Source organism: Streptomyces speibonae, assembly GCF_984686075.1.
Window position 1 is genome coordinate 6183489 of record NZ_OZ480260.1, and the last position, 229679, is coordinate 6413167.

A 229679-nucleotide genomic window follows, 5' to 3' on the forward strand; every position below is an offset into this window, starting at 1 on the left:
TCGCCGCGCGCTCCGCGTCGTCCGCCACCTCGTCGGCCGTCAGCACGTAGCCCGTCTCCGCGTCCGAGGTGGAGCGCGCGAACACCACGCCGTACACCTGGCCGCCCGTGGTCAGCAGCGGGCCGCCGGAATTGCCGGGGCGGACGGTGGAGCGGATGGAGTAGATCTCGCGGGTGACCGTCGCGTCGTTGTAGATGTTCTGCCCGCGCGCCTGCACCCGGCCCGCGACCGTCGCCGCCTGCAGGTTCAGGTCGCCGTCCTGCGGATAGCCCGCGACGACCGCGGAATCGCCGCGGTCGGCGTCGTCGTCGAACGCGAGGACCGGCGCCCGCAGGTCCGGCACGTACAGCACGGCCACGTCCTTGCCCGGGTCGAAGAGCACCACCCGCGCCGCGTACGTCCGCCCGACCCCGCCCACGCGCACGGTCGGCTCGTCGATGCCGGCCACCACGTGGGCGTTGGTCATCACATGCTCCCGCGCGTACACGAAGCCGCTGCCCTCGCGCCCCTGGGTGCCGGCGACCCCCTCCACCTTCACCGTGCTGCGCTGCGCGGCGCGGGTGGCGGCCGCCGTGACGCTGTCACCGGTGGGGGCGGCGACCTCGGCGGTCGACTCGTTCTCGAACGGGTTGAACACCTGCGGGAAGCCCGCCTCGGTGAGCGCCGAGGTGGCCCGCGAGAACCAGCCCGGCGTGGTGTCCGGCATCGTGTCCTGCACCGCGCCCAGCAGCCGTGAGTCCCGGATCGCCGACGTCACCAGCGGGGACGAGGACGCGGCCAGCACACTGGCCGCCACCCACGCCACGATCAGCACCGCCACCGCGTTGGCCACCGCCCCGCCGACCCCGTCCGCCACCCGCAGCGGCCCCCGGTCCAGCTCGCGCCGCAGCCTGAGCGCCAGCCGCCCCGCCAGCTCATGGCCCACCACCGCCGGGAGCAGCACCGTGAACACCGCCGTCACCGTCGCCCGGGTGGTCCCCGGTGTGACCAGGTCCATGATCCACGGCAGGATCCACACGCCGACGACCGCGCCGCCCACGAAACCGGCCAGCGAGACACAGCCGGCCAGCAGCCCGCGCCGGTACCCGGACGCCGCGTGGGCGAGGACGACCAGCACCAGCAGAATGTCGAGCAGGTCCACGCACGCCGCCTTTCTGTCGGGACCACAGGACCCTTCAATACGAGGCGGAGGGGCCCGGTGATCAGCCTCGCGCGGTGCGGCATCCGCAGGGCGGACGCACACCGCGCGCACTGGGGAAAACGTCACGGACCGGGACGATGGTTCCACCGAGTGGCACATCACAGATCGCGGACCGCGCCGGCCGGACCCACAGTGGGACCATGCGTGTCCCGAGACGACCGCGCGGAGCGCGGAGCCGCCGCCCCTCCCGGATACCCGGCGGGCCCGGCTCCCGGCGCCTGCCCGCAGCCGCCACGATCGCGCTCGGCTGTGTACCGGGAGTGGCCGCCGCCGTCGCCCTGGTGCTGTGCGCCTACGGCGTCGAGCGGGCCGCCGGGTCCGACGGCGGAGCCTCCGCCGTCGCGCGGACGGCTCCCGCCTTCCAGGCCCCCCGGCCGGTGATCCTGCCCCGCGCGGTCTGGCTGGGCGGCAGCGCCCGCGAACAGCCCCCGCCGCGCTACGACGACACGGTCGTCGCCGTGTTCATCCACCACACCGACTCGCCCAACGGCTACGACTGCGCGGACGCGCCCGGCATCATCAGGGCCCTGTACGAGGGCCAGACCGCCGGCCGCGACTGGGACGACCTCGGCTACAACTTCGTCGTCGACCGCTGCGGCACCATCTACGAGGGCCGCGCCGGCGGCACCGACCGGCCCGTCACCGGTGCCCACACCCAGGGCTTCAACCACCGCAGCACCGGCATCGCCGCCCTCGGCACCTTCTCCGCCGGGGTTCAGGTGCCGGAGGAGATGCTGCGCTCGATCGCCGAGCTGTCCGCCTGGAAGCTCGGCACGTCCGGCACCGACCCGCGCGGTCAGGTGCGGCTGGTCTCCAGCAACGGCGGCAGCCGCTACGCGGCCGGCACCATCGCCACGCTGCACGCCGTCGCCGCCCACAGCGACGGCTACATGACCGACTGTCCGGGCGCCGCCCTCAAGGCCCGCCTCCCGGACATCAGGACCCTCGCCGCCCGCATCCAGGGCCGCGAGAGCACAGAGCAGGCCCTCCGGAAGGACACCCGCGACGATCCACAGACCGTCCTGAAGCAGAACGTCACACAGAACGAAGAGCAGAACCCATGAACGACACCCCTGACCGAAGTACCACCTGGGCGGACGCCCTGCGCCGCCCCTGGACGGCGCTCTGCGCCGCCGCGGCCGTCGTCCTCGGCCCGGCGTGCCACACCGCCTCCGCCCTCATGCAGGCCAACGCCGCACCCCTGAGACACACACCGAGTCCGCACCGGCGTCTGTGAACCGGCGGGCGCTCAGCCCCCGAACCGCTCCCACAGCCGCGGGTAGCGTTCGGCGAGCAGCGCCTCGTTCTCGAAGTCGAGCGGTGTGCCCTCCGGCTCCGCCGGGGCCGGAGGCAGCTCGAGGTCGGGAGCCACCGTCCCGGTGAGCTGCTCGTACGCCTCGTCCGCCGCGTAGCCCAGCTCCTCGCCGTCGCCGTCGAGCTCCTCGTCGAAGTCCTCCAGCAGCTCGGCGAGCGCGTCCGGATCGTGCAGGGCGCCCTCGAACACCTCCCGGCCCTGGCCGATCAGCCAGCACCTGAAGTAGTCGAAGGCGTCGTCGCTCGCCCCGCCCAGCAGCACCCACGCGGCGCCCCACAGGTCCCAGCGGTAGGCACGGTGGTAGCGGGACTCGAAATGACGGGCGAAATCCAGCACGGCCTCCGGGTCCAGCCGCACGAGCCGCCCCACGAGCAGATCCGCCTGCTCCTCCGGATCCCCCTCGGCATCCTCCCGAGCGCTGTCCACCAGCTCCCAGAACTCCGTCTCGTCCATCACGCCACAAGCATCGACCCTGGAGTGACGAAGGGGCGCGGGGAACGGCGCAAAAGGGGGGTCCGGGAGGGCGGAGCCCTCCAGGTTCGGGACGGGAAGGGGCGGCGGGGGCGAGAAGCCCGGCCGAGCCCTACGCCCCGTACATCTCCGCCAGCCGCGCGGCGTCCCGCACGAACCGCTCCCGCAGCTCCGCCGGCCCCACCACCTCCGCCTCCGCCCCCAACCCCGTCAACTGCTCGTACGCCACCTCCAGCGACTCCACCGGCAAGGTCAGCGTCACCCGCCCGCCGCCGTCCGGCTCACCCGCCCGCGCCAGCGCCTCCCGCGCCGACAGCGGATCCACGACGTGCCCGAGCCGCCGCACCCCCTCCGCCGACAGCCGCAGCACGACCTCGTCCCTGAGGATCGACCGCGCGAACTGCTCCGCCCGCTCCTGCCAGAACGCCGGCAGATCGAACTCCGCCATCCGTTCGAAGCGCTCCTCGCCCGCCTCCACCGCCGTGAACCGCTCGATCCGGTACACCCGGAAGGACCCGCCCCCGGCCGCCACCCGCGCGCACAGGTACCAGGCACCCGCCTTGAGCACGAGCCCGTACGGCTCCAGCTCCCGCTCCACCTCCCCCTCGCCGCGCCGGTAGCGGGCGGTGATCCGCCGGTCGTCCCACACCGCGTCCGCGACCCGCGGCAGCAGCGCGGGCGTCGTCGGCTCGCGGAACCAGTTGGGGGCGTCCAGATGGAACCGCTGCGCCGCCGTGCGGGGGGCGTCACGGAGGGAGGGCAGCAGGGCGGCCGACACCTTGAGCCGGGCCGCCGACGCCGCGTCCTCAAGGCCCATCTCGCGCAGCGCCCCCGGCACCCCGGACAGGAACAGCGCCTCCGCCTCGCCGCGGGCCAGCCCGGTCATGGGGGCACCTCCCAGGCCCTTGAGGCTCTGGGGGAGCGTCCGGTACCCGCCGACCAGCCGGTACCCGCCGATCCGCCCCCGGTCCGCGTACACCGGCACCCCGGCCTCCGACAGCGCCTGCGCGTCCCGGGTGACCGTGCGCTCCGACACCTCCAGCTCCCGCGCCAGCTCGGCGGCGGTCATCGAGGGCCGGGACTGGAGCAGCAGAACCATCTTGATCAGCCGGGCAGCACGCATGCGCCCATGATGCAAGAGGCCCCCGCCGGAGGGGGCGGGGGCCTCTTGCCGTCACCAGCCTTACAGGCCGTACTTCTCGCGCGCCTCCTTCACGGCCGTGGCCTTGACCTCGCCGCGCCGGGCGAGCTGGGCCAGCGCCGCGACGACGATGGACTCGGCGTCGACACCGAAGTGGCGGCGGGCCGCGTCACGGGTGTCCGACAGACCGAAGCCGTCGGCGCCCAGCGACGTGTAGTCCTGCTCGACCCACTGCGCGATCTGGTCCGGGACCTGGCGCATGTAGTCGGAGACCGCCAGCACCGGACCCTCGGCGCCCTGCAGCGCCTGCCGCACGAACGGCACCCGGTCCTCGCCCCGCAGCAGCGCCTCGTCCGCCTCCATGGCGTCCCGGCGCAGCTCCGTCCACGAGGTCGCGGACCACACGTCGGCGGCCACGCCCCACTCCTCGGCGAGCAGCTTCTGCGCCTTCAGCGCCCAGTGGATCGCCGTACCGGAGCCGAGCAGCTGGATACGCGGCCCGTTGGCAGCCGGGGCCAGGCCCGCGGACTCCGCCGTGTTGAAGCGGTACAGGCCCTTGACGATGCCCTCGTCGATGCCGGCCGCCTGCGGCTTGGCGGGCTGCGGCAGCGGCTCGTTGTAGACCGTCAGGTAGTAGAAGACGTTCTGGTCCTCGCCCGGCTCGGCCTCGCCGAACATCCGGCGCAGCCCCTCCTTGACGATGACCGCGATCTCGTAGGCGAACGCCGGGTCGTACGTCAGGGCCGCCGGGTTGGTCGCCGCGATGACCGGGGAGTGGCCGTCGGCGTGCTGAAGGCCCTCGCCGGTCAGCGTGGTGCGGCCCGCGGTGGCGCCGACCAGGAAGCCGCGGCCGAGCTGGTCGCCGAGCTGCCACATCTGGTCGCCGGTGCGCTGCCAGCCGAACATCGAGTAGTAGATGTAGAACGGGATCATCGTCTCGCCGTGCGTCGCGTACGACGTGGAGGCGGCGATGAACTCGGCCATGGCGCCGGCCTCGGTGATCCCCTCGTTGAAGATCTGGCCGTTCTTGGCTTCCTTGTAGTACATCAGCTGGTCGCGGTCGACCGGCTCGTACGTCTGGCCCATGGGCGAGTAGATGCCGAGGGACGGGAAGAGGCTCTCCATACCGAAGGTGCGCGCCTCGTCGGGGACGATCGGCACCCAGCGCTTGCCGGTCTCCTTGTCGCGGACCAGGTCCTTGACCAGGCGGACGAAGGCCATGGTGGTGGCCACGTTCTGCGAGCCGGAGCCCTTGTCGAAGGCGGTGAACGCCTTGTCGGCGGGCTGGGGCAGCGGGGCGACCGGGTGCAGGCGGCGGGCCGGGGCGGGACCGCCGAGGGCCGCGCGGCGCTCCTGGAGGTAGCGGACCTCGGGGGAGTCGGCGCCCGGGTGCACGTAGGGCACCACGTCGTCGACGAACCGCGAGTCCGGGATCGGCAGCTCGAGGCGGTCGCGCATCGCCTTGAACTCGTCCACCGTCAGCTTCTTCATCTGGTGGTTGGCGTTCTTCGAGGCGAAGCCCTCACCGAGGGTGTGGCCCTTCACGGTCTGCGCCAGGATCACGGTCGGCGCGCCCTTGTGGGCGAGCGCGGCCCGGTAGGCGGCGTAGACCTTGCGGGACTCGTGGCCGCCGCGGGAGAGGTGGAAGCACTCGAGGATCTTGTCGTCGCTCAGCAGCTTCGCCATCTCGACGAGCGCCGGGTCCTTGCCGAAGAAGTCCTCGCGGATGTAGGCGGCGTCGCGCGTCTGGTACGTCTGCACCTGCGCGTCCGGTACCTCGCGCAGCCGGCGTACCAGGGCGCCGGTGGTGTCGAGCCGGAACAGCTCGTCCCACGCCGTGCCCCAGAGCGTCTTGATGACGTTCCAGCCGGCGCCGCGGAACTGGGCCTCCAGCTCCTGCACGATCTTGAAGTTGGCGCGGACCGGTCCGTCGAGGCGCTGCAGGTTGCAGTTGATGACGAAGGTCAGGTTGTCGAGCTGCTCGCGGGCGGCGAGGGTGAGCGCGGTCGTCGACTCGGGCTCGTCCATCTCGCCGTCGCCGAGGAACGCCCACACGTGGGAGTCGGCGACGTCCTTGATGCCGCGGCTGGTCAGATAGCGGTTGAAGCGCGCCTGGTAGATCGCGGAGATCGGGCCGAGGCCCATGGAGACGGTGGGGAACTCCCACAGCCAGGGCAGCCGGCGCGGATGCGGGTACGACGGCAGGCCGTTGCCGCCGGACTCGCGGCGGAAGTTGTCGAGCTGCTCCTCGCCGATGCGGCCGTCGAGGAAGGCGCGGGCGTAGATGCCGGGGGAGGCGTGGCCCTGGATGTAGAGCTGGTCGCCCGAGCCGTCGCCCTCCTTGCCGCGGAAGAAGTGGTTGAATCCGGTCTCGTACAGCCAGGCGGCGGAGGCGAAGGTGGCGATGTGACCGCCGACGCCGTATGTGCTGCCGCGGGTCACCATCGCGGCCGCGTTCCAGCGGTTCCAGGCGGTGATCCGCTGCTCCATCGCCTCGTCGCCGTCCACGGCGGGCTCGGCGGAGGTGGGGATGGTGTTGACGTAATCGGTCTCGAGGAGCTTCGGCAGCGCGATGCCGGTGCCCTCGGCGCGCTCCAGTGTGCGGCGCATCAGGTACGCGGCACGGTGCGGCCCGGCCGCCTTGGTGACGGCGTCCAGGGAGGCCTGCCACTCGGCGGTCTCCTCGGGGTCGCGGTCCGGGAGCTGGTCGAGCTCGCTCGGCTGGATGGCGTTGGGGTCGGTCATGTCGCCGCCTTCCTCAGTCGAAGGGGGTTCCCTCATCGGTAAGGGTTCGGGGTGCCCTTGGTCTTTGGCAGGACAGGGCGGAGACTTCGGTGGAAGTCCACTGGTGACGATAACTCGCTGATCGATGATCGATCAAAGGGTTGGGGGTCAAAACCTCTTGATCACGAGAAAGTCGGCACGGGGTGTCTCCGACGGTGGCACGGGGTGACTGTCCCTTCGGGGTGTTTGCGCAGGTGAGGGTGTTGGGGCGCGGAAGAGCACGGGGGTTCTGTCGTACGGCGGCTGCCGGTGAGTCGTGGTTGCTCGCGCAGTTCCCCGCGCCCCTTCAGGGGCGCGGGGCTGTATCGATATGCGGCTCCGCCGCGTGGGGGGTCTGGGGGCGAAGCTCCCAGGGACGGGAAGGGGCGGCGGGGGCGAAAAACACCACGGGGTCTAGGCCCGCGGCGCGCACCCGAGCACGTGCGCCTTCACCAGTTCCGCGATGCGCGGGTCGCGGCGGCGGAACGCTGCCACCAGCTCCTCGTGCTCCTCCGCGTACGACTGCTGCACCGTCCCCAGCCACCGTATCGACAGCGCCGTGAACACCTCGATCCCCAGCCCCTCCCACGTGTGCAGCAGCACCGAGTTCCCCGCCGCCCGCACCAGCTCCCGGTGGAACGCCACCGTGTGCCGCACCTGCCCGGTCCCGTCCGACATCCGGTCCGCCTCGTACAGCGCGGCGACGTGCGGCTCCAGCGCCGAGCAGTCCTCCGCCAGACGTGCCGCCGCCAGCTCCGCCGCGATCGCCTCCAGACCGGCCCGGACGGGGTAGCTCTCCTCCAGGTCGGCGGCGGTCAGATTCCGCACCCGCACGCCTTTGTTCGGCGCCGACTCGATCAGCCGCAGGGACTCCAGCTCGCGCAGCGCCTCCCGGACGGGCGTCTGGCTGACCTCGAGCTCCGTCGCGATCCGCCGCTCCACGATCCGCTCGCCCGGCTGCCATCGTCCGCTGATGATCCCTTCCAGGATGTGCTCGCGGATCTGTTCGCGCAGCGAGTGGACGACGGGCGCGGTCATGAGGGCTCCTTAGGAAGGGGCCCACAGGCCCCCGGGGGGCTTTGACGCTTAGACAATACGGCTGTGAGCCCGCGCCGGAGGGGCGCACAGGGGCGCTTTCGCCCAGGTGAGACGAGACTTACACGCCGCCCTCCTGCTCCGAGCAGGTGGAATTGTGTGATCATCCGACCGGTGGTGTGTGTCGTACAAGCCGCCCGTCCCCACACTGATCCTGCAATTCTCCCCCGGATCGGAAGGGACACAATGACGATGACGCGAGCCAAGTGGCCCAGACCCGCGCGCACGCGGGTCCGCGCCCGACGACACGGTCTCCGCCTGGGCGGCGCGCTGGTCTTCGCCGTCGCCCTGGTCGGCGCCGCGCCAACCGGTGTCGCGGCGGCCCCCGGCCTCGGCTGGGACGGCCCCGACCCCGGCAAGTGCGGCTACGGCCACCACGACCCCTGCAAGGGCGAGCCCGGCCCTCCCGGGCGCCAAGGACCTCCCGGACCTCCCGGGCCTGCCGGACCTCCCGGCCCCGCTGGTCCTCCCGGCCCCGCTGGTCCTCCCGGGCCCGCCGGGCCGTGCGTGAGCATCGACAGCTACAACCGCGGCTCGCAGCAGTACACCGGTGTCGTCAACCCGGACCGGCTGATCTCGGTCGGCACCCGGGGCCTCCAGCCGAACCCGGGCGCGTACACGTGGTCCAACCTGTCGGACAACGAGGACGCCCCGACGAACGCCTGCACCGTCACGGTGACCGAGCAGGGGAACACCCTGGACGTCCAGGTGATCACCGTCACCGGCGCCGTGGTCGAGACGTTCTGCACCGTCCCCGGCAACCAGCTCGTGTGCGACGCCGCGTGGACCCCGGTCGCCCCGCAGCCGCCCCAATGACCCCGGACGCAGATGCCCCCACCCGGAAGCTCCGGGTGGGGGCAACGGCGTATGCCTCGACGGCCGACGTCTACAGGCCGAGCTCGACCTCGAACTCGCCGGCCTCCAGGATCGCCTTGACCGCCGTCAGGTAACGGGCCGCGTCGGCACCGTCGACCAGGCGGTGGTCGTAGGAGAGGGTCAGGTAGGTCATGTCGCGGATGCCGATGGCCGTCCCCTCCTCCGACTCGATGACGGCCGGACGCTTCACCGTGGCGCCGATGCCGAGGATCGCGACCTGGCCCGGGGGCACGATGATCGTGTCGAACAGCGCGCCGCGCGAACCGGTGTTGCTGATGGTGAAGGTCGCGCCGGACAGCTCGTCCGGGGTGATCTTGTTGCCACGGACCTTGCCCGCAAGCTCCGCCGTGGCCTTGGCGATGCCGGCGAGGTTGAGGTCACCGGCGTTCTTGATGACCGGGGTCATCAGGCCCTTCTCGGAGTCCACCGCGATACCGATGTTCTCGGTGTCGAAGTAGGTGATGGTCCCCTCGGCCTCGTTGATCCTGGCGTTGATCGGCGCGTGCGCCTTCAGCGCCTGGGCCGCGGCCTTGACGAAGAACGGCATCGGGGAGAGCTTGACGCCCTCACGGGCCGCGAACGCGTCCTTGGCGAGGGCGCGCAGCTTCATCAGACGGGTGACGTCGACCTCGACCACCGAGGACAGCTGCGCCTGCTCGTGCAGGGCCTTGACCATGTTGTCGCCGATGACCTTGCGGATCCGCGGCATCTTCACGGTCTGGCCGCGCAGCGGGGAGGCCTCCAGGACGGGGGCCTTCTTCGCGGCGGGCGCTGCGGCGGCCGGGGCCGGGGCCGGAGCCGCGGCCTTGGCGGCCTCGGCGGCGGCGATGACGTCCTGCTTGCGGATGCGGCCGCCGACGCCGGTGCCCTTGACGGTGGACAGGTCGACGCCGTTCTCGGCGGCGAGCTTGCGCACCAGCGGGGTCACGTAGGCGCCCTCGTCCGTGGCCCGGGCGGCGGCCGGGGCCGGAGCCGCGGGAGCCTGCGGGGCAGGAGCAGGAGCAGGAGCAGGAGCAGGAGCAGGAGCAGGGGCCGGGGCGGCCTGCTGCGGAGCCGGAGCCGGAGTCGGCGCGGGCGCCGGGGCGGCCGGGGCCGGGGCGGGCGCGGGCTGCGCCGGGGCCTCGGGGGCCGCCGGGGCGGGCGCGGCGGCCGGAGCGGCACCGGCCTCGCCGATGACGGCGAGCTTGGCGCCGACCTCGGCCGTCTCGTCCTCGCCGACCACGATCTCCAGCAGCGTGCCGGACGCGGGGGCGGGGATCTCGGTGTCGACCTTGTCCGTCGACACCTCCAGCAGCGGCTCGTCGGCCTCGACGGTGTCACCGACCGACTTCAGCCAGCGGGTGACGGTGCCCTCGGTGACGGACTCGCCGAGCGCCGGCAGGACCACGTCGGTGCCCTGCGCGGAGCCGCCGCCGGCCGCGGCCTCGGCGCTGGGCGCCGGAGCGGGGGCGGGCTGCTCGGTGGACGGCTGGGCCTGCGGCTCCGGCGCGGGGGCCGGCGGGGCCGCCTGCTCGGCCGCGGGCGCCGGGGCGGCGGCGGGGGCGCCGCTGCCGTCGTCGATCAGGGCCAGCTCGGCGCCGACCTCGACCGTCTCGTCCTCGGCGACCTTGATGGAGGACAGCACGCCGGAGGCGGGTGCGGGAATCTCGGTGTCGACCTTGTCGGTGGAGACCTCGAGCAGCGGCTCGTCGGCCTCGACGCGCTCGCCCTCGGCCTTCAGCCAGCGGGTGACAGTGCCCTCGGTGACGCTCTCGCCGAGCGCCGGCAGGGTTACGGAAACCGCCATGGTTTCGGTTGCTCCTTAGAAGTGCGGAAGTCTGTGTCGTCGCGCCCGGTGACTGAGGGCGTCAGTCGTGCGCGTGGAGGGGCTTGCCGGCCAGGGCCAGGTGGGCCTCGCCGAGCGCCTCGCTCTGCGTCGGGTGGGCGTGGATCAGCTGGGCGACCTCGGCCGGCAGCGCCTCCCAGTTGTAGATCAGCTGGGCCTCGCCGACCTGCTCACCCATGCGGTCGCCGACCATGTGGACGCCGACCACCGCACCGTCCTTGACCTGGACGAGCTTGATCTCGCCCGCAGTCTGGAGGATCTTGCTCCTGCCGTTGCCCGCCAGGTTGTACTTCAGGGCGACGACCTTGTCCGCACCGTAGATCTCCTTGGCCTTGGCCTCGGTGATGCCCACGGAGGCGACCTCGGGGTGGCAGTACGTCACCCGGGGGACGCCGTCGTAGTCGATCGGGACGGTCTTCAGACCGGCCAGCCGCTCCGCCACCAGGATGCCCTCCGCGAAGCCCACGTGCGCGAGCTGGAGGGTCGGGACCAGGTCACCGACGGCGGAGATGGTCGGAACGTTGGTACGCATGTACTCGTCGACGAGGACGTAGCCGCGGTCCATGGCGACCCCGGCCTCCTCGTAGCCCAGGCCCTGGGAGACCGGGCCGCGGCCGATGGCGACGAGCAGGATCTCGGCCTCGAACTCCTTGCCGTCGGCGAGGGTGACCTTGACACCGTCCTGGGTGTACTCCGCCTTCTGGAAGAAGGTGCCCAGGTTGAACTTGATGCCGCGCTTGCGGAAGGCACGCTCCAGCAGCTTGGAGGAGTTCTCGTCCTCCACCGGGACGAGGTGCTTCAGGCCCTCGACGATCGTCACCTCGGTGCCGAACGACTTCCACGCGGAGGCGAACTCGACGCCGATGACGCCGCCGCCCAGGATGATCGCGGACTTCGGCACGCGGTCCAGGACGAGGGCGTGGTCGGAGGAGATGATCCGCTCGCCGTCGATGTCCAGGCCCGGCAGCGACTTCGGCACGGAACCGGTCGCCAGCAGGATGTGCCGGCCCTGGATCCGCTGCCCGTTCACATCGACGGAAGTGGGCGAGGACAGCCGGCCCTCGCCCTCGATGTAGGTCACCTTGCGGGAGGCGACGAGACCCTGCAGACCCTTGTACAGACCGGAGATGACCCCGTCCTTGTACTTGTGGACGCCCGCGATGTCGATGCCCTCGAAGGTCGCCTTGACACCGACGGCCTCGCTCTCGCGGGCCTGGTCGGCGATCTCGCCGGCGTGCAGCAGGGCTTTGGTGGGAATGCATCCTCGGTGCAGGCAGGTACCGCCGACCTTGTCCTTCTCGATCAAGGCGACGTCCAGGCCCAGCTGCGCCCCGCGCAGGGCCGCGGCGTAACCACCGCTGCCACCGCCGAGGATCACTAGGTCGAAAACGGTGCTGGCGTCGTTCGCCACGTCACGTCCTCCATGCATGTGCGCCACGCCGGTCTCCAGTGACCGGTCGGCGGCTGGTGTCCGGCCGCTCATTGTTCTCGGCCCTTTGGTGGGGGCCCTGTCCTGCCGAGCCCTATCCTCGCACTTGTCGGGGCCGTACGAGACGCGGGGCCGTGGTGTGAGACGTCCCACTTCCGGTGACGAGGTGTCCCGCTTCCGGTGACGGGGCCTCGCCCTACCCGCGCGCGAGGCCCCGCCGTCCCGAGGGAGCGTCAGCTCAGATCGCCGGCGGCGGCCCGCTCCGCCAGGCGGACCAGGGTGCGCACCGCCGAGCCCGTACCGCCCTTGGGCGTGTACCCGAACGGGCTGCCCTCGTTGAAGGCCGGACCCGCGATGTCGAGGTGCGCCCAGGTGATGCCCTCGCCGACGAACTCGCGCAGGAACAGGCCCGCGACCAGCCCGCCGCCCATCCGCTCACCCATGTTGGCGATGTCCGCGGTGGACGAGTCCATCCCCTTGCGCAGGTGCTCGGGCAGCGGCATCTGCCAGGCCGGCTCGCCGGCCTCCTCGGCGGCCTCGTACACCGTGGAGCGGAACGCGTCGTCGTTCGCCATGATCCCGAACGTGCGGTTGCCCAGCGCCAGCACCATCGCGCCGGTCAGGGTCGCGACGTCCACGATCGCGTCCGGCTCGTCCTGCGAGGCGGCCCACAGCGCGTCCGCCAGGACGAGCCGGCCCTCGGCGTCGGTGTTGAGCACCTCCACCGTCTTGCCGCTGAACATGCGCAGCACGTCGCCCGGGCGCGTCGCCGAACCGGACGGCATGTTCTCGGCCAGCGCCAGCCAGCCGGTGACGTTGACCTCCAGGCCGAGCCGGGCGGCGGCGACGACCGCGGCGAACACGGCGGCGGCACCGCTCATGTCGCACTTCATCGTCTCGTTGTGGCCGGCCGGCTTCAGGGAGATGCCGCCCGAGTCGTAGGTGATGCCCTTGCCGACGAGGGCGAGGTGCTTCTTGGCCTTGGACGAGGTGTACGACAGCTTCACCAGCCGCGGCCCGGACGCCGACCCGGCGCCGACGCCGAGGATGCCGCCGTAGCCGCCCTTGGTGAGGGCCTTCTCGTCGAGCACCTGCACCTTGATGCCGTGCTCCTTGGCCGCCGCCTGGGCGACGGCCGCGAACGCCTCCGGGTTCAGGTCGTTCGGCGGGGTGTTGATCAGGTCGCGGGCGCGGTTGAGCTCCTCGGCGACGGCGGCGGCGCGCTCGAGTGCGGCCTTGTACGCCTTGTCGCGGGGCTTGCCGCCGATCAGCGCGGCCTCGGCGAGCGGGGCCTTGCCGTTCTTGCCCTTCCCGGCGGAGTCGCCGTCGTCCTTCTTCTTGTAGGCGTCGAAGGAGTACGCGCCGAGCAGCACGCCCTCCGCGACCGCGCCGGCGTCGGCCGCGTCCGCCAGGGGCAGCGCGAACGCGGCCTTCTTGCTGCCGGCGAGGGTGCGGGCGGCCACACCGGCGGCCTTGCGCAGCGCCTCGGTGTCGTAGCCGGAGCCCTTCTCGGGCTGGGCGCCGAGGCCCACCGCCACCACGAGCGGCGCCTTGAAGCCGGCCGGCGCGGGGAGCTTCGTCACCTCGCCCTCGGCACCGGACGCGCCGAGAGTCTCCAGGACGCCGGCGAGCCTGCCGTCGTACGCCTGGTCCACGGCCTCGGCGCCCGGTGCGACGACCGGGGCTGCGGACTGTGCGGCAGAGCTCTTGGCGACACCGATCACGATCGCGTCGGCCCGCAGGCCGGGGACCGCGGCGGTGCTGAGAGTGAGAGCAGTCACGGTGGTGAAATCTCGCTTCCGATGTGGAGTTGCAGTGGCCGAAAGGTGTGGGTCGACCGGGCCCGGCAGCCGACCCTAATGGCGCTGAGCGGGTGCGGTCCCGTCGGGGCCTTCCCCGGTGCGGCGAACACTCGGGACGAGACTACGCGCGTGTGTGCGTCCGCTCATTGCCGCGGGGTTCACCTTCCGGTGAGGTCGCGCACCGGCCGGGGCCCCGCCGGGCGGACACGATCGTCCTTGACGTTCCTGTGCCGCGGCCATGCCGCGCGGCCCGCCCCCGCGGAGGACGCCCGGTGAGAAGGCCGTCCCTGCTCGTCACGGCGCGGCGTCCCGCACCATCGCGCCCGTGTCCGACGGCAAGGAGCCGCCCGGCGACCGCCGGCGACCCCGGCCGGGCACGGCCTGGCAGTGGCGGCTCAGCGGGCGGCCCGACACCTCCGTCGACGTCCCGAAACCACGACATCGACGGCTTCGACCACTTCCCGGACACGGTCGCGAAGCCGCACCACGACGGCCGCAAGGTCATCTGCCGCCTCTCCACCTGCGCCTGGGAGGACTTCCGCTCGGACGCCGGCGACTTCCCGGACCGACGTACTGGAGCCGCTCATGGCGCGGCGCCTCGGCGTGTGCCGGGACGAGGGCTTCGACGCGGTGGAGCCGGATCGCCGGCGACCAGCCGTGCCACGACCGCCCCGTGGCCGGGCTCGCCCACGGCCGGGGTCGCGGGCGACGAACAGCGCGCCCGGTACGGAGAGTGCGAGGAGCTGACCCCGTTTCATCGAGGCGGACAGGGCCGTCTTCCACGCCGAGTGCGAGTCGGCCACCGGCCGCTTCCGCGCCGGCTCGCGGCGTACGAAGCTGAGTTCGCCGCTCAGACGGTATGAACCGGACGCATGGCTTCGGGCCTGCTGAAGCTGATTCCGGTCACGGTGGTGCCCGCCATGCGGTCGGCGAGGGAGCGGCGCGCCGGGCCCAGCACGGGCAGCGCGTTGAACAGGAAGAGGGCCACCGCGATCACCCACACCAGGACCGACAGCGCGATCTGCCCCTCCACGAGCAGCACACAGGCCACGGCGTACACGGCGACGTCGGTGGCCGTGGTCACCGCCGCCCGCACCGCCGCGCGGCCGGGCAGCCGCGGAGTGATCTTCAGCCCGGTCAGCGCCTTGCCGATCGTGCGCCCGGCGAGGGCGAGGCAGGCCCACTGGTAGAGGAACGTCGCGACGATCAGCAGGCCGAAGGCCTGCTCGACGTAGAGCACGGACTTGTTCCACAGGGACAGTCCGAGGTTCTCCGAGGCGTCGACCACGTCGCCGCGTGAGGTCAGCAGGTCGAAGCCGCTGCGGGCGGCGAGTTCGGGCACGTCGGTGACGAGCGCGGATATCCGGTTGAAGGTGAGCACGGCGAGCGCCGAGGCCAGCGCGACCACCAGTGCGAAGTCGATGAACCAGGCCAGGACACGACGGAACTTCGGCATCAACATCCCCCGATCTGTGGTGAGTTCGGCGGACACGGTAGCCGCCAGACCTGCGGGAACGCACTGGATCGGGGAGATCGTTTCATCCCAGTGACATCACGACCAGCGCGGTCGTCGCCGCGGTCTCCGCGAGCCCGCCGAACACATCGCCGGTGACCCCGCCGAACCGGCGGACGCAGTGCCGCAGCAGCAGCTCGCCCGCGGTGACGGCCAGGACGACCGCGGCCACCGCGAGGACGACGCCGTGCGCCCCCGTCGACGCGCCCGCTGCCGCGGCCACCCCGGCCACCGCGAGGGCGGCCGGCACCGCGCCCGCCAGGGGCACCGTTCCCGCGACCGCCGCGCCCAGCCCCTCCGGACGGGCCGGCGGCACGCCCGCCCTGGCCGCCAGGGTGAGGGCCAGCCGGGCCACGACGGCCGACACCACGGCCGCCGTGGCACCGCGCGCCCAGGAGTCCCCGTACGCCTGCGCCAGCGCGGCCGCCTGGGCCAGCAGGACCAGGAGCAGCGTGATCACCCCGAACGGCCCGATGTCCGACTGCTTCATGATCCGCAGGGCGTCCTCGGCGGGCCTGCCGCTGCCGAGCCCGTCGGCGGTGTCGGCCAGTCCGTCGAGATGCAGACCCCGGGTCAGCACGGCCGGTACGGCGACGGTGGCCACGGCGGCGAGCGGCGCCCCCGCGCCGAGGGCCAGCAGCGCCGTCCCCGCGGCGGCGGCCGCGGCGCCGACCGCGAGCCCGGCCAGCGGGGCGCACAGCATCCCCGCGCGGGCGGCCGGCCGGTCCCAGCGGGTGACCCGGACCGGGAGCACGGTGAGCGTGCCGAAGGCGAAGCGGAGGCCGTCGGCGGGGGAGGCGGAGGGCGCGGAGGGGTCGGGCACCGGCGCAGATTACCTTCCGGCCGTCGTGGCCCCGGCGGCGACCGTGGATAAAGTGCCCATATGGGACATTGGCTGGACCGGAACATCATCGAGCCGGGCAAGCTGCCGCTGCTTCTCGCGCTGTCCGCCTTCGTCCTCACCTTCGTCATCACCCGGGTCATCACCCGTCTGATCCGCGCGGGCCGGGGGCCGTTCGGCAACGTCACGGCCGGCTCGGTGCACGTCCACCACGTGGTGCCCGGCGTCATCCTCACCGTCATCGGCGGCTTCGGCGCGGTGGCGGCCGGCCGGCACGGCTTCGGCTCGGCGGTCAGCGCGGTGCTGTTCGGCGTGGGCGCGGGGCTGGTCCTGGACGAGTTCGCGCTCATCCTGCATCTCGCCGACGTGTACTGGACCGAGGAGGGCCGCCAGAGCGTGGAGATGGTCGTCGTCACCGCCGCGCTGGTCGGCCTGCTGCTGGCCGGCTTCACGCCGTTCGGCGTCGACGACCTGACCGAGGACGAACTCCAGAACCGCGCGGGCGTCGCCGGGACCGTGGGCCTCAACTTCCTCTTCGCCCTGATCGCGCTGGCCAAGGGCAAGGCACGGCTCGCGGTCTTCGGCGTGATCATCCCGCTCGTGGCCCTGATCGGCTCGGTACGGCTGGCGCGTCCGGCGTCCCTGTGGGCCCGGCGCTTCTACCGCCACCGCCCCCGGGCCCGCGCCCGCGCCATCCTCCGCTCCTACCGCCACGACCGCCGCTGGTCCGGCCCCCGCCGTGCGATGGAGGACTGGCTGGGCGGCAAACCGAACGCCCCCTAGGGGCGCGGGGCCGTACCGATGTGCGGCTCCGCCGCGTGGGCGCGAACGGGGGTCTGCGTGAAGCCCCCAGGAGCGGGACGGGAAGGGGCGGCGGGGGCGGAAAACGCCCGGACAGTCACCCCCTCCGGGTCACTCGGAAGGCACCGCCTCCTCCTCCCGCACCGGCAACTCCGCCGCCAGCGCCGCCGCCCCCTGCACCAAGGGCAGCGCGAGCAACGCCCCCGTTCCCTCCCCGACGGCAACCCCCTGCGACAGCAGCGGCTCCAGCGCCATCCGGTCCAGCGCCTTCGCCTGCGCGGGCTCCCCGCTCGCATGCCCCGCCAGCCACCAGTCCGGCGACCGGAACGCCACCCGCTGCGCCACCAGCGCGCACGCCGCCGTCACGACCCCGTCCAGCAGCACCGGCATCTTCCGCACCGCGGACTGCAGCAGGAAGCCGGTGATCGCGGTCAGATCGGCCCCGCCCACCGTCGCCAGCAGCCGCAACTGGTCGCCCAGCACCGGCCGCGCCCGCCGCAGCGCGTCACGGATCGCCGCGCACTTGCGCATCCACGCCAGGTCGTCGATCGCCAGCCCGCCGCGCCCGGTCACCACCGACGCGTCCGTGCCGCACAGCGCCGCCACCAGCACACCCGCCGCCGTGGTGCCGCCCACGCTCACATCGCCGAGCACCACCAGATCCGTACCGGAGTCGGCCTCCTCGTCGGCGACGGCCATCCCCGCGCGGAACGCCGCCTCGGCCTCCTCCGCGCTGAGCGCGTCCTCGATGTCGATGCGCCCGCTGCCCCGCCGCACCCGGTGCCGTACGACGTCCTCGGGGAGCGTGGCGGGATCGCAGTCCAGGGCCATGTCGACCACCCGGACCGGCACGCCCAGCCGCCGTGCCAGCACGGACACCGGACGGCCGCCGTCCAGCACCTCCCGCACCAGCTCCGCGGCGCTGCCCGCCGCCCGCGCGGAGACACCCAGCTCGGCGATCCCGTGATCGCCGGCGAACAGCACCACCCGCGGCTGTTCGACCGGCCGCACCGGCACCGCCGACTGCGCCGCCGCCAGCCACTCGCCCAGGTCGTCGAGGCGGCCCAGGGAGCCGGGCGGCACGACCTGGCGCTCCCGGCGCTCCTCCGCGTCACGGCGCACCCCGCCGTCCGGACGCTCGATCAGATCGGTGAAGTCGTCGATATCAAGCGAGCTCATTCGCCGAACAGTACCGGCCCTGATCGAACACCACGCGACCCCCGGTCAGCACGGTGCACCGGGTCTCACCCCCACCACGCCACCCCGGCGCCGCTCCACCCCGCGGGACCCTCCCATACGTAACGTTTTGCTCGGATTGCCGGACATCGTCCGCGCCATACGCCTCACGCCGGGAGCCGCCCATGTCCGCACCCCCCTCAGACGCCGCGATCCCCGCCCCCCACGGCTCCGCGCGGGTGCACGAGCCGCGCCGCGCGGACTGCCCGTGGTGCGGCTCCGCGCGGCTGCGCAACCGGCTGAGAACCGGCGACCTGCGCCGGCACCGGCCCGGTCTGTTCACCGTCGACGAGTGCCGGGACTGCGGCCACACCTTCCAGAACCCCCGCCTCACCGCCGAGGGCCTCGCCTTCTACCGGCGGGCCGTGCGCGGCGCCCCCCGCGACCCCGCCACCGAACGCGTCCTCGCCCTGCACGCCGTCCGGCACCGCCGCCGCGCCGCCGCCCGCGCGATGCTGCCCTTCGGCGAACCGGAGAGCTGGCTGGACGTCGGCACCGGACTCGCCCGCTTCCCGCAGACCGCGCGGGAGTTCTTCCCGTACACCGCCTTCGACGGCACCGACCTCACCGCGCGCGTCGAGAAGGCCCGTGCGCTCGGCCGGGTCGAGGAGGCGCACATCGGGCCGCTGACCGACCCGAAGGTCATGGCCCGGCTGGCCGGACGCTACGACGTGGTCAGCCTGCTGCACCACCTCGAACACACCACGGACCCCCGGGCGGAGCTCCACGCGGCGCTCGAGGCCCTGCGCCCCGGCGGTCATCTGCTCATCGAGACCCTGGACCCGCGCTGCGCCTTCGCCGCCCTCTTCGGCCGCTGGTGGCTGCCCTACGACCAGCCCCGCCGGCTCCATCTGCTGCCCCGGCGCAACCTCCGCGCGGAGCTGCGCGCACACGGCTGCACGCTCGTCACGGACGGGCACCGCGCGGCCCACGTACCGCACGACCTGGCCGGGCTGACCGCCCTCGCCCTCTCCCACGCGCTGCCCGCCCCGGACACCCCCTGGCGTGCCATCCCGCCGGCCCCGTTCCAGCGGCACCTGCGCCGGGTGCTGCTCCGCGCGGGCGCCCCGCTGGTGGTCGTCGCGGCGGCGGCCGACCTGGCGCTCGCGCCCCTGGTGCGGCACACCCCCTTCGCCAACGCCTACCGGATCATCGCGCGGAAACCGCGGTCGCCGAAGCGCTGACCCCCGGCCCGGGTCACCCGCGCAGGACGAGCGCCTGGCCCGCCACCACCAGCAGCACCTGCTCGCACTCCTGTGCGAACGCGGTGTTCAGCCGTCCCAGTTCGTCCCGGTACCGGCGGCCGGACGCGGTGGCGGGCACGATGCCCGAACCCACCTCGTTGGACACGGCGACCACCCTCCGCCGGGTCTCGCGCACCGCCTCCGTCAGCGCCCGCACCCGCTCGCGCAGCTCCCGCTCCCCGCCGTCCGCCCACTCGGCGTCGTCCCACGCCTCCACGGAGTCCATCGCGTCCGTCAGCCACAACGACAGACAGTCCACCAGCAGCGGAGGGCCGTCGTCCTTCAGCAGCGGCACCAGGTCGCACGTCTCCACGGTCCGCCACGAGCCCGGCCGCCGCTCCTGATGCGCCCTCACCCGCGCCGCCCACTCGGTGTCCCCGTTGCGCGACCCGCCGGTCGCCACGTACAGCACCTCCGGATACGACTCCAGCCGCCGCTCGGCCTCCACCGACTTGCCCGACCGCGCCCCGCCCAGCACCAGGGTCCGGCGGGGCACATCGGGCACGTCCTCGTAGGCGCCCACCTCCAGCGCGGTCCCGTCCGGCACGGCACGCGCCCCGGCCGCCGCGAGCCGGCGCCGCAGTTCGCGGCCCGGCGGCACGTCGTGGTCCAGATGCACGGCGACGACATCCGTGGTCGGGCCCACCGCGCCCACCTCCCGCAGCCGCGCCAGCGCGTCCGGGCGCCCCACGACGTCCAAGAGCACCATCGCGTACGGCTCGGCCGGCTCCTCGAGACCGGCCGGCGCCCCGCCCGGCGGCAGGTACAGCAGCCGCTGCCCGTCCGCCCCGGTCACCGCGTAGCCGGTGCCGGGCGAGTCCAGCGCCACCGCCCGCACCCGATGGCCCGTCAGCAGCGCCAACTCCCGTCCGTCCGGCACCCGGCCCGGCTGGGGCAGCCCGGCCGGGACCTCGACCGCCGGGCCGTCGTGCGGGTGCGACAGCAGCACCTGGCGCACGCCGGCCAGCGAACGCCCCGCGCGGGCAGCCGCGAAGGCCGCACCCGGCGTGAGATCGAGCAGCAGCGCCCCGTCGACGAGCACCGAGGTGGCCGCGCGCGCGTCGGTACCGAGCGCGGAGGCGCACGCGGCGCAGGGGCAGTCGGGGCGGGGGAGTCCCGCGGGGGCGCCGGTGCCGAGCAGTGTCAGTTCCACGCCCCGATTCTCACCTGCGCCCCCAGCCGATGCGCGTCCGACTACGCTCTGGGGCAGGAGCCGGACCAAGATCCGGCTTCTGTCGTGCAGCGTGGTCATACCGATGGAGGCGTACATGGCGGCATGGACGTGGCGGTTCGAGAAGGCCGACGGGACGGAGGTCGAGCCCGCGGTGCCGCCGGAGGAGTTCTCCACACAGGGGGACGCCGAGTCCTGGATCGGTGAGAACTGGAAGGCCCTGGCGGCGGGCGGCGCCGACCAGGTCCGGCTGCTGGAGGACACGACGGAGATCTACGGCCCGATGAGCCTGCACGCGGAAACAGACCCGGAACCGGAGGCGGAAGCCCCGGAAGAGGCGTAAGCCCTCCGGGAGCCGCACAGCGGTACGGCCCCGCGCCCCTCAAGGGCGCGGGGCCGTACCGCTGTGCGGCTCCGCCGCGTGGGCGCGAAGGGGGGTCTGGGGGGGCGAAGCCCGCAGGGACGGGACGGGGCGGCGGGGGCGAAGAACGTGGTGCCGGCCGACCCGCCCAAGGGTCAGCCGCGGACTCCGCACAGGTGGAGCAGGGACGCCACCCCCCGGTAGGGATCCGTCCGCCCCGCCCGAGCCTCCACCGCGAGCAGCGCGTCCAGATCGGACCGGACCCCCGCATCGTCCGCCACCGCGTCCGTGAAGACCCGCACGCCGTACCAGGCGTGCAACGGCGCCCCGATCCCCGCCAGCGTCGACGTCAGCCTCTTCAGCCCGTACGCCGCCGCCCCCGCGGAGAAACCCGCCAGCGCCCCCGCCCAGTCCCCGGACATCCCCGCCCGCATCGCCGCCGCGTCACCGTTGGGCACCAGCAGGGACAGCATCCCGCCGTGCGCCAGCATCCGGGCCACCCCGGCCAGCAGCGCGTCGGGCTGCTCCTCGACGTCCATGAGCACGCCATGACACAACACGACGTCGAAGCTGCCCGGCAGGAAGTGCACACCGGTGTCCCCGGCCTGCCCCTCGACGATCCGCATCCGCTCCCGGATGCCCTCCGGCTCCCCGGCAAGGGTCTCCCGCGCGGTGGCGATCAGCGCCGCGTCCTGTTCGACACCCGTCACGTGGTGACCGGCCCGGGCCAGCCGGAGCGCCTGCGCGCCCCGGCCCATGCCCACGTCGAGCACCCGCAGCCGCCGCCCGACCGGGAAGCGCCCGACTATCTGCTCCTCCAGCTGGTGGGCCACCAGCCTCTGCCGGACGACGTCGCGCAGACCGCCGAGCCCGCTCAGCCGGTCCGGTGCCGCGCCGTCGGCGAACGGCGTCGTGCTCAGGGCCGCTCCCCGCGCTTGACCTGGGGCTTGGGCAGCCGCAGCCGGCGCATCTGGAGCGAGCGCATCAGGGCGTAGGCCACGGCACCGCGCCGGTTGTCGTCGGGGAAGCGCTCGGCCAGCCGCTTCTTCAGCCGGAACCCGGTCACGATCGAGTCGAGCACGATCATCACGATGACCACCAGCCACAGCAGCAGCGCGGCGTTCTGCAACTGGGGCACCTGGACCATGCTCAGCACCAGGATGACCACGGCCATCGGCAGGAAGTACTCCGCGATGTTGAACCGCGCGTCCACGTAGTCACGCGCGAACCGGCGCACCGGCCCCTTGTCACGGGCGGGCAGATAGCGCTCGTCGCCGCTGGCCAGCGCCTGGCGCTGACGCTCCAGCGCGGCACGACGATCCGCACGCTGCCGCTTGGCGGCCTCCTTGCGCGTCATCGACGTATTGGCCACACTGCGGCGCTGCGACTGGGCCACGCTGCGCTTGGGTGTGGGGCGGCCCTTGGGGGCCTCCGGGTGACGGGTCTGCTTGGAGCCGGTCACCGTCGCCTCGTCGGCGACCGGTGCCTTCTCTTCCTTGGCACGGCTACGGAACACAAAACCCAAGGGTACGGGGTGGCCGGGGTTGGGCCCCAGCCCCGCGGGGAACGATCCGGCAACACCGGACGTCTTTCAATAGGACAGAGGGGACGTAGTGGGGAGTCTCCGGGCCGTCCGGCCTGTGGACACCGGGGGTCACCTACTCCTCACGCCGGATCGGGAGAGCAGTCAGTCGTCCTTGGGGATGAGCGCATCCGTCCCCGAACAGTGCGGTAATGGATGCAGGGCCCGTACTGTGGGTTCTGTTGCAGTCGCTGGAGCTGGAGTCCGTCAGAAGGGGGCGCGCGAAGCCCATGAGCGGTGTCATGAAGCGTATGGGGATGATCTTCCGCGCGAAGGCGAACAAGGCCCTTGACCGGGCCGAGGACCCGCGCGAAACCCTCGATTACTCGTATCAGAAGCAGCTGGAGCTGCTCCAGAAGGTCCGCCGGGGCGTCGCCGACGTGGCGACCTCCCGCAAGCGGCTGGAGCTCCAGCTCAACCAGCTCCAGTCCCAGTCGGGCAAGCTGGAGGACCAGGGCCGCAAGGCGCTCGCGCTCGGCCGTGAGGACCTGGCGCGCGAGGCGCTCTCCCGCCGTGCCGCGTTGCAGCAGCAGGTGACGGACCTGGAGACCCAGCACGCCACGCTCCAGAGCGAGGAGGAGAAGCTCACCCTCGCGGCCCAGCGCCTCCAGGCCAAGGTGGACGCCTTCCGCACCAAGAAGGAGACCATCAAGGCCACGTACACCGCCGCCCAGGCGCAGACCCGGATCGGCGAGGCCTTCTCCGGCATCTCCGAGGAGATGGGCGACGTCGGCCTTGCGATCCAGCGGGCCGAGGACAAGACCGCCCAGCTCCAGGCGCGGGCCGGTGCCATCGACGAACTGCTCGCCTCGGGCGCCCTCGACGACCAGTCCGGGATGCACAAGGACGACATCCAGGCCGAGCTGGACCGGCTCTCCGGTGGTACGGATGTGGAGCTGGAACTGCAGCGGATGAAGGCCGAGCTGGCCGGAGGCGGCACCGGTGACCGACAGGCCATCGAGGGCGGCGAGACCGCGCAGCAGCCCCAGCAGCAGCGGCAGGACACCCCGCGCTTCGACAAGCAGTAGCCCACGCCGAGGAGGGCGACATGATCGTACGGATCATGGGGGAGGGGCAGGTCACGCTCGACGAGAGCCGGCTCGCCGAGCTGAACAAGCTCGACGAGGAACTGCTCGCCGAGATGGAGAACGGCGACGGGCCGGGCTTCCGCGCCACCCTGAAGGCGCTGCTGGCCAAGGTTCACGAACTCGGCGAGCCGCTACCGGACGACGTGCTGGAGCCGTCCGACCTGATCCTGCCGTCCCCCGACGCGACGATCGAGGAGGTCCAGGAGCTCCTGAGCGACGACGGCCTCATCCCGGGAGCGCCCTGAGCCCTCCCAGGACCCGCATGCGTCCCCCGGTGCCGAACGCCCGGGGGCGCGCGCTCTCACCCGGTCGGCCCAGGCCCGGCTACCGTAAACAGCCGTGAGCACCCTGACACGCGCCCGGTGCCACCTCCGGGCGCACCCCTTCGCGCTGGACGCCGCCATCGCCACCGGCGTCCTCGTGTGCATGATCGCCGGATCCTTCGTCGCGCCGCACGGCCCCGACGACGTCAGCTGGCAGCTCCGCACCCCGGACCCGCTCAGCCTGGTCCTGATGACCCTCGGCGCCGCCGCGCTCGTCTTCCGCCGCCGCGCCCCCCGCACGGTGCTCGCCCTGGCCGGCGTCGCCTCCGTGGCCGAGTCCGTCACCGGCGACCCCCGCGCGCCCGTCGTCATGTGCGCCGTCGTCGCGCTCTTCACCGTCGCCTCCGCCACCGACCGCCACACCACCTGGCGGATCGGCCTGCTCACCATGACCGTCCTCACCGGCACCGCGATGGCCGTCGGCCCGCTGCCCTGGTACGCCCAGGAGAACGTGGCGATCTTCGCCTGGACCGGCATCGGCGCCACCGCCGGGGACGCCGTACGCAGCCGGCGCGCCTTCGTCCAGGCGATCCGCGAACGCGCCGAACGGGCCGAGCGCACCCGCGAGGAGGAGGCCCGCCGCCGGGTCGCCGAGGAACGCCTGCGCATCGCCCGCGATCTGCACGACGTGGTCGCCCACCACATCGCCCTGGTCAACGTGCAGGCCGGGGTCGCCGCCCACGTCATGGACAAGCGGCCCGACCAGGCCAAGGAGGCACTCGCCCATGTACGCGGGGCCAGCCGCTCCGCGCTGGAGGAACTGCGTGCCACCGTCGGACTGCTGCGCCAGTCCGGCGACCCCGAGGCGCCCACCGAGCCCGCCCCCGGCCTGGACCGCCTCGACGAACTCGCCGGGACGTTCCGCAGCGCCGGACTGCGCGTCGAGGTCGCCCGCGCCGACCAGGGCACCGAGCTTCCCGCCGCCGTCGGCCTGGCCGCCTACCGGATCGTGCAGGAGGCCCTGACCAATGTGCAGAAGCACGCCGGCACCGAGGCACGGGCCGAGGTCAGCGTCGTCCGGGTGGGACCGCACATCGAGATCACCGTCCTCGACGACGGCAGCGGCGGCGACCACGACCCGGCCTCCGGCGGCGGACACGGCCTGCTCGGCATGCGCGAGCGCGTCACCGCCCTGCGCGGCACCCTCACCACCGGTCCCCGCTACGGCGGCGGCTTCCGCGTCCATGCGATCCTTCCCGTCAAGACCCGCACGTCCGCGGCCGAGGACGGCCGCGCGTGACCACCGCGCCGCTGGAGCCCGTATGACGATCCGTGTCCTGCTCGCCGACGACCAGGCGCTGCTGCGCAGCGCCTTCCGGGTGCTCGTCGACTCCGAGCCGGACATGGAGGTGGTCGGGGAGGCCTCCGACGGGGCGGAGGCGGTCCGGCTGGCCCGGGAGCGCCGCGCCGACGTCGTGCTCATGGACATCCGGATGCCCGGCACCGACGGGCTCGCCGCCACCCGCATGATCGGCGCCGACCCCGAACTCGCCGGGGTCCGGGTGGTGATACTGACGACCTTCGAGGTCGACGACTACGTGGTGCAGTCGCTGCGGGCCGGCGCCTCCGGCTTCCTCGGCAAGGGATCCGAACCCGACGAGATGCTGAACGCCATCCGCATCGCCGCCGAGGGCGAGGCACTGCTGTCCCCGGCGGCCACCAAGGGCCTGATCGCCCGCTTCCTCGCCCAGGAGGGCCCCGGCGGCGACGACGACCCGGCCCGCGCCGAACGGCTCGAGTCGCTCACCGTGCGCGAGCGCGAGGTGCTGGTCCAGGTGGCCGGCGGGCACTCCAACGACGAGATCGCCGAACGCCTCGGGGTCAGCCCGCTGACGGTGAAGACCCACGTCAACCGCGCCATGGCCAAACTCGGCGCCCGCGACCGGGCCCAGCTGGTGGTCACCGCCTACGAGTCGGGGCTGGTCCGTCCGAGGGTGGAGTGACGGCGGTGGGGCATACTGCGTCGGGAGTATGCGCCGCATAAGGAAATGGACCTCGGGTCTACGGATCGGCCCCCCGCGATGCCCCAGGGTGTAGTCGGGCGCCCACTCGCGCGCGCGTCCGCTCCCCGGACTTCTGCCGCTCCACGGAAAAGAGACCCTGACCATGTCCTGGCTGTCCAGATTCAGCCTCGCCCAGCGGGCGCTGATCGGACTGATGTCGATCATCGCGCTCGTCTTCGGGGCGATCGCGATACCCCAGCTCAAGCAGCAGCTGCTGCCGACCATCGAACTGCCCATGGTGTCCGTGCTCGCGCCGTACCAGGGCGCGTCCCCGGACGTGGTCGAGGCACAGGTCGTCGAACCCCTCGAGGACGCTCTGGAGGGCGTCGACGCCATCTCCGGCGTCACCTCGACGGCGAGCGAGGGCAACGCCGTGATCATGGCGTCCTTCGACTACGGCAACAACACCCAGCAGCTCGTCGCCGATGTCCAGCAGGCCGTCAACCGGGCCGGCGCCCGCCTCCCGGACGCCGTCGACCCGCAGGTCATCGCCGGGTCCACCGACGACATCCCGACCGTGGTGCTCGCCGTCACCTCCGACAAGGACCAGCAGGCGCTCGCCGATGAGCTGGACCGGACCGTCGTCCCCGCGCTGGAGAGCATCGACGGCGTCGGCCAGGTCTCGGTCGAGGGCGTGCGCGACCTCCAGGTCACCGTCACCCCGGACACCGCGAAGCTGACGAAGGCGGGTCTGACCACCCAGTCGCTCACCCAGGCCCTCCAGGCCGGCGGGGCCACCGTCCCGGTCGGCTCCTTCGACGAGGACGGCGCCAACCGCACCGTCCAGGTGGGCGGCGGATTCACCTCGCTGGAGCAGATCGAGGACCTGATGGTCACCGGCGAGCCCGGCAAGGGCGAGCCGGTCCGCCTCGGCGACGTCGCCACCGTGACCCAGGAGGAGGCCAGGGCCGACTCCCTCACCCGCACCAACGGCAGGCCCAGCCTCGCCGTCATGGCGACGATGGACCACGACGGCAGCGCCGTCGCCATCTCCGACGCCGTCCAGGACAAGCTCCCCGAGCTGCGCGAGGACCTGGGCGCCGGCTCCGACCTCACCGTCGTCAGCGACCAGGGCCCGGCCGTGGCCAAGGCCATCGACGGCCTGACCACCGAGGGCGCCCTCGGTCTGCTCTTCGCCGTCCTGGTGATCCTGGTCTTCCTGGCGTCGGTGCGCTCCACCCTCGTCACGGCCGTGTCCATCCCGCTGTCCGTGGTCCTCGCCCTGATCGTGCTGTGGACGCGCGACCTGTCGCTGAACATGCTGACCCTGGGCGGCCTGACCATCGCCATCGGCCGGGTCGTGGACGACTCCATCGTCGTCCTGGAGAACATCAAGCGGCACCTCGGCTACGGCGAGGAGCGCCAGGAAGCGATCATGAAGGCGGTGCGCGAGGTGGCCGGCGCGGTCACGTCCGCCACGCTCACCACGGTCGCCGTCTTCCTGCCGATCGGCCTGGTCGGCGGCATGGTGGGCGAGCTGTTCGGCGCGTTCAGCCTCACCGTCACCGCCGCGCTGCTGGCGTCCCTGCTGGTGTCGCTGACCGTCGTCCCGGTGCTGTCGTACTGGTTCCTGCGCGCCCCGAAGGGCACGCCCGAGGACGCCGAGGAGGCGCGCCGCCTCGCGGAGGAGAAGGAGGCCAGGAGCCGCCTTCAGCGCGCGTACCTCTCCGTGCTGCGCTTCGCCACCCGCCGCAGGCTGTCCAGCCTCGCCATCGCCGTCGTCGTGCTGATCGGTACGTTCGCGATGGCGCCGCTGCTGAAGACGAACTTCTTCGACCCGGGCCAGCAGCAGGTTCTCACCGTCCGTCAGGAGCTGAAGCCCGGCACCAGCCTGTCCGCGACCGACGCCCAGGCCGAGAAGGTCGAGAAGCTGCTCTCGGACACCGAGGGCGTCAAGGACCACCAGGTGACGATCGGCTCGTCCGGCTTCATGGCGGCCTTCGGCGGCGGCACGGACACCAACCAGGCCACCTACCAGGTGATGCTCGAGGACGACGCGTCCTCCGACGACGTCACGGACAGCATCCAGCAGGGCCTGAAGAAGCTCGACGGCATCGGCACGACCACCGTCGCCGCCGGTGACGGCTTCGGCAGCCAGGACCTCAGCGTCGTCGTCAAGGCGGCCGACGCGCAGGTGCTGCGCAAGGCGGCGGACCAGGTCCGGGACGCGGTCGCCTCCCTGGACGACGTCACGGACGTCACCAGCGACCTGGCGCAGAGCGTGCCCCGCATCTCCGTGAAGGCCGACGACCGGGCCGCCGAGGCCGGGTTCAACGACCAGACCCTCGGCGCGGCCGTCGCCCAGGCGGTGCGCGGCGTCCCCGCCGGCAAGGCCGTCCTCGACGACACCGAGCGCGACATCGTCATCCGCTCGGCGAAGCCGGCCACCACGGTGGCGGAGCTGAAGAACCTGCGCCTGGGCCCGGTGAAGCTGAGCGACGTCGCCACCGTCGAGCTGGTGGACGGCCCCGTCTCCATGACCCGCATCGACGGCCAGCGCGCGGCCACCATCACCGCGACGCCGACCGGTGACAACACGGGCGCGGTGGGCACCGAGCTCCAGCAGAAGATCGACGGGCTGACGCTGCCCGCGGGCGCCACGGCGGAGATCGGCGGCGTGACCGAGGACCAGGACGAGGCGTTCCTCAACCTGGGCCTGGCGATGCTGGCCGCGATCGCGATCGTCTTCATGCTCCTGGTCGGCACCTTCCGCTCGCTCGCCCAGCCGCTGATCCTGCTGGTCTCCATCCCGTTCGCGGCGACCGGCGCGATCGGTCTGCTGCTGGTCACCGGCACACCGATGGGTGTCCCGGCGATGATCGGCATGCTGATGCTGATCGGCATCGTGGTCACCAACGCGATCGTGCTGATCGACCTCGTCAACCAGTACCGCAAGCAGGGGTACGGCGTCGTCGAGGCCGTGCTGGAGGGCGGCCGGCACCGGCTGCGGCCGATCCTGATGACGGCCCTGGCGACCGTCTTCGCCCTGCTGCCGATGGCGCTGGGCGTCACCGGCGAGGGCGGCTTCATCGCCCAGCCGCTGGCCGTGGTCGTGATCGGCGGTCTGATCACGTCGACGCTGCTGACCCTGCTGCTGGTGCCGACGCTCTACGCGATGCTGGAGCTCCGCAAGGAGCGGCGCGCGAAGAAGCGGGCGGCCAAGCGGCAGGACCGCGAGACCGAGGTGCTGGAACCGGCCGGCGCCTGACACACCCGGTGAAGGCCCGGGTCCCCGCGGGGACCCGGGCCTTCGTCATGCCCGTGTGCCGGAACGCCGCCTGCGGCAGCGGTCTACGGCAGCGCCAGCATCCGCTCCAGGGCCAGCTTCGCGAACGCCTCCGTCTCCTTGTCCACCTCGATGCGGTTGACCAGGTTGCCCTCGGCGAGGGACTCCAGGGCCCACACGAGGTGCGGGAGGTCGATGCGGTTCATGGTGGAGCAGAAGCAGACCGTCTTGTCGAGGAAGACGATCTCCTTGCCCTCAGGCGCGAAACGGTTCGCCAGGCGCCGGACCAGGTTCAGCTCGGTCCCGATCGCCCACTTGGAGCCGGCCGGGGCCGCCTCCAGCGTCTTGATGATGTACTCCGTCGAGCCGACGTAGTCCGCGGCGGCGACGACCTCGTGCCGGCACTCGGGGTGGACCAGGACGTTCACGCCCGGCATGCGGTCGCGCACGTCGTTGACCGAGTCGAGGTTGAACCGGCCGTGCACGGAGCAGTGGCCGCGCCAGAGGATCATCTTCGCGCCGCGCAGCTCGTCCGCGGTCAGTCCGCCGTTCGGCTTGTGCGGGTTGTAGACGACGCAGTCCTCCAGGGACATCCCCATGTCCCGCACCGCGGTGTTGCGGCCCAGGTGCTGGTCGGGCAGGAACAGCACCTTCTCGCCCTGCTCGAAGGCCCAGTCGAGGGCGCGGCGGGCGTTGGAGGAGGTGCAGATGGTGCCGCCGTGCTTGCCGGTGAAGGCCTTGATGTCGGCGGAGGAGTTCATGTATGAGACGGGGACGACCTGCTCGGCTATCCCGGCCTCGGTCAGCACGTCCCAGCACTCGGCGACCTGCTCGGCGGTGGCCATGTCAGCCATGGAGCAGCCGGCCGCGAGGTCGGGCAGGACGACCTTCTGGTCGTCGCCGGTGAGGATGTCGGCCGACTCGGCCATGAAGTGCACACCGCAGAAGACGATGTACTCGGCCTCCGGACGCGCGGCGGCGTCCCGGGCCAGCTTGAAGGAGTCGCCCGTGACGTCGGCGAACTGGATGACCTCGTCGCGCTGGTAGTGGTGGCCGAGTACGAAGACCTTGTCCCCGAGCTTCTCCTTCGCCACGCGGGCGCGCTCCACCAGGTCCGGGTCGGACGGGGAGGGGAGGTCGCCGGGACACTCCACACCGCGCTCGCTCTTCGGGTCGGCCTCACGGCCGAGGAGCAGCAGGGCGAGGGGCGTCGGCTGTACGTCGAGCTCCTGGGTCTGGGCGGTGGTCACGGCACGCACCCTTTCTATTTCTGGCGACTTTTCGTCGAAATGACGCTATCTATCATAACCGGTTCACGTCACTTTGACGATGGCCATAGCGTCCATGTGACGTGAATCCCGGCGGCCCGCGGACGTGACCGGAACCCGCCGGAGCGCCACCGGCACGCTCAGAGAAGGGCGCTGGCGTCACCGATCGCCTCGTCCAGAATGGCCAGGCCGAGCGAGAGCTCCTCCTCGGTGGCCGTCAGCGGCGGTGCGATCCGGAAGACACCGCCCATGCCGGGAAGCTGGACGATGTTCATGTGCAGACCGAGGTCGAGGCACCGCCGGGTGACCCGCGCGCCCAGCTCGTCCGAGCTCCGCTTCGTCTCGCGGTCGACGACGAGTTCGAGCCCGGCGAGCAGGCCCCGGCCGCGAATGTCGCCGACGACCTCGTGGCGCCGGGCGATGTCCTCCAGGCCCCGGCGCAGGAACACGCCGAGCGACCGCGCCCGCTCGTCCAGCCTGTCGCCGGTCAGGACGTCGAGGACGGTGTTGCCGACCGCGGCCACCAGCGGGTCGGCGACGTGCGTGGTGAAGAACAGGAACCCGCGCTCGTACGCCTCCTGCTCGATCTCGGCGCTGGTGAGCACGGCTGCGAGGGGCAGCCCCGCACCGAGCGTCTTGGACAGCGTGAGGATGTCGGGGACGACTCCGTCGCGCTCGAACGCGTACCAGGTCCCGGTGCGGCACAGGCCGGTCTGGGCCTCGTCGAGGATCAGCAGCATGCCGCGTTCCCGGCACTTGTCCCGCAGGGCCGCGAAGTAGCCGGCCGGCGGCTCGATGACGCCGCCCGAGCTGAGGATCGGTTCCACGAGGCACGCGGCCAGGCTGCCGGTCGACTGGGCGTCGATCAGATCGAAGGCGAAGTCCAGCTGACGGCGCCAGTCCAGGCCGCCGTCGGCCGTGGTGAAGTCGGGCCGGTACGCGTTCGGCACGGGGATGGCGAAGTTTCCGGGCGCGGCGGGGCCGTAGCCCTTGCGGCCCGCGCTGTAGGTGGCGGACGCGGCGGCCTGCGTCATGCCGTGCCAGGAGCGCGCGAAGGAGACGATCTCGTGCTTGCCGGTGACGAGCTTGGCCATCCGTATCGCGGCCTCGTTGGACTCGGCGCCGGTGGTCAGGAGCAGCGCCTTCTCCAGGGGCGCGGGCAACGTGCCGGCAAGGCGCCGGGCGAGGTCGACCACCGGGCGGCTGAGCATGCCGCTGTAGAGGTGGTCCAGGGTCGCGACCTGACGCCGGACGGTCGCGACGATCTCCGGGTGCGAGTGGCCGAGGATCGCGCTCATCTGGCCGGAGGTGAAGTCGAGGATCTTCCGGCCGTCCGCGGTGTACACGAAACTGCCGGCGGCGCGGTCGATGATCTCGTCGGTGAACCGGCCGCCGTAGCGGACGAGGTGCCTGCCGGCATCGGCCCAGAAGGCATCGGCGGACAGGGAGGCGGTGGTCGGAGCAGCCATGGCCCGACGGTAGGGCGCGCCCGAGCGGCACGTCCATCTCACATTTCCGGCTTCTCTGTTCGGCGGAACCGCACAACAATGGGGAGCGTGATGAATCCCTGGAGGCTGCGGCTGCTGAGCCAGCTCGACACGCTGGGCACCGTCCGGGCGGTCGCCCAGGCCGCCAACCTGAGCCCGTCGAGCGTCTCCCAGCAGCTGGCCGCGCTCGAGGCCGAGACGCGCACACAGCTCCTCGAACGAACCGGACGCCGGGTGCGGCTGACCTCGGCCGGGCTGATCCTCGCGCGGCGGGCGCGGGCCATCCTCGACCACATGGACGGCGTCGAGGCGGAGCTGCGCGGGTTCGGCGACGAACCGGCCGGGCCGGTGCGGCTGGGGGCGTTCCAGAGCGCGATCCACTCCATGGCCGTGCCGGCGGTGACCCGGCTGGGGCGCGAGCACCCGCACCTCGAGATCGAGCTGCTGGAGCTGGAACCGCACGAGAGCGTCCCCGCGCTGCGGACCGGCGACGCGGACATCGTCATCACGACCACGGACTTCGACGAGCTGCCGCTGGGGCCGGACCTCGACCTGGTACGGCTGACCGAGGACCCGATCCTGCTGGTGGTCCCGCCCGGGCATCCCGCGGCCGGGCGCGGCGCCGCCGACCTCGCCGCCTACGCGGACGAACCATGGGCGTTCGACATGCCGCAGTCGTACATGGCGAACCTCGCCCAGCGCCTGTGCCGCCGGTCGGGGTTCGAGCCGCGGGTGGTGTGCCGGTTCAGCAACTACCTGATGACCCTGCAGCACGTCGAGGCAGGGCTGTCGATCGCGCTGCTGCCCGGCCTGGCCGTCGAGAACAGCCGCTACCGCGTGGTCACCAGGGAACTCGCCACTCCGGTGACACGCACCATCACGGCGGCGATCCGCCGCGGCTCACCGCCGCGCGCGGCGGTGCGCGCCGTGCTGGACGCGCTGCGCCGCGCCACAGGGCCGGTTTCCGCTCCGCACCGCGTGTGCGAGCATGAAGAGCGAGGCGAGGAAATCACGCGCCCGGCCCGGAATGAATCCGCGGTCCCGCCGGTTGCAACCGTCGGCAAGCAGTCTCCGTACAACCCGGGAGAGATGTAGATGTCCGTATCGGACGAGACCACCACCGTCACCGACGGCATCGTCCTGACCGACGCCGCCGCGTCCAAGGTCAAGGCCCTGCTCGACCAGGAAGGCCGTGACGACCTCGCCCTGCGCGTCGCCGTCCAGCCCGGCGGCTGCTCCGGCCTGCGCTACCAGCTCTTCTTCGACGAGCGCTCGCTCGACGGCGACGTGGTGAAGGACTTCGGCGGTGTGAAGGTCGTCACCGACCGCATGAGCGCTCCGTACCTGGGCGGCGCCACCGTCGACTTCGTCGACACCATCGAGAAGCAGGGCTTCACGATCGACAACCCGAACGCCACCGGCTCCTGCGCCTGCGGCGACTCCTTCAGCTGAGCCGGGTCCTTCCCCGGCAGCACCGTACGAAGGCGGCGGCCCCCATCCAGTGGGGCCGCCGCCTTCGGGCCTTCTCCGTCCGCTCCTACCGGGTCGGCGGCGCCGGCAGCCGGGCGCCGTCCTTGTGCAGCGGCACCGGCTCGCCGTCGGCGTCCACCACCTCGCGGCCGCCGAGCGGCGCGTCCAGCCGCACCGTCTCCTGGTACTGCTTGGCGATCAGGATGCACACCTTGTCCGGCCACGGCGTCTCGGTCACCCGCACCGTCACCCGGTCACCGCTCTCGCGCGCCGTCACCTTGTAGTCGGCGCACACACCGCCCGTGAAGACCACCGTCAGCTCGTCACCCGCGACGGTGTACCCCTCCACGCCGACCTCCCGGGTCGACGGCGTCCCGGTGGGCTCGTCACCCGGCCGGGAGGGCCGCTCACTCGCCTCACCGGAAGGCGAGCGAGGGGCGAGGAACTCCGGGTCGACCGCCGGATGCGTCACCGTGAGCGCCTTCTGCGCGCCCGCGGGGCGTACCTCGAACAGCCACGACGGCACCAGGGCGGGCCGCCCGTCCACGGAGTGCGCGGCCAGCCCGAACACCGCGGTGCCGACCTCGACGGTGTCCCCGGCCGGCTTCGTCGCCGGACCGCACTCCTCCTGCTGCCGGTCCTCCTCCAGCGGTACGGAGGTGGCGCAGCCGCCGATGTCCGCGGTGCGCCCGGCGCCCGGCGCCGCGTTCATCAGCTCCAGCGCCTCCTCGGCGTCCACCACGGGGTAGACGTCCCCCTTCACCGGCTCCGCGAGCCGGCCGCCCGCGCCGACCACCTCGCCCGAGGCGCCGACGACCACGCCGGTCGTCCACCCGTACGTCGGCAGCCCGCCGACCTCGGGATCGGCGTTCACCACGCGCTTGCCGCCCATGATCTGGCTCGCGTCCAGCTTCGCGTCGTCCTGCCCCGCGGCCTTCAGCACGGGCGCGGCGGCCTTCTTCGCGGCGGCCTCGCCCACCACCGGGCCGTCACCGCCGGACGGCTTGCAGGTGGCGCCCTTGCAGTTGTCCGTGCCGGGGGTGTTCCGGCTGAACGTCCACGACCCGGGGGCCGCCCGGTCCACCCGCAGCGTGGGCCCGGAACCGTCCTGTCCGCCGATCCGCCAGGCCCCGCCCTGCGCCACCGGCTTGCCGTCGAGCCCCAGCGCCTTCGCCAGCGTGCGCACCTGCTGCTCGGTGATCTCCCCCCGGGCCCGGTACACCGGAGCGGAGCCGGGACCGTCCGGGAGCGCGCCGGCTGCGCGGTAGGTGAGGCCGTACGGGTTCGGCTCGCCCGGCGCGATGCCGTTCGCGGTTGTCCCGGAGGGGCCGTCGAGGGCGAGCGGCGGGGGAGTGGCGTCGCCGTTGGCGCCCGGGACCGTACCGCCGTCCCCGGAACCGCCGACGGCGTCGGCGGCCAGGTAGGCCCCGCCCCCGCCGATGAGCAGCACGGCGGCGGCCACGGAGGCGATCAGCGCGGGGGAGCGCCGGCGGGCCGGGCCCTCGGCGGGTTCCCCACCCGGACGGTGTCCGTCGCCGTCGTCGTTGTCGCCGGCCGGGTGCTGTGCGACGACGGGCTCGTCGTCGGCGGGCTCCGGACGGGGCTCGGGGGTGTCCTCGGTGCGCTCGTCGGGGCGCTGCCCGGCGGGCTTGTCGGCCTGGTCATCGCCCTGGTCCTCGGTCCGGTCATCGGCCTGGTCCTCGGTCCGGTCCTCGGCCTGGTTCCCGGCCGGCTCCTCGGGCCGGTCCGTGGCGTGGTCCGTGGGGCGGTCCTCGGCGGTGGCGTCCGGGCCGGTTCGCTCCGGCTCCTCCGTCCTGTCCGAAGCGCCCCCCGTGTCGCGCGTGCTGCCGGCGGCGGCGCGCGCCTCGGCGTCGTCGTGGTCGGGTCGCTCGGTGTTCACCGCATCGCTCCTTCAGCTGCACAACTGTCCCGGTAGACCCATGCCCGGTCATACCGGAGCTGGAGAAAGGTCGTACCCCGCATCCCCTTTACGAGGGACAGCGATGGGACGCAGCGGGGGAGCGCACGGTTCCCGGGCGCCGCCTCAGTCGCCGTACTCCGACATCGCGTCCAGCAGCCGGGCCGACGACGGCGGCACGCTCACGCCGTGGATCAAGGACGGCGGCACCGGCCTGGCCGCCGGCCGCTCCGGCACCGTCCAGTGGGGCACCATCCGTGCGCAGTCGCCGCGCAGCGACGCCAGTCCGCCTTCCGGATCGACGGGAGCGGGGGCGTGGACCTTGATGTTCGTCATGTCGGCACCGTATGCACGGCGAAGGTCACGGAGAAAGATCTACTATCGGGTAGTTTTGGCTGCTTCTACGGGTCGTCCCCTCCCGGTAGCGTGAAGTGTCAATCCGCCTCCCCCAGGAGAATCCACGCCGTGCGCATCGCAGTCACCGGCTCCATCGCCACCGACCACCTCATGACCTTCCCCGGCCGCTTCGCCGACCAGTTCGTCGCGGACCAGCTGCACACGGTCTCGCTGTCCTTCCTGGTCGACAACCTCGACGTGCGCCGGGGCGGTGTGGGCGCGAACATCGCCTTCGGAATGGGCCAGCTCGGCACCCGCCCGATCCTCGTCGGGGCCGCCGGCTTCGACTTCGACGACTACCGCGCCTGGCTGGACCGGCACGGCGTCGACACCGAATCCGTCCGCATCTCCGACACCCTGCACACCGCGCGCTTCGTGTGCACCACGGACGCCGACCACAACCAGATCGGCTCCTTCTACACCGGCGCGATGAGCGAGGCCCGGCTGATCGAGCTGAAGACGGTCGCCGACCGCGTGGGCGGCCTCGACCTCGTCTCCATCGGCGCGGACGACCCGGAGGCCATGCTGCGGCACACCGAGGAGTGCCGTACGCGGGGCATTCCGTTCGCCGCGGACTTCTCCCAGCAGATCGCCCGGATGAACGGGGAGGAGATCCGGATACTGCTGGAGGGCGCGACGTACCTCTTCTCCAACGAGTACGAGAAGGGGCTCATCGAGACGAAGACCGGCTGGAGCGACGCGGAGATCCTCGAGCGGGTGGGGCACCGTGTCACCACGCGCGGTGCGCACGGGGTCCGTATCGAGCGGGCCGGCGAGGAGCCGGTCGAGGTCGGCTGCCCCGAGGAGGAGCGCAAGGCCGACCCGACCGGCGTGGGCGACGCCTTCCGCGCGGGGTTCCTGTCCGGGCTGGCGTGGGGGGTCTCGCTGGAGCGGGCGGCGCAGGTGGGCTGCATGCTGGCGACGCTCGTCATCGAGACGGTGGGTACGCAGGAGTACCAGCTGCGCCGGGGGCACTTCATGGAGCGCTTCATGAAGGCGTACGGGGACGCGGCGGCGGATGAGGTGCGGGCGCACCTCAGCTGAGCGGTGCGGTGCGGTGCCCCGGCGGGTGCGGTGCCGTGACGGCTGCGGGTGCGTGGGGGCTGGTCGCGCAGTTCCCCGCGCCCCCAAGATGCGGAGTTCCCCGCGCCCTGGCCGGGTCGTGGCCCGCGTGGCCCTGACGTGCGCGGTTCCTCGCGCCCCCGAGAGGCGGGGTTTCGTGTGGCGCTGGTTGGGTCGTGGGCCGCGTTGTCCAGCCGTGCGCGCCCCTTGGGGCGTCAGGTGGTCCGGCGGACCAAGTAGGCCGTGCCCTTGGGGGTCGGTTCTTCGCCCAGGTATTGCTGGCCGCGCATCTCGCACCAGGCCGGGATGTCCAGGCGGGCCGCCTCGTCGTCGGACAGGACGCGGACCGTGCCGCCCACCGGGACGTCCCCGATCACCTTGGCCAGCTCGATCACCGGGATCGGGCAGCGCCGGCCCAGCGCGTCCACCACCAGCGCGTCGTCCCGTTCCCGCGTCACCACCTCCGCCGTCGACGCGGGCGCCCCCAGCTGCTCACGCACCCGCGCCACCACCCCCGGCAGCACGGACAGGAACCGCTCGACGTCCTCCTCCCGCGTCCCCGGCGGCAGCGAGACCCGGACGTTGCCCTCGCTGAGCACCCCCATCGCCTTGAGCACATGGCTCGGCGTCAGCGTGCTGCTCGTGCACGACGACCCGGAGGACACCGAGAAGTCCGCCCGGTCCAGCTCGTGCAGCAGCGTCTCCCCGTCGACGTACAGACAGGAGAAGGTGACGATCCCCGGCAGCCGCCGCCGCGGATCGCCGACCACCTCCACGTCCGGCACCAGCCCGGGCACCCGCGCCCGGATCCGCTCCGTCAGTTCCCGCAGCCGCGCCGCCTCCTCGGCCGCCTCCGCCCGCACCGCCCGCAGGGACGCCGCCGCGGCCACGATCGCCGGCAGGTTCTCGAACCCGGCCACCCGCCCCGACTCCCGTTCGTCGCGCGGCCCCTGGGGCGCGAACCGCACCCCCTTGCGTACGACGAGCAGCCCCACCCCCGACGGCCCGCCCCACTTGTGCGCGCTCGCCGCGAGCAGCGACCAGTCGCCCTCCACCGGCCCCCAGCCCAGCGACTGGGCCGCGTCCACCAGCAGCGGCACCCCCGCCGCCCGGCACGCCTCGGCCACGTCGGCCACCGGCTGCACGGTCCCCACCTCGTGGTTGGCCGACTGCAGACACGCCAGCGCGGTGTCCGGCCGCAGCGCCTCGGCGTACCCGGACGGACTCACCGCCCCCGTGCGGTCCACCGCGACCTCGGTGACCGACCCCCCGGCGGCCTCGTGAACTTCCGCCGAATGGAGCACAGAAGAGTGTTCGACCGCGGACACGATCAGGTGACGCCCCGCGCGCCGCCGCCCCGCCAGCGCCCCCGCGACCCCTGAGTGCACCGCCTGCGTACCGGACGGCGTGAACACCAGTTCGTCCGGCCGGCACCCCACCGCCTCCGCGGCGGCCTCCCGCGCCGCGTCCAGCAGCAGCCGCGCCCGCCGCCCCTCCCGGTAGAGCCGCGCGGGATCCGCCCACCCCTCGTCGAGAGAGGCCGACAGGGCCTGCCGGGCAACGGGATGCAAAGGGGCGGCGGAAGCGGCATCGAAGTAGGACACACAGCCACGCTAAACCCCCCAGGGGCGCGGGGAACTGCGCGATCAGCCACGACGACGCCGCGGCCGCCACACAAACCCGCACCCCCGGGTGTTGAGGCGCTCGGTGTAACCCGCGGCGCGTATGGCCCCCCTCCTCGCAGCGCCCCGAAACGCGTCGGCTAGGGTTTGGTCCGCATAAACATCCAAACCCCTGCCCGACGCAGGGCGGCGACCGACCAGCGAGAAGGCCGCAGCCGAACCGCGCGGGCGAGACTCTCGGGAAGGCGCTACGTGAGTCCCAACGGCTCCGACCTCCCCCACGGCCCGAAGGGCGTGGGAGGTAACCCCATGCCGCGGCGCCCGATGCGGCGGAAGCTGCTGCAGGCACTGACCGCGGGCCTGGTCCTCGCGACCGCCACCGGTTGCACATGGGAGGACTTCCCCCGCCTTGGTATGCCCACCCCCACCACGGAAGAGGCTCCGAGGATCCTCTCCCTGTGGCAGGGGTCCTGGGCCGCCGCGCTCGTCGTCGGCGTTCTGGTGTGGGGCCTGATCCTGTGGAGTGCTTTCTTCCACCGGCGCAGCCGCACCAAGGTGGAGGTTCCTCCGCAGACCCGGTACAACATGCCCATCGAGGCGTTGTACACGGTGGTTCCGCTCATCATCGTCTCGGTGTTCTTCTACTTCACCGCGCGTGACGAGTCCGAGCTGATGAAGCTCGAGAAGAGCCCCGACGTCACCATCAACGTGGTCGGCTTCCAGTGGAGCTGGTGCTTCAACTACGTCGAGAACGTCGAGGGCTCCACGGGCGACGCCAAGACGTCCAAGGAACTCGAGGCGATCTCGGACCAGTACAAGAACGCCTTCCCGGCCGACGCCGGCGGTGTCTACGACTGCGGTGTACCCGGTACCCGGAACCCGCAGACCAACAACCCGGGCCCCACCCTGTGGCTGCCCGAGGGCAAGCGGGTCCGCTTCGTGCTGACCTCGCGTGATGTCATCCACTCCTTCTGGGTGGTGCCGTTCCTGATGAAGCAGGACGTCATCCCCGGCCACCCCAACGCCTTCGAGGTGACCCCCAGCCGTGAGGGCACCTTCCTCGGCAAGTGCGCCGAGCTCTGCGGCGTCGACCACTCCCGGATGCTGTTCAACGTGAAGGTCGTCTCCCCCGAGCGTTACGAGCAGCACCTGAAGGACCTTGTGGAGAAGGGGCAGACCGGTTACGTGCCCGCCGGCATCGACCAGACGGAGCACGAGAAGAACCGGGAGGCGAACATCCTGTGAGCATCCTCAACGAACCCCAGGGCGCCGAGGCGGCAGGGTCCCACTACCAGGACGAGCTGCCCGTGCGACGCCAGAGCCGTGGCGAGGTCGTCGTCAAGTGGCTGACGACCACGGACCACAAGACGATCGGCACGCTGTACCTGGTGACGTCGTTCGTGTTCTTCGTCATCGGTGGCGTCATGGCCCTGGTCATGCGCGCCGAGCTGGCCCGCCCGGGCCTGCAGATCGTGTCGAACGAACAGTTCAACCAGGCGTTCACGATGCACGGCACGATCATGCTGCTGATGTTCGCGACGCCGCTGTTCGCCGGCTTCGCCAACTGGATCATGCCGCTGCAGATCGGCGCGCCCGACGTGGCGTTCCCGCGGCTGAACATGTTCGCCTACTGGCTGTACCTCTTCGGCTCGCTGATCGCGGTCGCCGGCTTCCTCACGCCGGACGGCGCGGCCGACTTCGGCTGGTTCGCCTACTCCCCGCTGTCGGACGCGGTCCGCTCGCCGGGCATCGGCGCCGATATGTGGATCATGGGCCTGGCGATGTCCGGCTTCGGCACGATCCTCGGCGCGGTCAACTTCATCACCACGATCATCTGCATGCGTGCTCCGGGTATGACGATGTTCCGCATGCCGATCTTCACCTGGAACGTGCTGCTGACGGCGCTGCTGGCGCTGATCGTGTTCCCGGTGCTGGCGGCGGCGCTGTTCGCTCTTGAGGCGGACCGCAAGTTCGGGGCGCACATCTTCGACTCGGCCAACGGAGGGGCGCTGCTCTGGCAGCACCTGTTCTGGTTCTTCGGCCATCCCGAGGTGTACATCATCGCGCTGCCGTTCTTCGGCATCGTCTCCGAGATCATCCCGGTCTTCTCCCGCAAGCCGATGTTCGGCTACATGGGTCTGATCGGCGCGACGATCTCGATCGCGGGTCTGTCGGTGACCGTCTGGGCGCACCACATGTATGCCACGGGCGGGGTGCTGCTGCCGTTCTTCTCCTTCATGACCTTCCTGATCGCGGTCCCGACCGGTGTGAAGTTCTTCAACTGGATCGGCACCATGTGGAAGGGCAGTCTCTCCTTCGAGACACCGATGCTGTGGACGCTGGGCTTCCTGATCACCTTCGTCTTCGGTGGTCTGACGGGCGTCATCCTGGCCTCGCCGCCGCTGGACTTCCACGTCACGGACTCGTACTTCGTGGTGGCGCACTTCCACTACGTGGTGTTCGGCACCGTGGTGTTCGCGATGTTCGCCGGCTTCCACTTCTGGTGGCCGAAGTTCACCGGCAAGCTGCTCGACGAGCGGCTCGGCAAGATCACCTTCTGGACGCTGTTCATCGGCTTCCACGGCACCTTCCTCGTCCAGCACTGGCTGGGTGTCGAGGGCATGCCGCGCCGGTACGCCGACTACCTGGCGGCCGACGGCTTCACCGCCCTGAACACGGTGTCCACGATCGCCTCGTTCCTGCTCGGCCTGTCGCTGCTGCCGTTCTTCTACAACGTCTGGAAGACCGCCAAGTACGGCAAGCCGGTCGGCGTCGACGACCCGTGGGGCTACGGCCGCTCCCTGGAGTGGGCGACCTCCAGCCCGCCGCCGCGGCACAACTTCATCACCCTGCCGCGCATCCGCAGCGAATCGCCGGCGTTCGACCTGCACCACCCGGAGATCGCCGCACTCGACGAGCTCGAGAACGCCGGTCACGGTGAGAAGGCCCTCTCCGGCGGCAAGGAGGCCGGCAAGTGAAGATCCAGGGCAAGATGTTCATGTGGCTGAGCGTCTTCTTCCTGCTCGTAGCCGTGGTCTACGGCGTGTGGTCGAAGGAGCCGGTCGGCACCACCGCCCTCTTCCTGGCGTTCGGCCTGAGCATCATGATCGGCTTCTACCTGGGCTTCACCGCCCGGCGGGTCGATGTGGGCGCGCAGGACGACAAGGAAGCGGACGTCGCGGACGACGCCGGCGAGGTCGGGTTCTTCAGCCCGCACAGCTGGCAGCCGCTCTTCCTCGCCGTGGGCGGCGCCCTGGCCTTCATGGGCGTCGCGATCGGCTGGTGGCTGATGTACTTCTCGGCCCCGCTGCTCCTGCTGGGCATCTGGGGCTGGGTCTTCGAGTACTACCACGGTGAGAGCCGCACCCAGTAGCACGCCGCACGGCACTCAGGGGCCCGGACACTCCGTCAGGAGCGTCCGGGCCCCGCTTTTCCCTCGGATCCTCACCCGTTCGGGCCGTCCAGTGAGCCAAGCCCCGCGCCGCTTCCTAGCGTGAGGCCATGAGACACACCACGTCCCCCCGTGCCACGGGCGCGCGCCGGAGCCGCCTCGCCCGCCGGAGCCGCCTCGCCCGCCGGAGCCGCCTCGCCCGCCGGAGCCGCCTCGCCCGCCGGAGCCGCCTCGCCGGCCGCGCCCTCCTGGTGATCGTCCTCGGCGGCGCGGGCGTCACCGGCTGCTCCTCCGACGGCGATCCGCTGTCCGCCGAGCCGTACGACGCGGCGGACCAGATCTCCTTCAGCGTGTCCGCCGACGGGGGCAAGCCCGCCGACCCCGACAAGCCCCTGGAGATCGTCGCCGAGGACTCCGACGGGCGGATCACGGACGTCACCGCCGTGGACGCCACAGGACGCCACCTGGCGGGCGAACTGGCCGCCGACGGCAGCAGGTGGCACAGCACCACCCCGCTGGCCGCCGGCGCCCAGTACACGGTCCGGGTGAGCACCGAGGACGAGGACGGCGCCCCCGGCCGCAAGGTCGTCACCTTCACCACCGGCCGGCCCGCCGCCGCCAAGAAGCTGGCCGTCACCTTCGGGCCCGAGGCGGGGACGTACGGCGTCGGCCAGCCCGTCACCGCCGAACTGAACGAACCCGTCAAGGACCCGGCCCAGCGCGCCGTCGTGGAACGCGCCCTCAAGGTCACCTCCACGCCCGCCGTGACCGGCACCTGGCACTGGGTCGACGACAAGAAGCTGCACTACCGGCCCAAGGACTACTGGCCCGCCCACGCCACCATCGAGGTCCGCAGCAATCTGGAGGGCATCAAGGTCGGCGACCGGCTCCGGGGCGGCACCGCCAAGCCGCTGACGCTCCGCACCGGTGACCGGGTCATAGCCCTCACCGACGCCGCCGCGCACCAGCTGACGCTCTTCAAGAACGGCGAGGAGATCAAGAAGGTCCCGGTCACCACCGGCAAGCCCGGCTTCGAGACCCGCAACGGCGTCAAGGTGGTGCTCGCCAAGGAACCCTTCGTACGCATGCGCAGCAGCACCGTCGGCATCGCCGAGGGCTCGGCGGAGTCGTACGACCTGGACGTCCGCTTCGCCACCCGGGTGACCTGGAGCGGCGAGTACGTGCACGCCGCTCCGTGGTCCGTCGGCTCCCAGGGCTACGCCAACGTCAGCCACGGCTGCGTCGGCATGAGCACCGCCAACGCCGAGTGGTTCTTCGACACCGTCCGCCAGGGCGACATCGTGGAGGTGGTCAACTCGGCCGGCGACACCATGGAACCCTTCGGCAACGGCTTCGGCGACTGGAACCTCGACTGGCCCAAGTGGCAAGCGGGCAGCGCCCTCACCACCAACAAGACCCCGAGCACGTCCGACCGGGCCCGCCTGAGGCCACAAACCGCTTAGGACGCCTCAGGGGCAGCCCCGCAGGGGCGCCGCAGCCGCCGCCCCACCGGAAGAACCGAGCTCCTAGGCGCTCTGCAACCGCTTCTCCCGCAGCAGGGACGCCAACGCCGACGCGAACTCCACCGGCTCGACCGGCAAGGTCACCGCCGCCTCCGCCCGACTCCACGTCGCCAGCCACGCATCCTGCGGACGCCCGATCAGCAACAGCACCGGCGGCGCGTTGAACACCTCGTCCTTGATCTGCCGACACAGCCCCATGCCCCCCATCGGCACGGCCTCGCCGTCCAGCACGCACACGTCGATGCCGCCCCGCTCCAGCTCCGTGAGGACGGCCGCGTGCGTCGCGCACTCCACGAACTCCACTACGGGCACGTCCGGAGCCGGCCGCCGCCCGGTGGCGAGGCGCACCTGCTCCCGGGTGTTGGCGTCGTCGCTGTAGACCAGCACCGTGGCGGTCGCCTGCATTGTTCCTCCACGCGTCAGAAAGAGGGCACGACTCTGTCGGGAACTTCGGGTACCGATGGCGCGGATGCTACCCCGTCCCACCGCTTGTCAACACTGGTTCGGACACCTCTTCGACAGGGGGCCGCCGCGTGCCCCGGATGGGCCATCCGGGCAGTCCAGGAGGGGGGAACACACCGAACGGCACCCCCGGGAGTGAGGGCGGGATAAGCGACCGACATAATGTCGGCGTGGCGACAGCAACGACAGTAGACACCGGGCACGCGCACCCGTCGGTCAACCGACCGAACCTCACCAGCGTCGGAACCATCATCTGGCTGAGTTCCGAGCTGATGTTCTTCGCGGCCCTCTTCGCGATGTACTTCACCCTGCGATCGGTGACCGGACCCGACTTCTGGTCGGAGAAGGCCGACCTGCTGAACTTCCCGTTCGCGGCGACGAACACCACGATCCTGGTGCTCTCCTCGCTCACCTGCCAGCTCGGCGTCTTCGCCGCCGAGCGCGGTGACGTGAAGAAGCTCCGGATGTGGTTCATCGTCACCTTCATCATGGGCGCGGTGTTCATCGGCGGCCAGATCTTCGAGTACACGGAGCTGGTCAAGCACGAGGGCCTGTCCCTCTCCTCCGATGCGTACGGGTCGGCCTTCTACCTGACCACCGGCTTCCACGGGCTGCACGTGACGGGCGGCCTGTTTGCCTTCCTGCTGGTCCTGGGCCGGACCTACGCGGCCCGGAGGTTCACTCATGACCAGGCGACGGCGGCCATCGTCGTGTCCTACTACTGGCACTTCGTCGATGTCGTCTGGATCGGCCTCTTCGCCACGATCTACATGATCAAGTAGCGGGACCGCATCCGCGCGCGCTGGAAGCAGCGCACCAACCAGAAGCATCGACGCAGAAGATCCTGACACCGGGGTAATCCGTGAAAAAGCTCTCCGCACGACGACGCCACCCGCTGGCGGCGCTCGTCGTCCTACTCCTCGCTCTGGCATGTACCGGGGGGCTCTACGCCGTGTTCGCACCCGCGGACAAGGCGCAGGCCGAGGAAACCGCCCAGTCCCTGACCGTCGAGGAGGGCAAGAAGCTCTACGCGGTCGGCTGCGCCAGCTGCCACGGCACCGGCGGTCAGGGCACCTCCGACGGTCCGAGCCTGGTGGGCGTGGGCGCCGCCGCGGTCGACTTCCAGGTGAGCACCGGCCGTATGCCGGCCGCCACCTCGCAGTCCGCGCAGGTCCCGGCGAAGCCGGCCGTCTACACCCAGGCCGAGATCGACCAGCTGGCGGCGTACATCGCCTCCCTGGGCGCCGGCCCGGCCGTCCCCACCGAGGAGCAGTACGGCCCCGAGGGCGCCGACGCCGCCAAGGGCGGCGAGCTGTTCCGCAACAACTGCGCGCAGTGCCACAACTTCACCGGCAAGGGCGGTGCGCTCACGCACGGCAAGTACGCCCCGAGCCTCGAGGACGTCGCGCCGAAGCACATCTACGAGGCCATGCTCACCGGCCCGCAGAACATGCCCTCCTTCCCGGACAGCACGCTGTCGGAGCAGAACAAGAAGGACATCATCGCGTACCTGCACGCGGTCAACAGCGATGAGTCCGAGAGCCCCGGCGGCCTCTCCCTCGGCGGGCTCGGCCCCGTCTCGGAGGGTCTGTTCGCGTGGGTCTTCGGACTGGGCGCGCTGATCGCGGTCGCCGTCTGGGTCGCCGCTCGGACCGCAAAGGCCAAGAAGTCATGAGTACCCAAGACATTCCCGAAGAGAACCTGCCCGCAGCGCAGGACGCCGCCCTCGGCGTCGTAGAGGCGGCGGACGAGAAGAACCCGTTCGCCGACCCGGGCCTGCCGCCGCACGAGCCCCGCGTGCAGGACATCGACGAGCGGGCCGCCAAGCGGTCCGAGCGCACGGTCGCCCTGCTGTTCACGCTGTCGATGCTGGCCACCGTCGGCTTCATCGCCGCGTACGTGACGATCCCGGTCGACGAGTCGGTCTTCATCTGGCCCATCGGCCACATCAGCGCGCTGAACTTCGCGCTGGGCATGACCCTCGGCGTCGCCCTGTTCGCCATCGGCGCCGGCGCGGTCCACTGGGCGCGCACGCTGATGTCGGACCACGAGCTCGCCGACGAGCGTCACCCGATCGAGGCCTCCCCCTCGGTCAAGGCGAAGGTCATGGACGACTTCCGCCAGGGTGCCAAGGAGTCCGCGCTCGGCCGCCGCAAGCTGATCCGCAACACGATGTTCGGCGCGCTCGCCCTGTTCCCGCTCTCCGGCGTGGTGCTGCTGCGTGACCTCGGGCCGCTGCCCGGCACCAAGCTGCGCCACACCCTGTGGTCCAAGGGCAAGCTGCTCGTCAACATGAACACCAACGAGCCGCTGCGGCCGTCGGACCTCATCGTGGGCTCCCTGACCTTCGCCAAGCCCGAGGGCCTGGAGGAGCACGACCACGGCTTCCAGACCGAGATCGCCAAGGCCGCACTGATGCTGGTCCGCATCCAGCCGGACGACATCAAGGACAAGCGGGCGCTCGAGTGGTCCCACGAGGGCATCCTCGCGTACTCGAAGATCTGCACCCACGTCGGTTGCCCGATCTCCCTGTACGAGCAGCAGACGCATCACGCGCTGTGCCCCTGTCACCAGTCCACCTTCGACCTCGCCGACGGTGCCCGGGTCATCTTCGGTCCCGCCGGTCACGCCCTGCCGCAGCTGCGCATCGGCGTGAACGACGAGGGCTACCTCGAAGCGCTCGGCGACTTCGACGAGCCCGTCGGTCCTGCCTTCTGGGAGCGCGGATGAGTACCACAACGACCCCCGAGTCCCGCTCGCGCGGGAAGGCACCGGCCGGCGAAAAGGTCGCCGACTGGGCTGACGGCCGGCTGGGGATCTACTCCCTGGCCAAGGCCAACATGCGGAAGATCTTCCCCGACCACTGGTCGTTCATGCTGGGCGAGGTCTGCCTCTACAGCTTCCTCATCATCATCCTCACGGGTGTGTACCTGACGCTGTTCTTCCACCCGTCGATGAACGAGGTGGAGTACCACGGCAGCTACGTGCCGCTGCAGGGCCAGCTGATGAGTGAGGCCTTCAAGTCGACGCTGGACATCAGCTTCGACGTCCGTGGCGGTCTGCTCATCCGGCAGATCCACCACTGGGCGGCCCTGGTCTTCCTGGCCGGCATGTTCGTGCACATGATGCGCGTGTTCTTCACCGGCGCGTTCCGCAAGCCGCGTGAGATCAACTGGCTGTTCGGCTTCCTGCTGTTCGTCCTGGGCATGTTCACCGGTTTCACCGGCTACTCGCTCCCGGACGACCTGCTCTCCGGCACCGGTATCCGCTTCATGGAGGGCGCGATCCTGTCCGTGCCGATCGTCGGCACGTACATCTCGTTCTTCCTCTTCGGCGGCGAGTTCCCCGGCGACGACTTCGTGGCCCGGTTCTTCTCGATCCACGTCCTGCTGCTGCCGGGCATCATGCTCGGCCTCGTGGTGGCGCACCTGATCCTGGTCTTCTACCACAAGCACACGCAGTTCGCGGGTCCCGGCAAGACCAACAAGAACGTCGTCGGCATGCCGCTGCTCCCGGTGTACATGGCCAAGGCCGGAGGCTTCTTCTTCCTGGTCTTCGGTGTGCTGGCGGCCGTCTCGGCGATCGCCACGATCAACCCGGTCTGGAACATCGGCCCCTACCGGCCCGACATGGTCTCCACCGGCGCCCAGCCGGACTGGTACATGGGCTTCTCCGAGGGCCTGATCCGTGTCATGCCGGGCTGGGAGATCAACTTCTGGGGTCACACGCTCGTCCTGGGTGTGTTCATCCCGCTGATGATCTTCCCGCTGGTCCTGGTCGCCATCGCGGTGTACCCGTTCATCGAGTCCTGGATCACCGGCGACAAGCGCGAGCACCACATCCTGGACCGCCCGCGCAACGCCCCGACCCGCACCGCCTTCGGCGTCGCATGGATCACGCTGTACTTCGTGCTCCTGGTCGGTGGTGGCAACGACATCTGGGCCACCCACTTCAACCTGTCGATCAACGCCATCACCTGGTTCGTCCGGGTCGCGTTCTTCGTGGCGCCGGTCCTGGCGTTCGTGGTCACCAAGCGGATCTGCCTCGGCCTGCAGCGCCGGGACAAGGAGAAGGTGCTGCACGGCCGCGAGTCGGGCATCATCAAGCGCCTGCCGCACGGCGAGTTCATCGAGGTGCACGAGCCGCTCAGCCAGGAGCAGCTGTACACCCTCACCGCGCACGAGCAGCCCCAGCCGCTCGAGCTCGGCCCGGAGGTCGACGAGAACGGCGTCCGGCGCAAGGTGAAGATGACCGAGAAGCTGCGCGCCAAGCTCAGCAAGGGGTACTACGGCCCGGAGTCGCAGATCGCGAAGCCGACCGTCGAGGAGTACAAGGAGATCACGAGCGGCCACGGCCACCACTGATCGCCCGCAGCACCTCACCCCAGTCGCCACACGACGGCGAAGGGCCCCCGTCCGTTCTTCGGACGGGGGCCCTTCGCCGTCCCCGGAGCTGGATAGGGTGGAGCCCCGGGGCACCTCGCGGTCCCCGTGCCCCCCGGAACTCATCCACGACCCATCAGGAGCGGCCATGAGCGCTGTGACCCCCGCTGGAGGCGACACCGCGGCGGGCCGCTCCTGGCCCGCTCTGCTGAACGGACTGCTGGACGGCCGGGACCTGTCCGCCGACGACACCGCCTGGGCGATGGACCTGATCATGCGCGGCGAGGCGACCGACGCGCAGATCGCCGGCTTCGCGGTCTCCCTGCGGGCCAAGGGCGAGACGGTCGACGAGATCACCGGCTGTGTACGGGCGCTGTACGACCACGCCAACGTCATCGAGGTGCCCGGCGCGACGGTCGACATCGTCGGCACCGGCGGCGACGGCGCGAAAACGGTGAACATCTCCACGATGTCCTCGATCGTGGTGGCCGGCACCGGCGCGAAGGTCGTCAAGCACGGCAACCGCGCCGCGTCCTCGGCCTCCGGCGCCTCCGACGTCCTGGAGAAGCTGGGCGTCAACCTCGAACTGACCCCGCGCCGGGTCGCCGAGGTCGCCGAGGAGGCCGGGATCACCTTCTGCTTCGCGGTGAAGTTCCACCCCGCGCTGCGTCACGTCGCCGCCGCCCGCGGTCAGCTGGGCATCCGCACGGTGTTCAACTTTCTCGGCCCGCTGGCCAATCCGGCACGGGTCAAGGCGCAGGCGGTCGGGGTCGCCGACCCCCGGATGGCCCCCATCATGGCGGGCGTGTTCGCCGGACGCGGGCACTCCTCGCTGGTGTTCCGCGGCGACGACGGCCTGGACGAGCTGACCACCACCGCCACCTCCAAGGTGTGGGTGGTCCGCGACGGCAAGGTCGACGAGCAGACCTTCGACCCGCGTGACGTCGGCCTCGACCTCGTGCCGGTCGAGGCCCTGCGCGGCGCCGACGCCTCCTACAACGCCGAGGTCGCCCGCCGGCTGCTGGACGGCGAACAGGGCCCGGTGCGGGACGCGGTCCTGCTGAACTCGGCGGCCGCCCTGGTCGCCCTGGAGCCCGGCTCCGGCACTCTCACCGAGCAGATCCGCGCGGGCATGGCGAAGGCGGCCGAGGCCATCGACTCGGGGGCCGCCAAGCGGGTCCTGGAGCGCTGGGTGGCCGTCAGCAACGCGTAGGCGTTCCCCGCGGTGGGACGGTGGGATGTCCCGCGATCCGGACACGGGTTGCGGGACATCGATCACCTCACGTATTTTCCTGGCAGGTCATGAGCGACAGCCATCAGGCCCCGGCCGGCTGTCCGGCAACCCTCCGTCCGTGGCGGGGTGCCCCGGGTGAGGACCAGGCCGTGAGCAGCAGGGCTCACGGCAAGCGCGGACCCCTCGAAACACCAGGGGTCCTGGTCGTCGAGGAGCTTTCCGTGAGCAAGCGAATGCGTTAGGGCTGCCGAGCCCCGCCTCCGCACACCCTTTTCCTTCCTCCTCCGCGCTCGAGCGTGCCGTACCGCGCCCTGCCGTGCCGTACCCGCTCGCGCGAGGATTCCGCCTGCCCCACGGGAGTTCCGTCATGTCCGCCTCCGCCGCCTCCGTCTCCGCCGTCGCCGCCGACCCGTCCCTGTCCTGTCCGCTGCCCGTGCTCGGCCGGGACGTCACCGTCCCGCTCGTCACCGGCGGCGAGGTCACCTACGCCGCCCTCGACTATGCCGCCAGCGCGCCCGCCCTCCAGCGTGTGTGGGACGACGTGGCCGCCTACGCCCCCTACTACGGCAGCGTCCACCGCGGCGCCGGCTACCTCTCCCAGCTCTCCACCGACCTGTTCGAGGCCGCCCGCAGGACCGTCGCGGAGTTCCTCGACTGCCGCGACGGCGACCAGGTGGTCTTCACCCGGTCCACCACCGACTCCCTGAACCTGCTCGCCGCGGCGCTCCCCGACGGCTGCGAGGTCTTCGTCTTCGAGACCGAGCACCACGCCTCCCTGCTGCCCTGGCGCGACACCCGCGTCACCTGCCTCGACGCCCCGAGCAGCCCGCGCCGGGCCGTGGAGACCCTCGAACGTGCCCTCGCCGCCCGGGACCCGCACGGGCCGGCCCTGGTCTGTGTCACCGGCGCCTCCAACGTCACCGGTGAGCTGTGGCCGGTACGGGAGCTGGCCGCCGCCGCCCACGCGCACGGCGCGCGCATCGTGCTGGACGCCGCCCAGCTCGCCCCGCACCGCGCGGTGAGCGTGAGAGGCCTCGACGTCGACTGGGTCGCCTTCTCGGGGCACAAGCTGTACGCGCCCTTCGGCTCCGGTGTGCTGGCCGGCCGCGCGGACTGGCTGCGCGCCGCCGAGCCCTACCTCGCGGGCGGCGGGGCCAGCCGCACGGTCACCCGGCGCGCGGACGGGGGAGTGGACGTGGAGTGGCACGACGGCGCCGCCCGCCACGAGGCCGGCTCGCCCAACGTCATCGGCGCCTACGCCCTCGCCTCCGCCTGCAAGGCGCTCACCGAGGCCGGTTTCGACACGCTGGCCGCGCGCGAGGAGCGGCTGATCCGCGCGGTGCGCGAAGGGCTGGCGGACGTCCCCGAGGTGCGGTTCCTCTCCCTCTTCGGGGACGACGCCCCGCGCGTGGGGGTGCTGTCGTTCGTCGTCGAGGGCTGGAACAGCTCCCACTTCGCCGCCGCGCTCTCCGCGGAGTACGGCATCGGCGTACGGGACGGCCTGTTCTGCGCGCACCCGCTGGTGCGGCGGCTGCTCGGCGGCGATCCGGGGGCGCAGGGGGAGTGCGGGGCGCCCGAGGCGGCGGCGCCGGGGGAGACGTCCCTGAACGCGATCCGGGTCAGCTTCGGCGCGGGCACGCCGGACGAACACGTGGAACGCTTCGTACGAGCGGTACGCGAACTCGTCCACGAGGGCGCCCGCTGGACCTACCACACGGAAAACGGCCGCTGCGTGCCCAATCCTGCCTGAGGCGCTCCAGCCCGTCCGGCGTCTGAGGACGAGGCCCGCAGGGCCGACAGGGGGGTCCGGGGGCGCAGCCCCCAGGTTCGGGACGGGAAGGGGCGGCGGGGGCGAAAAACGTCCTAGCTGTCCAGGCCGATCGCGAACGCCGCCTCCAGGTCGTGCTGGGAGTACGTACGGAACGCCACATGCGTGTCCGTCCCCTCCACCCCGGGAATCTTGCTGATCCGCCCGGGGATCACCTCAGCCAGATCCTCGTGCTCCCGCACCCGCACCATGGCAATGAGGTCATACGTCCCGGTCACGGAGAACACCTCGCTGACGCTGTCCAGCGCGGCGATCTGCTCCGCGATCTCGGGAATCCGGTCCACGCTGGTCTTGATGAGGACGATCGCGGTGATCACGGCTGGTTCTCTCCCTCGGGGGCCGGAGCAGGGACGGACGCGGACTTCACTGTAGTCGCCCCGCCCCGGCACACCCACGCGCAGCCGAAGCCCAGCCCGAACCCCACCAGGTGCGCCAGATACGCCACCCCGGGCCCGTCGGCCGCCCGGCCCGCCGCCGCCCACTGCAACGCCGCCCAGAACGGCAGCACCACCCACGCCGGCAGGCGCACCGGAAGGAAGAACAGGAACGGCAGAAGACTGGTGACCCGCGCCCGCGGGAACAGGAAGAGGAACGCGCCGAGCACCGCCGAGATCGCACCGGAGGCCCCGACCAGGGAACGCTCGGAGTGGGCATGGGCGGCGGCGTACCCCAGCAGCGCCAGATACCCGCACCCGGCGTAGCAGAGGGTGAACCGCACCCGGCCCAGCCGGGCCTCGGCCATCGCCCCGAAGACGTGGAGGAACAGCATGTTGCCGAGCAGATGCACCCAGCTCCCGTGCACGAACAGCGCCGTGGCCGGGGTGAGGACGGCCCAGGGGGACCCTTCGAACAGGTCTGCGGGGATGACGCCCCAGCGCCGGAAATAGGCCCGTTGCGCCGCCAGCAGTTCCTCCCCGGACCCGTGGGCCGGGTGGAGTCCGGAGGCCGGGCCGATCAGGAAGACCAGGCAGCACAGCACGATGAGGGTGCGGGTCAGCGGCGCGGAGGTGCCCCGGACTGCCGTGGCGGCCGACGCCCACCAGTTGCGGACCATGACCACAGAGCATGACGCAACCGGACGCAACCGCCCATACCGCCTCGCCGCCATGGACGGGCGGGCGGCGGGGACCCGCCAGGCCGTAGGGTTACGTGCCACACGCATCGGACGGTCGGTGCGTCACGGACACTGGAAGGAAGGCGAACAGCCACGATGACGGTTCCTCTGCCGACCGCCTCGACGCGGTGGCGCTGCTCCCTCTGCGGCAATCTCACCCGCTTCGACGTGACCCGCTCGTCGAAGGTCGTCGAGTACGTCCACCTCGACCTGGCCGGAGAGCCCAAGGTCGAGGAGCGCAAGGTGCTCGATGAGACGATCGAGTCGGTGCGATGCCGCTGGTGCAACGCCGTGGACCAGGTGGAACTCGTGGACAGGCCGGGCGCCGGCTCCTGAAGGCGGAGCGGGCCCCGCTGACGGCGGCCCCCACGCGGGGCCGCGCACAGGCATTGGGGTGTGACGGATGGTGGAGACCACGGGCGGGGGGCCGCAGGACGGCGCCGCCGAGGTGCTCGACCGTCCGCTGCCCGACGGAGTGCGCCGCCGGGTCGTCCAGATCGTCGCCGACGGCTTCGGCGGCCTCACCGTCGCCGAGCTGCCCACCCAGCTGAGGCAGTACGCCCGGTTCGCCCCCAACCGCCGCGCCAAGTTCGCCGGGAACGCCATGGCGGCGGCGCTGGAGACCGATCCGCTGTTCCGGCAGCGCATCGGGGAGAAGCTCAGAGAAGCGCAGCCGGAACTGACCGGCGCCCTCGACTCCGGCTCACCGCCCCCGGCGGCGGACCCGCTCGACGTGGCGGCCGCGGCCTATGTGCTCCGCCCGCCCGGCTGGGTCAAGCTGGTGACCGCCGCCGGCGAGGAGGCCCAGCGCGCCGACGCCGAACGCGCCGACGAGGAGACCCGCGCCGAGCTGGAGCGGCTGCGCGGCGAACTCGCCCGGGCCCGCGAGCACACCCGGTCCGAGACCGAGCGGCTGCGTGCCGAGCTGGACGCCGCGAAGAAGGAGACCGAGTCGCTGCACCGCAAGCTGCGCTCCGCGCACAGCGACATCAAGCGCGGCGAGGCCGCCCTGCGCAAGCTGCGGGGCGAGATGGAGTCGGTGCGCGCCGAGGGCCACGCCCAGGTGTCGGCCGCCGAGAGCGAGAGCCGGCGGCTCAAGGCGCGGCTCGGTGAGACCGAGGCCGCGCTGGAGGCCGCGCGCCGGGCCGCGCGCGAGGGCCGCAGCGTCGAGGACATGCGGGTACGGCTGCTGCTGGACACCGTGCTGGACGCCGCCCAGGGCCTGCGGCGCGAGCTGGCGCTGCCTCCCGTGTCCGTCCGCCCCGCCGAGACCGTGGACGCCGTGGAGCCGGGGCGCATGACCCCCAAGGACATCGCCGCCCGCGCGCTATCCGAGGACGACCCGGCCATCCTGAACCAGCTGCTGGCGCTGCCGCAGGCCCATCTCGTCGTCGACGGCTACAACGTCACCAAGACCGGCTATCCCCAGATGCCCCTGGAGAAGCAGCGGCTGCGCCTGCTGGGCCAGCTCGCCCAGCTCGCCGCCCAGACCGGCGCCGAGGTCACCTGCGTCTTCGACGGGGCCGAACTGGCCGCCCCCGTGCTGCTGGCGCCGCCGCGCGGCGTGCGCGTGCTGTTCTCCAAGCCGGGCGTCACCGCCGACGAGCTGATCCGCCAGCTGGTGCGCGCGGAGCCGCCGGGACGGCCCGTCATCGTCGTCTCCACCGACCGGGAGGTCGCCGACGGGGTCGCCCGCGCCGGCGCACGCCCCGTCGCGTCGGCGGTGCTCCTCAAGAGGCTTTCCTAGTATCTGATTCACATCCGTCCCCCGTGCAACGTAACGGATCTATGCCCGAATTGACGGAACCGTCACGCAACGTAGCGTCAGCCGGACGTCACTGCAGGTGAGTTGAGGCCGAATAAACCCGCTGTAACGAAGATTTTGTGTCCGGGGATTTGAACTGATCACAAGAACATCACTAGGGTCTGCCTTCGAACCCGCGCTCGCGCGATCACTCTTCGAGAAGGAGTTCGCCTCCGTGGCGTCCCACCGTCGTCCCAAGCAGCCGAGCCGTGCACGCGTGACCGTGCTCACCACCGCTGCCGCAGCTGCCGTCGTCATGAGCTCGCAGGCCGCCAACGCCGCTCCCGGCGAGAAGCCGAGCAAGGACGAGGTCAAGGCCAAGGTCGACAAGCTCTACGAGCAGGCGGAACAGGCCACCGAGAAGTACAACGGCGCCAAGGAGAAGCAGGAGAAGCTCCAGAAGGAGATCTCCACCATCCAGGACAACGTCGCCAAGGGTCAGAAGGAGCTCAACGACCTGCGCGACGGCCTCGGCTCCATGGCCAGCGCCCAGTACCGCAGCGGCGGCATAGACCCGTCCCTGCAGCTCTTCCTCTCCGCCGACCCGGACGACTACCTCGACAAGGCGTCCACGCTCGACCAGTTGAGCACCCAGCAGGTCGACGCGCTGAAGAAGATCCAGGATAAGCAGCGCGAACTCGCCCAGCAGCGCTCCGAGGCGTCCGAGAAGCTCAAGGACCTCTCCTCCACCCGCACCGAACTGGGCAAGAAGAAGAAGGAAGTCCAGGGCAAGCTCTCCGAGGCGCAGAAGCTGCTCAACACTCTCACCGCCGAGGAGAAGAGGCAGCTCACCGAGGATCAGAACCGCGCCACCCGCAACAGTGAGCGCGAGGCCCTCTCCTCCAACGCCCCGGCCGGTTCCGGACGCGCCGCCGCGGCCTACGCCGCCGCCCAGAGCAAGCTCGGCTCGCCCTACGTGTACGGCGCCACCGGCCCGTCCTCCTTCGACTGCTCCGGACTGACCCAGTGGGCCTACGCGCAGGCCGGTGTCGCCCTGCCGCGCACCTCCCAGGCCCAGGCCAACGCCGGCACCCGGATCTACTCGGTGGACCAGCTCAAGGTCGGCGACCTGGTCATCATGTTCAACGACCTGCACCACGTGGGCTTCTACGCGGGCAACGGCCAGATCCTCCACGCGCCGCGCACCGGCACCGTGGTGCGCTACGAGTCGATGAGCACCGTCGGCGGCCCGTTCATGTTCGGCGTCCGCGTCTAGGCTTTTCCACCCCGGCCCGGTGCGCCCGTTAGGGGGAATCGCACCGGCGCCGATCCGCCCTCCGCCCCGCCTTCGACGCAGGTCACAGGCGGGGCGTCACCGTATGTACGCGCTCCGGCCGTTGGTACCCTCGCCGCCGCCGACGCTACTGTCTGCCGCGTTTCCCTGTCCGCCAGCGGAAGGAGCGCGGCTTCCCGTGGGGTCCCATCGCCGTACCGCACCGTCCTCCGGATCCGACCGGAGCGCCGTCGTCGCCCTCGGCCTGCTGTCCGCGGCCGCCACCGCCCTCGGCGCCGTCCCGGCCGCCGCGACCCCGCACGACGACACCCGGGCCGAGGTGGACCGCCTCTACCAGGAGGCCGAGAAGGCCACCGAGGCGTACAACGCGGCCGACGAGCGCGCCGACGCACTGCGCCGGCAGATCGCCACCGCCCAGGACGGGATCGCCCGCAAACAGCACCACGTCAACAGCATGCGGGAGTCACTGGGCACGCTGGCCGGCGTCCAGTACCGCTCCGGCGGCCTGGAACCCGCCGTCGCCCTGCTGCTCTCCGACGACCCCGAGGACTACCTGGAGCGGGCCTCCGTCCTCGACCGGATCACCGTCCACCAGACCGGCGAGCTCCGCCGGCTCCGGGCGGCCCTGCGCTCCCTCGCCCAGGACCGCGCGGAGGCCGCAGGCAAGCTCGAGGCGCTGGACAGGAGCCGCAAGGCCGTCGCCGCCCACAAGCGGACCGTCGAGCGCAAGCTCGCCGAGGCCCGCCGGCTGCTCAACTCCCTCCCGGCCGCCGAACGCGCCGCCTGGAACCGGGCCGGCCGCTCCGACCGCCCGGACCTGCTCGGCCCGGCCGGCATCCCCGCCTCGGACCGCGCGGCCGCCGCCGTCGCCGCCGCCCGCTCCGCCCTCGGCAGGCCCTACGTGTGGGGCGCCAACGGCCCCGGCGGCTTCGACTGCTCCGGACTGACCCAGTGGTCGTACGCGCAGGCCGGTGTCGCCCTGCCGCGCACCTCCCAGGCCCAGCGGTACGCCGGCCGGCGGATCCCGCTCTCCGAGGCCCGCCCCGGCGACCTGGTCGTCTACCGCTCCGACGCCTCCCACGTCGGGATGTACATGGGCAACGGCCAGGTGATCCACGCGCCCCACCCCGGCGCCCCCGTGCGCTACGACCCGGTCGGGATGATGCCCGTCTCGTCGGTCACCAGGGTCTGACCGGTTCGGCCCGTCCGCCCGTACCCTCGGAAAGGTGGCAGGCCGACGGCGGATACCCGGAGCGCTCTGGGCCGCGCTGTGTCTGCTCCTGGTCTCCCTGGTCTCGTGCGGCGGCGGCAGCGCCGTCGACGGCGCCCGCGCGGAGGTGCAGTCGCTCCTCGACCGGCGCGCGGAGGCGGTCCTCGACCGGGACGCCGCCGCCTACGCCCGCACCGGCACCCGGGCCGGGTTCGACAGCCTGCGCGCGGTCCCGCTCGCGGACTGGTCCTACCGTGTCACCTCCCTGGACCGCACCGGCGACAGCGCCACCGCCTCCGCCGACCTCAGCTACCGCGTGGAGGGCTACGACCGCTCCCCGGTCGTCACCGCCCGCTCCCTGAGCCTGAGCCGGGACCGGGACGGCCATTGGTCCGTCGACTCCGACCGCCCCGCCCGGAAATCCGGCCAGGAGCTGTGGGACCAGGGCCCGGCGCGGGCGGTCCGGGGCGAACGGAGCCTGGTGCTGGGCGTCGGCCAGCCGGAGGGCAAGCTGCGCGACTACGCCGCCCTGGCCGACCACGCGGTGCCCGCCGTCTCCGGCGCCTGGGGCCCCAAATGGACCGGGCGGGTCCTCGTCATGGTCCCGGAGTCCCTGGAGGGCATGGCGGGCCTGCTGGGCTCGCCCGCCTCCTCCTACCGGGGCATCGCCGCCGTCACCACCGGCGCCACCGCCGCGGACGGACGGACGCCGGCGGACCGGATCATCGTCAACCCGGACGCCTTCGGGCTGCTCGGCGACTCGGGCCGGCAGGTCGTCCTCACCCACGAGACCACCCACGTCGCCACCCGCGCCCACACCTCACCCGCGACCCCGCTGTGGCTGTCCGAGGGCTTCGCCGACTGGGTCGGCTACCGCGACGGCGACCGCACGCCCGCCGAGGCCGCACCGGAGCTCGCCCACGCGGTGAGCCAGGGCGAGATCCCGGACGCCCTGCCCACCGACGACGACTTCGGCTTCTCGGGCGACGCGGACGGCCTCGCCCGCGCGTACGAGGGCGGCTGGCTGGCCTGCCGCATGATCGCCGACCGCTGGGGCGAGCAGCGCCTCGGCGAGTTCTACCGCGCGGTGGGCGCCCACAAGACCCGCGACGGCGCGATCGAGTCGGCCATGACCCACATCCTGGGCACCACCCCGGAAGCCTTCACCCTCCAGTGGCACGACTACATCAAGACAACGCTGACTTAGTCCCGACGCCCTGCGGGCCTTCCGGCGCCCTGCGGGCCTTCCGGTGCCCCGCGGACCTCCCGACGCCCCGCGGCCCTCGCCGCGATCCGCGGCCGGTTGCGCGACCCGCGGGCAGTCGTGCCTCCCCCAGAGCCTCAAGGGCCTGGGAGGTACCCCCAGGGCGATGGGGGTCCCCCCGCTCATGGGGGTACCTCCCGCTCGAGCGAAGCCGAGAGTGGGGGAGGAGCCGAGAGTGGGGGAGGCACCCCGCAAGCGCCGGGCTGCGCGAACACCCCCCGGCTCACGATGACACGGCAGTCTCCTTTACCCGCGCAGGCGCGGCCACCGAAGCCACCGCCCCCCGACGCGGCACGGTCGACCGCCACAACACCCGAGCCGCCCCCACCGTCGCCCCTACCAACAACCCGTTCCGAACCACCAGCAGCCCGATCCCCAACGCGTCACTCGCCACCACATGCCCGAACCACACCGGAAACTCCAGCACCGTCACCGCACACGCCCCCAGCACCAGCCCCACCGGCACCCCCATCCGGCTCCCACGGAAGCACAGACACACCGCCCCCACCCCCACCAGCCACACCATGTACTGCGGGCTGATCACCCGACTCGTGGTCGTGAACATCAGCACCCCCACGAACGCCGCCTCGGCGACCGTGTGCGCCTCGAAACGACCCGCCAGCATCCGCCACAGCACCAGCCACGCCAACGCCGCCCCCGTCAGGAACAGCGCCCCCGTGCTCACCCAGCTCACATACGGCCCGAGGAACTCCACCGAGCCGTAGTTGAGCAGCACCTGCCCCTCCCAGCCGTGATGCCGCGCCACGTGGAAGACCAGCGCCCCCAGCGACTCCACCTCCGTCCCCCGGTCCCGCTGGAACCCGAGGAACGCGAACGCCCCCGGCATCAGCACGGCGAACAGCACGGCCACCCCGGCCCCCGTCACTGCCGCCGACACCCACGCCCCGCGCCGCCGCACCGCGAGCAGAATCAACGCCGGCCACACCTTCACCAGCGCCCCGAACCCCACCAGCGCCCCCGCCACCCGCGGATGCCGCCCGGCCGCCAGCAGCCCGGCCACCGCCACCGCCGTGACCATCACGTCGTACCGCGCGTACACCGTCGGCCCGAGCAGCGGCACGCCCGCCACCCACACCCAGGCCCCGCGCCGCGCTCGCCCGGGACCGCGCCCGGCGTACAGCAGCATCGCCAGCGCGATCAGGTCGGCGGCGCAGGCCAGCACGAAGAACGCGGTGGTGTACTCCAGGAACGGCAGCAGACCGGGGGAGAGGATCGCCAGCGCCGCCGCGGGCGGGTACTGCCAGGTCACGTCGTCCTGCGGGAACGTTCCGGTGCGCAGGACGTCGTACCAGCCCTGGTAGATCACCGACACGTCGCTGGTGACGTCGGGGCCCGGGAAGACGATCACCTTGAGCACGCACAGCAGCAGTGCCGTTCGTGTCAGCGCCCAGATGACCAGGAGCCATGCCAGGGACCCTCGTGCGGCCGTCGTTTCCACGTGATCCCTGCCTGTTCGGTGTGCTGTCGTGAGGGGCCATGATGTCCCGGACACGGGTGTACGTGCCACAGAGCACCGCTGTGGCGTACCGCGAAAGCACCGTTCGGTAGGGTCTGCGACGATGCACAAGACCCTGATCGTGACCAACGACTTCCCGCCCCGGCCCGGCGGCATCCAGGCGTTCCTGCACAACATGGCGCTGCGGCTCGACCCCGAGCGCCTCGTCGTCTACGCCTCCACCTGGAAGCGCTCCCGGGAGGGCATCGAGGCGACCGCCGCGTTCGACGCCGAGCAGCCCTTCACCGTCGTACGCGACCGCACGACGATGCTGCTGCCCACCCCGGCCGCCACCCGGCGGGCCGTCGGGCTGCTGCGCGAACACGGGTGCACCTCGGTGTGGTTCGGGGCGGCGGCACCGCTCGGCCTGATGGCACCGGCCCTGCGCCGCGCGGGCGCGCGGCGGATCGTGGCCACCACCCACGGCCACGAGGCCGGCTGGGCCCAGCTCCCCGCCGCGCGGCAACTGCTGCGCCGGATCGGGGAGTCCACGGACACGATCACCTACCTCGGCGAGTACACGCGCTCCCGGATCGCCTCGGCGCTCACCCCGGAGGCCGCCGCGCGGATGGTGCAACTGCCGCCCGGTGTCGACGAGAAGACCTTCCACCCCGGATCGGGCGGCGACGAGGTGCGGGCACGCCTCGGGCTGACCGACCGCCCGGTGGTTGTGTGCGTCTCGCGGCTGGTGCCGCGCAAGGGCCAGGACACCCTGATCCGGGCCATGCCCGCGATCCTGGCCGCCCAGCCGGACGCCGTGCTCCTGATCGTCGGCGGCGGCCCCTACGAGAAGGACCTGCGCCGTCTCGCCCACGACACCGGTGTCTCCGCGGCCGTCCACTTCACCGGCTCGGTCCCCTGGTCCGACCTGCCCGCCCACTACGGCGCCGGTGACGTCTTCGCGATGCCGTGCCGCACCCGGCGCGGGGGCCTGGACGTCGAGGGCCTCGGCATCGTCTACCTGGAGGCATCCGCGACCGGACTGCCCGTCGTGGCAGGCGACTCGGGAGGCGCCCCCGACGCGGTCCTCGACGGCGAGACCGGCTGGGTCGTCCCCGGCGACTCCCCGACCGAGACGGCCGACCGCGTCACCACACTCCTGGCCGACGAGGAACTCCGCCGACGCATGGGCGAACGCGGCCGAGAGTGGATCGAACAAAAATGGCGCTGGGACCTACTGGCGGACGAACTGAAGAAACTCCTCTGAGAGCGGCTGCTCCGCAGACTAGGCCGGGGGGCAGCCCCCTAGGGGCGCGGGGCTGTGACATTATGCGGCTCCGCCGCGTGGGCGCGACAAGCCACAATCAACCCGCACTCGCCACCGCACCGTAGCCGGCACCCCATTAGCCCCCCCCAAGAACGCCCCGGAGCCTACTTCGCGTAGATCGCCTCGATCTCGTGCGCGTAATCCTTCGCCACAACGTTGCGCTTCAGCTTCAACGACGGAGTCAGATGCCCCGACTCCTCCGTGAACTGTGCCGGAAGAATCCGGAACTTCCGCACCGACTCCGCCTTCGACACCGCCGCGTTCCCGTCGTCGATCGCCGACTGGATCGCCGCGAGCAGATCCGGGTCCTCGCTCAGCGACGCCGCCGTCGACCCCGCGGGCTTCCCGTGCTCGTCGGCCCACCGGCCGAGGAACTCCTCGTCGAGGGTGACCAGCGCGCCCACGAACGGCCGCCCGTCGCCCACCACCATGCACTCCGCCACCAGCGCGTGCGCACGGATCCGGTCCTCGATGACCGCCGGGGCGACGTTCTTGCCGCCGGCCGTCACCAGTATCTCCTTCTTCCGGCCGGTGATCCGCAGATAGCCGTCCTCGTCCAGCGTGCCGATGTCCCCGGTGTGGAACCAGCCGTCGGCCAGCGCCTCGGCGGTGGCGCCCGGGTTGTTCCAGTACTCCTTGAACAGGTGCTCGCCGTGCAGCAGCACCTCACCGTCGTCCGCTATGCGCACCACGGAGCCGGGCAGCGGCTGGCCGACCGTGCCGATCTTCTGCCGGTCCCAGGGGTTGAACGCGGTGGCCGCGCAGGACTCGGTCAGGCCGTAGCCCTCCAGCACGCTGAAGCCGATGCCGCGGAAGAAGTGGCCCAGCCGCTCGCCCAGCGGGGCGCCGCCCGAGATGGCGTACTCGCCGCGTCCTCCCAGCACGGCGCGCAGCTTGCTGTAGACCAGCTTGTCGAACACCTTGTGCTTGATCTTCAGGCCGACCGACGGCCCGGACGGGGTGTCCAGCGCCTGGCTGTAGGCGATCGCCGTGTCCGCCGCCTTGTCGAAGATCTTGCCCTTGCCGTCGGCCTGCGCCTTGGCCCGCGCCGAGTTGTAGACCTTCTCGAAGACCCGCGGCACGCCGAGGATCAGCGTCGGCCGGAACGAGGCGAGCTCGTCGGTGAGGTTCTTGATGTCGGGCACACAGCCCAGCTTGATCGGCGCCACCATCGGCGCGATCTGCACCATCCGCCCGAAGACGTGGGCGAGCGGAAGGAACAGCAGCACCGAGCACTCGCCGGTGCGGAACAGCGGACGCAGCCGCTCCACGATGTTGCCGCACTCGGCGAAGAAGCTGCGGTGGGTGAGCACACAGCCCTTGGGGCGGCCGGTGGTGCCGGAGGTGTAGACGATGGTCGCCGGGTCGTCCGCCTTCGCGACCGAGCTGCGCTCCTCGACCGTCTCGTCCGTGACGCCCTGCCCGAGCCGGCCCAGTTCCTCGAGGCCGCCGGCCTCGATCTGCCACAGGTGCTTCAGCGCGGGCAGCCGGTGGCGTACGGACTCCACGGTCGTCGCGTGGGTGTCGAGCTCCACGATGCAGGCACTGGCCCCGGAGTCGCCGAGGATCCACGCCACCTGCTCCGCCGAGCTGGTCTCGTACACGGGCACGGTGATCGCGCCGGCGCTCCAGATCGCGAAGTCGAGCAGCGTCCACTCGTAGCGGGTCCGCGACATCAGGGCCACCCGGTCGCCGGGCTGCACGCCCGCGGCGATCATGCCCTTGGCGGCCGCCCGCACCTCCGTGAGGAAGGTGGTGGCCGTCACGTCCTGCCACGTCCCGCCGACCTTGCGGGCGATGACGGCCACATCGGGATGCTGCGCGGCGTTTCTGCGGACGATGTCGGTCAGATTGCCGTCCGCGGGGACCTCGTACAGGGCCGGAAGGCTGAACTCGCGCAAGACTGCTGCTCCTCTTAGGGCGCCGGCGCCACGACGTTGTGCGATGCGACGGTGCGGTCCAAGGCTCGGGCGGGTGCTCGCGAATTCACAAGTTGAAATCCCGAGCACGACTGGACTGCCCGGACGTTACCCGTCGGTATGGCCTCTACGACAGGGGGTCCCCATCAGATGTTCGCTGCGTCACACAGGTTGGTGTTTCATTGCGCACAGTAGTCCAACCCCGAAGCGACGAGCCAGTAACCGCAGGTCCGCCCGCCATTGTTCACGTCGGCCGCACACGCTTACCCTTGATCGCCATGGCAACGACACCAGGCGGCAGCCGGCGGAACCGCGTGCACGTGGTCAGCGACGTGCACGGCAACGCCCGTGACCTGGCACGGGCCGGCGAGGGGGCCGACGCCCTCATCTGCCTGGGCGACCTGGTGCTCTTCCTCGACTACGCCGACCACTCGCGCGGTATCTTCCCCGACCTGTTCGGCACCGAGAACGCCGACCGCATCGTGGAGATGCGCACCGCCCGCCGCTTCGAGGAGGCCCGCGAGTTCCAGCGCCGGCTCTGGGCCGGCATCGAGACGGACCGGGCCGCCGCGATCGAGAAGGCGGTGCGCAGACAGTACGCCGAGCTGTTCGCGGCCTTCCCCACTCCTGCGTACGCCACCTACGGCAACGTCGACATCCCGCCCCTGTGGCCGGAGTACGCGGGTCCCGGCACCACCGTCCTGGACGGTCAGCGGGTGGAGATCGGCGGCTGGACCTTCGGCTTCGTCGGCGGCGGCCTGCGCACGCCGATGCGCACGCCGTACGAGATCAGCGACGAGGAGTACGCGGCGAAGATCGAGGCCGTGGGCGAGGTCGACGTGCTGTGCACGCACATCCCCCCTGAGGTGCCGGACCTGGTCTACGACACCGTCGCCCGCCGCTTCGAGCGCGGCAGCCGGGCCCTGCTGGACGCGATCCGCCGCACCCGGCCCCGGTACTCCCTGTTCGGCCACGTCCACCAGCCGCTGGTGCGGCGCATGCGCATCGGCGCCACCGAATGCGTCAACGTGGGGCACTTCGCGAGCACCGGGCGGCCCTGGGCGCTCGAATGGTGAGGCCGGAAGGGTGCGGATGCCCCAGGTCGGGTGCGTTCGGCAGGTGCGGCGCACGGTAGCCTTCCGCTGCACGTGCGTGCGCCGCACGGCGACGACGACTACCGGCCCGCATCTGGAGGAGCCACGGCGATGGCGGAACACACCAGCTCGAGCATCACGATCGAGGCGGCACCGGCCGACGTCATGGGGGTGATCGCCGACTTCGCCCGCTATCCCGACTGGACGGGCGAGGTGAAGGAGGCGGAAGTCCTCAAGACCGACGCCGAGGGCCGCGCCGAGCAGGTGCGTCTCGTCATGGACGCGGGCGCGATCAAGGACGACCAGGTCCTGGCGTACACCTGGACCGGGGGCCACGAGGTCTCCTGGACCCTGGTGAAGTCCCAGATGCTCCGCTCCCTCGACGGCTCCTACGTCCTCACCCCGGCCGCCCCGGGCACGACGGAGGTCACCTACCGCCTCACCGTCGACGTCAAGATCCCCATGCTCGGCATGATCAAGCGCAAGGCGGAAAAGGTCATCATCGACCGAGCCCTGGCCGGCCTGAAAAAGCGCGTGGAATCAACGAAGTAGGACGCAACTGCGGGCAGCGACGCCGCCGTAGCTGCGGGCAGTCGTGCCTCCCCCAGTGCCTTAAAGGCCTGGGAGGTACCCCCAGGGCGGCACGGGTGGGCGCAGGCGGCACCCCGCAAGCGCGGGTAAGCGGAACCCATCCCCGCCCAGCCTCAGTTACCGTTCACCCCCATGCGCACCCTCCTCGTCACGGGCCCCGGCGGCAGCGGCCGCACCACCACCGCCGCCGCCACCGCGCTGACCGCAGCCCGCAAGGGCACCCACACCCTCCTCCTCACCACCGACCCCCCGCACACCGTCCACCCCGTGCTGGGCGACCTCGCCGACAACCCCCCACCCACCCTCACCCTCCGCCACATCGACCCCGCCCCCGCCTTCCGCGACGACCTCGCCGCCCTCCAGACCCGAGCCGCCCCCGCCCTGGACCTCCTCGGCGCCTCCCGCCTCGAACCCGACGAGTTCGGCCCCCTCCCCGGCGCCGAGGAACTCGCCACCCTCCGCGCCCTGCGCGACGCAACGCTCCCGGACGCCGGCGACACCACACCCCCCGACCTCGTCGTCGTCGACCTCCCACCCACCCCCCGCGCCCTCGCCCTCTTCGCCCTCCCCGAGGAACTCCGCCGCTACCTGCGCCGTCTCCTCCCGCCCGAGCGCCAAGCGGCCCGCGCCCTGCGCCCCGTGCTCGGCCGCCTCGCCGGCGTCCCGCTGCCCGCCGACCGGCTGTACGAGACGGCGGCCCGCCTGGACGTGCAGCTCGCCGCCGTCGAGGCCGTCCTCGCCGACCGCGACACCGTCGTACGCCTGGTCGCGGAGCCCGGCCCGGCCGGCGCCGAGGCCGTCCGCACCGCGACCCTCGGACTGGCCCTGCGCGGACTGCGCACCGACACGCTCCTCGCGAACCGCGTCCTGCCGGAGCGCGACGGCGACAGCTGGCTCGCCGCCCCCGTCGCCCAGCAGCGCAAGATCCTGGAGGAGTGGCGCGAGTCCTACGACGTCCACCCGGTCGCCCACCTCGGCCGCGACCCGCGCGGCACGGACGACCTCGCCGGGCTCGCGGTGCCCGGCGTTCCCACGGTGAGCGGCACGGTGGACTGGCCGGTCACCGACCACCTCGCCGACGACGGCGTCCTCGTCTGGCACATCCCCCTCCCGGGCGCCCGCCGCGACGAACTCGACCTGATACGGCGCGGCGACGACATCATCGTCACCGTCGGACCGTTCCGCCGCACGGCCCCCCTGCCCTCCGCCCTGCGCCGCTGCACGGTCGACGGCGCGGCGCTGCGCGAGGGCGAGCTGCGCATCCGCTTCCGTCCGGATCCCGCACTGTGGCCGCGTACCCGCTGAAGCCGGGACGGCCGTTCGGGTAACGTCGATGGGGCCACCGCCGTCGAAGGAGTCCGTCATGAGCGAACAGCTCCCCCCGCCCGAAGACGCCGGGGACGAGACCGTCGACAAGCCGGCGGACGACGCACAGGCGGCCGACAGCGAAACCCGCCCCGCCCCTGAAACCCACGCCGACGCCTGGGCGACCGCCGTCGCCGAGGACCTGGAGGCGGAGAAGGCCCGCCGCCGCGCCCAGCACGGCCCGCCGCCCGGCTCCGCCGCCGAGGAACTGAAGAAGCTCGTCGACGCGGTCGCCGACAAGCTCTCCGGCCTGCAGTCGCCGCTCCTGGGCGCCGTCGCCGGACCCGCCGCGCAGCAGGTGGTGCGGCAGGTCGTCCAGCAGGCCAAGGCGGCCGTCGAGCCGGTCATCGAACGCAATCCGGACGTCTTCGACCACCTCGCCGCCGCCGGGAACGAACTCCTCGCCGCGTACCGCTCCGCCGTGCAGGACCAGGAGCGCCGCTGGACCTCGGGCTCCCGCGACACCGATCCGCGCGACCTGGACGAGCGCCGGGACCGGGGCGACGACCCGGGCACCGCGCCCGGCGAGCACATCGACCTGGACTGACTTCCAGGGTCCCGGCGGAGTCCCAAGATCCTCGCGGGGCCGCCCAGCGTGCGGACACCGGGCCTTTCGGCCCGGCGGCTCGGGTACCGTTGGCGGTAGCGGGGCTCGACCGAAACTGAGGGATTCATGGGACTCACCATCGGCGTCGATATCGGCGGCACCAAGATCGCGGCCGGAGTGGTCGACGAGGACGGAAACATCCTCTCGACCCACAAGGTGCCGACCCCGGGCACGCCCGAGGGGATCGTGGACGCCATCGCCTCCGCGGTGGAAGGAGCACGCGCCGGACACGACATCGTCGGCGTGGGCATCGGCGCGGCCGGATACGTCAACCGTCAGCGTTCCGAGGTCTACTTCGCCCCCAACATCCACTGGCGCAACGAGCCGCTCAAGCAGAAGGTCGAGGCCCGCGTGGGTCTCCCGGTGGTCGTGGAGAACGACGCCAATGCCGCCGCCTGGGGCGAGTACAAGTTCGGCGCGGGCAAAGGCCACCGCAACGTCATCTGCATCACGCTCGGCACCGGCCTCGGCGGCGGTGTGATCATCGGCAACAAGCTGCGCCGGGGGCACTTCGGCGTGGCGGCCGAGTTCGGGCACATCCGCATGGTGCCGGACGGGCTGCTGTGCGGCTGCGGCTCGCAGGGCTGCTGGGAGCAGTACGCCTCCGGCCGCGCCCTGGTCCGCTTCGCCAAGCAGCGCGCCAACGCCACCCCGGAGAACGCGGAGACCCTGCTCTCCCTGGGCGACGGCACCCCGGACGGTATCGAGGGCAAGCACGTCTCCATGGCCGCCCGCCAGGCCGACCCGGTGGCCGTCGACTCCTACCGCGAGCTGGCCCGCTGGGTCGGCGCCGGCCTCGCCGACCTGGCCTCCCTCTTCGACCCCTCCGCCTTCATCGTCGGCGGCGGCCTCTCCGAGGAGGGCGAACTGGTCCTGGGCCCGATCCGCAAGTCCTACAAGCGCTGGCTGGTCGGCGGCAACTGGCGCCCGGTCGCCGACGTCCTCGGCGCCCAGCTCGGCAACAAGGCCGGCCTGGTCGGCGCCGCCGACCTGGCCCGCGAACCGGACCCCATCATGTGACCCTCTGGACGCGAACGATCGCGCCCGCCATCCCTGTTCTTCTCTGGGACGGCGGGCGCAGTCGTCGGCTGCTGCGCAGCGGCCCGCTCTCTGTGCCCACGACTGCCTGGCAGTGGTCCGCTCTCCGTGCGCACGACTGCCTGGCAGTGGCGTCATACGCGTATTATGGTGGTGGGGTGGCCAAGACACGGATCAGTATCAGCTTGGAGCAGGACCAGGCCGAACGCATCAGGCAGCACGCGGAGCGGGCAGGTATGGATGTGTCGGCGTACCTGGTACACGCTGCGACGAGGCAGATGGCCGAGAGCGACGCCATAGAAGAGCAGTTCGCCGAGGTGGACGCGGTCATCTCTCAGGCGGAGCAGGCGGCGGACGTATGGCCTGACGAACCCACCCCGCAACCGGCCGCACAACTGACGGAGCAGGAACGCCGGGAGGTCGAGGAGGCCCTCGCTCTCGCCCATGGCCGGGACCGGCAGGGCCATCGCCCGGGCCACGCCGCGTGAGTGCACGGGTACCGGTCTACGACACCGGCATGCTCATCGCACTCGCCGACCGTAAGGCGAAGGCGGTGGCTCTCCACGAAGGGCTCCGCACACTCCCGCACCGGGCGCTGGTGCTCGGCCCGGTTCTCGCCCAGGTGTGGCGCCCGCAGCCGGCCTTGGTGCACGCCTTGTCCGGGGTACTGAAGGACTGCACCGTCCCCCAGGCTCGTACGTCCGCACCGCCCATGCGTGAGACGAAGGCGGGCCGTCCGGAGTGTCTGGCCTGTGCGACGGCCCCGGACATCGTGGACTGGCGGCGTATCGGCACCGCCCTGGGGCGAGCGACCCTGCCTGCGAAGAAGCGGCCGGACGCGGTGGACGCCTGGGTGGCACTGGCGGCGACCCGGCACGGCAGCGCCGTCGTCTTCACCACCGACCCGGGAGACATCCACGCCTACCTGGCGGCCCTCGCCCCCACGGACGTGCACGTGGTCGCCGTCTGACGACAGAGCCACTCGTACACGGGGGTTTGTACGGGCCGTGAGGGCCGTCGCCGCGTAACCCCGCCCGACTGTCCGCGCGTTGTACGGCTGCAAGGTGTGCGGCAACGCGGCAAGGGGGTTACGTCATGGCGAACGGCAGCACGGTTGAGTCGTCCGACAGTCTCAAGGCATTCGGGGCGGCTTTGAAGACGTTCCGCGAACGTGCCCTGCTGACCCAGGAGCAGCTCGCCGAGCGGCTCAGCTACTCGCACGCATCCGTCGCCTCGGTCGAGCAGGGCCGGCGGATGCCGACCTCCGCCTTCATCGAGCAGGCGGAGGAGACACTCGACGCGTTCGGGGTCCTGCGGGCCATGGCCCGGCACGTCGGACGGCAGCGCGGCCTCGCCGTGTGGTTCCGGGAGTGGGCCCAACTGGAGGAGGTAGCCGTCGGCCTGTGCACGTACGAGTGCCGGGTGGTGCCGGGACTCCTCCAGACCGAGGAGTACACCCGTGCCGTGATGCTCAACGTGCCGCCCCCGCCGAGCGAGGAGCAACTGGAGCAGCGGGTCGCGGCCCGGCTGGCCCGCCAGGAACTGCTCAGGCGCAGGCCACCGATCGCGTTCAGCTTCATCATCGAGGAGTCGGTACTGCTCCGGCACACGGGCGGTGAGGACGTCACCCGTGGTCTGATCGACCACCTCCTCGCGTCCACCGAGATGTGGAACGTGGAGCTGCAGATCATGCCGCTACGGCAGCCGTATCACGCCGGTACGGACGGGCCGATGCGCCTCCTGGAGACTTCCGAACATCAGTGGTTCGGGTATTCGGAAGGGCAGCAGACCGGTCAGCTGATCTCTGTCCCGAAAGACACCAGCCTGATGCAGATGCGCTATGCCAAGATGCGCTCACAAGCCCTGTCCCCGGCGGACTCGGCGGAGTTGTTGCGCCAGATGCGAGGAGCGCTATGAGCAGCCACAGCGAGCTGGACTGGTTCAAGAGCAGCTACAGCGGATCTCAAGGAGATGACTGCGTGGAGGTCGCGAAGGCGCCTGCTGCCATGTACGTGCGCGATTCCAAGGCGCAGGACGGACCGCGGTTCGTGGCGTCGGCGTCTGCGTGGCTCGACTTCCTCGGGTACGTGGAGGGCCATGACGACGCGTAGCGAGCTGGACTGGTTTAGAGCAGCTACCGGGATCTTGGCCAGTGCTCACGCCCTTCAGGGCGGAGGTGAAGGCAATCCCGTCGTGGCGGCGCGGAGCGCCGCAGTATCCGGCTTGAAAGCCCCGGTCAGTCTTCGTCGTGCTCAGCAGCTTCGGCCACCGGCAATGGGACAACAGCCGCGACGCGGCGCCCCCGGGAAGTGATGTAGGTGATGCGGCCACGCGCGGAGGCGTCGTTGAGGACGTCAGCGAAGTTGCGCCGGGCGTCGGCGACGGAGAGTTCGTTGGACTGCTCGGTCATGTTCTCAAGCGTACTCTCCAGGACTTTTATGTACACTGATGTACGTGCAGCTTCGGTACAGCTTCCGCCTGTACCCGAGCGCCGGTCAGCGCGCGGCGCTGGCGAGGGCGTTTGGGTGCGTGCGGGTGGTCTACAACGACGCGCTCCGCGCCCGGGAGACCGCCCGCAGCCAGGGGTTGCCGTTCCCGAAGACCGGGAACCTGTCCAAGGCGCTGATCACCGAGGCGAAGAAGACCCCGGAACGGGCCTGGCTCGCCGAGGTGTCGGCGGTCGTCCTCCAGCAGTCTCTGCGGGACCTGGACACCGCGTACCGAAACTTCTTCGACGGCCTGAAGGGCAAGCGCCCCCGTATGGGCGCGCCCCGGTACAAGTCCCGCAAGGACACCCGGCAGTCGGTCCGGTTCACCGCCAACGCCCGCTGGTCGATCACGACCGGCGGGAAGCTGCGCCTGCCGAAGATCGGCGATCTGAAGGTGAAGTGGTCGCGCACGCTGCCCTCGACGCCGTCCACGGTGACGGTGGTCAAGGACAGCGCGGGCAGGTACTTCGCCTCGTTCGTCGTGGAGACCGGGCCGGAGGAAGTCTTGCCGGAGGCCGCGCCCGGGCTGGGCATCGATCTCGGCCTCGGGCACTTCGCGGTCCTCTCCGACGGCACGAAGATTGACAGCCCCCGTTTCCTTCGCCGGGCCGAGAAGCGCCTGAAGAAGGCCCAGCGTGCCCTCTCCCGCAAGGAGAAGGGCTCCAGTAACCGGAACAAGGCCCGGCTGAAGGTCGCCCGGGCTCACGCGCGGGTGGCCGACGCGCGCCGCGAGTTCCATCACCAGCTCTCCACGCGCCTGATCCGCGAGAACCAAGCGGTCGCGGTGGAGGACCTGGCGGTGAAGGGACTCGCGCGCACGCGCCTGGCCAAGTCCGTCCACGACGCCGGATGGTCGGCGTTCGTGACCATGCTGGAGTACAAGGCCGCCCGGTACGGGCGCACCTTCATCCGGATCGGCCGCTTCGAGCCGACTTCCCAGGTGTGCTCGCAGTGCGGCGTAAAGGACGGCCCCAAGCCCCTGCACGTCCGTGTGTGGACCTGCGGTGCGTGCGGGGCGGTCCTGGACCGGGACATCAACGCGGCGGTCAACGTCGCCAAGGCGGCCGGACTGGCCGTGACAGCCTGTCGAGCGCAGGTAAGACCGGGACACGTCCCGGCACCGCGCAGCGAAGCAGGAAGCCGTGGAATCCGACCGGGAGTCCGTGCGGCGTAGCGGCGCAGCACCAGGCGGAAGGCCAGAATCTCCCTCCTTCAGGAGGGAGAGCATGTCAAAGCGGGTCCGAGAGGGACACCAACAGACAGACAGCAGCAACTGTGTGGAGGTGGCGCATGCGCCCGGCGCGGTGCATGTGCGGGATTCCAAGACACAGGGCGGTCCCCGGTTCGTCGTCTCCCCGGTCGCGTGGCGTGAATTCCTCCGGCGGGAGTGGCGCTGACTGACGTGTCGGGGGTGGGGCGGCGTAATGTTGATCTCCATGGGGACGACTCCGTTACTGCCCGGCTCCCGGACCGAGGCCGATGGTTCGGCCGTGATTCGGGTGCTGAGTTACAACATCCGTTCGATGCGGGACGACACCGGCGCGCTCGCCCGGGTGATCAGCGCCTGCGCGCCCGATCTCGTCCTGCTGCAAGAGGCGCCGCGGTTCTTCCGGTGGCGCAAGAAGCTCGCCCGGCTGGCGTCGGAGTCCGGGCTGGTGATCCTGTCGGGGGGTGCCACCGCCGCCGGGCCCGCGCTGCTGTGCTCGCTGCGGGCGACCGTGGAGCGGACCGAGGACGTGCTGCTGCCGCTCACCCCGGGGCAGCACCGGCGCGGGCTCGCCACCGCCGTCGTACGGTTCGGCGGGGCCCGGATCGGGGTGGTGAGCAGTCATCTGTCCCTGCGCAGCGACGAGCGGTACGAGCAGGGCGGCATGCTGCTGGACCGGCTCGCCGGCATGGGCGTCGAGCACGCCGTCGCCGGCGGGGACGTGAACGAGGGGCCGGGCGGGCGTACCTTCCGGCGGCTCGGTGAAGCGCTCACCGACTGCTGGGCCGCGGCCCCCTGGGGCGGCGAGCACACCTGGACCCGGGACGAACCGCACCGGCGGATCGACGCCCTCTTCGTCACCAAGGGCGTCGAGGTGCTGGGGTGCGGGGTGCCGCTGGAGCAGCCCGGGGTGAGTGAGCGCGATCTGGCGGCGGCCACCGATCATCTGCCGGTGCTGGCCGCTCTTCGGGTGCCCGCCGTCGCATAGACGGGCGCCGAGCACCGCCCGCGGTCAGACCACCGCGCCCCGGCCCGGGTCGTCGTCGTCCTCGTCGTCCGTGCGCATGCGCATCACCAGCGTGGCGAAGCCGCCCAGGAAGCCGCCGATGCACACGGTGGTCAGCCACCACGTCATCTCCCAGCCGAGCAGGATCGCCAGCAGAAGCAGCAACGGGCCGCCGAGTACACCGAGCCAGGCGAACTTCGACGTGGTGTCCGTCTCCGGCAGCGGCGGCGGCTCCGGCGGGACGAAGTGGCCCTCGTCCGTCTCGTCGAGGTCGTCGTCCGCCGGCTCGGCCACGTTGTAGTCGCGCGGGCCCCCGCCGCCGACGCCGGGTGCGAAGGAGACGGAGCCGCCGAGCGGCTTGGCGGGCTTGTCCTCGGCCTTCTCGGGCGCCTCGGTCTCCGCCTCGTCGTTGGCCTCGGTCTCCAGCAGCGCCAGGTCCTCGATGGACTTGAACGGCTTGGCGCCCGGCGGGTCCGGCGGCTCGTCGCCGTACCCGGCGACGATCGCCTCCCAGGCGGCGGCCTCGTCGAAGGGAACGCCCTTCTCCTCCGGCTCGCGGCCGCCCTCACGGTCCGAGTCGTGCTCAGCCACCTGTGGTCGTCCCTTCCGTGCCGAGACCGGCACCCCGCTCCTTGACGGCGCCGGGCGCCAGTCGGCCGATGAACGCGGTGCTCTCCTCGAAGATCCGCTCCGCGTCATAGTCCAACGTCGCCACGTGGTAGCTCTGTTCCAGCAGGATCTCCGTGACGTCCGTCGACGACACCCGGCTGAGGATCCGCGCCGAGTCGGCGGGCGGCACCACATGGTCCTGCGGGCTGCGCATCAGCAGCAGCGGCTGCGTGACCTGCGGCAGCTCGCCGTCGACGAGACGGAAGAAGTTCCGCAGCGAGTGCGCCGCGTGCAGCGGCACCCGGTCGTAGCCGAACTCCCTGCTCCGCGGCATGGCGATGTCGCTCGCGATGCCCTTCGTCGCCGGCACCAGATGGCGCAGTACGGGCAGGGCGTGCGCGGCCACGCCGTGCACCTTGTTCGCCGGGTTGACCACCATCACCCCGCTCACCGCGTCCCCGTGCCGCGCGGCCAGCCGCAGTGCCAGCGCGCCGCCCATCGAAAGACCGGCCACGAAGACCCGCGAGCTGCGGTCCCGCAGCAGCCGCAGCTCCCGGTCCACCTCGGCGTACCAGTCCTGCCAGCCGGTGACCCCGAGATCCTGCCAGCGGGTGCCGTGCCCGGGCAGCAGGGGCAGCGAGACGGTCAGGCCGTGCGCGGCGAGGTGCTCCGCCCAGGGGCGCAGCGACTGCGGCGAACCGGTGAAGCCGTGGCAGAGGAGCACGGCGGTCTGCCCGCCCTCGTGGCGGTACGGCTCGGCTCCGGTCAGGAGCGGCACCTTCGGCCTCCTGTTCCTGGGTCTCGTGGGAAGGGGACTCGTGGGAAGGGCCCGGCGCGTCGGGACGGCCGGGACGGGACGGCACACGGATTGCAGGACCTTCACCGTACGCGACCGCACTGACACCGACCAGGGCCGTCGGGTCCTTTCGCGGCCCTTGGAGATATGGTCTGACCAACACGCACAGGAGGCACTCGGTTGTTGTACGGCACGATGAAGGTCGCCATCGGAGGGCCGCTGAAGCTCGCCTTCAGGCCCTGGGTGGAGGGCCTGGAGAACATCCCCGCCGAGGGCCCGGCCATCCTGGCCAGCAACCACCTGTCGTTCTCCGACTCCTTCTTCCTGCCGGCCGTACTGGACCGCAAGGTCACCTTCATCGCCAAGGCGGAGTACTTCACCACCCCGGGGGTGAAGGGCCGGATGACGGCCGCCTTCTTCAAAGGCATGGGCCAGCTCCCGGTGGACCGCTCCGGGGCGCGCGGCGCCGGTGAGGCCGCGATCAAGAGCGGCATAGAGGTGCTGGAGCGCGGCGAGCTGTTCGGGATCTACCCCGAGGGCACCCGCTCGCCCGACGGCCGCCTCTACCGCGGCAAGCCGGGCGGCCTCGCCCGCGTGGCGCTGGCCACCGGGGCGCCGGTGATCCCCGTCGCCATGATCGACACGGAGAAGATCCAGCCGCCCGGGCAGGTCGTGCCGAAGCTGATGCGGCCCGGCATCCGGATCGGCAGGCCGCTGGACTTCAGCCGCTACCAGGGCATGGAGCACGACCGCTTCGTCCTCCGCGCGGTGACCGACGAGGTCATGTACGAGATCCTGAAGCTCTCCGGCCAGGAGTACGTCGACATGTACGCCACCGCCATGAAGCGGCAGCTCGCCGAGGCGGCCAAGGCGGAGAAGGAAGCGGAGAAGGCGGCGAAGGCCGCCCTCGCCCGCGCGGAGAAGGAACAGGCCGAGAAGCTGCGGGCCGCGATGGAGCAGGCCGACCGGGACCGGACCGAGGGACGCTCCGGCCCTTAGCCGGAGCCCGGGGCGGGAGTGAGTGGGGGGACCATGGCCAGGCGCGAGAGAGTCATGCGGATGTCGGTCGAGCAGCCGCTGTGGCGCGCGCTCGCCGGCTACCGGGTCCTCACCATGATGTACGCGGTCGGCCTGTTCGTCACCGCGTACGACAAGTTCGCCCGCCCCTGGCTCGCCGTCGGCTTCTACGCCGTCCTGGTGGTGTGGACCCTGGCCACCCTGCCCAAGGTCGCGAGCGCCGCCGCCTGCACCAAGCGCTTCCTCACCGCCGACCTGACCCTCGCCCTCACCGGCATCCTGCTCACCCCCGTCGCCGACGCCCACGACCGCGTGCAGGCGGGCGGCCCGACCCTGCCCTCCATCTGGACCGCCGGATCGGTGCTCGCCTTCGCCGTCAAGGGCGGCTGGCGCTGGGCGGCCCTCGCCTCCACCCTCGTCGCCGTCGCCAACCTGATCGAGCGCGGCGGCCCCGCCCGCGACACCGTGCACAACGTGATCCTGGTCTGGGTCGCCTCCATCGCCATCGGCTACGTCGTCGAGGTGGCCCGCGCCTCCGAGCGCACCCTCGCCCGCGCCCTGGAGATCGAGGCCGCCACGCGGGAACGCGAACGCCTCGCGCGGGACATCCACGACAGCGTCCTCCAGGTGCTGGCCATGGTGCAGCGGCGCGGCGCGGTGATCGGCGGCGAGGCCGCGGAACTCGGCCGGATGGCCGGCGAGCAGGAGGTGGCGCTGCGCACCCTGGTCTCCGGCGGCCTCGTGCCGGTCTCCCGGGTCTCGGAGGACGCCGCCCAGGGAGCGGTCGTACGGGCCGTGGACCAGGACGAGGACGACGGCACCGGCGACGACGGGCCGGTCGACCTGCGCGCCCTGCTCGCCCCGCACGCCGGCGCCCTGGTCAGCCTCGCCGAGCCCGGAGCGCCGGTGCTGCTGCCACCGGCCGCCGCGCGGGAGGTGGCCGCCGCCGTCGGGGCCGCCCTGGACAATGTCCGCAGGCACGCGGGCGAGCAGGCCCGCGCCTGGATCCTGGTCGAGGACGAACCGGACGAGGTGATCGTCACCGTCCGCGACGACGGACCCGGCATCCCCGAGGGACGGCTGGCCCAGGCCGAGGGGGAGGGACGGCTCGGCGTGGCCCTGTCCATCCGGGGCCGGCTGCGCGACCACGGCGGCAGCGCGGAACTGGTCTCCGTCCCGGGCCAGGGCACGGAGGTCGAACTGAGGGTGCCCAAACAGACGCAGGAAGCGAACGACTCGCGGGGGAAGGCGGAACAGCGATGACGGACACCACAGGCACGCACCCGGACCCGATCAAGGTCATGGTGGTCGACGACCACCCCATGTGGCGCGACGCCGTCGCCCGCGACCTGTCCGAGTCGGGCTTCGAGGTCGTCGCCACCGCGGGCGACGGGGACCAGGCGGTGCGCCGCGCCAAGGCCGCCGCGCCGGACGTCCTCGTCCTCGACCTGAACCTGCCCGGCAAGCCCGGCGTCCAGGTCTGCAAGGAGGTCGTCGCCGCGAACGGCGCCGTCCGCGTGCTCGTCCTGTCGGCCAGCGGGGAACACGCCGACGTGCTGGAGGCCGTCAAGTCCGGCGCCACCGGCTACCTGCTGAAGTCCGCCTCCACCGAGGACCTGCGGGACGCCGTGCGCCGTACCGCCGTCGGCGACCCGGTGTTCACCCCCGGCCTCGCCGGGCTGGTCCTCGGCGAGTACCGCCGCCTCGCCTCCGAACCGGCCGGAGCCGCCCCCGCCGACGGCGAACCGGGCACGCCCCGGCTCACCGACCGCGAGACCGAGGTGCTGCGCCTGGTCGCCAAGGGACTCAGCTACAAGCAGATCGCCGAACGGCTCGTCATCTCCCACCGCACCGTGCAGAACCACGTGCAGAACACCCTCGGCAAGCTCCAGCTGCACAACCGCGTGGAGCTCGTCCGCTACGCCATAGAGCGCGGCCTGGACGACGAGTAGCCCCGGAGGACGCCAACCACCCCGTCCCGCTCAGGAATTGACCGTCCCGACCATGTTGATGTGACCCGGATCACCCGTACCGTGCCAGGTGGGAACGAACGGCATTTCGGCAACCATGGCGAAGGGAACTTCCATGCGGGTCGGAGTACTGACCGGAGGCGGCGACTGCCCCGGGCTCAACGCCGTCATCCGGGCCATCGTCCGCAAGGGCGTCCAGGAGTACGGCTACGAATTCACCGGCTTCCGGGACGGCTGGCGCGGGCCCCTCGACGGGCACACCGTCCCCCTCGACATCCCCGCCGTGCGCGGCATCCTGCCTCGCGGCGGCACCGTCCTCGGCTCCTCCCGGACCAATCCGCTGAACGAGGAGGACGGCATCCGGCGGATCAAGGACAACCTCGCCGCACTCGGCGTGGACGCCCTCATCACCATCGGCGGCGAGGACACCCTCGGCGTCGCCACCCGCCTCCACGACGAGTACGGCATCCCGTGCGTGGGCGTGCCCAAGACCATCGACAACGACCTCTCCGCCACCGACTACACCTTCGGCTTCGACACCGCCGTCGGCATCGCCACCGAGGCCATCGACCGGCTGCACACCACCGCGGAGTCACACATGCGGGTCCTGGTGGTGGAGGTGATGGGCCGTCACGCGGGCTGGATCGCCCTCCACTCGGGCCTGGCCGGCGGCGCGAACGTCATCCTCATCCCCGAGCACCCCTTCGACGTCGAGGAGGTGTGCGCCTGGGTGACGTCCCGGTTCCGTGCCTCGTACGCGCCGATCGTGGTCGTCGCCGAGGGGGCGGTGCCGAGGGACGGCGACATGGTGCTCAAGGACCAGTCGCTGGACTCCTTCGGACACGTCCGGCTCTCCGGGGTCGGCGAATGGCTCGCCAAGCAGATCGAGAAACGCACCGGCAACGAGGCCCGCACCACCGTGCTCGGGCATGTGCAGCGGGGCGGGACGCCCAGCGCGTTCGACCGCTGGCTCGCCACGCGCTTCGGGCTGCACGCCATCGACTGCGTGCGCGACGGGGACTTCGGCAAGATGGTCGCGCTGACCGGTACGGACATCGTGCGGGTGCCGATCGCGGCGGCGACCGCCCAGTTGAAGACGGTGCACCCGGACCTCTACAAGGAGGTAGGAGTCTTCTTCGGCTGATCCCATAGGCCGCGGGCAGTCGTGCCGCTGGGGCGATGGGGGTCCCCCCGCTCGAGCGAAGCCGAGAGTGGGGGAGGGTGGGCGCGGGCGGCACCCCGCAAGCGCCGGGCTGCGCACCCGCCCCCGCCCAGCCACAACCCCGGGTCACTGACCCATCAGGCCCAAGCACCCCCCCACCCCGGCCCCGTATATTCACCGGTACAACAACAAACCCGGCACACCCCCGGAGGGCACCCGTGGAGATCCTCGCGTTCGGCGTGCAGGCCGACGAGCGCCCCCTCATCGAGCGGGCGGCCCACGAGGCCGGCCACACCGTGCACGCCGTCGACGTCTTCCTCAACACGGACACCGCCCCCATCGCCGCCGGCCACGAGACCGTCTCCACCAGCGTCAACTGCGACCTCGGCGCCGAGGTGCTGTCCGGTCTCGCGGCCGGCGGCACCCGGATGGTCGCCCAGCGCTCCACCGGCTTCAACAACATCGACCTGGAGGTCGCCGAACGGCTCGGCCTGACCATCGCCCGGGTCTCGTCGTACTCGCCGTACTCGGTCGCCGAGTTCGCCTGGACCCTCGCGATGGCGGTCAACCGCCGCGTCGTCCGCGCCTCCACCCGCACCCGTGACTTCGACTTCCGGCTCGACGGACTGATGGGCCGCGACATGCACGGCCGCACCGCGGGCGTCCTGGGCACCGGCAAGATCGGCGAGGCGTTCGCCCGGATCGCCCACGGCTTCGGCATGCGGCTGCTGGGCTGGGACGTCGCCGAGAACCCCGCCTGCCGGGAGCTCGGCATGACCTACGTACCCAAGGACCAGCTCCTCGCCGAGTCCGACCTGGTCAGCCTGCACGTCCCGCTGCTGCCCGCCACCCAGCACCTCATCGATGCCGCCGCCCTGAAGACGATGCGGGACGACGCGATCCTGGTGAACTCCAGCCGGGGCGGTCTCGTCGACACCGCGGCCCTCGTCGCCGAACTGCGCGAGGGCCGCTTCACCGGCGTCGGTCTCGACGTGTACGAGGCGGAGGCGGGCCTGTTCTTCCTCGACAAGTCGCTGGAGGCCGTCGACGACGACACCCTGGCCCGCCTGGTCACCTTCCCGAACGTCCTCGTCACCTCCCACCAGGCGTACTACACCGAGGACGCCGTCGCACAGATCGTGCGGACCACGGTCGGCAACGTCGTCGACTACACCGAAGGCCGCCGGTCCGAGAACGTGCTGGTGCCGCGCAGCTGACCCATCAGCTCCCGCACCACCGCCGCGCCGTTCAGCGTCAGCACCGACTCGGGGTGGAACTGCACCCCCGCGAAGCCGGGCCCCCGTAGCGCGTGCACCTCGCCGCCCGCCGTGCGGCTCACCTCGATGCCGTGCGCGGCCAGCTCCCGCGCGGTGTCCTCGTCGCAGCGCGCCACGAAGCTGTTGTAGAAGCCGACCGTCTCCGGCCGCCCGAACAGATCGATCTCCGTCTGCGCCCCCTGGTACGGGACCTCCTTGCGTACGGTCTCCAGGCCCAGCTCGGCCGCGATCAGCTCGTGGCCGAGGCAGACGCCGAGGACGCCGTGCCGGTTGCGGCCGAGGGCCTCGGCGGTCAGCGCGCGCAGGAACCGCATCTTCGGGTCGGCCGTGTCGGACGGGTCGCCCGGCCCGGGGCCGAGCACCAGCGGCCCCTCGTGTGCGCGCACCGCCTCCCGCAGGCCCGGCTCGTCGTACCGGCGCACGGTGACCTCCAGACCGGCGGCGCGCAGCAGGTGGGCGAGCATCGCGGTGAAGGTGTCCTCCCCGTCGACGACCAGCGCGTGACCGCTCAGCGCGTCGGACCGCTCCTGCATCCGCAGCCAGAACGGCGCCAGCGAGGCCCGGCGCCCGTCCAGCGCCTCCCGCACCCGAGGGTCGTCGGCCAGCCCCGGCCGTACGGACTCCGCGCGCGGCCGTCCCGGGCGCACGCCCAGCGCGGCCAGCACCCCGGCCGCCTTGGCGTGGGTCTCCGCCACCTCGCCGGCCGGGTCCGAGCCGCGTACCAGCGTGGCCCCGACCGGCACCCGCAGCCGCCCGGCCGCGTCGATCTCGGCGGTGCGGATCAGGATGGGGGAGTCCAGGGTCTGGGCGCCGCCCTCGTCGCGGCCGATGAGGGCCAGCGCGCCCGCGTAGTAGCGCCGTCCGCCGGACTCGTGCCGCTCGATCACCCGGCAGGCGTTCTGCACCGGCGACCCGGTGACGGTCGCCGCGAACATGGTCTCGCGCAGCACCTCGCGCACATCCAGCGAGCTCCGGCCGCGCAGTTCGTACTCGGTGTGCGCGAGGTGCGCCATCTCCTTCAGGCGGGGGCCGATGACGACCCCTCCCATGTCGCCGACGGTGCACATCATCTTGAGCTCCTCGTCGACGACCATCGACAGCTCCTCGATCTCCTTGCCGTCGGCGAGGAACTCCAGCAGGTGCTCGGGGGTCGGCCCCTCGGCCGGATAGCGGTAGGTCCCGCTGATCGGGTTCATCACGACCGTCCCGCCGGACGCCCGTACATGCACCTCGGGGCTGGCCCCGACCAGGGTCCGGTCCCCGGTGTGCACCACGAACGTCCAGTACGCGCCCCGCTCGCCCTCCAGGAGCCGCCGGAACAGCGCGAGCGCGTCGGCCCGCCCGAACCCGGGGATCTCGCCCTCGTAGGTCCGCCGGATGACGAAGTTGGCGCCCTCGCCCCGGCCGATCTCCTCGTCGAGGACCCGCCCGACGATCCGTGCGTACTCCTCGTCGCCGACGTCGAAGCCGCCGCCCTCGACGCGCACACCGTGGGCCGGGAGCCGGTCGAGGGCCTCGGCGAGCGGGATCTCGTGACGCTCCTCGGGCGTCAGCACCAGCAGCGGGGTGCCGTCGTCGCGGACGTCGAAGCCGCGCTCGCGGATCTGCCGGAAGGGGACCAGCGCCAGCCCCTCCTCCGGCAGGTCGGCCAGGCGCTCCCGTTCGGCGACCGCGCCGATCAGCAGCTCGACCACCTCGTGGTCGTGCCCCGGGGTGCGGCGGCGCAGCAGGGCGAAGGGACGGTCGTCGTGGGGGAGCTGTGCCAGGTCCATGGTGGGCGTTCCTCGTTTCGTCTCGGTCATGAGCGAGGTGTCATGAGCGGGCGGTCATGAGCGGGCGGTCATGAGCGCCGGAGGAACGACCCGGGAAACGCCGAAGGCCGCCCCTCGGGCGGCCTTCGCGAAGTCGGTGCGTACGCGCAGTCAGTGGGCCGCCGGGAGAGCGGTCCACCACCAGGTGCGGGTCGAGTGCGCGAACATGGCCACGACCCTAGCGCATCTCAGCCCCGTGCGGCCCGTGTCTCATTTGTTGAGCGCCGGGATGGACGACCGATCCGACCCCGTAATGTGGGTTCCGTGACCGTGAACGCTAAGACCAGCGCGAGCGCTGGCAACACCTGGCGAAACCTGCCCGCGGCGCAGCAGCCCGAGTACCCCGACGCCGAGGCTCTGCGCGCAGTGATCGCGGACCTCGAGTCGTATCCGCCGCTCGTCTTCGCGGGCGAGTGCGACCAGCTGCGCGCCCGGATGGCGGCCGTCGCCAAGGGAGAGGCGTTCCTCCTCCAGGGCGGCGACTGCGCCGAGGCGTTCGACGCGGTGTCCGCCGACCACATCCGCAGCAAACTGAAGACGCTGCTCCAGATGGGTGCCGTTCTCACCTACGCCGCCGCCGTGCCCGTGGTGAAGGTCGGACGGATCGCGGGGCAGTACTCCAAGCCGCGCTCCAAGCCCACCGAGACCCGCGACGGGGTGACGCTGCCCACCTACCGGGGCGACTCCGTCAACGGGTTCGACTTCACCGAGGAGGCCCGGGTCCCGGACCCGGAGCGGCTGAAGCGCATGTACCACGCGTCGGCGTCCACGCTGAACCTGGTGCGCGCCTTCACCACCGGCGGGTACGCCGACCTGCGCCAGGTGCACGCCTGGAACCAGGACTTCGTGAAGTCGTCCCCGTCCGGCCAGCGCTACGAGCAGCTGGCCCGGGAGATCGACCAGGCGCTGAACTTCATGCGGGCCTGCGGCGCGGAGCCGGAGGAGTTCAAGACCGTCGAGTTCTTCTCCTCGCACGAGGCGCTGCTGCTCGACTACGAGTCCGCGCTCACCCGCGTCGACTCGCGCACCGGACACCTGTACGACGTCTCCGCCCACATGGTGTGGATCGGTGAGCGCACCCGGCAGATGGATCACGCGCACATCGAGTTCGCGTCCAGGATCCGCAACCCGATCGGCATCAAGCTGGGCCCGAGCACCACGGCCGAGGAGGCGCTGCAGTACATCGAGCGCCTCGACCCCGAGCGGGAGCCCGGCCGGCTGACCTTCATCGTCCGGATGGGCGCGGACAAGATCCGCGACAAGCTCCCCGAGCTGGTCGAGAAGGTCACCGCCTCCGGTGCCACCGTGGCGTGGGTGACCGACCCGATGCACGGCAACACCTTCGAGGCGGCCTCCGGCCACAAGACCCGCCGCTTCGACGACGTGCTCGACGAGGTGAAGGGCTTCTTCGAGGTGCACAAGGAGCTCGGCACCCACCCGGGCGGCATCCACGTGGAGCTCACCGGCGACGACGTCACCGAGTGCGTGGGCGGCGGCGACGAGATCTTCGTCGACGATCTGCACCAGCGCTACGAGACGGCCTGCGACCCGCGGCTCAACCGCAGCCAGTCGCTCGACCTGGCGTTCCTCGTCGCGGAGATGTACCGCGACCAGTAGGGCGGGCGGCCGCTGACACGGCGGACGGGGTGGGGCGCGTATCACACAGGATGCCGCCCCACCCCCCTCTTTTTGTGCTCAGGGGCGCCAGGTAAGGTTAGGTTAGCCTCACCGATCCAGGGTCGGTACGGCTCGACCCAGCACTTCGTCGGGAGGTGACCCGCGTGTTCGTCTGCAGCTGCTTCGGCGTGACCGAGGAACAGGTGAAGGGGCACGCGGAGGCCGGAGCGTGCACACCCCGGCAGATCGCCTCCGCCTGCAAGGCCGGCACCGACTGCGGCGGCTGCGTACGGCGCATCCAGGCGCTGCTCGGCCGCGGTGCGTGCCCTCGCCGGCAGCTGATCGACCAGGGCGAGCCACCGCTGACCACGGAGCTTCCCGAAGCCGCCTGAGCGTCCCGCCGGCCCGCGGTCACGGGGTCGAGAAGCCGTTCGTGCCCGGGCCCGAGGAGTCGGGCTGGGACTGCTCGATCACCGTCGACAGGTACAGCGCCTCGCCCAGCTTCTCGATCAGTTCCAGCTGGGTGTCCAGGTAGTCGATGTGGTGCTCCTCGTCGGCCAGGATCGCCTCGAAGATGTTGGCCGACGTGATGTCGCCCTTGTTGCGCATGACCTCCACCCCGCGGCGCAGCCGGTCGATCGCCTCCAGCTCGATCTCCCGGTCGGCCTGGAACATCTCGGTGACGGTCTGCCCGACCCGGACGTGGAACAGCCGCTGGTAGTTCGGCAGGCCGTCGAGGAGCAGGATGCGGTCGGTGAGCAGTTCCGCGTGCCGCATCTCGTCGAAGGACTCGGCGCGGGTGTACTCGGCGAGTTTGCTCCAGCCCTTGTGGTCCTGCAGCTTCGAGTGCAGGAAGTACTGGTTGATCGCCGTGAGCTCGGCGGTCAGCTGCTCGTTGAGGAATTCGATGACCTCGGGGTCGCCCTGCATCGCATGGGCTCCTTCCGCGCGGGGGACTGGCAGGTTGGGCCGCATGATTGCACCGGCGAGGAAGATCGTCCAGTAAGTCTTGACTTAGTAAGTAAGTACATACTCAGTCGTTTTTGTTGCTGTCTGCCCGATTCTTTCCGGACCGGTTCAGGGGCATCGCCCCCGGTCTGTCAGGATGGAGACATGGGTCAGCCGGCGGAACGGGAATCGGGGGAGCGCGCATCACAAGCAGCGGCGCGGTTCGAGCTCCCGCCGGGGCAGCGACTGCAGAAGGGCTGGCCGGTCACCCACTACGGGCCCGTCCCCAAGTTCCGCCCCGAGCGGTGGGAGTTCCGGGTTTTCGGCGCCACCGCCGACGGTGACAAGCACTGCTGGACCCACGAGGAGTTCACGGCCCTGCCGTACACCACCGTGGTGGCCGATCTGCACTGCGTCACCAAGTTCAGCATGGTCGGCGCCGAGTGGGGCGGCATCCCCGCCCGCGCCGTCGTGGACCTCGCCCCGCCCGCGCCCGACGTCACCCATGTGATGGTGTGGGCGGAGTACGGATTCAGCTCCAACCTCCGGCTCGACGACTTCATGTCCTCGCGTGCCCTCTTCGCCACCCACAAGGACGGCGAGCTGCTGACCGCCGAGCACGGCTTTCCGCTGCGGCTGATCGTCCCCCATCTGTACGCCTGGAAGGGCCCCAAATGGGTGCGCGGCGTGGAGTACATGACCGCCGACCGGCGCGGCTTCTGGGAGGAGCGCGGCTACCACAACGTCGGCGACCCCTGGAAGGAACAGCGCTACTCCTACCAGGAGGAACCCGGCGAGGGCCCCGAGCTCTGACCGCCGTACGCCTCAGCCGTCCCGGAGCTTCTTCAGCCGCTCCACGTCCGCCGCGTGCCCTTCCTTGCCGCCGGGCGTCTCGATGACCAGCGGTACGCCCTCGGTCGCCGGGTGCGTCATCAGCGCCCGGAACGGGTCCTCACCGATGTGTCCCGCGCCGATGTTCGCGTGACGGTCCTTGTGGGCGCCCACCACATCCAGGGAGTCATTGGCGTGGATCAGCTTCAGGCGCCCCTCGCCGACGGTCTCCACCAGCAGATCCAGTGTCCGGTGCATCCCCGCCGGCCCGGTCAGATCGTGCCCGGCCGCGAAGACATGGCAGGTGTCCAGACAGACGCCCAGCTTCGGATGGGCGTCCAGCGCCTCGAAGTACGGCCCGAAGTCCCAGGTCCGTGAGCACAGCGAGGAACCCTGGCCCGCGGTCGACTCCAGCAGCAGGAACGGGTCGTCGTCATGGGTCAGCTCCTCGAGCAGCGGCAGCATCCGCTCCCGCACCTGCCTGAGAGCCACCGACCGTTCACGTCCGCCGGTCGCACTGCCCGTGTGCACCACCACACCCAGCGCGCCGATCTCCCGCCCCCGCCGCAGCGAGTGCCGCAGCGACTCCACCGACCGCTCCACGGTCGCCTCGGTGTGGGAACCGAAGTTGATCAGGTACGGGGCGTGCACGTACGCCGGGATCGACTCGGCGGCGCAGGCCGCGCGGAACGCCTCGTCCTGTTGCGGGTTGCCGGCCGGGGTGGCCCAGCCGCGCGGATTGGCGACGAAGACCTGCACGGTCTCGGCGCGCAGCTCACGGGCGTAGGACAGGCCGACGGAATGCAGGCCGCCGGCCACGGGTACATGGCCGCCGATCGGGTTGCGGACGGGGCCGGACGGGTGACTCTTCACGCGTCAAGGGTGTCATGCGCGGAGGGGTCCCCGGACGGCCCCTCCCGTCAGCGGATCTCGATGGTGATTGTCGAACCCTTCGGCGCGGTGTCGCCGCCGTCCACGGACTGGCCCCGCACGGTGTCGCCGAACAGGCCGAGCAGTCCGCGGTCCTCATCCACGGAGAATCCGGCGCCCTCCAGCTTCTCCTTGGCCTCGCCCACGCTGTCGCCGACCACGTCCGGCACCTCGACCATCTCGGGGCCCTTGGACAACGTCAGCGTCACGGTGTCGCCCTCGGCGGCCTGTCCGCCGGGACCCGGGTTCTGCCGGGCCACCGCGCCCGCGTCGTGCTCGGAGTTGACCCGCTCGGCGGCGATCTCCACCTTCAGGCCGGCCTCCTCCAGCTCGGCCCGCGCGTCGTCCGGGTCGTCGCCGGTCACGTCGGGCACCTCCACGGGGCTGCCCTTGCTCACGGTCAGCGCCACCGCCGAGCCCGCCCGGACCTTGGTGCCCTTGCCCGGCTCCGTGGAGATCACCGAACCGGCGGGCACGGACTCACTGAACTCCCGGGTCGCCATGCCCGGCTTCAGGCCCTCGTCCTCCAGCACCGACCGCGCCTTGTCCAGCGCATAGCCGTCGAGGTCCGGCACCCGCACGGTCTCGGGGCCCTGGGAGATCGTCAGGGACACCGAGCCGTTGCCGCGGATGCGGGCGCCCGCCTCCGGGTCGGTGGCGATCACCTTGCCCCGCTCCACCGTGTCGCTGTACGCCTCCTTCACCTCGCCGACGTCCAGCCCGGCGTCCGTCAGCCGGTCCCGGGCCTCCTTCTCGGTCTTCGCCAGCAGCGGCGGGACCTTGGTGAACTGGCCGGAGTTGATGTACCACACGCCCGCGCCGAGGCCGAGCACCAGCAGCGCGGCCACGACGATCGCCATCGGGCCGCGCCGGAGCGCCGTACGCCGCCGGGGCGGCAGCGGCGGCGGGGACTGGAACCGGCTGGTGTGCCGCACCTCCGCGCTCTCGTCCTCGTTGACGGGCAGCGGGCGGGCCATGGTGAGCGCGCGCGGGATGACGCTCGTACGGTCGTCCGTGTTGTCGTGCCGGTCGTGCTCCGACAGCAGCGCCTGCGGCGGCACCGCGTCGAGCTGCTCGTCATCCAGCCGGCCGCGCGCGTCGCGGACCCGCGCGAGCAGCGCCACCGCGTCGTGCGGACGCGCCTGCGGATCGCGCGCGGTCGCCGTGGCGACCAGTCCGTCCAGCTCGCGCGCCATACCGGGCACGGCGGCCGAGGGCGGCGGCACGTCGTCGTGGAGATGCTTGTAGAGCACGATCGCGGGGGAGTCGCCGTCGTGCGGCTTCTCACCGGTCAGCATCTCGTGGAGCATGATCCCGCAGGCGTAGACGTCCACGCGGGGGTCGGCGGTGCCGTGCTCGATCTGCTCCGGGGCCAGGTAGGAGACCGTGCCGAGCACGGTGCCCGTGGTGTTCGTCACCGAGCCCACCGCCCGGACCAGGCCGAAGTCGGCGACCTTGACCCGGCCGTCGTCCCCGATCAGCACGTTCTCGGGCTTCATGTCCCGGTGCACGAACCCGGCCCGGTGCGCGGCACCGAGCGCGGCCAGCACCGGCTCCAGGATGTCCAGCGCGGCCCGCGGCTGGAGCGCCCCGCGCTCGCGCAGCACGTCGCGCAGGGTGCAGCCGGGGATGTACTCCATCGCCAGGTAGACGTAGGCGCTGTCGGTGCCCTGGTCGAAGACCTGCACCACGTTCGGGTGGGCCAGGCGGGCCACCGACTTCGCCTCGCGGATGAACCGCTCGACGAAGGAGGCGTCGGCGGCGAGGGAGGGGTGCATCACCTTGAGCGCGAGGACGCGGTCGAGGCGGGTGTCCACGGCCCGGTAGACCGTGGCCATCCCGCCGACCGCGATCCGGGAGTCGACGCGATAGCGGCCGTCGAGCACCTGCCCGACCAGAGGGTCCTGAAGGGTCGTGTCCACGCAGCGAGTCTACGAGGCACGACCGACACTCCCGCCCAGCCGTCCCCACGTTGAAGCGGACCTGTGACGTGCGTCGCCGCACTGTGGCACGCCGCAGCCGCGGGCAGCCGTGCGCACAGCTGCGGGCAGTCGTGCCGCAGGGGCGATGGGGGTCCCCCCGCTCGAGCGAAGCCGAGAGTGGGGGAGGGTGGGCGCAGACGGCACCCTGCAAGCGCCGGAAAGCGATGCCCCCCCCGGCCCAGCCGGTGCCGGCACGGTCGATACGCCGGCACGGTCGATACGCCGGCACCGTCAGAACGCCGGCCGCTCCGGATCCAGCACCGCCAAGCCCTCCGCAGGAGACGACGCCGTGGCGAACCACCGCCGCGGAATCCGCCCCGCCACCCGCGCCAGCCGCCCCGCCTCCACCGCCCCCCGCATCGCCGTGGCCATCAGCACCGGCTCCTGCGCCCGCGTCACCGCGGACGCCAGCATCACCCCCGCACACCCCAGCTCCATCGCCAGCGCCGCGTCGGACGCCGTGCCCGCGCCCGCGTCGAGGATCACCGGCACCCCCGCCCGCTCCACGATCAGCTCGAAGTTGTGCGGGTTGCGGATGCCCAGCCCGGACCCGATCGGCGACCCCAGCGGCATCACCGCCGCGCATCCCACGTCCTCGAGCTTCCGCGCCAGCACGGGATCGTCGTTGGTGTACGGCAGTACCGTGAACCCGTCGTCGACCAGCGTCTCCGCCGCGTCCAGCAGCTCCACCGGGTCCGGCAGCAGGGTCCGCTCGTCCGCGATCACCTCCAGCTTGACCAGGTCCGTGCCGAGCGCCTCCCGCGCGAGGCGGGCCGTCAGCACGGCCTCCCCGGCGGTGAAGCACCCCGCGGTGTTGGGCAGCACGCGGATGCCGAGCTTCTCCAGCACCGACAGCACGGACCCGTGCACCGAGGGGTCCACCCGCCGCATCGCGACGGTCGTCAGTTCCGTACCGGACGCCACGAGGGCCCGCTCCAGCACGTCGAGGCTCGGTGCGCCCCCGGTGCCCATGATCAGGCGGGACGTGAAGGACGTACCGCCGAGGACGAACGGATCGTCGGCCATGGTCAGCCTCCTTGGACGGCGGTGAGGACCTCCACCCGGTCCCCCTCCGCGAGGGGGGTGGTGGGCCACTGCGCGCGCGGGACGACGGTTTCGTTGAGGGCGGCGGCCACACCCGACGGGGCCGCGGTGAGCGTGGTGACGACGGTGTCGAGGGCCGTGCCGGGAGCGACCTCCCTGCGCTCCCCGTTGACGGAGATGTTCATGCGGGCTGCTCCGTGAGGACGGCGGCGCCGAAGCGCCGGGGGGTGAAGGGACGCGCCTCCCGCGGCAGTTCACCGGTGGTCAGGACGTCCGCCAGGGCGTCGCCGGTGACCGGCGTCAGCAGGACGCCGTTGCGGTAGTGGCCCGTGGCCAGCAGGAGCCCGTCGAGCTCCGTCGGGCCGAGCAGCGGCGCGTTGTCGGGGGAGCCGGGGCGCAGTCCGGCGCGGGTCTCGGCGAGCGGCAGTTCGGTGATCCCGGGAACCAGTTCATGGGCGTCGCGCAGCAGCGCGTACACGCCGCCCGCGGTCACCGTGGTGTCCCAGCCCAGCTCCTCGCTGGTCGCGCCGATCACCAGCTCGCCGTTCTCGCGCGGCACGAGGTAGACATGGCTGCCGCGCACCACGGCGCGCACGGTCCGGCTCAGGAAGGGCCCGTGGTGCCCGGGCATGGTCAGCCGCAGCACCTGCCCCTTCACGGGGCGCACGGGCGGCAGCACGTCCGGCGGGACGCCCGCGAGCCGTCCGCTGAGGCTGCCGGCGGCGAGTACCACCTGGCCGGCGCCCAGCTCGGCACCGTCGGCGGTGACGACCCCCGTCGCGCGGCCGCCCGTGACGACGAGCCGCTCGGCCCACGCGCGGCGCACGGTCACGCCGGAGCGCTCACACGCGGTGACGAGGGCGGCCGCCAGCCGGCGCGGATCGATCTGGTGGTCGCCGTCCACCCGCAGCCCGCCGCGCACCCCCGGCGCCAGCATCGGCTCCAGGCGCCGGCACTCGCGTCCGGACAGCCACTGCGCGTCCAGGCCCGAGCGCTGCTGCAAGGCGTGCAGCTCCCGCAGGTGGGCGCGGTCGTCGGCGTCCAGCGCCACGGCGAGGGTGCCGGATCTGCGGTAGCCGAGGTCGTGGCCGGTGAGTTCGGTCAGCTCGGCCGCGAAGGCGGGATAGCGCCGCGCGGAGGCGAGGTTCAGGCCGAGCAGGGTCTCCTCGCCGTAGTGCAGTTCGGTGACGGCGGCCAGCATCCCGGCGGCCACCTGGGCGGCGCCGCCGCCCGGCTCGGGGTCCACCACGGTCGTGGCGAGACCGCGCTGCGCGGCCCGCCAGGCGGTGACCAGTCCGATGATTCCGCCCCCGACGACGAGGACGTCTGAGGTACGCGTGGGCGACATGGGCGTCCAGCCCCTCCCTTCGCCGGCATGACCCGGATCAGGTTCGTACGGTCGGAGGCCGCCAGCCTCCCTCTCAGCCCGGTGCGTCCGGGCTCCCGCGAGTGCTTTACGTTGGCCACCCTAGCCCTCGGGTCAACGCGCTTGTAAGGGAGCCTCCGCGTGGCACGCTCGCTCGACGGACTCGTCCTCGCCCCCGTGGCCGACCAGGCTCCGGGCCAGGTCGGCACCCGCACCCGGTTCGTCTACCACGAGCGGGACGGCGAGATCTGGGCCGACTACGCGGGCGGTGACGTCGTGCGCGGGCACCTGGTCGGCACCCGCGCGGGGGACCGGCTGGACTTCCGTTACGTCCAGCTCAAGCGGGACGGCACCACGTCCTGCGGGCACTGTGTGTCGACGGTCGTCGAGCTGCCGGACGGGCGGGTGCGGCTGGAGGAGAGCTGGCAGTGGGAGTCGCAGCCGGGCAGCGGGACGAGCGTGGTGGAGGAATCCGAACCCGTCGAAGCCGGGCCGGATGTCTAAGGTGACCGGGTGAGCGAGCAGACGCAGGAACCGGGACGTTCCCAGCCGCGGCGTGTCGTCGTGGCGGGCGCGGGCATGGCCGGTGTACAGACCGCGGCCGCCCTGCGGGAGCAGGGCTTCACCGGCACCGTGACCCTGATCGGCGCGGAGCCCCACCAGCCCTACGACCGGCCGCCGTTGTCCAAGGCGGTCCTGCTCGGCACGGCCGAGAGCTCGGCCTTCGACGTGGACTTCGAAGAGCTCGGCGTCGAACTGCGGCTCGGCTGCGAGGTGCTGGGCCTGCGTCCCGGCGACCACGAGCTGGACACGGAGGCCGGAGTCGTCCCCTACGACGTCCTGGTGATCGCCACCGGCGCGGAACCGGTGCGGCTGCCGGGCTCGGAGGGCGTCCCCGGGGTGCATCTGCTGCGCACCCTGGACGACGCCGAGCGGCTGCGGCCGGTCCTCGCGCGGCAGCACGACATCGTGGTGGTCGGCGCGGGCTGGATCGGCGCCGAGTTCGCCACGGCGGCCCGCGAGGCGGGCTGCGCGGTCACCGTCGTGGAGGCCGAGGAACGGCCGCTGGCCGGGGTGCTGCCCGCGGAGGTGGCCGACCCCATGGCCGCCTGGTACGCCGAGGCGGGGGTCACCCTGCGCACCCGCGCGCGCGTGGCGCGTGTCGAGCCCGGTGAGGTCGTCCTGGACGACGGGACGCGGCTGCCCGCGGGTGCCGTGGTCGTCGGCATCGGGGCCCGGCCCGCCACCGCCTGGCTGGCGGGCTCGGGGGTCGCGCTCGGCGAGCGGGGCGAGGTGGTGGCCGACAGCGGTCTGATGACCTCCGTGCCCGACGTGTACGCCGTCGGCGACTGCGCGTCCTTCCCGTCCGCCCGCTACGGCGAGCGGCTGCTGGTCCACCACTGGGACAACGCCCTCCAGGGGCCGCGCACGGTTGCGGCGAACATCCTCGGCCAGGCCGCGGGCCGGGCGCCGGCGGTGTACGACCCGGTGCCGTACTTCTGGTCCGAGCAGTTCGGACGCTTCGTCCAGTACGCGGGACACCACGCGGACGCCGACCGGACCGTCCGGCGCGGTGACCCGGCCGAGCCGGCGTGGAGCGTGTGCTGGCTGCGCGGTTCCCGGCTGGTCGCGCTGCTCGCGGTCGGGCGGCCCCGGGACCTGGCACAGGGGCGCCGGCTCATCGAGGCGGGGACGGCCATGGACCCGGAGCTGATCGCCGACCCCGGACGGCCCCTGAAGTCGGCGACGGCGTGAATCGTCCGGCGCGTCCGCCCAGGCGGCGGGGGCTGACTTCCGACTGTCAGTGGCAGGTGGCAGGCTTGTTCCCGTGACCGAGATTGACGCAAAGATCGATGCTCTCGTCCCCGCCTGGCTCACCCTCCCCGACATCGCCGAACGGCTCGGCGTCGAGGTGACGCGTGTCCGGCAGCTGGTCAAGGAGGGCCAGCTCATCGCCGTACGCCGGGGTGAGAACCGCGCGCTGCACGTTCCCGCCGCCTTCATCGACGGGGACAAGGTGGTCAAGGGCCTGACGGGTACCTTGACGCTGCTGCGGGACGACGGATTCACGGTCGAGGAAATGCTGGAGTGGCTCTTCACCCCCGACCCGTCCCTGCCGGGCACGCCCGCCCAGGCGCTCAGCGAGAACCGCGGCACGGAGGTGAAGCGCCGCGCCCAGGCCCTCGCGGTCTGAGCCCCCCACCGACCGCCTGACGGCCCCGGGGCACCCGCCCCGGGACCGCGGGCCCTGTTACCCCCCCGGCCCGTGGAATCCGCCGCCACCCGGCCCACGGGCCCCGCCGCTCCGCGCCAGGGGGCCCGCCACTGCCTGGCCCGGGCTCGTGTGGGCAGCCGCCCACCCGGCCCGTGGGGCTCGCCGCTGTCCGGCCCGGAGGTGCGCGCCGTCGTTCGGCCGAAGGCGCCGCCGCTCCGAGCCCGTAGAGTCCGCCGCCACCCGGCTCGTGGGGTTTTTCCCCTGGACTGGCCTGGGCTCGCCGCTGTCCGGCCCGGAGGTGCGCGCCGTCGTTCGGCCGAAGGCGCCGCTGTTCCGGGCCCGTGGGGTCCGCCGCCACCCGGCTCGTGGGGTTTTTCCCCTGGACTGGCCAGGGCTCGCCGCTGTCCGGCCCGGAGGTGCGCGCCGTCGTTCGGCCGAAGGCGCCGCCGCTCCGAGCCCGTGGGGTCCGCCGCTTCGAACCCGTCGCGCCCGCCACTGCCGGGCCCGGAGGTGCACCATGGCCTGGCCCGTGGGGGCCACCGGCCCGGCTCGTGGGGGCAGCCGCCCACCCGGCCTGTGGGGCCCGCTGCCGGCGGCCCATGGGGCCGCCGTTCCGGGCCCGTGGGGTCCGCCACTTCCTGGTACCGGAGGTCCACGCCACCGTCCGACGGACGCGGGTGCCCAGGTGGGCGGAGTGCGGAGTGCGCTGCGTCCGTGTGTGGCGTTACGTGTCCCCGGACGGTTGTGTGCGTCCGCCCGGATGCGATGTGTGGAGTCGGGGCGTGAGGTCGGCGGAGGGCGCGTGCATCAGCGCGGGCGTAACGCGCGGCGGCCGCGCGTGCGGTGTGCTTCGTCCCCGGGCTGCTCCGACGCGACGTACGGCGTCGCGCGGTCGGTGTCCACCGGACGGGTGTGGGTCCGGGCGTTCGGAGCGTGCGGTGCCCGCCGGAGCCGGGGGTGCTGCGTCCGTCCGGACGTGATGTCGGCCGGGTGGGTGTGCCGGGGGTGGGCGGGGCGGCATAGGGTTTGTCGCGGTGGGGGCTCCCGGCCCGGTCCGCAGGGGTGCCCGATGACGCACCGGGTCTGCCCGGTCGGCCGCGCAGTACCGAACTTCCCCGGGGGGACATCCGTATGACCGCCACCGTCCGAGACCGGCTCGCCGACGCCCGGCTCTATCTGTGCACCGACGCCCGCAAGCGGCAGGGAGACCTCCCCGAGTTCCTCGACGCCGTCCTGGCCGGCGGCGTCGACATCGTGCAGCTGCGGGACAAGGGCATGGAGGCCGGCGAGGAACTGGAGCACCTCGCGGTCCTCGCCGACGCCTGCGCCCGGCACGGCAAGCTGCTCGCGGTCAACGACCGCGCGGACGTCGCCCACGCCGCCGGCGCCGATGTGCTCCACCTCGGCCAGGGCGACCTGCCCGTCCCCGCCGCGCGGGCGCTCCTCGGCCCGGACATCCTGATCGGCCGCTCCACACACACCGAGTCCGAGGCCGCCGCGGCCGCCGTCCAGCCCGGTGTGGACTACTTCTGCACCGGCCCGTGCTGGCCCACCCCCACCAAGCCCGGCCGTCCCGCCCCCGGCCTCGGCCTGGTCCGGTACGCCGCCGCCCTCGGCACCGACCGCCCCTGGTTCGCCATCGGCGGCATCGACCTCGGCAACCTCGACGAGGTGCTGGACGCCGGCGCCCGGCGGGTCGTGGTGGTGCGTGCCCTCACCGAGGCGGACGACCCGCGCGCGGCGGCCGCCGCGTTCGCCGAGCGGCTGCGGGAAGCCGCCCCGGTCACGGGATGACGTCCCGCGGACCGGGACGCGGACACCCAGGCCGTCTCACGTTTGTCCACACTGTGGACAGCAAGTCGACAAATCAGACAAATCTCCCCCTTCTGGTTGGGGGACCGCCGCCCCCTGGCTAACCTGCGGGTATGGCCCTCGGAACCGCATCCACCAGGACTGATCGCGCCCGCACCGTGCGCGACATGCTCGCCGCCGGGAAAACGACGTACTCGTTCGAGTTCTGGGCCCCCAAGACGGAGAAGGGCGAGCGCAACCTCTGGAACGCGCTCCGCAGGGTCGAGGCCGTCGCCCCCAGCTTCGTCTCCGTCACCTACGGCGCGGGCGGTTCCACCCGCGCCGGCACGGTGAAGGCGACCGAGCAGATCGCCTCCGACACCACCCTCACCCCGGTCGCCCACCTCACGGCCGTCAACCACTCCATCGCCGAGCTGCGCAACATCATCGGCCAGTACGCCGACGCCGGGATCCGCAACATGCTCGCCGTGCGCGGCGACCCGCCCGGCGACCCCATGGGCGAGTGGGTGCCGCACCCGCAGGGCCTGACCTATGCCGCCGAACTCGTCCGGCTCATCAAGGAGTCGGGCGACTTCTGCGTCGGCGTCGCCGCCTTCCCTGAGATGCACCCGCGCTCGGCGGACTGGGACACCGACGTCGCCCACTTCGTCGACAAGTGCCGGGCCGGCGCCGACTACGCGATCACGCAGATGTTCTTCCAGCCCGAGTCCTATCTGCGGCTGCGTGACCGAGTCCACGCGGCGGGCTGCGAAACCCCCGTGATCCCCGAAGTCATGCCGGTGACCAGCGTGAAGATGCTGGAACGGTTGCCAAAGCTCAGTAATGCCTCGTTCCCCGACGCCCTCAAAGAGCGGATCCTGACAGCGAAGGACGATCCGGCGGCGGTACGCTCCATTGGTATCGACTTCGCCACGGAGTTCTGCGCGCGGTTGCTGGCCGAGGGAGTGCCGGGACTGCACTTCATCACGCTGAACAACTCCACGGCGACGCTGGAGATCTACGAGAACCTGGGCCTGCACCACCCACCGCGGGCCTAGACCGGTCGCACGGATATACGACACACTGCGTAGCGACCACTGGGAGAGGGGCGTACATGGGCTGGACGGTCCTCTACATCGCGTTCGGCATCGTCGCGCTGTGGTTGCTCGGCGAGGTGCTGCTGCAGTACAAGGCGCGCCTGCGCTGGCGGCTGCTCGCCTTCGCCGGCTTCCTCGGCGTCGTGCTCGGCGTGCTGATCCCGTCCGTCGTCGTGATCGGTCTCGGCGCCGCGGCCTTCGCCGTCGGCCAGACCTACGTCACGCTGTCGTTCCGCCGGGGCTTCCAGGCGGGCTGGGCGGTCAACGCGCCGATGCTGGCCGGCGTCAAGGGCCGCCGCGAGGCCGGGCGCCAGGATCCGACGCTGGAGGTCTCCGACCTGGAGACGTCCCGCGACGACTACGGCGACCAGGGCGACGGCCCCGACCGCGCCGCCTACGGCGCGGACGAGGAGTACGAGCGCGACGACGTGTTCACCCCCGCCCGGCCGACGGCCGCCGAGACGACGTCCGTCTACGAGCCGCAGCCCATGCCCGACGACACCGGCTCCTACGGCGTCTACGGCGACCAGGGTTACGCCGCCCCGTCCCAGGACCAGTACACGGCGACCGCCCAGGGCGCCGACCAGAACTACGCCTACGACTACTCCGGCTACGGCCAGCAGCAGGGCTACGACACCACGGGCCAGCAGTACGCCGCCTACTCCGACCCGTACATCGGCAACACGACGTACGGCGGCACGGGGTACGACACCGGGTACACCGACCAGCAGCAGTACGGCCAGCAGGGCTACACCCAGGACCCGTACGCCGCAGGCTACGGCGGCGAGACCCCGGCCAACGGCCTGTGGGTCCCGCAGCAGCGCAGCACCGACGACCCCTACGGCGGTGAACTCCCGCCGGAGCAGCAGCAGTACCCGTACCAGGGCAACGGCCAGACCAACGGCAACGGGTACGACGAGCAGTACCGTTTCTGACGGGTGGTCACGCCGGTGGGTCACTGGGACCCGCGGAACTCCGGCCCCTCCACGATCAGTCCGGCGACCAGCGCCCCCGACATCCCCGCGTGCGGAAGCCCGCCGCCGGGGTGGGACCAGCCGCCGACCGTGAACAGCCCCGGCAGCCGGGTGCTGTTGGACGGCTGGAGCAGCCGACCGCCCGCGGCCGCCAGCGCCGGGACCGGCACGGCACCGCCCGCCACGCCCGTCTCCCCGGCGATGTCGTCCGGGGTGCGCACCTCGTGCCGCAGCAGCCGGTCGCGCAGACCCGGTATCGCCCGCCCGGCCGCGGTGATCAGCTTCTCGGCGCAGTCCTCCGCGGGGGCCGCGGCACCCGCGGGCACCACCGCGGTGACCATTGCCGCCTCGTGGCCGGCGTCCGGGACCAGTGCGGGATCGTCCGGCCGCAGGACCGTCACCGTGGGGTGCTCGGGCAGTCCGCCCGGCGTCGCACCGGACAGCGCCGTCAGTTCCGCCTCGCGGTCCACCGCGTGCACCACCGTGCGGTGCGGTGTGCCCTGCGGGCGTCCGCCGCGCAGCGCCATCAGCACCGTCACCCGGCTCGCCTCCCCGGGCCTGGCGGGAACCCCGCCGTCGCCGCGCACCGGAGTGCCCCGGCTCAGGCGGTCCAGCACCCCGGGCGCCACCCCGGCGACCACGAGGTCCGCCTCCGTCACCGTGCCGTCGGCGCACTCCAGCCCCGCCGCCCTGCCGTCCTTCTCCAGCACGCCGGTGACCTCCGTACCGAAGCGGAACTCCACCCGGCGGGCCAGACACCGCTCGTACACCGCACGCGCCAGTTCCCGCATGCCGCCCCGCACGTACCACGTGCCGAACGCGTGCTCCATGTAGGGCAGCACGGCCGCGCTCGCCGGGGTCGCGCGGGGATCGAGGCCGTGCGCGAGCGCGTAACTCTCCAGCAGGGCGGTCAGCCGGGGATCGCGCAGCTCCCACGCGCCCACCTCGGCCAGCGTGCCCGCCGTGCGCGTGCGCAGCAGCCTCTTGTGCGGGACCGCCGGATACGGCTCGCGCTCGGCCAGCACCTGCCAGTTGGGCCACAGCGGCTCCTCAAGCAGCGGCCGGCGCGTGCGGTCCCAGGCCTCCCGGGCCCGCACCAGGAAGTCGCCCCAGCGCCGGGCGGCGGCCGGGCCGAGGCTCTCCTCCAGGGCGGAGACGACGCCCGCGCGGGAGGCGCCCGGCAGCGGCACGCGGGAGCCGTCCGCGAACACGTGGTACGCGGACGGATCCACCTGGACGAGCTCGACGCACGCCTCCAGCGGCTCCTTGCCCGTCTTCACGAACAGATCGCGGTACACCGCGGGCAGCGGCAGCAGCCCCGGACCGGTGTCGAAGGAGAACCCGTCCCACTCCACCCGGCGCAGGGCACCGCCGTACGTCTCCGTCCGCTCGTGGACCACCACCCGGTGGCCCGCGACGGCCAGCCGGGCGGCGGCCGCCATCGCGCCCATCCCGGCGCCGATCACCGCAATCCGTGCCATGTCAGGGACTTTATCCGCCGGCACCGACAGTCCGTCCCCGAGTACCCGCGCCCCCGCCCCGGGGCCCAGCCGGCGACCGGCGGCCGTGCGCGCGGGCGCGCAGGAGTGAGTACCCGTACCTAGTGGCCCGGTTGAGTACGCGCGCGGATGGGGAGCGGCCCGCGGAAAGGGGAGAGTGGAGACCACGGAGAGGGGCAGGCCGCACGGAACCGGCGACACGGGGCGCCGGAACGGCGGCGGGCCCGCGATCCGCTCCTTCCGCCGGCTCCGTCGGCGGGAGCGAGGCACGGGGGAGCCCGGGGGACGACCGCAACGGGGTCCACGGGGGGACGTACGGGGGAGCGACGAAGACGCCGGTCCGGCCGGCGGCCGCGGGGGACGCGGCCGGCGCGGGCCGGCGTCTCCGTCTGCCCAGGGGCGCTCAGCGGCGGCCGCTGACCCGCCCCTGCAGCAGCCGGGACAGCGCCGCGTGGACATCGTCCAGCGAGCGCTCCGGCTGGAAGGACTGCCAGTCCAGCGCGGCCACCAGCACCATGCCCACCAGCGCGGCGGCCGTCAGCGGGACGTCGATCTCCTCGCTGAACTCGCCGTTCGCCACGCCCTCGCGCAGCACCTCCTCGACCACCGCCACGGCCTGCTGGCGCACCACCATCAGCGTGGACTGCCAGGCCCGGTTGGTGCGCCACAGCTCGGCCACGTACAGCTGGGTGAAGGCCGGGTAACGGTCGATGAAGACCAGCCCCGCGCGGATCATCGCGTCCAGGGCGCCGACCTTGCTGCCGCCCCGCGCGGCGGTCGTCTCGGCGGCTTCCCGCAGCGAGGCGGTCAGCAGGCCGACCCCGTGCCGCAGCAACTCCTCGAAGAGGACCGACTTGCTCGCGAAGTTGTAGTAGACCGTGCCCTTCGCGACGCCCGCGCGTTCGGCGATCTCGTCCACGGTGGTGGCCGAGAAGCCCTGCTCGGCGATGAGGGTGACGGCCGCCTCGTAGAGCCTCTGCCGGGTGGCCTCGCGGCGGGCACTGCCGCCCGGCGTGGTGCTGCTGCTTTCCATGACCTTGATTCTCACAGGCGCCCCCGCGTGCCGGTTCACAGGCTCAGCTCCGGGTGCAGCCGGGCCATCGTCCACACCTGACGGCGACGGGCCGACAGCGCCGTCAGCGCGACGGCGCCCGCCGTGAAGGCCGCCAGGACCGCGCACGCCTGCCACACCGGGCCGAGGCCGCCGCCCGAGATGAGCCGCCGCAGTGCCTCGACGACATGGGTCATCGGCAGGAACGGGTGCAGCGCGTTGAAGAACGGCGGACTCGTCTGAACGGGGTACGTGCCGCCCGCGGAGGTCAGCTGGAGCATCAGCAACGCGAGCACCAGGATCCGGCCGGCCGCCCCGAAGCGCGCGTTCAGCCACTGCACGAGCGCCGCGAAGCACGCCGCCACCAGGAACAGGAAGGCCACCGTCCCGGCCGCCCTGGCCATCCGCAGCCCGAGCGCCCAGTGCAGCACCGACATCAGCGCCAGCGTCTGCAGCACCCCGATCGCCACCACGGGCAGCCAGCCCGCGAGCGCGATCCGCCAGGCCGGGGCGCCCGCCGCGAGGGCACGCCGGTTCATCGGCGCGATCAGCATGTACGCCACCATCGCGCCCACCCACAGCGACAGCGGGATGAAGTACGGGGCGAAACCGGTGCCGTAGTTGGGCGCCTTGTGCAGCTCGTCCGAGACCAGCCGCACCGGGTCGGCCATCACCTCGGTGCGCCGCTCGCGATCCCGCTCGTCGTAGTCGGGGATCTTCCCCGCGCCGTCGTGCAGGCCGCCGGCGAGCTTCCCGGAGCCGTCGACGAGCTTGAACAGGCCGCCCTGAAGGTCGTCCGCGCCCGTCTTCAGCTCGCCGACGCCCTTGTCGAGGTCCCGGGCGCCGGTCTTGGCGGTGCCGAGCCCCTTGTGCAGCTTCTTCGCGCCGGCGGCGACCTTGCCGGCCCCGGTGTTCAGCTTGTTGATCCGGGTCACGGCGTCCTCGAGGTCCTCGGAGAGGTGCGGGGCGCGGCCGGCGAGCGTGCGGGCCTGCTTCTCCAGGGTGGCCAGCCGGCCGTCGAGCTTCTCGAGGTCCTCGCGGTGGCCGGTGACCAGGGCGCTGACGTCGTCGGCGACGGTCGCCGCCGCGGCCACCGCGTCCTTGGCCGTCCTCAGGTCCGCGCAGGCGGCGTCGGGCACGACGGCCTCCTCGCAGCGCGCCCTGTGGACACCGTTCACGGCGGCGGACGCCGCGCGGGCGTCCTTCGCGGCGGCCGGCGCGTCCTTCTTCAGCGCGCCGAGGTCGTCACGGAGGTCGCCGGCCGCGTCGGCGACGAACCGCGCTGTGGCTCCGATGGCCTTCTCGTTGTCCTTCAGGAAGGGGCCGGCCTCGGTGTCGAGCACGTTCACCTTCTCGGCGAGCCGCCCCGTCCCGGCCGCGACCTTCTTGGCCCCGTCCTCCAGCTCGCCCGCGCCCTTGTGGAGGTCCTTGAGGCCCTTGGACAGCTTTCCGCTGCCCTTGCGGGCGTCCGTCAGGCCGTCGGCGAGGTCCTCGGAGCCCTTCTCCGCCTTCCCGATGCCGCCGCTGAGCTTGTCGGCGCCCTTCGCCGCCTTCACCGTCTCGCCGTGGATGTCGGAGAACGAGACGAAGATCCGGTCCAGGAAGGTGCGCGACGTCTTCGTGGACGCCGCGCGGCGCACCTCGCCGAAGACCGTCCGGGAGATCTGCCCGACGATGTAGTTGTTGGCGTCGTTCGTCCGCACCCGCAGCGCTCCGGCCTCGGGGGAGTCGCCCGAACCGGAGGCGACGCGGCGGCTGAAGTCGGCCGGCAGGGTCAGCGACAGGTAGTAGGTGCCGTCCTCGACACCCCGCCGGGCCTCCTCCGCGCTCACCTCCCGCCAGTCGAAGGTGCCGCTGTCGCGCAGCCCCCCGGCGATGTCGTCGCCAGCGGTGATCCGCTCGCCGTCGGCGGTCGCCCCCTCGTCGTCGTTCACCAGCGCCACCGGGATCCGGTCCAGCCGGTCGTACGGGTCCCAGAACGACCACAGGTACAGCGCGCCGTACAGCAGCGGCAGCACCAGCAGGGCGACCAGCGCCGCGCGGGGAAGCGTGCCCCGGCCGAAGCGGCGGAGCTCAAGAGCGGCCAGTCGTGGCGAGCGCATCGGCCGCCGCCTCCTTCGCCTCGTCGGCCGTATCGGCCTCGTCCGCCGCGTCGTGGGCGGCCGCGGTGCGGACCGTGACCGCGTCGCGCGGAGCCTCGCTGCACACGGCCAGCACGGTGGTGCCGGTCTCGGTGACGGACCTCAGCAGGGCCCAGATCTCGTCCCGTTCGGCGGGGGAGAGCTTCAGGTCGGTGTCGTCCACGCCGAGCAGCCCGGGGCGGCCCAGCAGCGCCAGCGCGAGCGACAGCCGCAGCGCCTCCACCCGCTCCAGATCCCGTACGGCCGTCCGCGGGCCCTTGGGCAGCGTCGCGAGGCCGAGTCCGGCGGTGGCCAGCGCGGTGTCGACGCGCTCCCTCTCCGCACGCTCCCGCTCCTCCCGCGGCCGCGGCAGGGCGAGCCGGAACGGGCCGCCGAAGCGCCGTTGCAGCAGCGCCTGTTCCCGCAGGTGCTCCCCGACGGTGAGCGCCGGGTCGAGATCGGTCACGCCCGCGACGTGGGCGAGGGCGCTGCGGCGGCGCACGGCGGCCATGCGCCGGGGCAGTTCCAGCCCGCCGACGGCGGCCCGGCCCTCCGTGGGCCGCATCCGCCCGGTGAGCGCGAGCAGCAGGCAGGTGCGGCCCGAACCGGACGGCCCCTCCACCGCGATCAGTGAGCCGGGCCCCGCGTCGGCCGAGACCCCGCGGAACACCCAGCCCCGCGGTCCCTCGATGCCGAAGTCGTCGGCCGTGACGGCAAGTCCGAGCGGACCGTCCACAGCACCCCCCACTTTGCGTCCCCATTTTGAACTGACTGGTCAGTGCAAAAACTAGCCCGAACTGACAGTCGAAGCAAAAGCGCAGGTCAGAACGGATTGTCAGTGGCATACCTCACGATGTGTCATACGGCCCCCCGTCTCGGGGCGTGCCGTCACGAAGACGACAGGAGGTTCGTCATGGCCCACTCGTCCGCAGCCGCCGCCCGCCGGCGCCGCGCGTCCGGCCCTGCCCCCTCACTGAACGGCCCGGCGAGCGACATCCACCCCGTGCTGCGCCGCGCCGCGGCCCCGCCCGCCGCCCTCGACCTGCTCGCCCAGGCCCGTGCCGGACTCGACGAGGCCACCGTCCTCGAGACACCGAACGAGCGCTATGCGACGGCCCACCTCGCCGCCCTGCGCACCGCCGCCGCCGTGCTCGCCGCACGCGGCCGGCCCGAGACCTCGCCCCGCAGCCGGGCGAAGATCCGGAGCGCCTGGGAAGTGCTCCCCGAGATCGCGCCCGAGCTCACCGAGTGGAGCGCCCTGTTCGCCTCGGGGGCCCGGCGCCGGGCCCGCGCCGAGGCCGGCATCCAGGGCGCGGCGAGCGCCCGCGACGCGGACGACCTGATACGCGACGTGGCCATGTTCCTCCGCCTGGTGGAGCGCATGCTGACGCTCCAGCCGGTCCTCCCCCCGCCCCGCACCGACCCCGAGGACCCGGGCGGCATCCCGGACGCGGGCTGACTCCCCGGCCGGGTGGCCGCCGCCCGCGCCGCAGGCCATAGGGTGGACAGCACCTGAAGCCCAACCGCCCCGCCACAACACCAGGCGGTGCCCCGCCGAGGAGTCACTACCGTGTCGGACCCGATGCGACCCCGCGCCGCTCTCCGTACCGCCGTGGTCTGGGAGGTCCTCCAGAACGCCCTGGAACGCCGGGCCGAGGCCACCGGGCGCAAGGTGTTGGACGTCCTCGACACCGGCGGCGGCAGCGGCAACTTCGCGGTGCCCCTCGCCGGCCTCGGGCACCGGGTGACCGTCGTCGACCCCAGCCCGAACGCGCTGTTCGCGCTGGAGCGCCGCGCCGCCGAGGAAGGCGTCGCCGAGCGGGTCAAGGGCGTCCAGGGCGACGCCCACGGCCTCTTCGACGTGGCCGAGCGCGGCGGCTACGACGCCGTGCTGTGCCACGGCGTCCTGGAGTACGTCGACGACCCCGCCGAGGGCGTCCGCAACGCGGTGGCGGCGCTGCGCCCCGAGGGCGTCCTCAGCCTGCTCGCCGCGGGCCTCGGCGGCGCCGTGCTCACCCGCGCCCTCGCCGGTCACTTCACCGAGGCCAAGCAGGCCCTCGAGGACCCGAACGGCCGATGGGGGGAGGGCGACCCCGTGCCGCGCCGCTTCACGGCCGAGCAGCTCACCGGACTCGTCCAGGGCGCGGGCCTGCGGGTCGGCGCCGTGCACGGTGTGCGGGTCTTCGCCGACCTCGTCCCCGGTGTCCTCGTGGACACCGAGCCCGGGGCCCTGGACGCCCTGCTGAAGCTGGAGGCCGCTGCGGCCGAGCTGGCCGCCTTCCACTCCGTGGCCACGCAGCTCCATGTGCTCGGTGAGGCCCCGGGGGCCTCCGGGACCCGGGAGGCCTGAGGGGGCACGGTGGCGCGCCGCTGATCAGCGGCGCGTCCGGCGGCCCCCTCGCGCATGGAGTCCGCCACAGGCCCCCCGAATGGCGGCCGGTCGCCGTATGATCGAGGGAGACCGCCCGGCATGACGGGTCGGCCGCCGGGGAATGAGAAGCCTCAGCGAGCCGGGACGTGATGGCTGGTACCGGTTGGCCAATTGGCGCAGAGGGGCGGGTTTCACGGGGGCGATTCCCTGCCTATCCTGAAGGGACCCCCCGGGTCGCCCCGGCGACTGCACGATGAGGAGGACTCCGTGCCGCTCTCGGAGCACGAGCAGCGCATGCTCGAGCAGATGGAGCGAGCGCTGTACGCCGAAGATCCCAAGTTCGCGACGGCGCTCGAGGGAAGCGGACTGCGTACGTACACCCGGCGACGGGTCTACCAGGCGGTCGCGGGCTTCCTCGTGGGTATTGCGCTCCTCATGGCAGGTATGGTCGCCCAGCAGGTCTGGCTCAGTGTCGTGGGATTCCTCGTGATGCTGGGCTGCGCGGTGCTCGCCGTGACCGGCTGGCGCAAGGCACCCAAGCCGGGCGAGCAGGGCGCCGGTGCCACAGGTACCCCGCAGGCGAGCCGTCGGGGCAGACAGCGTCGCTCCATGATGGACCGCATCGAGGAGCGCTGGCAGCGGCGCCGCGACGAGCAGGGCGGCCGCTAGGCCGCGCACCCGCCCCACGAAGACACACGGTTCAGGGGGTGACCACCGCGTTGGTGGTCACCCCCTGAACCGTGTTTCGTCGCCGTATGCGGCCGCGCCGCCGCTGCGTGGGTGTGGGCCGGGGGCGCGCAGCCCGGCGCTTGCGGGGTGCCTCCCCCACTCTCGGCTCCGCTCGAGCGGGGGGACCCCCACCGCCCATGGGGGTACCTTCCAGGCCCTTCAGGCTCTGGGGGAGGCACGGCTGCCCGCGGGGGCGGCGGGGCCCTGCGAAGCCCGGGCGAAACAGCCCACGCCGGACTCGCAAGGCCCCGCGCCCAGCGTTCAGCCCTGTTGCCGGAACGGCCGTCGCCACGTCGGCCGTGCCGCGACCAGCCGGCCGCGGACATCGGCCCACCACGCCGACACGGCCCAGCCCACCCGCACGACCGACCGCGGAGCGACCACCGCCCGCACCCGCTGCCGCCGGCCCGCGGCGCCCCGCAGCCCCGCGACCGCCCGCCGCACGTCATCCGCGAGCCCCGCCGCCGGCCGCGGCCGCGGCGCGTACAGCACCTGCTCCACCGCGTCCGCGACCCGGTGCACCGACGCCGCCCCGCTCTCGTCGAGCCGGCCCAGGCGCACGATCCGGCCGGCCGCCTTGCGCGGAGTCAGCGACTCGTCCGGCGCGATGCCGTGGTCCCACGCCGAGTCCGTCAGCTCGTCCCACGCGGCGAGGGTGTGCGGCGCCGCGTCCGCCTCCGACCGGCCGTGTCCGCCCAGCCGCACCGCCCGGGTCCGCAGCCGCCACAGCATCGGTGACAGCGGCACCGCCAGGACGGCCAGACCGGCCAGCGCCCACAGCAGCAGCGCGTACCACTTCGGACCGTCGCCGCCGGTGGGAAGGGCCGCCTGCGGCGACTCGCTCCCGCACCCGTCCAGCCTCCTGCGCTCCGCGGAGCAGCTCTCGCTCTCCGAGGGCGCCGCGGACGGCTCCTCGGACTCCGCCTGGGACGGCCGGGCCGGGTCCGGCGCCGCGGTGTCCGCCGGGTCCGGCACCGTGTACGCCGGGGCGGAGCCACGGGTGGGGGTCGGCTCGAAGCGGGTCCAGCCGATGCCCTCGAAGTACAGCTCCGGCCAGGCGTGCGCGTCCCGCAGCCCGACCGCGACGGTGCCGTCCGCCTGCGGGGTGCCGGGTGCGAAGCCCACCGCGACCCGCGCCGGTATGCCCAGCGAGCGGGCCATCGACGCCATGGCGAAGGAGAAGTGGACGCAGAAGCCCTGCTTGTCCTGGAGGAAGCGGGCGATCGCCCGCGGGCCGCTGCCGACGTCGACCTGGGTGTCGTAGGCGAAGCCCCCGTTCAGGGTGAAGTACTCCTGGAGCGCCAGCGCCTGGGCATAGGCGTTGTCCGCGCCCTCGGTGACCTCACGGGCGGTCTCCGCCACCACGTCCGGCAGCGAGCCGGGCAGCTCGGTGTACTCGCGCTGCAGGGCCGGCGGCGCCGCCCCCGCGTTGGCCAGCTGCTCCGCCGTGGGCTGCACGTTCAGACTGCGCACCTCGTACGTGACGCCGCGCGTGTTCTGGCCGTGATCGCCCACCAGCGTCATGCCGACCGGCTCGTAGCGCCAGTCGCCCCGGATGCTGACCCCGCTCGGCGGGTAGGGCATCGGGAGCCAGGTCTGGCCGTACCAGTCGGCCACGGAGACCGTCGTGCCGATCTCCGTGCGTCCTATGTCGGGGCCGAGACCGGGCGGGGTGGGGAAGGTGCCGTCGGGCACCGCGGTGATGGACCGCTTGGACGGCTTCCACGTGGTGCCGTCGAAGTCGTCCAGGGAGACGATCCGCAGATACAGGTCCGAGGTGTCCGCCATCTCGGAGCGCACCGAGAGCACCTGGCGGTCGTCCTCCACGTTCAGCGAGTCGCGCAGCGACACCAGCGGGTTCACCGCGGAGATGGTGCCGCCCCCGCCGCCGCCCCCGCCGACCCCCGAGCCGGTGGGGTCCAGCAGACCGCCGTTCATCGAGGGCAGAGCGAGCGGCGCCACCAGGGCGATGCCCAGCGCGAGCACACCGATCCGCCGCCCGGTGCGCACCGGTGCCACGGCGCCGGGCCGGTCGTCGCGGGGCGCGCGGCCGGGGCCGGCGAACACCCGCCCCCACTGGGAGAGCCGGTCCCGGCCCTCGGCGAGCAGCAGCATCAGATAGCCGGCCGCGGCCAGCAGGAACCAGAGCCAGTCGATACCGTTGTCGGACAGTCCCGCGGCCACCGAGTACAGGGCGAGCAGCGGCAGCCCGGCCGGGGCCGCGCTGCGGAAGGTCACCGCGAGGGTGTCCACCAGCAGCCCGATGACCAGGACCCCGCCGACCAGCATCAGCCGTATGCCGTCGGACAGCGGCGCCGGTATCGAGTACCGGCTGACGTCGTCGCCCCCCACCTCCAGGAGATCGGCGAAGAAGCGGAAGGTGTCCGGGCCCGGTATGAGACCCGCGACGGCATGCTCCCGCGCGAACGCCAGCGTCAGCAGCACCAGCGTCACCAGGACCTGCGCGGCCACCGTCACCGGGCGTGCCAGCGGCACCCTGCGGGTGGCCGCCCCCACGCCCGACTGCACGGCCAGCAGGAACGCCGACTGGACGATCCAGGTCGACGGCTCGACCAGCGGCAGCAGGGCGCACGCCGCCATCAGCGTCGCCGCCCAGGCACAGATGGTCAGCCTCGCCCGCCCGCCGATCACGGTCCCTCCCCACCGGTCGCCGCGGCCAGGCCCGACCGCTCCCGGTCGGCCTGCCGCCACAGCTCGTTCAGCGAGGCGCCCCGTGGCACTCCCAGGGCCGTCCAGCCCGCCTCGCGCAGCATCCGCAGCCGCCCCTCGCCCCTGTCCAACGGACCGGACACATCGGCTGGTTCCCGCAGCCATGTCTCACTGTTCAGCAGGAAGGCGAGGGCGCCGCCGGTGCGCTGCCGCATCCGGGCGAGCACCGCGGCCTGCTCCTCGTCGAGGTCGCCGAGGAAGGCCACCAGCAGCCCCTCGTTGCCCCCGCGCAGCACGTCGTAGGCGCGCGACAGGCCGTCCTCGTCGGAGTGGTCCACCACGGCGAGCGTGTCCATCATCAGCCCGGCCGCGTCCGCCGACTCCTGGTTCACCCCCGCGAAGCCGTCGGACCCCTCGCCCGGTACCGAGGTGCCGGTGTCGGTCAGCAGCCGCACCGAGAAGCCCCGCTCCAGCATGTGCACCAGCACCGAGGCCGCGCCGGACACCGCCCACTCGAACGCCGAGTCCGGTCCCGCGCCCTCGTAGGCGATGGCCCGGGTGTCCAGGAGCACCGTGCACCGGGCGCGCTGCGGCTGCTCCTCGCGGCGCACCATCAGCTCGCCGTAGCGCGCGGTGGAGCGCCAGTGGACCCGGCGCAGGTCGTCGCCGTAGCGGTAGCCGCGCGGGATCACGTCGTCCTCACCGGCCAGTGCCAGGGAACGCTGCCGCCCGTCGCCGTACCCCATCGCCTCCCCGCTCAGCCGCACCGGCGGCAGCGGCTCCACGCGCGGTATCACCGTGAGCGTGTCGTAGGTGGAGAAGGAGCGGGTCAGCTCGCACATGCCGAACGGGTCGGACAGCCGCAGCTGGAGCGGGCCCAGCGGATAGCGGCCGCGCAGGTCGGAGCGGACCCGGTAGGACACCTCGCGGCGCCCGCCCGCCTCCACCCGGTCCAGGACGAACCGGGGCCGCGGTCCGAGCACGTAGGGCACCCGGTCCTGGAGCATCAGCAGGCCGGTGGGAAGCCGCGAGACGTTGTCCATCCGCAGGTGGACCCGCGCCTCGGAGCCGGCCGGAACCCGGCCGGGGGAGAGCCGGCGGCTGCCGGCGACGCGGTAGCGGGTGCGGTACAGCACGACCGCGCACACCAGCGGCAGCGCCGCCAGCAACAGCCCGACCCGCAGCAGATCGCTCTGGCCGAGGACGTACGCGCAGATCGCGGCGGCCACGCCGGCGGCCAGGAAGGAGCGCCCGCGGGTGGTGAGGCCCGCCAGGGCAGTCCTGATCCCGCTCCGGTCGCCCGTGTCGCCGTCCGTGCGGACGGCGCCGGCGGTGGTCATCACAGCCTCCGGGGCGGCTGCTGGCCGTAGTCCGGAGTGCCGTGGCCGACGCCGGTCCGCGGAGTGTCCGCGGGCACCGCCGTCTGCTGGAGGATCTCCTGCACCACCTGCTCGGCGGTGCGCCGGTTGAGCTGCGCCTGTGCGGTGGGCAGCAGCCGGTGCGCGAGGACGGCGACGGCGAGCGCCTGCACGTCGTCCGGCAGGGCGTAGTCCCGGCCGCCGAGGGCCGCGGAGGCCTTCGCCGCGCGCAGCAGATGCAGGGTCGCGCGCGGCGAGGCCCCGAGTCTGAGGTCGGGATGCGTGCGGGTGGCGGCGACCAGGTCCACCGCGTACCGGCGGATGGGGTCGGCCACGTACACGTCGCGCACCGCCTCGATCAGCTTCAGGATCTCGTGCGCGTGCGCCACCGGCTGGAGGTTCTCCAGCGGGGAGACACCGCCGTGCACGTCCAGCATCTGCAGTTCGGCCTCCGCGCTCGGGTAGCCGACTGAGACGCGGGCCATGAAACGGTCGCGCTGGGCCTCCGGCAGCGGGTAGGTGCCCTCCATCTCCACCGGGTTCTGCGTCGCCACGACCATGAACGGGCTGGGCAGCTCGTAGGTCTTGCCGTCGATGGTGACCTGGCGTTCCTCCATCGACTCCAGCAGCGCGGACTGCGTCTTCGGTGAGGCGCGGTTGATCTCGTCGCCGATCACCACCTGCGCGAAGATGGCGCCCGGCTTGAACTCGAACTCGTTGTGCTGCTGGTCCCAGATCGACACCCCGGTGATGTCCGAGGGCAGCAGGTCCGGCGTGAACTGGATCCGCCGCACCGAACAGTCGATCGACCGTGCCAGTGCCTTGGCCAGCATCGTCTTGCCGACTCCCGGTACATCCTCGATGAGCAGATGTCCCTCGGCGAGCAGCACGGTCAGCGAGAGCCGTACGACCTCAGGCTTTCCCTCGATCACGCCTTCCACCGAATCCCGCACGCGCTCCACGACGGCGGTCAGATCAGTGAGGCTCGCTCGATCGTCATAGGTCGTCACCCGGCCCTCCTCGGCCTTTCCCCACGCTCCGTGCAGGAGCGGGGCACCCCAAATGTCCCGGGCCGACGCCTGTGCTGCGGACCGGCCCACCCCGAATCACGGACACCACCCCGGAAAAGTTCCGCGTGGCACCACTCCCGCATTCTTGCTGCCGTTACCGATTCGTGTCACTCGCCTGTGGACAACTGACAGCGATATGTCAGGTCTTACGACCGGAAACGGCTCCGGAACTCAGATTGTCCCCGGGGCGGGCGGCCGGGTCACGCCGGGTCGATCTCGCGCAGCAGGCCCGACTTCACGTCGAAGACGAACCCGCGCACGTCGTCGGTGTGCAGCAGGAAGGGCGAGGTGCGCACCCGCCGCATCGCCTGGCGCACGTCCTGGTCGACGTCCCGGAAGGCTTCCACGGCCCAGGCGGGGCGCTGGCCCACCTCCATCTCCAGTTCGTGCCGGAAGTCCTCGGTGAGGGACTCCAGGCCGCAGTTGGTGTGGTGGATGAGCACGACGCTGCGGGTGCCGAGCGCCCGCTGGCTGATGGTCAGCGAGCGGATCACGTCGTCGGTGACGACACCGCCCGCGTTACGGATGGTGTGACAGTCACCGAGATCGAGACCCAGCGCGGCGTGCAGGTCCAGCCGGGCGTCCATGCAGGCCACCACGGCCACGTTCAGGACGGGGCGGGCGTCCATCCCGGGGTCGGTGAATTCGGCCGCGTACTGTGCGTTCGCCTCGACCAGACGGTCGGTGACCGTGCCGGAGGAGGCGGGGGCGTCGGTGGAGCCGGCGGGAACCGAGGCGGAAGTCGTCATACTCATGACGGTAATGGTCACGAGGGTGACAGGCCCGTTGTGAGAGGGGACAAACTCCGCCCATGACCCTTGTTGTGAGGCAATCCACAGGAGTGGTGTGACCTGCTCCTAAGGGTGATTCACCCGGTATATCCCTTGACTCGCCCGCGCGGACCGCGACGCGCAGGCCGGTTGATTGACCGGGCCGGGCCGTGGACTAAAGTGACGCGAAGCGGGAGACAAGGCTGCCCGCTGCACTGATGTCTCCCGGAGACCCCGGCCACGACCAGGGGATCTCCCCGCGTGCGCGGCGCGTACGTACGGCTCGGCCTCCTCCCGCCGCCGCTCGGCCGACGCCTGAAGGCGCCGGCCGCCCCTTCACCGGGGGAGGGCGGGGAACCCGGCGGTGCGTGAAGGGCCGCCGGACCTGAGAGGGCCTCTTGAGCGAGAGTCGACACGTCCCGGTGATGCTCCAGCGGTGCCTGGACCTGCTGGCGCCCGCCCTGGAGCGGCCGGGATCGGTCGTCGTCGACTGCACCCTCGGCCTCGGCGGCCACAGCGAGGCCCTGCTCCAACGGTTCCCCGAGGCGCGGCTCGTCGCCCTGGACCGCGACAAGGAGGCCCTGCGCCTGTCCGGCGAGCGGCTCGCCCCCTTCGGCGACCGCGCCACCCTGGTGCACGCCGTCTACGACGAACTGCCCGACGTCCTCGCCCGGCTCGGCGTCCCGCGCGTCCAGGGCGTCCTGTTCGACCTCGGGGTCTCCTCCATGCAGCTCGACGAGGCCGGCCGCGGCTTCGCCTACGCCCAGGACGCCCCCCTGGACATGCGCATGGACCAGACGACCGGAGTCAGCGCCGCCGAGGTCCTCAACACCTACCCGCCCGGCGAACTCGTGCGCATCCTGCGTGCCTACGGCGAGGAGAAGCAGGCCAAGCGGATCGTGGCCGCCGTGGTGCGCGAGCGCGAGAAGGAGCCCTTCACCACCAGCGCGCGCCTGGTCGAGCTGATCCGCGACGCCCTGCCGCAGGCCGCCAAGCGCACCGGCGGCAACCCGGCCAAGCGCACCTTCCAGGCGCTGCGGATCGAGGTCAACGGCGAGCTGTCGGTCCTGGAGCGGGCGATCCCGGCGGCCGTGAAGGCCCTCGACGTCGGCGGCCGGATCGCCGTGCTGTCGTACCACTCCCTGGAGGACCGCCTCGTCAAGCAGGTGTTCGCGGCGGGCGCCGCCACCACCGCCCCGCCCGGACTCCCCGTCGTCCCCGAGCGGTACCAGCCCCGGCTCAAGCTGCTCACGCGCGGTGCCGAACTTCCCACCGAGGAGGAGATCGCGGAGAACCGCCGGGCGGCCCCCGCGCGGCTGCGCGGCGCCGAGCGGATCCGGGAGGACGTCGAGTGAGGCGGCGGACGGTGAGGCCCGGACGGTGAGGCATCCCCGCGCAGGAGGCGGGTGACGGGCCGGGCGGCGTACGGGCGGGACAGGCGAACTCAGGGGAGCGTGAGTGAGTAGGAAACCCGAACTGAAGGGGCGACCGGAGCTGAGGGGGAGAGCGGCCCGGCTCGCGCAGTTCCTGCCCACCGGACGCGCCCAGGCGGCCCGCACCCCCTTCGTCCTCCTCGTCGTGCTGCTCCTCGGCGGCGGTCTGATCGGCCTCCTGGTGCTGAACTCCGCCCTCAGCGAGGGCGCCTTCCAGCTCGACGACCTCAAGCGGGAGACCAAGAAGCTCACCGACGAGGAACAGGCCCTGCAGCGGGACATCGACGCCTACTCCGCGCCCGACGCCCTCCAGCGCCGCGCCCGCGAACTGGGCATGGTGCCCGGCGGGGACCCCGCCTTCCTCGGCCCCGACGGCAAGGTCAAGGGCGTGCCCAGCGCCGCCGCCTCCGCCGCCCGCGCCCCCCTGGTCCTCGCCCCCGAGGCCCTGGCCACCGCGACGGCCCCGCCGCCCACCGCGGCGGCCCGCCCCCGTTCCACCCCCTCCACAGCGACCCCCGGCAGGTGACGGAAGTGTCCGACAGGGAACCGCCCCGCCGCCGGGTGCCCGGACCCGCCCGGCCCGCCCGGCAGGACGCCGCCCGGCGCCCCGGCCCCGGCCCGGGCGCCCGCCCGGCCCGCCGGCCCGCCGGACCCCGCCCCGCGGCCCCGAAGACCATCCGCCTGGGCAGCCACCGGCCCCGGCTGCGCCTGATCGGTGTCGGCCTGACCCTGGTCATGCTCGCCTTCGTCGTACGCCTGTTCCAGGTGCAGGCCGTCGACGCGAGCACCTACGCCGGCAAGGCCGAGCGCAACCGCTACGTCGGCCAGGTGCTGGCCGCGGAACGTGGGGAGATCACCGACCGCAACGGCGTGGCCCTCGCCACCAGCGAGGACGCCTACGACATCACCGCCGACCCCACGATGTTCACCCCGGAGGAGCTGAAGGTCGCCGACGGCCCCGAGCAGGCCGCCGCCCTCCTCGCCCCGATCCTCGGCGCGGACCAGGACGACCTGGTCGAAAAGCTCCGGCCGGAGAACAAGTCGCTGCGCTACGTCAAGCTGGCCGGGCGCCGGACCCCGCAGGTCTGGACGCAGATCAAGGACCTGAAGGCCGCCCTCGCCAAGAAGGCGGAGACCGACGCCTCCACCGTCAACGTGCTGGCCGGCGTCTTCTCCGTGCCCACCAGCAAGCGCGTGTACCCCAACAACGAACTCGCCGCCGGGATACTGGGCTGGGTCAACGCCGAGGGCAAGGGCGCCGGCGGCATCGAGCTCCAGCTGGACAAGCGGCTGGCCGGCGAGGACGGCAAGATCCGTTACGCCCAGTCCGGCGGCCGGCTGGTCCCGACCGCGGGCTCCACCGAGACCCCGGCCGTGCCCGGCAGCGACGTCGAGCTCACCATCCACCGCGACATCCAGTGGGCCGCCCAGAACGCCATCAGCAAGCAGGTGAAGGAGTCCGCGGCCGACCGCGGCTACGTCATCGTCCAGGACACCCGCACCGGCGAGATCCTTGCCATGGCCAACGCGCCCGGATTCGACCCCAACGACCTCGCCGAGGCCGACCCGAAGGCGCTCGGCAACGCGGCCCTGCAGGACGCCTTCGAACCCGGATCCACGGCCAAGGTCCTCTCCATGGCCGCCGTCCTCGAGGAGAACGTCGCCACGCCGCAGACGCATGTGGTCGTGCCCAACCGGCTGCACCGCGGCGACCGGCTCTTCAGGGACGACATCGACCACCCGACGTGGTACCTCACGCTCAACGGCGTGCTCGCCAAGTCCAGCAACATCGGCACCATCCTCGCCACCGGGCAGCTCGGCAAGACCCAGGCCGAGGCCAACCGGGTCCTCCACGACTACCTGCGCAGGTTCGGCCTCGGCAGTCACACCGGACTGGGCTTCCCCGGCGAGACCAAGGGCATCCTCGCCCCGCCCGACACGTGGTCCACCTCGCAGCAGTACACGATTCCTTTCGGCCAGGGCGTCTCCATCAACGCCATGCAGGCCGCCTCCGTCTACTCGACCATCGCCAACGGCGGGGTCCGCGTCGAACCCAGCCTCGTCCGCGGCACCAAGGGGCCCGACGGACGCTTCACCCCCGCTCCGAAGCCCAAGGAGACCCGGGTCGTCAGCGAGAAGACGGCGAAGACGCTCGCCCGGATGCTGGAGTCGGTCGTGGACGACGAGGAGGGCACCGGCACCAAGGCGCGCATCCAGGGCTACCGGGTCGCGGGGAAGACCGGTACGGCGAACCGCGTGGATCCGGCCACCGGCAAGTACCACGGCTACACCTCGTCGTTCGCCGGGTTCGCGCCCTCCGACAAGCCCAGGGTCACCGTCTACTGCGTCATCCAGAACGCCACTCAGGGCAGCTACTTCGGCGGCCAGATCTGCGGTCCGGTGTACAAGCAGGTCATGTCGTTCGCCCTGAAGACACTCCAGGTGCCGCCCACGGGCGCCGCCCCCGCCGACCTCCCGGTCACCTTCAAGCCCTGACCCGTACCGAGCACCGAGCCACCAGGAACCACCCAGTGACAACGATCACCCCGGACCCCGGGAACCAGAACCCCTCCCGTACCTCGCCCACCCGTCACCCACCGCCGCCCCCGCCGGACCGCGCTGCGCGCGGGCCCCACTTTTCCTCCCCGGCCGGTGCGCCCGGTACGCTCACCGCCGTGCCACACGCTGATCAGTCCCAATCCACCCAGAAGGGCCACCCCGTGACATATCCGGGACCGCCCCGGCCGGTTCAGGTCTCCGCCACACCCCTCGCGGAACTCGCCGGTCAGCTGGGTACCCCAGCGCCGGAGCGGACCGCCGAGGTCACGGGCATCACCCACGACTCGCGCGCCGTCCGCCCGGGAGACCTGTACGCGGCCCTCCCCGGCGCCCGCGCCCACGGCGCGGACTTCGTCACCCAGGCCGCCGGCCTCGGCGCCGTCGCCGTGCTCACCGACCCGTCCGGCGCCGAGCGCGTCGCCCGCACCGGACTGCCGGTGCTGGTGGTGGACGACCCCCGGGCGCACATGGGCGAGCTGGCCGCCACCATCTACGGCCACCCGGGCCGCGATCTGCTCCAGATCGGCATCACCGGCACCTCGGGCAAGACCACCACCGCCTATCTGGTCGAGGGCGGCCTGAAGACCGTCCGCAGCACCGGTCTGATCGGCACCGTGGAGATGCGCATCGGCGACGAGCGCATCAAGTCCGAGCGCACCACGCCCGAGGCCACCGACCTCCAGGCGCTGTTCGCCGTCATGCGCGAGCGCGGCACCGACGCGGTCGCCATGGAGGTCTCCAGCCACGCCCTGGTCCTCGGGCGGGTCGACGGCTGTGTCTTCGACATCGCCGTCTTCACCAACCTCAGCCCGGAGCACATGGAGTTCCACTCCGGCATGGAGGACTACTTCCAGGCCAAGGCGCAGCTGTTCACGCCCGCGCGCAGCAGGCTCGGCGTGGTCAACGTGGACGACGAGTACGGCCGCCGCCTCGTCAAGGAGGCCGGCGTCCCGGTCGTCACCTACTCCGCCGAGGGGCACCCCGACGCCGACTGGCGCGCCGAGGACGTCGAGGTGGGCCCGCTGGACTCGACGTTCACCGTCGTCGGCCCCAAGGACGAGCGGGTCACCGCCCGCTCGCCGCTGCCGGGTCCCTTCAACGTGGCCAACACCCTCGCCGCGATCGTCGCCCTCGCCGTCGCCGGCCTCGACCCGCAGGACGCCGCCGACGGCGTCGCCGCCGTCCCCGGTGTGCCGGGCCGGCTGGAGCGCGTGGACGCGGGACAGCCCTACCTCGCGGTCGTCGACTACGCCCACAAGACCGACGCGGTGGAATCGGTGCTGCGCGCCCTGCGCAAGGTCACCGAGGGCCGGGTGCACGTGGTGCTCGGCTGCGGCGGCGACCGTGACACCACCAAGCGGGAGCCCATGGGTGCCGCCGTCGCGCGGCTCGCCGACACCGCCGTACTGACCTCCGACAACCCCCGCTCCGAGGACCCCCTGGCGATCCTCGCCACCATGCTCCAGGGCGCGGCCTCCGTGCCCGCCCACGAGCGCGGCGAGGTGCAGGTCTTCGAGGACCGGGCCGCCGCGATCGCCGCCGCCGTCGCCCGGGCGCAGCCCGGCGACACCGTGCTGGTCGCGGGCAAGGGCCACGAGCAGGGACAGGACATCGCCGGGGTGGTGCGTCCCTTCGACGACCGCCAGGTGCTTCGCGAAGCCATCAAGAAGACCCAGGGATGAACTTGTGATCGCCCTCTCCCTCGCCGAGATCGCAGCAGTCGTCGGCGGGCAGACGCACGACATACCGGACCCGTCCGTGCAGGTCACCGGGCCGGTGGTCCGGGACTCGCGGGAGGCGGGTCCCGGCAGCCTGTTCGTCGCCTTCGCCGGCGAGCGCGTGGACGGACACGACTTCGCGGCCGCGGTCGTCGAGGCGGGAGCGGCCGCGGTGCTGGCCTCCCGCCCCGTCGGCGTGCCCGCGATCGTCGTCGAGGACGTCCAGGCCGCTCTCGGCGCCCTCGCCCGGCACGTCGTCGGACGGCTCGGGGCCACCCTCGTCGCGCTGACCGGCTCGGCCGGCAAGACCAGTACCAAGGACCTCATCGCCCAGGTGCTGCGGAGCAAGGCGCCGACCGTCTTCACGCCCGGCTCCCTCAACAACGAGATCGGGCTGCCGCTCACCGCGCTCACCGCCACCGAGGAGACGAAGTTCCTCGTGCTGGAGATGGGAGCGCGCGGAATCGGCCATATTCGCTACCTCACCGGTCTGACCCCGCCCAGGGTCGGTCTGGTGCTGAACGTCGGCTCCGCGCACATCGGGGAGTTCGGCGGCCGCGAGCGGATCGCCGAGGCCAAGGGCGAACTGGTCGAGTCCCTGCCGCCGGCCGAGGAGGGGGGCGCCGCGATCCTCAACGCGGACGACCCCCTCGTGCGGGCCATGGCCACCCGTACGAAGGCGAAGGTGATCCTTTTCGGAGAGTCCGACGAAGCGGACGTTCGGGCCGAGAACGTGCGACTCACGGACAGCGGACAGCCTTCCTTTAGCCTTCACACACCCTCCGGTGCATCCGATGTGACCATGCGCCTGTACGGTGAGCATCACGTGTCGAACGCGCTCGCCGCGGCCGCCGTCGCCCACGAGTTGGGCATGTCCGCAGACGAGATCGCCCGCGCGCTCTCCGAGGCGGGCTCCCTCTCCCGCTGGCGCATGGAGGTCACCGAGCGACCGGACGGCGTGACGGTCGTCAACGACGCCTACAACGCGAACCCCGAGTCCATGAAGGCGGCGCTGCGCGCGCTGGTGGCCATGGGCAAAGGGCGTCGTACGTGGGCGGTGCTCGGCAAGATGGCCGAGCTCGGGGACGAGGCGCTCGCCGAGCACGACGCGGTCGGGCGGCTCGCCGTCCGGCTCAACGTCAGCAAGCTCGTCGCGGTCGGGGGCAGGGAAGCCGCCTGGCTGCAACTGGGCGCATATAACGAGGGTTCGTGGGGTGAGGAGTCGGTGCACGTGTCCGACGCACAGGCGGCGGTCGACCTGTTGCGCAGTCAATTGCGCCCGGGAGACGTCGTTCTCGTGAAGGCGTCCCGTTCGGTCGGGCTCGAGAGCGTGGCGCAGGCGCTGCTCGAGACCGGTGCCGAGGGCGAGGTCGCAGCCCGATGATGAAGCAGATCCTGTTCGCAGGAGTCATTGGCCTGTTCCTGACGCTGGTCGGCACCCCGCTGCTGATCAAGCTGCTCGCGCGCAAGGGGTACGGGCAGTACATCCGTGACGACGGCCCGCGCGAGCACGCCAGCAAGCGCGGTACGCCGACGATGGGCGGTATCGCCTTCATCCTGGCGACCGTCGCCGCCTACTTCCTGGCCAAGGTGATCACCAGCTATGTGGACGAGGAGGCGGACGCCGCGCCGACCTTCTCCGGTCTGCTGGTGCTGGGCCTGATGGTCGGCATGGGCCTGGTCGGCTTCCTCGACGACTACATCAAGATCGTCAAGCGCCGTTCGCTGGGCCTGCGGGCCAAGGCGAAGATGGCCGGCCAGCTGATCGTCGGTATCGCCTTCGCGGTCCTGGCCCTGCAGTTCGCCGACAACCGGGGCAACACCCCGGCGTCCACCAAGCTGTCCTTCATCACGGACTTCGGCTGGACCATCGGCCCGGTGCTGTTCGTCATCTGGGCGCTGTTCATGATCCTGGCGATGTCCAACGGCGTGAACCTGACCGACGGTCTGGACGGCCTGGCCACCGGCGCCTCCGTCCTGGTCTTCGGCGCCTACACGTTCATCGGCGTCTGGCAGTTCCAGGAGTCGTGCGCCAACGCGCAGACCCTCACCAACCCGGGCGCCTGCTACGAGGTGCGCGACCCCCTCGACCTGGCGGTCGTCGCCTCCGCCCTGATGGGTGCCTGCCTGGGCTTCCTGTGGTGGAACACCTCGCCGGCCAAGATCTTCATGGGCGACACCGGTTCGCTCGCGCTCGGCGGTGTCCTCGCCGGCCTCGCGATCTGCTCCCGCACCGAGCTGCTGCTCGCCATCCTCGGCGGCCTGTTCGTGCTGATCACCATGTCGGTGGTCATCCAGGTCGGCTCGTTCCGGCTCACCGGCAAGCGCGTCTTCCGGATGGCGCCGCTCCAGCACCACTTCGAACTCAAGGGCTGGTCCGAAGTCCTCGTGGTGGTCCGTTTCTGGATCATCCAGGGCATCTGTGTGATCGTCGGACTGGGCCTCTTCTACGCGGGATGGGCAGCGGACAAGTGACCGACTGGCAGGGGAAGAACGTCACCGTCGCCGGACTCGGCGTCTCCGGCGTCCCGGCGGCCAAGGTGCTGCACGGGCTCGGCGCGAAGGTCACCGTCGTCAACGACGGCGACGACGCCCGCGCCCGCGAGCAGGCCGCGCAGCTGGAGGCGCTCGGCGTCACCGTGCGCCTCGGTGACGGCGACACCCTGCCCGACGGCACCGAGCTGATCGTCACCGCGCCCGGCTGGAAGCCGGACAAGCCGCTGTTCGCGGCGGCGGACGCGGCCGGAGTGCCGGTCTGGGGCGACGTCGAACTCGCCTGGCGGCTCAGGAAGCCCGGCGCGGCCCCCTGGCTCGCGGTCACCGGCACCAACGGTAAGACCACCACCGTCCAGATGCTCGCCGCCATCCTGGAGGCGGCCGGCCTGCGCACCGCGGCCGTCGGCAACATCGGCGTCTCCCTCCTCGACGCGGTGCTCGGCGAGGAGGAGTACGACGTGCTCGCCGTGGAGCTGTCCAGCTATCAGCTCCACTGGGCGCCGTCCCTGCGCGCCCACTCCGCCGCGGTGCTCAACCTCGCCCCCGACCACCTGGACTGGCACGGCTCCATGGAGGCGTACGCCAGGGACAAGGGCCGCGTCTACGAGGGCAATCGCGTCGCCTGCGTCTACAACGTGGCCGACAAGTCCACCGAGGACCTGGTCCGCGAGGCCGACGTCGAGGAGGGCTGCCGGGCGGTCGGCTTCACCCTGGGCACCCCGGGACCCTCCCAACTCGGCGTCGTGGAGGGCCTTCTGGTCGACCGCGCCTTCGTCGAGAACCGGCACAAGAACGCCGAGGAGCTCGCCGAGGTCTCCGACGTCAGGCCCCCGGCCCCGCACAACATCGCCAACGCCCTCGCGGCCGCCGCCCTGGCGCGCGCCTACGGGGTGCCCGCGAGCGCCGTACGGGACGGCCTGCGGGCCTTCACCCCGGACGCCCACCGCATCGCGCACGTCGCCGACGTGGACGGCGTCGCCTACGTCGACGACTCCAAGGCGACCAACACCCACGCCGCCGGGGCCTCGTTGGCCGCCTACGAGTCGATCGTGTGGATCGCCGGCGGCCTCGCCAAGGGCGCCACCTTCGACGAGCTGGTCGCGGACGCGGCGAAGCGGCTGCGCGGTGCCGTGCTGATCGGCAGGGACCGTGCCCTGATCCGTGAAGCCCTCGCGCGACACGCCCCGGAAGTACCCGTCGTCGACCTCGAGCGGACCGACACTGGGGCGATGCTCCAGGCTGTCCAGGAGGCGAGGCGGCTCGCACAACCCGGCGACACGGTACTGCTGGCTCCCGCCTGCGCCTCGATGGACATGTTCACCAACTACAACAAGCGCGGTGACGCGTTCGCACAGGCGGTGCGCGAGCTCGGCGCCTGACCCCCGGCCGCCTGACGCCGGGCGATCTTGGGAGGGACGCGTGGGACCGTCCAGAGCCTGTAGTCCAGCAGTGGGCGGAGGACCGGATGCCCGGTAGCCGTACCGGCCGCCCGCCCGTGCGGCGGCCCGAGCGGGGACCCGTCGTTGCCGGGCCGCCGCGCGAGAGCACCCTGCGCACCCTGGTCATCCGGGCGCGCAGGGCCTGGGACCGGCCGCTGACCGCGTACTACCTGATCCTCGGCGGCAGTCTGCTGATCACCGTGCTGGGCCTGGTGATGGTCTACTCGGCCTCCCAGATCACGGCGCTGCAGATGTCGCTGCCGGGCTCGTACTTCTTCCGCAAGCAGCTCCTGGCGGCCGGGATCGGCGCCGTACTGCTGCTGGTGGCCTCCCGGATGCCGGTGAAGCTGCACCGCGCGCTGGCCTACCCCATCCTCGCGGGCGCCGTCTTCCTGATGGCCCTGGTGCAGGTGCCGGGGATAGGAGTCGCGGTCAACGGCAACCAGAACTGGATCGCCCTCGGCAGCTCCTTCCAGTTGCAGCCCAGTGAGTTCGGCAAGCTCGCGCTGGTGCTGTGGGGCGCCGATCTGCTGGCCCGCAAGGAGGACAAGCGGCTGCTGACCCAGTGGAAGCACATGCTGGTGCCGCTGGTGCCGGCCGCCTTCATGCTGCTCGGGCTGATCATGCTGGGCGGCGACATGGGGACGGCGATCATCCTCGCGGCGGTCCTGTTCGGCCTGCTCTGGCTGGCGGGGGCGCCGACGCGGCTCTTCGTCGGCGTGCTGTCCGTCGCCGCGCTGCTCGGCGCGATCCTCATCCGCACCAGCGAGAACCGCATGGCCCGGCTCGCCTGCCTCGGCGCCACCGAGCCCCAGTCGGGCCCGGTGGACTGCTGGCAGGCCGTACACGGGATCTACGCCCTCGCCTCCGGCGGAATCTTCGGCTCCGGCCTCGGCGCGAGCGTGGAGAAATGGGGTCAACTGCCCGAGGCCCACACGGACTTCATCTTCGCCGTCACCGGTGAGGAACTGGGCCTGGCGGGGACGCTGTCGGTGCTCGCCCTGTTCGCGGCTCTAGGCTATGCGGGTATCCGCGTGGCCGGACGCACGGAGGACCCCTTCGTGAGGTATGCCGCGGGAGGCGTGACCACCTGGATCATGGCCCAGGCCGTGATCAACATCGGTGCGGTGCTCGGTCTGCTGCCGATCGCCGGTGTCCCGCTCCCGCTGTTCTCCTACGGAGGATCCGCCCTGCTGCCGACCATGTTCGCCATCGGGCTGCTGATCGCCTTCGCACGTGAGGATCCCGCTGCTCGGATGGCGCTTGCGATGCGGCAACCCCGCTTTGGTAGAAAGCGGATCGGGGGTTCTCAGCGGCCCCGGAGATGGAACACGATGCGACGGCGTACCCCACGGGTGCGATCGTCCGGAGAGCGGTGAATTTCGGTGCATGTCGTACTCGCCGGCGGAGGAACCGCGGGCCACATCGAGCCCGCGCTCGCCCTCGCGGACGCCCTGCGCAGGCAGGATCCGACCGTGGGCATCACGGCCCTGGGCACGGAGCGCGGCCTCGAGACCCGTCTCGTACCCGAGCGCGGGTACGAGCTGGCGCTGATCCCCGCCGTACCGCTGCCACGCAAGCCCACCCCCGAGCTGATCACCGTTCCGGGCCGGCTGCGGGGCACCATCAAGGCGACCGAGCAGATCCTGGAGCGCACCAAGGCGGACGCCGTGGTCGGCTTCGGCGGCTATGTGGCCCTGCCCGGCTATCTCGCGGCCAAGCGCCTCGGGGTGCCGATCGTCGTTCACGAGGCCAATGCCCGCCCCGGCCTGGCCAACAAGATCGGCTCGCGCTACGCCGCCCAGGTCGCCGTCTCCACGCCCGACAGCAAGCTGCGCAACTCCCGCTACATCGGCATCCCGCTGCGCCGCTCCGTCGCCACCCTGGACCGGGCGGCCGTGCGCCCCGAGGCCCGCGCGGCGTTCGGGCTCGACCCGAATCTGCCGACCCTGCTGGTCTCCGGCGGCTCGCAGGGCGCCCGCCGGCTCAACGAGGTCGTGCAGCAGGTCGCTCCGTGGCTCCAGCAGGCCGGAATCCAGATCCTGCACGCGGTCGGCCCGAAGAACGAACTGCCGCAGGTGCAGCAGATGCCGGGCATGCCCCCCTACATCCCGGTAAGTTACCTGGACCGGATGGATCTCGCGTACGCCGCCGCCGACATGATGCTCTGCCGCGCGGGCGCGATGACCGTCGCGGAGCTCTCCGCCGTCGGTCTCCCGGCCGCCTACGTCCCGCTGCCCATCGGCAACGGCGAGCAGCGGCTGAACGCCCAGCCGGTGGTCAAGGCCGGCGGCGGACTGCTGGTCGACGACGCGGAACTGACGCCGGAGTGGGTGCAGCAGAACGTGCTGCCGGTGCTCGCCGACCCGCACCGGCTGTACGAGATGTCCCGCGCCGCCGCCGAGTTCGGCCGCCGGGACGCCGACGACCTGCTCGTCGGCATGGTGTACGAGGCGATCGCCGCCCGTGCGCACCGCTAGACGCGTATGACGGAAGGCAGGGAGCGTGGCCGGATCGACCACCGCGGAGCGCGGTGAACGCAAGCGGGAGTCGTCCGGCCCGCCGCCCGTCGGGCGGTTCGGCCGACGGCGCCTTCGTCGGATCATCGCACTGGCCGTGGTCCTGCTCTTCCTCGGCAGCGGGACGTTCTGGCTGCTCTACGGATCGGACCTGGTGCGGGTCGAGCGGGTCTCCGTGTCGGGGACCGGCGTTCTGACACCCGGCCAGGTGCGCGAGGCCGCCGACGTGCCCCTGGGGGAACAGCTCGTCTCCGTCGACACCGACGCGATCGAGGCCCGGCTCGCGAAGGCACTGCCCCGGATCGACACGGTTGAAGTGGTCCGTTCCTGGCCACATGAAATCAGGCTGAACGTCACGGAACGCACCCCCGTTCTCGTCATCCACAAAGCGGGGAAGTTCATCGAAGTGGACGACGAGGGTGTCCGGTTCGCCACGGTCAGCAAGGCGCCCGAAGGCGTGGCCCGGCTGGAATTGGAGGCCACCGGCAGCGGTTCCGCGGCGGCGAGTCTGCGCCGCTTCGGCGAGGACCGGCTGACCCGGGAGGCGGTCCGGGTGGCCGGCGCCCTTCCGGAGTCCGTGGCGCGGGCGACGCGCAGCGTCAAGGTCCGTTCCTACGACGACATCTCGCTCGAGATGACCGACGGCCGTACGGTCGACTGGGGAAGCAGCGAGAAGGGCGCCGAGAAGGGCCGTACTCTCACCGCGCTGATGAAAACGGAGCCCCGCGCGCGGCACTTCGACGTCAGTGTTCCCAGCGCTCCGGCGTCATCAGGGAGTTGACGCGCATCAGTGCAGGCCAGCACCCTGGTTGGGCAGCGCTACGGCTGATCACATAGGGTGAAAAGAAAAACGGGAGGTTCGGCGTGTTCGTTGAACGTGCGCCACTTGTCGACTTAGTGTCCTGTTCAGAAGACTCCAGGGAACAGACACACTGGTAACCCTAAACTTCAACGTTAGGGTTCGGGTCGGCGATACGGACCGTCCCATTCGGCATCAGTCGTCGGACCGTGGCGTGGCAGTGCTGCTGCGTTCCGGCGACACGTAACTCGAGGCGAGAGGCCTTCGACGTGGCAGCACCGCAGAACTACCTCGCAGTCATCAAAGTCATCGGTGTCGGCGGCGGTGGTGTCAATGCCATCAACCGGATGATCGAGGTCGGTCTCAAGGGCGTCGAGTTCATCGCCATCAACACCGACGCGCAAGCCCTGTTGATGAGCGACGCCGACGTCAAGCTCGACGTCGGCCGTGAACTCACCCGCGGACTCGGCGCCGGAGCCAACCCGGCCGTCGGCCGCAAGGCCGCCGAGGACCACCGCGAGGAGATCGAGGAGGTCCTCAAGGGGGCCGACATGGTCTTCGTGACGGCCGGTGAGGGCGGCGGCACCGGCACCGGCGGCGCGCCCGTCGTGGCCAACATCGCCCGCTCGCTCGGTGCGCTGACCATCGGCGTGGTCACCCGCCCGTTCACCTTCGAGGGACGGCGCCGTGCCAACCAGGCCGAGGACGGCATCGCCGAGCTCCGCGAAGAGGTCGACACCCTCATCGTGATCCCGAACGACCGGCTGCTGTCCATCTCCGACCGTCAGGTGTCGGTCCTGGACGCCTTCAAGTCGGCGGACCAGGTCCTGCTCTCCGGTGTCCAGGGCATCACCGACCTCATCACCACCCCCGGTCTGATCAACCTCGACTTCGCCGACGTCAAGTCGGTCATGTCCGAGGCCGGTTCCGCCCTCATGGGCATCGGCTCGGCCCGCGGCGACGACCGCGCGGTGGCCGCCGCCGAGATGGCCATCTCCTCGCCGCTGCTCGAGGCCTCCATCGACGGCGCCCGCGGCGTGCTGCTCTCCATCTCCGGCGGCAGCGACCTCGGCCTCTTCGAGATCAACGAGGCCGCCCAGCTGGTCAGCGAGGCCGCCCACCCCGAGGCCAACATCATCTTCGGTGCGGTGATCGACGACGCGCTCGGCGACGAGGTCCGGGTCACCGTGATCGCGGCCGGGTTCGACGGCGGCCAGCCGCCCTCCAAGCGGGACAACGTCCTCGGATCGTCCTCGGCCAAGCGCGAGGAGCCGGCCCCGGCCCGGCAGCCCGAGAGCCGCCCGTCCTTCGGCTCGCTGGGCAGCGTCACGCCCAAGGAGGAGCCGGAGCCGGTGGCACCCGAGCCGGTCGGCGACATCCCGGTCGCCCAGCCCCCGGTCCCGCCGTCGCGCAGCTACGACAGCGCGGCCGAGGAACTGGACGTGCCGGACTTCCTGAAGTGATAGGACGGCGCGAGAGCGTGAGCGGCGCGCACTTCGCCTTCACCGACCGGTGGGGCGGGGTGAGCGCCGCTCCGTATGAGGAGCTCAATCTCGGCGGGGCCGTCGGTGACGACCCCGGCGCCGTGCGCGCCAACCGCGAACGGGCCGCCGCGTCCCTCGGCGTGGACCCGGCCCGCGTGGTCTGGATGAACCAGGTGCACGGCGCCGACGCCGTCGTGGTCGACGAACCCTGGGGCGACCGTCCGGTCCCCGAGGTGGACGCGATCGTCACCGCGCGGCGCGGCCTCGCCCTCGCGGTGCTCACCGCCGACTGCGTGCCGGTGCTGCTCGCCGACCCCGTGGCCCATGTGGTGGCCGCCGCCCACGCGGGCCGGCCCGGACTGGTCGCCGGGGTCGTTCCCGCGGCCGTGCGGGCCATGGCGAAGCTCGGCGCCGACCCGTCCCGGATCGTCGCCCGCACCGGCCCCGCCGTGTGCGGCCGGTGCTACGAGGTGCCCGGGGCGATGCGTGCGGAGGTGGCCGCCGTCGAACCGGCGGCGCACGCCGAGACGAGCTGGGGCACGCCGGCGGTCGACGTGGCCGCGGGCGTGCACGCCCAGCTCGACCGGCTGGGGGTGCGCGCCCGGGAGCGGTCGCCGGTGTGCACGCTGGAGTCGGCGGATCACTTCTCGTACCGCCGCGACCGCACCACGGGGCGGCTCGCGGGCTATGTGTGGCTGGACTGATGGGACATGACGGACCGTAAGGGCGAACTCGCCACGAACCTGGCGAAAGTGGAGGGGCGGATCGCGGCGGCCTGCGACGCCGCCGGGCGGGCGCGCGACGAGGTGACCCTCATCGTGGTCACCAAGACCTACCCCGCGAGCGATGTGCGGATCCTGTCGGAACTCGGTGTGCGCCACGTCGCCGAGAACCGCGACCAGGACGCCGCCCCGAAGGCGGCGGAGTGTGCGCATCTGCCCCTTTCGTGGCACTTCGTCGGTCAGCTTCAGACCAACAAGGTGCGCTCGGTGGTCGGTTATGCCGATGTGGTGCAGTCCGTCGACCGTTCCCGGCTGGTGACGGCCCTCTCCAAGGAGGCCGTGCGGGCCGGCCGCGAGATCGGCTGTCTGATCCAGGTGGCGTTCGACGCCGGGGTGAGCGGGCGGGGCGAGCGCGGCGGCGTCGCGCCCGGCGGGGTCGAGGAGTTGGCGGGCCTGGTCGCCGGGGCCGACGGGCTGCGGCTGGACGGGCTGATGACCGTCGCCCCGCTCACCGGGGAGTACGCCGGACGGGAACAGGCGGCGTTCGAGCGGTTGATGGATTTGTCGACCGACCTGCGCCGGACCCATCCGGCTGCGAACATGGTCTCGGCAGGGATGAGTGCGGACCTCGAACAGGCCGTGGCCGCCGGGGCGACACATGTGCGCGTCGGCAGCGCGGTACTCGGAGTCCGCCCCAGGCTCGGGTAACGTCGCCAAGAAGTCGGACCACAGCAGAAAATATGGTCAGTTCCGCCGAACAGCGGACGTAAAGACCTAGTGGATCGCGGGCACTTGGCGGTCGTCAGCGGATCCACCACAGAGCGGAGGACTCGGAGCATGGCCGGCGCGATGCGCAAGATGGCGGTCTACCTCGGCCTCGTGGAGGACGATGGGTACGACGGCCGCGGATTCGACCCAGACGACGACTTCGAACCCGAACTCGACCCGGAGCCCGAGCGGGACCACCGGCGGCACGAGCCGTCGCACCAGTCCCACGGCGCACACCAGTCGCAAAGGGATGAAGAGGTACGAGTCGTACACCCTCCCGCACCGCGCGAACCGGTCGCCCGATCCGCTTCGCTCGCCGCGGAATCGCCACGCCCGGCGCGGATCGCGCCCGTGGCATCCATCACACAAGAACGCGCAAGCCTGGAGAAGAACGCACCGGTGATCATGCCCAAGGTCGTGTCCGAACGAGAGCCTTACCGGATCACCACGCTTCACCCCCGGACCTACAACGAGGCCCGTACCATCGGGGAACACTTCCGTGAAGGCACCCCGGTGATCATGAATCTGACTGAGATGGATGACACGGACGCGAAGCGACTTGTCGACTTTGCGGCCGGTTTGGTGTTTGGTCTTCACGGCAGCATCGAGCGGGTGACGCAGAAGGTGTTCCTGTTGTCGCCTGCTAACGTCGATGTCACGGCGGAGGACAAGGCCCGCATCGCAGAGGGCGGGTTCTTCAACCAGAGCTGAGACGCAGTACCGGACCGAGCAGTGCACAGGGGAGAGGGAAAAACAGGCCATGAGCGTGTTCGCGCAGGTGATCTACATCGCGCTGATGGTGTTCCTCATCGTGCTCATCTTCCGTTTGGTCATGGACTATGTGTTCCAGTTCGCCCGCTCATGGCAACCCGGCAAGGCGATGGTGGTCGTCCTGGAGGCCACCTACACTGTCACCGATCCACCGCTGAAGCTTCTGCGGCGGTTCATCCCGCCGCTGCGTCTCGGGGGCGTGGCGCTCGACCTGTCCTTCTTCGTCCTGATGATCATCGTCTACATCCTGATCTCGATCGTGGGCAATCTCGCGAGGTGACTGTGGACGATACGGTCTTGCCGACTGCCGATGACTACGTTGAGGTGAAGAGATGCCGTTGACCCCCGAGGACGTGCGGAACAAGCAGTTCACGACCGTCCGCCTCCGAGAAGGCTATGACGAGGACGAGGTCGATGCCTTCCTCGACGAGGTCGAAGCCGAACTGACGCGCCTGCTCCGCGAGAACGAGGACCTGCGCGCCAAACTGGCCGCGGCCACGCGCGCTGCCGCCCAGAACCAGCAGAACATGCGCAAGCCTCCCGAGCCACAGGACCAGCAGCAGCAGCAACAGCAGCAGCAGGGGCCACCGCCCCAGGGCATGCCGCAGCAGGGCATGCGCGGTCCCGGCGCTCCCGTACCCGCCGGCATATCGGGCCCGCCGCAGCAGCAGATGGGTGGCCCCATGGGTGGCCCGCCCCAGCTGCCGAGCGGTGCTCCCCAACTGCCCGCCGGCCCCGGCGGACAGGGCGGCCCGCAGGGTCCCGGCCCCATGGGCCAGGGTCCCGGGCCGATGGGCCAGGGTCCCGGGCCGATGGGCCAGGGCGGCCCGATGCAGGGGCAGATGGGCCCTGGTGGCCCGATGGGCGGTCCCGGCGGTCCCATGGGTGGCCCCGGTGGTCCTGGTCTTCCCGGTCAGGGAGGCCCCGGCGGCGACAGCGCCGCCCGGGTGCTGTCGCTGGCCCAGCAGACCGCCGACCAGGCGATCGCGGAGGCCCGCAGCGAGGCCAACAAGATCGTGGGCGAGGCGCGTTCGCGTGCCGAGGGTCTCGAGCGGGACGCCCGCGCCAAGGCCGACGCCCTGGAGCGGGACGCGCAGGAGAAGCACCGCGTCGCGATGGGCTCCCTGGAGTCCGCCCGCGCCACGCTGGAGCGCAAGGTCGAGGACCTGCGCGGCTTCGAGCGCGAGTACCGCACGCGGCTGAAGTCCTACCTGGAGTCGCAGCTGCGTCAGCTGGAGACCCAGGCGGACGACTCGCTCGCCCCGCCGCGCCAGCCCGCCAGTGCCGCGCCCTCGCTGCCGCCGTCCCCGGCGCCCTCGATGGCTCCGGCCGGTGCCGGTGCGCCGTCCTACGGCGGCAACCAGACCATGGGCGGCGGCCCCGGCGGTTCCTCCGGCCCGTCGTACGGCGGTCAGCAGCAGATGCAGCCGGCCATGACCCAGCCCATGGCGCCGGTCCGTCCGCAGGGCCCGTCGCCCATGGGTCAGGCGCCCTCGCCGATGCGTGGCTTCCTGATCGACGAGGACGACAACTGACGGCCCTTCGGCCATGAATACGGCGTAGCAGTCGGCAGCGTTCAGAGCGGGGCCCCGGGTTCACCGACCCGGGGCCCCGCTCTTTCGCTCCGCGCGTCCCCCGGCGGTGCGGCACGTGTTCGGACGTGGGCGCGGTGTCCGACGCACACAACGCCGAAGGCCCGGGCCCGCCAAGATTTTTCCCGGTGGGCCCGGGCCTTCGCGCATGCGCCCCGGGCACTACGCCTTGCGCAGGCGGAACGTCAGGGACAGACCCTCGTCGGTGAACGGCGCGCCGTAGCTCTCGTCCGCCTCGCCCCGCGCGAAGTCCGTGGCGAGGACCTCTTCGGCGATCAGCCCGGCGTGCTCCTCCAGCGCGGAGACCGTCGCGGGGTCGGTGGCCGTCCAGCGCAGGGCGATGCGGTCGGCCACGTCGAGGCCGCTGTTCTTGCGGGCCTCCTGGATCAGCCGGATCGCGTCACGGGCCAGGCCCGCCCGCCGCAGCTCCTCGGTGATCTCCAGGTCGAGGGCGACCGTGGCACCGGCGTCGGACGCCACCGACCAGCCCTCGCGCGGGGTCTCGGTGATGATCACCTCGTCCGGGGCGAGGGTGATCGTCTCCCCGTCGACCTCCACCGAGGCGGTGCCCTCGCGCAGGTCCTGGGACAGGGCGGCGGCGTCCGCGTTCGCGATCGCCTTGGCCACGTCCTGGACCCGCTTGCCGAACCGCTTGCCCAGCGCACGGAAGTTGGCCTTCGCCGTGGTGTCCACCAGCGAGCCGCCCACCTCGGACAGCGACGCCAGCGACTCGACGTTCAGCTCCTCGGTGATCTGGGTGTGCAGCTCCGGGCCGAGCGAGCCGAAGCCGCTCGCCGCGATCAGCGCACGCTTCAGCGGCTGCCGGGTCTTCACGCCCGACTCGGCGCGGGTGGCCCGCCCCAGCTCCACCAGCCGCCGCACCAGCACCATCTGCTTCGACAGCTCCGGGTCGATCGCGGACAGGTCCGCCTCCGGCCAGGACGCCAGGTGCACCGACTCCGGGGCGCCGGGGGTGACCGGGACGACCAGGTCCTGCCAGACCCGCTCGGTGATGAACGGGGTCAGCGGGGCCATCAGCTTGGTGACCGTCTCCACGACCTCGTGCAGCGTGCGCAGCGCGGCCTTGTCGCCCTGCCAGAAGCGGCGGCGCGAGCGGCGCACATACCAGTTGGACAGGTCGTCGACGAACGCGGACAGCAGCTTGCCGGCCCGCTGGGTGTCGTAGCCGTCCAGCGCCTGGGTCACCTGGTCGGTGAGCGCGTGCAGTTCGGACAGCAGCCAGCGGTCGAGCACGGGACGGTCGGCGGGGGCCGGGTCGGCCTCGCTCGGCGCCCAGTTCGACGTACGGGCGTACAGGGCCTGGAAGGCCACCGTGTTCCAGTACGTCAGCAGCGTCTTGCGGACGACCTCCTGGATGGTGCCGTGGCCCACCCTGCGGGCCGCCCACGGAGACCCTCCGGCCGCCATGAACCAGCGGACCGCGTCCGCGCCGTGCCGGTCCATGAGCGGGATCGGCTGCAGGATGTTGCCCAGGTGCTTGGACATCTTGCGGCCGTCCTCGGCGAGGATGTGACCCAGGCAGACGACGTTCTCGTAGGACGACTTGTCGAACACGAGCGTGCCGACCGCCATCAGCGTGTAGAACCAGCCGCGGGTCTGGTCGATGGCCTCGCAGATGAACTGCGCCGGGTAGCGGGCCTCGAACAGCTCCTTGTTCTTGTACGGGTAACCCCACTGCGCGAACGGCATCGAGCCCGAGTCGTACCAGGCGTCGATGACCTCCGGCACGCGCGTGGCGGTCTTGCCGCAGCCGTCGTGGCGGCAGGCGAAGGTGACCTCGTCGATGTACGGGCGGTGCGGGTCGAGGCCGGACTGGTCGGTGCCGGTCAGCTCGGTGAGCTCGGCCAGCGAGCCGACGACCGTGAGGTGGTCGTCCTCGCAGCGCCAGACCGGCAGCGGGGTGCCCCAGTAGCGGTTGCGGGACAGCGCCCAGTCGATGTTGTTGTTCAGCCAGTCGCCGTACCGGCCGTGCTTGACCGTGTCCGGGAACCAGTTGGTCTTCTCGTTCTCCTCGAGCAGCCGGTCCTTGACGGCGGTGGTGCGGATGTACCACGACGGCTGCGCGTAGTAGAGCAGCGCGGTGTGGCAGCGCCAGCAGTGCGGGTAGCTGTGCTCGTACGGGATGTGCCGGAAGAGCAGGCCGCGCTGCTGGAGGTCCTCGGTGAGCCGCTCGTCGGCCTTCTTGAAGAAGACGCCGCCGACCAGCGGGACGTCCTCCTCGAACGTGCCGTCGGGGCGGACCGGGTTCACCACGGGCAGGCCGTAGGAGCGGCAGACCTTCAGGTCGTCCTCACCGAAGGCGGGGGACTGGTGGACCAGACCGGTGCCGTCCTCGGTGGTGACGTAGTCGGCGTTCACCACGTAGTGCGCCTCGGCCGGGAAGTCCACGAGCTCGAAGGGCCGCCGGTAGGACCAGCGCTCCATCTCGGTGCCCGTGAAGGACTGCCCGGTGGGCTCCCAGCCCTCGCCGAGCGCCTTGGCGAGCAGCGGCTCGGCGACGACCAGCTTCTCCTCACCGTTCGTGGCGACGACGTAGGTGACCTCGGGGTGGGCGGCGACGGCCGTGTTGGAGACCAGGGTCCAGGGCGTGGTCGTCCACACCAGCAGCGCGGCCTCGCCGGCCAGCGGGCCGGAGGTGAGCGGGAAGCGGACGTAGACGGACGGGTCCACGACCGTCTCGTAGCCCTGTGCCAGCTCGTGGTCGGACAGGCCGGTGCCGCAGCGCGGGCACCAGGGGGCGACGCGGTGGTCCTGGACCAGCAGGCCCTTGTTGAAGATCTCCTTCAGCGACCACCAGACGGACTCGATGTACTCGGGGTCCATCGTGCGGTACGGGTTCTGCAGGTCGGCCCAGTAGCCCATGCGGGTCGTGAGCTCTTCGAAGGCGTCGGTGTGCCGGGTCACGGACTCGCGGCACCTGGCGTTGAACTCGGCGATGCCGTACGCCTCGATGTCCTGCTTGCCGGAGAAGCCGAGCTCCTTCTCCACGGCGAGCTCCACGGGGAGGCCGTGGCAGTCCCAGCCGGCCTTGCGGGCCACGTGGTAGCCGCGCATGGTGCGGAAGCGGGGGAAGACGTCCTTGAAGACGCGGGCCTCGATGTGGTGGGCGCCGGGCATGCCGTTGGCGGTGGGCGGGCCCTCGTAGAACACCCACTCGGGGCGGCCCTCGGACTGCTCCAGGCTCTTGGCGAAGATCTTCTGCTCGCGCCAGAAGTCGAGCACCGCGTGCTCGAGGGCGGGCAGATCGACCTGGGCTGGTACCTGGCGGTACGTCGGCGATGTCATCAGCGGGCTTCCTCCGGCGGACTTGCTGCCTTCCGTCCGGAGGGACGAGAGCTGTGTCGATCTCGACGCCGCCGTCCGGCGCGCTCCCGCGGTACCACCCTCCTTGGCTCCCCGGTGCTTCGTCCGCTCCGGTGAGCCCCCTCATTGGGGTCGCGATGCCGGTTCTACCGCCCCTCGCGGGGTTTCTTCCGGCGGCTCCGGGGTGATCTTCACGTCGCGCTCGCCCCCGGGCTCACACCGTCCCCGGGTCGCTGCGGGCTGCCTACGCCGCTACTCGTCCCCATCCACGCTTTTCGCTCCGCCCAGTGTACGGCGCGGAGCGGACAGCGGCCGCCGGTTTTCCGGTGGGCGTATGACCTGACATGCCCCGAATGGCGAGGTACGCGTGTTCGGGATCGGCGGAGGTGCCCCTGGTCGGCATACCCGGCGGGGAGCTGGGCACAACGGATGCAGGCTCGCCGCGCGGCGTCCGCGGGGCGGGGGAATCGGGCGGTGCGCCCCGTTGCCGAGGGACTCGAGTCGATTTATCGTCCCAGCACGATTCGCGCGCAAGATCACAATATGTGAAGGGGCCGCGGCCATGGTGGCGAAGAAGACCGCTGTACAGCAGTCGGCGCCGTCCGGCGGACCCGGACCGGCTCCGAGCGCGAAGGCACCCACGACCGCGTCGGCGGGGGCGGGGGCACCGCCCCCGGGCACGGATCCCACAGGGGAGTCCACGGCATCTCCTCCGGAGACGGGCGGGACGGCGTCGGCGGGTCCCGCAGGACAGGCCGCCACCCGCAAGGGCGCGGCGGAGCACGCCCGGCGTCGGTCGGGGCCTGCCTCGGAGGCGGGCGGGGCGCCGGGGAAGGCGCCGGAGGAGAGCACGGCCGGGGGTTCCGCACGGGAGGACGCGGCGTCTGCTTCGGAGGTGGCTGGTACGTCGAAGAGGACGGCCGCCGCGCGGGGGGCCTCGTCCGGGGAGGCCGCCGGCGGGGCGGCGAAGAAGGCGGGCGCCGAGAAGGCGGGCGTCCGGGAAGCGGTACCGGAGGAGGCGGCCGGCGGGGCCTCCGGGCAGGGGGCGCCTGCCGGGGAGGGTTCCGCGCGGAAGTCGCCGGGCCGGAAGGCGGCGCGCAAGGCCCCCGGCGAGAAGGCGGAGGCTGCCCCCGTGAAGAAGGCTGCCAAGAAGGCGGCGGCGAAGAAGGCGGGCGCCGAGAAGGCGGGCGTCCGGGAAGCGGTACTGGAGGAGGCGGCCGGCGGGGCCTCCGGGCAGGGGGCGCCTGCCGGGGAGGGTTCCGCGCGGAAGTCGCCGGGCCGGAAGGCGGCGCGCAAGGCCCCCGCGAAGAAGGCGTCGGCGAAGAAGACGCCTGGACGCTCGGCGGCCGCCGACCCCGAAGCGGCGGCGTCCGCGCGGGGCCGGGCGCGTGGCGGGGGCGGCAGGACCGGTGGGTCCACTCAGGATGTGGCCGGGCACAGCACGGCCGATGACGCGGACGCGGCCGAGGCCGCGGCGCAGACGGGAGTGACGACGGTGGGTGCGAAGAAGACCCCTGGCCCGGCGGCCACGGCGGCCACGGCGGCGAAGACCGCCGTACCCAAGGCCCGGCTCGTCGCGGCGGATCCGGGCGAGCTCGCGGTCCGTCCGGGCGAGGAACCCTGGACTCCGGAAGAGGTCGAGGAGGCCCGGGCCGAGCTGATGTCCGAGGTGCTGCGGCTGCGCGAGGAGATCACCTCCTCCGAGCAGTCGCTGGCCGGCCTGATGCGGGACTCCGGCGACGGCGCGGGCGACGACGACGCCGACACCGGCACGAAGAACATCACGCGCGAGCACGAACTCGCGCTCGCCGCGAACGCGCGCGAGATGCTCAGCCAGTTCGAGCGCGCCCTCCAGCGCCTCGACGCCGGCACCTACGGCCTGTGCGAGAGCTGCGGCAAGCCCATCGGAAAGGCCCGTATGCAGGCATTTCCCCGTGCCACCCTGTGCGTGGAGTGCAAGCAGAAACAGGAGCGCCGGTACTGATCGGCGGGCGCGCAGGGCGTGCCGTACCCTCGTCCTCAGTCAGGTACCTAGGCTGAGGGACTCACGTGGCAGAGGCGGAGCGCATCATCGGTACGCCGGACACCCCGGACGCGGACCGGGAGCAGCAGGACCGGGATGAGCAGACCCGGGACGGGCAGGAGCCGGCCGGCACCGACGGGACGGCGGCGGAGGCCGGGCGGCCGCGCGGCAAGCGGCGGATCGCCGTGCTGTTCGCCGTCGCCGCGCTCGCCTATGCCCTCGATCTGATCAGCAAGATGATCGTGGTCGCCAAGCTGGAGCACCACGAGCCCATCGAGATCATCGGGGACTGGCTGCGGTTCGAGGCGATCCGCAACGCGGGCGCGGCCTTCGGCTTCGGCGAGGCCTTCACCGTGATCTTCACGGTGATCGCCGCGGCCGTGATCGTGGTGATCATCCGCCTCGCCCGCAAGCTCTACAGCCTGCCCTGGGCGATCGCGCTCGGCCTGCTCCTCGGCGGTGCCCTCGGCAACCTCACCGACCGGCTCTTCCGCTCCCCGGGCGTCTTCGAGGGCGCGGTGGTCGACTTCATCGCGCCCAAGCACTTCGCCGTGTTCAACCTGGCGGACTCGGCGATCGTGTGCGGCGGCATCCTCATCGTGCTGCTGTCGTTCCGTGGCCTCGACCCGGACGGCACCGTCCACAAGGACTGAACGCGCGTACGGGGTAGTCGGCCCCGTCCGGCATACTCGACGGGTGAGCACGATTCCCGAGATCCGTACCCTGCCCGTGCCCGACGGCCTGGAGGGCGAGCGCGTCGACGCCGCCATCTCCCGGATGTTCGGCTTCTCCCGCACCAAGGCCGCCGAACTCGCCGCGGCGGGGAAGGTCACGGTCGACGGCTCGGTGGTCGGCAAGTCCGAGCGGGTCAGCGGCGGCGCCTGGCTCGAGGTGGAGATGCCGCAGGCGCCCGCGCCGGTGCGGGTGGTCGCCGAGCCGGTCGAGGGCATGGAGATCGTGCACGACGACGAGGACGTGGTCGTGATCGTCAAGCCCGTCGGCGTCGCCGCCCACCCCTCGCCCGGCTGGACCGGCCCCACGGTCATCGGCGGTCTCGCCGCCGCCGGGTACCGCATCTCGACCTCCGGCGCCGCCGAGCGCCAGGGCATCGTGCACCGCCTCGACGTCGGCACCTCCGGGCTGATGGTGGTCGCCAAGTCGGAGTACGCGTACACGTCGCTGAAGCGCCAGTTCAAGGAGCGCACGGTCGACAAGCGCTACCACACGCTCGTCCAGGGCCACCCCGACCCCACCAGCGGCACCATCGACGCCCCCATCGGCCGCCACCCGCAGCACGACTACAAGTGGGCGGTCACCGCCGAAGGCAAGCCGTCCGTGACGCACTACGACCTGATCGAGGCCTTCCGCGCCGCGTCCCTCCTCGACGTCAAACTGGAGACCGGCCGCACCCACCAGATCCGCGTCCACATGGCCGCCCACCGGCACCCCTGCGTCGGCGACCTCACCTACGGCGCCGACCCCACGCTCGCCAAGCGGCTGAAGCTGACCCGCCAGTGGCTGCACGCGGTGCGGCTCGGCTTCGAGCACCCCGGCGACGGGCAGTGGGTGGAGTTCGGCTGCGACTACCCCGAGGACCTGCAGCAGGCCCTGGACCGGGTCCGCGAGGAGACCTACGCATGACCCGTCCCCACGTCGTCCGTGTGGCGCGCGAGCCCGCGGACCGCGAGGCGTGCTTCGCCGTGCGCAAGGACGTCTTCGTCGCCGAGCAGGGCGTCCCCGAGGACATCGAGTACGACGCCCACGACGCCGGCGCCGTGCATGTGCTGGCGATCGGGGAGGACGGCACACCGCTCGGCACCGGGCGGCTGCTGCACGGCGCGGCCGCCGCGGCGAAGAACGGCGGCGACCCGGCGGCCGGCTCCCTGGGCCGGCTCGCGGTGACCCGCGACGCACGCGGCCGGGGCGTCGGCGCGGCCCTGGTGCGGGCCATCGAGCAGGCGGCCCGCGACCTGGGGCTCACCGCCGTCGACCTGCACGCGCAGACCCACGCCCTCGGCTTCTACGAGCGGCTGGGCTACGTGGCGTACGGCCCCGAGTTCCCGGACGCCGGGATGCCGCACCGGGCGATGCGGCGCGTGCTGGAGCCCGGAGCCCGCTGACGCCCCGGCGGGGCGGCGACGTGGCAGGCTGAATGCCGCCGATGGATCGTCGAACCCCCCCGGGAGCGCTGACCGTGGATCAGCTGGCCCTGCTCTTCGTCCTGTTGCTCGGGGCGGTGGTGAGCGTCCCCGTCGGAGAGCGGCTGCGGCTGCCGGCACCGGTGCTGATGACGGTGTTCGGGATCGTGCTGGCGCTGCTGGAGTTCGTCCCGAACATCGACGTCCCGCCGGAGCTGATCCTTCCGATCGTGCTGCCGCCCCTGCTGTACGCCGCCGTGCGCCGGACCTCCTGGCGCCAGTTCGCGGCGAACGTCAGGCCGATCCTCCTGCTGGCCGTGGCGCTGGTCTTCGTCACCACGCTCTGCGTGGCGGTCGTCGCCGACGCGATCGTGCCGGGGCTGCCGCTGGCCGCCGCCGTCGCCCTCGGCGCCCTGGTGGCGCCGCCCGACCCGGTCGCGGCGACCGCCGTCGCCGGGAAGCTGGGGCTGCCGCGCCGGCTGGTGTCGATCCTGGAGGGCGAGGGGCTGTTCAACGACGTCACGGCCATCGTCCTCTACCACGTGGCGATCGCCGCTGCCGTGAGCGGCACCTTCTCGCCCTGGGAGGCCGGTCTCGACCTGGTGCTGTCGGCCGTCGTGGCGGTCGTGGTCGGGCTCCTGCTCGGCTGGGGCACCAACAAGCTGATGGGCCTGCTCGGGGACCCGACCCTCCAGGTCGCCCTGACCCTGCTGGTGCCGTTCGCCGCCTACGTCCTGGCCGAGGAACTGCACGGCTCCGGGGTGCTCGGGGTGCTCGTCACCGCGCTGTACCTCGTGGAGTACGCCACCGACGCCGACGACGTCATGGCGCGGCTCGCCGCACACCTTCTGGGACATCGTGGACACCCTCGTCACCGGTGTCGCCTTCGGACTGGTCGGCCTCGAACTGCACAACGCGGTGGACACCGCGGAGGGCCACTGGGGCGAGCTGCTCACCTGGTCGGCGGCGGTGGTGGGCGTGGTCGTCCTGGTCCGGCTGGTGTGGCTGCTCCCGGCGACCTGGCTGACGAAGCGGCTGCACACCGCGCGGGACGTCGGTGAGGACATCCCGGTCAGCTGGCGTGAGACCGTGGTGATGTGGTGGTCGGGCATGCGCGGGGTGGCCTCGGTCGCGCTGGTCCTCGCCCTTCCGCTGGAGACCGACGGCGGTGAGGACTTCCCCGCCCGGAGCGAGCTGATCTTCATCGCGTTCGGCGTGGTGCTGACCACGCTGCTGGTGCAGGGGCTGACCCTGCCGTGGCTGGTGAACCGGCTCGGGGTGCGCGGCGGCACCGGGCGCGAGAAGGAGTTCGAGCGGCAGCTGGCGGTCCGGGCGGCGAAGGCGGCCAAGCGGAGACTGCGGGAGATCGAGGAGGTCGAGGACCTGCCGGAGGACCTGTCCGAGCAGATGCTGCGCAGGGCCTACGACGTCGGGGTGCGGATCAGCCCGGACATGGCGCAGGACGAGCGGCGCGAGGCGTCCCGGCAGTGGTCGCGGCGGCTGAAGCGGGTGCGCCGCATCGAGTCGGAGATGCTCAGCGCCGCCCGGCACGAGGTGCTGACGGCCCGCAGCGAACCGGGCGCCGATCCCGAGGTGGTGGACCGGGTGCTGCGTCATCTGGACGTGCGGAGTCTGCGGTGACCGCGCGGGGTTACCGGCGCCGGCGGCCGTCGGTTCGTAGGGTTTCGGCATGACTCGGAACGTTGTGATCAGCGGGGGCGGTACCGGCATCGGACTGGCCGCCGCGCGGGTGTTCGCCGCCGACGGCGATCAGGTGCTGCTGCTCGGCCGGCGCGGGGACGTCCTGGAACGGGCCCCGGTGCCGGGCGCGCTCACCTACGCCGCCGACCTGGCCGATCCGGAGGCCGTCCGGGGAGTGGCCGCCTTCGTGGGCCGGGAGTTCGGCGCCGTGGACGTACTGATCCACAGCGCCGGGGGCAACGGCCTGCTGGAACCGCCGGTGGGCGGCGACGACCCGCTCGACGCGGTCGCCCGCGACTGGACGGTCAACTTCCGGCTCAACGTGCTGACCGCCGTGCTCCTCACCGAGGCCCTGCGGGACCGGCTCGCCGTGCCCGGCGGCCGGGTGCTGTTCCTCAGCTCCATCGCCGCCTACCGCGGCTCCGGACGGGCGTCCTACGCGGCGGCCAAGGCGTCGCTGCACCCCTACGCCCACGCCCTGGCCCGCGGCCTCGGCCCGCACGGCATCACCGTGAACGTGGTCGCCCCCGGCTACATCGAGGACACGGGGTTCTTCGGCGACGACGGCATGGACGAGGAGCGGCGGGCCCAGCTGACCGACGAGACGTCGGACAAGCGGGCGGGGACGCCGGGGGACGTCGCGGCGACCCTGCACTGGCTGGCCTCCCCGGCCGCCGGACACATCACCTCGCAGATCGTCCAGGTCAACGGCGGCGCCGAACGCGGTCACTGAGGACCGCTGCGCTCCTTCGGATGGCGGTGCACCCGGCGGGCCGGCGGCACGGTGTCGGAGGAGTGCCGGCCGTGGGCCGGCGGCAGCACCGCGTCGGCCGCGTTGACCCGGGGCAGCGCGTAGGGGTGCTCGGCGGCCAGCCAGCGGATCATCTGCTCGCGGACCGTGACCCGCACCGTCCAGATGTCGGAGGCGTCCTTGGCCGTCGCCAGGGCACGCACCTCCATGGTGCTGGGCGTGGAGTCCGTCACGGTCAGGTTGTAGGCGCGGCCGTCCCAGGCCGGGCAGTCCCGCAGGATGTCGCGGAGCTTCTCGCGCATCGCGTCCAGCGGGGCCGAGTGGTCGAGGTGCCAGAATACGGTGCCGGTCATCTGCGGGGTGCCGCGCGACCAGTTCTCGAACGGCTTGGAGGTGAAGTACGACACCGGCATGGTGATCCGGCGCTCGTCCCAGGTGCGGACGGTCAGGAAGGTGAGGGTGATCTCCTCCACCGTGCCCCACTCGCCGTCCACGATCACCGTGTCGCCGATGCGGACCATGTCGCCGAAGGCGATCTGCAGCCCGGCGAACATGTTGCTCAGCGTGGACTGGGCGGCCACACCGGCGACGATGCCGAGGATGCCCGCCGAGGCCAGCAGCGAGGCCCCGGCGGCACGCATCGCGGGGAACGTCAGCAGCATGGCGGCCGCCGCCACCACCCCGACGACCGCGGTCACCACGCGCTGGATGAGCGTCACCTGGGTGCGCACCCGGCGCACCCGGGCGGGGTCCCGCTCGCGGTGGGTGCTGGCGTACCGCGAGTACGAGGTCTCGACGACCGCGGCCGCGATCCGGACCGCCAGCCAGGCCGCCGCGCCGATCAGCACCAGCGTCAGGACCCGGCCGACACCGACCGCGTGGTCCTTCAGCAGCTGCGCCTGCTCGTAGGACCCTCTGAGCAGGGCCGCGCAGACGACCATCTGGTAGGGCACACGGCCGCGGCGCAGCAGGCCCCAGAGCGGCGTCTCGGGGTGGCGTTGGTCGGCCTTGCGCAGCAGCAGATCGGTGGCCCAGCCGAGCAGCAGCGTGAGCACGATCGATCCGCCGACCACGATCAGGGGGCGGAGCACGTCATCCATGCCCCCGAACCTAACCGGGCCGGACCCGAACCTAACCGGGTCGCGCGGGTGCGGACATGTGAGATTCGCACCATCGCGGGTGCGACCGCGGTCCGGGACCGGCGTACCGTACCCGGCTGGCACCATGGGCCGCATGAACATCATGCTCTTTCACCCGACCTACGGTCCGCGGCCCGCGGTGGCCCGGGCGGCCGACCGGCTGCGCGCGGCGGGACACGAGGTGTGGACGCCCGACCTCTTCGAGGGCCGCACGTTCGACACGGTCGAGGAGGGCATGGCGTACCAGGAGGAGACCGGCAGGGACGAGCTGCTGAAGCGGGCGGTGCTGGCCGCCGCCCCCTACTCCGGGCGCGGGCTGGTGTACGCGGGGTTCTCCTTCGGCGCCTCCGTCGCCCAGACGCTGGCCCTCGGCGACGACAGGGCACGCGGCCTGCTGCTCCTGCACGGCACGTCCGACCTCGCGGAGAACGCCGCGGTGGACGGGCTGCCGGTGCAGCTGCACGTCGCCGAGCCGGACCCGTTCGAGACGGACGACTGGCTCACCGCCTGGTACCTGCGGATGGGCCGGGCCGGTGCCGACGTGGAGGTGTACCGGTACGCGGGCGCGGGCCACCTCTACACCGACCCCGACCTGCCGGACTTCGACGAGGAGGCCGCCGAGGCCACCTGGCGGGTGGCGCTCGGCTTCCTCGGGTCGCTGGAGAGCTGAGCCGGAGAGCCGGACCGGCCGGATCAGACCGGGTCGTAGGCGCGCTCGGCCCGCTGGGTGCCGCTGCGGGTGCGGTAGGAGCGGGCCCAGGACGCGGTGGCGTTCCGCCCCGTGCGGCCGGACAGCACGTAGTAGTCCATCTGCGCCCGCTCCGCGGTGATGTCCAGGACGCCGTAGCCGTGGCGGTCGGTGTCCACCCAGTGGACGTGCCGGTTGGCGGCCCGGATCAGCGGCGAGGCGAGCGCGGTGACGGCGCCCTCGGGCACCCCGACGATGTCGTCGAGGTTGTCGGAGGTGACCGAGGTGACGACGAACTCCGTGGCGGCGGAGGCCGACAGCGGATAGGTCCCGGCGTTCACCGGCACGTCGTTGGCCCACGCCATGTGGATGTCGCCGGTGAGGAAGACGGTGTTGCCGATGGCGTTCGCCCGCAGATGGGCGAGGAGTTCGCGCCGGTCGTCGGTGTAGCCGTCCCACTGGTCGGTGTTGAGGGCGAGCCCTTCCTGCGGCAGGCCCAGCAGCTTCGCCAGGGGTCTCAGCAGGCTCGCGGGGAGGGCGCCGACGGAGAACGGCGAGATCATCACCGAGGTGCCGACCAGCCGCCAGGTGGTGTCGGAGGCCGACAGACCCGCCTTCAGCCAGTCCAGCTGGGCGCGTCCGGTGAGCGTGCGGTCCGGGTCGTCGACGTCGCCGTCGCCGGTGGAGACCTGCTGGGAGCGGAACGAGCGCAGATCGAGCAGGGACAGGTCGGCGAGCCTGCCGAAGCGCAGCCGGCGGTAGGTGGTGCCCTCGACGGCGGGGCGGACCGGCATCCACTCGAAGTAGGCCTGCCGGGCGGCGGCCTGACGGGCGGCCCAGGTGCCCTCGGCGCCCTCGGTGTGGTTCTCGGCGCCGCCCGACCAGGTGTCGTTGGCGAACTCGTGGTCGTCCCACATCGCGATGACCGGTGCCGTGGCGTGCAGCGCCTGGAGATCGGGGTCGGTCTTGCAGGTCGCGTGTCTGAGGCGGTAGTCGGCGAGGGTGACGATCTCGTGGGCGGGGGAGTGCGGGCGGACGACGGTGCCGCGGGTGCCGTAGTCACCGCTGCGGTACTCGTAGATGTAGTCGCCCAGATGGAGCCAGGCGTCCAGATCGCCGCGGGCCGCGAGATGGCGGTACGCGGCGAAGTGCCCGGCCTCCCAGTTGGCGCAGGAGACGACGCCGAGGCGCAGGCCGCCGACGGCGGCGTCGGCGGCCGGGGCGGTGCGGGTGCGCCCGGCGGGCGACTCGGTGCCGCCGGCGGCGAAGCGGAACCAGTAGTCGGTGGCCGGCCGCAGGCCGCGGATGTCCGCCTTGACGGTGTGGTCGGAGGCGGTCGTGGCGAGGGCCGAGCCCCGCGCGACGACGTCGGTGAACGCCTTGTCGCGGGCGACGGTCCAGCTCACCTCGGTGTCGGGTCCGAGCCCCGAGCCGGGTGCCGCCTCCGGCACCGGTGTCACCCGGGTCCACAGCAGGATGCCGTCCGGCAGCGGATCGCCCGAGGCGACCCCGTGCAGGAAGGCGGGGGCCTGCCGCGCCGCCCGGGCGGGCAGCGCGGCGGCCAGGGGTCCGGCCAGCGCCGCGGTGGCGGCGGCCGCCTTGACGACCGTGCGGCGGCGCGGGGAAGGAGGGGTGTGGGCGTCCGCGGTGGCGGAGACCGCGCTCTCGAGTGGTCCGTGTCGACTGGTCACAGCCGAACAGGTTACTGACAGGTACACGCCAGAGCACCGGAGCGGGCGAACTCGTGAACGTTCACCCGCTCCTCGGCGTGCCGCCGCCCCGTGCGCGGGACGGCCGGGGATCAGCCCTTGAGCGCCTTGTCGACGGCCGTGTTGAACTCCTCCACCGTCATCGGCGCGTTCTTCCCGTCGGCACCGGTGAGCTTCTCGCCGTCCACCATCAGCGTCGGGGTGCCCTGGACGTCGCTGTCGTCGAAGGTGTCCGACATCTCCAGCGCCCACCGGTCGTAGGTGCCGTCGTTCACGGCCGCCTGGAACTCCTTGTTCCCCTTCAGCGCGTCCACGGTGTCGGCGACCTTGATCAGGTACGCGTCGTCCTTGAACTTGTCGTCCGACTCCTCGGGGTGGTACTCGGCCGAGTACAGCGCGCTCTTGTAGGCCAGGAACGCCTCGGGGCTGACGTTCAGCGCCGCGCCCAGGGCGCTCAGCGCGTTCTTGGAACCCTCACCCGTCAGGTTGCGGTCGAGGAACGAGGCGCCTATGAAGCGGACCTTGTACTTGCCGTCCTCGACGTCCTTCTCGATGGTCTCGCCGACCGTCTGCTCGAACGAGGCGCAGATCGGGCAGCGCGGGTCCTCGTACAGCTCGAGGGTCTTCTTCGCCTCCGGCTTGCCGATGACGACGGTCGTGCCGTTCTCGCCGGTGCTGTTGGCCGGCTTGACGAGCTCGGCGTCCTTCGCCGCCTCCCAGGCGCTGGGCTTGTTGGCCTGGACGACCGCGTAGCCGATGCCGCCGGCCGCGGCCAGGACGCCCACGACCGACAGGGCGACCACGATCTGCCGCTTGGCCTTCGCCTTCTTCGCCTGCCGCTCGCGCTCCTGGCGCAGCCGCTCCCGGGCCGCCGTCTTCGCCGCCTGGCTGTTCCGCTTGCTCATGGTGATGTCTCCACAAAGGACGCACACGGGTCGTGTGCGGAATACGTACGGGGGACCGCTGGTGCTCGGGTCGTGCCGCCGGCCTCAGGCGCGGGCGGCGACGGAGCACGGCGGTCCGCGACGTCCCAGGGAGTGTGCGAGCAGCAGGGTCCGGGCGACGGCGGTACGGCGGACCGGACGGCCCGGACGCGGGGCCTCGGGGGCCCGGCGCACGCTCACCGCGGCGACCGCCAGCAGCAGCGGACGGAACGTCGTCGCGGTGATCGCGCTCAGCAGCTGGGCCAGCGCCCGTTCGCCGCGGCGCAGCCAGGCGGCGGCCAGCAATCCCACCCCGATGTGCGCGCCGAGCAGCATCCAGGCGGTGGCCGGGTCGGCCTGGGCGAGCAGCGCCGCAAGCCGGTCGCCGCCCTCGGCGGCGGGCCCGGTGACCCGGGCCAGCGGTGCGCCGACGCTTGCGCCGTCGCCACACAGCACGTCGAAGCCGACGGACCGCAGCGGACCCGCGACGGGCCCGCCCATCCGGCCGTAGCAGACGTGCTGGCCGGTGGTGAAGACCGTGTCGGCGGCCAGCTCCAGCGGGATCAGCAGGGCGGCGATCCGCCCGAAGGAACGCTCCCGCCCCGCCAGGGCGTACGCCAGGAGGAACACGGCGGCGGCGACCGCGGCCACCGTGTTCACCGGCAGCGGAGCCCCGGACAGCAGCACGTGCGACGCGCTGCTGAGCGTCACGACGACAGCCGTGAACAGCGCCGCGCGAACGGCTCTGAGCTGGGTTCCGGATATGTCCATGGCGGGAACGAGTGTGTCACGTGCTCCGGTAAGGGATCCCTAAAGGGTTCCTGTGGATGCCTCGATGGTTACAGTCCCGGAATCCTGCCGTTGCGGAACAGGTCGAGGAAGATCTGGTGGTCGGCGCGGGCGCGGGCGCCGTAGTCGTGGGCGAAGTCGACCAGCAGCGGGATCAGGGAGTCCTCGTCGGCGGCGATCGCCGCGTCGATGGCGCGCTCGGTGGAGAACGGCACCAGGGACTCCCCGGAGGTGTCGTCCGCCGCCGCGTGCATCGTCGCCGTGGCCCGGCCCAGGTCGGCGACGACCAGGGCGATCTCCTCCGGGTCGTCGATGTCGCTCCAGTCCAGGTCCACCGCGTACGGCGAGACCTCGGCGACCAGCTGCCCCGAGCCGTCCAGCTCCGTCCAGCCCAGCCACGGGTCGGCGTGCGCCTGGAGGGCGCGCTGGGAGATGACCGTGCGGTGCCCCTCGTGCTGGAAGTAGTCCCGGATGTCCGGGTCGGTGATGTGCCGGGAGACCGCGGGGGTCTGGGCCTGCTTGATGTAGATCACGACATCGTTCTCCAGGGCGTCGCTGTGCCCCTCCAGCAGGATGTTGTACGACGGCAGCCCGGCCGAGCCGATGCCGATGCCGCGCCGGCCCACGACGTCCTTCACGCGGTAGGAGTCCGGGCGGGCCAGCGAGGCGTCCGGCAGCGTCTCCAGATAGCCGTCGAAGGCCGCGAGCACCTTGTAGCGCGTGGCCGCGTCCAGCTCGACGGCGCCGCCGCCGGGGGCGAAACGGCGCTCGAAGTCGCGGATCTCGGTCATCGAGTCCAGCAGCCCGAACCGGGTCAGCGACCGGGCGTCGCGCAGCGCGTCGAGCAGCGGGCCCTGGGCGGTGTCCAGGGTGAACGGCGGCACCTCGTCGCTCTTGGCGCCGGTGGCCAGCGCGTGGATGCGCTCCCGGTAGGCCGCTCCGTAGATGGTGACCAGCTCGCCGATCTGCTCGTCGCTGAGCGCCTTGGCGTAGCCGATCAGCGCCATGGAGGCCGCGAACCGCTTGAGGTCCCAGGTGAAGGGGCCGACGTAGGCCTCGTCGAAGTCGTTGACGTTGAAGACCAGGCGGCCGTTGGAGTCCATGTACGTGCCGAAGTTCTCCGCGTGGAGATCGCCGTGGATCCACACGCGCGAGGTGCGCTCGTCCAGGTAGGGCCCGCCCCGTCGCTCGGGGTCCAGATCGTGGTAGAAGAGGCACGCCGTCCCGCGGTAGAAGGCGAACGCCGACGCCGCCATCTTCCGGAACTTCACCCGGAACGCGGCCGGGTCGGCGGCGAGGAGCTCGCCGAAGGCGGTGTCGAGGACGGCGAGGATCTCCTCGCCGCGGTGCTCGTCGTTGAGCTGCGGGACCGACATCGCTTTCTGCCTCCAGGTGCAAGATTCTCGGAACGGCTGGTCCGTCCCCTGCCTAACGTGCGGCCGGGCACGGGAGTGCCCGCGCCACCGCCCGAAGGTACGTCGGGACGGGCGTGTCGTGTCAGTCCCTGGGCATAGACTTCGACGCTGACCCCCGGACCGTCCGTCCCCCCGTCACCGCCTGTTCTCCCAGGAGGCCGCACCGTGTCGAAGCCGCCGTTCACGCACCTGCACGTCCACACCCAGTACTCGCTGCTGGACGGTGCCGCGCGGCTGAAGGACATGTTCAACGCCTGCAACGAGATGGGCATGACGCACATCGCCATGTCCGACCACGGCAATCTGCACGGGGCGTACGACTTCTTCCACTCCGCCCAGAAGGCCGGAGTCACCCCGATCATCGGGATCGAGGCCTATGTCGCCCCCGAGTCCCGGCGCAACAAGCGCAAGATCCAGTGGGGCCAGCCGCACCAGAAGCGGGACGACGTCTCCGGTTCCGGCGGCTACACCCACAAGACGATGTGGGCGGTGAACAGCACCGGACTGCACAACCTCTTCCGGCTCTCCTCCGACGCCTACGCCGAGGGCTGGCTGCAGAAGTGGCCCCGGATGGACAAGGAGACCATCGCGCAGTGGTCCGAGGGCATCGTCGCCTCCACCGGCTGCCCCTCCGGCGAGGTGCAGACCCGGCTGCGCCTCGGCCACTTCGACGAGGCCCTCAAGGCCGCCGCCGACTACCAGGACATCTTCGGCAAGGACCGCTACTTCCTGGAGCTGATGGACCACGGCATCGACATCGAGCACCGGGTCCGCGACGGGCTGCTGGAGATCGGGAAGAAACTCGGCATCCCCCCGCTGGTCACCAACGACTCGCACTACACGTACGCGCACGAGGCGGGCGCCCACGACGCGCTGCTGTGCATCCAGACCGGCAAGAACCTCTCCGACCCCGACCGCTTCAAGTTCGACGGCACCGGCTACTACCTGAAGTCCACCGACGAGATGTACGCCATCGACTCGTCGGACGCCTGGCAGCAGGGCTGCGCCAACACCCGGCTGATCGCCGAGATGGTCGACACCACGGGCATGTTCGAAAAGCGCGACCTGATGCCCAAGTTCGACATCCCCGAGGGCTACACCGAGGTGTCCTGGTTCCGCGAGGAGACCATGCGGGGCATGCACCGCCGGTTCCCCGACGGCATCCCGGACGACCGCATGAAGCAGGTCGAGTACGAGATGGACACCATCATCTCGATGGGCTTCCCGGGCTACTTCCTCGTGGTCGCCGACTTCATCATGTGGGCCAAGAAGCAGGGCATCGCGGTCGGCCCCGGCCGTGGCTCCGCGGCCGGCTCGATCGTCGCCTACGCCCTCGGCATCACCGACCTCGACCCGATCCCGCATGGTCTGATCTTCGAGCGGTTCCTCAACCCCGAGCGCATCTCCATGCCCGACGTCGACATCGACTTCGACGAGCGCCGGCGCGTCGAGGTGATCCGGTACGTCACGGAGAAGTACGGCGCCGACAAGGTCGCCATGATCGGCACCTACGGCACCATCAAGGCCAAGAACGCCATCAAGGACTCCGCGCGCGTGCTGGGCTACCCGTACGCGATGGGCGACCGCATCACCAAGGCGATGCCCGCCGACGTCCTCGGCAAGGGCATCCCGCTGTCCGGCATCACGGACCCGGACCACCCCCGGTACTCTGAGGCCGGCGAGGTCCGCGGGATGTACGAGAACGAGCCGGACGTGAAGAAGGTCATCGACACCGCGCGCGGTGTGGAGGGCCTGGTGCGGCAGATGGGCGTGCACGCCGCCGGCGTGATCATGTCCAGCGAGACCATCACCGACCACGTCCCGGTCTGGGTCAGGCACACCGACGGCGTGACCATCACGCAGTGGGACTACCCGAGCTGTGAGTCGCTCGGCCTGCTGAAGATGGACTTCCTGGGCCTGCGCAACCTGACCATCATGGACGACGCCGTCAAGATGGTGAAGGCCAACAAGGGCGTCGACATCGACCTGCTGGCGCTGCCCCTGGACGACCCGACGACCTTCGACCTCCTCCAGCGCGGCGACACCCTCGGCGTGTTCCAGTTCGACGGCGGACCGATGCGCTCCCTGCTCCGGCTGATGAAGCCGGACAACTTCGAGGACATCTCCGCCGTGTCGGCCCTGTACCGGCCGGGCCCGATGGGCATGAACTCGCACACCAACTACGCCCTGCGCAAGAACGGCCAGCAGGAGATCACCCCGATCCACCCCGAGCTGGAGGCACCGCTCAAGGAGGTCCTGGACGTCACCTACGGCCTGATCGTCTACCAGGAGCAGGTGCAGAAGGCCGCCCAGATCATCGCCGGCTACTCGCTCGGCGAGGCCGACATCCTCCGCCGCGTGATGGGCAAGAAGAAGCCCGAGGAACTGGCGAAGAACTTCACCATCTTCCAGGCCGGTGCCCGCAAGAACGGCTACAGCGACGAAGCCATCCAGGCCCTGTGGGACGTGCTGGTGCCCTTCGCCGGCTACGCGTTCAACAAGGCGCACTCCGCCGCGTACGGACTGGTGTCGTACTGGACCGCCTATCTGAAGGCGAACCACCCCGCCGAGTACATGGCCGCGCTGCTCACCTCGGTCAAGGACGACAAGGACAAGTCGGCGGTCTACCTCAACGAGTGCCGCCGCATGGGCATCAAGGTGCTCCCGCCGAACGTCAACGAGTCCGAGTCCAACTTCGCCGCGCAGGGCGACGACGTGATCCTCTTCGGCCTCTCCGCGGTGCGCAACGTCGGCACCAACGTCGTGGAGTCGATCATCAAGTGCCGCAAGGCCAAGGGGAAGTACGCCTCGTTCCCCGACTACCTCGACAAGGTCGACGCGGTCGTCTGCAACAAGCGGACCACGGAGTCGCTGATCAAAGCCGGTGCCTTCGACTCCATGGGGCACACCCGCAAGGGCCTCACCGCGCAGTACGAGCCGATGATCGACAACGTGGTGGCGGTCAAGCGCAAGGAGGCCGAGGGGCAGTTCGACCTGTTCGGCGGCATGGGCGAGGACCAGGGCGACGAGCCCGGCTTCGGCCTGGACGTGCAGTTCACCGACGACGAGTGGGACAAGACGTACCTGCTCGCGCAGGAGCGCGAGATGCTCGGTCTCTACGTCTCCGACCACCCGCTGTTCGGCCTGGAGCACGTGCTGTCCGACAAGGCCGACGCGGGCATCTCCCAGCTCACCGGCGGTGACTTCGGCGACGGGGCGGTGGTCACCATCGGCGGGATCATCTCCGGCCTCCAGCGCAAGATGACCAAGCAGGGCAACGCCTGGGCGATCGCCACGGTGGAGGACCTCGCCGGTTCCATCGAGTGCATGTTCTTCCCGGCGACGTACCAGCTCGTCTCCACGCAACTCGTCGAGGACGCCGTGGTCTTCGTCAAGGGACGGCTCGACAAGCGCGAGGACGTGCCGCGGCTGGTCGCGATGGAGCTGATGATCCCCGACCTGTCCAACGCGGGCACCAACGCGCCCGTGGTGCTCACCATCCCGGCGACCCGCGTGACACCCCCGATGGTCAGCAGGCTCGGTGAGATCCTCACCCACCACAAGGGCGACAGCGAGGTCCGGATCAAGCTCCAGGGGCCTACGAAGACGACGGTGCTGCGCCTCGACCGGCACCGGGTCAAGCCGGACCCGGCGCTCTTCGGTGATCTGAAGGTCCTCCTCGGACCGTCCTGCCTCGCGGGCTAGCGGATCCCGTCCGGCCCACGCGCGTGAGGGGCGCACCCTGTGGTGGGTGCGCCCCTCGTTCCCGTACCCGGGCCGCTACGGTCCGTCACACGGATGTCAGTTGTGGCCGAAGCGCTTCTGCCGGCCCTTGCCTCGGCCCACCTCGCCGGGCACGACCTGCGTGGTGCGCTGCTCGTCCGGCGTCTCCATCGTGGACGACTGCGACGTGCGCGGGGCGCGCTCGGCCTGGGGCTGCTTACGGTCACGGTTCTTGTTCTTGGCCATGGTGATGCCTCCTGTGGGGGACTAGGGGCCAGGGCCGGAATCAGATTCACACAGTCCGATGACCCACGCATGTCGGACAATTACCGTGCGTGACCCGGGCGGTCCGGGGGAGGAAGTGTGGAAACGCCACGCCGAAGATCGAGTTCGGGCCGTTAACCCCGGCGAGGTCGGGCAGACTCGAAGCAAGCCCGAAGCAAACCTCCCGGAAAGAGGGTGGATCGCGTGGACCGCTGCATCGTCCTGGTGGACGCCGGGTATCTGCTGGGGGCCGCCGCCAGTCTCCTCGCCGGGGAGCCTTCACGGTCCCGCATCACCGTGGACCACGCCGCCCTCATCCAGGGGCTGCGCGAACGAGCCGAGAACGACACGCGGCAACCGCTGCTGCGCATCTACTGGTTCGACGGCGCCCCCGACCGCGTTCCGCAGCCCGAGCACCGCAGGATGCGCGTGATGCCCCGGGTCACCGTCCGGCTGGGGGCGCTGACCCGCAGTGACGGCCGCTGGGCGCAGAAGGGCGTGGACGCCGCGATGCACGCCGAGCTGACCGAGCTGGCCCGCAACCGCGCCTGCTCCGACATCGTGCTGGTCACCGGCGACGGTGATCTGCTGCCCGGGATGATGGCGGCCAAGGAGCACGGCGTCGCCGTCCACCTGTGGGCCGTGCAGGCCGCCGACGGCGACTACAACCAGTCCGAGGACCTGGTCGCCGAGGCCGACGAGCGCCGTGTGCTGGACCGGGCGTGGATCACCCGGGCGGTACGCGCCAAGGAGTTCACCGGGGTGTGCGCGCCACCGCCCGCGCCCCGTCCCGAGATCGCCGCGATCCTCTCCGCCCCGCTGCCGGACTCCGCGCTGGCCGCGGCGGCCGAGCGGACCGTGCAGGAACCGCCGCACCCGGCCGCCGCCGCGCACAACGGCACCGCCGAGCGGGCGCCCACGAAGGGGGTGCCCACCCCGAAGGACCTGGCGGCGCTGCGCGGCCCCGGCCCGCACCAGCCCCAGCAGCCCGCCTCCGCGACGCTGCGCTGGTCGTCCGACAAGGGCTGGGTGGACCGGCCCGTGGCCGAGCCGCCCGATGCCGCGACCATGCCGACCCTCGCCCAGCTGACCACCGCGGAACAGCGGTGGGCGGACCGCGAGGAGGACATCACCACCGTCGGCGGTGACCCCTTCGAGGTCGGGCAGGTCTTCGCCCGGCGCTGGGTGGAGCGGCTCGGCGACCAGAGCCACATCCAGAAGCTGTCCGCGATGTACCCGCGCATTCCGCACCGTGTCGACGGCGAACTGCTGCGCTACGCGGCCCGCTTCGGGCTGCTCGCCCACAAGGACGACCAGATCGACGAGCGCGACCGCTACGCCATCCGGGCGGGTTTCTGGCGCGAGCTGGACCAGCGCACGGGCACGGAGCGGGCACCCGCCGGGGAATGAGCGGGCCGGCGCCTCAGGGGCGCGGGAAACCGGCCCACGTTCCGATGGCGAAGCCGTCGCCCTCCCGCCGGACCTCGGCGGCCCCGTGTCCCGGCCAGTGCGCCGGGACGACCAGTTCGCGCTGCTCCGCGGCCCGGGCCAGGTGGGCGCGGCGGGTCCTCGCGGCGAGCCGGAGGTCGTCGCAGAAACAGCTGCTCCACTCCGGCACGAGGACCTGCACGGGGCTGTGCAGCATGTCGCCGACGAAGACGGCGCGGTCGGTGCCCGAGCGCAGGGTGAGGACGGACGAGCCGGGGGTGTGACCGGGTGCCGCCTCCAGCAGCAGGTTGCCGTCGATGCGGTGGCTGTCCTCCCAGAGCACCAGCTGCCCGGCGCGCTCGACGGGGGCGATGCTGTCCTCGAACACCAGCCTGCTGCCCTCCCAGCGGACGCGTTCGTGGTCGTCGCGCGGGGGCCGGGTGCGGCCGGGGTTCGCCGGGTCGAAGTACCGGTGGTCCGCGCGGGGGACCAGGTAGGTGACGTTGGGGAAGGCGGGCACCCACTGCCCGTCGCGCCACTCGGTGTTCCAGCCGACGTGGTCGTAGTGGATGTGGGTGTTGACGACGACGTCGACGTCCTCACGCTTCTTGACTTTGCAGTACAGCCAAATCGCGCGGAGTGCGTCACGCCACTGGGACGGAAGGGTGACCCGAGGGCGGGCGGACGGGGGCGACAACGTACGCTCGTCCCTTATGAGCACGCGCGCGGTACAGGCATTCCGGCACGGCGGTGACGTCGTGTGTGCCGTGCGCGGGCTGACCAAGACCTACCCGGCGGCGCGCGGCCGGCGCGGGGTTCCCGCGACGCCCGAGGTCCGGGCCACCGACGACGTGACCCTCGACATCCGGCGCGGTGAGATCTTCGGACTGCTCGGGCCGAACGGCGCCGGCAAGTCCACCCTCGTACGCCAGCTGACCGGCCTGATGCGACCCGACAGCGGCAGCGTGGACATCCTCGGCCACGACATCGTGCGCCACCCCGAGCGGGCCGCCCGCATCCTCGCCTACCTCGGCCAGGAGTCCAGCGCCCTGGACGAGCTGACCGTGTCCCTCGCCGCCGAGACCACCGGCCGGCTGCGCGGGCTCGACGTGCGCCGGGCGCGGGCCGAGCGCGACGACGTCCTCGACGAGCTGGGGCTCGCCCCGCTCGCCTCACGCCCGCTGCGCAAGCTCTCCGGGGGCCAGCGCAGGCTCGCCTGCTTCGCCGCCGCGCTGGTGGGACGGCGCCCGCTGCTGGTGCTCGACGAGCCCACCACCGGCATGGACCCGGTGGCCCGGCGCGCGGTGTGGTCCGCCGTCGACCGGCGCCGCGCCGAGCACGGCTCGACGGTCCTGCTGGTCACCCACAACGTCATCGAGGCCGAGACCGTCCTCGACCGGGTCGCGGTCCTCGACCGCGGACGGGTCATCGCCTGCGACACCCCGGCCGGTCTCAAGGAGCAGGTCGCCGGCGAGGTCCGGGTGGAACTGGTGTGGCGCGAGGCCGCGCCGCTGCATGTGCCCGAGGTCGCCGCGCTGCGCGACCGGGCCGCCGAGTCCGGCCGCCGCTGGACCCTGCGGCTGGCGCCCGAGGAGGCCCGCGCGATCGTCGCCACCGTCACCGGCGGGGCCGCGTTCGCCGCCCTGGACGACTTCACCCTGGCCACGCCCAGCCTGGAGGACGTCTACCTGGCGCTGGGCGGCGCCGCACGGCAGGGGCTGGTGAAGGCGTGAGCGCACGGGCCGTGTCATCCGTACGGAACAGGGCGACCTCCGGAGCGGATCCGGGCGGACCTCCGACCGAAGGAGAGCAGCACGACGTGAGTGTCGTACCCGCCGACGCCCTGCCGGGCGGCGCCCTGGCCGCGGGGGAGGGCGCCCCGGTGGCGGCCGAGCTGGGCCCCCGGGCACGGCTGTGGCCGTCGCTGGCCGCCGTGTACCGGGCGCAGCTGTCCCGGGCCCGGGTCGCGCGGATCCCGCTGCTGTTCGTGGCGACGTTCCAGTCCATCGGCATCATGATCCTCATGCGCGGGGTCGTGGACGGCGGCGGCGAGGCGCAGGCCGTGGTCGCCGGCTCGGCGGTGCTGGTCGTCGCGTTCGTCGCGCTGAACCTCCTCGCCCAGTACTTCGGCCAGCTGCGGGCCAGCGGCGGGCTCGACCACTACGCGACCCTGCCCGTGCCGCCGGCGGCCGTGGTGCTGGGCGCGGCGGGCGCGTACGCGTCGTTCACCGTGCCGGGGACCGTGGTGACCGCCGTCTTCGGCTGCGCGCTGTTCGGGCTGCCGCTGGCGCACCTGTGGATCCTGATCGCGGTGATCCCGCTCGCGGGCGCGGCGCTCGCCGGGCTCGGCGCGGCGCTCGGTCTGCTCGCGCCCCGGCCGGAGCTGGCCACGCTGCTGGGCCAGCTCGGCATGTCGGCGGCCTTGCTGCTGGGCGTGCTGCCGCCGGAGCGGATGCCGGAGGCGGTGCGCCTCGCCCGCGACCTGCTGCCGTCGACGTACGGCGTCGAGGCCTTCGCGCGGACCTTCGGACCGCGTCCCGACTGGGCCCATGTCCTCGGTGACCTCGCCGTCTGCGGCGTGGTCGGCGTCATCTCACTGGGCGTGGCGACGTGGGCGTACCGCAGGGCAGCCGTCCGGTGACGCGCCGCACAGCCGGGCCTGGCACGATGGCAGGGTGAGCGCTCCTCTGACACCACCGCCGCCCCCGCACGAGCATTCCGCGCAGGACGCGTGGGAGCCGCCCTCCGGCGGGTCCGCCTCCGCTCCCGATCCGGCCCGGCAGGCCCCGTATCCCGGGTATCCCCGGCATGGGTGGTGGCACGAGGAGGACGGTCCCGGAATGAAGCAGGAACTGCGGGAGGCCGCCGTGATCGCGGTGGCGGTGGCGCTCGGCGGGGTGCTGCTGGGGGTGCTGTGGTCGTGGCTGGCGCCGCGTGTGCCGCTGGTGGGCAATGTGACCGGCGACAACTGGGCGGTCTATCTCAGGGACTCCGAGGGTGAGCAGGCCGTCGGGGTGGACGGGACGTTCACGCTGCTCGCCCTGGCGTTCGGTGCGGTGAGCGCGCTGGTGGTGTTCCTGGTGCGGCGGCGCGGGGGTGTGCCGCTGGTGGTGGCGCTGGCGGTGGGAGGGCTGCTGGGGTCGGTGCTGGCGTGGCGGCTGGGGGTGTGGCTCGGGCCCGCGGAGGATGTGATCGCGCGGGCGAAGAGCGTGGGTGAGGGGGTGACGTTCGACGCGCCGCTGAAGCTGAGTGCGAAGGGGGCGTTGTTGGCGTGGCCGTTCGCGGGGCTGGTGCTGCATCTGGGGCTGACGGCGCTGTTCGGTCCCCGGGACCCGGAACCGTTCGCTCCGCGGGAGGCGTAGGTAGCGCCGGTGCCCGGCGTCGGGGCTGAGCGGGGGGACCCCATCGCCCCGGGGGGGGGGGACCTCCCCGGCCCTCGAGGCACTGGGGGAGGCACGACTGCCCGCGGATCGTCAAACGCGGCCGATCGGGGCCAGGGTCGCTGCTGTCAGGCTGGTCAGGTCGGCCGGGGTGAGTTCGACCTCCAGGCCGCGGCGGCCGGCCGAGACACAGATCGTTTCGTGCAGGACGGCCGACTCGTCCACGACCGTCGGCAGCTTCTTGCGCTGGCCGAGCGGTGAGATGCCGCCGCGGACATAGCCCGTCGTGCGTTCCGCCAGCGCCGGGTCGGCCATCGCCGCCCGCTTGCCGCCGGCCGCCGACGCGAGCGCCTTCAGGTCCAGTTGGCCCGCCACCGGCACCACCGCCACCGTCAGCGTCCCGTCGACGTCCGCCACCAGTGTCTTGAACACGCGGTCCGGCGAGACCCCCATCGCCTCGGCCGCCTCCTCGCCGTACGAGGGGTGGGAGGGGTCGTGGTCGTAGGAGTGCACCGTGAACGGCACCCCCGCCGCGGTGAGCGCCACCGTCGCCGGGGTCCCCCCGGACTGCTGCTTCCTGGACTTCTTCGCCATCGCGGACGGCACCTCGCACAGTCGTACGTCAGTTGAGACTCATCGGGCCGCGCGTCAGCTCCGACGCCGGCAACGACGGCAGATTACGGATGATGGCCGTCTCCGTGCGAAGGAGTTTCAGCTCGTCCCGGAGCCGGGAGGCGGTGTCCGGCGCCTGGAGCAGACGCTGCCGCGTCGGCGTGTCCAGCATCATGGCCGCGGCGACGAGGTACGAGACCACGCCCGGCTCGTCGGGCAGCTCCGCACCGGTCGCCAGCGAGCGCTCCCGCGCCCCCGCCAGCCGCTTCTGGTACTGGCGGAACGCCCGCAGCACCCCCTCCGCCAGCGCCCCCGGCTCCTCGCCGGGATCCTCCTCCACCGGCTCCAGCTCGGCCGTCAGGAACGGCCCCGAGGCGTCGACCGACAGCAGCCGCACCCGGGTCGTCCCGGTCGCCAGTACCTCGAAGGTGCCGTCGGCCCGCTCCCGTACGGTCGCCGCGTCGGCCACACAGCCCACCTTGTGGAAGGCGCGCAGCGGATCGGAGCCGAAGCCCGCCGTGGGGCCCCGGTCGGGCACGGCGGTCGGATCGGGCAGCCCGGGGGAGCTCGGAGCCACTTCGTGGCCGTCGCGGATCGCCACGACGGCGAACCGGCGTGGCTCGTCCTCGGGGGTCTTCAGCAGCTCGCGCATCATGGCGCGGTAACGCTCCTCGAAGACGTTGAGCGGGAGCACGAGCCCCGGGAACAGCACCGTGTTCAGGGGGAAGAGCGGGAGCCGGACGGTGGTCACGACCCAAAAGCCTAATGGTCGCCGAAGCGGAGTCGTCCGCCCCGCCCACCCTTCGGACGGCCGGAGGCCGCGGCGAGGCCGTCGGATCCGCCGGCGGAGGAGCCGGACGCGACCGCGGCGCGCACGGTCTGACGAACCTCCAGGAACCGCCCCAGCGGGTCGTCCGCGCCCCGGTCCCAGGGGAAGGACGTGGCGTAGGGCCCGGTCAGACGGAGCTGTTCCAGGGCGTCCTGCCAGCGTTCCAGCCGCATCAGGACATAGGTCAGCAGGTTGCGCAGCTCGGCCGGCCAGGGCTGGCCGGCCGGCAGCCGGGCGGACAGGCCGGCGGCGCGGTCGGCCGCCGCGTCGAGCCGTTCCCTCGGCACCTCGGGACCGCAGCCGTCCGTCAGATAGCCGAACGCCGCCCGCAGCGGCAGCGCCTGCGTGAGCGAACCCTCCGGCGCGTCCTGCGCGGCCCGGTCCGCGAAGTCGAAGCACTCCCGGTGCGAACCGTGCCAGGAGGACGCCAGATAGCGCAGGGCCGCCACATGGCAGCCGTGGTGGTGCGGGGCGCGCCGGACCGCCGCCTCCCACAGCTCCTCGAAGTAGGTGTGTCCGGCCCGCGCGCCACGCGCGTGGTCCAGGGCCAGCCGCCACGGCACCGGATCCTGGCTGTCCGCCCGCGCGGCGGCCGTGATCAGCGGGCTCACCTCGCGCAGCAGCTCGGCCCGCGCCGGCGAGTCCCAGGCGCGGTCCACGGCCCGCTGGGCGTCCACCAGCAGGACGTCGGGGTCGCGCGGGGCGAGGGTGCGCCAGGTCTCCAGCCACTCCGGACGCGAGCGCGCGAACAGGGCCAGGTGCCGCACATACCCCTCCCGGTGCTCCCAGGCCCTCCTGCGCCGGGAGGCGGCGAGCAGCTCGGCGGCGGGCGTGTGGTCCCCGGCCGCCGCCCCGACCAGCGCCGGGCCCAGCACGTCGTCGGGTGCGTCGAGGAGCACCTCGTCGTCGCCGGGCAACACGGCGGGGACGGGGGAGGCGGTGCCCGTCGACTTGCCTCGCACCCGGGACGTACGGGTGAACGCGTGCAGCAGAGCCATGGTGCCGACCATTGAAAGTCCGCAGGTCACAGCGGCGCCAGAGGGCACGCGGAACTCGTGGAAGGTTGTACGGGGTTCGGTCAAGGCCCGGTAAAAAGCAGAAGGCCCCTCACGTTGCACACGGCCTCTCGGGCCTCACCGGCCCCACGGGCCCCACGGTCGGGGTCAGGTGCGCCGCAGCGTGCGCGTTGCGCCCGCCGCCACCGTCGTCGCCAGGATCCAGCCCAGCAGGATGAACGCGGCCGACAGCCACTGCCAGCCGCCGCGCAGCTGCCAGAAGCCCACCTGGCCCAGGTCGATCACCGGCAGCAGCAGATCCAGCGCGAACAGCGCCGGGTTCCACGCCGGGTGCTCGTCGCTCTTCAGAGGCGGGTGGTCCGCGCGGGCGAAGGCCAGCGAACCGGCCGCCCACAGCACCGCCATCCACAGCGCGGCCCGGCCCGGACGGTATCCGTAGGCCACCGCCCAGTCCTGCGCGTAGCCCCACAGCTTGGCCCCGAACGGCAGGCTCTGGCGGCGGCGGCGCTGCTTGGCGAGCAGCACCTCCCGGGCGTCCTCGTCCTCCCCGCCCTCCCGCAGCACGGCGGCCAGCCGCTCGTACGGCTCCGGGTTGTACTCGGCGCTCGCCGCGTCCACCCAGCGCAGCCGCAGCGCCAGCGGGAACGGGCCGCGCGGCACCAGGTTCTCGTAGGTGAAGCCGCCCATGTGCAGCCGGCCGGGGCCCGGCCAGCTGTCCGCCCGGTCCATCAGGTTCACCACCCTCGCCCCCGACAGCACCACCCGGCCGCGCGCCGGCCGCTCCCCGAGGAACCGCAGCTCCGGCGTCTGCACCCGGCGCAGCGACAGCTCCTGCTCGTCGGTGAAGGTGAACCGGGCCCCCTCGAAGTCCACCGCGTCCCCGAACCGCCCGTCGTCCAGCCGCACCCCGCCCTCGCACTCGAACCGCTGGATCCGCGTCCCGCGCGCCGGTGTCATCCCGCTGCGCGCCTGGGCGCCCACCCCCGCCGGGGTCAGATACAGCGAGCGCTCGACGGTCAGCTGCGGCGCGTTCAGCGCGAACCGGGAGCGCCGGTCGCCCAGCCGCGCCCCGCGCAGGCTCAGCGAGACGCCGATCGTCGCACTGCGCAGGCTCAGCTCGCCGTGCGACTCCAGCATCTCCGCCTGGAGGTCCTGGCCCACGGTCATCCCGTCCGCCGCTATCGAGCGGCCGCTGCGGTCCCGGTGCACGACCGCCTGGTTGAGCAGCAGATCCGTGCCGATCCTGGCGTCCGTGAGCCGTATGCCGCCCAGGAACCGGCAGCGCGGCAGATGCAGATCGCCCTCGGTGTGCAGCCGGGCCGCCTCCAGCCGCGGTATCGAGCAGTCGACCATCCGCATGGTCGTGAAGCGGGCCTCCGGCAGCAGCACGTCCCGCTCGAAGCGGCAGCCGCGCAGCTCCACGTACGGCACCACCGTGCCGCCCGCGAGGTCCAGCACGCCGCTGATCCGCACCCCGACCAGCTTCAACGACGAGACCCGCCCGGCCAGCGCGGGCGGACCGTCCAGCAGCAGCCAGCACATCACGCGCGCCCGGACCGTGCGCTCCGGTCCCCACGGATGCCCTCCGTGCGGGTCGTCGACGACGGTGTCGCCGCTGCTCAGGTCGTACACGCTGCCGTTGCGGAAGGCCTGCCACATGCCGGCCTCCGCGGCGGTCAGGTCCTCCGGCGGCTCTCCGCCGCCCGGTCCCACCCCCTGGGTCACGGAGCTCCCCTCCTCCTCACATACCCGTCGGTTCGTCCCTTCGTACAACCGGTGATGCCCGGTGCGGTGACCTGTTGAACACGGAAAGTGAAAGGGATCTCGAAAATGTGCGCGGACCGTCACCACGACGGGCTCGTATCAGCCAATGGACCGTGCGGACGGCCCACCGCGCGGGTCTGAGAGAATTGGGCATGTGATCTCCCGAATCGATCTGCGCGGCGACGCCCTCCCCGAGGGCCCCGCCCTGCGCGACCTGCTGCCCCGAGCCGACTTCGACGTCGCGGCCGCCCTGGAGAAGGTGCGGCCCATCTGCGAGGACGTGCATCATCGGGGCGACGCGGCGCTGATCGACTTCGCCGAGCGCTTCGACGGCGTGAAGCTGGACCAGGTCCGGGTGCCCGCCGCCGCGCTCGCGCGCGCCCTGGAGGAACTGGACCCGGCCGTGCGCGCCGCCCTGGAGGAGTCCGTCCGCCGGGCCCGGCTGGTCCACCGCGCGCAGCGCCGCACCACCCACACCACCCAGGTCGTGCCCGGCGGCACGGTCACCGAGAAGTGGGTCCCGGTCGACCGCGTGGGTCTGTACGCGCCGGGCGGCCGGGCCGTCTACCCCTCCTCCGTGATCATGAACGTGGTGCCCGCCCAGGAGGCCGGCGTCCCGTCCCTCGCGCTCGCCTCCCCGGCCCAGGCCGAGTTCGGCGGCCTGCCGCACCCGACCATCCTCGCCGCCTGCGCCCTGCTCGGCGTCGACGAGGTGTACGCGGCGGGCGGCGCCACCGCCGTCGCGATGTTCGCGTACGGCACGGAGTCCTGCCCGGCGGCGAACATGGTCACCGGCCCCGGCAACATCTGGGTCGCCGCCGCCAAGCGCTACTTCACCGGCATGATCGGCATCGACGCCGAGGCCGGCCCCACCGAGATCGCGATCCTCGCGGACTCCACCGCCGACCCGGTGCACGTGGCCTCCGACCTGATCAGCCAGGCCGAGCACGACCCGCTGGCCGCCGCCGTCCTGGTCACCGACTCCACCGACCTCGCGGACGCGGTCGAGAAGGAGCTGGAGCCGCAGGTCAAGGCCAGCAAGCACGCCGACGAGCGGATCGTGCCCGCCCTCGGCGGCAAGCAGTCCGCCGTCGTCCTGGTCGACGGCCTCGACGAGGGCCTGCGCGTCGTCGACGCCTACGGCGCCGAGCACCTGGAGATCCAGACGGCCGACGCGGCCGCCCTGGCCGACCGGGTGCGCAACGCGGGCGCGATCTTCATCGGCCCCTGGGCACCCGTCTCGCTCGGCGACTACGCCGCCGGGTCCAACCACGTCCTGCCCACCGGTGGCTGCGCATGCCACTCCTCCGGCCTGTCCGTCCAGTCCTTCCTGCGCGGCATCCACATCGTCGACTACACCGAGGACGCGCTGGCCGAGGTCGCGCACCACGTGGTGACGCTGGCGGAGGCGGAGGACCTGCCCGCGCACGGCGCGGCCATCAAGGCAAGGTTTGCCGGAGACGAACAAATGGCGCGTGGCTGGAAGGTGCCTGAGAACAAGTGAGCTTCGCAATCGACGATCTCCCCGTACGGGACGAGCTGCGCGGCAAGTCCCCCTACGGCGCGCCCCAGCTGGACGTCCCCGTACGGCTGAACACCAACGAGAACCCCTACCCGCTGCCCGAACCGCTGGTCGAGCGGATCGCCGAGCGGGTCCGGGAGGCGGCCCGGCACCTCAACCGCTACCCCGACCGGGACGCGGTCGAGCTGCGCACCCGGCTCGCCGAGTACCTGACGAAGACCTCCGGCCACCCGGTGGGCCTCGCCGACGTGTGGGCGGCCAACGGCTCCAACGAGGTCATCCAGCAGCTGCTGCAGACCTTCGGCGGACCGGGACGCACCGCCATCGGCTTCGAACCCTCGTACTCGATGCACGGCCTGATCGCCCGGGGCACCGGCACCGGCTGGATCTCCGGGCCGCGCAACGAGGACTTCACCATCGACCTCGCCGCCGCGCGGAAGGCGATCGCCGAGCACCGGCCCGACGTCGTCTTCATCACCACCCCCAACAACCCCACCGGCAACGCGGTCCCCGCGGAGACGGTCCTCGAGCTGTACGAGGCGGCCCAGGCCGCCAAGCCGTCGATGGTCGTGGTCGACGAGGCGTACGTCGAGTTCAGCCACGGCGACTCGCTGCTGCCGCTGCTCGACGGCCGCCCGCACCTGGTGATCTCCCGCACCATGTCGAAGGCGTTCGGCGCGGCGGGCCTGCGCCTGGGCTACCTCGCCGCCCACCCGGCGGTCGTCGACGCGGTCCAGCTGGTCCGGCTGCCGTACCACCTGTCGGCCGTCACCCAGGCGACCGCGCTGGCGGCGCTCGAACACACCGACACGCTGCTGAAGTACGTCGAGCAGCTGAAGGCCGAGCGGGACCGGCTGGTCGCCGAACTGCGCGCCCTCGGCTACGAGGTCACCGAGTCCGACGCGAACTTCGTCCAGTTCGGACGGTTCGCGGACTCCCACGCCGCCTGGCGCGGGATCCTCGACCGGGGCGTCCTGGTCCGGGACAACGGCGTACCGGGATGGCTGCGGGTCACCGCGGGCACCCCGGCCGAAAACGACGCGTTCCTCGACGCGGTACGTGAGTTGAAGAAGGAGCAAGGTTCATGACCCGCGCAGGGCGTGTGGAGCGCACCACCAAGGAAACGACCGTCCTCGTCGAGATCGACCTCGACGGCACCGGCAGGACCGAGATCTCCACGGGGGTCGGCTTCTACGACCACATGCTCGACCAGCTCGGCCGGCACGGTCTGTTCGACCTGACCGTGAAGACCGAGGGCGACCTGCACATCGACTCCCACCACACCATCGAGGACACCGCCCTCGCGCTCGGCGCCGCCTTCAAGCAGGCGCTCGGCGACAAGGTGGGCATCTACCGCTTCGGCAACTGCACGGTCCCCCTGGACGAGTCCCTCGCCCAGGTCACCGTCGACCTCTCCGGCCGCCCCTACCTCGTGCACACCGAGCCCGAGAACATGGCGCCCATGATCGGCTCCTACGACGTGACGATGACCCGGCACATCCTGGAGTCCTTCGTCGCCCAGGCGCAGATCGCCCTGCACGTGCACGTGCCCTACGGGCGCAACGCGCACCACATCGTGGAGTGCCAGTTCAAGGCCCTCGCCCGCGCGCTGCGCTACGCGTCCGAGCGCGACCCCCGCGCGGCGGGCATCCTGCCCTCCACGAAGGGCGCGCTGTAAGCCATGAACGGTCTGTCCACCGTCCTGATCGTCGTCGGCCTGTTCTTCGTCGGCGGGATCATCTCGTTCGTCAAGCAGAAGATGCCCACGAGCCTCATCGTGCTGCTCTCCATCGGCGCCGCCATGTGTCTCGTCACGGGCCTTCTGCGGCTGGAGGTGTAGACCTTGAGCACCACCAGGAAGGTCGTGGTCTTCGACTACGGCTTCGGCAACGTCCGCTCCGCCGAGCGCGCCCTCGCCCGCGCGGGAGCCGACGTGGAGATCACCCGTGACTTCGACCGCGCGATGAACGCCGACGGGCTGCTGGTGCCCGGCGTCGGCGCCTTCGCCGCCTGCATGAAGGGGCTGCGGGAGGCGCGCGGCGACTGGATCGTCGACCGCCGGCTGTCCGGCGGCCGCCCCGTGATGGGCATCTGCGTCGGCATGCAGATCCTCTTCGCGCGGGGCATCGAGCACGGCGTGGAGACCGAGGGCCTCGACGAGTGGCCCGGCTCGGTCGAGCCGCTCCAGGCCGAGATCGTCCCCCACATGGGCTGGAACACCGTGGACGTCCCGGAGGGCTCCGAGCTCTTCGCCGGCCTCGAGGCGGACGCCCGCTTCTACTTCGTGCACTCCTACGCCGTCCACGACTGGACCCTTCAGACGGCGAACCCCGCGATGCGCGCCCCGCTGGTCACCTGGGCCACCCACGGCAAGCCCTTCGTGGCCGCGGTCGAGAACGGCGCCCTGTGGGCCACCCAGTTCCACCCCGAGAAGTCCGGCGACGCCGGTGCCCAGCTCCTCACCAACTGGATCGGAACCCTGTAGAGACATGGCCAAGCTCGAACTCCTCCCCGCCGTCGACGTCCGCGACGGCCAGGCCGTCCGCCTCGTGCACGGCGAGTCCGGGACGGAAACGTCGTACGGCTCCCCGCTGGAGGCCGCCCTCGCCTGGCAGCGCGCGGGCGCCGAGTGGCTGCACCTGGTCGATCTGGACGCCGCGTTCGGCACCGGCGACAACCGGGCCCTGATCTCCGAGGTCACCGGGGCGATGGACATCAAGGTCGAGCTGTCCGGCGGCATCCGCGACGACGACACCCTCGCCGCCGCCCTCGCCACCGGCTGCACCCGCGTCAACCTCGGCACCGCCGCCCTGGAGACCCCCGAGTGGGTCGCCCGGGTCATCGCCGAGCACGGCGACAGGATCGCCGTCGGCCTCGACGTGCGCGGCACTACGCTGCGCGGCCGCGGCTGGACCCGCGACGGCGGCGACCTCTACGAGACGCTGGAGCGCCTCGACAAGGAGGGCTGCGCCCGCTACGTCGTCACCGACATCGCCAAGGACGGCACCCTCCAGGGCCCCAACCTGGAGCTGCTGAAGAACGTCTGCGCCGCCACCGACCGCCCGGTCGTGGCCTCCGGCGGTGTCTCCTCCCTGGACGACCTGCGCGCCATCGCGGGGCTCGTCCCGCTCGGCGTCGAGGGCGCCATCGTGGGCAAGGCGCTCTACGCCAAGGCGTTCACCCTGGAAGAGGCCCTGGAGGTCACGTCGTGAAGAAGGACGCGCGGCGATGACGTCCGACGCCGTACGGCGGGTGCGCGGCCAGAACCCCTGGGAGGAGATCCTCGGCTCCGCGCGCGCCGTCGCGGCGGGCGACCGCGTCCTGGTGGCGGGCACGACCGCCTTCCGGGGCGATGTGCTGCACGGGGAGGGCGACCCGTACGAACAGGCCAAGGTGGCCTTCACCCTCGCCCTGGAGGCGCTCGGCGAGTTCGGGCTCGGCACCGGGTCCGTGATCCGCACCCGCCTCCATCTCGCCCACGCGCGGGACGTCGACGAGGCCGCACGCGCGCACAAGGAGCTGTTCGGCGAGGTGCGCCCGGTCACCACCCTGCTGGTGGTCGAGGGCTTCGTCGACCCGCGCGTGCTGGTCTCAGTGGAACTCGAAGCATTCAGAGGAGCCGTGGATTCATGACCCTGGCGGTCCGAGTCATCCCCTGCCTGGACGTGGACGGCGGCCGGGTCGTCAAGGGCGTCAACTTCCAGAACCTGCGCGACGCGGGCGACCCCGTCGAGATGGCCAAGGTGTACGACGCCGAGGGCGCCGACGAGCTGACGTTCCTGGACATCACCGCCTCGTCCGGCAACCGCGAGACCACCTACGACGTGGTGCGCCGCACCGCCGAACAGGTGTTCATCCCGCTCACCGTCGGCGGCGGCGTGCGCACCGCCGAGGACGTGGACCGGCTGCTGCGCGCGGGTGCCGACAAGGTCGGCGTGAACACCGCCGCGATCGCCCGCCCCGAGCTCATCCGCGAGATCGCCGAACGCTTCGGCCGGCAGGTCCTGGTCCTGTCGGTGGACGCCCGCCGCACCGACTCCGGCTCGTTCGAGGTGACCACGCACGGCGGCCGCCGCGGCACCGGCATCGACGCCGTGGAGTGGGCGCACCGCGCCGCCGAACTGGGCGCCGGCGAGATCCTGCTGAACTCCATGGACGCCGACGGCACCAAGGACGGCTACGACCTGGAGATGATCGCCGCCGTCCGCAAGCACGTCAGCGTGCCGGTGATCGCCTCCGGCGGCGCCGGAAAGCTCGCCGACTTCCCGCCCGCGGTCGCGGCGGGCGCCGACGCCGTCCTCGCGGCCTCGGTGTTCCACTTCGGCGACCTGCGCATCGGCCAGGTCAAGGAGACCCTGCGGGCGGCCGGTCACCCGGTGCGGTGACGTCAGCGCAGCGGCTGCGCCAGCTGGATGAGGTTGCCGACCGTGTCGTCCAGGACCGCGGAGAGCACCGCACCCTGCTCCCGCGGGTCCTGCACGAAGTGGACCCCCTCCCCGCGCAGCCGCTCGTACTCCGCGCGGAGGTCGTCCACGGAGAACACGATCGCGGGCAGCCCCGACTCCCGCACCGCCCGCCGGTACGGCTCGGCGATGGACCCGTGCCCCGGCTCCAGCAGCAGTTCCAGATCCCGCTGGGCGCCCTCGCGCGCCCCCACGGTGACGTACAGCATGCCGTCGCCCATATCCAGGTGGGTACGGGTCTCGAAGCCGAGGACATCGGTGTAGAAGGCGTGCGCCTTCGCCACGTCGTCCACGTACACACTGGTCATGGCCACTTTGATCACGAGCTGCGCCTTTCGGGTACGGATCAGATGCCGAGCTGTCCGGTCTCCCGCAGCTTCGCGATGGCGTTCTCGTCGCCGTCCAGCTCGACCTCGGCCGCGCTCTGCCGGCCGTAGGCGAACAGCACCAGCTCGGAGGGCTCTCCGGTCACCGTGACCACCGGCGTGCCGCGGTGGGCCACCACCGTCTGGCCGTCCGGACGGCGCAGCACCAGGCCGGTCGGCACACCGCGGCCCATCAGGCGCGCGGAGCGCTCGAGACGCGACCACAGGGCGTTCTGGAACACCGGGTCCAGCTCGCGCGGCGTCCACTCGGGCTGGGCCCGGCGGACGTCCTCGGTGTGGACGTAGAACTCCACGGTGTTCGACAGCTCGTCGACCTGCTTGAGCGAGAAGGGCGAGAAGCGCGGCGGACCGGTCCGGATCAGCTGGATCAGTTCCTCGTACGGCTTGGCGGTGAACTCCGCCATCACCCGCTCCAGGCGAGACGCGAGCTGTTTGACCACGATGCCGCCCGCCGCGTCGGGACGGCGCTCGCGCACCACCACGTGGGCGGCCAGATCCCGGGCGGTCCACCCCTCGCACAGGGTCGGGGCGTCCGGGCCCGTGGTCTCCAGCAGATCGGCCAGAAGAAGTCGTTCACGCTTGGCATGGGTCGACATGCAGGCCAGCCTACGACCGGGCGCCGGGTCCGCCCAGTGGACGGTGCCCGGTCCGCCCGTCCGGGCGCGGCACAATGGCCGGTATGACCAGCACGTCCCGGCCCAGCCGCCTCGACCCGGAGATCGCCGCGCGGCTCAAGCGCAGCCCCGACGGCCTCCTGCCCGCCATCGCCCAGCAGTACGACACCGGAGAGGTGCTGATGCTGGGCTGGATGGATGACGAGGCCCTGCATCGCACGCTGACCACCGGCCGCTGCACCTACTGGTCGCGCAGCCGCCGGGAGTACTGGGTCAAGGGGGACACCTCCGGGCACGTCCAGTGGGTCAAGTCGGTCGCCCTGGACTGCGACGCCGACACCGTGCTGGTCAAGGTCGACCAGGTCGGCGCCGCCTGCCACACCGGCGCCCGCACCTGCTTCGACGCCGACGTCCTGGTGGCCGACGCCGCCGCCGCGGATCAGTAGGGTCTGCCGCCATGGACCTCGAGACCTTCCGCAAGCTCGCCACCGACCGCCGCGTCATCCCGGTCACCCGCAAGCTCCTCGCCGACGGCGACACCCCCGTCGCGCTCTACCGCAAACTCGCCGGCGAACGGCCCGGCACCTTCCTGCTGGAGTCCGCCGATGGGGGTACCTCCCAGGCGTTCAGCACTGGAGGAGGCAGGTCCTGGTCCCGCTACTCCTTCGTCGGCGTCCGCAGCGCCGCCACCCTCACCGAACGCGACGGGCGGGCGCACTGGGAGGGCACCCCGCCCGTCGGCGTCCCCGTGGACGGCGATCCCCTCGCCGCGCTGCGCGCCACCCTCCAGACCCTGCACACCCCCCGCGACCTCGCCCACGACCTGGGCCTGCCGCCCTTCACCGGCGGCATGGTCGGCTACCTCGGCTACGACATCGTGCGCCGCCTGGAGAGGATCGGCCCCGGCGAGCGGGACGATCTGAAGCTGCCCGAGCTGACCATGCTGCTCACCAGCGACCTCGCCGTCATGGACCACTGGGAGGGCTCCGTCTGGCTGATCGCCAACGCGATCAACCACAACGACCTGGAGACCGGTGTCGACGAGGCGTACGCCGACGCCGTGGCCCGGCTCGACGCCATGGAGGCCGACCTCGCCCGCGCGGTGGCCCAGCCGCCGGCCGTGCTGCCGCCCTCCGAACTGCCCGAGTACACCGCGCGGTGGGGCGGTCCCGACTTCCGGCGGGCCGTGGAGGACGTCAAGGAACGCATCCGCGCGGGGGAGGCCTTCCAGGTCGTGCCCTCGCAGCGGTTCGAGACGGACTGCACGGCGAGTGCCCTGGACGTCTACCGGGTGCTGCGGGCCACCAACCCGTCGCCCTACATGTACCTGTTCCGCTTCGACGGCTTCGACGTGGCCGGGTCCTCCCCCGAGGCCCTGGTCAAGGTCGAGGACGGGCGGGCCATGGTCCACCCCATCGCCGGCACACGGCACCGCGGCGCCACCCCGCAGGAGGACCAGGCCCTGGCCGACGAACTCCTCGCCGACCCCAAGGAGCGCGCCGAGCACCTCATGCTCGTCGACCTGGGCCGCAACGACCTCGGACGCGTCTGCGAACCCGGCTCCGTCGAGGTCGTCGACTTCATGTCCATCGAGCGGTACTCGCACGTCATGCACATCGTGTCCACGGTCACCGGCCGCGTCACCGGCGACCGCACCGCCTTCGACGTGCTCACCGCCTGCTTCCCGGCCGGCACGCTCTCCGGCGCGCCCAAGCCCCGCGCGATGCAGATCATCGACGAACTCGAACCGTCCAGGCGCGGCCTGTACGGCGGCTGCGTCGGTTACCTCGACTTCGCCGGCGACTCCGACACGGCCATCGCCATCCGCACCGCCCTGCTGCGCGACGGCACGGCGTACGTGCAGGCCGGAGCCGGGATCGTCGCCGACTCCGACCCGGTCGCCGAGGACACCGAGTGCCGCAACAAGGCCGCGGCCGTGCTCCGCGCGGTGCACACCGCGAACCGGCTGGGAAAGGTGTGAATGAACCCCGGGTGACGGTTCGCCCGGGGTTCAGGCGATAGTGGATGTCGTGACTGCTGTACCTACCCCCCGTTCCGGGGCCGCCGCCACCGCCAGGGCCGGCCGCCTCAGCCTCGCCGCCGCGCTGCTCTGCGGCGCCCTCGGCGCCGGCGTGGTCCTCCTCGCCACCCGGCAGCGGTGGTCGGAGGGCACCACGACGGTGGCCGGCGGCCCGTTCCCCCTGACCGCCCAGGGCAGCGACGTCACCGGCGTCCCCGCCGCGCTGGCCGTCGTCGGGCTGGCCGCGCTCGTGGCCGTCTTCGCCGTGCGCCGGGCCGGCCGGTTCGCCGTCGCCGCGCTGCTCGCGCTCTCCGGCGCGGGCACGATCGCGGCGGCGCTGCTCGGAGCCTCGGACCGCGGGGCGCTCGACGAGCAGGCGGCACAGGCTTCCGGCGACACCTCGGCGACCGTGGAGTCGCTCAGCCACACCGCGTGGCCGTACGTCGCCGTCGCGGGCGGTGTGCTGCTGCTGGTGGCGGGGCTGCTGGCGCTGCGCTACGGGAGGCTGTGGCCGGCGATGTCCGGACGCTACGAGCGGGGCGGAACCCAGACGCGACCGCGCCGCAGGCAGACCACCGAGGCCGACCCGGACCGCCCGGAGGACCTCTGGAAGGCCCTGGATCGCGGCGAGGACCCCACGGGGACCCAGTGACCCCGGCGCACGGCGGTCCGGAGTGTGCGGGACAATGACAGCGAGCGTCCTGCTCAGACACGCACACAGCAACGAGGAGCAAGCAATGGCGGGCAGCAGCCACGGTCACACCCCGGCCGCCTGGACCGGTGTCATCATCGCCTTCATCGGTTTCTGCGCCGGTGGTGCCTTCATGGTGATGGACCAGCCCGTGGGCTTCTGGGCGAGCATCGGCGTGATCCTCCTCGGCGGTCTCGTCGGCGCCGTCATGCGCTCGATGGGCATGGGCCAGCCGAAGAGCAACCACCCCGTCCACCAGGTCACCGGCGACCGCACGCCGGCCCGCGCCGACGGCTGAGCGGCACACCGCACACCGCACGGGGACAGGGGCGGCGGGCCCGCACGGCGGAGCCCGGCACCGCCCCTGACCCGCGTCCGGGGCACAATGCACAGCGTGAACGCCCCCACCTCGCGCGTGCCCCGCGTGCTCCGCGGCAGGGCGGCCCGGCTGGCCCCCCTCGCCGCCGTGCTCGCCGCCGTCGCCGGAGCCTTCGCCTACGTAGGGGCCGTGGACCCCAACGAGCCCGGCCACTACCCCGTCTGTCCGCTGCTGCACCTCACCGGCCTGTACTGCCCCGGCTGCGGCGGACTGCGCAGCGCCCACGCCGTCGCCCACGGCGACCTCCTGACCGCCCTCCAGGCCAACGCGCCCGCCGTCGTCGGATACGCCGGCTTCGCCGCGCTGTGGACCGTCTGGGTGATCCGTGCGGCGCGCGGCGGGCCGCCGCCGAGGATCGACCCGCCACCGGTGCTCCTGTGGTCCCTGGGAGCACTGCTGCTGGCTTTCACGGTTGTCCGGAACCTGCCGTTCGGCGGCTGGTTGCATCCTTGATCAAAGAGTGAATGTCCAGGTAGTGGGACCGGCGTCAACCGGATGCGAGGCATACGCCCTGCTGCGGATACCATCGCTGTGACCACCGAAGACAGACCGACCGTCAGGAAGGGGGCCGCTCGCGTGAGTGTGCTCGACGAGATCATCGACGGAGTCCGTGCCGACCTCGCGGAGCGGCAGGCGCGCGTCAGCCTCGACGAGCTCAAGGAGCGTGCGGCGAAGGCCCCCGCGGCCAAGGACGGCGTGGCCGCCCTGCGCGGCGACGGCGTCAAGGTGATCTGCGAGGTCAAGCGCTCCAGCCCGTCCAAGGGCGCGCTGGCCGCGATCGCCGATCCGGCGGGACTCGCCGCCGACTACGAGGCGGGCGGCGCCTCCGTCATCTCCGTCCTCACCGAACAGCGCCGCTTCGGCGGCTCGCTGGAGGACCTCGAGGCCGTCCGCGCGCGCGTGGACATCCCCGTGCTGCGCAAGGACTTCATCGTCACCTCGTACCAGCTCTGGGAGGCCCGCGCGTACGGCGCCGACCTCGCGCTGCTGATCGTCGCCGCCCTCGACCAGCCGGCCCTGGAGTCGCTGATCGAGCGCGCCGAGTCCATCGGGCTCACCCCGCTCGTCGAGGTCCACGACGAGGACGAGGTGGAGCGCGCCGTCGACGCGGGCGCCAAGGTCGTCGGGATCAACGCGCGCAACCTCAAGACCCTCGAGGTCGACCGCGGAACCTTCGAGCGGGTGGTCCCCGAGATCCCCGCCCACCTGGTGAAGGTCGCCGAGTCCGGCGTCCGCGGCCCGCACGACCTCATCGCCTACGCCAACGCGGGCGCCGACGCGGTCCTGGTCGGCGAGTCCCTGGTCACCGGCAAGGATCCCAAGACAGCCGTCTCCGACCTGGTGGCAGCGGGCGAACACCCCGCACTGCGCCACGGCCGCGGCTGATCCACGGGTAGGCTGGGCCGCGATGAAGCTCTCCCGACTCGCACGAGGCTGTCGGCCCCGAGGCTGTCGTGCCCCCGCCCGCCGGGTGCACGGCCGCAGGGTCCGCTACGTCATCGGCGACGAGCCGGGCCAGGTCAACGGGCGGCGATGGCAGCGCGCCCCCTAGGGGCGCGGGGCTCTGCCCATGTGCGGCTCCGCCGCGCGGGCGCGACCAGCCACGGACGGCCCGCAGCCGTCGCATCACCCCCGCCCCACGGCGCACTGTGTTTCTCCACGCACTCACCGTGAGGTTTCCGCATGTCCAGTACCTTCTTCATCCCCGACCCGGAGGGTCAGGTCCCGTCAGCCGAAGGCTACTTCGGCGCCTTCGGCGGCAAGTTCATCCCCGAGGCCCTCGTCGCCGCCGTCGACCAGGTAGCCGTCGAGTACGACAAGGCCAAGTCCGACCCCGAGTTCGCCCGGGAGCTCGACGGCCTCCTCGTCGACTACACCGGCCGGCCCAGCGCGCTCACCGAGGTCCCCCGCTTCGCCGAGCACGCCGGCGGCGCGAGGATCTTCCTCAAGCGCGAGGACCTGAACCACACCGGCTCGCACAAGATCAACAACGTGCTCGGCCAGGCCCTGCTGACCAGGCGCATGGGCAAGACCCGCGTCATCGCCGAGACCGGAGCCGGTCAGCACGGCGTGGCCACCGCCACCGCCTGCGCGCTCTTCGGCCTCGACTGCACGATCTACATGGGCGAGATCGACACCCGGCGCCAGGCCCTGAACGTGGCCCGGATGCGCATGCTCGGCGCCGAGGTCATCGCCGTGAAGTCCGGCAGCCGCACCCTGAAGGACGCCATCAACGAGGCGTTCCGGGACTGGGTCGCCAACGTCGACCACACCCACTACCTCTTCGGCACGGTCGCGGGCCCGCACCCCTTCCCCGCGATGGTGCGCGACTTCCACCGCGTCATCGGCGTCGAGGCCCGCCGCCAGCTTCTGGAGCGCGCCGGACGCCTGCCCGACGCCGCCCTCGCCTGCGTCGGCGGCGGCTCCAACGCCATCGGCCTGTTCCACGCCTTCATCCCCGACACGGACGTCCGGCTCATCGGCTGCGAGCCCGCGGGACACGGCATCGACAGCGGCGAGCACGCGGCCACCCTCACCGCGGGCGAGCCCGGCATCCTGCACGGCTCCCGGTCCTACGTCCTCCAGGACGACGAGGGGCAGATCACCGAGCCGTACTCGATCTCGGCGGGCCTGGACTACCCGGGCATCGGACCCGAGCACGCCTACCTCAAGGACAGCGGCCGCGGCGAGTACCGCGCCGTCACCGACGACGCCGCCATGCAGGCACTGCGGCTGCTCTCGCGCACCGAGGGCATCATCCCGGCCATCGAGAGCGCCCACGCGCTGGCCGGCGCCCTCGAGGTCGGCAGGGAACTGGGCCCCGACGGCCTGATCGTGGTCAACCTGTCCGGGCGCGGCGACAAGGACATGGACACCGCCGCGCGCTACTTCGGCCTGTACGACACCGACGCCGAGGTCGCCGCCGACGAGGCCGGCGGCACCGCCGAGATCGAGGGGGACGCCAAGTGAGCGGGAACGTGCAGCTGCTGAACGACACCCTCGCCACGGCGAAGTCCGAGGGCCGTGCCGCCCTCATCGCCTACCTGCCCGCGGGGTTCCCCACCGTGGACGGCGGCATCGAGGCGGTCAAGGCCGCCCTGGAGGGCGGCGCCGACGTCGTCGAGGTGGGCCTGCCGCACAGCGACCCCGTCCTGGACGGCCCGGTCATCCAGACCGCCGACGACATCGCCCTGCGCGGCGGCGTCCGGATCGCCGACGTGATGCGCACGGTCCGGGAGGCGCACGCCGCCACCGGCAAGCCGATCCTCGTCATGACGTACTGGAACCCCATCGACCGCTACGGCGTCGAGCGGTTCACCGCCGAGCTCGCCGAGGCGGGCGGTGCCGGGTGCATCCTGCCCGACCTGCCCGTGCAGGAGTCGGCGCTGTGGCGGGAGCACGCGGAGAAGCACGGGCTCGCCACCGTCTTCGTGGTCGCGCCCAGCAGCAGGGACGAGCGGCTCGCCGAGATCACCGCGGCCGGCAGCGGCTTCGTCTACGCCGCCTCCCTGATGGGCGTCACCGGCACCCGCGAGTCGGTCGGCGCGCAGGCCGAGGACCTGGTGCGGCGCACCCGCGCCACCACCGACCTGCCGGTCTGCGTCGGCCTCGGCGTCTCCAACGCGGCCCAGGCCGCCGAGGTCGCCGGCTTCGCCGACGGCGTGATCGTCGGGTCGGCCTTCGTCAAGCGGATGCTCGACGCCCCCGACGACGCGGCCGGGATCGAGGCCGTCCGTGCCCTCGCCGGTGATCTGGCCGGGGGAGTGCGCGGGCGGGCGTGACCCACGGGCCCGCGGCGGGCAGTCATACGGATCCCCCGTAAGGGTGGACCTCGGACCGGGGAGGCGCGGTGCGCCTCCCCGGTTCGTTCTGCGGGGTGTGAGCGAGAAGAACCGAGAGGGAAAGCGCACCGCCAGGGAGCGGCTGGCGGCCGAGCGCGAGAAGCACAAGGCGGCGGAGAAGCGCCGCCGCGCCGTTGTCGTGGGCGCGAGCGTGGTCTGTGTCCTGGGACTCGCGGCGGTGGTCGGAGTCATCGCCGCCAACTCAGGGGACTCCGAGGGGGACAACGAGAGCGAGGCGTCCGGCCCCGTGGTGGCGCCCTCCGGGGCCCTGGGCAAGGACGGCCTGGCCATCCCGGTCGGCAAGGAGAGCGCCAAGGCCACGCTCACGGTGTGGGAGGACTTCCGCTGTCCGGCCTGCAAGGAGTTCGAGCAGGCCTACAGTCCCACGATCCACGAGCTGACCGACGCCGGTCAGCTGAAGGTCGAGTACCACCTGGTCACCCTGATCGACGGAGGCATGGGAGGCTCCGGCTCCCTCAACGCGGCCAATGCCGCCGCCTGCTCCCAGGATGCCGGGAAGTTCGCCGCGTACCACGACCTGCTGTTCCGGAACCAGCCCCCGGAGACCGACGACGCCTTCGCCGACCAGGGCAAGCTGATCGAGCTGTCCGGCAAGGTCGACGGGCTCGACACCCCGGCCTTCCGCTCCTGCGTCGAGGACGGCACGCACAACACCTGGGTCGTCAAGTCCCATGAGGCCTTCCTGAAGAACGGCTTCACCGGTACGCCGACCGTCCTGTTCGACGGCAGGAACATCTACCAGGACCGCTCGATGACGCCCGAGAAGCTGAAGCAGATGGTCGAGGAGGCCAACAAGGAATAGCCCCCGGTCCCCAGGGACTTCCGGCGCCCTGTTACGGAGCCGTTGCCGGGCCGCCCGGCGCGCGGCCGGTCCGGCAGGGTAGCGTCGACCTTGCCATGGAACTTGCCTACATTCCCAGCCCGTCGAGCGGGGTGCTGTACCTCGGCCCCGTTCCGCTGCGCGGCTACGCGTTCTGCATCATCATCGGCGTCTTCGTTGCCGTCTGGCTCGGCAACAAGCGCTGGGTCGCCCGGGGCGGACGGGCCGGCACGGTGGCCGACATCGCTGTCTGGGCCGTGCCCTTCGGCCTGATCGGCGGCCGGCTCTACCACGTGATCACGGACTACCAGCTGTACTTCAGCGAGGGCCGTGACTGGGTGGACGCCTTCAAGATCTGGGAGGGTGGCCTCGGTATCTGGGGCGCGATCGCCCTCGGCGCGCTGGGCGCCTGGATCGGCTGCCGGCGCCGGGGCATCGCCCTGCCCGCCTACGCCGACGCCATCGCGCCCGGCATCGCCCTCGCCCAGGCGATCGGCCGCTGGGGCAACTGGTTCAACCAGGAGCTCTACGGGCGGCCCACGGATCTGCCGTGGGCGGTGGAGATCACGTCGTCATCCGACGGGCGGGTCCCGGGTACGTACCACCCGACCTTCCTGTACGAGTCGCTGTGGTGCGTCGGCGTGGCGCTGCTGGTGATCTGGGTCGACCGGCGCTTCAAGCTCGGGCACGGGCGGGCGTTCGCGCTGTACGTGGCCGCGTACTGCGCGGGGCGGTTCTGGATCGAGTACATGCGGGTCGACGAGGCGCACGAGATTCTCGGGCTGCGGCTGAACAACTGGACCTCGATCGTCGTGTTCCTGCTGGCGGTGGTGTACATCGTGGTGTCGGCGCGGAAGCGGCCGGGGCAGGAGGAAGTGGTGGAGCCGGGGGGCTCCGATTCCTCCGTCGAGGAGGGCGCCTCGGACTCCTCCGACACGGACTCCGCGGGTTCTGAGTCCGCGTCCGAGGACTCCGAGGACTCCAAGGACTCCAAGGACTCCGAGGGGGCCAAGGACGGGGCCGGGTCTGCCAAGAAGGGCTGACCGGTTGTCGTACTGCTTCGAGGGCGTCCGGGGTTTCCGGGCGCCCTCGGTGCGTGTGGCCGGGGGGCGCAGCCCGGCGTTTGCGGGGTGCCTCCCCCACTCTCGGCTTCTCCCCCACTCTCGGCTTCGCTCGAGCGGGAGGTACCCCCATGAGCGGGAGGTACCCCCATGAGCGGGAGGTACCCCCATCGCCCACCCGTGCCGCCCTGGGGGCACCTCCCAGGCCCTTGAGGCTCTGGGGGAGGCACGACTGCCCGCGGGGCCGGTGCGGGGGCGGCGCGAGGGGCGTGGGGAGCGGCGCGGGGGCGGGTGCGGGGCGGTGTGGGGTGTTAGCGGTGTTTGAGGAGGGTCAGGGTGCGGTGGGCTGCTGTTACTGATGCCGCGTCGATGAAGGTGCCGTTGGCGAGGGCCTGGGCGCCCCGGGTCGTGGTGGCCGCCTTGAGGACGGTTCCCGCTTGTTCGATCTCCTCCGGCGTGGGCAGGTAGGCCCGCTCGATGACCGGGAGCTGGCGCGGGTGGATCGCGGCGCGGCCCAGGAAGCCCAGGGCGCGGCCGCGGGCGCAGGAGGCCTTCAGACCCTCCAGGTCACGCGTGTCGGGATGCACGGACTGGGCGGGCGGAGCCAGGCCCGCCGCCCGTGCGGCCACGACCACCCGGGAACGGGACCAGTCGAGGCCCGTGTCGTCACGTACGCCCAGGTCCGCCCGTAGATCCGTCTCCCCGATGGCGATGCCGCGCAAGGACGGGTGGGCGACGGCGACGGCATGGGCGCGTTCGATGCCGAGGGCCGTCTCCAGGAGGGCGTACAGGGGCAGTGTGCCCCCGTCGGCGGACACCGCCAGGCGTGCGGCGCGTACGACGTCGGAGGGGGAGGAGACCTTGGGCAGGCGCAGGCCGGACAGGCCGGGCGCGGGAGCGACGGCCGCGAGGTCGTCCCGGGCCCAGGGCCCGGACAGGGCGTTGACGCGGACGTGGACGGGGACCGGTTGCGGGTCGCGCAGCAGTTCGGCGGTGGCCGCACGGGCGTAGGCCTTGCGGTCGGGCGCGACCGCGTCCTCCAGGTCGATCACCACCACGTCGGCGCCGGAGGTGAGCGCCTTGCGCACCACGGTGGGACGGTCGCCGGGTGCGTACAGCCAGGTCAGCGGGAAGGTCTTCACAGAGCGCCCTCCGCGCGGAGCTCGGCGAGGTCGGCGGCGGTGAGGCCCAGGCCGGTCAGGATCTCCTCGGTGTCCGCGCCGTGCGGGCGGCCCGCCCAGCGGACCGCGCCGGGTGTGGCGGAGAGCCGGAACAGGACGTTCTGCATGCGCAGCGGTCCCAGCTCGGGATCGTCGACGGTGGTGATCGTGTCCAGGGCCTGGTACTGCGGGTCCGTCATGACGTCCCGTACGTCCTGGACGGGTGCCACGGCCGCCTCCGCCTTCTCGAAGGCCGCCAGGACGTCCGCGCGGGTGTGCCGGGCGATCCAGCCGCCGACCGCCTCGTCCAGGACGTCCGCGTGCCGGGCCCGGTCCTCGCCGGTGGCGAACCAGGGTTCGTCGATCAGGTCCGGCCGGCCCACCAGCACCATCACCCGCTCGGCGATCGACTGGGCCGAGGTGGAGACGGCGACCCAGGTGCCGTCGGCCGTGCGGTAGGTGCCGCGCGGGGCGTTGTTCTGGGAGCGGTTGCCGGTGCGGGGCTGGACGTGACCGAGCTGGTCGTACCAGGTCGGCTGGGGCCCCAGCGCGGTCAGGATCGGCTCGATCAGGGCCATGTCGACGACCTGGCCCTCGCCGGTGCGCTCGCGCGCGGCGAGGGCGGTCATCACCGCGTACGCCGTGGTCAGCCCGGCGATGGAGTCCGCGAGACCGAACGGGGGCAGGGTCGGCGGCGCGTCCGGTTCGCCGGTGATCGCGGCGAAGCCGCTCATCGCCTCGGCGAGGGTGCCGAAGCCCGGGCGGTGCGCGTACGGACCGAACTGGCCGAAGCCGGTGACCCGGGCCAGGACCAGACGGGGGTTGACCGCGGACAGCTCGGGCCAGCCCAGGTCCCACTTCTCCAGGGTGCCGGGGCGGAAGTTCTCGATGACGACGTCGGCGGTCCCGGCCAGGCGCAGGAGGACGGCGCGGCCGCCGGGGGTGGACAGGTCGAGGGTGACAGTGCGCTTGTTGCGGCCGAGCACCTTCCACCACAGGCCGATGCCGTTCTTCGACGGGCCGTGGCCCCGGCACGGGTCGGGTCTGCGCGGATGCTCGACCTTGATGACCTCCGCGCCGAAGTCGCCGAGCATGGTCGCGGCGAGCGGTCCGGCGAAGAGGGTGGCGAGGTCCAGCACCCGCAGACCCGTCAGCGGGGGATCGGCGGGGGCGGGGGCGGCCGGTGCGGTGGTGGCCGGGTCGGAGGGCGTCATGGGCGGGAGGCCTCCAGGTGGGTCAGACGGGCCAGGGCGTCGAAGCCGGTGCCGTGGAGACCGGCGACGGAGGTGGCCAGACGGTTCTTCAGCGGGGCCGTCCAGCGTTCGGGCAGCGCGTCGGGCGAACCGGCGAGCAGACCGGCGATGCTGCCCGCGGTCGCGCCGCCTGAGTCGGTGTCCCAGCCGCCCGACACCGCGCGGCATACGGAGCCGCTGAAGTCGCCGTCGGCGTGGGTGAGGGCGGCGGCGATCAGGGCGGTGTTGGGGACGGCGTGCACCCAGTGGTGGGTGGCGGCGTGCAGGGCGTGCAGATGGTCGACGACGGTGGCGAAGTCGGCGTGCTCGTGGGCCAGCTGGATGGCCTGCCGGACGGCACGGGCGAGCCGGGAGCGGGGCGGGACGACGCTGAGCCCGGTGCGCAGACAGGCGTGGACGGAGGGGCCGCCGGCGGGGGCGGCCGCGGCGGCGGCGATGACGGCGGCGGTGAACATCGCCGCGTAGACGCCGTTGGCGGTGTGGGTGAGCGTGGCGTCGCGGTGCGCCTGGGCGGCGGCGCCCGCCGGGTCGCCGGGGTTGGTCCAGCCGTGCACGTCCGCGCGGATCAGGGCGCCGATCCACTCACGGAACGGGTTGTGGTGGCGGGCGGTCAGCGGGGGTTCCAGGCCGCTGAGGAGATTGCGGTACGCGATGCGTTCGGCGGTGAAGGCGCGGCCGGCGGGGAGTTCGTCGAGCCAGACGCGGGCCACGTCGCCGGTGGTGAAGGCGCGGCCGTGGCGCCGGAGCACGAGGAGGGCGAGAAGGGGGTAGTTGAGGTCGTCGTCCTCGGGCATGCCGTCGATGTTCTCGGCGAGGGAGGTGGCCGCGGAGCGTCGGTTCCAGGGGTGCCGTGCGAGGAGTTCACCGGGGACGCCCCGGGCGGTGAAGTAGCCGGTCAGGGGCCAGTTGCCGGCGGCCCGGGCGAGCTCGCGGATGGCGGTGAGGGGGAGTTTCTCCACCGGTTTGCCCAGCAGGCAGCCGGCCGCTCTGCCGAGCCAGGCGGCTTCCAGGGCGGCGGGGTGCGGGGGCCGCGGAGCGGGGCCGCTCGCGGGGCGTGCCGGCCAGTCGGGGCACCGGGAGCGGATGCCGGCCAGGTCGGTCGGTTCGTCGCCGGCCAGCGAGCTGGGGAGGCCGGCGAGTTCGTCGAGGAGGGCGGTGGCCAGGCGGCGCAGGTGGGGCGGGGCCGGTTCGGGGGAGGCGCCCGCGGTGAGGGGGGCCTCGGAGCCGCCCGCCGCGTGCCAGCGGGCGGCGACGGCCGAGGGCTCGCGGCCGTCCTGGGCGGCCTGGCGCAGCTCGTGGCCGATCAGGTCCTCCGGCTGCACCCAGGTCAGCCGGAGCATTCCGGGCCTCCCAGCCGGGCGAACGCCTCCTCGTGGGCGCGGCGACGGGCCACGTCGCGCGCGAAGATCTCGCGGGTCACGGCGGTGAGCGTCGCCGCCGGTTCCCACAGGTCCAGGCGGCTGGCCTCCGCCACGGTCTTGGCCCACTCCTCGGGGACCGGTGAGCCGAGGGCGCCGGTCACGGCACCGGCCATCGTCGCGATGGAGTCGCAGTCGCGGCCGTAGTTCACGGCGCCGAGCACCGCGTGCCGGAAGTCGCCGCGGGCCATGACCACCATGCCCAGCGCCACGGGGAGTTCCTCGATGGCGTGCAGCCGGGAAGGGCGCCGGGCACCCAGGGAGGGGGAGCGGTAGTCGGGGCCCACGGTGTCGTACGGGGCCACCGCCTCCCGCAGCGGGCGCAGCGCCGACTCGAAGTCCGTGTACCGCGCGGCCGCCTCGCAGACCTTCTCGATCGCCGCGCGGGTGCCGTCCTTGGCCAGGGACAGACACGCGGAGACCACCGAGTCCGCCGTGGCCCCCGGGGCGCACGCCGCCGCCACGGCCGCCGCGAGGACACCGGCCGCCTCCCTGCCGTACGACGACTGGTGGGCGCCCGCGACGTCCAGTGCCTCGGCGTAGGCGGCGGACGGGTGGGCGGCGTTGACCAGGCCGACCGGGGCCATGTACATCGCGGCCCCGCAGTTGACGATGTTGCCGACGCCTGCCTCGCGCGGGTCGACGTGGCCGTAGTGCAGTCGGGCCACCAGCCACTTCTCGGCGAGGAAGATCCGGTGCAGGGGGATCGCCTCCGCCTCCAGCTCGGGGATCCAGCGCGGGTGCGTCATCAGGTCCGGGACCAGGTGGTCGGCGACGGCGTAGGCGTCCAGATGGTCGCGGACCCGCGCGTAGACGCGGATCAGCGCGTGCGTCATCAGGGTGTCGTCGGTGACGTGGCCGTCGCCCTTGTGGTACGGCGCGATGGGGCGGGCGGTGCGCCACGCGTCGCCGTTCCACGGGCCGACGACGCCGTGCACACGTCCGCCGTGGCGTTCGGCGATCTGCTCGGGGGAGTACCCCTCGACCGGCCCGCCCAGCGCGTCACCGACGGCCGCGCCGACGAGGGCGCCGGTGATCCGTTCGTCGAGCGGCAGACCTCGGCTGCCGCTTTGTTCCTGTTCACGCGTCATGACCGGAATCATCCTCCCGAGGGGGCCGGGTACGCGGCTTCCAGGAGCCCGGCGAGTTCCACCAGGTCCGTTCCGGTGAGCCGGGGCAGGACGCAGCCGGAGAGGGTGCGGCAGCTCTCCCGCCACGACGCGGGGATCGCCGCGCCGCCGCCGAGCGCGCCGGTGAGGGCGCCGACGAGCGCGGGGGCGGAGTCCGCGACCCGGGACAGACAGGCCGCCGCGGGCACCGCCTCCGCGATACGGCCCCGGGCGGCGACGGTGAGGGCGAGGGCGACCGGGACGGTCTCGGCGGCGGCGATGCCGTAGCTGTACACGTGGTCGACGATCTGGTGCTCCAGCGGCGGTACGAGGGCGAAGGCGCCGTCGGCGGCCGCCGCGAGCTTCAGCGCGTGCCGGGCGTTGCGGCCGATCTCCGTGTCCTCTGGCAGCTCGGCGCAGGCCGCGGCGGCGCAGGCGTGCGGTTCCGCTCCGGTCAGCGCGAGCGCGACGGCGGCGGCCATCGCGCGGGCGCCGTGCACACCGTCGCCGTCCTGGGTGTAGCGGGCGTCGAACTCGGCGAGGTCGGCGGCGGCCGCGGGGGCGCCGGGGTGGGCGACGGCCAGCACACAGGCGCGTACGCAGGCCGCGTCGTCGAAGTAGTGCGGGTTGTCGTGGCCGGTGGCGGGCGGGCGCAGGCCGGTGGCGAGGTTGCCGAGGCCGGCGCGGACGGAGATGCGGGCGCGCAGGGGGAGGACGGCGGACTCCGTCTCGGGCGCGCGGTCCGCCGCCGCGGCGATCTCGCCGGCGACGGTGTTCCAGGTCAGGTCGATGGCGGCGCGGGTGCGGCGTTCGCGGCTGAGGTCGCCGAAGGCGGTCTCGTCGCCGGCCCGCAGGACGGCTTCCGCGGCGAAGGCCGCCCATTCGGCGTCGTCGGAGGGGCCGAGACGGAGGGGTTCGGAGGGCTGGTTCAGGGCGATGGGGACGGGGAGGGTGGTGGTGGCGTTCTGCTCGGCGAAGGTGTCGAGTTCGCGGGTGAGGCGTCTGGTCCACTCGGGCATGCGGGCGGCGCGGTGGCGGGCGGCGGGCCATCCGGCGGCGTCGCCTGCGGCCAGGCCGAGGAGAAGGCCCTCGATTCTGGCGGGTGCGGTGGCGTGCGGCGCGGGTGCGGTTGCCTGCGGCGCGGGTGCGGTGGCTCGCGGCGCGGGTGGCTGTTCGGCCTCGGCTTCGCCTTCGGCCGGGGTGTTCCCACCCGCACCACCCGTGCGGCTTTCGTGGGCGGGTGCGGGTGGCCCCGGTGGGGCGTCCTCGCCGTTGGCGGGTGCGGGTGCGGGTGCGGGTGCGGGTGCGGGTGGGGGCGGTGCGGGGCTTTTGGCGTGGGCGGGTGCGGGTGGCCCCGGTGGGGCGTCCTCGCCGTCGGCGGGTGCGGGTGCGGGTGGGGGTGGTGCGGGGCTTTTGGTGTGGGCGGGTGTGGGTGGCTCCTGTGGGGTGTTCTCGACGGGTGCGGGGGTCTCGTCGGGGGCGGGGGTGGGTGGGGTTGTTGTGGGGGAGGTCATTTCGGGGGCTCCGGGGTGAGGAGGTCGGCGATGTCCAGGACGTGGTGGCCTGCCATCGCGGGGAGGCAGGTGCCCCGGGCCGGGGTGATGGCCGCCGCCCAGGCCTCGGGGACGGCCGCGACGCCCCGGGTCGCTCCCGCCAGCGCCCCCGCCACCGCCGCCGTCGTGTCGGCGTCGCGGCCCATGTTGACGGCCGTCAGCACCGCCTGTTCGAAGTCCCCGTCCGCCGCCGCGTACGCGCCGAAGGCGAGGGCGACCGCCTCGGGGGCGAGGTCGGTCCACGGATAGCCTCCGATCACCACCGCGGAGCGCACCGCGCGTTCGCCGAGGCGGGCCGCGGTGACGGCGCGGCGCAGTGAGCGGGCGGTCCAGGAGTCCTCCGGCACCACCGCCAGCGCCGATGCGACCACCGTGACCACCGGCGCCCCGGCCATCGCCGCCGCGACGCCCGCCGCGACCGCCTGGCCGCCGTAGATGCCCTCGCCGTCGTGGCTGACCGAGCCGTCGACCGCCGCCAGCCGGGCCGCCTCGTCGGGACGGCCGGCCGCGAAGACCCCGTGCGGCGCCGCCCGCATCGCCAGCCCGTCGCTCCAGGCGTGCCGGTGCTGGGCGGAGATGGGCGCCGCCAGTCCCCGGCGCAGGTTCTCCAGCGTGCCGCGCTCGCTGAAGCCGGCGCCCCGGAAGGGGCCCTCCGCGCGGTCCGCGATCCACTCGTGCCAGGCGGCCTCGACATGCGCCGGGGTGAGCGCGGAGCCGTGCCGGGCGAGCAGCAGACCGGAGAAGATCGCGTACTCGGTGTCGTCCGTGCCCGCGGGGCGGTCGGTCACGTATCCCGTGATGCGGCCCCAGCGCGCACGGATCTCGGAGGGCTTCATGTTCTCGGCCGGGGCGCCCAGCGCGTCGCCGACGGCCAGGCCGAGCAGCGCTCCGCGCGCCCGCGCGCGGAGCCCCAGGGCGTCGCCGGGCGCCGGGACAGAGGGGATGCGGGCGGTCGATGCCATACGCGGCCCTCCTCTTGGGGGCGCCCCGTGAAGAGACGCGCGGAGCCCTTTGCGGAACTGTCCCCGGTGCGGTGTCCGGCGCAGCCTCACCGGCCCCAGCGTCACCCGGTCGACATCTGCGCGCCGATCCACGCAAACGAGCGGATCATGCAAAACCGCAGGTTAGCCCAGCCTTTCCTTGCTGGCGGGACGGGGCGAGGAGGCGTAGATTAGGGCATGTCAAAGAGTGGAACTTGTCCAAAGAAGACTCTGGGGGACGCAGGTGACCATCATGGAGAGCGAGGCGACGCTGCACGTGGCGCACCGCGACAATCACACGCACCGGGACGTGAACGGCGGCTGGCTGCGTCCGGCGGTCTTCGGCGCGATGGACGGACTGGTCTCCAACCTCGCCCTGATGGCCGGCGTCGCCGGCGGCGACGTCAGCCGGCACACCGTCGTTCTCAGCGGGCTGGCCGGACTGGCCGCCGGTGCCTTCTCCATGGCGGCCGGCGAGTACACCTCCGTGGCCTCCCAGCGCGATCTGGTCGAGGCCGAGCTGAATGTCGAACGGCGCGAGCTGCGTACGTACCCGAAGGACGAGGAGGCCGAACTCGCCGCGCTCTACGAGTCCCGCGGAGTCGAGTCCGGCCTGGCCCGCGAGGTCGCCCGGCAGCTGTCCAAGGATCCCGAGCAGGCCCTGGAGATCCATGCCCGCGAGGAACTGGGCATCGACCCCGGCGAGCTTCCCTCGCCCGCCGTCGCCGCCGTCTCCAGCTTCGGCGCGTTCGCGATGGGCGCCCTGCTGCCCGTGCTGCCGTACCTTTTCGGGGCCGCCAGTCTGTGGCCGGCCGTGCTGGTGTCGCTGCTCGGCCTCTTCCTGTGCGGCGCGGTGGTGGCCCGGGTGACGGCGCGCTCCTGGTGGTACAGCGGTCTGCGGCAGCTCGCCCTCGGCGGCGCGGCGGCCGGTGTGACGTACGCCCTGGGTACGTTCTTCGGAACCGCCATAGGATAATTCCCCTCGTGCCTATGCGAGGAGCCGCATAAGTAGCCGTTTCTTGCTGGTTTCGGCCGCGTGACGACTGGGCATGAGCCGTAAGCGCTGTGGGCAAAGAGGCCGATGGCGTGCCCGCGGGACGGGCGAAGAGGCCTTTTCCCGCCATCGACCGACGGGCATTGATCTGTCCGGCCCGGTCTCCATAGCTTTCACCGCCAGGCGCGGAACCCCCGCCGCGACCCGTGTGGTGTCCGCATGCTGAAACGGAGTGTCCCGGTTTCCGAGAACCGTTTCATCATGTAATCTGCACCAGCTTTTCAGCACAGCACGCGAGGGCCAACGTCGTCCCTCGGCACCAGCACATGCCTCATGACGACGACGGGAGAGCCGATGCGTACGCCGCGCCAGCCGTCCCAGCATTCTCCGAGCGACCGCCTGAACTGGTCGTTCATGGATGCTCGCCCTGCTGCGCAGGGTATGTACGACCCCCGCAACGAGCACGACGCCTGCGGCGTCGGTTTCGTCGCCACCCTCACCGGCGAGGCGTCCCACACCCTGGTCGAGCAGGCCCTCACCGTTCTGCGCAACCTCGAACACCGCGGCGCCACCGGATCCGAGCCGGACTCCGGCGACGGCGCGGGAATCCTCTCCCAGGTGCCCGACGCCTTCTTCCGCGAGGTGGCCGGATTCGAACTGCCCGAGGCGGGCGGCTACGCGGTCGGTATCGCCTTCCTGCCGGAGGACGGCACCGACGCCGCCGTGGCCCGGATCGAGGACATCGCCGCCGACGAGGGCCTGACCGTCCTCGGCTGGCGCGAGGTGCCGGTCGCGCCCCAACTGCTCGGCGCCACCGCCCGTTCCACGATGCCGGTGTTCCGCCAGATCTTCGTCGGTGCCGGGGAGAGCCGGGGGATCGAGCTCGACCGCAGGGCGTTCGTGCTGCGCAAGCGCGCCGAGCGCGAGGCGGGCGTCTACTTCCCGTCCCTGTCGGCCCGCACGATCGTCTACAAGGGCATGCTGACCACCGGCCAGCTCGAGCCCTTCTTCCCGGACCTGTCCGACCGCCGCTTCGGCTCCGCCATCGCGCTCGTGCACTCCCGGTTCTCCACGAACACCTTCCCGTCGTGGCCGCTCGCGCACCCGTACCGCTTCATCGCGCACAACGGTGAGATCAACACCGTCAAGGGCAACCGCAACTGGATGCGCGCCCGCGAGTCCCAGCTCGCCTCCGAACTGTTCGGCGAGAACACCGACCTCGAGCGCGTCTTCCCGGTCTGCACCCCCGACGCCTCCGACTCCGCCTCCTTCGACGAGGTCCTGGAGCTGTTGCACCTGGGCGGCCGGTCCCTGCCCCACTCCGTGCTGATGATGATCCCGGAGGCGTGGGAGAACCACGACTCCATGGACCCCGCGCGGCGTGCCTTCTACCAGTACCACTCCACGATGATGGAGCCCTGGGACGGCCCCGCCTGCGTCACCTTCACCGACGGCACCCAGGTCGGCGCCGTGCTCGACCGCAACGGACTGCGCCCCGGCCGCTACTGGGTCACCGACGACGGCCTGGTCGTCCTCGGCTCCGAGGTCGGCGTGCTCGACATCGACGCGGCCAAGGTCGTCCGCAAGGGACGCCTCCAGCCCGGCCGCATGTTCCTCGTCGACACCGCCGAGCACCGCATCATCGAGGACGACGAGATCAAGTCCGCCCTCGCCGCCGAGCACCCGTACGCGGAGTGGCTGGAGGCCGGCGAGATCGAGCTGTCCGACCTGCCCGAGCGCGAGCACATCGTGCACACCCACGCCTCGGTCACCCGCCGCCAGCAGACCTTCGGCTACACCGAGGAGGAACTGCGCGTCCTTCTCGCGCCGATGGCCAAGGCCGGTGCCGAGCCGATCGGCTCCATGGGCACCGACTCGCCGATCGCCGCGCTCAGCGAGCGCCCGCGGCTGCTCTTCGACTACTTCACGCAGCTGTTCGCGCAGGTCACCAACCCGCCGCTGGACGCCATCCGCGAGGAGCTGGTCACCTCCCTGCACTCCTCGCTGGGCCCGCAGGGCAACCTGCTGGAGCCGACCGCCGCGGCCTGCCGCAGCGTCACGCTGCCCTTCCCGGTGATCGACAACGACGAGCTGGCCAAGCTCATCCACATCAACGCCGACGGCGACATGCCCGGCTTCAAGGCCGCGACCCTCTCCGGCCTGTACCGGGTCTCCGGCGGCGGCGACTCCCTCGCCGAGCGCATCGAGGCGATCTGCGCCGAGGCCGACGCCGCCATAGAGAACGGCGCCCGCCTCATCGTCCTGTCCGACCGGCACTCCGACGCCGAGCAGGCGCCGATCCCGTCGCTGCTGCTCACCGCGGCCGTCCACCACCACCTGATCCGCACCAAGCAGCGCACCCAGGTGGGGCTGCTGGTGGAGGCCGGCGATGTCCGCGAGGTCCACCACGTCGCCCTGCTCATCGGCTACGGCGCCGCCGCCGTCAACCCCTACCTGGCGATGGAGTCCGTCGAGGACCTGGTCCGCGCGGGCACCTTCCTGCCGGACATCGAGGCCGAGAAGGCCATCCGCAACCTGATCCACGCCCTCGGCAAGGGCGTGCTGAAGGTCATGTCCAAGATGGGCATCTCGACCGTCGCCTCCTACCGCGGCGCCCAGGTCTTCGAGGCCGTCGGCCTGGCGGAGGACTTCGTCGACAAGTACTTCAACGGCACCGCCACCAAGATCGGCGGCGTCGGCATCGACGTCATCGCCAAGGAGGTCGCCGCCCGCCACGCCAAGGCCTACCCGGCCTCCGGCATCGCGCCCGCGCACCGGGCGCTGGAGATCGGCGGCGAGTACCAGTGGCGCCGCGAGGGCGAGCCGCACCTGTTCGACCCGGAGACGGTCTTCCGGCTCCAGCACTCCACGCGCGCCGGCCGCTACGACATCTTCAAGAAGTACACCGAGCGCGTGAACGAGCAGTCCGAGCGGCTGATGACGCTCCGCGGCCTCTTCGGCTTCAAGTCCGGCCGTGGACCGATCCCGCTCGACGAGGTCGAACCGGTCTCCGAGATCGTCAAGCGGTTCTCCACCGGCGCCATGTCGTACGGCTCCATCTCCCAGGAGGCGCACGAGACCCTCGCCATCGCCATGAACCAGCTGGGCGGCAAGTCCAACACCGGAGAGGGCGGCGAGGACCCGGAGCGCCTGTACGACCCGGCCCGCCGGTCCTCCATCAAGCAGGTCGCCTCCGGCCGCTTCGGCGTGACCTCCGAGTACCTGGTCAACTCCGACGACATCCAGATCAAGATGGCCCAGGGCGCCAAGCCCGGCGAGGGCGGCCAGCTGCCCGGCCACAAGGTCTACCCGTGGGTGGCCAAGACGCGTCACTCGACGCCGGGCGTGGGTCTCATCTCCCCGCCGCCGCACCACGACATCTACTCCATCGAGGACCTCGCCCAGCTGATCCACGACCTGAAGAACGCCAACCCCCAGGCGCGCATTCACGTCAAGCTGGTCTCCGAGGTCGGCGTCGGCACCGTCGCCGCGGGTGTGTCGAAGGCCCACGCGGACGTCGTGCTGATCTCCGGCCACGACGGCGGCACGGGCGCCTCCCCGCTCACCTCGCTGAAGCACGCGGGCGGCCCCTGGGAACTCGGCCTGGCCGAGACCCAGCAGACCCTGCTGCTCAACGGCCTGCGCGACCGGATCGTCGTCCAGACCGACGGCCAGCTCAAGACCGGCCGCGACGTGGTCATCGCCGCGCTGCTCGGCGCTGAGGAGTTCGGCTTCGCCACCGCCCCGCTGGTCGTCTCCGGCTGCGTCATGATGCGCGTCTGCCACCTGGACACCTGCCCGGTCGGCATCGCCACCCAGAACCCGGTGCTGCGCGACCGCTTCTCGGGCAAGGCCGAGTACGTCGTGAACTTCTTCCGGTACATCGCCGAGGAGGTCCGCGAGCTCCTCGCCGAGCTGGGCTTCCGCTCCATCGAGGAGGCCGTCGGCCACGCCGAGGTCCTCGACGTGACCCGCGCGGTGAACCACTGGAAGGCCCAGGGCCTGGAGCTGGAGCCGCTGTTCCACGTGCCCGAGCTGCCCGAGGGCGCCGTCCGCCACCAGGCCGTCCCCCAGGACCACGGCCTGGAGAAGGCGCTGGACAACGAGCTGATCAAGCTCGCCGCAGACGCGCTCTCCGCCTCCGGCGCCGAGGACGCCCAGCCGGTGCGCGCCCAGGTCGCCATCCGCAACATCAACCGCACGGTCGGCACCATGCTCGGCCACGAGGTGACCAAGAAGTTCGGCGGTGCGGGCCTGCCCGACGACACCATCGACATCACCTTCACCGGCAGCGCCGGCCAGTCCTTCGGCGCCTTCGTCCCGCGCGGTGTCACGCTGCGCCTGGAGGGCGACGCCAACGACTACGTCGGCAAGGGCCTGTCCGGCGGCCGGATCGTGGTCCGCCCGGACCGCGCGGCCGACCACCTCGCCGAGTACTCCACCATCGCGGGCAACACCATCGCCTACGGCGCGACCGGCGGCGAGATGTTCCTGCGCGGCCGTACCGGCGAGCGGTTCTGTGTCCGCAACTCCGGCGCGCTGGTCGTCTCCGAGGGCGTGGGCGACCACGGCTGCGAGTACATGACCGGCGGACACGCGGTCGTCCTCGGCGAGACCGGGCGCAACTTCGCGGCCGGCATGTCCGGCGGCATCGCCTACGTCATCGACCTGGACCGGGACAACGTCAACGCCGGCAACCTGTCCGCCGTCCACGAACTGGACGACGACGACAAGCAGTGGCTGCACGACGTGGTCCGCCGGCACCAGGAGGAGACGGGCTCCACCGTCGCCGAGAAGCTGCTCGCCGAGTGGGACACCGCCGTACAGCGCTTCAGCAAGATCATCCCCACCACGTACAAGGCAGTGCTCGCCGCCAAGGACGCCGCCGAGCGAGCCGGTCTGTCCGAGACCGAGATCACCGAGAAGATGATGGAGGCGGCGATCAATGGCTGACCCGAAGGGCTTTTTGAACCACGGCCGCGAGGTCGCCAGGTCCCGTCCGGTCGAGCAGCGTAAGAAGGACTGGAACGAGGTCTACGTCCCCGGCTCCCTGCTGCCGATCATCAGCACACAGGCGAGCCGCTGCATGGACTGCGGCATCCCGTTCTGCCACAACGGCTGCCCGCTCGGGAACCTCATCCCCGAGTGGAACGACTACGCCTACCGCGAGGACTGGGGCGCCGCCTCCGAGCGGCTGCACGCCACCAACAACTTCCCGGAGTTCACCGGGCGGCTGTGCCCGGCCCCCTGCGAGTCGGCGTGCGTGCTCGGCATCAACCAGCCGCCGGTCACCATCAAGAACGTCGAGGTCTCGATCATCGACAAGGCGTGGGAGACCGGGGACGTCGCCCCGCAGGTCCCCGAGCGCCTGTCCGGCAAGACCGTCGCGGTGGTCGGCTCGGGACCCGCGGGTCTGGCCGCCGCGCAGCAGCTGACCCGGGCCGGCCACACGGTCGCCGTCTACGAGCGCGCCGACCGCATCGGCGGCCTGCTCCGCTACGGCATCCCCGAGTTCAAGATGGAGAAGCGGCACATCAACCGCCGTATCGAGCAGATGCGCGCGGAGGGCACCAAGTTCCGCACCGGTGTCGAGATCGGCCGCGACATGCCGGCGACGGCCCTGCGCAAGCGGTACGACGCGGTGGTCCTCGCCGTCGGCGCCACGACCGCGCGGGACCTGCCCGTGCCCGGCCGTGAGCTCAAGGGCATCCACCAGGCCATGGAGTACCTGCCGCTGGCCAACAAGGTGCAGGAGGGCGACTACGTCGCCCCGCCGATCTCCGCCGAGGGCAAGCACGTCGTGGTGATCGGCGGCGGTGACACCGGCGCCGACTGCGTGGGCACCGCCCACCGCCAGGGCGCCGCCTCCGTCACCCAGCTGGAGATCATGCCGCGCCCGGGCGAGGAGCGGGACCCGGTCGCCCAGCCTTGGCCGACCTTCCCGATGCTCTACAAGGTCACCTCCGCCCACGAGGAGGGCGGTGAGCGGGTCTACTCCGTCTCCACCACCCACTTCGAGGGCGACGAGGACGGCAACGTCCAGTGGCTGCACATGAGCGAGGTCGAGTTCGTCGACGGCAGGCTGACCCCGAAGCCGGGCACCGAGCGCAAGATCCCGGCCCAGCTGGTCACCCTCGCCATGGGCTTCACCGGTACCGACCGGGAGAACGGACTGGTCGACCAGTTCGGCCTGGAGCTCGACGAGCGCGGTAACATCGCCCGCGACGCCGACTTCCAGACCAACGTGCCGGGCGTGTTCGTCGCCGGTGACGCCGGCCGCGGCCAGTCGCTCATCGTGTGGGCGATCGCCGAGGGCCGCTCGGCCGCGCGGGGCTGCGACCGCTACCTCACCGGGGCGAGCGAGCTGCCGGCCCCGATCCGTCCGACGGACCGCGCGCTGACGGTCTGACACGACGGCCCACCACGGGACCCGAGGGTCCCCCGTGCACGTCCCGTACAAAGGCGTACGGAACACAGGTGGCGCCTGCCCGCCAGTCCCCGACCGGACGACTGGGCAGGCGCCCCCGCATGTCCGGGCTCACGCCACCTTGAAGGGCACTCCGTACACCGTCCATTCCAGCGGGGTGTCCAGGTCCAGGTTGCCGTCGCCCAGGAAGCGGCGCTGGGCGGTGTCCACGCGGCTGGTGTCGTGGCCGGGGTGCAGCACCCGCATCGCCTCGCGGCGGACGTCGAGGAAGGCCGACAGGTACGCCTTCTCGTCGCCGCCCTCGGCCGGCGTGTCCGCCCGCTTCCCGGCCGCCGCGCGGATGCCGCCGAAGCTCGTGGGACCGTCCCCGGGGCCGTGGTAGACGATCGCGTCGTAGTAGATGAACTGGCCCAGCGCGGACAGCCCGTCGCGCTCGCCCTGCCGTACCGCCGGGCCGAAGTACTCCCGGTCCCGCTTGGCGTCCTGCGCGGCACGGAACTCGGGACGCTTCGCCTCCGCCTTCCACGCCGCCGTGAACCCCGGGCCGAGGCCCTCGTGCGAGTCCGTCCCGTCGACCTCGCGCAGCGCCGGCAGATAGCGGGCGAGGCGGTTGCCGGGACGGTCCTCGGTGTACTCCTCGACCAGGGCGAGCAGATCGTGCGTGCCGGTGCAGAAACCGATGATGCCCGCGGTGTAGCCCTGGCCGTCGCCTATGTCCTCGATGTAGCCGTAGGCGCTGCGCCAGTCGAGCGTGCCGTTCTCGGCACTGGCCACTATCTGGTGCGCGAGTTCCTTCTTGGCGGGACTGGCCAGATCCGCCGTGTCTTCCTTCCCGGAGGACGCGGACGAACAGCCCGCCGCCGCCAGCGCGACGACGGACAGGGCCGCGAGCAGGGCACGTTTCATGGCCCCAGCGTACGAAGGCCGGGGGCCGCTCCGTGCGGCCTTCCGGCACCGCGGGCCCCCTGTTCACCGGTGCACGGGCGCCGCGGCGGCGTCAGGGCAGCGTGAAGTGCTCGCCGCGTATGTCCCACTCCAGAGGCGGGTCCAGATCCAGGTTTCCGGCCTTCAGGAAGAGGCGCTGGGCCGTGTCGACGCGAGAGGCGTCGGGGTCCGGGCGCCGCTCCAGCAAGGTGGCGCGGCGGACGTCCAGGAAGGCGTTCAGGAACGTCTCCTCGGAACCGCCCGCCGCGGGCGTCTCCGCCTCGGCGAGGGCCCGCTCGCGTATGTCGTAGAAGCCGCCCGGCTCGATGCCGGGCCCGTGGAGGACCATCGCGTCGTAGTAGACGAACTGGCCCAGCGTGCCGAGGCCGTCCAGCTTCGCGAGGCGCACCGCCGGGTCGAAGTACCTCTGGTCGCGCTCCGCCTGCTGCGCCGCGCGGAACTCGGCGGTCTTCGCCTCCGTCTCCCAGGCGGCGGGGAAACCGGGGTCCAGGCCCTCGTGCGAGTCCGTGCCGTCGACCTCGCGCAGCGCGGGCAGATAGGGCGCCAGCCCGTTGTCCGGGTATTCCTCGGTGTAGGTCTCGACCAGCGCGAGCAGATCGTGCGTGGCGGTGCAGAAACCGACGATGCCAGCCGTGTACCCGCAGCCGTCGCCCTCGTCGTCGACGGCGCCGTAGGTGCTGCGCCAGTCGGTCGTCGAGTGCTGGGCGCTCGCCACCAGCCGCTGGGCCAGTTCCTTCTTCTCCGGGGCGGCCAGCCCCGGCGGACGGGCGGCGACGGCCGCGTCGTCGGCCGCCAGCTCCTTCTCGGCCCGGTCCTTGGCCTTCTCGAGCGCCGACTGCGTGGTGGGTGTGGGCGGCGGCGCCGAGGCGGCGGGGGAGTCGGACGGCAGCATGAAGTACACCGCCGCGGCGATCACGGCCACAGCGAACAGAAACGCACCGGCAGATTTCACCGCGGGACTCCTCCACTTGTCAGTTCGGCCACCTTGGCCGCCATCGCCACCACCAGCAGCGCCAGCAGGCCGGCACAGGCCGCCGCCTGGATCAGCGGCCGGTGCCTGCCCCGCGGCACGTACGCGAAGACCAGCGCCACCGCACCGCCCGCCAGCAGCCCGCCGAGATGGCCCTCCCACGACGTCACGACCGCGGAGACGACCAGCCACAGCAGCAGCCCCGCCATGAACCGGTTGACCTGCCGCAGGCCGGCGCCGACGCGCCGGGCCATGACGTAGTACGCGGCCCCCACGCCGAAGACGGCACCGGAGGCGCCCACCACGGCGTCGCCGGGCGCGAGGAGCAGCACCAGCACCGACCCGCCCAGCGCCGACAGCAGATACAGGGCGAGGTAGTGCACCCGGCCCAGCATCGGCTCCACGAGGCGGCCCAGGTTCCACAGCGCCGCCATGTTCATCACGATGTGCAGGACGCCGAACGTCCCCTCCGTGGGAGGCAGATGGAGGAAGGACCCGGTCAGCATCCGGTACCACTCCCCGTCCACCACTCCCTCCGGGGTGAAGCCCGCGGGGTACGGGTCGGTCCACACGTAGTGCCCGCCGTCCGGGCCGAGCAGCCCCGCGCCCACCATCGCGAACCGGTCCACGATCTCCGGCCGCGCCACCTCCGCCAGATACACCAGCACGTTGAGGGCGATCAGCACATACGTCACCACGGGCACCGACGACACGCTGCCGCCCACCACCGTGCGGGCCCGGCGCACCGAGCGCGCGCCCTCCTTCACGCAGTCGGGGCACTGGTGGCCCACGGCCGCCTCCCGCATGCAGTCCGGGCAGATGTACCGCTCGCAGCGCGTGCAGCGGACGTGGCACTCCACCTTGGGATGGCGGTAGCAGGTGGTGACGGTGGATTCGGAATCCACGGGCCGGCTCCTCGGGAGGGGACGGGGACGGACATGAGCCGGTGGGGGCTGCGGCGAACAAAATAACGAATGGCTGTGGGCAAAGTCATTGGCGGGGTGCGGGTGCCGTACGCTCGGGGCCAGTTCCGGTGAGCGAGGGGGAGTCCATGGCCGCGATCAGTCTGCGCAAGATCGAGGAGACCGCGCCCGCGCTGGTCAGCCTCTACAAGACCGCCGGAGCCTCACTCGCCGCGCACGGCATGGAGGATCTGCGCGCCGCGGTCTACCTCGTGGTGGACTACTCCGGCTCCATGAAGCCGTACTACAAGGACGGCAGCGTGCAGGCGCTCGCCGACCGGGTGCTGGGCCTGTCGGCCCACCTGGACGACGACGGCATGGTGCCGGTCGTGTTCTTCTCCACCGACGTCGACGCCGTCACCGACATCGCCCTGGCCGACCACCGGGGCCGCATCGAGCGGATCGTGGCCGGGCTGGGGCACATGGGCAAGACCAGCTACCACCTGGCGATGGACGCGGTCATCGACCACTACCTGGACAGCGGCTCCACCGACCCCGCCCTGGTCGTCTTCCAGACCGACGGCGGCCCCATCAACAAGCTCGCCGCGGAGAAGTACCTGTGCAAGGCGGCCCGGCTGCCGATCTTCTGGCAGTTCATCGGCTTCGGCAACCCGCGCAGCAAGCAGTTCGACTACCTCCGCAGGCTCGACGACCTGGCCGTCCCGGCCAAACGCCCCGTGGACAACGCGGGCTTCTTCCACGTCGGCGAGAACCCGGGCAAGGTGCGGGACGCGGACCTCTACAACCAACTGGTGTCGGAGTTCCCCCAGTGGCTGGCGCAGGCCCGGGCCCAGGGAATCGTGCGGTAGGGCAACGCCCCCCGACGACGACCTCCTACGTGTCACACTCCAGCACCGTGCGGCACAGCCCGCACCGCGCCCGCACACGCCCCTTCACCGGAACACGGATCCTCTGGTGACACGTGGGGCAGGGAAACGACACCCGCAACGGGTCGCCGCCCGTGAAGCGGTAGGCCACATCACGCCGCCCCCGTTCCGCCACGGAGCGGTCCTCCGCGTGCCGCCGGTCCCGGGCGTACCGCCGCCGCCCCGCCCACCCCGCGGAGCGCAACGGCGGCTGCTCCCCGTCCCGCCGCGCCATCGCCAGGCCCTTGCCGTACGCCGTGTACGCCTGCGGGCTGGTGAACCACACCGACGGGTCCTCCCCGAACAGCAGCGACCGCTTCGCCAGTACGTACCCGAACTCCTCCGGCGTGAGATACCCCAGCTTCTGCGACGACGCCCCGTCCTCCCGGAACGCGTCCAGCAGCAGCCACCCCGCCCCCAGGTACGTCGCCGTCGTGTCCGTCAGGATCTCGTTCTCCCGTGTCCCCGGGAACGACAGCCCCAGCCGGTGCAGATACACATGCGCCACCTCGTGCGCCAGCGCCGCCCCGATGTCCCGCCGATGCGTCCGGAACCGGTCGTTCAGCTCGATGAAGTACTCCGGCCCCGCCGCGAGTTCCACGTTCGCCGCGTGGGTCATCTCCCGGAACCCGACGATCAGCCGGGCGTCCGGCAGCCGGTAGTGGCGCACCATCTCCCGGGCCACCCGCTGCGACCCCAGATGAAGATCGTCCGTGTCGCAGAAGGCCACATCGGCCGGTGCCACGCTCACCGAGAAGGTCCGGACCGTGTCGTACGACAGCCGCTTGTACAGCGCGGTGACGGACTCCCGCACCGTCTCCAGATGCGGGTAGCCGTGCTCCACCGGTCCGCCGTTCGCCACGTCGCACCCCCGAAGCGCGCCCCAGAACCCGGTTCCACTGTACGGGCCCGCCCGGGGGAGCGCCCCGGACGCGGACAACGCGGCCCGCGCCCGCGCCGTAGGCTGATCCCCCATGACCACCAGCAATGCCGCCGACGGTGACGTCGACCCCGCCGTCCGCGAGGAACTCACCCGGCTGCGCGACAGCATCGACAACATCGACGCGGCCGTCATCCACATGCTCGCCGAACGCTTCAAGTGCACCCAGCAGGTCGGCCGCCTCAAGGCCGAGCACCGGCTGCCGCCCGCCGACCCGGCCCGTGAGGCCCGGCAGATCGCCCGGCTGCGCGCCCTGGCCGGCGACGCCCGGCTCGATCCCGCCTTCGCGGAGAAGTTGCTCAACTTCATCGTCGCCGAGGTGATCCGCCACCACGAGCGCATCGCCGACGACGCCGCGAACGGCGCCACGCCCTCAGCGAACCGGAGCAGAAGCTTCTCCGCCGGGGAGTGACAGGGCGGCCCGGGCGGGGCATGCTGCGCTGTGCACTCCTTGTCAGCCGGCGGGCACCGCCCGTCAGCGCCCGGACCGCCATCCGGTTCCTCACGAGGAGGGATGCGTGCCATGCCGTCCCCCGCCCGGATCCTCATCGTCGACGACCACGAGGACACCCTCTACGCCCTGGAGAGCGCCCTGGCCCCGCTGGGCCACCTGCTGGGCCGGGCCACCAGCGGCGACGAGGCCCTCAAACAACTGCTGCGCGGAAACGTGGGCCTGCTCCTCCTGGACGTGCACATGCCCGGCACCGGCGGCCTCGACGTCGTGCGCTACATGCGGTGCCTGGAACAGACCCAGCACATTCCCGTCGTCCTGCTCACCGGCTTCGCCCGCGACGGCCGCCTCGGCGCCGCCGCCTACGCCCTGGGTGTCGCCGACCTCGTCACCAAGCCCGTCGACCCCTGGGCCCTGCGCACCAAGGTCCGCCACCTCTACGACGCCCATCAGCGCCGGCTCGCCCTGGAGGCGGAGATCCGCGCCCTGCGCGCCCGGCTCGAGGAACGCAACGCCTCTCCCGTGCGTCCCGCCCTGCCCCATCCACACGCGCACGTGGCGCCCGCCCGGCCTGCGGGGGCGCAGACCGAGGAGCTCGAACGAGACCGGACATAGGCCGCGTACCCGATACATAGGCCGCGTACCCGATCCGCCTCTGTGCCGCGGCAACGGCATCAGGCAGCATGGCCTGCATGTCCGTACTGACGCGCGACGAAGCGCAGAACCGAGCACAGCTCCTCGATGTCCACCGCTACTCGGTCGAGCTCGATCTGACCACCGGGGACGAGAACTTCGACTCCCGCACCGTGATCACGTTCGCCGCCCGCTCGGACGCGGACACCTTCGTCGAGGTCAAGCCCGCCGAGCTGCGCTCCGTCACCCTGGACGGACAGCCCCTGGACCCCGAGACCCTCGACGGCAACCGGCTGCCGCTGAAGAACCTCACCGCCGGTGAGCACGAACTGCGGGTCGAGGCGACCATGCGCTACTCCCGCACCGGCGAGGGCATGCACCGCTTCACCGACCCCACCGACGGCGAGACCTACGTCTACACGCAGCTGTTCATGGAGGACGTCCAGCGCGTCTTCGCCGCCTTCGACCAGCCCGACCTCAAGGCCGTCTTCGAGCTGTCCGTCGTCGCCCCCCAGGGCTGGACCGTCCTCGCCAACGGCATCACCGAGCACACCGGCAAGGGCGTGTGGCGGGCCGCTCCCACCCCGCTGATCTCCACCTACCTCGTCGCCGTGGCCGCGGGACCCTGGCACTCCGTGCGCACCGAGCACCGCGGCCTGCCCTTCGGCATCCACTGCCGCCGCTCGCTCGCCCCGTACCTCGACGCCGACGCCGAGGAACTCCTCGACATCACCCGCGCCTGCTTCGACCGCTACCACGAGAAGTTCGAGGAGCCCTACCCCTTCGACTCCTACGACCAGGCCTTCGTCCCCGAGTTCAACGCGGGCGCGATGGAGAACCCGGGCCTGGTCACCTTCCGCGACGAGTTCGTCTACCGCTCCGCCGTCACCGACACCGAGCGCCAGACCCGTGCCATGGTCATCGCCCACGAGATGGCCCACATGTGGTTCGGCGACCTCGTCACCCTCAAGTGGTGGGACGACATCTGGCTGAACGAGTCCTTCGCCGAGTACATGGGCTACCAGACCCTCACCGAGGCCACCCGCTTCACCGACACCTGGACCGACTTCGGCGTCACCCGCAAGCCGTGGGGCTACGACGCCGACCAGCGGCCGTCCACCCACCCCGTCGCCCCCGAGAACGTCGAGGACACCGCCTCCGCCCTGCTCAACTTCGACGGCATCTCCTACGCCAAGGGCGCCTCCGCGCTGCGCCAGCTCGTCGCCTGGCTCGGCGAGAAGGACTTCCTCGCCGGCATCAACACCCACTTCGCCCGGCACCGGTTCGCCAACGCCACCCTCGCCGACTTCATCGACTCCCTCGCCTCCGCCACCGAACGCGACGTCCACGCCTGGGCCGACGCCTGGCTGCGCACGACCGGCGTCGACACGCTCGTCCCGCGGCCGGGCAGCGGCGACAACGTCCACTGGCAGCTGGACATCGACCACCTGGGGGACCCCGGGATCCATCGGGGCCCCGACCCCGGCAAGGACCGCCCCGGGCGGAAGCACGCCGGCACGCTCGTCCGGGCCGGCGGCAGGCGCCCGCACCGCATCACCATCGGCGTCTACGACCGCGACCTCCATGACGCCGGCCGGCTGGTCCTGCGCAACCGGTTCGAGGCGGACATCCCCGCCGACAGGAACGTCGGCTTCAGCCCCGGCGGAACTCGTCCCGCCCTCGTCGTCCTCAACGACGGCGACCTCACCTACGCCAAGATCCGCTTCGACGCCGAGTCCCTGGACACCCTGCGCGCCAGGCTCTCCGGGCTGCCCGACCCGCTCACCCGCGCGGTGGTGTGGAACGCCCTCAGGGACTCCGTCCGCGACGGCGACCTGACCGCCACGGACTTCCTGGACATCGCTCGCGCCCACCTCCCGCACGAGACCGACCTCGCCCTGGTGCAGGGCGTCCTCGCGTTCGCCTCCGCGCACATCGCCGACCGCTATCTCGCCCCCGAGTGGCGGCCGGCCGCGCTGGCCACCCTCACCGAGCTGTGCCGCGACCTCATCCGGCGCACCGAGGACGGCGACCACCCCGGCCTGCGGCTGATCGCCGTGCGGCACCGCATCGACACCGCCGTCCACCCGGACACCATCGCCGCCTGGCTCGCCGAGGGCACCGTCCCCGGCGGCCCCGAACTCGACCCCGAGCTGCGCTGGCGCGTCCTCGCCCGCCTCGCCGTGCTCGGCGCCGTCGACGAGGACGCCATCGCCGGGGAACTCCGCCGCGACCCCAGCGCCGCCGGGCAGGAAGGCGCCGCCCGCTGCCGGGCCGCCCTGCCCGACGCGGACGCCAAGGCCCGCGCCTGGGAGGCGATGTTCGGCTCCGACGACCTGTCGAACTACCTGTTCACCGCCACCGCCCAGGGCTTCTGGCAGCCCGAACAGGCCGAGCTGGTACGCCCCTACGTGGCCCGCTACTACAAGGACGCCGTCGCCCTCGCCGCCCGCCGCGGTCCCGCCATCGCCGAGGCCGCGGGACGCTGGGCGTTCCCCGCCCACGCGGTGGACTCCGAGCACCTCAAGCTCGGCGAGAAGTGCCTGCGCAAGGCCGACCCGACGCCCGCCCTGCGCCGCAAGCTCGTCGACCAGCTCGACGACCTGGCCCGCGCGCTGCGCGTGCGGCAGACCTGACCCGGCGCCCGTACAGGGGCGCCGCCGGTACGGCTCGGCGGCGCCCCCGCGGGCGTGGCCCGCCAACCGGGGCGTACCCCCTTTTGGGTCGTATCCCCGGGCTTTCCGGACGCGGCACCCCATCCCCGTACAAGCTGGAGTCCTCCCGCGCACCGCCCCGGAGGGACCCATGAGCACGCCGCGACCCCTCGCCTCCGGTCCGCACGGGTCCCGGCACCTGCGGCCGCTGCTCGACACCGTCCTCGACGCCCTGCACGCCGGCGGCCGCGCGCGGGGCGGGCCGCTGCCCGCCGGGGGACCGGACGCCGTCACCGCGGCGGTCCGCGACGCGCTCGGCGACGTCCTGCCCGACCGGGGCGACCCCGAGGCCCTGCACACCCTGGTCCGGGTCCTCGCCGAGGGCGCCGCCGACCCCGCCCACCCGTGGTGCGCCGCCCACCTGCACTGCCCGCCCCTCGCCGTCGCGGCCGCCGCCGACCTCGCCGCCTCGGTCCTCAACCCCTCCCTCGACTCCTGGGACCAGGCCCCCGCCGCCTCCGCCCTGGAAGCCCTCGTCACCGAGGCCCTCGCCCGCGAGGCCGGCCACGCCGACAGCCTCGTCACCACCGGCGGCACCGAGTCCAACCAGCTCGCCCTCCTCCTCGCGCGCGAACGGCTCGGCGCCACCGTGCGGCTCGTCCACGCGGCCGGCGCCCACCACTCGCTGCCCCGTGCCGCCTGGCTCCTCGGCCTGCCCGACCCCGTCGAGGTCCCCGCTCCCGCCGGCACCCTCGACCCCGCCGCCCTCGACGACGCCCTGACCCACGTGCCGGGCCCCCACCTGGTCGCCGCCACCGCCGGCACCACCGACGCCGGCCTGATCGACCCGCTGCCCGAGATCGCCGCCCGCTGCGCCGCCCACGGCGCCCGCCTCCACGTCGACGCCGCCTACGGCGGGCCGCTGCTCTTCAGCGACCGCCACCGGCCCGCGCTCACCGGACTGGACGCCGCCCACACCGTCACCCTCGACCTGCACAAACTCGGCTGGCAGCCCGTCCCGGCCGGCCTGCTGACCGTCCGCGACCCCGAGGACCTCGGGGCCCTGCGGCACCACGCCGACTACCTCAACGCCGACGACGACACCGACGCCGGGCTCCCCGACCTCCTCGGCCGTTCCCTGCGCACCACCCGCCGCCCCGACGTCCTCAAGACCGCCGTCACGCTCAGGACCCTCGGCCGGGCCGGCCTCGGCGCCCTGGTCGACCAGGTCTGCGCCCACGCCCGGGAGTTCGCCCGCCTGATCGGCGACGACCCGCGCCTCGAGCTGTACGGCCGGCCCGTCATCAGCACCGTCCTCTTCCGGCCCGCCGGCGCCGACGACACCGGCGTCGCGGCCCTGCGCCGGCACCTGCTCACCACCGGCCGCGCCGTCCTCGGACGCGCCCGCGCCGACGGCCGGCTGTGGCTCAAGGCCACCCTCCTCAACCCCGCCGTGCGCACCGACGACCTGGCCGGCCTGCTCACCCTCGTCCACCAGGCCCACGCGGAAGGACCCCGATGACCACGCCCCACGCGACCGTCCACGACCTCGTCGGCATCGGCATCGGCCCCTTCAACCTCTCCCTGGCCGCCCTCGCCCACCCCCTGCCCGGCCTCACCGCCGCCTTCTACGACCGGCGCCCCCACTTCACCTGGCACCCCGGCCTGCTCCTCGACGACGCCACCCTCCAAGTGCCCTTCCTCGCCGACCTCGTGACGCTCGCCGACCCCACCAGCCCCTGGACCTTCCTGAACCACCTCAGGGCCCGCGAACGCCTCTACCCCTTCTACTTCGCCGAGCGGTTCCACATCCGCCGCACCGAATACGAGGCCTACTGCCGCTGGGTCGCCGACCGGATCCCCACGCTCCACTTCGGCCACGACGTCGACACCGTCCGCTGGAACGCCGGACACGGCCACTTCGAGGCGGACGTCACGCGCCTGGGTGCCGACGGCCGGGCCGTGGCCGCCGGCCGTGTCCGCGCGCGCAACGTCGTCCTCGGCATCGGCACCGAACCCTGGACGCCCGAACCGCTCCGCCCCCTCACCGGCACCTCCGGGCCGCCCGTCGTCCACGCCGACGACTACCTCGCCCACCGCGCGGCCCTCCTCGCCGCGGGCCACCTCACCGTCGTCGGCATCGGACAGTCCGGCGCGGAGATCTACCTCGACCTGCTGCGCCGCCGGCCCGCCGGACGGGAACGGCTCCACTGGATCGGCCGCACCGAGGCCTTCGCCCCCATGGAGTACTCCAAACTCGGCCTCGAACACTTCACCCCCGACCACACCCGCTACTTCCACGCCCTGCCCGAACCCGTCCGCGACCGGCTCGTCCCCGCGCAGTGGCAGTTGCACAAGGGCATCGACGCCGCCACCATCGCCGCCATCCACGACGAGCTTTACCGGCGCACCCTCCACGGCGGCTGGCCGGACACCGTCCTCACCCCCGCCGTCCGCGTCCGCAGCGCACGCCGCACCGGCCGGGCGGGCATCGAACTGGGCCTCGAACACACCCGGCAGGGCACCCGCTCCCGGCTCACCACCGACGCCGTCGTCCTCGCCACCGGCCACCGCGCACGCCCCCTGGACGGGCTGCTCGCGCCCCTCGACCCCTGGCTGCGGCGCGACGACGCCGGGCGGCCCCGCATCGACGCGCACTTCCGCCTGGTCCTCGACCCCGCCGTCACCGGCAGCGTCTACGTCCAGAACGCCGAACTCCACACCCACGGCGTCGGCACACCCGACCTGGGGCTCGCCGCCTGGCGCAGCGCCACGATCCTCAACCACCTCACCGGCCGCCGCGCCTACGCCCTGCCCGCCCGCACCGCCTTCACCACCTTCGGCCTCCGTCCGCCGGCGCCTGAGGTCCCGCCCGCCCGGCGCGGCACCCGGCTCGGCGCCCTGGCGGACGGGACCCCGCCGTAGCGGGGAAGGGCGCTCAGAACACCGGTGTGCCGTCCCGCGTCAGCTGCCAGTCCACCGACGCGAAGTCCTTCGGGTCCAGGACGCCCTTCTCCGTCACCCACTCCGCGATCCGCGTCCGGATCTCCGTCGACTCCGACCACACCTCCGTCGCCGACGCCACGTGCGGGAACGCGCCGCCGCCGTTGGCCCGGTAGTTGTTCACCGCGAAGACGAATCGCTGTCCGTCGTCGAGGGCCGCCCCGTCGCACGTGATGTTCCTGATCCTCGAGCCGGCCGGCTGCGCGATGTCGATCTCGTACCGAAGGCCCGACACATAGTCGTAGTTGTAGTCGGGGCGGCCGCCGGCGTTCGTCAGCCGGTCGACGTCCACCGGCTCGCCGGCCGCGGTCTGCGCGAAGTACTCCGCCGAGTACTCCAGGTACGCCCTGACCTGCGCGCCCGTCATCACCTTCGCGACCAGTGTGTTGTCGTACACGTACAGGCTCGACAGATCACGGATCGTCACCTCGCCCGCCGGGATCTCGGACGTCCGCGAGAACGGTGACGCCTGCGACAGCACCGGGAGCGAGGCGTACTCGGTGTCCGCGAGCGCCGCCCGGACCACGTCCTCCTGCACCTTGCTTATCAGGTCGATGATCGGCGCGTCCTTGTACCGTGCCTCCACCGTCGTCAGCGTCTCGGTCGCCGACCCCACCACCTGGTTGACGTACTCCACGACCTGCGCGTGGTCGTCGCCGAGCAGCCGGGTGATCCGCGGGTCGTCCGCCACCGTCGCCGCGTCGCGCAGCGACGCCCGCACCGACTCCACCCGCCAGCGGCCCCGCTCGAGGACCAGCTCGAAGTCGAACAGCGACAGCCGCTCGGCGAAGCACAGCGGCTCCGACAGCACGACGTCCCGGCCCGTCTCGTCGTTGGTGACCCGCAGTTCCGCGATCTCCTCGTGCGCGTGCCCGACCAGGATCGCGTCGATCCCCGGCACCTGCCGCGCCACGTTCGCCGCCGCGTTCTCCACGTACGGCAGCTGGTCGCCGTACGACGACGTCCCCGACGACCCCGAGTGCGCCGAGACCACCACGACGTCCGCGCCCATCGACCGCAGCTTCGGCACCCACCGGGCCGCCTGTTCCTCCAGACCCGGGAAGGTCAGCTTCCCCTGCACATACGCCTTGTCCCAGATCGCGATGCCGGGGTTCGTCAGTCCCAGCACCGCCACCTTCACCGGGGGAGCGCCCTTCACGTGGAACTTCTTGATGACGTACGGCGGGAAGGCGGGCCTGAGCGTCGTGGCGTCCAGCGCGTTGGCGCCCAGCAGCGGGAAGTCGCACTGCTCCTCGAACCTGCGCAGCGTCTCGATGCCGTAGTTGAACTCGTGGTTGCCGAGCGCCACGGCGTCGTACCCGATGGCGTTCATCGCGCGCGCCATCGGGTGCACCGGGCCGCCCTCGGCGGTGATCGGGTCGACCTTGGCGTAGTAGTAGGTCAGCGGGGTGCCCTGGATGGTGTCGCCCGCGTCCAGGAGCAGGGTGTTGCGGCGGCCCTTCTCCCGGCGGACCTGGTCCACCAGCGTGGACATCCGGGCCAGGCCCTGCGCGTTGCCCGCGTCGTCGGTGTACTCGGCGTCCTTGTAGTAGTCCCAGTTGAAGACGTGCCCGTGCAGGTCCGTCGTGCCCATCACGGTCAGCGCGTACCGCTTCACCGGCTTCCTCCCCCGTCCCGCCCCGGCTGCCTCGGCCGCGGGGGCCGCCGTACCCGCCAGCGCCACCCCCGCCCCCGTCACAGCGGACCTCTTCAGAAACTTCCGGCGGTTCAACGGCATCTCAGGTTCTCCTCGTACCACGAACAACGCGCGTAGACTGGCTCGCCCGATTCTGACCTGAACACGTCTACCGCGAACAGTCCATGACAGGTTGCGATCCTGTGAGGATCCCCGCGACCGGCCGTCGCGTGCTCATCGGAGCGGCTCCGCGCACACTTCAACACTTGTCAATAACCCTTCAACGACAGGCCGTTGAGTCGTCACCCGCAACCAAATCGCTACCGGCCGGTAAGCCCTAGGGTCGGAACATGCGCCGAGCGAAAATCGTCTGCACCCTGGGCCCCGCCACCGACTCGTACGACCAGATCAAAGCCCTGGTCGACGCCGGCATGGACGTGGCCCGCTTCAACCTCAGCCACGGTGGTCACGCCGAGCACGAGGAGCGCTACCGACGGGTCCGGAAGGCCGCCGACGAGACCGGCCGCAGTGTCGGCCTCCTCGCCGACCTTCAAGGTCCGAAAATCCGCCTCGGCCGCTTCACCGAAGGCCCCGTACTCCTTGAACGCGGCGACAGCTTCACCATCACCGTCGAGGAAGGCGCCGAGGGCGACCGCCGCATCTGCGGCACCACCTACGCCGGTCTCGCCGCCGACGTCACCACCGGCGAGCGCATCCTCGTCGACGACGGCAAGGTCACCCTCGAGGTCACCGCCGTGGACGGCCCCCGCGTCCGCACCACTGTCGTCGAGGGCGGCATGGTGTCCGACCACAAGGGGCTCAACCTCCCCGGCGTCGCCGTGTCGGTGCCCGCGCTCTCCAAGAAGGACGAGGACGACCTGCGCTGGGCCCTGCGCACCGGCTTCGACGTGATCGCCCTGTCCTTCGTCCGCAGCGGACGCGACATCAAGGACGTCCACCGCATCATGGACGAGGAGGGCCGCCGCCTTCCCGTCATCGCCAAGGTGGAGAAGCCCCAGGCGGTCGACAGCATCGACGACATCGTCGCAGCCTTCGACGGCATCATGGTCGCCCGCGGGGACCTCGGCGTGGAGATGCCCCTCGAACAGGTGCCCATCGTCCAGAAGCGCGCCATCAAGCTCGCCAAGCGCAACGCCAAGCCGGTCATCGTCGCCACCCAGATGCTCGACTCGATGATCGACAACGCGCGCCCCACCCGTGCCGAGGCCTCCGACGTCGCCAACGCCGTGATCGACGGCACCGACGCCGTCATGCTCTCCGGCGAGACCAGCGTCGGCAAGCACGCCGTCGACACCGTCCGCACCATGGCGCGCATCGTCGAGGCGGCCGAGGAGGACATCCTCGCCAAGGGGCTTCCGCCGCTCACCGAGCGCAACAAGCCCCGCACCCAGGGAGGGGCGGTCGCCCGCGCGGCGGCCGAGATGGGTGACTTCCTCGGCGCCCGCTTCCTGGTCGCCTTCACCCAGTCCGGCGACACCGCCCGCCGGCTGTCCCGCTACCGCTCGCCGATCCCGGTGCTCGCCTTCACCCCCGACCCGGCCACCCGCTCCCAACTCAGCCTCACGTGGGGCGTGGAGACCTTCCTCGGCCCCCACGCGGAGACCACGGACGCGATGGTCGACCAGGTCGACGACCTGCTCCTGCGCTACGCCCGCTGCGCCAAGGGCGACACCGTGGTGATCACCGCGGGATCCCCTCCGGGGGTCTCCGGGACGACGAACCTCGTCCGGGTGCACCACATCGGTGAGGACGACGGCCCCAGGTAGCGGGCCCGAGCGCGGACACGCCGACGCGCAACAAAAAAGCGGATGTTCACCGAAAAGGCGGACATCCGCTGTCAAATGCGGACCTTGGATACAGAGGAAAAGTACCCCGGGTCGGATTCGAACCGACGCTGGATGGTGTTTGAGACCATTGCCTCTACCGCTGGGCTACCGGGGCGCCCTGCAAAACGAAGGTCGACGGTTACCCGCCGTGCCCCCACCTTACCGCAGCTGGGTACGCTCTTGTCAGCAGTACCGGTCTGCCCCGCACCAAGGAGCCCACGTGAGCGCCCCCGAGTCGCCCCAGCCTGTAGACGTGCCCGACGACGACAAGTCGCACGTGCCTCCGATGACGACGCGTGTCGTGATCGCCGAGGACGAGGCCCTGATCCGGCTCGATCTCAAAGAGATGCTGGAGGAGGAGGGCTACACCGTCGTGGGTGAGGCGGGGGACGGCGAGCAGGCCGTCGAACTGGCCCGGGAGCACCGGCCCGACCTGGTGATCCTCGATGTGAAGATGCCCAAGCTGGACGGCATCTCCGCGGCGGAGAAGATCGCCGAGGAGAGCATCGCCCCGGTGCTGATGCTGACCGCGTTCTCCCAGCGGGACCTGGTGGAGCGGGCCCGGGACGCGGGAGCGATGGCGTACCTGGTGAAGCCGTTCAGCAAGAGCGACGTGGTGCCGGCGATCGAGATGGCCGTCTCGCGGTTCACCGAGCTCAAGGAGCTGGAGCGGGAGGTCGCCGATCTGAGCCTGCGGCTGGAGACGCGCAAGCTGGTCGACCGGGCCAAGTCGGTGCTGCAGACCCAGTACGGGCTGACGGAGCCGGCGGCGTTCCGCTGGATCCAGAAGACGTCGATGGACCGGCGGATGTCGATGCAGCAGGTCGCCCAGGCGGTCATCGACGATGCCGAGGAGAAGAAGGCGTCCAAAGGCTAGAGCCGCGGCCGGCCGGCACGAAGAGGCCCGCGTCCCCCCCGGCAGGGAAGGGGACGCGGGCCTCTTCGGGTGCCTCAGTCCTCGCCGAGGTAGGCCTTGCGGACCGACTCGTCGTGCAGGAGGTCCTGCCCGGTGCCGGAGAGGACGATGTTGCCGACCTCCATGACGTGGCCGTGGTCCGCCAGGGAGAGGGCCGCCTGGGCGTTCTGCTCGACGAGCAGGATGGTGGTGCCCTGCGACTTCAGCTCGGCGATGGTCGCCATGATCTTCTGCATCATGATCGGCGACAGACCCATGGAGGGTTCGTCGAGCATGAGGAGCTGGGGCCGGGACATCAGCGCCCTGCCCATGGCGAGCATCTGCTGCTCTCCGCCGGAGAGGGTGCCCGCGGCCTGCTTGCGGCGTTCCCCGAGGATGGGGAAGAGGTCGTAGGCGCGCTTGATGTCCTGCTCGATGCCCGCCTTGTCGCTGCGCAGGAAGGCACCGAGGCGGAGGTTGTCCTCGATGGTCATGCGCGGGAAGATGTGCCGCCCCTCGGGGGAGTGGGCGAGCCCCATGGAGACGATCTTGTGGGCCGGGATCTTCTTGAGCGACCTGCCGTTGAACCTGATCTGGCCGCCGACGGGCTTGAGCAGCCCGGAGAGAGTGCGCAGCGTGGTGGTCTTGCCGGCGCCGTTGGTGCCGATGAGGGTGACCACTTCGCCCGCGTCGACGCTGAACGAGATGCCCTTGACGGCCTGGATCTTGCCGTAGGCGACTTTGAGGTCCTCGACTTCGAGGAGTGCGGTCATCGGTCGTTCTCCTTGCCGGGCGCGGCGTCCTGGGCGGTCTCGGCCTCGGCCTCGGCCGCGGCTTCGGCGGCCTCGACCTCGGCGGCCTCGGCGGCGCCGGGATCGTTCTCCATGGGTTCGCCGATGTAGGCGGCGATGACGCGCTCGTCGCCCTGGACGGTGGCCGGATCGCCCTCGACGAGCTTCTGGCCCTGGACGAGCACGGCGACGCGGTCGCAGAGGTTGAAGATGAACCGCATGTCGTGCTCGATCACGAGGACGGCGATGCCCTGGTCGCGGATGGCGAAGATCAGCTCCTCGGCCGCCCGGGTCTCCTGGGGGTTCATGCCGGCGGTGGGCTCGTCCAGGAGCAGCAGCCCGGGTTCGCTGGCGAGGGCGCGGGCGATCTCCAGCTTGCGCTGCTCACCGTAGGGGAGGTTGCGCGCGAGGTGGTCGGCCTTGGCGTCGAGGCCGACGAACGCCAGGAGTTCCATGGCCCGGACCCGGGACGCCGCCTCCGCCTTGTGGAAGCCCGGTCCGCGCAGGACGGCCGACCAGAAGCCCTCCTTGGTCCGCGTGTGGCGGCCGACGAGGACGTTCTCCAGGACGGTCATGTTGGCGAAGAGCCGGATGTTCTGGAACGTCCGGGCGATGCCCGCGGCGGTGACCTTGAACGACTTGGGCGGCAGCACCTTGCCCTTGTAGCGGACCTCGCCCTCGGTGGGGACGTAGAGGCCGGTCAGGCAGTTGAAGAAGGTGGTCTTCCCGGCGCCGTTGGGGCCGATGAGACCGACGATCTCGCCGCTGCTGACGGTGAGGTCGACGTCGCGGACGGCGGTGAGGCCGCCGAAGCGCATGGTCACGCCGCGCGCGTCGAGGACCGTGGTGCCGGGAGCGGGTGCGCCCGGGGCGTTGTCCTTGGTGGTGATGTCGGTGGTCATGGTGGTCAGGCCCCTGTCTTGCTCAGGACGGTGGGCGCTTCGGCCTCTTCGTGGAACTCCAGTTGGCGGCGCCGGTTGGGGATGAGGCCCTCGGGACGGAAGCGCATCAGCAGGACGAGCGCGAGACCGAAGGCGAGGAGCTGGAAGTCGCCCAGGAACTGGAGCTTGTTGGGGATCAGGAAGAGCAGCGCGGCTCCGATGAGGGGCCCGGCGATGGTGCCCATGCCGCCGAGGACGACCGCGGCGAGCAGGAAGGCGGAGTTGGGCGGGGAGGTGCCGGCGAACAGGTACTGCTCGGGCGTCACGGTGTAGGTGACGTGCGCCTGCACGGTGCCGGCGAGACCGGCGAGGGTGGCGCCGACCGCGAAGGCGATGAGCTTGACCCGGAAGCCGTGGATGCCCATGGCCTCGGCCGCGGTCTCGTCCTCGCGGATGGCGACCCAGGCCCGGCCGATGCGGGAGTCGCCGCTGCGCCGGAAGACGAGCACGACGACGGCCGTGATGAGCAGCATCAGGAAGAAGTAGTTGGCGAACCGCCCGATGGTGAAGCCGGCGATGTCGTGCTGTATCCCGAGGTCGAAGCCGAGGATCTTCAGGTCCGGGACGGACGCGATGCCGTTGGAGCCGTTGGTGAGGTCCGGTCCGGAGGTGCCGTCGGTGTTGTTGGCCGCGATCCGGAAGATCTCACCGAAGCCGAGGGTGACGATGGCGAGGTAGTCGCCGCGCAGCCGCAGCGTCGGGGCGCCGATGAGCACGCCGAAGACCAGCGAGGCGATGGCGCCGACGATGACGGCGGCCCAGAAGGGGAACTGGACGCCGAACGGCGAGCTGGGGGAGCCGGAGACCAGCGCGGCGGCGTAGGCGCCCACGCCGAGGAAGGCGACGTAACCGAGGTCGAGCAGGCCGGCCAGGCCGACGACGATGTTCAGACCCAGGGCGACGGTGGCGAAGATGAGGATGTAGACGCCGAGGGTGGCGTACTGGTCGTCGGTCTGGGTGAACGGAAAGCAGGCCGCGGCGATGAACGCGCCGCAGACGGTGATGTTGGTGTGCCGCCCGGTGATCTGCGAGGCGTGGGCGATCAGACCGGAGCGGTTGAGCGCGGCGAAGCCGAAACCGGCGGTGATCAGGAAGCCGACGAAGAGCTCGTCGTACTCGGTGCCGATGCCGTAGGTGAAGACGACCAGGGCGAGGGCGAGGACGCCGACGATGATCAGGATCTCGGCGTAGCCCGGCAGGGTCCGCACGGGGCGCGGGCTGCCGGAGGCGAAGGCCGCGCGCAGTACGGCGAGGCTGTGGCCGGTGCTGTGCTTGAACCGCTCCCAGCCGGTGTCGTCCGGGTCGAACGGGTCGGGTTCGGGCCGTTCGAAGGGCAGGGCGAGGGCACCGATCAGGGCGATCAGCGTGGCGGCGGCGACGAGGTAGCCGCCGGGCTCGAGGTTGACGAGCCCGCCGAGGTCGATGGTGATCGCGAGGACGGTGTACCAGGCGGTGGCGAAGGTGCCGAGCACGGCGTACTTGAGGGCCGCGTCGGCGCCGGCCGGGGTGAGCCAGCCCAGTCCCTTGACGCCGTAGGAGGAGAGGCCGAAGAGCGCGGCGAGCGCGCCGCCCACGAGGACCAGGACCTGCAGGCCGCCGGGGTAGGCGTAGACGGTGAGGTCGCCGGGGAACGCGGCGGTCCAGGTCCAGGCGAGGAAGGTGGAGACGACGGCAAGGACGCTGCCGCCGGTGGCGAGGGCGCGGCCGAGGTGCGGGGGGATGCCGATGAGGCCGGTGGCGGTGCTCGCGGCGGCGGAGGCCGCGGTCTTGGAGGTGGTGGTCTGTGTGGTCATCGGTGTCACGCCCTGTCCGCAACGCGCTCGCCGAGCAGGCCCTGCGGCCGGAACAGCAGCACGAGGATGAGGAGGATGAAGGCCCAGACGTCGGCCCAGGACTGGCTGCCGAACTTGTCCAGACCGGGTATGTCGGCGATGTAGGCGGTGGCCAGGGTCTCGGCGATGCCGAGGACCACGCCGCCGATCATGGCGCCGTAGATGTTGCCGATGCCGCCGAGAACGGCCGCGGTGAAGGCCTTGAGACCGAGGATGAAGCCCATCTTGAAGTCGATCTGGCCGTACTTGAGGCCGTTGGCGACGCCGCCGATGGCGGCGAAGACGGCACCGAGGGCGAAGGCGACCACGATGATGCGGTCGGTGTTGACGCCCATCAGCTTGGCGGTGTCCGGGTCCTGGGCAGTGGCCTGCATGCCGCGTCCGGTGCGGGTGCGCATCACGAAGTAGGCGAGGAAGCCCATGCTGATCGGCGCGGCGACGAGGAGGAAGATGTCGCCGGTCTGCAGCGTGGCGCCGCCGATGGTGAACGGACCGCCGTCGATCTGCGGGAAGGCCAGCTTGGACTTCGCGTTGGGGTAGAAGGCCCAGATGGCCTGCTGGAGCGCGAGGGAGAGCCCGATGGCGGTGATGAGCGGGGCGAGGCGGGGGGCACCGCGCAGGGGACGGTAGGCGAACCGTTCCGCGCCGATGGCGACCAGAACGGAGACGATCATCGCGCCGATCAGCATCAGGGGCAGGGCCACCCAGATGGAGGTGCCGTCGGGCAGGAGGTACATGTGTACCGTGAGTGCGCCGAAGGCTCCGACCATGAAGATCTCGCCGTGCGCGAAGTTGATGAGCTGGACAATGCCGTAGACCATCGTGTAGCCGATGGCGATCAGCCCGTACATGGATCCCAGTAGCAGGCCGTTGACCAGCTGCTGCGGCAGTTCGTTCACCGCATGTCCTCCGAGACTTCGGAAAAATTCGACGGATGGGGCCGGAACCGAGTCCGCGCGGGGCGCCAGTGGAACAGCGCCCCGCGCGGCTCGTGGGAGTGGTGCGGGCGGAGGTCAGCCGGTGAAGGTGCCCGACTTCACCGTGGTCCAGTCGCCGTCCTTGACGGAGTAGACGGTGAGCTGCTTGTTGGTCGCGTCACCGAACTCGTCGAAGGAGACCTTTCCGGTCACTCCGTCGAAGGAGACGTCCTGCATGGCGTCGACGACCTTGGAGCGGGCGTCGTCGGGAAGCTTGCCGTCGTTGGCCTCGACGACCTTCTTGACGGCCTCGATGATCGCCCAGGCCGAGTCGTAGGAGTAGCCGCCGTACGCCTCGTAGGCCTCCTTGTACCCCTCGGCCTTGTAGTTGGCGACGAACTCCTTGGCGGAGGGCAGCTCCTCGACCGGCGCGCCGACCGAGGTGGCCAGGTCGCCGGTGCCCGCCGTGCCGGCCAGCTTGATGAAGTCGGCGCTGTAGATGCCGTCACCGCCGACCAGCGGGATCTTGGCGCCGGCTTCCTTGATCTGCTTGCTCAGCGGTCCGGCCTGCGGGTACTCGCCGCCGTAGTAGACGACGTCGGCGCCGGAGTTCTTGACCTTGGTGGCGACAGCGTTGAAGTCCTTGCTGTCGGGGTTGATGTGCTCCGTGCCCACGACCTGGCCGCCGAGCTTCTTGAACTCGTCGGTGAAGGTGGCGGCGAGGCCGGCGCCGTAGGTCTTCTTGTCGTCGATGACGAAGACCTTCTTCTTCTTGGCGTCGTTGTAGACGTACTGCGCGGCGAACGGGCCCTGGATGGCGTCCGTGGTCGCGGTACGGAAGTACGACTTGTACGGACGGGCCTTCTCGGTCTGCCAATTCACGCCCTGGGTCAGGGCGGGGTTGGTGTTGGCCGGGGAGACCTCGACCAGCTTGGCCTGGTCGAACACCTTCTGCATGGACTCGCCGACGGAGGAGTTCAGCGGGCCCACGACGCCGAGGACGTCGTCGTTGGCGACGAGCTTGGTGGCGTTCTGCTGGCCGACGGAGGCCTGGCCCTGGTCGTCGAGCGCCTCGATCTTGAAGGTGATGCCCTCGACGTACTTCTCCTTGTTGGCGGTCTTCGCCGCGAGGTCGGCGGAGTTCTTGATGCCGAGGCCCAGCGCGGACAGGTCGCCGGTCAGCGGAGCGTCGACGCCGATCACCACGGTGGTGCCACCGTTGCCGGAGTCCGAGCTGCCGCCGCCGTCCTCGTCGCGTGAGCCGCAGGCGGTGAGGGTGAGTGCTCCCGCCGCCAGCGCGGCGGTGATGGCGATGAGTGAACGTTGACGCACGATCCAGTCCTTTCACCAGACAGCCGCTTCCCCGTGGAAACGGCCGAGTCGAGCGCTGGGCCGACGTGTGAATCGGGCGGCGCGGTGACTGGCCGTGACTCTAAGCGTGTGTGGGGAATGCGGAGGAGACTCTGGCCAAGGCTGTGACGCTCTTGTTATGACACGACGTATTGCAGAGCGGTACTCCGTGGGGGGAACGGTGGAATTCTGGCCGTTTTGTACTGTCCGGATGATGAGAAACCGCAGGAACCGGCGGGGTCGGTTCAGGTGTCTCGGGCCTTTTGGTGATTACCCGAAGTTGTTGCTGCAGGCTACTTGCAGGGCGCTGGAGAGGTCCTGTGCGTACCGTGATCCGAGGATGAAGCTGTGGTCCTCGATTGCGCGTGTATTACGTAAAGTTACATCCAAGAAAGGCAGCCCCGCGTTCCGCGGCGCTTTTCCGCAGTCCGTCACCCGCATGGTGATCGTGATCTTGAGTGGCACTCCCGCTTTTGTCCCGAAAGGGGGGTGAGGGGTGGATGTCACGGACAGTCCGGCATACGGCTGGGATATCCGGGTGACGGTGACCGGAGGGCCGGATTCCATGGTCATCTCCACGTCGAAGGAAAACTCCCGCCGGCCCTTCCCGGCGTCCATGGCTCGCGCCTTCACGTAGGTCAGGGCGGTCACCTGACTCGGGTAGGGCGGGGCCGGCGGCGCCTGAGGGCGGGGACGGGTGAGGTAGAGGTAGCCGCTGCCGGCGAGCACGGCCGAGGTGAGCAGCGTGCCGAGCACGGCCCTGCGGTGCCGCTCGAAGTGCCGTACCGTGCGGCCGAGTTGAGGGCGGCGCACGACGGGAGCGGTGTGCACCCGGGTGCCCTCGCCCGGTTCCACCGGGCCGATCCCGCTCACCGCCAGGGCCCCTCGTCCGGTCCGCCGGAGCGGTACCACGCGGCGCACCCCTCACGCGCCCGACGGTCGATCAGCTCACCGACGTCGGCGGTCCCCTGACGCCGCGCGGCCCGCGCGGCGTCCACCACCTCGCGCAGGATGTCGTACTGGCCGCCGGACAGCCCCATGGACTGGTAGTCGCCGTAGGCGCGGCCGTCCAGCACCTCGCGCGCACCGTGGCCGACGAGTCTCGTACACAATTCCGTGTCGGACGTGACCCGCGGTGCCGGCGAGGCCGTGCCGCTGCCGTCCGTCCCCGGCCCCGTCGCCGGGGTCGCGCGGCCCGCGTGGCCGGAATCCGCGGTGCCGCATCCGGCCACCGCCGAGCACGCCAGCAGCGCGGCCGCGAAGGGCGTGGCGAACGCCCCCGCCCACGCCCGAGAGGTGCCTCCCCGTCGCATGACCCGAACGCTAAGGCGCCGCCCGGCCGGAGGCAATGGCGGTGGGGCGGGGAGCGCCCGGGGCGGCCGCTCCCCGCGCGGCGGACGTCAGCCCGCCGCCCGCTCCGCGTCGCCGGGCTTCACGTCCCGCAGCAGACAGGTCAGCCGCGCGGTGCACACCCGCTTGTCCGCCTCGTCGGTGATGACGATCTCGTACGTCGCCGTGGACCGCCCCCGGTGCACCGGCGTGGCGACCCCGGTGACCAGGCCGGAGCGGACACCGCGGTGATGCGTGCAGTTGAGGTCGACACCGACCGCGATCTTGGAACTGCCGCCGTGCAGCATCGAGCCCACCGAGCCCAGCGTCTCGGCCAGCACGGCCGAGGCGCCGCCGTGCAGCAGCCCGTACGGCTGGGTGTTGCCCTCCACCGGCATCGTCCCCACCACCCGCTCCGCCGAGGCCTCGCGGATCTGCACGCCCATGCGCGTGCCCAGGTGGCCCGCCGAGAACAGCGCCGGCAGGTCCACCCCGAGCGTGGCGTACTCGTCGAGGACCTCCTGCGGGAACTTCACCTGCTGCTGCTCGCCCATGGGCCCGGCTCCATTCGTGCTGCGTCGTGTCGTGCCGCGTCGTACGGCTGTCTGCTGAGCGAACGCTCAGTCGGTCGCCGATTGTTCCAGACGCACCACGACGGACTTGCTGGCCGGGGTGTTGCTGGTGTCCGCGGTGGCGTCCAGCGGCACCAGCACGTTCGTCTCCGGGTAGTACGCGGCGGCACAGCCCCGCGCCGTCGGATAGTGCACGACCCGGAAACCGGGCGCCCGGCGCTCCACACCGTCCTTCCACTCGCCGACGAGATCGACGTAGCTGCCGTCCACCAGACGCAGCTCCCGCGCGTCCTCCGGGTTGACCAGCACCACGCGGCGGCCGTTCGTGATCCCCCGGTAGCGGTCGTCCAGGCCGTAGATCGTGGTGTTGTACTGGTCGTGCGAGCGGAGCGTCTGCAACAGCAGGCGGCCCTCGGGCAGCTCGGGGTACTCCACCGGCGCCGCGGTGAAGTTGGCCTTGCCGGTGGCGGTGGGGAAGCGGCGCTCGTCGCGCGGGGCGTGCGGCAGCGCGAAGCCCCCGGGGTGCGCCACGCGTGCGTTGAAGTCCTCGAAGCCGGGGACCACCCGCGCGATGCGGTCGCGGATCGCCGCGTAGTCCTTCTCGAACTCCTCCCAGGGCACGGTGCTGTCGTCGCCGAGGACCCGGCGGGCCAGCCGGCACACGATCGCCGGCTCGGACAGCAGTTGCGGGCTCGCCGGCGCCAGCCGGCCGCGCGAGGCGTGCACCCTCCCCATGGAGTCCTCGACGGTCACGAACTGCTCGCCGCCGGCCTGGACATCGCGCTCCGTGCGGCCGAGCGTCGGCAGGATCAGCGCCCGCGCGCCGGTGACCGTGTGCGAGCGGTTCAGCTTGGTCGACACATGCACCGTCAGCCGCGCGCGGCGCATCGCCGCCTCGGTGACCTCCGTGTCGGGGGAGGCGGAGACGAAGTTGCCGCCCATGGCGAAGAAGACCTTCGCCTTCCCGTCGCGCAGCGCGCGGATGGCCCGCACCACGTCGTAGCCGTGCTCGCGCGGCGGTGCGAAACCGAACTCCTTCTCCAGGGCGTCCAGGAAGGCCGGGGCGGGCCGCTCGAAGATGCCCATGGTGCGGTCGCCCTGCACGTTGGAGTGCCCGCGCACCGGGCACACGCCCGCGCCCGGTCGGCCGATGTTGCCGCGCAGCAGAAGGAAGTTGACGACCTCGCGGATCATCGGCACGGAGTGCTTGTGCTGGGTGAGACCCATCGCCCAGCAGACGATGACGCGCTTGGACTCCAGGACCATCCGCAGACACTGCTCGATGTCCCCACGCGTGAGACCGGTCGCGGTGAGCGTGTCGTCCCAGTCGGCGGCGCGCGCGGCCTCGGCGAACTCCTCGAAGCCGTGTGTGTGTTCGCGTACGAACTCCTCGTCGACCGCCTCCGGCGTGTCGAGGATCAGCCGGTTGAGGAGACGGAAGAGGGCCTGGTCGCCGCCGATGCGGATCTGCAGGAACAGGTCGGTCAGGGCCGTACCGGTGGTGAGCCCCTTGGGGGTCTGCGGGTTCTTGAAGCGCTCCAGGCCCGCCTCGGGCAGCGGATTGACGCTGATGATCCGCGCGCCGTTCGCCTTCGCCGCCTCCAGGGCGGACAGCATGCGCGGATGGTTGGTGCCCGGGTTCTGCCCGGCGACGATGATCAGATCGGCCTTGTGGAGGTCCTCCAGCAGCACGCTGCCCTTGCCGACGCCGATCGTCTCCGACAGGGCCGAGCCGGAGGACTCGTGGCACATGTTCGAGCAGTCGGGCAGGTTGTTGGTGCCGAGCCGGCGCGCGAAGAGCTGGTACAGGAAGGCGGCCTCGTTGCTGGTGCGCCCCGAGGTGTAGAAGACGGCCTCGTCGGGGGAGGCCAGGGCGGCGATCTCCTCGGCGACGATGTCGAAGGCGCGCTCCCAGGTGACCGGCTCGTAGCGGTCGCCGCCCTCGGGCAGATACATGGGGTGCGTCAGCCGCCCCTGCTGCCCCAGCCAGTAGCCGCTGCGGCCGGCCAGGTCGGCCACCGGGTGCGCGGCGAAGAACTCCGGGGTGACCCGGCGCAGGGTCGCCTCCTCGGCCACCGCCTTCGCGCCGTTCTCACAGAACTCCGCGCGGTGCCGGTGGTCCCCCTCCGGCCAGGCACAGCCGGGACAGTCGAAGCCGTCCTTCTGGTTGACACTGAGCAGCGTCAGCGCCGTGCGCTTCACACCCATCTGCTGCTGGGCCATGCGCAGGGTGTGCCCGATCGCGGGCAGCCCGGCGGCCGCCCGCTTGGGCTCGGCGACCCGCGGCGCGTCCTGAACCGGGTCACTCTTGGGCGGCTTCGTTGCCATAGCGCACTCCTGTTCACGCACACATGTGAGATACCTCTCCGATCCTCGCACGCCCCCCTGAAATCCCTCCCCGGTCAATTCCTACAAGCCACTCCGCGCTTCCGGCGACACCCAGCCCGCCACCTCGTCCATCCGTTCCTGATCGTCCTCCGCGCGGGCCGCGACGTACGCTGCCGCGGCTTCGAACAGGTTGTGCGGACGCTGCTTGCGCCCGGGGCGTTCCTCCGCGCGCCGACCGCCGGTCATCCGGGCGCCCCCCGACCCCGTCCCGCGGTGCCGCCCGTCCGAGCCGGCCCGGTATATGCCCGCCCCACCGAATCCCCGAGCCGGTCCAGTGATCCCCCCAGCCGGTCCGCCCCCCAACCCGCCCGACGCCCCTCCCCAGCCCGCCCGGCGCCCCCAGCCCCGTCCAGTGGTCCCCCCCAGCCCGTCCGGCGTTTGAGGACGAGGACCGGAGGGCCGACATGGGGGTTCCGGGGGCCTGCCCCCGGGGACGGGACGGGAAGGGGCGGAGGGGGCGACTCCACACCGCCCCCGACTGTCAGTGCCGCATGGCAGGATCGGACACGTGGCAGAGACAGCATCGAAGAAGACCGACCAGACCCCCGGCGCCCGCCCGCGACTGATGCTCATGGACGGGCACTCCCTCGCGTACCGCGCGTTCTTCGCGCTGCCCGCGGAGAACTTCACCACCGCGACCGGCCAGCCGACGAACGCGATCTACGGCTTCGCGTCGATGCTCGCCAACACGCTGCGTGACGAGGCGCCCACGCACTTCGCCGTGGCCTTCGACGTGTCCCGCAAGACCTGGCGCTCGGAGGAGTTCACCGAGTACAAGGCGAACCGCTCCAAGACCCCGGACGAGTTCAAGGGCCAGGTCGAGCTGATCGGCGAACTGCTCGACGCGATGCACGCCGAGCGCTTCGCCGTGGAGGGATACGAGGCGGACGACGTCATCGCCACCCTCGTCACCCAGGCCGAGGCCGAGGGCTTCGAGGTGCTGATCGTCACCGGCGACCGGGACTCCTTCCAGCTGGTCTCCGAGCACACCACGGTGCTGTACCCCACGAAGGGCGTCTCCGAGCTGACCCGGTTCACCCCGGAGAAGGTCTTCGAGAAGTACGGTCTGACGCCCGCCCAGTACCCCGACTTCGCGGCACTGCGCGGCGACCCGTCCGACAACCTCCCCGGCATCCCGGGCGTCGGCGAGAAGACGGCTGCGAAGTGGATCAACCAGTTCGGTTCCTTCGCCGAGCTGGTCGAGCGCGTCGACGAGGTCAAGGGCAAGGCCGGGCAGAATCTGCGCGACCACCTGGAGGCGGTCAAGCTCAACCGCCGGCTCACCGAGCTGGAGCGCCGGGTCGAGCTGCCCAAGGGCGTCTCCGACCTGGAGCGGGCCGCGTACGACCGCAAGGCCGTGGCGATGGTCCTGGACACTCTGGAGATCAGGAACCCCTCCCTGCGCGAGCGTCTGTTCGCCGTCGACCCGGGCGCGGAGGAGGCCGAGACCACTCCGGTCGTCACCGGCGGCGTGGAGCTCGACGGCACCGTGCTGGGCGCGGGCGAGCTGGCCGGCTGGCTCACCGAGCACGGCACGGGCCCGCTGGGCGTCGCCACCGTCGACACCTGGGCCCTCGGCACCGGCTCGGTCGCCGAGATCGCGCTGGCCTCCGCCGCCGGGCCCGCCGCCTGGTTCGACCCGGCCGAGCTGGACGAGGCCGACGAGCGGGCGTTCGCCGCCTGGCTCGCCGACCAGGACAGGCCCAAGGTGTTCCACAACGCCAAGGGCGCGATGCGCGTCTTCGCCGAACACGGCTGGACCATCGAGGGTGTCACCATGGACACCGCGCTCGCCGCGTACCTGGTGAAGCCGGGCCGCCGCTCCTTCGACCTGGACGCGCTGTCCCTCGAGTACCTGCACCGCGAGCTGGCACCCGCCGCCGCGCCCGACGGCCAGCTCGCCTTCGGCGCGGACGACGGGGCGGAGGCCGAGGCGCTGATGCTGCAGGCCCGCACCGTCGTCGACCTGGGGGAGGCCTTCGAGGGCCGCCTGGCCGAGGTGGGCGCGGCGGATCTGCTCCGCGACATGGAGCTGCCCACGTCCGCGCTGCTGGCCCGCATGGAGCGGCACGGCATCGCGGCCGACCGGGCCCATCTGGAAGCCATGGAGCAGATGTTCGCGGGCGCCGTGCAGCAGGCGGTGAAGGAGGCGCACGCGGCGGCGGGGCACGAGTTCAACCTGGGCTCGCCCAAGCAGCTCCAGGAGGTCCTCTTCGGCGAACTGGCCCTGCCCAAGACCAAGCGGACGAAGACCGGCTACACCACCGACGCGGACGCCCTGGCCTGGCTGGCCGGCCAGACGGACAACGAACTGCCGGTGATCATGCTCCGCCACCGCGAGCAGGCGAAGCTGCGGGTCACCGTCGAGGGCCTGATCAAGACGATCGCCGCGGACGGCCGCATCCACACCACGTTCAACCAGACGGTCGCCGCGACCGGCCGGCTGTCCTCCACGGACCCCAACCTCCAGAACATCCCGGTGCGCACCGACGAGGGCCGCGCGATCCGCCGCGGGTTCGTCGTGGGCGAGGGTTTCGAGGCGCTCCTCACCGCGGACTACAGCCAGATCGAACTGCGCGTGATGGCCCACCTCTCCGAGGACGCCGGCCTGATCGAGGCGTTCACCTCGGGCGAGGACCTGCACACCACGGCCGCCGCCCAGGTGTTCTCGGTCGACCGGTCCGCGGTCGACGCGGAGATGCGCCGCAAGATCAAGGCCATGTCGTACGGCCTGGCGTACGGGCTGTCGGCCTTCGGCCTCTCCCAGCAGCTGAACATCGAGGCGGCCGAGGCGCGCGCCCTGATGGACGCCTACTTCGAGCGGTTCGGCGGGGTGCGGGACTATCTGCAGCGGGTCGTCGCCGAGGCCCGTGCCACCGGTTACACGGCGACGCTGTTCGGCCGCCGCCGCTACCTGCCCGACCTCAACAGCGACAACCGCCAGCGCCGAGAGGCGGCGGAGCGCATGGCGCTCAACGCGCCGATCCAGGGCACGGCGGCGGACATCGTCAAGATCGCCATGCTGAACGTGGACCGCGCCCTGCGCGAGGCGGACCTGCGTTCCCGCATGCTCCTCCAGGTCCACGACGAGATCGTCCTGGAACTCGCCCCCGGCGAGCGCACCGCCGTGGAGGAACTGGTCCGCCGCGAAATGGCCTCCGCGGTCGGCCTCCGCGTCCCCTTGGGCGTGTCGGTGGGCGTGGGCCCGGACTGGGAGTCGGCTGCCCACTGAGCACGGCGCGAGCCTTCGGACAGCGTGCCGTCAGTCCAGGTCGGACAGGTCCAGGACGAAACGGTGGCGGACGTCGTTGCGCCCGAGCCGTTCGAGGGCCTCGTTCACCCGCGCCGAGGGCAGCAGTTCGATGTCCGCCGTGACACCGTGTGCGGCGCAGAAGTCCAGCAGGGCGGCGGTGGCGGGCAGGCCGCCGCTGCCCGCCGAGCTGAGCTTCTTGCGCCCCACCAGCAGATCCAGGGTCTCCACGGTGACGGGACCGAGGTGCCCGAGGTGGCTGAGCGTGCCGTCCATGGCGACGAGCCGCAGATAGGGGCCGAGGTCGTGCGGCGCGGAGACGGTGTCGATGACGATGTCGAAGCGGTCGCGCGCCTCCGCCATCTGCCCTGCGTCGGTGGAGACGACGAACCCGCTCGCCCCGAGGCGGCGGGCGTCGTCGGCCTTCGCCGGTGAGCGGCTGATGACGGAGGTCTCGGCGCCGCGTGCGACGGCGAGTTTGACCGCGAGATGGCCCAGTCCGCCCAGCCCCGCGACGGCGACGCGGGTTCCCGGGCCCGCGCCGAGGGCCTCCAGGGGTTCCCAGACGGTGATCCCCGCGCAGAGCAGGGGAGCGGCGGCGGCCGGGTCGAGTCCGGCCGGCAGGGGGTGGGCGAAGCGGTCGCGGACGACGTACTCCCGGGAGAAGCCGCCCAGGGTGGTCGATCCGTCGTGCCGGTCGGTGCCGTCGTAGGTCAGGGTCGGATGGTCCCGGCAGAAGTTCTCCTGACCGGCCCGGCACATGACGCAGTCCCCGCAGGAGTCGACGATGTTGCCCACCGCGACCGGGTCCCCGGCGGCGAAGCGGGTGACGGCCGTACCGGTCGCGGTCACCACGCCCGTGAACTCGTGCCCCGGCACCACAGCCGCGTCCCCCGCACCGCCCCGGGCCTCGACGGCGTGCAGATCGGTGTGGCACACCCCGCAGTAGTCCACCCGGACCGCGAGGTCGTCGGGGCGCAGGTCGCGCCGCTTCAGCGGAGTCCGGCGCAACGTCCTCGACGGTCCCTGCGCCATCCAGCCGACGGTGGTCCTCATGATGGTCCCCTCAAACAGACTGTTCGGTCTATCGCACCGTAGGCGCACCGGCGGCGCAAAGCAAACCGACTGTTCTGTTGTGATGCCTGGTACGCTGGCGGCATGGCCGACCTCCCCCTGACCCCGCGCGGAGCGGCGACGTACCAGCGCATCGTCGACGTGGCGACCAAGGAATTCGCCGAGTACGGGATCGCCGGGGCGCGCGTCGAGCGGATCGTCGCCGGGGCGCGCACCAACAAGGCGCAGCTGTACGCCTACTTCGGCAACAAGGAAGGGCTGTTCGACGCCATCTTCCTCAGCTCGCTCGACAGGATCGTGAACGTCGTCCCGATCGACGCGACCGACCTCGCGGACTGGGCCGTACGCCTCTACGACGAGTACCTGCGCCGCCCCGACCTGATCCGGCTGGCCACCTGGGCCCGCCTCGAACGGCGTCCGTCCGGCCATCTCGTCGACGACGCCGACCGCCGTGACGACCGCAAACTGCGTGCCATCGCCGAGGCGCAGGCGGCGGGGCTGGTCCGCGAGGGGGACCCGTTCGAGCTGATGGCCATGGTCATCGCCATGTCCATGGCCTGGTCGCCGGTCAGCAACGTCTACGCGGCGACCGCCGAGGAGCCGGCCGAAACCCACGACCGGCGCCGCGCCCTGCTCCACGAGAGCGTCCGGCGCGCCATGTCCCCCACCACATCCTGACGCGGCGCAACCGGCCGGGCCGCCGTGGGATCTTCACTCGCGTGGACCGTGCGGGGAAGCCGCTGTCCGGCGCGGCCGACAGGATGCGACGCATGGGTATACGCATGCTTCACCGCAGAGCGGGACCCCCGCGGGCCGACGCCGACGGGCCCACCCTCAAGGCGTTTCCGCCGGTCCCGGTCTTCGCGGCCGCCGCAAGTACCGCCCGCATCCCCGCCGGCCTCGCGGCCGCGCTGCGCAACGCCGCCGCGGACCTCGGCCGCCGCCTCGCCGACGGCGGACGCACCCGCCGCACCCCCGGTGCCGTACTCCCCGGCGAGCAGCCGCCCTGGCGGCTGTGGGCCGAACTGGCCCGCGCCTATCTGACCCTCGCAGTCACCTGGCTGCCCCGGCCCCGACCCGTCCGCACCGTCACCGTGTTCGTCGCGGCGAGCGAGACGCTCAGCGTGCGGCCGTACGGCTCTCCGGCCGTGTACCGGAGTCTGCAGAGCCCTCCGTGGCAGGGGCCGGACGCCACGCCCTGACGGCCACCGCGTACAACGGCAGCGCGAGGACGAGCCCCGCGCCCGCGCCGAAGCAGGCCGACGGGATCAGTTCCCAGGGCTTCGCGGTCGCCCCCCAGTAGGCTCACCACCGCGAGGCCCGCTGCACCGCCCCCGCCGCCGCGCACCCCCCCGAGCAGCGCCACTGCCCACCACCGGTCGGCGGCCGACAGTACGGGCACCCCCGCCGGCCCGGCCGCCGCCGGTGCCGTACGGCGCAGCACCCGCGCCACGAACAGCGCGATCACCGCGGCCGCCACCGCCGAACCCCCGTACTGCAGGTACCAGTACAGCGGCGAGCCCGCGATCTCCCCGCCCAGCACGGCAAACAACCGCATCCCCCACCGGTCGGGATGTGTGAACGCGTCCCACACCACATGCGTCGACGCGCCCAGCACGGCCGAGACGTACCGGCGCACCGCCGTCGTACGCCAGGGCGCGTGCGCGGCGCACCGCACCGCAGCAGCGCCGACGTCCGGCCCTGCCGGGCCCGCGGTACCGGCGCCACCAGCGGTTCGCGTACCAGCAGCCACAGCCCCACCAGCGCCCGGGGGTCGGCCCCTGCCGCACGATCAACGTGACCAAAGGGTGAATATGGGGCACGAACAGGTGCCCGTACAAAGGAAGTTGCCGTAGGGTCGCGAGGGCCGTCACGCCGGGTGGCCGAGAAGGGCAACCGGCGGGGCGGGCGGAACGTCACAACAGGGCGAGCACAACATACGTTGACGGGCGCCGCGGCGCCCACGGGAGGGGTTCACTCTATGGCGGCGCATTTCGGCAGGAGGCTGCGCAAGGGAGCGGCAACCACCGCCGTGGCCGCGGCGGCGGTGGCGGCCCTGTCCGCATCCCAGGCTCCGGGCGTGACGGTCGACGACCAGGGCAGACAGTCCACCGCCGACAGCACGCCCTCGCCCGAGGAGGCCGCCGACGACAGCGCGACCGGCAACTCGCCCTACTACACGGACCTGCCGCCGCTCAACAGCCCCAACCCGTCCCCGGGCAGCGGAACGGACGAGGAGGGCTCCGCCACCGACGCGGAGGCCGGCATCCCCGCGACGGTTCTCGACGCCTACAAGAAGGCCGAGGCGGCGTTGCGCGAGAAGAAGCCCGGCTGCAATCTGCCCTGGCAACTCCTCGCCGCCATCGGCAAGGTGGAGTCCGGGCAGGCCCGCGGCGGACGCGTCTCCGCCGACGGCACCACGCTCTCCCCGATCCTCGGCCCGCAGCTGGACGGCAACGGCTTCGCCCTCATCAGGGACACCGACAACGGTGCCTACGACGGCAACAGCACCTACGACCAGGCCGTCGGCCCCATGCAGTTCATCCCCTCCACCTGGGCGTGGGCGGGCCGCGACGGCAACGGTGACGGGCGCAAGGACCCCAACAACGTCTACGACGCGGCCCTCTCCGCCGGCCACTACCTGTGCCGCAACGACTGGGACCTGTCCGACCGGAGCGACCTGCGGAAGGCCATCCTCAGCTACAACAACTCGACGGACTATCTGAACACCGTCCTGAGGTGGCTGGACTACTACCGCGAGGGCAGCCACGAGATCCCGGACGGCACCGGCACGCTGCCGGGGAACCGCAGCGACAACGACAGCGAGCGGCGTTCCCCGTCGGACTCGGCCTCGGCCACTCCGCCCGCGCCGAAGCCCGGCACCAAGCCGAGCACCAAACCGAGTACCAAGCCGAGTACCAAGCCCTCCGACAAGCCGGGCGGCTCGAGCCCGAGCCCCGGGCCCACCACCCCCGGCAGCGGCAGCCCGACCACGCCCCCGCCGACCACGCCCACGCCCTCTCCGACTCCCACCGACACGGTGGACCACCTGGAGCGCGCCGGGACCGGAACGCTCACGGCGATGGCGGGCGACGCGTTCACCGAGAAGATCAGCGCGCGCGCCGAGACGGACACCGGCAAGGCCGTCGCCAAGGTGCGGATCCGCTTCACCATCGTGGGCGACACCGACGCCACCTTCGCCGGCGGTGAGAACGTGGCGACCGCCGTCACCGACACGTCGGGCGTCGCCGTGGCACCCGCGCTCCGGGCGGGCGAGACGACCGGCTCGTTCACCGTCCGTGCCGTCGTCGTCGGCCGCGTCCTGCCGGGCATCGAGTACAAGGCGACGGTCACCGAGCGCGCCGCCGACGCGCTCGTCCGCACCGATGACGCGGCGCTGACCGGCACCGCCGGCGGCGAGTTCGCCGCGGCGGTCGAGGTGAAGGCCACGTACGACGGTGCCGCCGCCGACAAGGTCGCCGCCACCGCCACGCTCATCACCTCGGCCGACGACCCGGCCGAGAACGACAAGGGCCCCTACTTCAAGGACGCCGAGGGCAAGGCCGTCCGCACCCTCGACGGCCTGAAGACGGACGCGAACGGCCTGCTGAAGCTGCCTCGGCTGTACGCGGACGACACCACCGGCACGTTCCTGCTCCGCATCACCACGGCGGGCGGAGCGACCCTCACCCTCGAACTGACCGTGACGGCGCCCGAGTTGCCGTCCCCGAGCCCGTCGGCCTCGGACGAACCCACCGGCTGACGGCACGTCACCCCGCCGAAGGCGCCCTTCCCGTACGACGCGGAGGGGCGCCTTCGTTCACCGCCCCTGCCGCGCCTTGGTGTGCCGGGTCGGCTCGGCGGAGGCCGGGTCCTCCGGCCACGGATGCCTGGGGTAGCGCCCGCGCAGTTCCCCCCGCACGCCCTTGTAGCCCTCCCGCCAGAAGGACGCGAGGTCGGCGGTGACGGCGGCGGGCCGGCCGGCCGGGGACAGCAGATGCACCAGGAGCGGCACACCGGCCACCCGGGGCGACTCCTGCAGCCCGAACATCTCCTGGAGCTTCACCGCGAGCACCGGCCGCTCCGGGTCGGAGTAGTCGACCCGGATCGCGGACCCGCTGGGTACGGTGATCCGCTCGGGCGCGAGTTCGTCGAGCCGCGCCGCCTCCCCGCCGGCCCAGGGCAGCAGCCGCCCGAGCGCCTGGCCGGCGTCGATCCGCGCGAGGTCGGCCCGTCGCCGGGCCCGGCTCAGCTCCGGCTCCAGCCACACCTCCACGCGCGCGTGGAGCGCCTCGTCGGACACATCGGGCCACGGCTCGCCGAGCCGCCGGTGCAGGAAGGCCAGCCGCTGCCGCAGCACGACCGCCCCGGCCGGCCACCGCAACAGCCCGAACCCCTCCCGGCGCAGCCCGTCCAGCAGCGCGGCCCGTACGAGCGCGGGGCCGGCGTCGGTGTGCGGCCGGACGGCCAGCTCCACCGCCCCGAGCCGCTCGACCCGCCGCGCGACGACGTCCCCGCCGGCCCAGTGCACCTCCTCGCGGCTCTCCAGCAGCGCGCCCGCCGCGTACCGCGCGATGTCCTCGTCGACCGCCGCGCCGAGCCCCACGCGCGCGTGCCCACGCCCCACGGGCCGGTCGGCCACGGCCACGGCGAGCCACTCCGCTCCCCGCAACGCCGACCCCGCCCCCACCTCGGCCCGCGTCCCGGCCACCGTCAGATACGACCCCCCGTCGAGCCGAGCCACCCGCTCGGGAAACGCCAACGCGACAACGGTCCCGACCCGAGCTTCCTCCCCACCCTCAACGCCCCGGGCGCGACGCCGCCCGTGCTCCACACCCGTCGGCGGAGCTATGGCCGGTCCGCCGCCCGGGACGGCCCGGGCGCGGCCGTCGGCGGTGCTGGTGTCCGGGGCGGGCTGAGGCCCGCGCTCGTGGCGTGGGTGCGGCGGTGCGGCCACTTCGTGCCCGGTGCCCGGCACGGTCCGGGTGTGACTGCCGGAGGTCGGGGTGCCGGTGGCGGGCCCGGGGTGGTGTGCGTCGTCTTCGGCCGGGTGGGCGCCCGGGGCGGCGTGTGCGCGGCCGTCGGCGGTCCCGGCGTCCGGGGCGGGCTGAGGCTCGTGCCCGTGCCGTGTGTCCGGGGGTGCGGCTGCTGCTCTCCCCGTGCCCGCGGTGGTCTGCGGGTGATCGTCGGTGGGCCGGGCGTCGGGCACCGGTTGGGGGTGGCGGTGTTCGTTCCGGGCGTCCGGCGTCGCGGGTGTGCCGGCCTGCGGCGGAGCCGGGTGGGCGGTCAGTCTGCGCAGGCGGCGGGTTTCCGTGCGCCAGCGCGCGGCGTACGCGTCGCCGCCGCGGCGGGCCGTGCGCAGGGCGCCGGTGAGGTCGTCGCCGTAGCCGCGCGGCGGCTCCTCGCCGATCAGGGCGACCACTTCCGCGGCGAGCTCCGCACCCACCACCGGTGCCGCGTCCAGCAGCGCCCGCCCCAGCCGGGGGTGCAGTCCCAGCCCCGCCAGCCGGACACCCCGTTCCGTGGCCCGCCCGCCGGGACCGACCGCCCCGATGGCCGTCAGGACGGAGCGGGCTGCCGCCATGGCGCCACCCGGCGGAGGATCCAGCAGGGCCAGCCCCGTGGCGTCGGGATCGCCCCAGCACGCCGCCTGGAGCGCGAAGGCCGTCAGGTCGGCCACCTTGATCTCGGGGGAGGGGAACCGCGGCAGCCGAGCGTCCTCCGCCTCCGCCCAGCACCGGTACACCGCCCCCGGCGCCTCACGCCCCGCGCGGCCCGCCCGCTGCCGCCCGGCGGCCCGCGACGCACGCACCGTCGTCAGCGCGCTCAGCCCGCGCGCGTGATCGACCCGCGGCTCCCGCGCGAGCCCCGAGTCCACGACCACCCGCACCCCGGGAACCGTCAGTGACGACTCCGCCACCGAGGTCGCGAGGACCACCCGGCGCCGCTGTCCGGCGGACAGCACCGCGTCCTGCACGGCGGCCGGCGCCCTGCCGTGCACCTGGAGCACCTCGACACCGTCCAGGTCACCGAGGTGCCCGGCCACCCGGGCGATCTCACCCACGCCGGGCAGGAACACCAGCACGTCCCCGTCGCGCTCGGCCAGCGCCCGCCGCACCACCGACGCCACATGGGTCAGGAACACCGGATCGACCCGCATGCCGTGCGGCGGACGCACCTCCCGCGCGGGAGGCGCCCACACCACCTCCACCGGGTGCGCGGCACCGTGCGCCTCGACGACCGGCGCGCCGCCCAGCAGCCGCGCCCAGCCCTCCGCGTCCGTGGTCGCCGACGCGGCCACGAGCCGCAGCTCGGGACGGAGCGTCTCGCGCACGTCCCACAGGAACGCCGCCGCCGTGTCCGCGTCCAGATGCCGCTCGTGGCACTCGTCGAGCACCACCACGTCCACCCCGGTCAGCTCCTGGTCGCGCTGCAGGCGCTGCAGGAGCACACCCGTCGTGACGACCTCCACGCGCGTGTGCCGCCCCACCGTCCGCTCCCCGCGCACCGTGAAACCGACCGACTCGCCGACCCGCTCGCCCAGCAGCCACGCCATCCGCCGGGCCGCCGCACGGGCCGCGATGCGCCGCGGCTCGGCGACCACCACCCGGCGCGCGGGCCCCGCGCCGAGCAGGCCCGCCAGCGCGGGCGGCACCAGCGTCGTCTTGCCCGTCCCGGGCGGTGCCACCAGCACGGCGGTGCCGTGCGTGTCGAGGGCGCCGGCCAGCCCGGGCAGGGCGTCCCGTACCGGAAGGGCGTCCAGGGCGTCGTAACGGATCACGTTGTCAGTCCCGCGCGCACACGAAGATCGCCGTCCCCGGGATCAGGTTCCCGCGCAGCGGCGACCAGCCGCCCCACTCGGAGGTGTTCCAGGCCGGCCACTCCGGCTCCACCAGGTCCACCAGCCGGAACCCGGAGGCGACGACGTCCCGGACCCGGTCCCCGAGCGTCCTGTGGTGCTCGACGTACACCGCGCGGCCCCCCTCGTCCTGCTCGACGTAGGGAGTGCGGTCGAAGTACGACGCCGAGACGCTCAGGCCCTCGGGGCCCGGCTCGTCGGGGAAGGCCCAGCGGATCGGGTGCGTGACCGAGAAGACCAGCCGGCCGCCCGGCCGCAGCACCCGGCGCACCTCCCGCAGCACCAGCCGCGGATCGGCCACGAAGGGCAGCGCCCCGTACGCCGAGCAGGCCAGGTCGAAGGAGGCGTCGGCGAACGGCAGCGCGCCCGCGTCGGCGCAGACCAGGGGGATCGGCCCGCCGATGCGCAGCGCGTGCCGCAGCTGCCGGTGCGAGATGTCGAGCGCCACCGGACGCGCCCCCTGGGCGGCCAGCCAGCGCGAGCACTGCGCCGCGCCGGCGCCGAGCTCCAGGACGTCCCGTCCCTTCAGCTCCTCCGGCGGGCCGAGCAGCTCCGCCTCCACCTCGTCCAGCCCCTCGGGGCCCCACACGAAGCGGTCGTCGCCGAGGAACGTGCCGTGCTCGGTCTGGTAGTCGTCCGCGTTGCGGTCCCACCAGCCCCGGTTGGCCCGTGAACTCTCCGCGACACCGGCCGCCCGCCGGGTCGCCTCCGGTTCGGGTGCATCGCGCTCTTGGATGATTGGCTCCCTCGTCGTACTCTTCCGTCCAGCCGGACCCCGGCGGGTCGCCGATGGGTGTTGCCGGGCCCTGCGTGGTCCCGGGCATCGCCTGACGTGCGCCTTCCGCCATGCGGGGGAAATGTGCCGGTTATGCGGCGATCCGCCCCGGGTGGGCGGCTTCGCGCATTGACCCTGTCCGGCTGCCCCCGTATGCTACAAGTTGCGCTGCGAGCCTGCGTGCCTCAGACGTAGCAGGCTGCGCTCGCATCTGTTGTATGTCCCCTCGGTTCTCGAGGCGTCATCACTGTTCGACGGTGGGCGCTTACTTGGCTGTCCGGCTTCTGCAGAGCGAAACGGGCTCCGGCGTAGCAGTACCTACGACTTCAATGTCCGTACCGGAGCCCTTTCCCACATGACGAGCAGCACCGAGACCACCGCCACCACCCCGCAGGTAGCGGTCAACGACATCGGTAACGAGGAAGCCTTCCTCGCCGCGATCGACGAGACGATCAAGTACTTCAACGACGGCGACATCGTCGACGGCGTCATCGTGAAGGTCGACCGGGACGAGGTCCTGCTCGACATCGGTTACAAGACCGAAGGCGTTATCCCGAGCCGCGAGCTCTCGATCAAGCACGACGTCGACCCCAACGAGGTCGTCGCCGTCGGCGACGAGATCGAGGCCCTGGTCCTCCAGAAGGAGGACAAGGAAGGCCGCCTGATCCTCTCGAAGAAGCGCGCCCAGTACGAGCGTGCCTGGGGCACCATCGAGAAGATCAAGGAAGAGGACGGGATCGTCACCGGTACCGTCATCGAGGTCGTCAAGGGTGGTCTCATCCTCGACATCGGCCTCCGCGGCTTCCTCCCGGCCTCCCTGGTCGAGATGCGCCGTGTCCGCGACCTCCAGCCCTACGTGGGCAAGGAGCTCGAGGCGAAGATCATCGAGCTGGACAAGAACCGCAACAACGTGGTCCTGTCCCGCCGTGCCTGGCTGGAGCAGACCCAGTCCGAGGTCCGCCAGACGTTCCTCACCACCCTCCAGAAGGGTCAGGTCCGTTCCGGCGTCGTCTCCTCGATCGTCAACTTCGGTGCCTTCGTGGACCTGGGTGGCGTCGACGGTCTGGTCCACGTCTCCGAGCTCTCCTGGAAGCACATCGACCACCCGTCCGAGGTCGTCGAGGTCGGCCAGGAAGTCACCGTCGAGGTCCTCGACGTCGACATGGACCGCGAGCGTGTCTCCCTGTCGCTGAAGGCGACCCAGGAAGACCCGTGGCAGCAGTTCGCCCGCACCCACCAGATCGGCCAGGTCGTGCCCGGCAAGGTCACGAAGCTGGTTCCGTTCGGTGCGTTCGTCCGCGTGGACGAGGGCATCGAGGGTCTGGTCCACATCTCCGAGCTGGCCGAGCGCCACGTGGAGATCCCGGAGCAGGTCGTCCAGGTCAACGACGAGATCTTCGTCAAGGTCATCGACATCGACCTCGAGCGCCGTCGCATCAGCCTCTCGCTGAAGCAGGCCAACGAGTCCTTCGGTGCCGACCCGTCTGCGGTCGAGTTCGACCCGACCCTGTACGGCATGGCCGCGTCCTACGACGACCAGGGCAACTACATCTACCCCGAGGGCTTCGACCCCGAGACCAACGACTGGCTCGAGGGCTACGAGAAGCAGCGCGAGGAGTGGGAGCGCCAGTACGCCGAGGCGCAGCAGCGCTTCGAGCAGCACCAGGCGCAGGTCATCAAGTCCCGCGAGGCGGACGCCCAGGCCGCTGCCGAGGGTGGCGAGGCCGCCGCTCCGGTCGCGTCCGGTGGCGGTTCGTACTCCTCCGAGGGTGGCGACCAGTCCGGCGCGCTGGCGTCGGACGAGGCGCTCGCCGCTCTGCGCGAGAAGCTGGCGGGCGGGCAGAGCTGACGCTCGCTCCCTGACCGTCGACCGAGGGGCCGTACCCGTGAGGGTGCGGCCCCTCGCCGCTGCCCGGTCCGGGGTGGCCCGGCGGGCCGGCCGATGGCGCGATGTCCCGCAGTCCCACAGGAGTCACCCCCGCCGGGGAATGTCAGTGCCGCCTGCCACGTTGTGTTGTACGAACACGAGGAGGAGCGGTCACTGTGCTTGATCCGCAGGGTTTGTACGCATGGGAGCCGAAGGGACTCGGCGTCGTCGACATGGCGCTGGCCCAGGAGTCGGCCGGACTTGTCATGCTCTACCACTTCGACGGATACATCGACGCGGGCGAGACCGGGGACCAGATCGTCGACCGGCTGCTCGGCTCGCTGCCCCACCAGGTCGTCGCCCGGTTCGACCACGACCGGCTGGTCGACTACCGTGCCCGGCGCCCACTGCTGACCTTCACCCGCGACCGCTGGAGCGGCTACGAGGTGCCCGCCATCGAGGTGCGCCTCGTCCAGGACGCCACGGGAGCGCCCTTCCTGCTGCTGTCCGGGCCCGAACCGGACATCGAGTGGGAGCGCTTCGCCGCCGCCGTCCAGCAGATCGTGGAGCGGCTCGGCGTACGCCTGTCGGTGAACTTCCACGGCATCCCCATGGGCGTTCCGCACACCCGCCCGGTCGGTATCACCCCGCACGGCAACCGCGCCGATCTCGTCCCGGCGGGCAACAGCCCCTTCGACGAGGCGCAGGTGCCCGGCAGCGCGGAGGCCCTCGTCGAGTACCGGCTGATGCAGGCCGGACACGACGTCCTGGGCGTCGCCGCGCACGTGCCGCACTACATCGCCCGTTCCCCCTACCCGGACGCGGCGCTGACCGCCCTGGAGGCCATCACGGCCGCCACCGGCCTGGTCCTGCCCGGTGTCGCGCACGCGCTGCGCACCGACGCGCACCGCACCCAGACCGAGATCGACCGCCAGATCCGGGAGGGCGACGACGAGCTCACCGCCCTCGTACAGGGCCTCGAGCACCAGTACGACGCGGCCGCGGGCGCGGAGACCCGGGGCAACATGCTCGCGGAGCCGGTGGAGATCCCGTCCGCCGACGAGATCGGCCGCGAGTTCGAGCGCTTCCTGGCGGAGCGGGAGGGCGACAACTGACGCCCCGCGGACCCGGTGCCGCGGGTAGTCGCCCGTAGGGCCTGTACGGCCGCTCCCGCCCGCCCCCCCGGGGCGGACGACGGGAACCGCCGCGCAGGCCCTAGGCTGCTGTTCATGCTGACAGTGGGGCTGACCGGCGGTATCGGCGCCGGCAAGAGCGAGGTGTCGCGGCTGCTCGTCGAGTGCGGTGCCGTGCTCGTCGACGCGGACCGCATCGCCCGTGAGGTGGTCGAACCGGGGACGCCGGGGCTCGCCGCCGTCGTGGACGCCTTCGGCGAGGACGTCCTCACCGAGGACGGCGCCCTCGACCGGCCGAAACTGGGCTCCATCGTCTTCGCCGACCCGGAGAAACTGGCCCTCCTCAACTCGATCGTCCACCCCCTGGTCGCCGCCCGCTCCCGCGAGCTGGAGGAGGCCGCCGCCGAGGACGCCGTCGTCGTCCACGACGTCCCCCTCCTCACGGAGAACGACCTGGCGTCCCGCTACGACGTGGTGATCGTCGTCGACGCCTCCCCCGCCACGCAGCTCGAGCGGCTCGTGGGCCGGCGCGGCATGTCCGAGCAGGACGCGCGGGCGCGGATGGCAGCCCAGGCGACCCGCGAGGAGCGCCGCGCGATCGCCGACATCGTGATCGACAACGACGGCTCCCTGGAGGAGCTGGAGCGACGCGTCAAGGAGGTCTGGGCCGAGCTGGTCCGGCGGGCCCGCGCGCCCCGGGAGGAGTCCCAGGAATAGCTCGCCGAGGGCGGGGCGTTGAACCGGTTCAGCAAGGGAAGGAATGTGCCGTGCCCGAAACCAGCGGTTCGACCGGACGTACGCCTCAGACGCATGTCATCGACTTCCGTGCCGCCGAGCAGCTGCTCGCCTCCCGGGACCCGCGCGGCGCGGTCAAGCTGCTCGACGGCGTGATCGACGTCCACCCCGAGAACACCGCCGCGCGGCTGCTGCGCGCCCGCGCCTTCTTCGCCGCGGCCCAGCTGCGCCCCGCCGAGCTGGAGTTCTCCCTCGTCCTGGAGCGCGAGCCGGACAACGCCTTCG

203 protein-coding genes, 1 tRNA gene, 4 pseudogenes and 2 riboswitches (2 of these 210 cut by a window edge) are annotated in these 229679 nt (G+C 72.1%); of the genes and pseudogenes, 126 read left to right on the plus strand and 82 right to left on the minus strand.

All coding sequences use genetic code 11. The features are described 5' to 3' along the window. Nucleotides 1-1141, minus strand: partial view of a MarP family serine protease gene (locus tag AC5L3C_RS27760; RefSeq protein WP_493651585.1) — the 5' portion only. It extends 44 nt beyond the left edge of the window; only the first 1141 of its 1185 coding nucleotides appear in the window; its start codon is at nt 1139-1141; its stop codon lies off the left edge, out of view. A gap of 296 nt (nt 1142-1437) precedes the next feature. Here AC5L3C_RS27760 and AC5L3C_RS27765 point away from each other — a divergent pair, with 296 nt between their 5' ends. Further along, nucleotides 1438-2265 (plus strand): peptidoglycan recognition protein family protein, encoded by an 828-nt coding sequence (locus AC5L3C_RS27765; protein ID WP_493654051.1) that lies wholly within the window; start codon nt 1438-1440, stop codon nt 2263-2265. Continuing rightward, nucleotides 2262-2438: a hypothetical protein gene (locus AC5L3C_RS27770; RefSeq protein WP_164555737.1), complete on the plus strand. Its 177-nt coding sequence runs from the start codon at nt 2262-2264 to the stop codon at nt 2436-2438. The genes AC5L3C_RS27765 and AC5L3C_RS27770 overlap by 4 nt, the downstream gene beginning before the upstream one ends. Nucleotides 2439-2450: 12 nt before the next feature. Here AC5L3C_RS27770 and AC5L3C_RS27775 read toward each other — a convergent pair whose 3' ends face one another. The 4 genes from AC5L3C_RS27775 to AC5L3C_RS27790 all read right to left on the minus strand — a co-directional run bounded on the left by AC5L3C_RS27775 (nt 2451) and on the right by AC5L3C_RS27790 (nt 7929). Then, the gene (locus tag AC5L3C_RS27775) at nt 2451-2969 is read right to left on the minus strand and encodes a DUF4240 domain-containing protein (protein ID WP_493654053.1); all 519 of its coding nucleotides are present in this window, start codon (nt 2967-2969) and stop codon (nt 2451-2453) included. A 130-nt stretch (nt 2970-3099) separates the two neighbouring features. Further along, nucleotides 3100-4110 (minus strand): helix-turn-helix transcriptional regulator, encoded by a 1011-nt coding sequence (locus AC5L3C_RS27780; protein WP_493651587.1) that lies wholly within the window; start codon nt 4108-4110, stop codon nt 3100-3102. A gap of 60 nt (nt 4111-4170) precedes the next feature. Further along, nucleotides 4171-6873 (minus strand): pyruvate dehydrogenase (acetyl-transferring), homodimeric type, encoded by a 2703-nt coding sequence (aceE, locus tag AC5L3C_RS27785; protein ID WP_493651589.1) that lies wholly within the window; start codon nt 6871-6873, stop codon nt 4171-4173. Between the two features lie 432 nt (nt 6874-7305). Continuing rightward, entirely contained in the window at nt 7306-7929 is a 624-nt protein-coding gene (locus tag AC5L3C_RS27790; RefSeq protein WP_125506910.1) for a GntR family transcriptional regulator, read from the minus strand. A 564-nt stretch (nt 7930-8493) separates the two neighbouring features. Here AC5L3C_RS27790 and AC5L3C_RS27795 point away from each other — a divergent pair. Then, complete coding sequence (locus tag AC5L3C_RS27795; protein ID WP_493651590.1) at nt 8494-8802, plus strand: hypothetical protein; 309 nt, start codon at nt 8494-8496, stop codon at nt 8800-8802. A gap of 70 nt (nt 8803-8872) precedes the next feature. Here AC5L3C_RS27795 and sucB read toward each other — a convergent pair whose 3' ends face one another. From sucB to AC5L3C_RS27810, 3 genes are all read right to left on the minus strand, one after another. Further along, nucleotides 8873-10648: a 2-oxoglutarate dehydrogenase, E2 component, dihydrolipoamide succinyltransferase gene (gene sucB / locus AC5L3C_RS27800; protein ID WP_493651592.1), complete on the minus strand. Its 1776-nt coding sequence runs from the start codon at nt 10646-10648 to the stop codon at nt 8873-8875. Nucleotides 10649-10709: 61 nt separating this feature from the next. Next, nucleotides 10710-12098: a dihydrolipoyl dehydrogenase gene (lpdA, locus tag AC5L3C_RS27805; RefSeq protein WP_164555738.1), complete on the minus strand. Its 1389-nt coding sequence runs from the start codon at nt 12096-12098 to the stop codon at nt 10710-10712. Nucleotides 12099-12349: 251 nt separating this feature from the next. Then, a complete protein-coding gene (locus AC5L3C_RS27810) occupies nt 12350-13897 on the minus strand; it encodes a leucyl aminopeptidase (protein ID WP_493651593.1) in 1548 nt (515 codons plus the stop codon). 259 nt (nt 13898-14156) lie between these two features. Here AC5L3C_RS27810 and AC5L3C_RS27815 point away from each other — a divergent pair. Continuing rightward, nucleotides 14157-14809: pseudogene (locus AC5L3C_RS27815) on the plus strand (endo alpha-1,4 polygalactosaminidase). On the opposite strand, the gene AC5L3C_RS27820 reads toward AC5L3C_RS27815, so the two are convergent. Both AC5L3C_RS27820 and AC5L3C_RS27825 read right to left on the minus strand, forming a co-directional pair. Further along, the gene (locus AC5L3C_RS27820) at nt 14769-15374 is read right to left on the minus strand and encodes an RDD family protein (RefSeq protein WP_493651594.1); all 606 of its coding nucleotides are present in this window, start codon (nt 15372-15374) and stop codon (nt 14769-14771) included. The pseudogene AC5L3C_RS27815 and the gene AC5L3C_RS27820 overlap by 41 nt on opposite strands. An 82-nt stretch (nt 15375-15456) precedes the next feature. After that, entirely contained in the window at nt 15457-16254 is a 798-nt protein-coding gene (locus tag AC5L3C_RS27825) for an adenosylcobinamide-GDP ribazoletransferase (RefSeq protein ID WP_493651595.1), read from the minus strand. A gap of 60 nt (nt 16255-16314) precedes the next feature. Here AC5L3C_RS27825 and AC5L3C_RS27830 point away from each other — a divergent pair, with 60 nt between their 5' ends. After that, nucleotides 16315-17055: a hypothetical protein gene (locus AC5L3C_RS27830; protein ID WP_493651596.1), complete on the plus strand. Its 741-nt coding sequence runs from the start codon at nt 16315-16317 to the stop codon at nt 17053-17055. A gap of 129 nt (nt 17056-17184) precedes the next feature. On the opposite strand, the gene cobT is transcribed toward AC5L3C_RS27830, so the two are convergent. Beyond that, nucleotides 17185-18252, minus strand: coding sequence for a nicotinate-nucleotide--dimethylbenzimidazole phosphoribosyltransferase (gene cobT, locus AC5L3C_RS27835; protein ID WP_493651597.1), 1068 nt, complete (start codon nt 18250-18252; stop codon nt 17185-17187). Nucleotides 18253-18434: 182 nt separating this feature from the next. Between cobT and AC5L3C_RS27840 the strand changes: the two genes are divergently transcribed. Further along, nucleotides 18435-19493: a class I SAM-dependent methyltransferase gene (locus AC5L3C_RS27840; RefSeq protein WP_493651598.1), complete on the plus strand. Its 1059-nt coding sequence runs from the start codon at nt 18435-18437 to the stop codon at nt 19491-19493. A 13-nt stretch (nt 19494-19506) separates the two neighbouring features. On the opposite strand, the gene AC5L3C_RS27845 is transcribed toward AC5L3C_RS27840, so the two are convergent. Then, nucleotides 19507-20706 (minus strand): bifunctional adenosylcobinamide kinase/adenosylcobinamide-phosphate guanylyltransferase, encoded by a 1200-nt coding sequence (locus tag AC5L3C_RS27845; RefSeq protein WP_493651600.1) that lies wholly within the window; start codon nt 20704-20706, stop codon nt 19507-19509. Nucleotides 20707-20821: 115 nt separating this feature from the next. Between AC5L3C_RS27845 and AC5L3C_RS27850 the strand changes: the two genes are divergently transcribed. Then, entirely contained in the window at nt 20822-21067 is a 246-nt protein-coding gene (locus AC5L3C_RS27850; RefSeq protein ID WP_493651602.1) for a hypothetical protein, read from the plus strand. 173 nt (nt 21068-21240) lie between these two features. On the opposite strand, the gene AC5L3C_RS27855 is transcribed toward AC5L3C_RS27850, so the two are convergent. Then, nucleotides 21241-21918 carry a class I SAM-dependent methyltransferase gene (locus AC5L3C_RS27855; protein WP_493651603.1) on the minus strand — a complete coding sequence of 226 codons (678 nt, stop codon included), beginning with the start codon at nt 21916-21918 and terminating at the stop codon, nt 21241-21243. 83 nt (nt 21919-22001) lie between these two features. Further along, nucleotides 22002-22640, minus strand: coding sequence for a DUF3043 domain-containing protein (locus AC5L3C_RS27860; RefSeq protein ID WP_493654054.1), 639 nt, complete (start codon nt 22638-22640; stop codon nt 22002-22004). A 269-nt stretch (nt 22641-22909) separates the two neighbouring features. Between AC5L3C_RS27860 and AC5L3C_RS27865 the strand changes: the two genes are divergently transcribed. From AC5L3C_RS27865 to AC5L3C_RS27885, 5 genes are all read left to right on the plus strand, one after another. Beyond that, nucleotides 22910-23695 carry a PspA/IM30 family protein gene (locus tag AC5L3C_RS27865; RefSeq protein ID WP_493651604.1) on the plus strand — a complete coding sequence of 262 codons (786 nt, stop codon included), beginning with the start codon at nt 22910-22912 and terminating at the stop codon, nt 23693-23695. Between the two features lie 20 nt (nt 23696-23715). Continuing rightward, nucleotides 23716-24000 (plus strand): PspA-associated protein PspAA, encoded by a 285-nt coding sequence (gene pspAA / locus AC5L3C_RS27870; protein WP_125506934.1) that lies wholly within the window; start codon nt 23716-23718, stop codon nt 23998-24000. Between the two features lie 94 nt (nt 24001-24094). Further along, a complete protein-coding gene (locus AC5L3C_RS27875) occupies nt 24095-25318 on the plus strand; it encodes a sensor histidine kinase (RefSeq protein WP_493651605.1) in 1224 nt (407 codons plus the stop codon). Between the two features lie 22 nt (nt 25319-25340). Next, nucleotides 25341-26021 carry a response regulator gene (locus tag AC5L3C_RS27880; RefSeq protein WP_493651607.1) on the plus strand — a complete coding sequence of 227 codons (681 nt, stop codon included), beginning with the start codon at nt 25341-25343 and terminating at the stop codon, nt 26019-26021. A gap of 163 nt (nt 26022-26184) precedes the next feature. Beyond that, complete coding sequence (locus tag AC5L3C_RS27885) at nt 26185-29289, plus strand: efflux RND transporter permease subunit (RefSeq protein WP_493651608.1); 3105 nt, start codon at nt 26185-26187, stop codon at nt 29287-29289. An 83-nt stretch (nt 29290-29372) separates the two neighbouring features. On the opposite strand, the gene nadA is transcribed toward AC5L3C_RS27885, so the two are convergent. Together nadA and AC5L3C_RS27895 are read right to left on the minus strand one after the other, a co-directional pair. Further along, complete coding sequence (gene nadA / locus AC5L3C_RS27890) at nt 29373-30557, minus strand: quinolinate synthase NadA (RefSeq protein WP_493651610.1); 1185 nt, start codon at nt 30555-30557, stop codon at nt 29373-29375. A 158-nt stretch (nt 30558-30715) separates the two neighbouring features. Continuing rightward, nucleotides 30716-32044 (minus strand): aspartate aminotransferase family protein, encoded by a 1329-nt coding sequence (locus AC5L3C_RS27895; protein WP_493651611.1) that lies wholly within the window; start codon nt 32042-32044, stop codon nt 30716-30718. A gap of 90 nt (nt 32045-32134) precedes the next feature. Here AC5L3C_RS27895 and AC5L3C_RS27900 point away from each other — a divergent pair, with 90 nt between their 5' ends. Together AC5L3C_RS27900 and erpA are read left to right on the plus strand one after the other, a co-directional pair. Continuing rightward, nucleotides 32135-33157, plus strand: a complete 1023-nt coding sequence (locus tag AC5L3C_RS27900; RefSeq protein ID WP_493654056.1) for a LysR family transcriptional regulator — start codon at nt 32135-32137, stop codon at nt 33155-33157. Next, the gene (gene erpA / locus AC5L3C_RS27905; RefSeq protein ID WP_020939558.1) at nt 33158-33514 is read left to right on the plus strand and encodes an iron-sulfur cluster insertion protein ErpA; all 357 of its coding nucleotides are present in this window, start codon (nt 33158-33160) and stop codon (nt 33512-33514) included. Between the two features lie 85 nt (nt 33515-33599). Here the strand turns inward: erpA and AC5L3C_RS27910 are convergent, their stop codons facing one another. Further along, the gene (locus tag AC5L3C_RS27910; RefSeq protein ID WP_493651612.1) at nt 33600-35432 is read right to left on the minus strand and encodes a hypothetical protein; all 1833 of its coding nucleotides are present in this window, start codon (nt 35430-35432) and stop codon (nt 33600-33602) included. 144 nt (nt 35433-35576) lie between these two features. Next, nucleotides 35577-35786: a hypothetical protein gene (locus AC5L3C_RS27915; RefSeq protein WP_493651613.1), complete on the minus strand. Its 210-nt coding sequence runs from the start codon at nt 35784-35786 to the stop codon at nt 35577-35579. A 129-nt stretch (nt 35787-35915) separates the two neighbouring features. Here AC5L3C_RS27915 and AC5L3C_RS27920 point away from each other — a divergent pair, with 129 nt between their 5' ends. Next, nucleotides 35916-36890 carry a carbohydrate kinase family protein gene (locus tag AC5L3C_RS27920; RefSeq protein WP_493651614.1) on the plus strand — a complete coding sequence of 325 codons (975 nt, stop codon included), beginning with the start codon at nt 35916-35918 and terminating at the stop codon, nt 36888-36890. 233 nt (nt 36891-37123) lie between these two features. Here the strand turns inward: AC5L3C_RS27920 and AC5L3C_RS27925 are convergent, their stop codons facing one another. Then, nucleotides 37124-38512: a cysteine desulfurase/sulfurtransferase TusA family protein gene (locus tag AC5L3C_RS27925; protein ID WP_493651615.1), complete on the minus strand. Its 1389-nt coding sequence runs from the start codon at nt 38510-38512 to the stop codon at nt 37124-37126. Between the two features lie 270 nt (nt 38513-38782). Between AC5L3C_RS27925 and ctaC the strand changes: the two genes are divergently transcribed. The 4 genes from ctaC (at nt 38783) to AC5L3C_RS27945 (ending at nt 43384) form a co-directional block, all read left to right on the plus strand. After that, nucleotides 38783-39775: an aa3-type cytochrome oxidase subunit II gene (gene ctaC, locus AC5L3C_RS27930; protein WP_493651617.1), complete on the plus strand. Its 993-nt coding sequence runs from the start codon at nt 38783-38785 to the stop codon at nt 39773-39775. Continuing rightward, nucleotides 39772-41508: an aa3-type cytochrome oxidase subunit I gene (ctaD, locus tag AC5L3C_RS27935; protein ID WP_493651618.1), complete on the plus strand. Its 1737-nt coding sequence runs from the start codon at nt 39772-39774 to the stop codon at nt 41506-41508. Before ctaC ends, ctaD begins: the two co-directional genes overlap by 4 nt. Then, on the plus strand, nt 41505-41903 hold the full coding sequence (locus AC5L3C_RS27940; protein ID WP_493651620.1) for a cytochrome c oxidase subunit 4: 399 nt from the start codon (nt 41505-41507) through the stop codon (nt 41901-41903). Before ctaD ends, AC5L3C_RS27940 begins: the two co-directional genes overlap by 4 nt. Before the next feature lie 128 nt (nt 41904-42031). Beyond that, nucleotides 42032-43384, plus strand: a complete 1353-nt coding sequence (locus AC5L3C_RS27945; protein ID WP_493651621.1) for a L,D-transpeptidase — start codon at nt 42032-42034, stop codon at nt 43382-43384. 63 nt (nt 43385-43447) lie between these two features. Here the strand turns inward: AC5L3C_RS27945 and AC5L3C_RS27950 are convergent, their stop codons facing one another. After that, nucleotides 43448-43849: a response regulator gene (locus AC5L3C_RS27950; protein WP_125506961.1), complete on the minus strand. Its 402-nt coding sequence runs from the start codon at nt 43847-43849 to the stop codon at nt 43448-43450. Between the two features lie 227 nt (nt 43850-44076). Here AC5L3C_RS27950 and ctaE point away from each other — a divergent pair, with 227 nt between their 5' ends. The 6 genes from ctaE (at nt 44077) to AC5L3C_RS27980 (ending at nt 51272) form a co-directional block, all read left to right on the plus strand. Then, nucleotides 44077-44688 carry an aa3-type cytochrome oxidase subunit III gene (ctaE, locus tag AC5L3C_RS27955; protein WP_125506963.1) on the plus strand — a complete coding sequence of 204 codons (612 nt, stop codon included), beginning with the start codon at nt 44077-44079 and terminating at the stop codon, nt 44686-44688. Between the two features lie 80 nt (nt 44689-44768). Further along, on the plus strand, nt 44769-45581 hold the full coding sequence (gene qcrC / locus AC5L3C_RS27960; protein ID WP_125506965.1) for a cytochrome bc1 complex diheme cytochrome c subunit: 813 nt from the start codon (nt 44769-44771) through the stop codon (nt 45579-45581). Then, entirely contained in the window at nt 45578-46636 is a 1059-nt protein-coding gene (gene qcrA / locus AC5L3C_RS27965) for a cytochrome bc1 complex Rieske iron-sulfur subunit (RefSeq protein WP_493651622.1), read from the plus strand. The genes qcrC and qcrA overlap by 4 nt, the downstream gene beginning before the upstream one ends. After that, nucleotides 46633-48270, plus strand: coding sequence for a cytochrome bc1 complex cytochrome b subunit (gene qcrB / locus AC5L3C_RS27970; RefSeq protein WP_125506969.1), 1638 nt, complete (start codon nt 46633-46635; stop codon nt 48268-48270). Before qcrA ends, qcrB begins: the two co-directional genes overlap by 4 nt. 166 nt (nt 48271-48436) lie before the next feature. Further along, the gene (trpD, locus tag AC5L3C_RS27975) at nt 48437-49501 is read left to right on the plus strand and encodes an anthranilate phosphoribosyltransferase (RefSeq protein ID WP_493651623.1); all 1065 of its coding nucleotides are present in this window, start codon (nt 48437-48439) and stop codon (nt 49499-49501) included. An 85-nt stretch (nt 49502-49586) separates the two neighbouring features. Next, nucleotides 49587-49703, plus strand: a riboswitch (SAM riboswitch). 186 nt (nt 49704-49889) lie between these two features. Beyond that, nucleotides 49890-51272 carry an aminotransferase class V-fold PLP-dependent enzyme gene (locus AC5L3C_RS27980; RefSeq protein WP_493651625.1) on the plus strand — a complete coding sequence of 461 codons (1383 nt, stop codon included), beginning with the start codon at nt 49890-49892 and terminating at the stop codon, nt 51270-51272. A gap of 113 nt (nt 51273-51385) precedes the next feature. Here AC5L3C_RS27980 and AC5L3C_RS27985 read toward each other — a convergent pair whose 3' ends face one another. Next, the gene (locus tag AC5L3C_RS27985) at nt 51386-51667 is read right to left on the minus strand and encodes an Lrp/AsnC family transcriptional regulator (RefSeq protein ID WP_006136621.1); all 282 of its coding nucleotides are present in this window, start codon (nt 51665-51667) and stop codon (nt 51386-51388) included. Continuing rightward, nucleotides 51664-52404 carry a rhomboid family intramembrane serine protease gene (locus AC5L3C_RS27990; protein WP_493651626.1) on the minus strand — a complete coding sequence of 247 codons (741 nt, stop codon included), beginning with the start codon at nt 52402-52404 and terminating at the stop codon, nt 51664-51666. Before AC5L3C_RS27990 ends, AC5L3C_RS27985 begins: the two co-directional genes overlap by 4 nt. Before the next feature lie 156 nt (nt 52405-52560). Between AC5L3C_RS27990 and AC5L3C_RS27995 the strand changes: the two genes are divergently transcribed. From AC5L3C_RS27995 to AC5L3C_RS28015, 5 genes are all read left to right on the plus strand, one after another. Then, nucleotides 52561-52800 (plus strand): hypothetical protein, encoded by a 240-nt coding sequence (locus AC5L3C_RS27995; RefSeq protein ID WP_125506978.1) that lies wholly within the window; start codon nt 52561-52563, stop codon nt 52798-52800. A gap of 67 nt (nt 52801-52867) precedes the next feature. Then, nucleotides 52868-54211 carry an NYN domain-containing protein gene (locus AC5L3C_RS28000; protein ID WP_493651627.1) on the plus strand — a complete coding sequence of 448 codons (1344 nt, stop codon included), beginning with the start codon at nt 52868-52870 and terminating at the stop codon, nt 54209-54211. A 232-nt stretch (nt 54212-54443) separates the two neighbouring features. Next, the gene (locus AC5L3C_RS28005; protein WP_493651628.1) at nt 54444-55484 is read left to right on the plus strand and encodes a C40 family peptidase; all 1041 of its coding nucleotides are present in this window, start codon (nt 54444-54446) and stop codon (nt 55482-55484) included. Between the two features lie 196 nt (nt 55485-55680). Beyond that, on the plus strand, nt 55681-56694 hold the full coding sequence (locus AC5L3C_RS28010; RefSeq protein WP_493651629.1) for a C40 family peptidase: 1014 nt from the start codon (nt 55681-55683) through the stop codon (nt 56692-56694). Nucleotides 56695-56728: 34 nt separating this feature from the next. Next, entirely contained in the window at nt 56729-57919 is a 1191-nt protein-coding gene (locus AC5L3C_RS28015; protein WP_493651631.1) for a hypothetical protein, read from the plus strand. 280 nt (nt 57920-58199) lie between these two features. On the opposite strand, the gene AC5L3C_RS28020 is transcribed toward AC5L3C_RS28015, so the two are convergent. Continuing rightward, nucleotides 58200-59435 (minus strand): glycosyltransferase 87 family protein, encoded by a 1236-nt coding sequence (locus AC5L3C_RS28020; protein WP_493651632.1) that lies wholly within the window; start codon nt 59433-59435, stop codon nt 58200-58202. Nucleotides 59436-59556: 121 nt separating this feature from the next. Here AC5L3C_RS28020 and AC5L3C_RS28025 point away from each other — a divergent pair, with 121 nt between their 5' ends. Beyond that, nucleotides 59557-60699: a glycosyltransferase family 4 protein gene (locus AC5L3C_RS28025; RefSeq protein ID WP_493651633.1), complete on the plus strand. Its 1143-nt coding sequence runs from the start codon at nt 59557-59559 to the stop codon at nt 60697-60699. Nucleotides 60700-60863: 164 nt separating this feature from the next. Here AC5L3C_RS28025 and AC5L3C_RS28030 read toward each other — a convergent pair whose 3' ends face one another. Beyond that, entirely contained in the window at nt 60864-62660 is a 1797-nt protein-coding gene (locus AC5L3C_RS28030) for an AMP-dependent synthetase/ligase (RefSeq protein WP_493651634.1), read from the minus strand. A 296-nt stretch (nt 62661-62956) separates the two neighbouring features. On the opposite strand from AC5L3C_RS28030, the gene AC5L3C_RS28035 reads away from it, so the two are divergent. The 9 genes from AC5L3C_RS28035 to AC5L3C_RS28075 all read left to right on the plus strand — a co-directional run bounded on the left by AC5L3C_RS28035 (nt 62957) and on the right by AC5L3C_RS28075 (nt 69484). Next, on the plus strand, nt 62957-63754 hold the full coding sequence (locus AC5L3C_RS28035) for a metallophosphoesterase family protein (protein ID WP_493651636.1): 798 nt from the start codon (nt 62957-62959) through the stop codon (nt 63752-63754). Nucleotides 63755-63883: 129 nt separating this feature from the next. Then, nucleotides 63884-64324, plus strand: coding sequence for an SRPBCC family protein (locus tag AC5L3C_RS28040; protein ID WP_125506997.1), 441 nt, complete (start codon nt 63884-63886; stop codon nt 64322-64324). A 171-nt stretch (nt 64325-64495) separates the two neighbouring features. Next, nucleotides 64496-65668, plus strand: a complete 1173-nt coding sequence (locus AC5L3C_RS28045) for an ArsA family ATPase (protein ID WP_493651637.1) — start codon at nt 64496-64498, stop codon at nt 65666-65668. Between the two features lie 58 nt (nt 65669-65726). Further along, a complete protein-coding gene (locus AC5L3C_RS28050) occupies nt 65727-66275 on the plus strand; it encodes a DUF5304 domain-containing protein (protein WP_493651639.1) in 549 nt (182 codons plus the stop codon). A 126-nt stretch (nt 66276-66401) separates the two neighbouring features. Next, nucleotides 66402-67355 (plus strand): ROK family glucokinase, encoded by a 954-nt coding sequence (locus AC5L3C_RS28055; RefSeq protein WP_493651640.1) that lies wholly within the window; start codon nt 66402-66404, stop codon nt 67353-67355. A gap of 176 nt (nt 67356-67531) precedes the next feature. After that, nucleotides 67532-67861, plus strand: coding sequence for a plasmid mobilization protein (locus AC5L3C_RS28060; RefSeq protein WP_493651641.1), 330 nt, complete (start codon nt 67532-67534; stop codon nt 67859-67861). A gap of 29 nt (nt 67862-67890) precedes the next feature. Next, nucleotides 67891-68343, plus strand: coding sequence for a hypothetical protein (locus AC5L3C_RS28065; protein ID WP_493651642.1), 453 nt, complete (start codon nt 67891-67893; stop codon nt 68341-68343). Nucleotides 68344-68468: 125 nt separating this feature from the next. Continuing rightward, complete coding sequence (locus tag AC5L3C_RS28070; RefSeq protein WP_493651643.1) at nt 68469-69290, plus strand: helix-turn-helix domain-containing protein; 822 nt, start codon at nt 68469-68471, stop codon at nt 69288-69290. Further along, the gene (locus tag AC5L3C_RS28075; RefSeq protein WP_493651644.1) at nt 69287-69484 is read left to right on the plus strand and encodes a DUF397 domain-containing protein; all 198 of its coding nucleotides are present in this window, start codon (nt 69287-69289) and stop codon (nt 69482-69484) included. The genes AC5L3C_RS28070 and AC5L3C_RS28075 overlap by 4 nt, the downstream gene beginning before the upstream one ends. A 125-nt stretch (nt 69485-69609) precedes the next feature. On the opposite strand, the gene AC5L3C_RS28080 is transcribed toward AC5L3C_RS28075, so the two are convergent. Further along, complete coding sequence (locus AC5L3C_RS28080) at nt 69610-69783, minus strand: type II toxin-antitoxin system prevent-host-death family antitoxin (RefSeq protein ID WP_493651645.1); 174 nt, start codon at nt 69781-69783, stop codon at nt 69610-69612. Between the two features lie 44 nt (nt 69784-69827). Here AC5L3C_RS28080 and AC5L3C_RS28085 point away from each other — a divergent pair, with 44 nt between their 5' ends. Genes AC5L3C_RS28085 through AC5L3C_RS28095 form a run of 3 tightly spaced genes read left to right on the plus strand, consistent with a single transcriptional unit; the run spans nt 69828 to nt 72057 of the window. Then, a complete protein-coding gene (locus AC5L3C_RS28085) occupies nt 69828-71036 on the plus strand; it encodes an RNA-guided endonuclease InsQ/TnpB family protein (RefSeq protein WP_493651646.1) in 1209 nt (402 codons plus the stop codon). A gap of 52 nt (nt 71037-71088) precedes the next feature. Next, nucleotides 71089-71259, plus strand: coding sequence for a DUF397 domain-containing protein (locus AC5L3C_RS28090; RefSeq protein WP_493651648.1), 171 nt, complete (start codon nt 71089-71091; stop codon nt 71257-71259). A gap of 39 nt (nt 71260-71298) precedes the next feature. After that, a complete protein-coding gene (locus AC5L3C_RS28095; protein WP_493651650.1) occupies nt 71299-72057 on the plus strand; it encodes an endonuclease/exonuclease/phosphatase family protein in 759 nt (252 codons plus the stop codon). 24 nt (nt 72058-72081) lie between these two features. On the opposite strand, the gene AC5L3C_RS28100 is transcribed toward AC5L3C_RS28095, so the two are convergent. After that, on the minus strand, nt 72082-72666 hold the full coding sequence (locus AC5L3C_RS28100; protein WP_493651651.1) for a hypothetical protein: 585 nt from the start codon (nt 72664-72666) through the stop codon (nt 72082-72084). Then, nucleotides 72659-73462, minus strand: coding sequence for an alpha/beta hydrolase (locus AC5L3C_RS28105; protein WP_493651652.1), 804 nt, complete (start codon nt 73460-73462; stop codon nt 72659-72661). The genes AC5L3C_RS28100 and AC5L3C_RS28105 overlap by 8 nt, the downstream gene beginning before the upstream one ends. A 213-nt stretch (nt 73463-73675) precedes the next feature. Between AC5L3C_RS28105 and AC5L3C_RS28110 the strand changes: the two genes are divergently transcribed. The 5 genes from AC5L3C_RS28110 to AC5L3C_RS28130 all read left to right on the plus strand — a co-directional run bounded on the left by AC5L3C_RS28110 (nt 73676) and on the right by AC5L3C_RS28130 (nt 78846). Continuing rightward, the gene (locus AC5L3C_RS28110; RefSeq protein WP_125510424.1) at nt 73676-74479 is read left to right on the plus strand and encodes a lysophospholipid acyltransferase family protein; all 804 of its coding nucleotides are present in this window, start codon (nt 73676-73678) and stop codon (nt 74477-74479) included. A 33-nt stretch (nt 74480-74512) separates the two neighbouring features. Continuing rightward, the gene (macS, locus tag AC5L3C_RS28115) at nt 74513-75760 is read left to right on the plus strand and encodes a MacS family sensor histidine kinase (RefSeq protein ID WP_493651653.1); all 1248 of its coding nucleotides are present in this window, start codon (nt 74513-74515) and stop codon (nt 75758-75760) included. Then, nucleotides 75757-76449 carry a response regulator gene (locus tag AC5L3C_RS28120; RefSeq protein WP_493651655.1) on the plus strand — a complete coding sequence of 231 codons (693 nt, stop codon included), beginning with the start codon at nt 75757-75759 and terminating at the stop codon, nt 76447-76449. Before macS ends, AC5L3C_RS28120 begins: the two co-directional genes overlap by 4 nt. A 133-nt stretch (nt 76450-76582) precedes the next feature. Beyond that, nucleotides 76583-77611 carry a 6-phosphofructokinase gene (locus AC5L3C_RS28125; RefSeq protein WP_493651657.1) on the plus strand — a complete coding sequence of 343 codons (1029 nt, stop codon included), beginning with the start codon at nt 76583-76585 and terminating at the stop codon, nt 77609-77611. 236 nt (nt 77612-77847) lie between these two features. Then, nucleotides 77848-78846, plus strand: a complete 999-nt coding sequence (locus AC5L3C_RS28130) for a 2-hydroxyacid dehydrogenase (protein ID WP_493651658.1) — start codon at nt 77848-77850, stop codon at nt 78844-78846. On the opposite strand, the gene AC5L3C_RS28135 is transcribed toward AC5L3C_RS28130, so the two are convergent. Beyond that, entirely contained in the window at nt 78798-80678 is a 1881-nt protein-coding gene (locus AC5L3C_RS28135; protein WP_493654060.1) for an anthranilate synthase family protein, read from the minus strand. The two genes, AC5L3C_RS28130 and AC5L3C_RS28135, sit on opposite strands and share 49 nt — an antisense overlap. A gap of 150 nt (nt 80679-80828) precedes the next feature. Then, nucleotides 80829-80885, minus strand: a complete 57-nt coding sequence (locus AC5L3C_RS28140) for a trp operon leader peptide (protein ID WP_125510426.1) — start codon at nt 80883-80885, stop codon at nt 80829-80831. 96 nt (nt 80886-80981) lie between these two features. Here AC5L3C_RS28140 and AC5L3C_RS28145 point away from each other — a divergent pair, with 96 nt between their 5' ends. Both AC5L3C_RS28145 and AC5L3C_RS28150 read left to right on the plus strand, forming a co-directional pair. Then, nucleotides 80982-82334, plus strand: coding sequence for a class II 3-deoxy-7-phosphoheptulonate synthase (locus tag AC5L3C_RS28145; protein ID WP_125507031.1), 1353 nt, complete (start codon nt 80982-80984; stop codon nt 82332-82334). Between the two features lie 164 nt (nt 82335-82498). Beyond that, nucleotides 82499-82726 carry a (2Fe-2S)-binding protein gene (locus AC5L3C_RS28150; protein WP_125507033.1) on the plus strand — a complete coding sequence of 76 codons (228 nt, stop codon included), beginning with the start codon at nt 82499-82501 and terminating at the stop codon, nt 82724-82726. A gap of 19 nt (nt 82727-82745) precedes the next feature. On the opposite strand, the gene bfr is transcribed toward AC5L3C_RS28150, so the two are convergent. Further along, a complete protein-coding gene (bfr, locus tag AC5L3C_RS28155) occupies nt 82746-83264 on the minus strand; it encodes a bacterioferritin (protein WP_493651660.1) in 519 nt (172 codons plus the stop codon). A gap of 183 nt (nt 83265-83447) precedes the next feature. Between bfr and AC5L3C_RS28160 the strand changes: the two genes are divergently transcribed. Then, nucleotides 83448-84095, plus strand: a complete 648-nt coding sequence (locus tag AC5L3C_RS28160) for a sulfite oxidase-like oxidoreductase (protein ID WP_493651662.1) — start codon at nt 83448-83450, stop codon at nt 84093-84095. 12 nt (nt 84096-84107) lie between these two features. On the opposite strand, the gene AC5L3C_RS28165 is transcribed toward AC5L3C_RS28160, so the two are convergent. From AC5L3C_RS28165 to thiO, 5 genes are all read right to left on the minus strand, one after another. Continuing rightward, a complete protein-coding gene (locus tag AC5L3C_RS28165; protein ID WP_493651664.1) occupies nt 84108-84986 on the minus strand; it encodes a deoxyribonuclease IV in 879 nt (292 codons plus the stop codon). A gap of 47 nt (nt 84987-85033) precedes the next feature. Beyond that, complete coding sequence (gene pknB, locus AC5L3C_RS28170; RefSeq protein WP_493651665.1) at nt 85034-86965, minus strand: Stk1 family PASTA domain-containing Ser/Thr kinase; 1932 nt, start codon at nt 86963-86965, stop codon at nt 85034-85036. Between the two features lie 291 nt (nt 86966-87256). Next, on the minus strand, nt 87257-88051 hold the full coding sequence (locus tag AC5L3C_RS28175) for a thiazole synthase (RefSeq protein ID WP_493651667.1): 795 nt from the start codon (nt 88049-88051) through the stop codon (nt 87257-87259). 2 nt (nt 88052-88053) lie between these two features. Beyond that, entirely contained in the window at nt 88054-88254 is a 201-nt protein-coding gene (thiS, locus tag AC5L3C_RS28180; protein WP_125507047.1) for a sulfur carrier protein ThiS, read from the minus strand. Continuing rightward, nucleotides 88251-89417, minus strand: a complete 1167-nt coding sequence (gene thiO / locus AC5L3C_RS28185; RefSeq protein WP_493651669.1) for a glycine oxidase ThiO — start codon at nt 89415-89417, stop codon at nt 88251-88253. The genes thiS and thiO overlap by 4 nt, the downstream gene beginning before the upstream one ends. Further along, nucleotides 89415-89526: riboswitch (TPP riboswitch) on the minus strand. It overlaps the preceding gene by 3 nt. Nucleotides 89527-89576: 50 nt before the next feature. Between thiO and AC5L3C_RS28190 the strand changes: the two genes are divergently transcribed. The 6 genes from AC5L3C_RS28190 (at nt 89577) to AC5L3C_RS28215 (ending at nt 95473) form a co-directional block, all read left to right on the plus strand. Then, the gene (locus AC5L3C_RS28190) at nt 89577-89939 is read left to right on the plus strand and encodes an avidin-fold protein (RefSeq protein ID WP_493651671.1); all 363 of its coding nucleotides are present in this window, start codon (nt 89577-89579) and stop codon (nt 89937-89939) included. Nucleotides 89940-89948: 9 nt separating this feature from the next. Beyond that, nucleotides 89949-91190 carry an NAD(P)/FAD-dependent oxidoreductase gene (locus AC5L3C_RS28195; protein WP_493651673.1) on the plus strand — a complete coding sequence of 414 codons (1242 nt, stop codon included), beginning with the start codon at nt 89949-89951 and terminating at the stop codon, nt 91188-91190. Nucleotides 91191-91263: 73 nt separating this feature from the next. After that, nucleotides 91264-91629, plus strand: coding sequence for an Rv2175c family DNA-binding protein (locus AC5L3C_RS28200; protein ID WP_125507055.1), 366 nt, complete (start codon nt 91264-91266; stop codon nt 91627-91629). A gap of 1152 nt (nt 91630-92781) precedes the next feature. Continuing rightward, nucleotides 92782-93444: a thiamine phosphate synthase gene (gene thiE, locus AC5L3C_RS28205; protein WP_493651675.1), complete on the plus strand. Its 663-nt coding sequence runs from the start codon at nt 92782-92784 to the stop codon at nt 93442-93444. Between the two features lie 131 nt (nt 93445-93575). After that, nucleotides 93576-94499 (plus strand): methylenetetrahydrofolate reductase [NAD(P)H], encoded by a 924-nt coding sequence (gene metF / locus AC5L3C_RS28210; protein WP_493651677.1) that lies wholly within the window; start codon nt 93576-93578, stop codon nt 94497-94499. 56 nt (nt 94500-94555) lie between these two features. Beyond that, entirely contained in the window at nt 94556-95473 is a 918-nt protein-coding gene (locus AC5L3C_RS28215) for an SCO2102 family sporulation regulator (RefSeq protein WP_493651679.1), read from the plus strand. A gap of 20 nt (nt 95474-95493) precedes the next feature. Here AC5L3C_RS28215 and AC5L3C_RS28220 read toward each other — a convergent pair whose 3' ends face one another. The 4 genes from AC5L3C_RS28220 to AC5L3C_RS28235 all read right to left on the minus strand — a co-directional run bounded on the left by AC5L3C_RS28220 (nt 95494) and on the right by AC5L3C_RS28235 (nt 100918). Continuing rightward, nucleotides 95494-96993, minus strand: coding sequence for a phytoene desaturase family protein (locus AC5L3C_RS28220; protein WP_493651681.1), 1500 nt, complete (start codon nt 96991-96993; stop codon nt 95494-95496). A 421-nt stretch (nt 96994-97414) separates the two neighbouring features. Beyond that, entirely contained in the window at nt 97415-98044 is a 630-nt protein-coding gene (locus tag AC5L3C_RS28225; RefSeq protein WP_493651682.1) for a TetR/AcrR family transcriptional regulator, read from the minus strand. A 35-nt stretch (nt 98045-98079) separates the two neighbouring features. Further along, complete coding sequence (locus AC5L3C_RS28230; protein WP_493651683.1) at nt 98080-100164, minus strand: YhgE/Pip family protein; 2085 nt, start codon at nt 100162-100164, stop codon at nt 98080-98082. After that, a complete protein-coding gene (locus AC5L3C_RS28235) occupies nt 100136-100918 on the minus strand; it encodes an ATP-binding cassette domain-containing protein (protein ID WP_493651685.1) in 783 nt (260 codons plus the stop codon). Before AC5L3C_RS28235 ends, AC5L3C_RS28230 begins: the two co-directional genes overlap by 29 nt. Nucleotides 100919-101095: 177 nt before the next feature. Between AC5L3C_RS28235 and AC5L3C_RS28240 the strand changes: the two genes are divergently transcribed. The 3 genes from AC5L3C_RS28240 (at nt 101096) to AC5L3C_RS28250 (ending at nt 103222) form a co-directional block, all read left to right on the plus strand. Then, complete coding sequence (locus AC5L3C_RS28240; RefSeq protein ID WP_493651687.1) at nt 101096-101641, plus strand: SAV_6107 family HEPN domain-containing protein; 546 nt, start codon at nt 101096-101098, stop codon at nt 101639-101641. Between the two features lie 111 nt (nt 101642-101752). Further along, nucleotides 101753-102532 (plus strand): methyltransferase, encoded by a 780-nt coding sequence (locus tag AC5L3C_RS28245; protein WP_493651689.1) that lies wholly within the window; start codon nt 101753-101755, stop codon nt 102530-102532. 288 nt (nt 102533-102820) lie between these two features. Then, nucleotides 102821-103222 (plus strand): SCO2097 family morphological protein, encoded by a 402-nt coding sequence (locus tag AC5L3C_RS28250; RefSeq protein WP_493651691.1) that lies wholly within the window; start codon nt 102821-102823, stop codon nt 103220-103222. Between the two features lie 321 nt (nt 103223-103543). Here the strand turns inward: AC5L3C_RS28250 and AC5L3C_RS28255 are convergent, their stop codons facing one another. From AC5L3C_RS28255 to AC5L3C_RS28270, 4 genes are all read right to left on the minus strand, one after another. Then, the gene (locus tag AC5L3C_RS28255) at nt 103544-105883 is read right to left on the minus strand and encodes a transglutaminase TgpA family protein (protein WP_493654062.1); all 2340 of its coding nucleotides are present in this window, start codon (nt 105881-105883) and stop codon (nt 103544-103546) included. Between the two features lie 47 nt (nt 105884-105930). Further along, nucleotides 105931-107292 (minus strand): DUF58 domain-containing protein, encoded by a 1362-nt coding sequence (locus tag AC5L3C_RS28260; protein WP_493651693.1) that lies wholly within the window; start codon nt 107290-107292, stop codon nt 105931-105933. After that, nucleotides 107292-108320 carry an AAA family ATPase gene (locus AC5L3C_RS28265; protein WP_493651694.1) on the minus strand — a complete coding sequence of 343 codons (1029 nt, stop codon included), beginning with the start codon at nt 108318-108320 and terminating at the stop codon, nt 107292-107294. Before AC5L3C_RS28265 ends, AC5L3C_RS28260 begins: the two co-directional genes overlap by 1 nt. A 260-nt stretch (nt 108321-108580) precedes the next feature. Continuing rightward, nucleotides 108581-109129, minus strand: coding sequence for a beta-class carbonic anhydrase (locus AC5L3C_RS28270; protein WP_493654065.1), 549 nt, complete (start codon nt 109127-109129; stop codon nt 108581-108583). A gap of 419 nt (nt 109130-109548) precedes the next feature. On the opposite strand from AC5L3C_RS28270, the gene rsmH reads away from it, so the two are divergent. From rsmH to AC5L3C_RS28350, 16 genes are all read left to right on the plus strand, one after another. After that, nucleotides 109549-110505 carry a 16S rRNA (cytosine(1402)-N(4))-methyltransferase RsmH gene (gene rsmH / locus AC5L3C_RS28275; protein WP_493651695.1) on the plus strand — a complete coding sequence of 319 codons (957 nt, stop codon included), beginning with the start codon at nt 109549-109551 and terminating at the stop codon, nt 110503-110505. A 103-nt stretch (nt 110506-110608) separates the two neighbouring features. Next, on the plus strand, nt 110609-111109 hold the full coding sequence (gene ftsL, locus AC5L3C_RS28280; protein ID WP_493651697.1) for a cell division protein FtsL: 501 nt from the start codon (nt 110609-110611) through the stop codon (nt 111107-111109). Nucleotides 111110-111114: 5 nt separating this feature from the next. Then, on the plus strand, nt 111115-113079 hold the full coding sequence (locus AC5L3C_RS28285; RefSeq protein WP_493651698.1) for a peptidoglycan D,D-transpeptidase FtsI family protein: 1965 nt from the start codon (nt 111115-111117) through the stop codon (nt 113077-113079). Between the two features lie 224 nt (nt 113080-113303). Further along, on the plus strand, nt 113304-114824 hold the full coding sequence (locus AC5L3C_RS28290) for a UDP-N-acetylmuramoyl-L-alanyl-D-glutamate--2,6-diaminopimelate ligase (protein WP_493654067.1): 1521 nt from the start codon (nt 113304-113306) through the stop codon (nt 114822-114824). A gap of 4 nt (nt 114825-114828) precedes the next feature. Then, the gene (locus AC5L3C_RS28295; RefSeq protein ID WP_493651700.1) at nt 114829-116244 is read left to right on the plus strand and encodes a UDP-N-acetylmuramoyl-tripeptide--D-alanyl-D-alanine ligase; all 1416 of its coding nucleotides are present in this window, start codon (nt 114829-114831) and stop codon (nt 116242-116244) included. Further along, nucleotides 116244-117335: a phospho-N-acetylmuramoyl-pentapeptide-transferase gene (mraY, locus tag AC5L3C_RS28300; protein WP_125510431.1), complete on the plus strand. Its 1092-nt coding sequence runs from the start codon at nt 116244-116246 to the stop codon at nt 117333-117335. Before AC5L3C_RS28295 ends, mraY begins: the two co-directional genes overlap by 1 nt. Continuing rightward, nucleotides 117317-118735, plus strand: a complete 1419-nt coding sequence (gene murD / locus AC5L3C_RS28305; RefSeq protein WP_493651702.1) for a UDP-N-acetylmuramoyl-L-alanine--D-glutamate ligase — start codon at nt 117317-117319, stop codon at nt 118733-118735. The genes mraY and murD overlap by 19 nt, the downstream gene beginning before the upstream one ends. A gap of 86 nt (nt 118736-118821) precedes the next feature. Continuing rightward, nucleotides 118822-120174, plus strand: a complete 1353-nt coding sequence (ftsW, locus tag AC5L3C_RS28310) for a putative lipid II flippase FtsW (RefSeq protein WP_493651704.1) — start codon at nt 118822-118824, stop codon at nt 120172-120174. A gap of 6 nt (nt 120175-120180) precedes the next feature. After that, complete coding sequence (gene murG, locus AC5L3C_RS28315) at nt 120181-121275, plus strand: undecaprenyldiphospho-muramoylpentapeptide beta-N-acetylglucosaminyltransferase (protein WP_125507091.1); 1095 nt, start codon at nt 120181-120183, stop codon at nt 121273-121275. Nucleotides 121276-121300: 25 nt separating this feature from the next. Then, nucleotides 121301-122095, plus strand: a complete 795-nt coding sequence (locus AC5L3C_RS28320; protein ID WP_493651705.1) for a cell division protein FtsQ/DivIB — start codon at nt 121301-121303, stop codon at nt 122093-122095. A gap of 287 nt (nt 122096-122382) precedes the next feature. Continuing rightward, nucleotides 122383-123576: a cell division protein FtsZ gene (gene ftsZ, locus AC5L3C_RS28325; RefSeq protein WP_125507095.1), complete on the plus strand. Its 1194-nt coding sequence runs from the start codon at nt 122383-122385 to the stop codon at nt 123574-123576. Continuing rightward, nucleotides 123573-124301 (plus strand): peptidoglycan editing factor PgeF, encoded by a 729-nt coding sequence (gene pgeF / locus AC5L3C_RS28330; protein ID WP_493651706.1) that lies wholly within the window; start codon nt 123573-123575, stop codon nt 124299-124301. The genes ftsZ and pgeF overlap by 4 nt, the downstream gene beginning before the upstream one ends. Nucleotides 124302-124307: 6 nt before the next feature. Next, nucleotides 124308-125027, plus strand: coding sequence for a YggS family pyridoxal phosphate-dependent enzyme (locus AC5L3C_RS28335; protein ID WP_493651708.1), 720 nt, complete (start codon nt 124308-124310; stop codon nt 125025-125027). A 129-nt stretch (nt 125028-125156) separates the two neighbouring features. Then, complete coding sequence (locus tag AC5L3C_RS28340; protein WP_125507101.1) at nt 125157-125798, plus strand: cell division protein SepF; 642 nt, start codon at nt 125157-125159, stop codon at nt 125796-125798. Between the two features lie 49 nt (nt 125799-125847). Further along, nucleotides 125848-126138: a YggT family protein gene (locus AC5L3C_RS28345; RefSeq protein WP_004932337.1), complete on the plus strand. Its 291-nt coding sequence runs from the start codon at nt 125848-125850 to the stop codon at nt 126136-126138. A 52-nt stretch (nt 126139-126190) separates the two neighbouring features. Then, nucleotides 126191-127393, plus strand: coding sequence for a DivIVA domain-containing protein (locus AC5L3C_RS28350; protein ID WP_493651710.1), 1203 nt, complete (start codon nt 126191-126193; stop codon nt 127391-127393). A 219-nt stretch (nt 127394-127612) separates the two neighbouring features. Here the strand turns inward: AC5L3C_RS28350 and ileS are convergent, their stop codons facing one another. Beyond that, nucleotides 127613-130756 (minus strand): isoleucine--tRNA ligase, encoded by a 3144-nt coding sequence (gene ileS, locus AC5L3C_RS28355; protein ID WP_493651712.1) that lies wholly within the window; start codon nt 130754-130756, stop codon nt 127613-127615. Nucleotides 130757-131669: 913 nt separating this feature from the next. On the opposite strand from ileS, the gene AC5L3C_RS28360 reads away from it, so the two are divergent. The 6 genes and pseudogenes from AC5L3C_RS28360 (at nt 131670) to AC5L3C_RS28385 (ending at nt 137369) form a co-directional block, all read left to right on the plus strand. Further along, nucleotides 131670-132758: a TraR/DksA family transcriptional regulator gene (locus AC5L3C_RS28360; RefSeq protein WP_493651713.1), complete on the plus strand. Its 1089-nt coding sequence runs from the start codon at nt 131670-131672 to the stop codon at nt 132756-132758. Between the two features lie 65 nt (nt 132759-132823). Continuing rightward, nucleotides 132824-133450 (plus strand): signal peptidase II, encoded by a 627-nt coding sequence (gene lspA, locus AC5L3C_RS28365; RefSeq protein ID WP_493651716.1) that lies wholly within the window; start codon nt 132824-132826, stop codon nt 133448-133450. A 43-nt stretch (nt 133451-133493) separates the two neighbouring features. Next, complete coding sequence (locus AC5L3C_RS28370; protein ID WP_493651717.1) at nt 133494-134438, plus strand: RluA family pseudouridine synthase; 945 nt, start codon at nt 133494-133496, stop codon at nt 134436-134438. Further along, on the plus strand, nt 134435-134917 hold the full coding sequence (locus tag AC5L3C_RS28375) for a GNAT family N-acetyltransferase (RefSeq protein ID WP_493651718.1): 483 nt from the start codon (nt 134435-134437) through the stop codon (nt 134915-134917). Before AC5L3C_RS28370 ends, AC5L3C_RS28375 begins: the two co-directional genes overlap by 4 nt. Nucleotides 134918-134991: 74 nt before the next feature. Continuing rightward, a pseudogene (locus AC5L3C_RS28380) lies at nt 134992-136576 on the plus strand (Na+/H+ antiporter). A 49-nt stretch (nt 136577-136625) separates the two neighbouring features. Beyond that, nucleotides 136626-137369, plus strand: a complete 744-nt coding sequence (locus tag AC5L3C_RS28385) for an SDR family NAD(P)-dependent oxidoreductase (RefSeq protein ID WP_493651720.1) — start codon at nt 136626-136628, stop codon at nt 137367-137369. Here AC5L3C_RS28385 and AC5L3C_RS28390 read toward each other — a convergent pair. Next, complete coding sequence (locus tag AC5L3C_RS28390; RefSeq protein WP_493651722.1) at nt 137363-138487, minus strand: mechanosensitive ion channel family protein; 1125 nt, start codon at nt 138485-138487, stop codon at nt 137363-137365. The genes AC5L3C_RS28385 and AC5L3C_RS28390 overlap by 7 nt on opposite strands. Nucleotides 138488-138620: 133 nt before the next feature. On the opposite strand from AC5L3C_RS28390, the gene AC5L3C_RS28395 reads away from it, so the two are divergent. Next, nucleotides 138621-139196: a dienelactone hydrolase family protein gene (locus AC5L3C_RS28395; RefSeq protein ID WP_493651723.1), complete on the plus strand. Its 576-nt coding sequence runs from the start codon at nt 138621-138623 to the stop codon at nt 139194-139196. Between the two features lie 23 nt (nt 139197-139219). Here AC5L3C_RS28395 and AC5L3C_RS28400 read toward each other — a convergent pair whose 3' ends face one another. The 4 genes from AC5L3C_RS28400 to AC5L3C_RS28415 form a co-directional block, all read right to left on the minus strand. Continuing rightward, nucleotides 139220-140905: an alkaline phosphatase D family protein gene (locus tag AC5L3C_RS28400; RefSeq protein WP_493651725.1), complete on the minus strand. Its 1686-nt coding sequence runs from the start codon at nt 140903-140905 to the stop codon at nt 139220-139222. Between the two features lie 110 nt (nt 140906-141015). Then, nucleotides 141016-141828 carry a DsbA family protein gene (locus tag AC5L3C_RS28405; RefSeq protein WP_493651727.1) on the minus strand — a complete coding sequence of 271 codons (813 nt, stop codon included), beginning with the start codon at nt 141826-141828 and terminating at the stop codon, nt 141016-141018. 84 nt (nt 141829-141912) lie between these two features. Further along, a complete protein-coding gene (locus AC5L3C_RS28410) occupies nt 141913-142617 on the minus strand; it encodes a hypothetical protein (RefSeq protein ID WP_493651728.1) in 705 nt (234 codons plus the stop codon). Nucleotides 142618-142685: 68 nt separating this feature from the next. Further along, nucleotides 142686-144011: a DUF2252 domain-containing protein gene (locus AC5L3C_RS28415; protein ID WP_493651730.1), complete on the minus strand. Its 1326-nt coding sequence runs from the start codon at nt 144009-144011 to the stop codon at nt 142686-142688. A gap of 204 nt (nt 144012-144215) precedes the next feature. Here AC5L3C_RS28415 and dnaE point away from each other — a divergent pair, with 204 nt between their 5' ends. Further along, the gene (gene dnaE, locus AC5L3C_RS28420) at nt 144216-147755 is read left to right on the plus strand and encodes a DNA polymerase III subunit alpha (protein WP_493651732.1); all 3540 of its coding nucleotides are present in this window, start codon (nt 144216-144218) and stop codon (nt 147753-147755) included. Nucleotides 147756-147851: 96 nt separating this feature from the next. On the opposite strand, the gene AC5L3C_RS28425 is transcribed toward dnaE, so the two are convergent. Further along, nucleotides 147852-148019: a hypothetical protein gene (locus tag AC5L3C_RS28425; RefSeq protein WP_164555740.1), complete on the minus strand. Its 168-nt coding sequence runs from the start codon at nt 148017-148019 to the stop codon at nt 147852-147854. A 222-nt stretch (nt 148020-148241) separates the two neighbouring features. Between AC5L3C_RS28425 and AC5L3C_RS28430 the strand changes: the two genes are divergently transcribed. After that, the gene (locus AC5L3C_RS28430; protein WP_493651733.1) at nt 148242-149447 is read left to right on the plus strand and encodes an NYN domain-containing protein; all 1206 of its coding nucleotides are present in this window, start codon (nt 148242-148244) and stop codon (nt 149445-149447) included. 13 nt (nt 149448-149460) lie between these two features. On the opposite strand, the pseudogene AC5L3C_RS28435 reads toward AC5L3C_RS28430, so the two are convergent. Next, nucleotides 149461-150066 (minus strand): annotated as a pseudogene (locus AC5L3C_RS28435) (MBL fold metallo-hydrolase); the annotation flags it as partial. A gap of 157 nt (nt 150067-150223) precedes the next feature. Between AC5L3C_RS28435 and AC5L3C_RS28440 the strand changes: the two are divergent. The 3 genes from AC5L3C_RS28440 (at nt 150224) to AC5L3C_RS28450 (ending at nt 152827) form a co-directional block, all read left to right on the plus strand. Next, nucleotides 150224-151198: an ABC transporter ATP-binding protein gene (locus AC5L3C_RS28440; protein ID WP_493654069.1), complete on the plus strand. Its 975-nt coding sequence runs from the start codon at nt 150224-150226 to the stop codon at nt 151196-151198. A gap of 86 nt (nt 151199-151284) precedes the next feature. After that, complete coding sequence (locus tag AC5L3C_RS28445; protein ID WP_493651735.1) at nt 151285-152106, plus strand: ABC transporter permease; 822 nt, start codon at nt 151285-151287, stop codon at nt 152104-152106. Between the two features lie 34 nt (nt 152107-152140). Beyond that, nucleotides 152141-152827 carry an AAA family ATPase gene (locus AC5L3C_RS28450; RefSeq protein WP_493651737.1) on the plus strand — a complete coding sequence of 229 codons (687 nt, stop codon included), beginning with the start codon at nt 152141-152143 and terminating at the stop codon, nt 152825-152827. Between the two features lie 111 nt (nt 152828-152938). Here the strand turns inward: AC5L3C_RS28450 and ybaK are convergent, their stop codons facing one another. The 4 genes from ybaK to AC5L3C_RS28470 all read right to left on the minus strand — a co-directional run bounded on the left by ybaK (nt 152939) and on the right by AC5L3C_RS28470 (nt 157027). Beyond that, the gene (gene ybaK / locus AC5L3C_RS28455; RefSeq protein WP_493651739.1) at nt 152939-153439 is read right to left on the minus strand and encodes a Cys-tRNA(Pro) deacylase; all 501 of its coding nucleotides are present in this window, start codon (nt 153437-153439) and stop codon (nt 152939-152941) included. 28 nt (nt 153440-153467) lie between these two features. After that, a complete protein-coding gene (locus tag AC5L3C_RS28460; RefSeq protein ID WP_493651741.1) occupies nt 153468-154208 on the minus strand; it encodes an LON peptidase substrate-binding domain-containing protein in 741 nt (246 codons plus the stop codon). An 11-nt stretch (nt 154209-154219) separates the two neighbouring features. Continuing rightward, nucleotides 154220-155296: a hypothetical protein gene (locus AC5L3C_RS28465; protein ID WP_493651743.1), complete on the minus strand. Its 1077-nt coding sequence runs from the start codon at nt 155294-155296 to the stop codon at nt 154220-154222. Nucleotides 155297-155449: 153 nt separating this feature from the next. Continuing rightward, entirely contained in the window at nt 155450-157027 is a 1578-nt protein-coding gene (locus tag AC5L3C_RS28470; protein ID WP_493651745.1) for an oxidoreductase, read from the minus strand. 193 nt (nt 157028-157220) lie between these two features. Here AC5L3C_RS28470 and hisD point away from each other — a divergent pair, with 193 nt between their 5' ends. Genes hisD through hisF form a run of 8 tightly spaced genes read left to right on the plus strand, consistent with a single transcriptional unit; the run spans nt 157221 to nt 162973 of the window. After that, nucleotides 157221-158570, plus strand: a complete 1350-nt coding sequence (hisD, locus tag AC5L3C_RS28475) for a histidinol dehydrogenase (protein ID WP_493651747.1) — start codon at nt 157221-157223, stop codon at nt 158568-158570. Further along, nucleotides 158567-159676: a histidinol-phosphate transaminase gene (locus AC5L3C_RS28480; protein ID WP_493651749.1), complete on the plus strand. Its 1110-nt coding sequence runs from the start codon at nt 158567-158569 to the stop codon at nt 159674-159676. Before hisD ends, AC5L3C_RS28480 begins: the two co-directional genes overlap by 4 nt. Then, nucleotides 159673-160266, plus strand: coding sequence for an imidazoleglycerol-phosphate dehydratase HisB (gene hisB / locus AC5L3C_RS28485; protein ID WP_125507152.1), 594 nt, complete (start codon nt 159673-159675; stop codon nt 160264-160266). Before AC5L3C_RS28480 ends, hisB begins: the two co-directional genes overlap by 4 nt. A gap of 3 nt (nt 160267-160269) precedes the next feature. After that, a complete protein-coding gene (locus AC5L3C_RS28490; RefSeq protein WP_164555741.1) occupies nt 160270-160428 on the plus strand; it encodes a hypothetical protein in 159 nt (52 codons plus the stop codon). 3 nt (nt 160429-160431) lie between these two features. Then, nucleotides 160432-161073 (plus strand): imidazole glycerol phosphate synthase subunit HisH, encoded by a 642-nt coding sequence (gene hisH, locus AC5L3C_RS28495; RefSeq protein ID WP_493651751.1) that lies wholly within the window; start codon nt 160432-160434, stop codon nt 161071-161073. Nucleotides 161074-161077: 4 nt separating this feature from the next. Continuing rightward, nucleotides 161078-161800, plus strand: coding sequence for a bifunctional 1-(5-phosphoribosyl)-5-((5-phosphoribosylamino)methylideneamino)imidazole-4-carboxamide isomerase/phosphoribosylanthranilate isomerase PriA (gene priA, locus AC5L3C_RS28500; protein WP_493651753.1), 723 nt, complete (start codon nt 161078-161080; stop codon nt 161798-161800). Nucleotides 161801-161816: 16 nt separating this feature from the next. After that, nucleotides 161817-162221, plus strand: a complete 405-nt coding sequence (locus AC5L3C_RS28505; RefSeq protein WP_493651754.1) for a Rid family hydrolase — start codon at nt 161817-161819, stop codon at nt 162219-162221. After that, complete coding sequence (gene hisF, locus AC5L3C_RS28510) at nt 162218-162973, plus strand: imidazole glycerol phosphate synthase subunit HisF (protein ID WP_125507160.1); 756 nt, start codon at nt 162218-162220, stop codon at nt 162971-162973. The genes AC5L3C_RS28505 and hisF overlap by 4 nt, the downstream gene beginning before the upstream one ends. Before the next feature lie 2 nt (nt 162974-162975). On the opposite strand, the gene AC5L3C_RS28515 is transcribed toward hisF, so the two are convergent. Both AC5L3C_RS28515 and AC5L3C_RS28520 read right to left on the minus strand, forming a co-directional pair. Continuing rightward, a complete protein-coding gene (locus tag AC5L3C_RS28515; protein WP_125507162.1) occupies nt 162976-163374 on the minus strand; it encodes a VOC family protein in 399 nt (132 codons plus the stop codon). Between the two features lie 23 nt (nt 163375-163397). Continuing rightward, on the minus strand, nt 163398-164033 hold the full coding sequence (locus tag AC5L3C_RS28520; protein WP_493651757.1) for a TIGR03085 family metal-binding protein: 636 nt from the start codon (nt 164031-164033) through the stop codon (nt 163398-163400). A 74-nt stretch (nt 164034-164107) separates the two neighbouring features. Here AC5L3C_RS28520 and hisI point away from each other — a divergent pair, with 74 nt between their 5' ends. From hisI to lgt, 11 genes are all read left to right on the plus strand, one after another. Then, complete coding sequence (gene hisI / locus AC5L3C_RS28525) at nt 164108-164497, plus strand: phosphoribosyl-AMP cyclohydrolase (RefSeq protein WP_493651758.1); 390 nt, start codon at nt 164108-164110, stop codon at nt 164495-164497. 11 nt (nt 164498-164508) lie between these two features. Next, a complete protein-coding gene (locus tag AC5L3C_RS28530) occupies nt 164509-166032 on the plus strand; it encodes an anthranilate synthase component I (RefSeq protein WP_493651760.1) in 1524 nt (507 codons plus the stop codon). Between the two features lie 40 nt (nt 166033-166072). After that, on the plus strand, nt 166073-166723 hold the full coding sequence (locus AC5L3C_RS28535; protein WP_493651761.1) for a TIGR02234 family membrane protein: 651 nt from the start codon (nt 166073-166075) through the stop codon (nt 166721-166723). Between the two features lie 85 nt (nt 166724-166808). Next, nucleotides 166809-167060, plus strand: coding sequence for an HGxxPAAW family protein (locus tag AC5L3C_RS28540; protein WP_493651763.1), 252 nt, complete (start codon nt 166809-166811; stop codon nt 167058-167060). Nucleotides 167061-167147: 87 nt separating this feature from the next. Then, nucleotides 167148-167594 carry a DUF2752 domain-containing protein gene (locus AC5L3C_RS28545; RefSeq protein ID WP_493651764.1) on the plus strand — a complete coding sequence of 149 codons (447 nt, stop codon included), beginning with the start codon at nt 167148-167150 and terminating at the stop codon, nt 167592-167594. A 123-nt stretch (nt 167595-167717) separates the two neighbouring features. Further along, nucleotides 167718-168527 (plus strand): indole-3-glycerol phosphate synthase TrpC, encoded by an 810-nt coding sequence (trpC, locus tag AC5L3C_RS28550; RefSeq protein WP_125507176.1) that lies wholly within the window; start codon nt 167718-167720, stop codon nt 168525-168527. Between the two features lie 22 nt (nt 168528-168549). Then, complete coding sequence (trpM, locus tag AC5L3C_RS28555; RefSeq protein WP_125507177.1) at nt 168550-168693, plus strand: tryptophan biosynthesis modulator TrpM; 144 nt, start codon at nt 168550-168552, stop codon at nt 168691-168693. A gap of 131 nt (nt 168694-168824) precedes the next feature. Next, nucleotides 168825-170111 (plus strand): tryptophan synthase subunit beta, encoded by a 1287-nt coding sequence (trpB, locus tag AC5L3C_RS28560; protein ID WP_493651766.1) that lies wholly within the window; start codon nt 168825-168827, stop codon nt 170109-170111. Then, a complete protein-coding gene (trpA, locus tag AC5L3C_RS28565) occupies nt 170108-170923 on the plus strand; it encodes a tryptophan synthase subunit alpha (RefSeq protein WP_493651767.1) in 816 nt (271 codons plus the stop codon). Before trpB ends, trpA begins: the two co-directional genes overlap by 4 nt. Before the next feature lie 97 nt (nt 170924-171020). Next, nucleotides 171021-171806, plus strand: a complete 786-nt coding sequence (locus tag AC5L3C_RS28570; protein ID WP_493651769.1) for a DsbA family protein — start codon at nt 171021-171023, stop codon at nt 171804-171806. A gap of 95 nt (nt 171807-171901) precedes the next feature. Then, nucleotides 171902-172867 (plus strand): prolipoprotein diacylglyceryl transferase, encoded by a 966-nt coding sequence (lgt, locus tag AC5L3C_RS28575; protein ID WP_493651771.1) that lies wholly within the window; start codon nt 171902-171904, stop codon nt 172865-172867. Nucleotides 172868-173196: 329 nt separating this feature from the next. Here the strand turns inward: lgt and AC5L3C_RS28580 are convergent, their stop codons facing one another. The 6 genes from AC5L3C_RS28580 to AC5L3C_RS28605 are packed head-to-tail and all read right to left on the minus strand — an operon-like array spanning nt 173197 to nt 180340. Beyond that, nucleotides 173197-174027: an HpcH/HpaI aldolase/citrate lyase family protein gene (locus AC5L3C_RS28580; protein ID WP_493651773.1), complete on the minus strand. Its 831-nt coding sequence runs from the start codon at nt 174025-174027 to the stop codon at nt 173197-173199. Next, nucleotides 174024-175259, minus strand: coding sequence for a CaiB/BaiF CoA transferase family protein (locus AC5L3C_RS28585; protein WP_493651775.1), 1236 nt, complete (start codon nt 175257-175259; stop codon nt 174024-174026). Before AC5L3C_RS28585 ends, AC5L3C_RS28580 begins: the two co-directional genes overlap by 4 nt. Next, the gene (locus tag AC5L3C_RS28590; protein ID WP_493651777.1) at nt 175256-176638 is read right to left on the minus strand and encodes an ADP-ribosylglycohydrolase family protein; all 1383 of its coding nucleotides are present in this window, start codon (nt 176636-176638) and stop codon (nt 175256-175258) included. Before AC5L3C_RS28590 ends, AC5L3C_RS28585 begins: the two co-directional genes overlap by 4 nt. Beyond that, nucleotides 176626-177807, minus strand: coding sequence for an ADP-ribosylglycohydrolase family protein (locus AC5L3C_RS28595; protein ID WP_493651779.1), 1182 nt, complete (start codon nt 177805-177807; stop codon nt 176626-176628). The genes AC5L3C_RS28590 and AC5L3C_RS28595 overlap by 13 nt, the downstream gene beginning before the upstream one ends. Before the next feature lie 8 nt (nt 177808-177815). Continuing rightward, entirely contained in the window at nt 177816-179339 is a 1524-nt protein-coding gene (locus AC5L3C_RS28600) for an ADP-ribosylglycohydrolase family protein (protein WP_493651781.1), read from the minus strand. After that, the gene (locus tag AC5L3C_RS28605) at nt 179336-180340 is read right to left on the minus strand and encodes an ADP-ribosylglycohydrolase family protein (RefSeq protein WP_493651783.1); all 1005 of its coding nucleotides are present in this window, start codon (nt 180338-180340) and stop codon (nt 179336-179338) included. Before AC5L3C_RS28605 ends, AC5L3C_RS28600 begins: the two co-directional genes overlap by 4 nt. Before the next feature lie 262 nt (nt 180341-180602). Here AC5L3C_RS28605 and AC5L3C_RS28610 point away from each other — a divergent pair, with 262 nt between their 5' ends. The 3 genes from AC5L3C_RS28610 (at nt 180603) to AC5L3C_RS28620 (ending at nt 187761) form a co-directional block, all read left to right on the plus strand. Then, the gene (locus tag AC5L3C_RS28610) at nt 180603-181334 is read left to right on the plus strand and encodes a VIT1/CCC1 transporter family protein (RefSeq protein ID WP_493651784.1); all 732 of its coding nucleotides are present in this window, start codon (nt 180603-180605) and stop codon (nt 181332-181334) included. Nucleotides 181335-181706: 372 nt separating this feature from the next. After that, on the plus strand, nt 181707-186305 hold the full coding sequence (gltB, locus tag AC5L3C_RS28615) for a glutamate synthase large subunit (protein ID WP_493654071.1): 4599 nt from the start codon (nt 181707-181709) through the stop codon (nt 186303-186305). After that, the gene (locus tag AC5L3C_RS28620) at nt 186298-187761 is read left to right on the plus strand and encodes a glutamate synthase subunit beta (protein WP_493651785.1); all 1464 of its coding nucleotides are present in this window, start codon (nt 186298-186300) and stop codon (nt 187759-187761) included. Before gltB ends, AC5L3C_RS28620 begins: the two co-directional genes overlap by 8 nt. 129 nt (nt 187762-187890) lie before the next feature. On the opposite strand, the gene AC5L3C_RS28625 is transcribed toward AC5L3C_RS28620, so the two are convergent. The 3 genes from AC5L3C_RS28625 to AC5L3C_RS28635 form a co-directional block, all read right to left on the minus strand. Continuing rightward, nucleotides 187891-188685 (minus strand): chitosanase, encoded by a 795-nt coding sequence (locus AC5L3C_RS28625; RefSeq protein WP_493651786.1) that lies wholly within the window; start codon nt 188683-188685, stop codon nt 187891-187893. Nucleotides 188686-188776: 91 nt separating this feature from the next. Further along, complete coding sequence (locus AC5L3C_RS28630; RefSeq protein WP_493651787.1) at nt 188777-189676, minus strand: chitosanase; 900 nt, start codon at nt 189674-189676, stop codon at nt 188777-188779. Beyond that, nucleotides 189673-190599: a rhomboid family intramembrane serine protease gene (locus AC5L3C_RS28635; protein WP_493651788.1), complete on the minus strand. Its 927-nt coding sequence runs from the start codon at nt 190597-190599 to the stop codon at nt 189673-189675. The genes AC5L3C_RS28630 and AC5L3C_RS28635 overlap by 4 nt, the downstream gene beginning before the upstream one ends. Nucleotides 190600-190745: 146 nt before the next feature. On the opposite strand from AC5L3C_RS28635, the gene AC5L3C_RS28640 reads away from it, so the two are divergent. Next, nucleotides 190746-191465 carry a vWA domain-containing protein gene (locus AC5L3C_RS28640; RefSeq protein WP_493651789.1) on the plus strand — a complete coding sequence of 240 codons (720 nt, stop codon included), beginning with the start codon at nt 190746-190748 and terminating at the stop codon, nt 191463-191465. Between the two features lie 25 nt (nt 191466-191490). Here the strand turns inward: AC5L3C_RS28640 and AC5L3C_RS28645 are convergent, their stop codons facing one another. Beyond that, nucleotides 191491-192384, minus strand: a complete 894-nt coding sequence (locus AC5L3C_RS28645; protein WP_493651790.1) for a hypothetical protein — start codon at nt 192382-192384, stop codon at nt 191491-191493. Nucleotides 192385-192496: 112 nt separating this feature from the next. On the opposite strand from AC5L3C_RS28645, the gene AC5L3C_RS28650 reads away from it, so the two are divergent. From AC5L3C_RS28650 to AC5L3C_RS28670, 5 genes are all read left to right on the plus strand, one after another. Next, nucleotides 192497-192874, plus strand: a complete 378-nt coding sequence (locus tag AC5L3C_RS28650; RefSeq protein ID WP_493651791.1) for a chorismate mutase — start codon at nt 192497-192499, stop codon at nt 192872-192874. Nucleotides 192875-192985: 111 nt separating this feature from the next. Further along, a complete protein-coding gene (locus AC5L3C_RS28655) occupies nt 192986-193528 on the plus strand; it encodes a response regulator (protein WP_493651792.1) in 543 nt (180 codons plus the stop codon). Between the two features lie 68 nt (nt 193529-193596). Further along, nucleotides 193597-196182, plus strand: a complete 2586-nt coding sequence (gene pepN, locus AC5L3C_RS28660) for an aminopeptidase N (protein WP_493651794.1) — start codon at nt 193597-193599, stop codon at nt 196180-196182. Between the two features lie 169 nt (nt 196183-196351). After that, nucleotides 196352-197722: a pyridoxal phosphate-dependent decarboxylase family protein gene (locus tag AC5L3C_RS28665; RefSeq protein WP_493651796.1), complete on the plus strand. Its 1371-nt coding sequence runs from the start codon at nt 196352-196354 to the stop codon at nt 197720-197722. Continuing rightward, on the plus strand, nt 197719-199125 hold the full coding sequence (locus tag AC5L3C_RS28670; protein WP_493651797.1) for a lysine N(6)-hydroxylase/L-ornithine N(5)-oxygenase family protein: 1407 nt from the start codon (nt 197719-197721) through the stop codon (nt 199123-199125). The genes AC5L3C_RS28665 and AC5L3C_RS28670 overlap by 4 nt, the downstream gene beginning before the upstream one ends. Nucleotides 199126-199138: 13 nt before the next feature. On the opposite strand, the gene AC5L3C_RS28675 is transcribed toward AC5L3C_RS28670, so the two are convergent. Next, a complete protein-coding gene (locus AC5L3C_RS28675; RefSeq protein ID WP_493651799.1) occupies nt 199139-200941 on the minus strand; it encodes a bifunctional metallophosphatase/5'-nucleotidase in 1803 nt (600 codons plus the stop codon). Between the two features lie 248 nt (nt 200942-201189). Between AC5L3C_RS28675 and pyk the strand changes: the two genes are divergently transcribed. Continuing rightward, nucleotides 201190-202626, plus strand: a complete 1437-nt coding sequence (gene pyk / locus AC5L3C_RS28680; RefSeq protein WP_493651800.1) for a pyruvate kinase — start codon at nt 201190-201192, stop codon at nt 202624-202626. Nucleotides 202627-202728: 102 nt separating this feature from the next. Here the strand turns inward: pyk and AC5L3C_RS28685 are convergent. After that, nucleotides 202729-202801: transfer RNA gene (locus AC5L3C_RS28685), tRNA-Leu, on the minus strand. Between the two features lie 105 nt (nt 202802-202906). On the opposite strand from AC5L3C_RS28685, the gene AC5L3C_RS28690 reads away from it, so the two are divergent. Next, entirely contained in the window at nt 202907-203563 is a 657-nt protein-coding gene (locus tag AC5L3C_RS28690; RefSeq protein ID WP_125507220.1) for an ANTAR domain-containing response regulator, read from the plus strand. Nucleotides 203564-203637: 74 nt separating this feature from the next. On the opposite strand, the gene AC5L3C_RS28695 is transcribed toward AC5L3C_RS28690, so the two are convergent. From AC5L3C_RS28695 to AC5L3C_RS28735, 9 genes are all read right to left on the minus strand, one after another. After that, nucleotides 203638-204354 carry an ABC transporter ATP-binding protein gene (locus tag AC5L3C_RS28695; RefSeq protein ID WP_125507222.1) on the minus strand — a complete coding sequence of 239 codons (717 nt, stop codon included), beginning with the start codon at nt 204352-204354 and terminating at the stop codon, nt 203638-203640. Continuing rightward, nucleotides 204351-205274 carry an ABC transporter ATP-binding protein gene (locus AC5L3C_RS28700; protein ID WP_493651801.1) on the minus strand — a complete coding sequence of 308 codons (924 nt, stop codon included), beginning with the start codon at nt 205272-205274 and terminating at the stop codon, nt 204351-204353. The genes AC5L3C_RS28695 and AC5L3C_RS28700 overlap by 4 nt, the downstream gene beginning before the upstream one ends. Before the next feature lie 5 nt (nt 205275-205279). After that, nucleotides 205280-207106, minus strand: coding sequence for a branched-chain amino acid ABC transporter permease (locus AC5L3C_RS28705; protein WP_493651802.1), 1827 nt, complete (start codon nt 207104-207106; stop codon nt 205280-205282). A gap of 5 nt (nt 207107-207111) precedes the next feature. After that, nucleotides 207112-208044 (minus strand): branched-chain amino acid ABC transporter permease, encoded by a 933-nt coding sequence (locus AC5L3C_RS28710; protein ID WP_493651803.1) that lies wholly within the window; start codon nt 208042-208044, stop codon nt 207112-207114. Between the two features lie 114 nt (nt 208045-208158). Then, complete coding sequence (locus tag AC5L3C_RS28715; protein ID WP_493651804.1) at nt 208159-209394, minus strand: branched-chain amino acid ABC transporter substrate-binding protein; 1236 nt, start codon at nt 209392-209394, stop codon at nt 208159-208161. A gap of 288 nt (nt 209395-209682) precedes the next feature. Next, nucleotides 209683-210285, minus strand: coding sequence for a Tat pathway signal sequence domain protein (locus AC5L3C_RS28720; RefSeq protein WP_493651805.1), 603 nt, complete (start codon nt 210283-210285; stop codon nt 209683-209685). After that, on the minus strand, nt 210282-210725 hold the full coding sequence (locus tag AC5L3C_RS28725; RefSeq protein WP_493651806.1) for a hypothetical protein: 444 nt from the start codon (nt 210723-210725) through the stop codon (nt 210282-210284). The genes AC5L3C_RS28720 and AC5L3C_RS28725 overlap by 4 nt, the downstream gene beginning before the upstream one ends. Nucleotides 210726-210812: 87 nt before the next feature. Next, nucleotides 210813-211295 carry a PaaI family thioesterase gene (locus AC5L3C_RS28730; RefSeq protein ID WP_493651807.1) on the minus strand — a complete coding sequence of 161 codons (483 nt, stop codon included), beginning with the start codon at nt 211293-211295 and terminating at the stop codon, nt 210813-210815. Between the two features lie 66 nt (nt 211296-211361). Next, nucleotides 211362-213641, minus strand: a complete 2280-nt coding sequence (locus tag AC5L3C_RS28735; RefSeq protein ID WP_493651808.1) for an FdhF/YdeP family oxidoreductase — start codon at nt 213639-213641, stop codon at nt 211362-211364. 568 nt (nt 213642-214209) lie between these two features. Between AC5L3C_RS28735 and polA the strand changes: the two genes are divergently transcribed. After that, complete coding sequence (polA, locus tag AC5L3C_RS28740) at nt 214210-216933, plus strand: DNA polymerase I (protein ID WP_493651809.1); 2724 nt, start codon at nt 214210-214212, stop codon at nt 216931-216933. Between the two features lie 30 nt (nt 216934-216963). Here polA and AC5L3C_RS28745 read toward each other — a convergent pair whose 3' ends face one another. Beyond that, nucleotides 216964-218007, minus strand: a complete 1044-nt coding sequence (locus AC5L3C_RS28745) for an NAD(P)-dependent alcohol dehydrogenase (protein WP_493651810.1) — start codon at nt 218005-218007, stop codon at nt 216964-216966. A gap of 102 nt (nt 218008-218109) precedes the next feature. On the opposite strand from AC5L3C_RS28745, the gene AC5L3C_RS28750 reads away from it, so the two are divergent. Both AC5L3C_RS28750 and AC5L3C_RS28755 read left to right on the plus strand, forming a co-directional pair. After that, nucleotides 218110-218703, plus strand: a complete 594-nt coding sequence (locus AC5L3C_RS28750) for a TetR/AcrR family transcriptional regulator (protein WP_125507245.1) — start codon at nt 218110-218112, stop codon at nt 218701-218703. A 92-nt stretch (nt 218704-218795) separates the two neighbouring features. Further along, nucleotides 218796-219227 (plus strand): hypothetical protein, encoded by a 432-nt coding sequence (locus AC5L3C_RS28755; protein WP_493651811.1) that lies wholly within the window; start codon nt 218796-218798, stop codon nt 219225-219227. Here the strand turns inward: AC5L3C_RS28755 and AC5L3C_RS28760 are convergent. Beyond that, nucleotides 219145-219792, minus strand: a pseudogene (locus AC5L3C_RS28760) (DUF4184 family protein); the annotation flags it as partial. The gene AC5L3C_RS28755 and the pseudogene AC5L3C_RS28760 overlap by 83 nt on opposite strands. 214 nt (nt 219793-220006) lie before the next feature. On the opposite strand from AC5L3C_RS28760, the gene AC5L3C_RS28765 reads away from it, so the two are divergent. Next, entirely contained in the window at nt 220007-221788 is a 1782-nt protein-coding gene (locus AC5L3C_RS28765) for a lytic transglycosylase domain-containing protein (protein WP_493651812.1), read from the plus strand. Nucleotides 221789-221845: 57 nt separating this feature from the next. On the opposite strand, the gene AC5L3C_RS28770 is transcribed toward AC5L3C_RS28765, so the two are convergent. Next, nucleotides 221846-224806 (minus strand): ATP-dependent RNA helicase, encoded by a 2961-nt coding sequence (locus AC5L3C_RS28770; protein WP_493651813.1) that lies wholly within the window; start codon nt 224804-224806, stop codon nt 221846-221848. A 4-nt stretch (nt 224807-224810) separates the two neighbouring features. Then, a complete protein-coding gene (locus AC5L3C_RS28775) occupies nt 224811-225623 on the minus strand; it encodes a class I SAM-dependent methyltransferase (protein ID WP_493654072.1) in 813 nt (270 codons plus the stop codon). A 391-nt stretch (nt 225624-226014) separates the two neighbouring features. Here AC5L3C_RS28775 and rpsA point away from each other — a divergent pair, with 391 nt between their 5' ends. The 4 genes from rpsA to AC5L3C_RS28795 all read left to right on the plus strand — a co-directional run. Beyond that, a complete protein-coding gene (gene rpsA, locus AC5L3C_RS28780; protein WP_125507257.1) occupies nt 226015-227508 on the plus strand; it encodes a 30S ribosomal protein S1 in 1494 nt (497 codons plus the stop codon). Nucleotides 227509-227702: 194 nt separating this feature from the next. Beyond that, nucleotides 227703-228641 (plus strand): PAC2 family protein, encoded by a 939-nt coding sequence (locus AC5L3C_RS28785; RefSeq protein ID WP_493651816.1) that lies wholly within the window; start codon nt 227703-227705, stop codon nt 228639-228641. A gap of 114 nt (nt 228642-228755) precedes the next feature. Next, nucleotides 228756-229376, plus strand: a complete 621-nt coding sequence (coaE, locus tag AC5L3C_RS28790) for a dephospho-CoA kinase (RefSeq protein ID WP_493651817.1) — start codon at nt 228756-228758, stop codon at nt 229374-229376. 50 nt (nt 229377-229426) lie between these two features. Then, nucleotides 229427-229679: the 5' portion of a tetratricopeptide repeat protein gene (locus AC5L3C_RS28795; protein WP_125507263.1), read on the plus strand. 128 nt of this gene lie beyond the right edge of the window; 253 of the gene's 381 nt are visible here — the first part of the coding sequence; the start codon lies at nt 229427-229429; its stop codon lies off the right edge, out of view.

Coding starts and splice junctions, on each gene's coding strand:
- AC5L3C_RS28625 (WP_493651786.1), bottom strand. CDS start 188,685: ATGAAACGTGCCCTGCTCGCGGCCCTGTCCGTCGTCGCGCTGGCGGCG.
- AC5L3C_RS28065 (WP_493651642.1), top strand. CDS start 67,891: ATGCTCATCGCACTCGCCGACCGTAAGGCGAAGGCGGTGGCTCTCCAC.
- AC5L3C_RS28530 (WP_493651760.1), top strand. CDS start 164,509: ATGGACCTCGAGACCTTCCGCAAGCTCGCCACCGACCGCCGCGTCATC.
- priA (WP_493651753.1), top strand. CDS start 161,078: ATGGCCAAGCTCGAACTCCTCCCCGCCGTCGACGTCCGCGACGGCCAG.
- hisF (WP_125507160.1), top strand. CDS start 162,218: ATGACCCTGGCGGTCCGAGTCATCCCCTGCCTGGACGTGGACGGCGGC.
- AC5L3C_RS28650 (WP_493651791.1), top strand. CDS start 192,497: ATGACCACCAGCAATGCCGCCGACGGTGACGTCGACCCCGCCGTCCGC.
- AC5L3C_RS28040 (WP_125506997.1), top strand. CDS start 63,884: ATGGCGGAACACACCAGCTCGAGCATCACGATCGAGGCGGCACCGGCC.
- hisI (WP_493651758.1), top strand. CDS start 164,108: ATGGCCGGTATGACCAGCACGTCCCGGCCCAGCCGCCTCGACCCGGAG.
- AC5L3C_RS28545 (WP_493651764.1), top strand. CDS start 167,148: ATGCACAGCGTGAACGCCCCCACCTCGCGCGTGCCCCGCGTGCTCCGC.
- AC5L3C_RS28000 (WP_493651627.1), top strand. CDS start 52,868: ATGGTGGAGACCACGGGCGGGGGGCCGCAGGACGGCGCCGCCGAGGTG.
- AC5L3C_RS27830 (WP_493651596.1), top strand. CDS start 16,315: ATGGGACATTGGCTGGACCGGAACATCATCGAGCCGGGCAAGCTGCCG.
- ybaK (WP_493651739.1), bottom strand. CDS start 153,439: ATGGCGAAGAAGTCCAGGAAGCAGCAGTCCGGGGGGACCCCGGCGACG.
- rpsA (WP_125507257.1), top strand. CDS start 226,015: ATGACGAGCAGCACCGAGACCACCGCCACCACCCCGCAGGTAGCGGTC.
- AC5L3C_RS28045 (WP_493651637.1), top strand. CDS start 64,496: ATGCGCACCCTCCTCGTCACGGGCCCCGGCGGCAGCGGCCGCACCACC.
- AC5L3C_RS28230 (WP_493651683.1), bottom strand. CDS start 100,164: ATGCGCTCGCCACGACTGGCCGCTCTTGAGCTCCGCCGCTTCGGCCGG.
- qcrB (WP_125506969.1), top strand. CDS start 46,633: ATGAGTACCACAACGACCCCCGAGTCCCGCTCGCGCGGGAAGGCACCG.
- AC5L3C_RS28735 (WP_493651808.1), bottom strand. CDS start 213,641: ATGGCAACGAAGCCGCCCAAGAGTGACCCGGTTCAGGACGCGCCGCGG.
- AC5L3C_RS27980 (WP_493651625.1), top strand. CDS start 49,890: ATGTCCGCCTCCGCCGCCTCCGTCTCCGCCGTCGCCGCCGACCCGTCC.
- AC5L3C_RS28225 (WP_493651682.1), bottom strand. CDS start 98,044: ATGGAAAGCAGCAGCACCACGCCGGGCGGCAGTGCCCGCCGCGAGGCC.
- AC5L3C_RS28240 (WP_493651687.1), top strand. CDS start 101,096: ATGGCCCACTCGTCCGCAGCCGCCGCCCGCCGGCGCCGCGCGTCCGGC.
- AC5L3C_RS27900 (WP_493654056.1), top strand. CDS start 32,135: ATGAATCCCTGGAGGCTGCGGCTGCTGAGCCAGCTCGACACGCTGGGC.
- AC5L3C_RS27820 (WP_493651594.1), bottom strand. CDS start 15,374: ATGCCGAAGTTCCGTCGTGTCCTGGCCTGGTTCATCGACTTCGCACTG.
- AC5L3C_RS27770 (WP_164555737.1), top strand. CDS start 2,262: ATGAACGACACCCCTGACCGAAGTACCACCTGGGCGGACGCCCTGCGC.
- AC5L3C_RS28705 (WP_493651802.1), bottom strand. CDS start 207,106: ATGACCACACAGACCACCACCTCCAAGACCGCGGCCTCCGCCGCCGCG.
- AC5L3C_RS28080 (WP_493651645.1), bottom strand. CDS start 69,783: ATGACCGAGCAGTCCAACGAACTCTCCGTCGCCGACGCCCGGCGCAAC.
- AC5L3C_RS28095 (WP_493651650.1), top strand. CDS start 71,299: ATGGGGACGACTCCGTTACTGCCCGGCTCCCGGACCGAGGCCGATGGT.
- AC5L3C_RS28385 (WP_493651720.1), top strand. CDS start 136,626: ATGACTCGGAACGTTGTGATCAGCGGGGGCGGTACCGGCATCGGACTG.
- AC5L3C_RS27780 (WP_493651587.1), bottom strand. CDS start 4,110: ATGCGTGCTGCCCGGCTGATCAAGATGGTTCTGCTGCTCCAGTCCCGG.
- thiS (WP_125507047.1), bottom strand. CDS start 88,254: ATGAACATCTCCGTCAACGGGGAGCGCAGGGAGGTCGCTCCCGGCACG.
- AC5L3C_RS28665 (WP_493651796.1), top strand. CDS start 196,352: ATGAGCACGCCGCGACCCCTCGCCTCCGGTCCGCACGGGTCCCGGCAC.
- AC5L3C_RS28390 (WP_493651722.1), bottom strand. CDS start 138,487: ATGGATGACGTGCTCCGCCCCCTGATCGTGGTCGGCGGATCGATCGTG.
- AC5L3C_RS28375 (WP_493651718.1), top strand. CDS start 134,435: ATGACCCGTCCCCACGTCGTCCGTGTGGCGCGCGAGCCCGCGGACCGC.
- pepN (WP_493651794.1), top strand. CDS start 193,597: ATGGCCTGCATGTCCGTACTGACGCGCGACGAAGCGCAGAACCGAGCA.
- pyk (WP_493651800.1), top strand. CDS start 201,190: ATGCGCCGAGCGAAAATCGTCTGCACCCTGGGCCCCGCCACCGACTCG.
- AC5L3C_RS27990 (WP_493651626.1), bottom strand. CDS start 52,404: ATGGTCCGCAACTGGTGGGCGTCGGCCGCCACGGCAGTCCGGGGCACC.
- AC5L3C_RS28640 (WP_493651789.1), top strand. CDS start 190,746: ATGGCCGCGATCAGTCTGCGCAAGATCGAGGAGACCGCGCCCGCGCTG.
- AC5L3C_RS27945 (WP_493651621.1), top strand. CDS start 42,032: ATGAGACACACCACGTCCCCCCGTGCCACGGGCGCGCGCCGGAGCCGC.
- AC5L3C_RS27995 (WP_125506978.1), top strand. CDS start 52,561: ATGACGGTTCCTCTGCCGACCGCCTCGACGCGGTGGCGCTGCTCCCTC.
- AC5L3C_RS28590 (WP_493651777.1), bottom strand. CDS start 176,638: ATGCTCCGGCTGACCTGGGTGCAGCCGGAGGACCTGATCGGCCACGAG.
- trpD (WP_493651623.1), top strand. CDS start 48,437: ATGAGCGCTGTGACCCCCGCTGGAGGCGACACCGCGGCGGGCCGCTCC.
- macS (WP_493651653.1), top strand. CDS start 74,513: ATGGCCAGGCGCGAGAGAGTCATGCGGATGTCGGTCGAGCAGCCGCTG.
- AC5L3C_RS28175 (WP_493651667.1), bottom strand. CDS start 88,051: ATGGCCGACGATCCGTTCGTCCTCGGCGGTACGTCCTTCACGTCCCGC.
- AC5L3C_RS28025 (WP_493651633.1), top strand. CDS start 59,557: ATGCACAAGACCCTGATCGTGACCAACGACTTCCCGCCCCGGCCCGGC.
- AC5L3C_RS27895 (WP_493651611.1), bottom strand. CDS start 32,044: ATGGCTGCTCCGACCACCGCCTCCCTGTCCGCCGATGCCTTCTGGGCC.
- AC5L3C_RS28540 (WP_493651763.1), top strand. CDS start 166,809: ATGGCGGGCAGCAGCCACGGTCACACCCCGGCCGCCTGGACCGGTGTC.
- lgt (WP_493651771.1), top strand. CDS start 171,902: ATGGAACTTGCCTACATTCCCAGCCCGTCGAGCGGGGTGCTGTACCTC.
- AC5L3C_RS28585 (WP_493651775.1), bottom strand. CDS start 175,259: ATGACGCCCTCCGACCCGGCCACCACCGCACCGGCCGCCCCCGCCCCC.
- ftsW (WP_493651704.1), top strand. CDS start 118,822: ATGCCCGGTAGCCGTACCGGCCGCCCGCCCGTGCGGCGGCCCGAGCGG.
- AC5L3C_RS28505 (WP_493651754.1), top strand. CDS start 161,817: ATGACGTCCGACGCCGTACGGCGGGTGCGCGGCCAGAACCCCTGGGAG.
- pspAA (WP_125506934.1), top strand. CDS start 23,716: ATGATCGTACGGATCATGGGGGAGGGGCAGGTCACGCTCGACGAGAGC.
- AC5L3C_RS28090 (WP_493651648.1), top strand. CDS start 71,089: ATGTCAAAGCGGGTCCGAGAGGGACACCAACAGACAGACAGCAGCAAC.
- AC5L3C_RS27885 (WP_493651608.1), top strand. CDS start 26,185: ATGTCCTGGCTGTCCAGATTCAGCCTCGCCCAGCGGGCGCTGATCGGA.
- qcrA (WP_493651622.1), top strand. CDS start 45,578: ATGAGTACCCAAGACATTCCCGAAGAGAACCTGCCCGCAGCGCAGGAC.
- mraY (WP_125510431.1), top strand. CDS start 116,244: ATGAAGCAGATCCTGTTCGCAGGAGTCATTGGCCTGTTCCTGACGCTG.
- AC5L3C_RS28620 (WP_493651785.1), top strand. CDS start 186,298: ATGGCTGACCCGAAGGGCTTTTTGAACCACGGCCGCGAGGTCGCCAGG.
- AC5L3C_RS28675 (WP_493651799.1), bottom strand. CDS start 200,941: ATGCCGTTGAACCGCCGGAAGTTTCTGAAGAGGTCCGCTGTGACGGGG.
- thiO (WP_493651669.1), bottom strand. CDS start 89,417: ATGTCGCCCACGCGTACCTCAGACGTCCTCGTCGTCGGGGGCGGAATC.
- ileS (WP_493651712.1), bottom strand. CDS start 130,756: ATGACATCGCCGACGTACCGCCAGGTACCAGCCCAGGTCGATCTGCCC.
- AC5L3C_RS28520 (WP_493651757.1), bottom strand. CDS start 164,033: ATGTCGACCCATGCCAAGCGTGAACGACTTCTTCTGGCCGATCTGCTG.
- trpB (WP_493651766.1), top strand. CDS start 168,825: ATGTCCAGTACCTTCTTCATCCCCGACCCGGAGGGTCAGGTCCCGTCA.
- AC5L3C_RS28730 (WP_493651807.1), bottom strand. CDS start 211,295: ATGGGCGAGCAGCAGCAGGTGAAGTTCCCGCAGGAGGTCCTCGACGAG.
- AC5L3C_RS28120 (WP_493651655.1), top strand. CDS start 75,757: ATGACGGACACCACAGGCACGCACCCGGACCCGATCAAGGTCATGGTG.
- AC5L3C_RS28755 (WP_493651811.1), top strand. CDS start 218,796: ATGGGTATACGCATGCTTCACCGCAGAGCGGGACCCCCGCGGGCCGAC.
- AC5L3C_RS28340 (WP_125507101.1), top strand. CDS start 125,157: ATGGCCGGCGCGATGCGCAAGATGGCGGTCTACCTCGGCCTCGTGGAG.
- AC5L3C_RS28765 (WP_493651812.1), top strand. CDS start 220,007: ATGGCGGCGCATTTCGGCAGGAGGCTGCGCAAGGGAGCGGCAACCACC.
- AC5L3C_RS28725 (WP_493651806.1), bottom strand. CDS start 210,725: ATGCGACGGGGAGGCACCTCTCGGGCGTGGGCGGGGGCGTTCGCCACG.
- AC5L3C_RS27790 (WP_125506910.1), bottom strand. CDS start 7,929: ATGACCGCGCCCGTCGTCCACTCGCTGCGCGAACAGATCCGCGAGCAC.
- AC5L3C_RS28160 (WP_493651662.1), top strand. CDS start 83,448: ATGGGTCAGCCGGCGGAACGGGAATCGGGGGAGCGCGCATCACAAGCA.
- AC5L3C_RS28695 (WP_125507222.1), bottom strand. CDS start 204,354: ATGACCGCACTCCTCGAAGTCGAGGACCTCAAAGTCGCCTACGGCAAG.
- AC5L3C_RS28750 (WP_125507245.1), top strand. CDS start 218,110: ATGGCCGACCTCCCCCTGACCCCGCGCGGAGCGGCGACGTACCAGCGC.
- AC5L3C_RS28415 (WP_493651730.1), bottom strand. CDS start 144,011: ATGTCGGTCCCGCAGCTCAACGACGAGCACCGCGGCGAGGAGATCCTC.
- AC5L3C_RS28410 (WP_493651728.1), bottom strand. CDS start 142,617: ATGGACATATCCGGAACCCAGCTCAGAGCCGTTCGCGCGGCGCTGTTC.
- gltB (WP_493654071.1), top strand. CDS start 181,707: ATGCGTACGCCGCGCCAGCCGTCCCAGCATTCTCCGAGCGACCGCCTG.
- AC5L3C_RS28255 (WP_493654062.1), bottom strand. CDS start 105,883: ATGGCGGCGTGCGCCCTGCTGCCGCTGGTCGAGCCGTCGACCTGGATC.
- AC5L3C_RS28110 (WP_125510424.1), top strand. CDS start 73,676: ATGAAGGTCGCCATCGGAGGGCCGCTGAAGCTCGCCTTCAGGCCCTGG.
- AC5L3C_RS28035 (WP_493651636.1), top strand. CDS start 62,957: ATGGCAACGACACCAGGCGGCAGCCGGCGGAACCGCGTGCACGTGGTC.
- AC5L3C_RS28700 (WP_493651801.1), bottom strand. CDS start 205,274: ATGACCACCGACATCACCACCAAGGACAACGCCCCGGGCGCACCCGCT.
- AC5L3C_RS28670 (WP_493651797.1), top strand. CDS start 197,719: ATGACCACGCCCCACGCGACCGTCCACGACCTCGTCGGCATCGGCATC.
- AC5L3C_RS28075 (WP_493651644.1), top strand. CDS start 69,287: ATGAGCAGCCACAGCGAGCTGGACTGGTTCAAGAGCAGCTACAGCGGA.
- cobT (WP_493651597.1), bottom strand. CDS start 18,252: ATGAGCTCGCTTGATATCGACGACTTCACCGATCTGATCGAGCGTCCG.
- AC5L3C_RS28595 (WP_493651779.1), bottom strand. CDS start 177,807: ATGACGCGTGAACAGGAACAAAGCGGCAGCCGAGGTCTGCCGCTCGAC.
- AC5L3C_RS28350 (WP_493651710.1), top strand. CDS start 126,191: ATGCCGTTGACCCCCGAGGACGTGCGGAACAAGCAGTTCACGACCGTC.
- AC5L3C_RS28270 (WP_493654065.1), bottom strand. CDS start 109,129: ATGACGACTTCCGCCTCGGTTCCCGCCGGCTCCACCGACGCCCCCGCC.
- AC5L3C_RS27950 (WP_125506961.1), bottom strand. CDS start 43,849: ATGCAGGCGACCGCCACGGTGCTGGTCTACAGCGACGACGCCAACACC.
- coaE (WP_493651817.1), top strand. CDS start 228,756: ATGCTGACAGTGGGGCTGACCGGCGGTATCGGCGCCGGCAAGAGCGAG.
- thiE (WP_493651675.1), top strand. CDS start 92,782: ATGACCGCCACCGTCCGAGACCGGCTCGCCGACGCCCGGCTCTATCTG.
- metF (WP_493651677.1), top strand. CDS start 93,576: ATGGCCCTCGGAACCGCATCCACCAGGACTGATCGCGCCCGCACCGTG.
- AC5L3C_RS28605 (WP_493651783.1), bottom strand. CDS start 180,340: ATGGCATCGACCGCCCGCATCCCCTCTGTCCCGGCGCCCGGCGACGCC.
- aceE (WP_493651589.1), bottom strand. CDS start 6,873: ATGACCGACCCCAACGCCATCCAGCCGAGCGAGCTCGACCAGCTCCCG.
- AC5L3C_RS27840 (WP_493651598.1), top strand. CDS start 18,435: ATGTCCGCACCCCCCTCAGACGCCGCGATCCCCGCCCCCCACGGCTCC.
- trpM (WP_125507177.1), top strand. CDS start 168,550: ATGAAGCTCTCCCGACTCGCACGAGGCTGTCGGCCCCGAGGCTGTCGT.
- AC5L3C_RS28070 (WP_493651643.1), top strand. CDS start 68,469: ATGGCGAACGGCAGCACGGTTGAGTCGTCCGACAGTCTCAAGGCATTC.
- AC5L3C_RS28425 (WP_164555740.1), bottom strand. CDS start 148,019: ATGGCCAAGAACAAGAACCGTGACCGTAAGCAGCCCCAGGCCGAGCGC.
- AC5L3C_RS28215 (WP_493651679.1), top strand. CDS start 94,556: ATGGGCTGGACGGTCCTCTACATCGCGTTCGGCATCGTCGCGCTGTGG.
- AC5L3C_RS27865 (WP_493651604.1), top strand. CDS start 22,910: ATGAAGCGTATGGGGATGATCTTCCGCGCGAAGGCGAACAAGGCCCTT.
- AC5L3C_RS28055 (WP_493651640.1), top strand. CDS start 66,402: ATGGGACTCACCATCGGCGTCGATATCGGCGGCACCAAGATCGCGGCC.
- AC5L3C_RS27880 (WP_493651607.1), top strand. CDS start 25,341: ATGACGATCCGTGTCCTGCTCGCCGACGACCAGGCGCTGCTGCGCAGC.
- hisB (WP_125507152.1), top strand. CDS start 159,673: ATGACCCGCGCAGGGCGTGTGGAGCGCACCACCAAGGAAACGACCGTC.
- AC5L3C_RS28220 (WP_493651681.1), bottom strand. CDS start 96,993: ATGGCACGGATTGCGGTGATCGGCGCCGGGATGGGCGCGATGGCGGCC.
- erpA (WP_020939558.1), top strand. CDS start 33,158: ATGTCCGTATCGGACGAGACCACCACCGTCACCGACGGCATCGTCCTG.
- AC5L3C_RS27775 (WP_493654053.1), bottom strand. CDS start 2,969: ATGGACGAGACGGAGTTCTGGGAGCTGGTGGACAGCGCTCGGGAGGAT.
- AC5L3C_RS28745 (WP_493651810.1), bottom strand. CDS start 218,007: ATGAGGACCACCGTCGGCTGGATGGCGCAGGGACCGTCGAGGACGTTG.
- AC5L3C_RS28135 (WP_493654060.1), bottom strand. CDS start 80,678: ATGGACCTGGCACAGCTCCCCCACGACGACCGTCCCTTCGCCCTGCTG.
- AC5L3C_RS28335 (WP_493651708.1), top strand. CDS start 124,308: ATGACGGACCGTAAGGGCGAACTCGCCACGAACCTGGCGAAAGTGGAG.
- bfr (WP_493651660.1), bottom strand. CDS start 83,264: ATGCAGGGCGACCCCGAGGTCATCGAATTCCTCAACGAGCAGCTGACC.
- AC5L3C_RS28600 (WP_493651781.1), bottom strand. CDS start 179,339: ATGACCTCCCCCACAACAACCCCACCCACCCCCGCCCCCGACGAGACC.
- AC5L3C_RS28345 (WP_004932337.1), top strand. CDS start 125,848: ATGAGCGTGTTCGCGCAGGTGATCTACATCGCGCTGATGGTGTTCCTC.
- sucB (WP_493651592.1), bottom strand. CDS start 10,648: ATGGCGGTTTCCGTAACCCTGCCGGCGCTCGGCGAGAGCGTCACCGAG.
- AC5L3C_RS28655 (WP_493651792.1), top strand. CDS start 192,986: ATGCCGTCCCCCGCCCGGATCCTCATCGTCGACGACCACGAGGACACC.
- AC5L3C_RS28405 (WP_493651727.1), bottom strand. CDS start 141,828: ATGAGCAAGCGGAACAGCCAGGCGGCGAAGACGGCGGCCCGGGAGCGG.
- murD (WP_493651702.1), top strand. CDS start 117,317: ATGGGCAGCGGACAAGTGACCGACTGGCAGGGGAAGAACGTCACCGTC.
- AC5L3C_RS28465 (WP_493651743.1), bottom strand. CDS start 155,296: ATGGTCGGCACCATGGCTCTGCTGCACGCGTTCACCCGTACGTCCCGG.
- AC5L3C_RS28050 (WP_493651639.1), top strand. CDS start 65,727: ATGAGCGAACAGCTCCCCCCGCCCGAAGACGCCGGGGACGAGACCGTC.
- AC5L3C_RS28395 (WP_493651723.1), top strand. CDS start 138,621: ATGAACATCATGCTCTTTCACCCGACCTACGGTCCGCGGCCCGCGGTG.
- AC5L3C_RS27850 (WP_493651602.1), top strand. CDS start 20,822: ATGGCGGCATGGACGTGGCGGTTCGAGAAGGCCGACGGGACGGAGGTC.
- AC5L3C_RS27915 (WP_493651613.1), bottom strand. CDS start 35,786: ATGACGAACATCAAGGTCCACGCCCCCGCTCCCGTCGATCCGGAAGGC.
- AC5L3C_RS28490 (WP_164555741.1), top strand. CDS start 160,270: ATGAACGGTCTGTCCACCGTCCTGATCGTCGTCGGCCTGTTCTTCGTC.
- AC5L3C_RS28260 (WP_493651693.1), bottom strand. CDS start 107,292: ATGACCACCGCCGGCGCCGTCCGCACGGACGGCGACACGGGCGACCGG.
- AC5L3C_RS28125 (WP_493651657.1), top strand. CDS start 76,583: ATGCGGGTCGGAGTACTGACCGGAGGCGGCGACTGCCCCGGGCTCAAC.